Here is a 230,686-nt window from a genome sequence, read left to right on the forward strand (position 1 = left end):
GCCTGGGTTCCTGCAAATGATGGCTGCTACGACGGCGGCGCTTGTTTGTCTGACTGTTGATATGATGGTTGTACTTGGGTTCCCGCAAGTGGCGGCTGGTATGGCGACTCTGCCTGTTCGTCTGACTGTTGATAAGATGGCTGCATTTGGGTTCCCCCAAATGACGGCTGGGACGGCGATTCTGCTTGTTCGCCTGGCTGTTGATACGATGGCTTTACTTGCGTTCCCCCAAATGACGGCTGATACGGCGACTCTGCTTGTTCACCTGGCTGTTGATACGATGGCTTTACTTGCATTCCCCCAAATGACGGCTGATACGGCGACTCTGCTTGTTCGCCTGGTTGTTGATACGATGGCTTTACTTGGGTTCCCGCAAATGGTGGTTGATACGGTGACTCTGCTTGCTCACCTGGCTGTTGATACGATGGCTGCGTTTGTGCACTCGCAAATGGTGGTTGATACGGTGTGCCTGGAAGCGGTTGTTGATACTGCGAATAATTTTGCGGCTGTTGATAGGATGCATTGGAAAAACTCGGTTGGGTATAAACCGCTTGCGGATATGGATTTTTCCCTTTATCCGGCCCATATGTTCCTATAGAACCTTTATTACATCCACAATCCTCTGATTCTTCTTCGTAAGCAGGCTGTACTTGGGTTCCCGCAAATGGTGGTTGATACGGTGTGCCTGGAAGCGGCTGTTGATAGGGTGCGTTGGAAAAATTCGGTTGGATATAAACCGCTTGCGGATATGGGTTTTTCCCTTTATCCGGCCCATATGTTCCTATAGAGCCTTTACTACATCCACAATCCTCTGATTCTTCTTGGTAAGTAGGCTGTACGTACGGCTGTGCTAGAGGTGCTGAAGGCTGCATGTTCATTGATTCATATCCATCATATTGCTGTGCTGGCTGCGGTAATCCTCCTAAATATGGATTAAATGTCGGTGTCTGCATCATGCCTGGCATACTCGCACCAGCCACATAGTTAGCATTCACCGGAGCTTCCATAGCGAATTCCCCCAAAACATCCGGACTTTCTTCATAGACTTGTGGATTCATTTGTCCCCCTTCACATTGCCCATACATCCATTGCTGCGGGATTGGCGGTGGAGGCGGATAACAAAATCCTGTTCCTGGCAAAATTGGTGTCACCGGAATACATGTCTCAATAGGCTGCTGTACCATCGCTTCAATCTGAACGGGTGGAGCTTGCGGAATTTCTGGGGGCTTCGGTGCTTCAGGAACTTTTACTTCTTCCTTCGCCTCAGGTAGAGGTGTAACCTGCATCTCCTTCATGCTTAACGTATAATTATTCGCCATAGCTGCCTGTGGGATGATCGGTTCAGGAATAGGTACCTCTTTTTGAACAACGACTGGTTGTTCTTTCTCAACCGGCTTTGGCTGCATAATAGGCTGTTTCTCTACCATTGGCTTTAACTGCATAATAGGTTGTTCTTCCTCTTTAGAAACTTGTGGTGGAGTGGAAGGAATCTGCGCTTCCTTTACTCCTTTATGAACAATTTGGCTCGGCTTGACTGCCTCTTTCTTCACGTTGCCAGCTGAACCTGGTATTTTTAGTTTCATACCCGGCATTAATAAATCCGGGTTGCTTAACTGTGTGTTTAATTTTTTTAATTCTTCGAAACTGACGCCATACTTTTTAGCCAGCTTCCAAAGCGTGTCGCCTTTTTGGACTATATGAATTTTCACGCTGCAATCCCTCCTGTGCATATGTCCATATATACTATGAAGCGATTATTAAATTGATAATATTTCATCATCAAAACTTATGCCAGAAAGAAAGACTTTATGAAAAATTTATATACATTTCACTTTTCACCTTCAAAGTTCAAACCAAGGGAACATATACGCAATAGTAAAAAGACCTGAATCATGTTCCATTCAGGTCTTCTTCACGATCATTTATGTTGTAACATTCGATTCAATGCAAGAATGGCATCATCGGCAATATCTTTTTCTACCTTAATTGGATTAATCACTTGCCCTTTGCTAATCGATTCAAGAGACCATAGTAAGTGCGGCAAATCGATTCGATTCATCGTCAAGCACGGACACATATTCGGATTCAAAGAGATAATATTCTTATCCGGATGCTTAGCCATCAATCGTTTAACAAGATTCATTTCCGTTCCAATTGCCCATGAGCTGCCCGGTTCTGCCTGTTCAATAGCGTTAATAATATAAGAAGTGGAGCCATTATCATCCGCCATTGCTACTACTTCACGGCGACATTCGGGATGAACAATAATTCTCATATCTGGTTGCGTTTTACGCAGTTCTTCAATATTAGCAGTTGTAAAGTTTTCATGAACAGAGCAGTGACCTTTCCAAAGCAATACTTTAATGTTCTCGATATTTCCTTCATAAATTAATTCATCTTTATGCGGATCCCATACAGCCATCTGATCTAAAGGAATTCCTAAATCATAAGCAGTATTTCTCCCTAAATGTTGGTCAGGTAAAAATAAAATCCGTTCCTTCTGGGATAACGCCCAAGATACCATTTCCTTCGCGTTTGAAGAGGTAACGGTTGCTCCTCCATTTTTACCAACAAACGCTTTAATCGCTGCTGTTGAATTTACATATGTTAAAGGAAGAATTGTATCACCAAACAACTGTTGCAGTTTTACCCAAGCTCGATCTGTTTGATGAATATCCGCCATATCCGCCATCGAACAGCCTGCGCGCATATCCGGTAAGATAACTGTTTGTTCTTCCGTCGTTAAAATATCCGCTGTTTCTGCCATAAAATGTACACCGCAGAAGACAATAAATTCAGCCTCTCGATTCGCCGCAGAAATTTGAGCAAGCTGCAGGGAATCACCTGTAGCATCGGAAAACTGAATCACTTCTTCACGTTGATAGTGATGCCCTGGAATAAACAAACGGGATCCGAGCTGTTTTTTTATCTCCCAAACACGCGCTTCCATTTCTTCTGTTGTCATCGTTTTATATACTTCCGGTAAAGCTGTTGCGACTAACGCTTGTTCTAATAAACTCATTAATACACACCCTCCCGTTCTCTTACCTTGGCACTAATATCAAGCGCACGTACACTATGCGTTAAGCATCCTAACGAAATCATATCTACTCCACAATCTCGGTACAAAGCTAAATTCTCTAACGTAATTCCTCCCGATACTTCTGTCACAATATGAGGCGGAACTAATTGAACAAATTGTTTAATTTCCTCTGGTGTTCGATTATCAAACATAATAATATCAGCAGCAGCCTGGACCGCTTCAATCACTTGCTCTTTTGACTCTGTTTCGACTTCAATTTTAACTGTATGACCGAGCTTCGCTTTAACTATCTCAACAGCCTGTGTAATCGAACCTGCAAAGGAAATATGATTATCTTTAATCATAACCGCATCATACAAGCCATAGCGATGATTGAAAGCCCCGCCAGATCGAACGGCATACTTCTCTAACATACGTAGACCCGGTGTTGTCTTTCTTGTATCACAAGGCTGCGTCTTCGTTCCGGCTAATATTTGCACTGCTTTATTAGCTTCTGTCGCAATGGCCGACATTCGTTGGACTAAATTCAGCACCACTCGCTCCCCCTTCAAAAGAGCGGCCATACTCCCCGTCATTTGCGCAAGCTTTTGACCAACTTCAAACGATTCACCATCTCTTACAAACAACTCAATTTCAATGGTTGAATCTAACATCGTAAAGCCTGTTTTAATGACATCGCCTCCTGAGAAAATACCAGCTTCTTTTGCCAAAAATGTTAACGTACCTTGTGATTCAACTGGAAATAAAGTGTCGCTCGTCACATCGCGCTCGCCGATATCTTCAATAAAGAATTGCTCTAATAATTGCTTAAGCTTTAATAAATTCATATACAACGCTTCCTTTCAAACGTTTCATCACTTCATGACGATCTAATATTATGGAAGTATCCAGCCAAACCGCATCATTCTCCATTGGATAATCACTTCGGAAATGACCGCCCCTGCTTTCTTGCCTCGCTAATGCTGATTCAGCAATCAACCATGAGACAATAATCGCATTCACTTTTGCTAACTCCTGAACCGAAACATCCTCACATGCTAGCTCGAGCAAACAATTAATCTGAAATGATTCCAACCAGGCTTTTAAGCGGCCAAGATCCTTCGCATTCCGAACAATACCCGCATAATGCATAAGATGCTTTTGAATATCCGCTAATTCAGGCAACATGATTAAAACATGACTGGTCTCTTTTAACGTTTTCTTTTCTTGAGGTAATACTCTTTCAGGAGCTTGCTGCAAATAGCGACCGAGAGTGCTCCCAAAAACTAACCCCTCTAATAGTGAATTGCTAGCAAGACGATTAGCACCATGAACACCTGTACAAGCGACTTCTCCAACGGCATATAAGCCTTCGACAGAAGTTCGTCCTTTCCCATCCGTTTCAATTCCTCCCATTAAAAAATGATTGCCGGGAGCTACAGGAATTTTTCCTTCTTCAAGATGGACTCCATTTTTTAAGCAAAGGGCAGCGACTGTTGGAAAACGCTCGCTAAAATTAGGAATCATCGAAATATCTAAATACACGTTTTCTCCACGTTCAATATAGGAGTAAATCGTTTGCGCGACAATATGACGTGGCGCTAAATCTGCTAAAGCATGAACATCCTTCATAATTGCTTTTCCTGATGCTGTTATAAGCTTTGCTCCTTCACCACGAACGGCTTCAGATACAAGTCCTTGTGTTTTGCCGTTACAATATAATAAAGTCGGATGAAATTGAATAAACTCCATATCACGAATACGCGCTCCCGCTTTAAGAGCTAGAGCAATTCCGTCTCCAGATACGGTGTTGGCATTAGACGTGAACTGAAATAATGACCCGCATCCGCCAGTTGCTAACACAATATGTTCACCATACATCGTTTGAAGCTGGCCTTCATGATCCACTATCTTAACGCCAATACAGGAAGCATCATCCCCCATTATGAGCTCAATGACTGCTGCATCTTCCATCACTTCCACCTTTGAAAGAGCCAACTCTCTAAGCAAATGCTCGATGATGTATTTTCCAGTTGCATCACCATGACTATGAAGAATTCTACGCTCACTATGAGCACCTTCCATCCCGAGCATAAGATGTCCTTCTGGATTACGATCAAATTCCATTCCAGATGCTATTAGTTCTGAAATGGCAACAGGAGCTGTTTGCACTAATGCTTCTACCGCTTTCACATTGTTATAATAACGGCCTGCTTGAATCGTATCTTCTCTATGGGAAATCGGTGTATCCTCTTTAGACATAGCAACAGCAATTCCACCTTGTGCTAAATACGAGTTGCTATGACGAAGCTTAGATTTTGTGATAAGCATCACATGTTTGGTTGCACTCGCTTCTATTGCCGTTTTTAATGCTGCAATTCCACTGCCGACGATAATGACTTCCATTTTATTCATTTTTACCGCTCCTTGATTTAACAAGTGTCTTGACACATATATTTACACATTATTAAACTATAATCAAGAGTTTTTTAGAATAGACCTGTTAAATAACGGCATTAGGAAAGATAACCATTCTCTATAACCTAATCCTACACTATGAAGTGGATGTGACCATTTTGATTTATTTTGACTACGCAGCAACAACACCAATTGATTCTGATGCTTTAAAAGTATGGATAGATGCTTCACAGCAGTTTTATGGAAATTCAAGCAGCCTTCATGATTGCGGCTCCCAGTCTGCCAAGCTGCTTGATGTATCACGTCAACAGCTCGCTGCATTACTACACGTTGAAAAAGAGCATGTGATTTTTACAAGCGGCGGGTCTGAAAGCAATGTACTTGCGATTGACACCTTATTGTCATCTAAACATCCACATAAAAACCATATATTAGTTAGCCAAGCGGAGCATGCCTCCATCTATCAATATGTTGAAAAGCTTAAAAACAACGGCTATCATATTACGTACCTTGAGCATCTACAAGATGGCACAATAGATCTCGATTATTTAGAAAACCAGCTTTCGGAACAAACATGTCTCGTCATCGTTCAACACGTTAATTCCGAAACAGGAGTCGTACAGCCAATTGAAGATATACGAACAATCCTACACAACCGAGATACTTTTCTTCATGTCGATTGTGTCCAATCTTTTGCTAAACTGCCACTACAATCGATTAGCAGAGCTTGTGACAGTATGGCAATCTCCAGCCATAAAGTATATGGTCCAAAAGGTGTCGGAGCGGTTATTTTTCCAAATAAACATAAACTAAAACCGGCGCTTCCAAATGTGACTCATGAATATGGCTTTCGAGCTGGTACTGTCAACGTGCCAGGAATTGCCGCTTTTGTGACAGCTGCTACAAAGCTAGTAAACCAGCTCGATCAGGAATTAGCACGCATATCCACCTTACGCACACAATTCATTGAGCTGTTGCATGAATCGAATGTACTCTTTGAAGTCATAGAATCAAAAAGAAGCCAGTTGCCGCATATTCTTGCGTTAACCTGCTCAGGACTGCAAGGACAATATATAATGATTGAATTAAATCGACGTGGATTAGCTATTTCTACAGGAAGTGCTTGCCAGATTGATAAGCAGGAGCCTTCCAAAATGATGCTTGCTATGGGGAAAACCATTGAGGAAGCACATCAGCTTATTCGCCTGTCATTTGGCAAAATGACGACAGAAGCAGATGTGAGAAAATTAGCCGAAAACTTTATTCAGGCTGTGGTACAATGAAATAATTATTCGTTTTTAAACATTGAGGAGAGATTATATGGACACGAAAAAAAAGTTACTCGGTGAAGAAAGACGATTGCAACTACTGCACATTCTCCAATCAAGTGACCGACCTATTACGGGAAGTGAGCTTTCAAAACAAGCTAATGTTAGCCGACAAGTAATTGTGAGTGACATCACACTTCTAAAAGCCCGAAATGAACCGATTATCGCAACAAGCCAAGGCTATTTATATATGCATACAGCAAACAAAACACAAAATTATGAGCGTACCGTTGCCTGTCACCATGAGCCTTCACGTACAGAGGAAGAGCTAAACTTACTTGTTGATATCGGGGTAACTGTTAAAAATGTGAGCATTGAACATCCTATATACGGCGATTTAACAGCATCTATTATGGTTAGCAGCCGCAAAGACGTTCAACAATTTCTTACTAAAATGTCAGAAACAAATGCTTCCTATTTACTAGAACTAACCGATGGTATTCATCTTCATACATTAAGCGCATCATCAGAAGAGCTGTTAGATGAAGCGGAAGCTGTCTTAAAAAAAGCCAATATTCTTGTTGAATAACTATAGAAAACCCTCATTCAATACGAATGAGGGTTTTCCCTATCCCATCTTCACAGCCGTCTCCACCGCGAAGCTCGGATAACTTCCAAGAATAGAAACCTTACAGCCAAGTGCTTCTAATTCAGAAATAGCACCTGGAATAAGCACTTCATCGAGCGCCATTTCGACATCAATAATAAAGAAGTAATTTCCTAATCCCGTTTTCATTGGGCGGGATTCAATTTTGGACAAGTTCAATTTGCGCCATGCAAATGCCGAAAGCACTTGATGAAGGGCTCCAGAATGATCGGCAGGAAGCATCACCATCAGCGTCGTTTTCCAGCCTCGATTAACGGTTACATGCCCTTTATAGTCGACACCCTCCTTCGACACGACGATGAACTTCGTATGATTATAAGAATAATCATGAATATTATGTTGAACAATTGTTAATCCATATTCCTCGGCTGCCAATTCATTAGCAATCGCAGCAATCTTTCGTTCCGGTTGCTCACTAACCATTTTCGCTGCCGCTGCTGTTGATGTCACTTCTTCACACGGAACACCTTTCCATTCCTTATGTAAAAATTTATGACACTGTGCAATAGCATGCGGATGTGAGTAAATCATGTCTGGTTTAAAACCAGGTACAGCCTGGTCTGGATGCACCATAAAATGCTGCTGAATCGGTGTAATCACTTCTCCCTGAATCGGAAGCTGAACCTCATGAATTAAGTAATCAATTGTAATATTAACGGAACCTTCTAATGCATTCTCAATCGGAACAACAGCAATATCAGCCTCTCCTTCTTGAACAGCATCGATACAATCTGGAATCGTAGCCTTTGGCATTTTTAATTCATTCGGAAAAAGCCGAGAGACCGCTAAATCTGTGAATGTAGCCTTAGGTCCGAGAAAAGCAATTTTGTGCGACATCTAAAAACTCTCCTTTTTTCACGACAATATAGCTATTTGCCCTATTTACAGGTCTGTTATCGTTATTTACCATTAGATATATCCCTTTATTTTATGCTATTTTCAGACTTTTTACAATACTTTAAGCCCGTACAATTGATATGCACGGGCTCCATCATTACGCACCATTTCCTAATATTTCAACTTTTTCAACAAACTCCATTTTTCGAAATGTGGTAAGTAATTCATCAATGTCCATCGTCATTCCAGCCGTATTTAAAGAAAGCGTAACATTGGCACGTCCTTGCAAAGGAATCGTTTGGTGAATCGTCATAATGTTGCAGCCAGACAACGCAACGACTCGTAATAACTCTGACAAAGTGCCTGAACGATCTTCAAGATAAAAGAAGAGCGTAATCAACTTTTCTTTCACAATTGTATGAAAGGGAAATACCGTATCGCGATACTTATAAAAAGCACTTCGACTTAAATCCACACGCTGAACTGCTTCCCAAACAGATTCTACTTTACCGCGTTCAAGCATTTCCTTAGCATCTAACGTTTTCTTCATAGCCTCTGGAAGGACATCTTCGCGAACGAGGAAAAATTTCTTATCAATGCCGTTCACTTACCTTCCCCCCTCTGCCCAACCGTTATTAATCAACAAATTCAAATTCATATTCTAAAATACGAACAATATCACCATCTGTTGCTCCTCTTTGACGAAGGGCTTCATCCACTCCGAATGAACGAAGCTGTCTTGCAAAACGGCGAACAGATTCTTCACGACTGAAATCCGTCATTTTAAATAGACGCTCGATTTTAAATCCAGAAATAGCAAAGCTGCCATCTGGCTCGCGCGTAATGTCAAACTCATCTTGTTGCGTTTCATGTTTATATAATACTCGATGAACCCCTTTATCTTCATCTTCATCATGATCAAGCGGGAATTCTGGTGTCTCTTCTAACTTATCTGCAATCGCAAACAACAGCTCCCGAATTCCTTCTCGTGTTAAAGCTGAAATTGGGAAAATCGGATAATCTTCTTGTAATTTCTCTTTAAATCCCGCTAAATTTTCTTCTGAATCTGGCATATCCATTTTACTTGCCACAATAATTTGCGGACGCTCGGTTAAACGCAAGTTATATTCCTGCAGCTCTTTGTTAATCGTTTGATAGTCCTCGTAAGGATCACGACCTTCAAGACCAGACATATCAATCACATGAACGATGACTCTCGTTCTCTCAATATGGCGTAAAAACTGGTGACCAAGTCCAACACCTTCTGATGCCCCTTCAATTAAACCTGGCAGATCAGCCATAACAAAGCTTCGATTATCTTCTGTTTCAACTACACCTAGATTCGGTACAATTGTTGTAAAGTGATACTCAGCAATCTTTGGCTTCGCCGCTGACACAACAGATAATAATGTCGATTTCCCCACACTTGGAAAACCAACTAAACCTACGTCGGCAAGTAATTTTAATTCCATTACAATATAGCGCTCTTGCCCTGGCTCACCATTTTCAGCAATCTCTGGAGCAGGATTAGCTGGTGTAGCAAAACGAGAATTTCCGCGACCTCCGCGACCGCCTTTAGCAATAACGGCACGCTGTCCATGCTCGACTAAATCGGCAATTACTTCTTTCGTATCATCGTCAATAATAACCGTACCTGGTGGAACTTTCACAACCATATCCTGTGCATTTCGACCATGTTGATTTTTCGACATTCCGTGCTCGCCGCGCGATGCTTTAAAATGACGTTGATAACGGAAATCCATTAATGTTCGTAAACCTTCCTCTACTTCAAACACAACGTTCGCTCCGTTGCCCCCATCTCCGCCTGCTGGGCCACCTTTTGGTACATATTTTTCACGACGATATGCAACCATTCCGTTACCGCCGTCTCCACCTTTTACAAACACTTTGACTTGATCGACAAACATGCTATCACTTCCTTGTTTTCTATATGTACTATCTTGCTGTATGCGTCATTTCTTATTCAAACCTCACGTCCATTGTGAAAAAAAGCTCCTCTTCACTCAACGATTGCACATTAACTGTTTGCTGCTCTGTTAGTGAATTAGTCAGAAACTTTGTCACAGTGTCCTGCTCTTTTAGCTTGCCTTGTAAATGAAAAGAACAACACATATTTCTGCTTTCTTTTTTAGAAATCTCTATCGTAAGCATATTTTCAGTAAACGGATTTAACTGTTCCCCTAATAACTGAAAGTAGCTTCTCGTCCATTGATACATCAATTCATCCATGGATTCAGATGCTTCAAAAACATCTACGATTTCATATTCAAAATTGAACGCCCAATTTTCCCAATTTGCCGTCATTAGCAGTTCACTAAATTTCGGCATATTTAAACTAGAAAGCCGGGCTTCTTGCTGCGTTTCAATAATAATTTCTTCAATAAACCCTTTTACACGATCAATCTTATTTAATTCCAAATTGCCTTTAATAATTTGGATTTTATTTAACCAATCATGCCGCGTTTGTCGAAGTACTTCGACAGTTGTCCAACTTTTATCCATTATTAACACCTTCAATGTATGATAACATGAAATTTCACTCCTTAGAGTATCAGTTGAATCAATGGAACTTTCATAAAGCTTGCTTCTAACAGAGCACTCACTCCCATTAATTCCGGACAAAAACTTCTCTTCAAGCTCTATCATGCTGCTATTTACCAGTATATCAAAAATGCACAAGTCTGGTCATGAATACTCGTTCATAAATGACATGAATGCCCCCGTCCAAAAAAACCAAATCTTGCTCCTTTGAATTCTTTGGACGATGGTAGAGCAAAAATTAAGGCTTTGTTGTAAGGCACTATTGATTTCTGGCTCATTTTCACCAAAAATTGTGTCAACAACACTATGATTGAACAAAGCCAAAATAAAAAATAAAGGGCCGATTCCATCTAAGCAATATATATCCAACAATATCGCGATATATATTATCAGTAGAAGGAATCAGACCCTTTTGAGTCATCCTAATTTCAAAGATGCAATTATGCTTCTTGTGCAACTGGATATACGCTTACTTTTTTGCGGTCACGTCCGAAACGCTCGAAACGTACAACACCGTCTACTTTTGCGTATAGAGTATCGTCTCCACCACGGCCTACGTTCTCACCTGGATAGATTTTTGTTCCGCGTTGACGGTAAAGGATAGAACCACCAGAAACGAATTGACCATCCGCACGCTTAGCGCCTAAACGCTTAGCTTGTGAATCACGACCGTTCTTTGTAGAACCTACCCCTTTCTTCGATGCGAAGAACTGAAGATCTAATCTTAACATATGTTCCACCTCCTATTTACTAAGAGTAATTTGAATGTATTTACCATAATCACGTTCAAGAGTTTGCAATGATATAAGCAAGGCATTTAAAAGAAGCTGTACCTTTTCTTCGGATTCCGTTGAAAGATTCTCTGGAATCACACAGCGAAGATATCCACCATCTTTGCCTAACTCAATCTCCGGTTCTACATCCGTTAAGGACATAATTGCATTCACCATTCCAAATGAAACAGTGGATGCACCAGCGCAAACAATATCGGAACCTTTTTTAGCGAAATCAGCATGTCCACTCATTGTAAACGAAGTAATTCGTTCATCGGGAACATTAAAGGTTACTTTAATCATCTTAAATCAGCCTTACGCGTTGATTGCTTCAATTACAACTTTAGTGTATGGTTGACGATGACCTTGTTTTTTACGATTGTTTTTCTTCGCTTTGTATTTGAAAACCGTGATTTTCTTTTGACGACCTTGTTTTTCAACTTTAGCCGTTACAGTAGCGCCTTCCACGAATGGAGCACCAACTTTCACGTTTTCGCCACCTACGAATAAAACTTTGTCAAATGTAACAGTTTCGCCTGCTTCTGCGTTTACTTTTTCGATGTAAACTGCTTCACCAGCTGCTACTTTTACTTGTTTACCGCCAGTTTCAATAATTGCGTACATACCTGCACCTCCTTGAATGTCTCAGACTCGCCATGTACAGGCGTTTTACATAAAATAAAACTTAAAACCTGATATGAGCGGTTGTAGCACGGGTGCTACAAACATAACGTTACAAGTCTACCATGCAAGCAAACTATTTGTCAATACGTTAAACGAGACGCTTCATAAATTTCCTGATAGCTCCCGAACCGTTTAATATGATATTGATGCAGCGGTGTACTACTAATCGAAAGAACAAGCTTTTTCGCAATCGCTTGTTCTAAAATGGGGCGGTAGATTTCTTTTTCTCCTAATAAAACATCCGCAACTGCTTGATTCACTTCCACCCATACCGCTTCATCATCCGTTTTTCGATGTTCCATTAATTCTCGCTCTAATTGAAAGGCAACTGTTTCTGGGCTTAGAACTTTTCCGCTGCCGCCGCAAACTGTACAGCTAACGGTTGTTCTTTCGTATAGAGAAGGAGAAGTCCGCTTTCGAGTCAATTGTAGAATGCCGAGTTCTGTAAAACCAATGACTTTGACACGCCTGTCATCCTTCACCGTTTCCTGTTTCATCAACTTCATCACTTCTTGCTGATGCTGGCGGCTGTCCATATTAATAAAATCAATGAGTACAATCCCGCCAATATTGCGAAGACGAAGCTGTCTAGCTGCTTCTTTCGCAGCTAGAAGATTCGTTTGAAATAACGTTTCTTCCTTTTCTGTTTTACCAGTAAATTTCCCAGTATTTACATCAATCACCGTGAAGGCTTCTGTTTCTTCAAAAATTAAATAGCTCCCATTCTCAAGCCAAACGATTTTCTTCATTGCCTTGGACAACTGAATATCAAGGTGATGCTCGGAAAAAATATTTTTCGGCCCTGCCTCATATGAAATTTTCCATATCCCGCCACCGCTTGAAGCTTGTTTAGATAGCTCCTGATACAGATTAAAATCATCCAAAATAATTTCTCCCTGCTCTCCTTTGTCCATCTCAGCTAACAATAATTCGACGAATGTGTCCTTTTGCAGCACTAATCCAGGATGTTTTAAAGCGCGAGCCTGTTTATGTAACTCATTATACTGTTCACGAAGGGCGTGCAGTATGTGAACAAAAGACTCCTCACTTTGATTCTCCATGGATGTCCGAATAATAAGTCCTTCATCTTGGTTCTTATGTTGAAAAGCTAGGTTTCTCCAATACTTTTGCCGGTCTTCCTGTTGGAACTTTTTCGAAACACCAACATAATCTAAGCCCGCTATGTATACTAAAGATGGAGATGACAGCTCAATCAAACCTGATAACTTAGCCCCTTTATTTCCTGTCTCGTCTCGTTTCACCTGTACGAGCAGCTTCTCTCCTTGACAGATATACTGACTGATTGTTCCTCCTTTCAATGATTTATCAGCAAGCTGAAAAGCCGGTAATTCGTCTCGGTGGAGAAAGCCATGCCTCTCTGCTCCGTAATCGACAAATACCGCATCCATACCGGGCAGAACTTTTGCTACTTTTCCCATATATATATTGCCTACCGCACTCAATTGATTTGGCGGCCTGCTCTCTATTTTCATCACTTCATTTTGCTCCAACACCGCATATCGCTTTTCACGCGACGACAAGTTGGCAATTATTTTTTTCATAAAAAAATCCTTTCTCTATTTTGAAGAAAGGATACCATACTTAATAAGAATATAACAGGTCACCGATTCTATCTTCTATCCTCTTTTGAGAAAAATAAGCATATAAAAGCTCTGTCTCATCTAATGTGCCGCTTTCTTTGCCATTTTTCATCACAATAATGGAATGTTTACATCCACGTTGAAATAGCTCTAACACTTTATAGATGGGTTCATTGACATCCACTCTAATCGGCTTCAATGTCACTAAGTCTTTGCTATGCCCATAGTGCCGTTGAAGTAAGAAGCGCATAAAAGCATAATAACGCTGACGCCATTCAAGTAAAAGCGAAATACTAAGAAAGAAAGCAATCATCCATGCATTTAAGTTAAGAGGATCAAGGACCATCCATATTACAAAAGCAAGAACGGCAAAAATAGCAGATATATAAAGCGTATATTTCTGCGCCTCAAGAAAGGAAACATATAAAGCTATTCCGTTAAAAAGTAAACGTCCTCCATCTAGGGGCCAAATCGGAAGTAGATTAAATAAGAATAAAATAATGTTCATATGAAAAAATACCTGATAGACGTCATAGGAAAGAAAAGAGAGCAGATAAAGAATATACGCTCCTCCAATTAACCAAATATGCTGCAAGGGACCTGCAAGAACAACCGCTATATCTTCTTTTAAACTTTTATTTCCATACTCCTCTGTTTCGAGCGTACCACCAAATGGCAAAAGCTTAATGGACTTAATCCTCCATTTAAAATATTGGGCACAAACAGCATGCCCCATTTCATGAACGAATACAATCACAAGAAGCATCATCATTTCTCTAAAATGAGCTGTAAGAACCGAAATGCCGACAACAAACCAAAGCGTTGGATGCACGTTGATTTTGAGCAGCAGTTTTCCATACTCATTCAAAGGAAATCACCTGTTTTGGATCAATAAAAGCTCCATTTTCTTTGATTGCTAAATAAAACGTTCCTTTCGAACCATCTTCACTTCCTGTAACCTGTCCGATTTGTTGCCCTTTTTTAATCGGCTCATATAAGCCCACATCAAACGATTCTAATTGTCCATACCATGACTCACTTTTATTTTCATGTTGAACAATAATCGTTTTCCCAATCCCTTCCTTCACCCCAGCAAATGTCACAAACCCTTCATCGATTGCCGATACCATCGAGCCCTTCGTTGTTTCAACGATAATACCTTCTCCATTTGTCTCAAAAGTTTGTGTAATTTTGGCCGTGGCAGGAAGTGCATACGACTCATCAACCGTTTCTGTTTCATTCTCTTTCTTTTTCTCCTGTGGCAAAAAAGCAATGGGCTTCCCAAAAGTCGATTCATACCAGCTAGAAATCGAGGCAAATTGAAAATCTTGTTCCATCGTCTTAGAAACGTAATCTCTTGCTGTATCCAATTGCTGTGACGGATGCTTAAAGATAACCGCTATAATTAAAAACAAACAAACAGCCGCTAACATTTTAAACAGAAAATATTCCTTTTTAAACAGTGGATGATCCGGACTACTCTCATAGGCTGTATATGTGTACAAATCTTCATCATGGTTATCCACATGCCTCCAAGCACCTTCCGTCTTTCGTTCACTGATTTTCCGTCGCTTTTCAATTCGATCACGGATATTTTTTCTGCGATTATCCATTCCGCCATCTCCCCCTTGCAAATCCCAAGCTTCTTTAACAAACTTATGATGAACTTGTCCGGAGTATACCTGCAAACCAATGATGAAAACATAGCTGCCTAAAGAATCCTTTTGCATCTGCCCACCTTTTCACATAACCTTTAGGACAACGCTTTATTCAGCCCTAAAAGCAGCTTAACGGGCTAGAGGTGAAAGCCCTCCATCGTCTCGGTAGAACGCGACCTTAATGAGCTAAGCACTTAGCCACCATTCAATGATTCTATAATAGAAAAAAGCGTGATTCAAAAGGTCCTGCACTCGACCTTTTAATCACGCTTTCTTCATGAACACGATAGAAAATCCGGCATAAAGTCATGCCTCATTATTCACTTACCATGCGAAAGGAGGCTCTCTAAACAGCCTCTTATATGTATATAGAGTACATGCAAACTATACACGCGCGCCGAAAAATTTCTTCACTTTCGCAATAAAGCCTTTTCGTTCTTCACCAATCGGTGTCAATGGAATAGACTCGCCTAAAATACGGCGAGCTATGTTTCGATAAGCAATCGACACTCGATTATTAGGGTCATAAGCAATTGGCTCTTTTCTATTGGCCGCAACAATGACTTGATCATCATCAGGAATAATACCTAGTAAATCGACTTTCAAAAAATCGGTCACACCGTTAATATCCATTTCCTCATCCTCATTAAGCAAATGACCACGGATACGATTAATAATCAATTTAGGTGCCTCAATATGCTCTTCTTTTTCTAACAACCCGATAATACGGTCCGCGTCATACACCGCCGGTCTTTCCGGAGTTGTCACAATAATCGCCTTATCCGCTCCCGCAATCGCATTGCGGAACCCTTGTTCAATACCCGCTGGACAATCGATGATAATATAATCATAATCTGGCTTTAAATCGTTAATAAGCTTACACATTTGTTCTTCATTAACGGCCGATTTATCACGCGTTTGCGGTGCAGGAAGCAAATATAATAAATCTTCAAAGTGTTTATCTTTAATAAGTGCTTGATGAATCTTACAACGCTCTTCTACAACATCTACTAAATCGTAAATAATCCGATTGTCTAGTCCCAGAATAACATCTAAGTTTCGCAGACCAATATCTGTATCAATTAAGCAAACTTTTTTGCCTAGAAGAGCTAATGATGTCCCTAAATTCGCAGACGTAGTTGTTTTCCCAACGCCGCCTTTTCCAGATGTAATTACGATTGCCTCTCCCACGATTAGAGTCCCCCTTCTAATCTATTAAAATTTGGTCTATATTTTCTCAGTACATGTAGCTTATCTATAATAATTTCTTCATCATCATTCATGAAAGCACATTTCACTTCATGACCTTTTTTCTGATCAGGTGCTACGTTTATTTGGTCCGCAATCCGTAATTGTGCAGGTGTCATAACAGATGCCGCAATAACCGCTTGATCATTCCCATAAAATCCAGCATGAGCAATGCCCTTCAATTGCCCCATAATAAAAATGCTGCCTCCTGCTCGAACCGTACCAGCAGGATTCACATCACCAATCAATAATAAATCACCCGGGACCTCTATAATTTGTCCGGAACGAACAACTTTATTAAGCGTCGTCACTTGATTCTCTTCTTTCCAACGCTTTGCTTTTTCTACCGTCACAACATTACAAAGAATATCTGAAACCGTTAGTTTTTTCTGTTTATGAATAACCTCTTTTATTTGGTTCTCTTGTTCTGGAGTTAAATAGCGATTACCTGTATGCAGCTTCACAGAAAGAACGGGATCATTTTCTTGAAACTGATAATTCTCAGATAGCTTCGCTGCTAGTTCTTTTAACAATTCGGAAAAGGAACAAGAATCATCGAGATGAAGCATAAACCCGTCTTTTGTCCCTTTTATCATTACATTTTGCTGAATCCTTTTATTCATGACGTTTGTTTCACCTCAATGAAATATAATTCGACACAAGAAAACATTTTTCCTTTTTCTCACTTGGCAAAAGCAGAAAAATTCAAGACTCCATTTCACTTTTTGTCACAATTTTTCGAATAAGTTTTTGGATTGGGTAATAACTTGCGATAATAAACACTAAATTCAATAGTGCAGTTGGCCACAATCTCCGCTCTGCAAATTCAGCAAAGGTTAATGCAGCAAACGACATAATCACGTTCATTTCATAAACAATCATTTCCGAAATCGCAATAAATATAGTTGATATAACAATGACAATCAGCCAATTAGATTGCAGGACTTTCATACATTTAGCAATCAAGTACGCTAAAAAAGGAATTAAAAACATAAAAATCCCGAGAATTTCTGTATACACAACATCATAAGCAAGTCCAAGAGCTGCTCCGTAAATCATGCCATATCTTCTTGAACCAAAAATGGTTAGAAAAAAGATAAATACCATCATAAAATGTGGAACCAAGATGTTTCCTTTTCCGAACAACTCACTGGCAAATAATTGTGCAAAAATGCTATCGAAGACAAAGAAAATCAAGGCAATCAGAGAAAGGATGAAATGCTTCACTCTTCTTCCTCCTCCAATTGAATTTCTTCCATTTGATTGGCTACATTCCGTTTCACAACGATTACATCACTAATATCATAAAAATCGGTCGATGGTTCAAGATAAGCAGTTTGATTCAACCCATATTGATTCACCTTTACATCCACTACTTTTCCGATTAACAATCCTTTAGGAAATACGCCGCCATAACCAGATGTTACAACGTAAGAACCTTTTTTGACTTTTTTATTGTAAGGAATCTTATTCATTAATAACAGATTTGTTTTCTCATCGAAGCCCTCAATCAACCCAAATGCTTTTTTATCGCCTTGAACATAAGCGGAAACTCGATTGGCTGTATCCATAGATGTTAATAATTGAACAGAAGCTGAGAATTGCCCAACATTTTTAACCTTTCCAATTAAACCTGTTGCCGTTATAACAGCCATATCCTTTTCGACACCATTTATTTTCCCTTGGTTAATCGTTAGGATTTCGTGCCAACGATCTGGATTACGCCCAATGACTGCGGCATGAATCGATGAGTATTGCTTTAAATCATCTTCTTTTTTCAAAATTTTGCGCAGTTCTTGATTCTCTTCTTTTAAATCCTGAACTTGTGTTTTTAATAAAACATACTCATCGAGGCGCTCTTTTAATTTTTGATTTTCTTCATATGTATTTTGAAGATCACTTAAGTCCCCAAAAAAACCTGTCACAGCCGATACAGGCTTATTAAATACATTCACAAACCAACCCGTTGTATCTTTTAAAAACTGCTCGGGCCAACTTAATTCTTCTCTCTCTCTTAATGAGAACCCAATCAATGCCACGAGAACAATAATACTAATCAGTAAGAGAAGAAGTTTTTTATTAAAAAACTGTGGCATGGTGTCTACACCTCAATTTACTTTAGTTTACTAAGAAAGCACAAGGCGCCCGACTATTGGCGACAAGTGCTGAAAAACCAGAAGGTGAAGTTTCACTTCATCGACTGGTTAGACAACTTGAAGGGCCTAGGTATGGAACACGGCTGCACTCCTTTTTAGGCGACTGCCTAAAGCGGCTCATCGTTTCCTAATACCATAAAAAAATCGGCTCTTTACCAAAATTTCGAGCCGACTTCCTCTACATCAAACACATTTACCTATCGTAATCATTCGTTCACATTTCATGTGTATAGCTGATCCTACAGCGTGTAACAAAAAACCGAATATGACCTTATAGAAATGTGCAGTTACAGCCTTGCCTTCCGAAGATAGTTAATCTTATTTTTATCCAAACAGTACGAATATAATTAGCGAGAATCTTTTGATTTTGTTTTAAATAAATGAATATGATCTAACGCTTTACCTGTTCCAATAGCTACACAGTCTAATGGATTTTCTGCAATGATCACAGGCATTTGTGTTTCCGCGCTAATTACTTTATCTAAATTTCGCAATAATGCTCCACCGCCGGTTAAAACAATTCCGCGGTCCATAATATCCGCACCAAGCTCTGGCGGTGTTTTTTCTAATGTATTTTTGACCGATTCTACAATCGCTGATACCGTATCACGTAAAGCTTGTGAAATTTCTTCTGCCGTAATTTCAATTGTTTTTGGTAACCCTGTTAATAAATCGCGGCCACGAATCTCCATGTTCGGGATGTCTGTTGTGTCGCCAGCAGAACCGATTTCCATTTTAATCGCTTCAGATGTACGATCACCAATCATTAAATTATAATGTTTACGAATATATGCGACAATCGCTTCATCCATTTCATCACCCGCAACACGAACGGATTGGCTTGTTACAATTCCCCCAAGAGAAATAATCGCAACTTCTGTCGTTCCCCCACCGATATCAACAACCATGCTGCCCGTAGGCTCCCAAACAGGCAAATCCGCACCAATTGCCGCTGCAAATGGTTCTTCAATCGGATAAGCATCACGTGCACCTGCTTGTCTTGCTGCATCAATAACGGCACGCTGTTCTACTGCCGTAATCCCCGATGGTACACAAATCATTACATAAGGTTTATTACCAAACACACCTTTTTTTTGCGCTTCCTTCATGTAATATTTTAGCATTGCAGCTGTCGTTTCATGATCCGCAATTACACCATCTTTCATCGGACGAAGAGCCACAACATTTCCCGGAGTTCGTCCAATCATGTTTTTCGCATCATTCCCAACAGCGACAATTTGTTTCGTATCTGTTTGTACAGCAACAACAGACGGCTCTCGTACTACAATTCCTTTTCCTTTTACATAAACAAGCGTATTTGCTGTTCCCAAGTCAATTCCAATATCTCTCGCACCAATTCCAAACATCTCCGTATCTCCCTTTCGTAAAAAAAATGCTCTTATATAAGGTCAATGAAAGCTTGTCAATCTTCCCACAATAATTAACTTTGAAAAAGTTTCCTCTTTAAAAATCACAAACAACATTATATCCTATTGACAAAAATTTTGATAGTGTCATAAATAACCTTTTTCCTTTAAACTCACATATTTATGTTCACCAATAATAAGATGATCTAATAGGTCAATCCCTATTATCTTACCACATTCGACTAGCCTTTTCGTTACTTCAATATCTTCTTTACTTGGAGCCGGATCTCCGGAGGGATGATTATGGAGACAAATGATAGAGGCTGCAGATCTTCGAAAGGCTTCTTTGAAGACTTCGCGGGGATGTACTATACTAGCATTTAAGCTGCCAATAAAGACGGTTCGCTTATGAAGCACTTGATTTTTCGTATTCAAATACAAACAGACAAAATGCTCTTGTGTTAAGAAACGCATCTCTTCCATACAATACTTCGCACCATCTTCCGGGGAGCGAATAACATAACGTTCTTGATTATTGACTCGATGGATGCGTCTGCCGAGTTCTACAGCTGCCAACAGTTGCATAGCCTTGGCTTCACCAATTCCTTTAATAGCAGTTAACTCTTCAATCGATGCTTCTTTGAGCAACCGTAATTCTTCAAACGCATCCATCAGTCGGTTAGCCATTTGTAAAACCGACTCTTCCTTCGTACCTGTTCTGAGTAATAAAGCAAATAACTCTTGATTAGAAAGGCTTTCCGGACCATCTTGTAAAAACCTCTCGCGCGGCTTTTCTTCTTTTCGATATTCTCTCATTAACATCAAGCATTCACACTCCTTTATCCACTTAAAGGGAGCGTGCCGAAGTAATAACTGCTCGCCGAAACAAATCCAGTACTAAGCCTTCAGCATGAAGACCATTTTGCTTGCATTGCCTTTAGTTCACGAGCAAGTCTTGAGACAGGAAGACCTACTACCGAAAAATAATCACCTTCAATTTGCTTTACAAACAATGATCCATACCCTTGAATGCCATAGCTGCCGGCTTTGTCAAAAGATTCGCCGCTATCGAGATACCGTTCAATATCCTCTTCTGACAGCTCCCAAAAAGTGACCTTCGTTTTCTCTAAAAACACAGTGCTGTTTTTCTTAAATAGAATCGCTACACCTGTATACACTTCATGTGTTTGTCCTGACAGCTCGGTTAACATTCTTTTCGCATCATTACGGTCAAGCGGCTTTCCTAATATCGTATCGTTTAAAACGACAATCGTATCCGAGCCAATGACCCAATGATCGGAATGTGTACGTGCAATAGCTGACGCTTTACGGAAAGCTAATTCCTTGACGACTTCATCGGCTTTCATCTGTTTTGGAAAATCTTCATTCACATTGGCATTCATACTTTGAAAGGGAATTTGAAGAAGTTGCAGGAGTTCTTTACGACGTGGGGAAGATGAAGCTAAAATCAATGGTTGCATATACGTTAAACACCTTTCTTTTACAATTAGGAGATACTATTTTATCGTACCAAATAAATGAGTGCTCGACAAATTTCTTTATAAAACAATTTTTCACTTCTATAAAAATAGCCGTCGCAAAGAGGAATAACGGTTCCTCTTTGCGATATTTCCCGAAAAATAATATTAGGAGACAATCGTTTGTAAAAATAGCAGCAGCTTCTCTTGAGCCTCGCTCGCTTGATTTTTTTGTAATAGTTTGCTAGCTTCCATTAATCGCTTCTTACCTTCTTTGTTTCCTGATAACTTCACTCCATTGAGCTGCTTCGTGACTTGCTGCAGGTCTACATTTGAATCAGTATTGCGAAGCTTCGCTGCAGAAAGTTCCGCAAGCGATGAATATACGTCTACAGCCGCATCATCCTCTGCGATTTTCGCTTTAAAACGGATTTCTTTCCAAAATACATCCACATCCTGCGTTTTATATTCAAGAGCAAGCTCCTTCGTGGCGGCTAGACTTTCCGCAACACCTAAAAATAAATAGTATTCGTTTTCCATCTTAAACACTTCGGCTGGAAGTTTCTTTGCCTGAAGAGTCGCCTGCACTTCCTTCGCTGCCTCTTCTGTACTAAATACGCCGCCCTGTACTAAAAAAGTTTGCACCGTTGCCCCTTTACTTGTTTGTTCAGCCGGTGGTACGACTGCCGGTGTTTCTTCTTCAACTTCTATCGGTGGAGTAACAGTCTGTTCTGCCGTAATCGTTCGAATAGCAAGAACACCGAGGCTTGTCCCAACAACAATCGCTACAATAGCCAGTATAAACGGAGTCTTTAACTTCCACGGACGACGAGGCTGAGGATAAGGATGAATTTTCCCCTTTTTCGGGTTCGGCGCCGGTATAATTTCATTTGGTAGAACCCAATCGAAACTTTCATCTGGCGATTCGACAGCGGCTGCTTCCGTTCGCCCTTCTTCTATAGGATCTGCCGAATGTTCTTTAAATGATTTCTCTTGACCATTAATTTTAATCGTAAACCCATTCTCTTGATTAGACTTGTCCACGTTTTCTCCCCCCTTCGCAGCATTTTTTTCCATGCTATCATAGAGATCAAAAAAAAGAACAAGACTTTTGTCGTCTTGTTCACAATAGCTTTCGTCAATTTTCTCCATCCACTGGCACTGGAACTTCAATGTTTGTTCCAGCCATTAATATCGTCATATTATTCCACTTTTTAATCAACGCTTCTCCCGCTCGGCTATTGTAATAGCGCATCGAGATACGGAAAAGTGTGTCGCCTGGCTGAACTTTATACGTAAACACTTCGTAAGTGATATTGTCTTTTTCTACGATGTTTCCTTTTTCTGTTTCATTCTTTGGTGGAATTTCTACTTTTGGTTCATATAAAGGATTTTCTTTATCACTAGCTGGCGGTGTTTCATAGTTTGGTAGCTGCTGAACGAGTTCTTCTAATCCGGGATAATAATAGAAAGAAACGACAACCTGAAAAGAAAGATTCTCTGGTTCAACTACTAGTTCTCTTGCTTCTTGTGTACCTGCGAATTGAAGGCTCTCTACTTTTGCCATACGCGGCAACTGTTCAATCTCTTTCACAAACGTTTCTAATTCTTTATAAGAAGGAGAGATAACCGTCATCTCTGCTTGGATTTGTTTCACACCGCCAGGAAGATTCTTTGCGCCTTCAGCTGTCTTCTCTGTCTCTTTTTCAATACCGAGAGCGTCTTCCGTTTCCGAACTTTGCTGCTCACCTTCCTCCCCTTCTTGAAACGTCAAACTTGTAATCAACGTTCCCGATGCGACCTCCGCTTCTTCTAGAGATAACACAATTTGATCGGTTAAAGGGAGAACAGGGATTTTTTGTTGCAGCTCACTTGTATTGACTACTTCTTTTTTCGCAGAAGATTGGCCTGTTTCATCTATCATAGCCAATTCTTGCTTTTCTTTTGTAATAGCTGCTTCTAGTTCGCTCACCTTCTGCTGCAGCGGCTGGAAGTGGAGGAAGTATACATAAAGTCCACCTCCGATGACAACGACCATCATTAAGATAAACAAAAGAAGCTTAGACGTTTTAGAAGTCAAGGAGATACCTCCCCTTCTTGAAGCGCCTTTTGATTCACACCAAAACGATAGGACGCCCTATATCTGGGCAATACATTCTCCTCTTCTACCATATCTTCTTCAGAGGAGATAGATTCTGTCTCTATACTTAATAATTCCGCTTCGTCAATATAAGAGGAGTTCTGCAAGCTTTTTAAATAAAAGGCAGCTTCTCGTGAACTATCGAATTGGATAGACAGGTTGGCCGTCCTGCCTTCTGCAAAAGAAAAATTCATAAAATACCCTCTTTCCGGCAATAAAGATGTGATATGTTGTAAAAGGAAAGAGGTCGATGTATCCGTTTCTTCCGCCCATGCAATCGCCGCCTTCAATCGCTCCACTCCGTTATCACTAGCGGCTTCAGATAGACTTTGTTCCTTTAATACCTTTTCTTCTTTATATTGTGCAAGCATCGTCTCCAGCTGCTTTTCTTTCGCTGCTTGCGTTTCATACATCTTCCACGCAAAAATCCCTGCAGCTACAAGAACGATGACACCAACGAGAATAAAAATGAGAAAAAAGGATGCTTTCTTTTCTTTTTTCTGCAATAAATTTACATCAACTAGCATATAGACACCTACTTTAATGCAAGACCAATACACTCTGTGTACACAGAAGGAATGTTGGTTCCTTTTTTTGTTTGAAAAATCGGCTGCAGCATTGATTGTACGTCCATTTCAAATTCAAACGATTCTTTCATATTCCGATAAAAAGTTTCTATACAAGGATGGTCGCCCATCACTAATAGTTTTGAAATTTCGTATTTACCGCCTGTTAAATTAAAACGATAGTAGGAGATAAAACGCTGAATTTCCATCACAATATCACGCGCTTGTCCTGCCAGCGTTTCATCGTCATCGTTACATGTATAGTATTCTGCACCTCTTCTATTCTTAACAATTTCAAACGACTCGTCCGAGAATGATGGGCGGAAATGATGGACAAATACGGGTTTATATTGATGGAAAACCGAAAGAACCATCGTCTTTAAACCGATTTGAACCATCAACACATGTTCATCATTCGTTGCTAACCCAAGATGAAAATAGGTGCGATAAGCGGCTAGCATTGATAAATCAGCCACGACCGGTTTTAATGAAGATTCTCGGAACAACTCAGAAAAATCTTGCAGCACCGATTCTTTTGAAGCAATCAAAAGCACCTCTTTATTCTCCTCTGTTTCCTTTAATAAAACAGGTACGAGCAGTGGATCTTCAAAAGGCAAATGAATGCTCTCTCCCAACTGCATATATAAATAACCAGTCAGTTCCTCTTCCATAATCTCAAGCGGGACAACTGTTTTTCGCAAAATGACAAACTCATTGGGGACGCAAAACGATATCTTGCTCCCTTTCAGCTTCCAGTTGTCCACCATTTCATCGACAATCATCCCAAGCGTGTCCCGCTCCTTAATGTGCCCTTCAACGACAACACCGGGCGGCAGACACTTTTGGCCATACGCATGAAACGTCCGATTTCGATCGCTTTGGACGAAACGAATATACGAATCGCTAATGGTAAAATGAACAGGATACTGTCTGTTGCTTCGTAAAAAATTCATATTTTCACCGCCTACATGAACATCGAGAAATACCAACTAATGATGTTCTCTCCATAAAAGTAAGAAAGAAGAGCCCCAACTGCAATAAACGGACCAAAAGGAATGAGCTCTTTTCGTTTATGCTTCCCAAGCAGTATCCCGCCTACCCCAAATATTGCTCCTAAAAAAGTGGCAATCAAAAAGGTAAGCAATGTTTGCGAAAACCCAAGCGCAAGTCCAATCACAAAAAAGAGCTTAATATCGCCCCCGCCCATGCCGCCTTTACTAATGACCGCAATCAACAATAACAGACCAAAGCCAAAAAAGGCACCAACTAAAGGATCCCACCATGGATTGAGCGGAACGAACAGCCTTTCAAGAAAGAAAAGCGGCAAAAAAAACAACAGCACTTTATCGGGAATAATCATATATGTAATATCCGACACAAATATAATGACTAACAGCGAAATAAGCGTCAACGCGACAATCAGTTCACCTGTCAAGCCGAACTGATACAACGCCAGCATAAACAAAAGTCCCGTCGCAAGCTCCATAATTGGATAAAACGGCGAAATCTTACTGCCGCATCCACGGCATTTTCCTTTTAAAAACACAAAAGACAAAACTGGAACTAAATCTAATGTACTAAGCGTTCGCTTACACGTCGGACAATGTGACCGTGGCCTTACAATCGACTGCCCCTCCGGAATCCGAAGCCCGACAACATTATAAAACGACCCCAGCACAAGGCCGAGCACCAATAAATAACTATATATAAATATCATCATCTTCATGTTCCTCTGCTTCTTCTCTACTTATCAATAATTCTATTATAACGAAATTCGACGGCGTTCGATAGTAGGATGGTTGGATATGTGGGAAAGGGTAAAAAAATAACTCCTTGGGGAAGGAGTTATTTCATTCTATATTATGAACCTTAGTTTGCGTATTCTGTTTTTACAGCATCTCTATCTAATGCGCTAGGAGCACTATTGTTAATACCACGTTCTGAGCCTTTTAACGTTACAGTATAAGAAACTTTTTTAGCAGCAGTATTAGATGTAGCAGAAACAGCTATTGTAACATAAGCAGTTCCATAATCACTTTCAGAATCCGGGTCTTCGATATTACTTTCCAAGTATCCAGCAGTCACTAATTCTTCCATAGTAATTTTGCCACCATCATTAGCATTATTACCACTGTCTGCCCATAATGCTTTATCATTAGCCGCAACCGCCAATCTCGCAGCCCCAATCATTTGCTCAGCATTTGCCACATGCGCATCCTTCTTACTGTTATCAATGATGTTCGCGATACTCGGCACCGCAATCGCTGCGATAATCCCCAGGATAACGACAACCGCTAGTAACTCAACGAGCGTTAAACCTTTTTGGTTTTTAAGTAGTTTTTGTAATTTCTTTTTCATCATTTTTATCCCCCTTTTTTTATTTAGAAGTAGTGTGTATGTAAATATTCACTAAATCTAGTAGTTTACCAGTTTTAAAGACTTAAAATTGGCGGGGTGCACTACTAGCTCCGGATCATTCAAGTGCCCACATACGAATAATCTTTCATCGCTTCCAACTTTACCTTTTATTTTATTATATAGGCATTTATCCCCAAAACACAACGCTTAATTTTGTCCATTTCCTTACATTATACCTACAATAATCAACTAAAATGTTTCTATTTATTGAACTGTTTCAAATATCTTAAACATCGGGATAGCAATAGCACCGACAATTCCTCCAACAGCTCCGGCTAAAAAGACAATAAGCATCGGTTCAATTAATGATTTCACTTGATCTGTCGCATTGTCGACTTCCATATCATAAAAATCGGCCACTTTCTCAAGCATGACATCAATTGACCCGGATTGTTCCCCGACAGCAATCATTTGGGTGACCATCGGCGGGAAAGCCCAATGCTTTTCCATTGGAACAGACATCGACTCTCCTTTTTCAATCGAACTCCTTGCCTCTTTAACAACGCGAGCGATGACTTCATTCCCAACAATTCTCTCAACAATGGTTAATGATTGCAAAATCGGGACAGAGCTTGAAAAAAGCGAGCTAAGCGTTCGCGTCATCCGCGCCATTTGCGCTTTTTGAAGCATGGAGCCGAATAACGGAACCTTTAAAAGAGCATAATCCCAATAATATTTCGTTTGACGATTTCCAAGAATGAAACGAATGCCGATATATAGAGCAATCGCAAATAAAACAAACAGCCACCAAAACGATTGAAAAAAGCCTCCCATGCCGATAACGATTTTAGTAATGAGCGGAAGCTCGGCACCTGATGAAACAAATACCTTTTGAAAGGACGGAACGACGGTCGATAAGAGAAAAATAACAATTGTAATCGTGATAATTCCTACGGTCGCAGGATAGGTCATCGCCGCTTGAACTTTTTTTCTTGTTTGATATTGCTTTTCAAAATAAACAGCCATTCTTTCTAAAATCTCATCAATATTACCGCCTGCTTCTCCGGCACGCATCATGTTGACAAAAATCGTGGGAAAGACGTTTGGATGCTTCTCCGCACCATCTGAATATGGCTTACCGGCTTCTAAACTATGAAGCAAATCTATGAGCGTTTTCTTTAATATTTTACTAGACGTTTGTTCAGATAGAATTTTCGTTGCTTCTACTAAACTGATTCCAGCTTTTAATAGCGTCGAAAATTGGCGCAAATAAATAACAAAATCTTTATTTTTTACTTTTCTCTTTCCTAACGAGATTTCCTTATACAAAATACCGGTTAATTCTTCAATTTGAATGACGGCAATTCCGGTTTCACGCAGCTTACTTACCGCTTCTTTTCGGTGTTCCGCATTCACTCTGCCTTCTTTCTTTTTCCCAGTACGATCTCTTCCTACATAACGAAAAACAGCCATTACACCATAACCTCTTGTAAATAAGGAGCAGCTGACTGTGCATCGATTCGATTTTTTTCAATCAGTTCTCTCATCGACATTTCAAGCGTATGCATGCCGGCTGATTTACTCGTTTGCATAATGCTGTGGATTTGGTGAATTTTTTCGTTTCGGATTAAGTTTCGAATCGCTGAATTATTAATCATTATTTCTGTCGCTGCGACCCGTCCTTTTCGATCTTTTGTCGGAAGCAAGCGCTGCGAGATAATCGCTCCTAATACCGAGGCAAGCTGAATGCGCACTTGCGGCTGCTGATTCGGGGGAAATACATCAATAATTCGATCAATCGTCGCCGGAGCATCGGTTGTATGCAACGTACCTAACACTAAATGTCCGGTTTCCGCTGCCGTAATTGCCGTCGAAATCGTTTCTAAATCCCGCATTTCTCCTACTAAAATAATGTCTGGGTCTTGACGAAGACAAGCACGAAGCCCGTTGGCAAAATTGCTCGTATCAAAACCGACTTCTCGTTGATCGATAATACTCATACCATGTTTATGCAAATATTCAATCGGATCTTCTAACGTGATAATATGACGTTTCAAATGTTTATTAATATAATCAATCATCGCCGCCAGTGTCGTTGATTTCCCGCTTCCTGTCGGTCCTGTCACAAGCACGAGTCCTTGCGGTTTTTCAGAAATGTCTCGTAACACATTCGGCATGTTCAGCTTTTCTAATGTTGGAATTTCTGTCGGTACAACCCGGATAGCAAGGCTTAGACAGTTGCGCTGATGATATGCATTGACACGAAAACGTGATACTTGTGGAATACTGTATGAAAAATCGAGTTCTCCATTCGTTTTAAGCTTTTCCCATAAGCTTTCTGGAACGATTGCTCGAGCCATCGCTTCCGTGTCAGCCGGCTTTAACACGTCCTTACCATATTGCTTAAGTTCCCCATGAAGCCTCATGATTGGAGGAACCCCGACGGTTAAATGAATATCGGACGTTCCTAACTCAAACGCAGCCGTCAGCAAGTAATCTAGTTTTTCTTTCATGTTGACCCCTCCCTACTCCTGAATCGTCACTCGCAGCACTTCTTCTACCGTTGTCAGCCTCGCTTTCGCTTTTAATAATCCATCGTCCAGTAAAAAAATCATCCCGCTGCGCATCGCGTACTGTTTAATCTCCTGAATCGATTTATTATTCATCATCATTGAACGAATCGTATCATCAATCGTTAACGCTTCATGAATCGCAAGTCTTCCGCGGTAGCCGCTATTTTGACACGTATTGCAGCCCGCTCCTTTATATAATGTATCGACTTTTATTCCCCGTTTTTGATATAAAGATTTTTCCATTTCTGTTGGATGATATTCTTGCTTACACTGGCCGCATACTTTCCGAACTAACCGTTGTGCTACTACCCCAGTTAGAGAAGAAACAACTAAATACGGTTCAATGTCCATATCAAGTAAACGAGGAATCGTTAATAACGCACTATTCGTATGAAGCGTACTTAAAACAAGATGACCGGTTAACGAGGCACGAACCGCTATATCCGCTGTTTCCGTATCACGAATTTCCCCAATCATGATAATATTAGGGTCTTGGCGCAGGATGGAGCGCAACCCTGCCGCAAATGTGAGACCAACTGTTTGATTCACTTGCACTTGGTTGATGCCGGGAAGTTGATACTCAACTGGATCTTCAATGGTAACAATGTTTACTTGTTCTGTATTCAGTTGATTTAAAGCCGCATAAAGAGTGGACGTTTTCCCTGATCCTGTTGGGCCTGTAATCAATACCATACCGGATGGACGTTCAATCATTGACGTAAACTTCTGGGCATTCACTTTATTAAAACCAAGCTGCGAAAGATTCATCCGCACACTCGTTAAGTCCAAAATCCGAATAACAACCTTTTCACCATCCACTGTTGGCAAGAGTGAAATCCGTAAATCGACCGGCGTCAGATTGACATCCAGCCTAACTCGTCCATCTTGCGGCAAACGAGACTCGGTAATATTTAAATTCGCCATAATTTTAATACGTGAAATAAGTAAATTGTAGATGTTTTTAGACAACACTCGCTCTGTCCGTAAAATGCCATCGACGCGGTAACGAACGAGTATTTTCGTATCATGTGGATCAATATGAATATCACTCGCCTTTAGCTGAACCCCTACCGCCAAAATTTGATTCATCAGCCGGACAGCCGGCGCTTCTTCATCCTCTTCGTCATCCAAACCTTCTAATTCCATATCTTCAAACGTTTCCGACATGTTGTAATATTTATAAAGCGCCGACACAATATCTTCCTTCGTTGCAATCACTGGTGAAATTTGAAATCCTGTCGACAGCCGCATATCATCGAGCGCGATATAATTCATCGGGTCATTCATCGCCACAATGAGCTGACTATCTTCTTTTTTAATCGGCAAAAGCGTATTCCGAAACGCAAATTCCTTCGACACAAGATTCAACAGACTCACATCGACCGGATACCGATATAAACTAATATGCGGAATCCCCAGTTGAAACTCCAGCACTTCAATTAACTGCTGCTCACTAATCAATCCCCGCTCAAGCAGCGCATCCCCAATCCTCTGCCCGTTCTTCTTTTCCCGCAACGTTTCCTCGAGCTGCTCCTCAGTAATGATTCCCGCCTCGACGAGTAAATCGCCTAGTCGTTTTCGTTCTTTTGCCATGGTATTCACCTGCTACTTTTTTGATTTAAGACGTAAATGATCCCATTACTATTCCCACAAGATGTAACATTTTTAACCTCATAATAAGTAGGAGGATTATTTTTGAAAGTGGCCTGACCCTTTACACAAATGCTCCCTTTATCCGGTTTTATAAATTCTCCATTAAAATGGGCATTACCCCTTACTTCTAATTTTGCGTCGTTCTTCAAATCTAAATCCTCAAAATAAGCATCACCCTTGATTAACATTCCACCGCCATTCTTACCATTCTTTATCTCAACTTTATCCTTAAAAGTAGCATTACCGTTAACTAAGAGTGTACTATCGTTATGCATCGTCACTGTTTTCTCAAAAATAGCATTACATCCTACAGTAATCATAGACCCATTCTTCATGGTTAAAGTACCTTTGGCGTATAGGTTCTGTGCTACACTATCTACTTCACGATTTTTCAGCTCTGTATCACTACTATATACTTTATCACCTTCCTTAATTTCTGAAGAGTTTGGTAGGCAAGCACCAGGCTTTACTATAGGTACAGACACAGAAGATTCATTCATTCGTCTCCCTTCAATCACCGTATCTATTGTAAATTGATTATGATTTTGTTGATCAGTCAAGGTAAATTGAACAGGCAAAGCTTGAGAAGGATCTATTTCCTCTTTACAAGTAGTTTGATTTATAGTTGTTTTACCAATAGAAACTTTTTCTAACGAAAGCCCCTGTTTAGAAGGTAGTTCATTTGCAAGTAACTCGTCATAACATATTTCATAGTTTGCTGTTGCCTCTTGATGCTGTTTTCTCATTTCGGTAATAATTAAGTTAGCTTCTTGTCTTAAGTTAATATGAGATTGGGTCTTATTATTAGATTGGACTGAATAGGTAAAAACACCATAAACTATGCCTATTAATAGTGCTGAAATAGTTAGTGCTGCCAATACTTCAATCAAGGTTAACCCTGATTGTTGCGATATATATTTTTTCCTCATTTATCACACCACACTTTTAATAGAATGAAAATAATATAGAAAAGTATTTTTTGGGTTTTACTAATCACTAAACATAATTCTTTAGTCTTGGATAGCCGTTAATAATTCACTACTTTTTAATAAAATTGTCCTAATCTTTATTATAGTTTGATATATACTTATTAAAAAGACACTAGGTGGTAGAAATTCGTGAACAATTTTAAAAATAATAACGGTTTCACTCTTATAGAAGTGCTAGCATCTATTACGATTCTCGGCATTGTGTTAACCGTGTTTTTATCTTTCTTCTCTAATTCAATGACTTTTTCTGTGAAAGCAGAGGATAAATTAACAGCAATCAACCTGGCTGAGAAGGAGCTTCATGACCTAACTAACAGCATAGAAGCTTATTGTAAAACAAAAAATTGTGAAGAGCCTAATAATATTCCAGAAGATACATATACTCGCTCACCTATTGAGTTAAATAACAAAACCTACCTTTCAACTATGACACCTTTATCTCAAAACACAGAAGAAAGCTCATTAGGTTTACTTCCTATTTCTATAACCATCCATTCAGAAGACAACAAAGAACTAACAACCGTATATGGATATGTAGAACTAGATTCCGACAATTAGGAGAATAACTACATGAAAGAAAAAAATGAAGCAGGCTACACATTAGTGCTTGTACTACTAACGATTACATTAATTTTTATCTTTTCATTAACTTTGATTAGCAGTGTTTTAAACAGTGCTAGTCAGAATAAAAAAACAGAAGAAAATATACAATTAAATCGATTATCAGAAATGGGAGTAACTTACACGGAGACGGCAGTAAAGGAGGCAAATAAACAAGCAAACGCAAGTATAGTAGCGTGGCTAAATTCTGATCCTGCACCTTCTAACCCCAATATTCCCTACGAATATCAGCTTAGGTTTGAAACAGCCTTAGATACACTAATTAAGTATGAGACAAATTCTATACTAGAAAAAGAATTAGAAGAAGATAGTGAGCGATTCAAAATTGTTATTAATGCTATAAGTCTAGAAAATACGAATACTATCAAAGTCGTTTATACAGTCACCCCCTCCTTAACAAAGGAATACTCTAAAACACTTTCATCTCAGCATACAATAACGATTAACTTAAATATTAATTAGTTGGAATGTGATTTTTTAAGGTTAAAAATATATTTCTAACACCTAATCAAAACCGGCTGATCCACACCAGCCGGTTTCCTTCTACCCTATTTTTTCTCATCTATTTCTTTTTCAGTTCCCTCAGGACTTTCCTCTTTCTCTTCACTCTTTTTTACCTCTTCATCCTGATTCGTCTCTTCGTCGGTATCCTTCGCTTGCTCCTCATTATCCACTGCAGGTTCTTCCGTGACCTCTTCCGGTACTTCTTCTTCCTTCGTTTCCTTCACAACTACTTCATTGACCGGCAAGTAAAAGTCTTTCGCCATGAGCTTGTAGTCGCTAATCTCTCCGGAACTATCATAGATATCTCGATAAACGGAGACTGAGTAACCTTGTTTTCCGGGTGAGGCTGTTGGCTTGGATGGGTCAGATGTGTATCGAACAATTGTTTTAAATGGATATGTTTTCGGATTTTCTTGTCGAACTATATATTTTTTTCCGTTTGGATAGCCGCTTATTTCAGCAACTAACACACCTTGTTGTTTCAATTTAAACGTTACAGTTAATTCCGTATCATTTGGATTATTTACAATAAAATCCAAATCGTTTTGGTTAACTTTCGCTTCATATCCCGCTTCTACACCACTCGGAAACTCTACACTTCTATGTCTTTCAATAATTTGCAAATTGGTCGCTAAACTCGCTTTATAAAAAGTCGATGCCGCTTCCGTTAAAAAGGCTTCCGAAAAGGCGTGGTCGTTTGCCATCACATCTTTCATAAAGGCTACAGTCTGAAAAGCAGGAATCGTAAACGTTGCATGCTGCTTCACGAAAGAAGCTGCATCTTCTGCATCGGTTATGTTCATTTCAGCACGAGATAACACTTTCGTTTCTAGATTATCACGCAGAAACTCTATCGCCACAATTTCCTTTCCATCCTTGCCTAATAATCCTACTTTTCGTTCTATTTCGGATTTAAGCTTTGTAATATCTAAGTTGGAAACAAACTCCCCGCCTGTCATTTCAATCAATACACTACGAACCGTTTCTTTTGAAATATTCGCATACAACGGATTCGTTACTCCATCTTCTGCCGACCGTATCGACTCCTGCAAAAGAAACGTCATGTCTATCGCTGGAATCGCTCTTTCTTGATCCGAAAATGATACCGTGATTTCTTGTTTATTCTGCCAAATTTCTATAGCTTCTGATAACTTAGAGGCCGCTTCATCCTCGGAAAGATTCCCTACATTAATCGGTCCAATCACTGTCCCATTAGCGAAAATCCGGCTCGGCGGAAAGACTTTTTCATAAGCAAATACCGCAGCTTGAGAGAAACAGGTGATAAACAAAGTACTGCTTATTAAGAGAATTAAAGTTCGTACATACCCCTTCTTCACTTACACCGTCTCCCTGTCTTTCTTCTGTTTATTTTTCAAATACGATTCTTCTAAATCCTCAAACGAATGAAGGTTTGTACTCGGAGATGTATCTTCATCCTTCTCTGCAGAACCTTCAATCGTTTGTGTTTCTTCCACTTGAACCTCTTCGTTTTTTCGATCCTCATCCGGCAACTCTTGTATCTCATCGAGTTCTTCAAACATTTTCATTCTTATTTTTATGAAATCATTCGATTCATCTTCTATTTCAAATGACGTTTGTTTCTCGTCTTCTTCCTGTTCTTCTAGCATTCTTGCTTTCATATCGATAAAATCCAGCTCATCTTCCAAAGTAGCCGCAGTCTCTTCCAGTACAAACCGACTTCGGTCTTCTTCCTTTTCCTCCGCTACTCTTCCGTCTCTATCTATGAGCTCGAGCTCGTCCTCCACCATAAACGTGATCTCTTCTAGCGCGAACTGACTTTGATTTTCTTCTTTTTCCTCCGTCATTCTTCCTTTCCTATCTATGAACTCCGACTCATCTTCCACCATAAACGCAACCTCTTCTAGTTCAAGCTGCCTTTGACTTTCTTCTTTTTCCTGAGCTATTTGCACTTCCAAATCTATAAACTCCGGTTCTTCAGGCGTTCCATATCCTATATCAGAAAGATTATTATTCGATGTTTCGGCTTCAAAATGTGGAGAGGACAACGACTCTTTTTTTATAAAAGAAGGAGACCCATATTGATCCACTGTATTTGACAGATTTGCTTTTTCCAAGAGCTCTTCATAACGAAACAATGGCTGTAGTTCTTTCTCCCGAAAATTGGACTCATCTTCATTTTCTTGAAAAAGCGCAAGCCGTTTTGTTATCAAATAAGCCAGAACAATGGCAAAAAACAGTTGGACAGCAATCGCTCCCCAAATCGAAACTTGATTCATCATAGCCAAACCGAGAAGACTTGTACAAACACTAGTTAAAAAAAGAATGATTTTCCCTTTCAATGTTAAGTTCAAAGGAAGAAAAATGAATAGTAATGCTAAAAAGAGTACAGCAATGATTACGGAAAAAATGAGAACCAATCTGCTTCACCTCGCTTATGCAACTATATTCCTATCATACTTTATCCTTACGTTCTTTCATATACCCTCTCACTAAAGAAAGAAAATAAAGCGAACCTGTAACGACAACAATCTTATCTTCTTCCGCTGCTAGAGCGTGTGTGAGGCACGTTTGCCAGTTAAAATCGATATGTTTCTGTTTAGCGTCGCTTTTTTCATAAAGAACAGTCGCTTTCTCTGCCCGCTCATGTGTAAATTCCGTAAAGAAAATATCTGAAGCAACATCATCTACTAATCGAATCATTTCTGAATAATTTTTATCCCTTAAAGCTGAAAAAACAAAGCGATAGTTTTGCTTTGGATATCGCTCCTTTAATGTTTGAATCAATACACCAATACCCGCCGGATTATGAGCTCCATCTAAGATAATGGTCGGCTTGTCCTGAATTTTTTCAAACCGTCCGTTCCATTTCGCCTCACGCAATCCTTTCCGAATACTTTCTTCCGAAACGGTAAAGGAATCTTGTAACAGAACAACTGCAGCAACCGCCAATGCTGCATTATCGACTTGATGACGACCAAGCATTTGCAATTCAAGCTGTTCAAGCACTGTATCTCGGAAAGTAAAAGTAAAGCTTTGAGCGGCTTCCCTTTGCTCTAGGTCCCGAACGACGATATCTTTTGTTAATTGAAAATAAGGTACATGAAGAGATTGCGCTTTTTGTTGAATAACTTGTGCTGGCTCCTCTTCCGTCACCCCACTAACAATAGGAGCACCCTTTTTAATAATCCCCGCCTTTTCGGAAGCAATTTCAGCAAGAGTGTTCCCTAGAATGTTCGTATGTTCAAGTGAAATAGATGTAATAATAGAAAGAAGCGGCTCGATGACATTTGTAGAATCCAATCTCCCTCCAAGACCAGCTTCTAATAGAACAATATCTACTTTACAATTCTTAAAATAACAAAATGCCATCGCAGTTAAAATTTCAAATTGCGTTGGACCGTTTCCTGCTTCATCCATTTCTTGAATAACGGGCCAAAGCAGCTGAAACACAGCAACAAGATCTTCATCCCGAATCATCTCATCATTAATCTTCAATTGTTCATTCATTTTCTCCAAATAAGGCGAAGTAAAAGAAGCAATTGTATATCCTTCTGCAATCATCATTTCTTTTATATAATGTAAGGTGGAGCCTTTTCCATTTGAACCAGCAAGATGAATGTATTTCAGCTCTTTATGAGGATTACCAAGCTTCGCTAATAGCTGTTCCATCCGTGAAAGTCCAAAGTTCATTCCTAATCGGACCGATCTATGTTCAAAAAATTGATTGATTTCGTTTATTGTTGTTAACATATGGTTCATGCCTCCCAAATTATAATATATCATTCATTTCCCTATATGAAAGGAGTTATTTTAGATGAATTCATCGACTCTTTCCTGCTGGATTGTTGTCAATGGCTATTTACAGCACGAGAAATTTTCCGATTTGGCTCTATTCGTCAAGGAAGCCGCAGAAAGAAAAGGAATTGCCGCATCTATTGTGCGAAACAGCGAGCTAATCGTCAGCCTTGAAAACAGCTCAGCTGCACTTATACATAATAGGAATTCACTGCCTGATTTCGTCCTTTTTCTCGATAAAGACATTCACTTAGCACGTCAGTTAGAGTTGCTCGGCCTTCCTGTATATAATAGAAGTGAGGCAATTGATATTTGCGATAGTAAAGCAAAGACCCATCAAGCACTAGCCAATCATGCTATTCCGATGCCAAAAACATTTTTTCCGCCTTTTACATATGAAGGGATTGAGCGCCAACACTTTGACGCCTTTATCAACATCGGACAAGCACTCGGTTACCCGCTTGTCGTCAAAGAAGCCTATGGCTCTTTCGGACAGCAAGTATACTTAATCGAGACGGAGAGCGAATTAATAGAGCTTGTAAAAGAATTAAAACATAAACCTTTTATTTTACAAGAATTCATCGAAAACAGTCGAGGTCGCGATATTCGGATCAATGTTGTCGGAAACCAAGTCGTAGCCGCGATGAAACGAACATCGAAGCATGATTTCCGGGCCAATATGACAAATGGCGGTCAAAGTGCCCCTTATACGCCGACCGAAGCGGAAGCGGAACTTGCCATTACAGCAGCTCGCATTCTAGACGTTGATTTTGCCGGTGTTGATTTATTATACGGCGAAGACGGACCTCTTCTTTGCGAAGTAAATTCCAATTCACATTTGCTGAACATTTATGAATGCACCGGTATTAATATTGCCGATGCTATGTTTGATTATATGATACAAAGGACGTCTAACCAATGAAGAGAATCGGATGGTTGATTTATAACCGTGAGGATGCAAAGAAAAATAAAGCGTATATAGAGTGGATGTTAGCAGAAGCAAAAGAACTGAACATGGAGTTACAATTTCATTATCGTGAAGACTTACAAATTGGTCATCGTCAGTACAACCTATTTGTTGATTTTCGAAACGAACCTGTTTCACCGCCTGCCTATGCAATCATTAGAACAATTGATCCATTTTTCACCAAGCAATTAGAAATGCTTGGCACCGTTTGTTTTAATTCTTCTTTCGTGTCCGAAATAGCAAACAACAAAGCAAAGACTCATCAATTCCTTAGTTCCCTTGGCATTCCTATGGCAGATACCGTTTACTGCCAAGACTCTGTTCAAGCACACTTTCCCTTCCCTTTCATTGCAAAGGAAGTACATGGACGCGGCGGAAAGAGTGTCTATTTAATTGAAAATGCGAACCAATTAACATCATTGCCATCAGGAGGCGAATGGTTGATTCAAAAACCCGGCATTTTTGGAAAAGATGTACGCGTCTTTGTTGTCGGAAAAAAAATCGTTGCTGCTGTGTTACGAGAATCCAGTTCAAATTTTAAAGCCAATTATACCCTTGGAGGCACAGCTTCCCTGTACGAATTGTCCAATGAAGAAACTGCACTTATCCAAACAATCATTGATGCCTTTGATTTTGGTATGGTCGGCATTGATTTTATTTTTGATGAAAAATGTCGATTTTTGTTTAACGAAATTGAAGATGTCGTAGGGAGTCGAACGTTAAGTGCGTTAAGTGACATCAATATTGTCCGAGAATATTTACAATTTATCCAGTCTCATTTCGCTTAAACACTAGAGTGAGTGCCATTGTCGCACTCGCTTTTTTAATTTTTTTACGCAACACTCCTGTTTTTTAACACGTAAAAAAATTGAACATTTTGTTACATAATATAACAAAATATTGCAAAATCCCCTCTTCCAAATTATACTCTTTTTATAGATGTTACATTTAGTAACATCGATTGATAGGTAACATTTCTTTACGTAAAAAGTTCATCTATCGTTACTAGCTAAAATAATTGGTCACATTTTCGCACCCCCTTTTCCCCGCTTGACTCTCCGTACCCCCGTACAAAAAAAAGGAAGAACGAGCCTTCACACATCCACTCGTTCTTCCTTTTTTTTATAATTGTTTCAATTCATTAATTCGATGAATCACAGCATCACGCTTTTCAACGTAATCTTTTTCTTTTGCACGTTCTTCCTCGATTACTTTCTCTGGCGCTTTCTTCACAAAGCCTTCATTTCCTAGTTTCTTCTGAACGCGTTCTACTTCTTTGTTCAGCTTATCCAGTTCTTTTTCTAGACGTTTTACTTCTTCATCGATGTTGATTAAGCCTTGAAGCGGTAAAATAAGCTCAACTCCTGTTACAACAGCTGTCATCGCTTGAGCTGGCTCTTCTACTTCGACACCAATTGTTAATGCTTCTGGGTTACAGAAACGCTCAATGTAGCTCGCATTTTTCTCTAAGATTGCTGAAATGTTCGCATCTTTCGCTTTTAAAATTAAGTTTACTTTCTTGCTCATCGGTGTATTCACTTCAGCACGGATATTACGTACTGCGCGAATGATTTCAACAAGAAGTTTCATTTCTTCAGCTGCATCCGTGTCTGTTAATGCAGGATTTACCGTTGGCCAAGCAGCCACTGTAATGGACTCTCCTTGGTGCGGCAGGTTTTGCCAAATTTCTTCCGTAATAAATGGCATGAATGGATGTAATAAGCGCATTGTGTTATCTAACACATAAGCAAGAATGGAGCGCGTTGTTTTCTTCGCTGCTTCGTCTTCACCGTACAATGGAAGCTTCGCCATTTCAATATACCAATCACAGAAATCATCCCAGATGAAGTTATATAGCGCGCGCCCTACTTCACCGAACTCATATTTATCTGCAAGACGTGTAACTGTTTCAATCGTTTCATTTAAGCGAGTTAAAATCCATTTATCTGCTACGGATTTTTCACCGCTTAAATCAATTTCATCATACGTTAAGCCGTTCATGTTCATTAAGGCGAAACGAGATGCATTCCAAATTTTATTCGAGAAGTTCCATACAGACTCTACTTTTTCGTTACTGTAACGAAGGTCTTGACCTGGAGAGCTTCCTGTTGATAAGAAGTAACGTAATGAGTCAGCTCCATATTTATCAATAACATCCATTGGATCGACACCGTTACCTAGAGATTTACTCATTTTACGTCCTTGCTCGTCACGAACAAGACCATGAATTAAGACATTTTCAAATGGACGTTCACCTGTGAATTCAATCGCTTGGAAAATCATTCGTGACACCCAGAAGAAGATGATATCATAACCTGTTACAAGCGCATCCGTTGAGTAATAACGTTTAAAGTCCGCTGCATCGGCATCCGGCCAGCCCATCGTTGAGAATGGCCATAATGCTGAACTAAACCATGTATCTAATACATCTTTATCTTGTTCCCAGTTTTCGCTATCAGCAGGTGCTTCTGTACCAACGTACACTTCACCTGTTTCTTTATGGTACCAAGCTGGAATACGATGTCCCCACCAAAGTTGACGAGAAATACACCAATCGTGGATGTTCTCCATCCAGCGTAAGTATGTTTTTTCGAAACGATCTGGTGTGAAATGAACTTTTTTGTCATCACCTTGTTGTTGCAATTCGATTGCTGCATCAGCAAGTGGCTGCATTTTAACAAACCATTGTGTAGATAAATATGGTTCAACTACTGCACCGCTGCGCTCAGAATGTCCAACTGAATGCATATGATCTTCAATTTTGAATAATACACCTGCATCTTGTAAATCTTTCACAATTTGCTTACGGCATTCGAAACGGTCCATTCCTTCATATTTACCTGCACGGCCGTTCATTGTTCCATCTTCGTTCATCACAAGAATGCGTTCTAAGTTATGACGGTTTCCAACCTCGAAATCGTTAGGGTCATGCGCTGGCGTCATTTTAACCGCACCTGAACCGAACTCCATATCTACATAATCATCACCAACAATCGGAATTTCACGACCTACAATTGGAAGAATAACCGTTTTGCCGATTAAGTGTTTATAGCGCTCATCTTCAGGATGAACAGCTACCCCTGAGTCACCCAACATCGTTTCTGGACGAGTTGTAGCTACCTCAATATAACCTGAGCCATCTGCTAATGGGTACTTCATATGATAGAAAGCACCTTGAACATCTTTATGAATAACCTCAATGTCAGATAAAGCTGTTTTCGTCACTGGATCCCAGTTAATAATATATTCCCCGCGGTAAATTAAATCTTTTTCATATAATTTTACGAATACTTCACGAACGGCCTTTGACAACCCTTCATCTAAAGTAAAACGTTCACGTGTATAATCAAGACCCAGACCTAGCTTCGCCCATTGCGCACGAATATGATCCGCATATTCTTCTTTCCATTTCCACGTTTCTTCAACGAATTTCTCGCGTCCTAAATCATAGCGACTAACGCCTTCTTCACGCAGCTTTTGCTCTACTTTTGCTTGAGTAGCAATCCCAGCATGGTCCATACCTGGCAACCAAAGCACGTCATAACCTTGCATTCTTTTCATACGCGTTAAAATATCTTGCAGCGTCGTATCCCAAGCATGACCTAAGTGAAGCTTACCTGTTACGTTTGGCGGTGGAATAACGATTGTATATGGCTCCTTTTGATCATCGCTTGTTGCTTCAAAAAACTTTCCTTCTAACCACCACTGATAACGACCTTTCTCAATCGACTGTGGATCGTATTTCGTCGGCATTGAAATTTGATTTTCTTCCATTATAAGTCCCTCCTATATAATCCCTTATCATGATTACTAAAATGATAGCACAGAACAAAAGCAGCTCGAACGTAGCACGCAGTCATATAAGACCCTAGCGAAATAACTTATTTCTCACACTTCAGAGTTACGTATATTTTCTGCGGAGTTCCGCCCCTTTTCCACAAAAAAACTCCCATCATCACAAAAGGACGAAGGAAGTTGTTCGCGGTGCCACCTTTTTTCCGAAAAAGCAAATAAACCTTTTCCGGCTCTCAAATAAAATAACGGTTGTTTACCGATTTTCGCTACTGCAGTTGTTCACGAAAATTGCTCACGGACGACTTCTGATGCTGCTTACTTAGAAACCTCTCAGCTTATAGTTTCCTCTCTGAAAAGCGCCATTCATCATACTATTTCCGATCTTCGCTTTACGCAATATGTATTTTTAAAACACATAATCTATAGTACATAAAAACAAAGGATATCGTCAATCATTCTTTCCGTTTTTTTATTATTCTATACAAGAAGCATCTATCCGTGACAGCCTCTTCACGTTTCTCCGCACTTCCCCATATGATGAAGCAAGACTATATAAAGGATGACATAATGATGAAACGACAAAAGAAATTTAACCCAAACAATCTCCCTCCTTGGACCAAGAAAGCGAGTGTTGTCGTACAGCAATTTATTGTCCCATTTACAATCTTTCAAGCGATTCGAACGCTTATTTTTCCGACATTCATCGATATTCTATTGCTGGCCTTGTTTATTTTTCTCGCTGCGTTCTTCTATGTAAATTGATGACAGCACAAAAAAACATGAATGGTTGACTCCAAACATGTTTTTTGAGCTAACTTTGAGGTGACTGTGCTTCTTTAGCAGCCGCCTTCTTTTGATTCTCGATTTCTTCTATCTTCATGACAACATATTCAACATTCTTTAAAAACCAATATTGACGTTGAAGTTCCTTTACTGAATCTAGTTCCGTTTTATTCCCCTTTCGTTCCACGTAATTTTTAACCGCATCCAGAGCTGATCCCGGATAAGCAAGATAGCTTTGCATCAATAACATTTCATCCTCTTTTAACGGAAAATAGCGAATATAATTATATAGCCAATCCACACAATCATCGCATTGAATCGGAAATGTTTTCATCGACCTTACAAGAAAAGGAAGTATATCGTAATGCGGCGGCGCTACCCGTGAGTTTTCAAAATTGATAAAATAACCATAACCCCGATTATCACTAACAAAATGCTTCAATGACACTTTTCCATGTGTTACAACCGTGCGAACCTTCTCTTCTTCCTTCGTTTGTTCAAACCACTCCTTAAACTTCTTAATTGAATATGTCAACGCCTGGGAAAGGTCGCTGTAATAGACACAAAACAGCATTTCCATCGGTGACATATACCATTTCTTCTCACAGCTTACAATCCATTCATCTAGAAACTCTTGCTGCGCTTCCCATGCATGAAGCGTACGTTCATAATGCGCCTCCCTATCCTCCTTATCTACTTCAATCTCTTTAATAGAAAGGTTGTGCATGCGTGCCAGCTCTCGAAACATTTGCTTATGTCGTACATCTCGTTCTCCGCTTTCTAAAGTTTCTAACCACGGCATTAAATAATAAAGTTTATTATGATGAAGAACCGCATAACGCCCATCTTTTGACTGATAGATTGGCACAATTCTATTATAGCCACGCTGATACAACGTTTGAACATTACGGATAAAATCAATGCCGACATGAGGCGAAATCGATTTTAAAGCAAATACACCTCGGTCACTATAAATTTTCTTTACACGTCCAAAGTCTTCAATATATTGAATGCGAAGTGCATATTGTTGCAAAACCGCTATCGTTTCAGCATGTGCATTCTCCGTCATAACATCACTCACTTTCCTAAGAAAAGCGTAAGGCACCTGGAGCTAGACAGTAGAACATATTGAAATTTTATCCCGCATTTAACGGGCAGTAAGACCTCAAGTTTTTCAGAGATGGTACAACTGCCCTCATCTAGTTGCGCCTCTTAGCCCCTCGAGGTCATAAGCTGCCATACTCTATGGCAAACTGAGCCACGCCGCATTTCATCTTATATGAACAGTCGCCTCACTTTTGTAGTAAAGATTCAATTGGTGAGATAAAGTGAAACGTACCTTTTCAATTTTCAACCAATTAGGTTCGTACAGGCACTTGATTGAAGCGAAGCACGAGATCTTAGTGACCGTAGAACATGGCTAACCATCAGTAAGGGATGAAGGTTTGTTTCTTTCCTGTAGAAAAAACAGCAAGCAGCTTCACTGCTCACTGTTCTAGCGTAATAATTAGTTTTTATACGAGGCGGATCTCGGAATATACAAGACTTGCCCTTCATAAATATCTTGATTCGGTTCTAACTCATTGCTTTGAAGCAATGTTTGCGGATTAACTGAATAACGCTCTGCCAGGTCATCAATCGTTTCTCCCTGTTGCACAATACAAACCTTTACTTTTACATGCTCTTCTTCTTGCTTTCTACTGAAAAAGTCCATAATCGAAAGAGGTTGAGATTCATTGGTCCTCGCTTTTTGCTCAGACTTCTCCACTTTTTTCTCCTCTTCTTGCTGTGGCTCTCGCTTATCTTGTTGAACGATAACAGGAGGTGCCTCTCTCTTTTTCACTAAATGCAGTAAGTTAACCTTTTCCAGCTCCTCTTTTACTTCTTGTTCAAGGACCGGCTCCACCTTTTGTTCTTCTTCTACTTTCCTTTCAAGCACCGGCTCCGCCTTTTGTTCTTCTACTTTTCTTTCAAGCACTGGCTCCGCCTTTTGTTCTTCTACTTTTCTTTCAAGCACTGGCTCCGCTTTTTGTTCTTCTACTTTTCTTTCAAGCACTGGCTCCACTTTTTGTTCTTCTACTTTTCTTTCAAGCACTGGCTCCGCTTTTTGTTCCTCTACTTTTCTTTCAAGCACTGGCTCCGCTTTTGGCTCTTCTACTTTTCTTTCAAGCACCGGCTCCGCCTTTGGTTCTTCTTCTACTTTCTTTTCAAGCACCGGCTCTGCTTTCTGCTCTTCTTCCACTTTCCTTTCAAACACTGGCTCGACCTTTTGTTCTTCTTCTACTTTCTTTTCAAGCACTGGCTCTGCTCTTTGTTCTTCTTCTACTTTCCTTTCCAGTACTGGCTCGATCTCTTGTTCTTCTTCTCTCTCTTGAAACTTTGGTACAGAAAAGTCGAATACAGGGATATCCGGCTGTTTACTAATAAACAGAGGGGCTACCCTCTCTTCTTCTACATCTGGCGTTCGTTTCGCCTCTACAATAAAAGGTTCGTATAGCTCTCCCTCTTGTTGTTCTTCCTGACGAAATGTCGGTTGAAAATCTGGAAGCGGCGGTGTTGCTGCCGTATATGAAACAGGAGATTCTTCTTCTATTTGTGAAACTGGACTCTCCACAGAATCCGCCCTGTCATCAGCAAACTCTTCAGCCTCAACAGATTCTTCCACTTCGGCTATTTCTTCTTGCCTGATGTCGGCTAACTCCACTTCTACTACTTCATCTTCTATTTCTTCATCCAATTCTTGTCGCTCATCCGTCGCAACTGGACTTTCATCATCATCCCACACTTGATAGTCCTCAAGTTCCGGCTCGACATATGTTTCACGATAAATCCCACTGATGATTAAATCTGCTTGAAGTTTAAGACAATTCCGCTCAGGTAACGTATAATCAAACGTTTGAATCGTCACTTCAATATCATCTAATGAGGTAATACGTGTACTCGGAATTGTAATATCAACAGGAAAGCGATGGATAAACTCACTAATTCCATTTGGATGTCTCTCCACCGTTTGAACAGATCGCGGTAAAAACGTATGAGCATCACCGTCTACTTGTTCTCCGCTGTCCTTATATTCACCGCTTAAATCAAGCGTTCCTCTCATATACACATAATGTTCATCTTCTTGAATCGTCACGTTGGGATCCAATGAAATAGAATACAATTCCGCTACTTCCTGTCCCTTCTGAAACCAAACCGATTCTTCTAATGAAAATCGTAAATACGATTGATTCTCTTCGGTCAAAGCATTTCCTCCTTTCACTTCTCATACCATTATCAATCTATGAAAGCAAAAGGAAAGTTATGTCAAACGTTATGGAAATCGGTCATATATGCCAAAAGTCGAGCACAAATCTCAGAAATCGAGCGTATCCGTTCATGACAGAAGAAGAGGCTATCCCAAAAATCATAAAAAAATGGCGTTTGGGATAGCCTCCTCATTCAGTTGAACAATCATTCTCCTTATATAATTACTCTTTTGCCGTCCTCAAAGTGTATTGAAGGACAACTTCCAGCAATCCAGCAAGAGAAATGTCCTTCATCAAGGCCATGAAGGACAACTTCCAGCAATTCAGCATGGGAAATGTCCTTCATCAAGGCCATGAAGGACAACTTCCAGCAACTCAGCAAGAGAAATGTCCTTCATCAAGGCCATGAAGGACAACTTCCAGCAACTCAGCAAGAGAAATGTCCTCCATCAAAGCCATGAAGGACAACTTCCAACAATTCAGCAAGAGAAACGTCCTTCATCAAGGCCATGAAAGGCATTTCCAGCAATTCAGCATGGGAAATGTCCTTCACCAGGGGCATGAAGGACAACTTCTCAAAATTCAGTAAAGGAATGGGGCCGTTCATTGTACTCTTATCGCTGCCTTTATTTTAGGAACTTTTTAGACAATCTCCTATACTCGATTATTTCACAATACTTTTATACCCCGTATATGTTGCAAAGAAATAACCGCCATATACGATAACGATGATTAATGCTGTAATTAGAGACGGAACGAGTACACTTGTACTTCCCGCTACCATAATGGCTTGGTTCACTACTTGGATACCGAAGATTGAATGCACAATCGCTAAAGCTAATGGCATCATAAAGTAAATAAATACTTGCCCAAAAATCGCTTTATTAATTCCTTTCCTTGTAACACCAATCTTCTTCAAAACCGTATAACGAGCAATATTATCACTCGCCTCTGATAATTGCTGCAACGCAAGCACAGCTGCACTTGAAATCAAGAAGACAATTCCAAGATAAATTCCAACAAATACAATCATCGTGGAAGAGCCGACACTAGAATCAAGAATAATGGTTTTAGTAGTTCCTCTTAAAACATTCGATTCATCTAACACTTTATATAAGGTTTCATCATGTTCTTTTTGGTTATCATCGTAATTGATATTAACGACGGAAAGAAATGGCTTCATCCCTTCCACCGCTTCATCAGGCAATACAGCTGTTAGTACCCCTTCGGAATTAAACTCTGTTTTATAAGCAAATGAATGAACCTTTTGATGAGCGATACCATATTCCTTTCCATTCACTTCTAATGTTTTATGATCTTCAGTAAAACGGTCAAAGGCCTCCTGAAATACTTCAAAATTAGACAGTAACACGACTTCTTCATCGTTGAAATCTATAGATTTAATCCCTTGCATCGCTTCTATTCGTTCAAAATCAGACCTTTTAATAACTGGTAAATTACTATCAGCAAACTTCACGGCATCACCTTCATAAGGAGCTAATAAGTCTTTTACACTTTTATCCGCTTTATAAACCGTAAAGCTATGATGTTCTCCATACTCGTCTAAATCAACCTTTAAATGCTGCACAACATCATGAATATGTTGCACTTTCGCATCTTCATCTACCTTCGTATATAAGCTGGCATCATACGGTGTCATTTTTTCAACATTCTTCTCCATCGAAGCTTTAAAGCTAAAGCCTGTTGAGAATACCCCGATTGTAAAAAAGAGCATTAAACAAATAATCGTCATTGAAATGAAGGTTGTATTCACTTTACTATTAATTTGACGCAGCACGAACATATTCACATCTTTATAGTACACATTTTTGTTTTTCTGAATCATATTCAACGCAAATCCAGATAAGGACATAAAAAAGAGAAATGTCCCAAGGGCACCTAAACCAACACACGTCCACACAATAGCGTTTTCAAACAGACCATACTTCATAATGACCGCATACGCTGTAGCAAGAAGAATAATTGAGAAAACAAATAGCACAATGGAAGTTGATGTTTTCCGAATCTTTAAGCTTTGATTTTTCTTCGCCGCTGTTAATAAGTCAATAAGTTTGTACCTGGAAATAACGACACTATTGAAGATCATTACCATTAAAAAAATCATTCCGAAATACAATATGGTCTTCAACATCGCATCACTTGAAAAGACAAATGTAAATTGTTCAATATTTGCTTTAAACATCGACACAGTTAAAGCTACTAATCCTTGAGAAACGAGAATACCTAGCAGTAAACCAACAGCAAGCGAGATGATTCCTACAAAAAATGTTTCCACAACGATAATGTGCGAGATTTTATATTTGCTCATTCCGAGCGTCATATACAAACCAAGTTCTTTTTTTCGTCTCCTAATTAAAAAATTATTGGCATACATAATTAAAAAGCCAAGCACAACCGATACGAATACAGAAACACCAGATAATAGCATCGTGAATGCCTTAATCATTTCCGTTTGACTAGCGTTTAATGTCGTCATCGCTTCTGAAGCTGATAAAGAGTTAAAACTATAAAAAATACAAACTGCAAATGTTAGCGTTAAAAAGTAAATAAAGTAATCTTTAAAGCTTCTTTTAACATTGCGAGCTGACAGCTTAAAGTACATTATTCGTATCACCTCCAAGAAGCGTTACAACTTCAATAATCCGATTAAAGAATTCTTTTCTTGTATCCTTCCCGCGAATTAATTCATTAAAAATCTGGCCATCTTTAATAAATAAAATTCGCTTTGCATAGCTTGCTGTAAAAGCATCGTGCGTCACCATCAAAATGGTTGCCTGTAATTCTTCATTCAGGTTTTCAAATGAATCAAGTAATAAGCGTGAAGACTTCGAATCGAGTGCTCCTGTTGGTTCATCGGCTAAAATCAATGTAGGGTCTGTCACAATCGCACGTGCCGCCGCTACCCGCTGCTTCTGTCCGCCCGACATTTGATAGGGAAATTTATCAAGAACTTGGGTAATTTCAAGCTTTTCTGCTACTTCTTTCACTAACACTGTAATATCAGCTGGTTTTCGACCCTGAATGGTTAGTGCAATTGCAATATTTTCAAACGCCGTTAGCGTATCTAATAAGTTAAAATCCTGAAAAATAAAGCCGAGCTCATCACGACGAAATTGATCTAGCTTGCCTGTTTTTAACTTCGTAATGTCTTGCTCATTAATTAAAATTTTTCCTGTTGTTACCGAATCTATCGTCGAAATACAATTTAACAAGGTCGTCTTCCCGCTTCCGGATGGACCCATAATGCCGACAAATTCTCCTCGCTCCACTTCAAAACTAATTTGATCAATAGCCTTTGTGGTATTTCCTTTATTTCCAAAATATTTTTCAATATGATCTACTTTTAATACCGTACTCACCTTTATCAGTCTCCCTTCATGGCTTTAGTGTATCTCACTGTGCAGTCACTACATATCGAATTAACTTTCAACAATCTTACTATTTTGTAAGATTCGTTTTTCACACAAAAAAGAGCCTTTTATCAAGACTCCAGTAAAACAACCTTGCTTTTTGGAAAAATAAGCTGGACCTCTGTTCCTTCACCTTTAGTAGATTGAATCGTCAACCCTAAATGCAATTTATCAGCTAACAATTTACAAATATAAAGCCCCATCCCCGTTGAGCGGCGATATTGTCGACCATTTTCACCCGTAAAGCCTTTATCAAATACGCGGCCGATATCTTTCTCATCGATGCCGATTCCATCATCGACAATATGTAAGATAAGACTATGTTCATTTTTTCTTGTGTATAGACTAATTTTATTGTCACAATAATTAATACTATTGACGATAATTTGATGAAGGATAAATTCAATCCACTTTTCATCGCTATAAACAACCTCGTCCATTTCAGTTAATTGCAGTTGAATTTTTTTATGAATAAATGCTTTAGCATTCTTTTTTAACACCTTCGAAATACAAGCTTGCAACGAAAATTCTTTGACAATATAATCCTTACTTGCGCTGCTGCTACGAGCATAATACAGCGCTTGCTCGACATATCCTTCAATTTTCTCTAATTCTTCCATAATCCCTTTCGTCACTTCATTTTTATGATTCTCAAACATCAACTTACTTGAAGCAATCGGAGTCTTTACTTCATGCACCCACGCCTCGATATAGTCACGATACTCCGCCTGCATATCTTTATATTTCTTGACGTGCTCATGCATTTGTTTATCGGTTGTTTTCATAATGTCATATAAAATTTGCCCTTCAAGAAAGTTTGGTTCTTCAATGATTTCAGGGAGTAAATACTTTTGATCTAATGCCTCAAAGTTTTGAAGCAATTCATCATAGAAATTTTTTCTTTTTAAAAATTCTAATCCATAAGATAAAAGCAACGGCCCAAACCAGCAAACAAAGACGATTATCCTAACGACAGCCTGTACATTAATTAACCAAAGAAAGAGCGCAACAAGAACAAATAAAAAGATATTCATCGATAAAAATACCGCTCTTTCCTTTATATATCGTTGCAGTTTCATGCTAGGATATACCCAAGACCGCGTCTCGTTTCAATCGGATTCGCCATCCCAATTGCTTCAATTTTTTTTCGAAGCCGTGTAATGTTAACGGAGAGCGTATTGTCATCAATAAATAAATCCGACGACCATAAATACTCCATCATCTCGTCGCGCGATACAATCTTGCCTTTATTCTTCATTAAACAGTGCAGAATTTTGATTTCATTTTTCGTCAGCTCTTCTTGTTGATGTTGATATGAAATTGTACCATTCGATAAATCAAGCTTGAGGGATTTATATAGTAGAATAGATGATTGTTGATGTGCATACGTTCTTTTTAGCACATTTTCAATCCGAGCAAGTAAAATTTGCGTATTATACGGCTTTGCAATAAAGTCATCTGCTCCAAGATTTATGCTCATCAGCTCATCCATTTCATTATCTCGACTTGTTACAATAATAATCGGTACTTCTGAAGTCTTGCGTATTTCCCGACAAATATAATAGCCATCATAAATTGGCAAATTAATATCTAACAAAATTAAATGTACATCATCCTGCATCGCATATTGCATAATATTTCGAAAGTCATCCGGTGCTTCGACTTCATATCCATAGTTAGAGAGGAACTCTTGTAATTCATTTCGAAGCGTTTCTGCATCCTCCACAATTAATATTTTCATCTTTTGCAAAACCGTCACCCCTAGATTAAATAGTTACGGAAATTATAACCTTTTTCGCCGGTGTTAAGTAAAAAAAACGCTTGGATGATGCATCCAAACGTTTTTTTAAATTATTTCGCTAATTTTGAAAAAGCATGCTCTGCCGCAGAAATCGTTTTTTCAAGATCTTCATCACTATGTGCTGTTGACAGGAACAATCCTTCAAATTGCGATGGCGGCAAATACACACCTTGATTGGCCATTTCACGGAAATAGCTTGCAAAGAATGTAAGATCTGATGTTTTCGCTGCTTCAAAATTGATGACATCTTCATTCGTAAAGAACACACCGATCATGGAACCTGCACGGTTAAATGTATGCGGAATACCATATTTCTTCGCCGCTTCCCCAATGCCTTTTTCCAATATATCGCCTTTACGTTTAAATTCTGCATACACCTCTGGCGTTAACTGGCTTAATGTTTCAAAACCAGCTGTCATTGCAAGTGGATTCCCTGATAACGTACCCGCTTGATAGATGCTGCCGCTTGGAGCGACCTTCTCCATAATTTCACGCTTTCCGCCGAAAGCACCGACAGGAAGACCGCCGCCGATTACTTTACCAAGACATGTTAAATCTGGTGTAACACCAAAATATCCTTGTGCACAGTTATACCCGACACGGAAGCCCGTCATGACTTCATCAAAAATTAATAGGGCACCATACTGTTCCGTCACTTCACGTAAACCTTCTAAGAAGCCAGGCTGCGGTGGGACAACCCCCATATTTCCTGCTACTGGTTCAGCAATAATACAAGCGATATCTTCACCAAATTGCTCAAACGCATATTTGACAGCGGCTAAATCATTGTACGGTACGGTAATCGTATTTTGAGCCGTTCCTACTGGTACACCTGGGCTATCTGGTAAACCAAGCGTCGCAACACCAGATCCTGCTTTGATTAATAGAGAATCACCATGTCCATGGTAACACCCTTCAAATTTTAAGATTTTATTACGCCCGGTATAACCACGAGCGACACGAAGAGCACTCATTGTTGCTTCCGTACCCGATGACACCATACGAATCATCTCAATGGATGGAACACGTTCAATGACAAGCTTCGCTAATTCGTTTTCGATTAATGTAGACGTTCCAAAGCTTGTTCCTGACTCCGCCACTTTTTTTAACGCTTCAACAACACGCTCATTCGAATGGCCAAGAATCAAGGGACCCCAAGATAGAACATAATCAATATATTCATTGCCATCAATGTCGTACATTTTTGAGCCTTTTCCGCGCTCCATAAAAATTGGATCCATATCAACGGATTTAAAGGCGCGTACCGGGCTATTTACGCCTCCTGGCATTAAATGAACAGCTTCAGCAAATGCCTGTTTTGATTTTTCATATGAACGCATAATCAGACCTCTTTTCCTTCTTCATCTAACCAACGAGCTACGTCCTTAGATGCATATGTAATAATTAAATCTGCTCCAGCACGTTTCATGCTTAATAGCGTTTCCATAACAATCGCTTTTTCATCAATCCAGCCATTATTGGCAGCTGCTTTAATCATTGAATATTCTCCGCTTACATTGTACGCTACAACAGGAAGGTTGAAGTTATTCTTCACGTCACGCATAATGTCCAGATAAGAAAGAGCTGGTTTAACAATTAAAAAGTCAGCGCCTTCTTCGACATCACTTTCAGCTTCGCGGAACGCTTCTAAACGATTCGCTGGATCCATTTGATACGTTTTACGGTCACCAAATTGCGGCGCTCCATTTGCTGCATCACGGAATGGACCGTAAAAAGCAGAAGCATATTTTACCGCATACGACATAATCGGAATATCTTCATAACCTGCTTCGTCTAAACCAGCTCGAATCGCTGCGACAAATCCATCCATCATGTTCGAAGGGGCAATGATATCCGCACCTGCCTCCGCTTGACTAATCGCTGTTTTAGCAAGCAAGTCAAGTGAAGCATCATTTAAAATGGTGCCTCCTTCTACAACTCCACAGTGTCCATGGCTTGTATATTCACAAAGGCATGTATCAGCAATAACAAGGATGTCTGGGAAGTGTTTTTTAATAAAGCGCGTTGCTTCTTGCACAAGTCCGTTATGGTGGAACGCTCCTGTGCCATGCTCGTCCTTATCGTGCTCGAAAGGAACCCCGAATAGAATAACAGATTTAATACCTAGGTTCGCGACCTCTGTCATCTCTTCCATAAGGTTATCGAGGGACAGTTGATAAATGCCCGGCATAGAACCAATTTCATTTCTCACATTTTCCCCATCAATAATAAAAATCGGGTAAATTAAATCCTCTTTATGTAAATATGTTTCGCGTACTAACGCTCTCATATTAGCACTGGAACGCAATCGGCGATGGCGTCTGAAAAATAAATCTTTCATTTGCTCTTTCCTCCTTTAGCTTTTGTATATGCAACTAAGTCTTGTATCATTGCTTCTGTTGTATATACATCCGGACAAATATCCACCTGTAACCCATAGTCTAGCGCGGTTTTCTTGGCGATAGGTCCGATACATGCAATGATAAGACTTTCTAAGTATCGGTGCAACTCATATTGTGCCACAATTTGCATAAAATGATGAACGGTTGATGAGCTCGTAAACGTAATGACCTCCACTTCTTCTGTTGTAATCACTTCTACAAGCTTTTGCTTACTCTCTTCAGGCAACACCGTTTCATACACATCAAGTTCGTCGCACACAGCCCCAATCTCTTCAATGGCTCCACTAATAATAGTTCGCGCTAAGTTCCCTTTAGCCACTAAAACACGGGAGCGAGGAGAAAGCCGCGGTATAAATTCAGCCACAAATCCTTCAGCCACAAACTCATTCGGGATAAAATCAGCATGGTAACCATAATGCTGCAAGGCTTCTGCTGTTTTTGTACCGATGACCGCAATTTTAGGCAGCGCCTCAGACGTGGCATACTTCCCTGCTAATTCAAAAAAGAAACGAACCCCATTTTGACTTGTTAAGACCAGCCAATCGTAGTCTGATAAATGGGAAAGAGTCGCTTTAATCGCTTCATGACTGTCAGGCAGACGAAAGTCAAGTAGCGGCACCGTAATCGGAGTGCCGCCATATTGCTCAATCATAGCCTTGAAATGAGCCACCTGTCCTTGTCCTCTAGTGATTAAAATCCGATAATCATGGAGAGGAAGCTTAGTCATTACTGATTAAGCTCCTTTTTAACAGAATCAATCAATTGTTTGCCGCCTTTTTCACTAATAAGCTTGGCTGCATCTTGACCAACTGCTAGTGGGTTCATTCCTGCTACAACTTCTTTATATATTGTTTTTCCATCTGGAGAAGCCACTAATGCGGTTAACTCCACTTCGCCATCCTCTTTTGCCACGGCAAGGCCGGCAATCGGCACTTGACAGCCGCCTTCCATTTCATCTAAAAAGGACCGCTCTGCTTCAACCGCTTTTTTTGTATTCTCACATGTGAATTTCGCTAACTCTGCAAGCAGCTCTGTATCATCTGCACGACATTCAATCGATAAAGCACCTTGCCCTACAGCCGGCACACATAACGTATCATCTAAAAACTCTGTCACCACGTCTTGTTTCCAACCCATTCGAGCAAGACCTGCAGCAGCTAAAATAATGGCATCATAGTCTTCTGTACTCAATTTCTCTAAGCGCGTATCAATATTGCCGCGAATCCATTTAATTTCAAGATCCGGTCTTTGTGCTAAAATTTGTGCACTTCGACGCAAGCTGCTTGTTCCAACGATAGCACCTGGCTTTAAGTCCGCTAATTTAATATGATTCTTCGAAATGAATGCATCACGATGATCTTCACGCGGAGGAATGCAGCCAATTGTTAACCCCTCTGGAAGGACAGCAGGCATATCCTTCATACTATGTACGGCCATATCAATTTCTTTATCAAGCATCGCTTGTTCAATTTCTTTTACAAACAAGCCTTTACCGCCGACTTTCGAAAGTGTAACATCTAAAATTTTATCGCCCTTTGTTACAATTTCCTTCACTTCGAATTCATAAGGAATCCCAAGTGCTTTTAATTGATTAATGACCCAATTTGTTTGGGTTAAAGCTAATTTACTACGTCTTGAACCGACAATAATTTTTCTCATTGTTTCCTCCTAGGTATTCCAAAAATGGAATGTTGAAAGACTTCCAAACAGGAAAAAGTTAATTAAAACAATCATAAAAATACCAATATTTAAAAAAGCCAACATTCTTCCATACATCTGTTTTCTAATTTTTATATATAAATATACGCTATACCCAATTAACACAACGAAAGAACCAATAATTTTGAAGTCCAGCAAAGATAAGTCCGGAACTTTGATATACGCCCATTGAATGCCTAAAATAAGTGAAAACATTAAGAGCGGTACCCCAATAACAGCTAAAATATAGCTCATTTGTTCAAGCTGTGTTAAATCTCCTAACCGAATTAAACGTTTTCCCCATTTTTTCCGCTTTAATAAATCATATTGAATGAGATAAAGAATCGAAAATACACAAGAAAGCGTAAATGCTCCATACGATAAGAAGGCTAATGTAATATGTATCATCAATAATTCAGATACAAGCTGTTGAGCTAGTACTTCAGACTCGATTTGAACAGGAGCAAATGTATGAATCGCCATGACCATAAACCCAAGTACATTCGTAAAGAACACGATAAAATCTACACGTAGCAATCGATTGATGATAAGCGATAACGTAATCAACACCCAGGCATAGAAATATAGCCCTTCAAAGATGGTTAAGACAGGAAACCTGCCTGTTTTGACTACATATAAGCATAAAAAAATTGTTTGAAGTACCCAAACAATTGAAAGCAACCAGAAGGCCACTTTATTTGCCCTCCGGTTATTATGAAGAAAGTCAATAAAATATAAAAGCACGCTGAGCGCATACAATAATACGGTTGCTTCGTGCAATCTTGTCATTAACAATTCCATAGTGCCCTCAATTAACTCTAACAGGAATCGGATTCAAGACCGCTGCTTTTGTTGTTGCTTGTTCTTGCTCGTCAGCAGCCATCAATTGTTCTTCAATCAATTCCTCTAAGCGGAAGATTTTCACAAAATTATTCAATGCTTCTTTCGAATTTGGCTCATCAGCGAGTTCTTTTGCATACAAAATCGGGTCTTTCAACATTTGATTAATAATGCTCTTCGTATGCTTATTCAGCACTTTTCGATCACGTTCACTTAAATGCGGAAGCTTTCTTTCTAGGCTGACCATTGTTTCTGCTTGAATCCCTAATGCTTTTTCTCGTAAAGCAGAAATAACTGGGACAACACCAAGCATATTTAACCATTGATTAAATTCAACAATTTCTGCTTCAACCATTAATTCAATTTTTTCAGCAGCTAATTTTCTCTCCGCTAAATTAGCTTGAACAATATCTTCTAAATCGTCAATGTCATATAAGAATACGTTCTCAAGCTCTGCCAATGCTGGATCTAAATCACGCGGAACCGCAATGTCAACCATGAAAATCGGACGACCTTTACGCACTTTGTTTACAGCTGACATCATTTCTTGTGTCACAACAAAATCTTTCGCTCCTGTTGACGTAATCAAAATATCAGCTTCTACTAATGCACATTGTAATTCTTCCAGTTTCTTTGGTGTTCCATTAAAACGGTCCGCTAAATTAACGGCTTTTTCAAACGTACGATTAATAACGGTAACACTATCAGCACCATTGCTATGCAAGTTTTGAATCGCAAGCTCACCCATTTTTCCTGCACCAAGAATTAATACGTTTTTCCCTTTTAAACTGCCAAAGATTTTCTTAGCTAGTTCCACTGCCGCATAGCTAACAGATACAGCATTTGTATTAATCTCTGTTTCAGCATGCGCTTTTTTCGCTAATGTTAGCGCTTGCTTAAATAAATGATTTGAAACCGTTCCAATTGTCTGTTGCTCTTGCGCCAGCATATAGCTTGAACGTACTTGTCCTAAAATTTGTGTTTCACCAAGAACCATAGAATTCAAGCCGCATGTTACTTGAAATAAATGTTCAACAGCCCCATCGCCTTCATAAAAAAACAAATATTTAGAGAACTCTTCCTTATCAATTCCGAACCACTCCGAAAGAAATTCCTTCACATAATATCTGCTTGTATGAAGCTGATCACCAATGACATAAATTTCTGTACGATTACAAGTAGAAATAATAACATTCTCTAATATACTTTTTTTATTTTTAAGAGCTTCCATTGCCTGAGCAAGTTCCGCTTCATTAAATGATAATTTTTCGCGAATTTCAACAGGGGCTGTTTTATAGTTAACACCAACCGCTATAATATGCATATGTCCGTTTGCACCCCCAAAATTAAATGTATTATAACTTAATCTATTATAGCATGTATAAAAAGTCCGAACCTAATGAAATATGAACAGTTCATGAAATAAATAATTATTATAATCTACAATATCCTGTACAAATGTACCATAACAAAATTAAATCCTAACTTCAAGTAAACAAGTTTGGCAGAGCAACTTTATTATGTATAATGACCCATTTAACCTTATTTTATGACGAGATTGGGTCCCATATCAAATAAACCAAAACTCACCAAAACCTTATAACAAAGCCAAATAAAAAACTCGCCGTATAGACGAGTTCCTTTTCTTACATATATTTCTTCAATAGACCCCAAATTTTTTCTTTGCCTTCACCTGTTTCACTAGAAAAGAGCATTAACTCATCTTCTTTTGCAAGCCCAAGTGTTTCGCGTGTTACTTTCAAATGCTTTTGCCATTTTCCTTTTGGAATCTTATCCGCTTTTGTCGCAATAACGATACATGGTAGTTCATAGTGCTTTAAAAACTCATACATCGAAATATCATCCTTCGTTGGCGGATGACGTAAATCAACAATCAAAATAGCAGCACGTAATTGTTCACGGGAAGTAAAATATGTTTCAATCATTTTCCCCCATGCTGCTCGCTCCGATTTGGACACTTTAGCATATCCATATCCCGGTACATCAACAAAATGCAGGGCATCGTTAATTAGGTAAAAGTTTAACGTTTGCGTTTTTCCAGGTTTAGAGGATGTACGCGCTAAATTTTTACGATTGATCATTTTATTAATAAAACTAGATTTCCCCACATTTGAACGACCTGCTAATGCAAATTCGGGAATCGGCTCACTTGGATATTGGTCAGGCTTAACGGCACTAATCACAATATCCGCACTTGTTACTTTCATTGAATGTCACCTGCCAACGCATGTTCTAATACTTGATCTACATGCGAAACAAGGACAAACTGCAAATCACTTCGAACACTTTCTGGAATATCATCAATATCTTTTTCATTATCTTGTGGAAGAATAATTTTCGTAATGCCTGCTCGATGGGCCGCTAATGATTTTTCTTTTAAGCCGCCGATTGGAAGCACTCGTCCACGTAATGTAATTTCCCCTGTCATGCCTACCTCTTTTCTAATCGGACGATTAGTCAACGCAGAAATAAGCGCTGTCGCCATCGTAATTCCTGCGGATGGTCCATCTTTTGGAACCGCTCCCTCAGGAACATGAATATGAATATCGTACTTTTCATTGAAGTCCGGATCAATATGAAGCTCTTCTGATTTGGCACGGACAAAACTGAATGCAGCCTGCGCAGATTCTTTCATCACATCGCCTAGTTTTCCAGTTAAGACAAGCTTACCTTTACCTGGAGATAACGAGACTTCAATTTGCAGCGTATCGCCGCCGACTGCTGTATACGCCAGACCTGTCGCCACACCAATTTGATCTTCCTCTTCCGCTTGCCCATAATGGAAAATGGTTTTCCCTAAAAATTCTTCTACATTTTTCTCGGAAACAATAACCCGCTTCCTCTCACCCGAAACAATAATTTTTGCTGTCTTTCGACAAACGCTTGCCAGTTGACGTTCTAGACTACGCACACCGGCTTCTCTTGTATAATAACGAATAATTTTGATTAAAGCATCTTCTCGAACTTGAAGCTGATTTTTTTGCAAACCATGGTTTTCTAACTGCCGAACTAACAAATGATCTCTCGCAATATGCAGCTTCTCAATTTCCGTATACCCAGCAATTGTAATAATCTCCATCCGATCACGAAGAGGACCTGGAATCGTTGACAAATCATTGGCTGTCGCAATAAACATAACATTAGATAGACTATATGGTTCCTCTATATAATGATCACTAAAGTTATGGTTTTGCTCTGGATCTAACACTTCAAGTAACGCAGCAGATGGATCACCGCGGAAATCATTAGACATCTTATCAATTTCATCTAATAAAAAGACTGGATTAATCGTACCTGCCTTTTTCATTCCTTGAATAATTCGACCCGGCATCGCACCTACATAGGTTCGGCGATGACCGCGAATCTCAGACTCATCACGAACGCCTCCTAAAGAAATGCGCACAAAATTACGATTTAGCGAAGTCGCAATAGATCTAGCTAAGCTTGTTTTCCCAACTCCAGGAGGGCCTGCTAAACAGAGGATAGGGCCTTTTAATGAATGAGTTAACTGTTGAACAGCTAAGTATTCTAACACCCGTTCCTTTACTTTTTCCAATCCGTAATGATCTTTGTTTAAAACCTTTTCGGCCTTCAAAATATTTAAATCGTCTTTTGTACTTTTAGACCAAGGAAGCGCAACTAACCAGTCAATGTAATTACGAATGACCGAACTTTCCGCAGAACTAGCAGGAACCTTCTCATAACGATCAAGTTCTTTTAAAGCTGTTGTTTTCACCTGCTCAGGCATGCCAGCGGCTTCAATTTTCTCTGTGAGTTTAGCCACTTCACCGCCTTTACCTTCTTTGTCGCCCAGTTCTTTTTGAATGGCTTTCATTTGCTCACGAAGATAATATTCCTTTTGCGTACGTTCCATCGAACGCTTAACTCGTTGGCCGATTTTCTTCTCTAAGTGAAGCACTTCTTTTTCATTGTGAATCATTTCAATTACACGACTTAAACGTTCCTTCACATTGGTCGTTTCAAGAATTTCTTGTTTATCTTTTAATTTTAACGGAAGATGTGACGCAATAATATCAGCAAGCCTTCCTGGTTCTTCGATATCTGCAGTAGAAGAGAATGTTTCACTCGTGATCTTCTTTGACATTTTTATGTATTGTTCAAAGTAATCAAGCAACGTACGCATTAAAGCCTGATGTTCCGCATCTTTCTCTTCATCATCTTCATATATTTTAATCTTGGCACCATAGTGTGTCTCATAATCATAAAATACACTGACTTCTGCTCGATTTAATCCTTCTACTAATACACGGATTGTTCCATTTGGAAGCTTCAGCATTTGCTTTACCTTCGTCAATGTACCTATTGGGTATAAATCCTCTTCACCCGGTTCATCAAGTGTGACATCTTGCTGCGTTGTTAAAAAAATGAGATGATCTTCCACCATTGCTTTCTCAAGAGCTTGTATTGATTTATCCCGACCGACATCCAAATGTAGAACCATCGTAGGATAAACAAGCAAGCCTCTAAGCGGCAGGAGGGGGACGATGATTTCTTTATCAGCCATTGCCTGACACCTCCATCAAAATTTCGCATCATCGTTGTATGTTTCTAACCTTTTCACAATTCTATCCTATTTGTGTAAAAGTGTCTATTTCTTGTTTAGTTTACCACTAGATACGCTCTTTTTATTATCCCCAAAAAAGGTGAAAAAAGCACGTTTAATTACAAAAATGAAAAACATTATTATACCTATAACAAACCCCGGTACTATAAAACCGGGGCATTCCCTTTATACACTTTCCTTTTTACTTAAGTTCAATGTAGAAAGTAATTGATCAGGTATCACGTCTTTTTTCAGAGATCGTTCGAACACTTCCTGGACTTTAGTAACAGGTACAATCTCAATATCTTTAATTTCTTTTAGAAGCGGCTGCATATTATCAGCTGGAATAATGACCGTTTTCGCTCCGGCTAATTGAGCCGCTTTAATTTTCGGAATCACACCACCAATTGGTCTTACACCACCATGAATGCCTATTTCGCCTGTCATGGCTACCGTATGATCGACAGGAATTTTATAAATGGCTGAATAAATCCCGGTCGCCATAGCAATCCCTGCAGATGGTCCATCTACAGGAGTACCGCCAGGAAAATTCACATGAATATCAAATTGATCAGCTGGAACACCCATTGAGCGTAATACTGTAATTACATTTTCAATCGACCCCTTGGCCATACTTTTACGTCGAATCGATTTTCCATTGCCCCCAATGCTTTCCTCTTCGACAATTCCAGTAATGGTAATGGCTCCTTTTTCACTCATTGCCGGCATTACCGTCACTTCAATTTCAAGCAACGCTCCGCTATTTGCCCCATATACAGCAAGCCCATTGACAAACCCAACTTGCGGCTTTGAATCAATTTTTCGATCCATCCGCTGCGTTAACTGGCTGCTATGAGCCATCCAATCAATATCTTCCTCTTTAATATAAGACCGATTTTCATTAATGGAAATACTCGCAAGCGTTTGTACCATATTTACCGCTTCACGACCATTACGAGCGTATTCCGCAATCATTTGTAAACCTTTCTCACTGATGGTCACGTTTACTCGGTCGGTTGCTTTTTTAACAACCTCTATAATTTCATCGCGGTCGAGTTCGCGAAAAAATACTTCCATGCATCTAGAACGAATAGCGGGAGGGATCTCATTTGGCGTTCGAGTTGTTGCTCCAACCAACCGGAAGTCAGCAGGTAAACCATTTTTAAAAATATCATGAATATGAGTAGGAATATTTGTATTATCTTCTTGATAATATGCGCTTTCTAAAAATACTTTCCGATCCTCTAACACTTTTAACAACTTGTTCATTTGAATCGAGTGAAGCTCCCCAATTTCATCAATAAATAACACTCCGCCATGCGCATTTGTTACCGCTCCCTGCTTCGGTTGCGGAATACCAGCCTGGCCCATCGCCCCTGCTCCTTGATAAATCGGGTCATGAACAGAACCAATCAGTGGATCAGCAATACCTCGTTCATCAAAACGAGCTGTTGTTGCATCTAATTCAACAAATACCGCTGACTTTCTAAATGGTGATTTCCCATTTTTTTTTGCTTCTTCTAGTACAAGCCGTGCAGCTGCGGTCTTTCCTACACCAGGTGGTCCATAAATAATAACATGCTGTGGATTTGGTCCGCATAATGCTGCTCTTAACGATTTAATTCCATCTTCCTGCCCAACAATGTCATCAAATGACTGCGGTCTCACCTTTTCTGCTAATGGCTCCGTTAATTGAATCGCTCTCATTGAACGCAATTGATCCATTTCTTTTTTAGAATCACGATCAATCGACACCTTTTGTGTACGCTGTCCTTTTAATAAATTCAAGAAATATAGCCCAATGATTACACCAAAAAACAGTTGAATAAACAATGCCAATCCTGTCCAGCTCATCATTTTCCCTCCTGCGCTTACCATGTTTGTCTTATGTGGTAGTATCTCCTATCACAAGTTGAAATCATTCATAGTTTTCTTCATGAAAAATTTGGTTGTCTTACAGGGGGACTAGCTATTTCATTAAAAAACAAAAAAAGACGAGCCTAGACAGAAACATCTGTCCAGCTCATCTCTTTTTAAAGAAACATATTAAGCAGATTGGCCTTGAATTGTTGTACCATCTTTCAGAACCAATTTCGGAGATTCTTTTTCTGTAATCGCCCCTGCTGTAATAATACATTTAGATACATCATCACGTGAAGGAAGATCAAACATCACATCAAGGATAATCCCTTCGATGATGGAACGTAATCCACGAGCACCTGTTTTACGTTCAATTGCTTTTTTAGCAATTTCGTTTAGTGCTTCCGGTTCGAATTCCAATTCAATATCATCAAGTTCTAATAATTTTTGATATTGTTTCACTAATGCATTTTTCGGTTTTGTTAAAATTTCAATAAGTGCCGCCTCATCCAATTGCTCTAACGTCGCAATAACTGGAAGACGACCGATAAACTCTGGAATTAAACCGAAACGAAGTAAGTCTTCAGGAAGAACTTTTGAAAGCAGTTCTTTTTCTGCTACTTCATCTTTTTTCGTCTCTGCACCAAAACCAATTACTTTTTGACCTAGACGACGTTTGATAATCGGTTCGATTCCATCGAAAGCTCCACCACAAATAAACAAAATATTTGTAGTATCAATTTGAATAAATTCTTGATGAGGGTGCTTACGTCCACCTTGTGGGGGAACGCTTGCTACAGTTCCTTCAAGAATTTTTAATAGTGCTTGCTGAACCCCTTCACCTGAAACATCACGTGTAATCGATGGGTTTTCAGATTTACGAGCTACTTTATCGATTTCATCGATATAGATAATTCCTTTTTCTGCTTTCTCAACGTCATAATCTGCTGCTTGGATTAGTTTTAACAAAATATTTTCAACATCTTCCCCAACGTAACCAGCCTCTGTTAGAGACGTCGCATCAGCAATAGCAAAAGGAACGTTTAGTAAACGCGCTAAAGTTTGAGCAAGTAATGTTTTCCCACTACCAGTTGGTCCAATAAGCGCGATATTACTTTTTGAAAGCTCTACATCGTCTACTTTACTATTAGAATTAATTCGTTTGTAGTGATTATATACAGCAACCGCTAAAGACTTCTTCGCTTGTTCTTGTCCGATGACATATTCATCAAGAATATTGCAAATCTCTTTTGGTTTTGGAACATCGCGGAATTCTACTTCTTCTTCAGTACCTAGCTCCTCTTCCACGATTTCTGTACAAAGTTCAATACATTCATCACAAATATATACACCTGGACCGGCTACCAGCTTACGAACTTGTTCTTGAGTTTTCCCACAAAAAGAACATTTTAATTGTCCCTTTTCATCATTAAATTTAAACATGAACGTTCACCCCTCTTGAATACTATTCCTACTCTATTCATCTTAAAGGCATGTTTCTTTCTTCATAAGAAACGCCTAAATAAGCACTTTCATTGCAATTAAATAGTATGAATTGCATTGTAACACGTTCTTGAAAGTTTGGTAACAAAAATGCTTACACGATAGTAGGTTGTCCGATACACAAAGCACTGCTCTTTTTACTATGTATGTTACTTTCTTTAGTATGCCCTAACTTACCAATTTTAAAAAAAAGGATTTACTGTATAAATATGTATATGTGTTATTAGAATTAATCTACACTGAATTCTAAAAAAAAGCAATCAAGAAGTGTTCTATAAATGATAAAAAATCAAGATATGTATAAAACAAGGCACGAAATGCTCGCGCCTTGTTTCTTTAAGAAAACTATATTTTTTTAAAGTTGCTATTATTTAGCTTCAACTGTTTTGCTGTTTTCAACTAAGAAATCAATAGCTTTTTTAATTTGTAGATCGCCTTTAATCGCATCTAAGTTACCAAGAGCTTTTTTGATTGCGTCTACTTCCATATTGTACATTGAAGCCATTTTAGCTAATTCAGCTTCTACGTCTTCTTCTGTCGCTTCAAGTTTCTCAGCTTCAGCAATTGCTTCAAGCACTAAGCTTGTGCGAACTTGACCTTCTGCTTCTTCTTTCATTTGGCCTTTTAACGCTGCTTCGTCTTGACCAGAGAATTGGAAGTACAATTCTAAGTTCAATCCTTGTTGTTGTAAGCGTCCAGCAAAATCTTGCATCATGCGGTCTACTTCGTTAGACACCATTACTTCAGGAAGATCGATTTGAGCACCTTCAACCGCTTGACCAATTACAGCATTTTGGATGAAGTGTTCTTCTTCATGCTTTTTGTCATGCTCTAATTTACCTTTTGTTTTTTCTTTAAGTTCTGCAATAGTTTCTACTTCATCATCAATATCTTTTGCGAATTCATCATCTAATTCAGGAAGTTGTTTCGCTTTGATTTCGTGAACTTTTACTTTGAATACAGCAGGTTTACCAGCAAGCTCTGCAGCGTGGTATTCTTCTGGGAATGTTACTTCAACGTCTTTCTCAGCACCTGCTTCAAGACCGATTAGTTGATCTTCGAATCCTGGGATGAAAGAGTTAGAACCAAGCTCTAAAGAATAGTTTTCACCTTTTCCACCCTCGAATGCTTCACCATCAACGAATCCTTCGAAGTCAATTACAACTGTATCACCTGCAACTGCTGCGCCTTCTTCTTTCACAACTAGCTCAGCTTGACGCTCTTGTTGCTTTTTCAATTCAGCTTCTACATCTTCATCTGTAACTGTTGTATCAAACTTTTCTACTTCAAGTCCTTTATAGTTACCTAATTTCACTTCAGGTTTTACTGTTACAGTAGCTGTGAAAATAAGGTTTTCACCTTTTTCCATTTTCTCGATGTCGATTTCTGGACGATCTACAGGTGAAATTCCTGCTTCTTCGACAGCATTTGCATAAGCTTCTGGAAGAATTTCGTCAAGAGCATCTTGGTATAAAGATTCTACACCGAATTTCTTTTCAAATAATGGACGAGGCATTTTCCCTTTACGGAAGCCAGGTACGTTTACTTGTTTTACTACTTTTTTGAACGCTTTGTCTAAACCAGCGTTTACTGTTGCTACGTCTACTTCAACCGTTAAAACTCCAACGTTTCCTTCTTGCTTTTCCCATTTAACAGACATGTGTTTCCCTCCAAAAATCTATATACGTCAAGAATAAGCATGGATGAATCTGCTTTGCAATTCTTAACAAGTCATCCCTTAAATATACCCAAATCATTTGGATATTCCCGTTTTTTTGTACGAGCGTATAGTACAACCACTACATTATACCACAGCTTCCTCTTCTTTCAACAGCAATAGGTTAAATAATGGGATAAGAAATTCCTTCAATTTCTTTTATGTAGTCCAAACATTCTCTTACAACTTGTTCTTCTGTTTCATAAATAAGAGCAGCTCGCTCACAAAAGTCTTGTCCTGTCATATATTGTTCTGCTAAAGCGTGGTAAGCTGCTGCAATGGTCGCACCATCTTGCTCAAGTTCAAATGGATATAACAAGAAGCAGTGCCTTTCTAGCAAACTATGGACCATTTCCAGCAAGCTCGGATTTCTTTGTGCCAATTTTTGTTCTGCCAAATCCCATACTTTTTTAAAAAAAGGATACTCTTTCAAATTCGGTAAATGAGCTGGAATCAAAGAAGAGACTTGTGAAAACTTCCTTACTTCCACGGTTTGTGTATAGTCCTGCTCTTTTAATATATTCAACAGCATCGTTTTAAAAAAAGGATGATTCGCTTCCTCTTGCATAAATTGTTGAATATCATCGATAAACGGACGCACATTCATCTGTGAAAGCATATTAATTGTATTAAGCAATTGTTGTTCATTTTTCCCATTAAACAAAGGCTCTTCTTGAAGCTGTTGCTGTAATTGACTTTCATTCTGCTCCGCTTCTATCTCTCTTTCTTCTAATGTCCGTTTACTGAAGGAAAGCATCTGCTCAAACTGTTCCATTTTATCAAATGGGATTTGATGTTCTTGAAACAATAGCTCAATCATCTCCACAATATCCTCATGCTCCCCTAATTGCACAAGCACCATCAAGTACATATTCGTAATTTGAAAATAATCACCAATTCCTTGATGCAACAACTCCTTACATAATTGTTTAGCTGCTTTATAATCTTGAAGCTCGACTAACGAGACGAGCAATCCTACATTTCCTTCAGCGTGTTCCTGATCTAATTCCCTCGCTTGGCTAAATAATTCGGCTGCCTGCTTATACTGTTTATTTTCTAGCGCCTCCGTCCCCTTCATAACTAAGCGATGATGTAAATTAGGAAACAGGACCACATTATTTCCATCTTTTTTCTCATTCATTAACCATTCCGCCTCACCGTTCATTTTTGAACATCAGTGTAGCATGGAATGAAACGATTTTCAAAAAAAATCCCGTATAGCTCAAAGAAATCGAGACCATACAGGATAGAATTTCCCGCTCAATGTCTCTTCTAAATTAAATAGAAGAGATTGGCATTTTTTGTTGCTCATAGCTTTTAATTTGTTCTTCGTATTGCTCAGTAATGGAAATTTCATCCCACCCATTAATAAGCATTTCCTTCCAGTATGGATGGAATTCAAATTCAGCTTCAAACCCTGATTGATCAAAAAGCTTTTGGTTTGGAAGGTCAATAGTTAATTCATAGCCAGGTTCTACACCTTTTTTCATTAATTCAGCCACTTGCTCTTCCGTTAAAACAATCGGAACAATCCCATTCTTCATGCAATTGTTTCTAAAAATATCAGCAAAAGAAGGAGCAATTACAATATTAAAACCATAATCAAGTAAAGCCCATGGTGCATGCTCACGAGAAGAGCCGCAACCGAAGTTTTCGCCTGCAATTAAAATAGACGCACCTTTATTTTGCTCTTGATTTAGTTCAAAATCTGCACGATCATTTCCTTCTTCATCAAAACGCCAGTTAAAGAATAAAAATTGACCAAATCCGCTACGCTCAATTCGTTTTAAAAATTGCTTTGGAATAATTTGATCTGTATCTACATTTTTACGGTCCATAACCGCTGCTTTTCCTGTAAAAACCTTAATCGGTTCCATCTTCGGCACCTCCATTTATATATTAATGTTTAATGAGCTCCTACAGTTGGAGCTTCCCATGTTCTAATATCAACAAACTTTCCAGTAATAGCTGCTGCTACAGCCATCGCAGGGCTAACTAAGTGCGTACGTGCTCCTGCTCCTTGACGACCTTCAAAATTCCGGTTGGAAGTAGAAGCACAATGCTCTCCAGCTGGTACCCCGTCTGGATTCATACCTAAGCACATACTGCAGCCAGAATCACGCCATTCAAAGCCAGCTGCTTTGAAAATCTGATCTAACCCTTCTTCTTCAGCCTGTTTTTTCACATTTTGTGAACCAGGTACAACCATAGCACGAACACCTTGATGAACTTGTTGACCTTCAAGCATAGACGCAGCTTGGCGTAAATCCTCAATACGAGAGTTTGTGCATGAGCCGATAAACACATGCTGTACTTCGATATCTGTAATTGCTTGACCTTCTTTAAGCCCCATATATTGAAGTGCATTTTTCAACTCTACAGGATCAAACGTGCCATCTGATTCACTCGGAATCATTGCATCTACACCGCTTGCCATTCCAGGGTTTGTCCCCCAGCTAACCATCGGTGGAATAGCGCTGCCATCTAACACAATTTCGCGGTCATATACAGCATCTTCATCACTAGCTAATGACTTCCAATCTTCTACCGCACGATCAAATTCTTCGCCTTTTGGTGCATATTTTCTGCCTTTCATGTAAGAGAACGTTGTGTCATCAGGAGCTACTAAACCAGCTCTTGCTCCGCCTTCAATCGACATATTACATACCGTCATTCTCTCTTCCATCGACATATTCTCGAATACTTCGCCACAATACTCGATAATATAACCTGTTCCAAAATCTACACCAAATTTAGAAATAATGTATAAAATAACATCCTTTGCATTAACACCTTTACCTAACTGACCATTTACTTCAAGCTTTAACGTCTTTGGCTTTGTTTGCCATAATGTTTGTGTCGCTAATACGTGCTCTACTTCACTCGTTCCAATTCCAAATGCAATCGAACCGAATGCGCCGTGAGTAGACGTATGGCTATCACCACATACGATGGTCATACCAGGTTGTGTAAGACCTAATTCTGGTCCAATAACGTGAACAATCCCTTGTTCAGGGCTGTCCAAATCCGCTAGACGAATCCCAAACTCTTTACAATTTTCTTCAAGAGCAGACAATTGCTTTTGAGCAATTTCATCTTGAATGAAATAACGATTAATTGTTGGAACATTGTGATCCATCGTCGCAAATGTACGATCCGGTCTTCTTACTTTACGCCCCTTTAATCTAAGCCCTTCAAAGGCTTGTGGCGATGTTACTTCATGAATAAATTGTAGGTCGATATATAATAAATCTGGTTTATTCTCCTCAGCTGCTACAATGTGACGCTCCCATATTTTTTCAATAATGGACTTTCCCATCTTGTTCCACCTCAATCATTTTAGATTCTTTAAGAAAAGCACAAGCGTTGGAGAGCTAGAAGATGAAGTCAATTTTCAACTTAATCGACTGAGCAAACTGCAACTCGACAGGCTATGCGCTTCCACTGAACACCGAAACATCTCAAAATCTTTATACTTCTTAATCTTTTAAAAAACACGACCTACTGAAAAGGCCGTGTCTAAAAACAGCTGTTATACACGTGCTCCTGTAACGTTAGAAGTCGCCTCTTGGTCTAACAGAACTGTTTTAATTTCAGCAACCATTTCACTCGTCGATAATTTCGTTGATTGCTCATCTGCAATATCACCTGTTCTAAAACCTTTTTCAAGCACTGCTTCAACCGCTTGTTCCACCGCAGTTGCTTCAGCTTCTAAACCAAATGATAAACGTAAAAGCGATGCGGCAGATAAGATTGTCGCAATCGGATTCGCTAAATTCTGCCCTGCAATATCAGGAGCTGAACCATGAATTGGTTCATACAGATTTGGTCCATTTGTTGAAATAGAAGCCGATGGAAGCATTCCTAGCGATCCAGTAAGAACGGATGCTTCATCACTTAAAATGTCGCCGAATAAGTTTTCTGTTACGACAACATCAAATTGTTTTGGGTTACGAATAAGTTGCATCGCTGCATTGTCCACAAGCATATGCTCTAACGTTACATCTGGATATTCTTTCGCAATTTCCTCAGCTGTTTCACGCCACATTCTGCTTGATTCTAATACATTCGCTTTATCAACCGATGTTACTTTCTTTGTTCTATTGCTAGCTAATTCAAAAGCTAGTTTAATAATGCGGTGCATTTCTTCTTTTGTATAGAAAAGCGTATCGACTACAGCATCTTTACCTTCTCGTGTCACTCGTTCACTTGGTTTCCCAAAGTATAGGCCGCCCGTTAATTCACGAACGATAACAAAATCGGCACCTTCAATTAATTCTTTTTTAAGAGGAGAAGCTTCCGATAAACTCGAATAATAGCTGATTGGTCGAAGATTCGCATATAGATTAAGCTCTTTACGAATTTTTAATAGACCGCGTTCTGGGCGGATATCGACAGGATGGTTATCCCATTTCGGTCCACCAACTGCCCCTAATAATACAGCGTCACTTTTCCGGCAAATTTCGACTGTTTCATCTGGTAGAGGTGATCCTGTATTATCTATCGCTCCGCCACCAATTTCACCGTATTGAAATTCGAATTCGTGTCCAAATTTTTGAGCAACAACTTCGAGTATTTCTACAGCTCCTTTTGTTACTTCTTTTCCAATGCCATCGCCTGGCAACACAGCTATATTCCCTTTCATCGAAAACTCCCCTTCCTAAAACCATTGAAATATTTCTTCCATTGAATAGGCAAGCACCCGTACATAATGAAGGGCGCTTGCGCTTTGTTTATCTTGTTCAGCTGCACCGGCTAGCTCGCTGTGCAGAAGATAATTGCCCCTAAAAGGCAAAGAACGCCTTTTGGTTCAATTCCTATCTGCTTTGCGAGCCGAACGAGCCGGTTCCGCTTTTCTTATTAATTCGGTACTTTTTCTTCTAATTCTTTCATAATAATCACACGATTCACCGCGTTTAAATATGCTTTAGCAGACGCTTCTAATACGTCCTGATCTAAACCGCGGCCACTTGTTTCAACACCTTGGTAGTTCATCTTTACATATACTTGTGCTAACGCATCCATACCACCGCCAACGGATTGAATTCGATAATCTTCTAACTCAATTTCGCCGCCTAGGCATCTTTCAAGTGTATTATAAAGAGCTTCAACACTACCGGCTCCCGTTGCAGCTTCTTGGATTGTTTCTTCCTCACCTTTTTTCAAGGTAACCGTAGCTGTTGGAATTTGATTTGTGCCGTGTGAAATTTGCATAGATACTAAATCATAAGCGATGCTGGCCGTTGCTTTTTCCTCTAAAACAAGAGCAACTAAGTCTTCATCTGTCATTTGTTTCTTCTTATCCGCTAGCTCTTTGAATTGAACGAATAGACGATTCATTTCTTCTTCACTTACTTGGAAGTTCAACTCTTGTAATCGCTCTTTAAAAGCATGTCGACCAGAGTGTTTACCTAAAACAAGCGAGTTCGAGGACACACCAACAAGTTCTGGAGAAATGATTTCATATGTTGTTTTTTCCTTCAAGACACCATCTTGATGAATACCAGATTCATGTGCATAAGCATTTGCACCGATGACTGCCTTATTCGGCGGAACCGTCATTGCTGTTAAACGGCTTACTAAATCACTCGTTCTTTTAATTTCATTAAGCGTTAAACGCGTTTGTGCTTGATAATAGTCTTGGCGGATACGAAGCGCAACAGCTACTTCTTCAAGAGCTGCGTTACCAGCACGTTCACCAATTCCATTAATCGTACCTTCTACTTGTGTTGCGCCGCCTTCAATTGCCGCTAGAGAGTTGGCTGTCGCCATTCCTAGATCGTCATGGCAGTGAGAAGATAGGCTCACTTTATCAATAGAAGGAACATGTTCACATAAGTAACGGAAAATGTTACCATATTCAACCGGTGTTGCATAACCTACTGTATCTGGAATATTAATAACTTTTGCACCCGCTTGGATTACCGCTTCAACAATTTCAGCTAAATAATCTAACTCTGTGCGGCTCGCATCTTCAGCTGACCATTGCACGATTGGGAAACGTTCTGAAGCGTATTTAACCATCGCTACAGCTCGCTCAACGACTTGTTCTTTTGTCATTTTCAACTTGTACTCGCGATGGATTGGGGAAGTCGCGATGAATGTATGCAAACGAGGTTGTGCTCCATCCTTTAAAGCATCCCAAGCAGCGTCAATATCGCCTTTGACCGCACGCGCCAGCCCTGTAACAGAGCTGTTTTTAATGCGGCGCGCGATCTCTTGAACGGAATTAAAGTCACCTTTGGAAGCGGCTGGAAAGCCCGCCTCCATAATGTCTACACCTAAACGTTCAAGTTGATAAGCGATCTCGATTTTTTCCGAAAAATTCAAATTGACACCGGCTGACTGTTCGCCATCACGTAATGTTGTGTCAAAAATATTAATTTTTCGCAACAGCTACCACTTCTTTCTCCTGTTGTTGTGGTTTAACAAATGGCATCATTTTACGTAGTTCACGACCTACTACTTCGATTGGATGTTCGTTCTCTTGACGGTTGATTGCATTGAATACTGGACGGTTAGCTTGGTTTTCTAAGATCCAACCTTTTGCAAATTCACCATCTTGGATATCTTTTAATACAGCTTTCATCGCTTGTTTAGAAGCTTCTGTTACAACGCGTGGTCCAGAAACGAAGTCTCCCCATTGTGCTGTATCAGAGATTGAGTAACGCATGTTTTCCATTCCGCCTTCATACATAAGGTCGATGATTAATTTTAATTCATGTAAACATTCGAAGTAAGCAACTTCTGGTTGGTACCCAGCTTCTGTTAATGTTTCGAAACCAGCTTTTACAAGAGAAGTTAAGCCACCGCAAAGAACTGCTTGCTCTCCGAATAAATCTGTTTCTGTTTCTTCTTTAAATGTTGTTTCAAGACCACCTGCACGTAAAGAACCGATGCCGCGAGCATAAGCAAGTGCTAATTCTTTCGCTGTACCTGTTACGTCTTGGTAGATTGCGAATAGAGCTGGAACACCTGCGCCTTCAGTGTATGTACGGCGTACAAGATGTCCTGGACCTTTTGGTGCTACTAATAATACGTCTACGTCAGCTGGTGGAACGATTTGGCTGAAGTGAACATTGAATCCGTGTGCGAACATTAGAGCTTTACCAGCAGTTAGAGCAGGTTGGATTTCTTCTTGGTATACTTTTGGTTGAGTTTCATCTGGAAGCAAGTTCATGATTACGTCTGCTTGCTCAGCTGCTTCTTTAACTGAAAATACTTCGAAACCATCTTCTTTTGCTTTTTCAGCAGATTTTCCTGGACGGATTCCGATAATTACGTCTACACCGCTCTCGCGAAGGTTTTGTGCATGCGCGTGTCCTTGTGAACCGTAACCAACGACCGCTACTTTTTTACCATTGAAGAAATTTTCGTTTGCCTCTGCGTTATAATATACTTTTGCCATAATTAATACATCTCCCTTTTCTTTTCTAAAGTTAGTTTTTTAGTTGATTTATTTATTAAATTTATTAAATTAAACAATCGTTTGGGCCTTGCTGCTTTTGCTATTGGCTAACTGCATTCCGCGTGGGAAAGCAGCAGTTCCTGTTCGAGCTAACTCTTTGATGCCGTATGGCTTAATTAGTTCAATAAAAGCTTCAATCTTATCAGACTCACCTGTAATTTGAACCGTTAAGCTATCTTTACTTACATCAATAACAGAAGCACGGAAAGGTTCAATAACAGCATATATTTCAGCTCGCGTTTGACTTGTCACTTGAACTTTAATCAGTGCCAATTCGCGCGCAACGATTGCTTGATTACTAATATCATTTACTTTTAATACATCGATTTGTTTATGAAGCTGTTTTGTCATTTGTTCGATAACTGTTTCATCATCTACTTGAACAACGACGGTGATTCTTGAAATCCCTTCTTGCTCAGAAGAACCAACCGTGATGCTTTCAATGTTGTAATTTCTTTTTGTAAACAGGTTCGTAATCCGATTAAGAACTCCTGGCCTATTGTTTACAGTAAGAGTAAGAATTCCTTTCATGATTACACTCCTTCCATTTCATGGAGAGCTTTTCCTGCTGCTACCATCGGATACACATTTTCTTCTGGTTTGACACGGAAATCGATTAATACAGGGCCATCGATTGCCAACGCTTCCTCAATGCGCGCACTTGCTTCTTCTTCCGTACTTACTGAAAAGCCAGGAATACCATAAGCATCCGCTAATTTTACAAAATCAGGCTGTGATTGGAATACACTTTGTGAATAACGCTTCTCGTAGAAAAGCTCTTGCCATTGTCTAACCATTCCTAAAACTCCATTATTAAGAATGATGATTTTGACTGGTAAGTTTCTTTCCGCGATTACGCCTAATTCTTGACTGCACATTTGGAAACCACCATCACCTGAAATGGAAAGCACGGTAGCCTCAGGATTGGCAAGCTGTGCACCAAGTGCTGCAGGTAAACCAAAGCCCATTGTGCCAAGTCCGCCGGAAGTAACCCATGAATTCGGTTTATTAAAGCGATAGTATTGCGCTGCCCACATTTGATGTTGACCGACATCCGTTGTAACGATAGCTTCTCCATTTGTTTTTTCATGAAGAAGTTCAATCACTCGTTGCGGCATTAAATATTCATCAGATGATGTATAGCGCAATGGGAATTCTTTATTCCACTTAACAAGTTGATTCATCCACTCAGTAATTTCAGGTTTTTTACCATTTTGAGCAATTAACTCTGCCAATGCTTCTTTTGCATCACCAACAACTGGGATTTTTGTTGGAACGTTTTTCCCAATTTCAGCTGGGTCAATATCAATATGAGCAACGGTCGCATTCGGTGCAAAGTCTGAAAGTCTACCTGTTAAGCGATCGTCAAATCGAGCGCCGATATTGACGAGTAAATCACATTCTGATAAAGCCATATTAGCTGCATAACATCCGTGCATGCCGGCAAGCCCGACGTATTGTGCATGATTTGCCGGGAATCCGCCAAGTCCAAGTAAAGTATGAACAATTGGAAGACCTTGTTGTTCTGCATATTCTAATAATTGATCAGCTGCTTTCGAATGAAGAACACCCGCTCCTGCAAGAATGACCGGCTTTTTAGCACCGCTCACAGCCTCAACTAACTTGCGAATTTGCAAATAATTCGGTTTCGTTGTTGGCTGATAACCTGGAAGATCCATTTCAGGGTCTAAGTGTGAAATCGCTTCTCCAATTGCCATATCTTTCGGAATATCAATTAATACAGGACCTGGACGACCAGTTGATGCGATATAAAAAGCTTCTTTAATAATCCGTGGAAAATCTTTAGGATCTCTCACTTGATAATTATGTTTGGTAATCGGAGTCGTAATTCCAAGAATATCTGCCTCTTGGAACGCATCTGAACCAATTAATCCAGTAGCCACTTGCCCTGTAAAAACAACTAACGGTAAAGAGTCAATCATAGCATCCGCTAAACCTGTTACAATATTCGTTGCACCAGGCCCTGATGTTACGATTACTACTCCCGGTTTGCCTGTAATTCTTGCATACCCTTCCGCTGCATGAATGGCGCCTTGCTCATGCCTTGTTAAAACATGGAACAAACCTGAATTATATAGTTTATCGTAAATTGGTAATGCGGCACCGCCAGGATAGCCGAAAATAACATCTACATTTTCCCTTTTCAATGCTTCTGTTAAAAATTCAGCACCAGTGTACTTTACTTGCTCACTCTTCCTGCCAGCTGCTACAGTCTTCTGCGTCATACGAATAGTCCCCTCCATTTTCCTTTTAAATATTTTGATATTTCAGCTATTTCTGAATATAAAAAAGCCTCTTCCATCCCAATTCGCTTGCATATAGCAAACCAAAGGGGTGAAAGAGGCTATTTGGCCTATCCACGGTACCACCCTTTTTCGTACAAAACTTTCTGTACGCACTTTCTTGTTTTGATAACGGGTGCTGGTTTTGCACCCGTTCAGTTCTACTAGTTGACCGTTCAAACTGAAACTCCAAGGTGAGTTCATCTCTCGGGACAATACCGGCTCTCAGCAAATACCGGCTCTCTGTGACTGTCTAACGAAGGACTACTTATCCTCTTCAATGTTTTACACATAATTTATATTTTCAAAGTTTTTTTAAAATTTGTTATGTTGTATTTGTCGTAATAATACGCTGATTTTAAGAAGGAGTCAACAGGTTTTTTAAGAATTGTTTGATAATTCTAATTCATTACTTTTTTGTATACGCTTACATCGGCGTTATTATCTTATTCTCCTACAAAAATTTTATTTTATAAAAAAAAACTAATTAAAAAATGCGATTCTTAGTACATAAACAATTTATTCCATATTATTTTTCAACCAGCTCACCAACTACTAATTTATTATTTTTTTGGAATAAAATTACCAAAACATTCAGAACAACATATGTCTTTGTTCAAAGAGCCCCTAAAAAAACTGAGAGCGAAACAGATTGAACTGTTTCACTCTCAGTTTTTCGCCGTTATTTAGCAATTATATCTTGATATTCTTTATTTTTTTCAAACTCTCTTACAACAAAGGAACATTCTGGCACAATCTTAAGATTTTCTTGACGAGCAAATTCAACAACTTTTTCAACGAGTTGGTTACCAATTTTTTGTCCACGCAGCTTCTCAGAAACGTATGTATGATCCACTGTAATTTGCTTATCTCCTGAATGCACATACGTAATCTCCGCTAATTTCTCACCCTCTGTTTCAATAAAAAAGCGATTTTCGCCATGCTCAATATTTGCCATGTTCTTCCCTCCTATTTTTCTAAAACATGGAAATATCATACATCATTTAAGTCGACAATTCAAATAACGGAATCCGTTTTCAACGTTCAGCCAGCAGAATTAAATCTTTTTTGCGATAGACACTTAAGACAACACCCATCATAAACGAGTTGACAATCATATAAGCTGTTCCATAACTAACAAAAGGGAGAGCTACACTAACAGCTGGAACTACACCAAATGACATCCCGATATTTAGTACAATTTGAATGAGAAAAGCCCCTACACTACCTGTAACTAATAATCTACCGAAGGAATCTTTAACTTTTGTTAGCACGATGATCATCCTTGCCAATAGAAGTAAAAGAATCACGATAAGAAAGAGCCCGAATAACCAGCCTAATCTATACGTAAGAGCAAGAAATACAAAGTCAGAAAAAGGTTCTGCTAAACCAGGCGGCTCTGAAGTGCCAAACCATCCCGCATTTTCTCTTACACCTTTGGCTAATACATAGTAATATCCTTCTGATAACGAATATTGTTCAGGATGAAGAAATCCTTTCAACCTTGCTAACTGATACTCTTTCATCGAAAATATGGCTGTAACCATCACTCCTATGACTCCTACCATATAAGCGGCACTAGCCAGAGCAACCTTTTTGCGCTCTAAATGACTGTTCCAAACCATCCCCCAAACCATAACCGAATAAATTACACTAATCACAAAACTAGCTGTATTAAGAAACAAACCGAGAGAAACAATGTAAAGAATACTAACATAATAAATATTGATTTTCTTATTAGCTAGCAATCCTGCCCACCCTAATAAAAATAAGGGCAGCGTAATCATCATATCTGATGCTATAATCCCTGGTATATGTAAATAAGTTCTTCCATTAACCAAAACACCAGACCATTGTGCATATAAAATGACTGCACAGCCTAATCCGAAAAATAGCCAGCCGTATTTTTTCCATTTTGTATAATCAAACAACAACGTAATGACAACGATGCCTATCCCAATCACAACGCTTGCTAACTTTTGAAAAAGCGAAAGATGTGTTTCTTCCGTCATTAGCACGAAAAAGGGCAAAATACCAATAGCGATTACCGAAATAAATAACGTAATTAAGCTCCAATCTATTTTCGGCCGATGTAATTGATTCAACTTTTGTCCGAGGATCATCGGACTTCCCATATTAGCCACCGCTTGTTTTTCAGCTTCTTCTTCCCCATAACCATTCTTGATAAAATCGGACTTCGATTGCTTCAGATGCGCTTCTAGTTCACGCGTAACAAAGCGTTTCGCCTCTTTTGAACGGATATAACTTTTTACTTCTTCCAAAAACTTTTCTTGTCTAGCCACTTTTATCACCTCTCAAAAATCGCTTTTGTCGTATAAATCTGATTGACCCGTTTTAATTCTTGCTTCTTCAAAAATTTACGACCTCGATTTGTCAATCTATACACTTTGGATTGTTCTTCTTCCCAATAAGATTCCAACCATCCTTTCTGTTCCAATTCATGCAATGTCGTATATAAATCCCCCTCATTTCTGGTAAATCTTTTAATGCCTCTACTGCACAGAACTCCCATAAGTTCATATCCCGTTTTTTCTTTTTGTAATACTTGAAGAATAGCAAGCATCACTGTTTGATCATCGTCTACCTCTTTTGCTAACATTTCATGCACGCCATTCTTCTGTGTTTCTGTAAATTTCACTTCAGAAAATACATGCTTGTTCATCGCATTTTTTAAACGACTCAATTTATCTTCCATTTTCAAATCCCTCCAGCCTTGTTTTAAGGATTTCTTTCGCTTTTCGTAACCTCGTCTTAATAGTTCCTTGTTTAATGCCTGTCATCTCGGCTATTTCCTTAATCGTTAGCTCTTGAAAATAGTATAAATAAATCGCTTCTCGATAAATAATAGGCAAGTCCATCACTGATTCGGCTAATGCTTGATCGTCATCTCGCCGGATAATTTCTCGCTCCACACTATCATTCGAAGCGACGATTAAATTCTCTGATATCGTATCCACATTACGATGATACCAACTTTTTAAATAATCTTTACAATGATTAATTGCAATTTTCCACAACCATGTTCGTAACCCTGCCTGCTTCTTATATGTAGGGAGTGCCCGATAACACTTCACAAAAATTTCTTGTGTTAAGTCTTCTGCCAAAGAATATTCTTTCACATAGGAATAGACAAGCTGTAAAATATCTTGCCCGTACTTCTCCATAATTTCATCGAGCAATACAGCGCCTTCACCCGCTTGTAATCGCTCAACCACTAACTCATCCAACCCTCTCACCCTTTCTATAATAATTGACGATTCATTGCTATAAATAGTTTGCATTTTTTTGAGCAAAAGGCTAATTAATCAGCTTGTTGATTAAACATCAACAACAGTATGTAACAAAAAAGGAATCTAAAAAATCGTTGTAAAATGATTTTTCAGATTCCCTTCTTATTCAAAAACAAAAATAAAAAAACTGATACACAGAAGCGTATCAGCTTTTTTCATGACTAGCTAGCGTCCCAGGAGAGATTCGAACTCCCGACCGACGGCTTAGAAGGCCGTTGCTCTATCCTGCTGAGCTACTGGGACATAATAAATTTCCTTTAAGACATTTATTATTATATTTCTATCTTTATAGAAAGTCAACCTTTTTTCAAAAAATAATTTAAAGAAATACCCTATTCAATCATCATTCACACATCAAATAAAAAAGCTAATATACGACCGTATATCAGCGCTTTCTCATGACTAACTAGCGTCCCAGGAGAGATTCGAACTCCCGACCGACGGCTTAGAAGGCCGTTGCTCTATCCTGCTGAGCTACTGGGACATATAGGATAGACAGGAAGAAATACCTGCCTATTCATTATATCTAATTTTAGCTGATTTGATAAGTATTATTTAATTCTTCAACTACTTTTCCTTTAATATCATAAAAAGTCACGTTCACTTGCTTATCTATAATATCGAGGATTGCATATGTCTTCTCCTTGCGGCCGCGCGGTTGACGAATGCTGCCAGGATTAAGATATAACCTGCCATCAATTAATTCAGAGCCAGCTGCATGCGAATGACCAAAGCAAATAATCTTCGCATCTGCTTCCTCACTTCTATAGGAAATACTAAGAAGCGTCATTTTCACATTATATAAATGTCCATGCGTCACCAAAAACCTTTGACCTGCTATTTCTTCGACAATATCATTTGGATATGTCATATCGCGGTCACAATTACCACGCACCGCTGTCCATTCCATCATAAGCGGGTCTTCCTTCATAAGTTCAGAATCGCCACAGTGAATCATCGATCCTACTTCATGTTTATGTCGTTCTGTGATTATACTAATTTCATCTGTTAAGCCATGACTGTCACTCATAACAAGCACTTTCATCTTACTTTCCTTCTTCCTTTAAAAATGCATCTAACTTATCTTCAAGTGCTTTTAAAGCAGTAGCACGATGGCTAATTTTATTTTTTTCTTCTTTTGTCAGTTCGGCTGTTGTTTTTCCTAATTCCTCTACAAGAAAAATTGGATCATAACCAAAACCGTTGTCACCTACAGGCTGTTCTGTAATAATTCCTTCAATTGTTCCCGATACCGTAATCGTTTCTTGATTCGGGGAAGCGACCGCTAGAGCACAATAAAATCTCGCTGTCCTCTTTTCTGTTGGTACACCTATCAATTCATGCAACACTTTGTTTGTGTTCGCTTCATCATTTTTTTCTTCTCCCGCATAACGCGCAGAATAAACACCTGGGCGTCCATCTAATGCATCAACGATTAATCCAGAATCATCAGCAACAACGACTTGATTATATTCTTTGGCAATGGCCTCTGCTTTTAAAATAGCATTCTCCTCAAACGTTGTCCCTGTTTCTTCTACATCAGGAGAATGAGGCACATCAAGAAGCGTTTTCACTTTATATCCTTTTGCTTGAAACAAACTTTCGAACTCTTTCGCTTTTCCTTCATTTTTCGTAGCAATAATAACCGTCTTCACAAGAGGCATCTCCTTTTATTTAAGCTCTGTTAAATAGCTTGATTGATTTTAGGCTCATTTAACCTTTCAGAAAGGCTGAAGGGCGTGTAAAACCGAGGTTGCACACGAATGAGGCAAAAATCGTATGACAAAGCCTGATTTAACTATATACTATGTATAACCACAGTCTAACACAAATGGCTCGATTGGATAAAAAAATAAAGAGGCAGCGTATCGCTAACCTCCATTTTCAATATTAGAAGCTTCCTGTATTCACTTGATCCGGACGAACGACTGGCTCTGATAACTTTTTCCCTTCTTCATTGACTACGTCCGCTTTGCCATTCACCTGTATTTCTACACTTTCGATTCCTTTTTGTTCAGTTAAAGATAAAACAAGTGCATTTAACAAAGATTGTGACACTTTCTTCTCCTTCTCTTTAAAGCTATTTAAAATAGACTCATTAAAATTCAACGTCACTTTGCCATCCTCAAGAACCGGCTTATCAACCAAAGCGATATCTGGAACAAATTCAGTTTGAAGCTTAGACGACATCGCCGGTCCCTTCGCTAATTCGGAAATAGCAGCCGTAATATTATCTTCCGTATTTTCACTTACTCGACGTGTAACCGGGACATAGTAATAATTGCCTGGTTCTCCCCCTACATAATAAACGATTAATGCTTTTGTATTCGTAATATCAACAACATCACTTGTATCTAGATTAATCCCTGACGCACGTGATAATTCTTCATGAATCGGTGTGCCTCCTACGGGCATTTCTGTTAATTCCTCACCGTTTAAGCGCAACTGCACTTTCTCAATGGATTCGAATTGAGTCAGTGTCCAAGTAATAGCTTGTAAAATCTTTAACTCATCTTCTTTTTGGTAATTTTTAAACTCTTTTGAGAAGTCGGCAATGGCGACACCGTCTTTAATATCTACATCTACCTGTGTATCCGCAGGGAGAACCGCTCGGAAACCATTTGGCAGCATATCTGTCACAGGGCCTTTCTCGACTAAATATTCCAAAGCCTGTTTTGCTGCTCCTTCAGATTTCGGTAGTTCAATCGTTTGCGGGACAACGTAACCATCTTTATCAATTAAATAAAGCTCCCTCTTAATTGTATTCTTAACTGCTTCTTCTTTTCCTTCCCCGCTTTGACTATTACCATTCGTCTCCTCAAGAGCCGGCTGCTCATCTACTAAGGAAACATCTGTAGGAGGATCAATTTGTTTTTTCTCTTCCCCACCAAATAAGCCGCAGCCAGCAAGCCAAACAGAAGAGGCTAAAAGCGTTGTCACTACTGTTATTTTTCTTATTTTGGACATAAAATCACTCCTAGGACAGTTTGTACTACTATTTATACGAGCCCTCTAAGATTTTAGACCTTTTATTGAAAGAAGCGGGGGTAAATTATATAGTCCATAATATAGGAATCTTATAGAAAAACTAAAAAAAAGACCTCCAAATGGAAGTCCTATAAAGAATCAATTTTAATGGTTTCAACCGTTTCAATATCACGATTAAGCCATTTAGAAGCAATTTCACTAAAGATATCTTTAGATCCTGTCGTGAAAAAACGATGGATAGGACGCACTTTACTTCGATTCATTAATCGATAGTAGTCCAAGATTACACTTGCTTCACGGGCCGTTTCATCCCCTGAGGAAATTACCTGTACACGACCTCCCATATAGCGGGAAATAACTGGACCAAGCAATGGATAATGTGTACAACCAAGAATTAACGTATCAATCTTTGTTTTCTTTAAAGGCTTTAATGTTTCTGCGACAACCCTGTCCACAATCTCTCCCTCAAACTCACCGCTTTCAACGATTGGAACAAATTTTGGACAGGCTAAACTTGTCACTTTCACATGATCATTAATAGAAGCAAGCGCTTCATCATACGCATGACTTTTTACCGTTCCAATCGTGCCGATTACACCAATATGTAACGTATCGGATACTTTGATTGCTGCCCTTGCTCCAGGATGAATAACCCCTAGCACAGGAATTGCCAGTTCTGCTCGAATATCCTCTAAAACAGCAGCTGTCGCTGTATTACAAGCAATAATTAGCATTTTAATATCGTGTTTTAATAGAAAACGGGTCATTTGCCACGTGAATTTTTTTACATCTTCTTTCGATCTTGGTCCATAGGGACATCTAGCCGTATCTCCTAAATAGATAATCTGTTCGTTAGGAAGCTGTCGCATAATTTCTTTTACAACCGTCAACCCACCGACTCCTGAATCTATAATTCCAATTGATTTCAAAAAACTCGCCTCATTCTTCCTTCATTTCATGGTGCAACTTTGTTAAAGTAGCTTTCAAAGAAGCGTTGTCTATATTACTAAAGAAAGTAGCATGTCAATCAAGCAACAAATTACTTCATAACTCTAGCTTCTTATCCGCTTCCTGAAACCTTATCATACTCCCATTTTGGATGAAAGTGAATGAGATTTCAACCATTGGTTAGAAAAACACGACTTATCTCCCCTCTTTATAAAAATCAATATCTTTTTATACTACAACCTTTTAACTGTTAAAATATAAGACGTGTGAAACCAAGGTTTCACACGCAACAATCCTAGAATCAGCAGCGTCCTAATATTATATAGTTATAGGACAAAAATAGAGCAGCAACATAGGTGTTGAACAATGAATTGTTTAACATTTCCTTTGATGCTGCTCACAATGGGAGAGAAGTTTCTATATGAATATTTACATAGAATGCAGTCAAAACATTAAAGCTTAAGCTCTCCCATACGAAGGAGTTCTATAACCGCTTGTGAACGCCCCTTAACTCCAAGCTTTTGCATCGCATTAGAAATATGATTTCGAACTGTTTTCTCGCTTATAAACAATTCACCTGCGATTTCTTTTGTTGTTTTGTCCTGTACTAGTAACTCAAATACTTCCTTTTCTCTTTTGGTGAGTAGTGGCTTATGAGTGAATTCGTTCTCCTTCAATTAATGTAACCCTCCTTGCCTTCACCAGCATAAAACCCGGAGTGGGTGTCTATTTAGTCACGATATAGTATGTCGATAAAGGTGAGGGAGTGACTCTTTTGCTTATATAATTTAAATTTTCTTTTCTTACTCTACTTCTTGAAATTGTCCCAATACCGCTTTCACTTCTTCAGCCCAAGGAAGGGATTTCCCAGTAGCTTTCGAAATTTGAACAATTGCTCCCCTGCCTGTATAGCAAACTGAGCCGTCTTCTCTTGTAATCATATAATGAAGATCCACAGACGAAGTACCGATTTTGGCTGCCTTAACGTGCACATATAAGTGTTCATCAAAAAACACTTGTTGAAGATAATCACATTGCAAATCAGCTACAACAATGATGGCATCATCGTTTGCCTCTAACCATTTTTGCATCAAACCTAGATGCTTGAAATACTCCATTCTTGCTTCCTCAAAATACGTGAATGTAACCGTATTATTTAGATGACCGAACATATCTGTTTCCGAAAAACGAACCTTTACCTCTTGCTTAAAAGAAAAACTAGCTTGCCACTGTTCAAAATTTTCAATATATGAGATTCTACTCAAAATGCTGCCTCCTCTTGTTCAATGAATGGTTATTCATTCATTTTAAAGCAAAATGTATATAATTGAAAGATTTTTACATAATATCCCTCAATTCATTAAATAGTCTCACACACCTTTCAATCATAGAACTAGAATGAAAATAATCAAAAAAAGAACCTATATCATAAGATACAGGTTCTTTTCATACTATTTATTAAACTTGATCGCTTCCGAAGAAGTTACGGAATGATTGGATTGTAGTATCACGGTTAAGAGCTGCAATCGAAGTTGTTAATGGAATACCTTTTGGACAAGACTGCACACAGTTTTGTGAGTTACCGCAGTTAGCAAGTCCTCCATCTGTCATGATTGCATTTAAACGTTCTGCTCTGTTCATCGCACCAGTTGGATGAGCGTTGAATAAACGAACTTGTGATAATGGTTGTGGTCCAATAAAGTTTGAGCTGTCATTCACATTTGGACATGCTTCTAGACATACACCACAAGTCATACATTTAGATAATTCGTAAGCCCATTGACGTTTACGCTCTGGCATACGAGGACCTGGTCCAAGATTGTACGTTCCATCGATTGGAATCCAAGCTTTTACTTTTTTCAAGTTGTCGAACATGCGGCTACGGTCAACTTGAAGGTCACGAACAACTGGGAATGTACGCATTGGAGCAAGACGAACAGGTTGTTCTAATTGATCAACAAGTGCTGTACATGATTGTCTTGGTTTTCCATTGATAACCATTGAACAAGCACCACAAACTTCTTCCAAACAGTTCATATCCCAAGCGATTGGTGTTGTTTGCTTACCACTTTTTGTTACAGGATTACGACGAATTTCCATTAATGCTGAAATTACGTTCATATTAGGACGATACGGTAATTCGAATTCCTCATCATAAGGAGCTGAATCTGGTGTATCTTGACGAGTGATGATAAAACGTACAGTTTTAGTTTCAGACATTTGGTGTTCTCTCCCTTCTTAATGTGTAGTTGTGTAGTCGCGTTTACGAGGTGGAACTAGCGACACATCGATATCTTCATAATGGAATGCTGGCGCTTGATCTAGACCTTTGAACGTAGCCATTGTTGTTTTCATGAAGTTCTCATCATCACGCTCTGGGAAATCTGGTTTGTAATGAGCTCCACGGCTTTCGTTACGGTTCAAGGCACCAATTGTCATAACACGAGCTAATTGGAACATGTTTTGTAATTGTCTAGTAAATGCAGCACCTTGGTTGCTCCATTTAGCAGTATCGTTAATGTTGATGTTTTTATAGCGTTCCATCAACTCAAGAATTTTGTTATCTGTTTCTTTCAATTTATCATTGTAACGAACAACCGTCATGTTATTCGTCATCCATTCTCCAAGCTCTTTATGAAGAACATAAGCATTTTCTGTACCGTCTAATGACATGACGCTATTCCATTTCTCTTGCTCTTGTTTTACATAACCGTCAAACAATGAAGAAGGAAGTGCGTCCGTTGTTTTCTCTAAACCATCGATATATTTAACTGCATTTGGTCCAGCTACAGATCCACCATAGATAGCAGATAAAAGAGAGTTAGCTCCTAGACGGTTCGCACCGTGTTGAGAGTAATCACACTCACCAGCAGCAAATAGACCTTTGATATTCGTCATTTGGTCATAATCTACCCATAGTCCACCCATTGAATAGTGAACCGCAGGGAAAATTTTCATTGGAAGTTTACGTGGATCTTCACCCATGAATTTCTCGTAAATTTCAATGATACCACCAAGTTTAATATCAAGTTCTTTTGGATCTTTATGTGAAAGATCAAGGTAAACCATGTTTTCCCCATTGATACCTAGCTTATCGTTTACACATACGTCGAAGATTTCGCGAGTTGCGATATCACGAGGTACTAAGTTTCCGTATGCTGGGTATCTTTCTTCTAAGAAGTACCAAGGTTTTCCGTCTTTATATGTCCATACTCGTCCACCTTCACCACGAGCAGATTCACTCATTAGGCGAAGTTTGTCATCACCAGGAATCGCTGTTGGGTGAATTTGAATGAACTCACCGTTCGCATAGTTAACACCTTGCTGATATACGATAGATGCTGCTGAACCTGTGTTGATCATGGAGTTTGTAGATTTACCAAAGATAATTCCTGGTCCACCGCTCGCCATAATAACAGCATCAGCAGGGAATGCTTTAATTTCCATAGAAGCTAAGTTTTGAGCAACAACTCCGCGTGCTGTTTGTTGTTCATCGATTACTGCTCCAAGGAATTCCCAGCCCTCATACTTCGTTACAAGACCTTCTACTTCATAACGACGTACTTGCTCGTCCATCGCATAAAGTAATTGTTGACCTGTTGTTGCGCCAGCAAATGCTGTACGGCTATGTTGTGTTCCACCAAAACGACGGAAGTCAAGTAAACCTTCTGCTGTACGGTTAAACATAACACCCATACGGTCAAACATATTGATAATTCCTGGTGCTGCTTCACACATCGCTTTTACTGGTGGTTGGTTCGCTAAGAAGTCCCCACCGTATACTGTATCATCAAAGTGGATCCATGGAGAATCCCCTTCACCTTTTGTATTAACTGCTCCATTAATACCGCCTTGGGCACATACAGAGTGAGAGCGTTTTACAGGAACTAGTGAGAATAACTCAACCTGTTTCCCCATCTCTGCCGCTTTAATCGTAGCCATTAAACCTGCTAGTCCGCCACCGACGATAGCTATTTTACCTTTACCCAATCTTGTCACTCCCTTATTTCCATTATCAAAGTCTTGTTATCTTCTTCCTGTTATCATACAAAAGCGAAAACTGCGCTAACACCAATGTAAGAAAGTACAACGAATACTACTAATGTAACATACGTCATAATTTTTTGTGATTTAGGTGTGATTGTTAATCCCCAGCTAACTGCAAATGACCATAATCCATTAGCAAAGTGGAAAATTGCTGAGATAATACCCACAATGTAGAATGCAATCATAGCTGGACTTGAGAAGATTTCAGCCATCATGTCAAAGTTAACTTCTGCTCCTAAAGCCTTTTGAACTCGAGTTTGCCAAATGTGCCAAACTAGGAAAATTAAAGTGATAATTCCAGTTACACGTTGTAACATGAACATCCAGTTACGGAAGAACCCGAATCTTCCTAAATTGTTTTTAGCTGTAAAAGCAATATAAATTCCATAAACAGCATGAAAAATCAATGGTAGATAAATGACAACCCACTCTACCACCATCAACATTGGCACATATTCAATTGAATGAGCCGCAGTATTGAAAGTTTCCTCTCCTTTTGTTGCCATAAAGTTCACTGATAGATGGAAGATGAGGAATAACCCGATTGGAATTACCCCAAGAAGTGAATGAAGCCTACGATTTCCAAACTCACGATTTTTTGCCACTAAGTGCCCCCCCTTAATTTGTGAAAAATCATGCTCAGATAAATTGGTGGCTACCTTTTATCCTCGCACAAATGCAAGCATAGAACTTTCCCTATACTTTTTTACAATTATGTGACACCACTATTTTACTCCTCACTTGTATGTGCGTCAAGAAAACGGATACAAGATTTCTTTTTTTCACGATAGAAATTCATGATAATCTACCAAGGTGAATTCTAAATTATCTAAATTTTTACAAAAATTATTATTATAGGCATCTATATCATGAAATAGCATGTTAATATTTCCCAATAATTCCCGAAAATATTTTAAAAAATAGTACAGCATCAAAATGAAAATTGTTTATAATAGATTTACAGAAAGAGGCGATTCACAATGAAAAAAAATCTCGCAGAAACTTTAGAAGACTCTGCAATAAACGAACTTCAAATTCCTACTTTTGGCTATGAACTCATTCGAGAAATTGTCTTAGATAATATCCTCGGACAAGACTCCTACCAAATCCTTTATTGGACTGGAAAACAGTTAGCTAGAAAGTTCCCTTTGAGTAGTATGGGTGAAGTGGTTGCATTTTTTCAAAGTGCTGGCTGGGGTGATTTAATCATCGAAAAAGAAACAAAAAATGAAATGGAACTCACCTTAACCGGAGAAATTATCAATCGCCGCCTAGAGCTCTATTCGGACTGCCATTTCCAACTAGAAACTGGATTCCTCGCCGAGCAGAGCGCCCTTCAAAAAAAATGCAGCAGTGAAGCAGTTGCTGAAATTAAAAAACGCGCAAAAAGAGTCATTTTCACGGTTCAATGGGATCCAAAAGATCCACTTTAATCGTGCTGTAAAACAGACTTACAATAAAGTAAGTCTGTTTTACACCTCTTTAATTAAGCTAACGTTTTTGAATGGGCACCTAAGTTGAAGGCAACATGCAGAGCTTCTACCGCTTTAACCATTTCCTGTTCATTGATAACAGTTGACACTTTAATTTCTGATGTACTAACCATTTTCACCTGGATTCCCGTATTCGCCATCACTTCAAACATTTCAGCTGCGACTCCAGGGTTTGAGACCATACCCGAACCAACGATTGATACTTTCGCTAAGCCATCTTCTGTTTCGATTCTTTCAAACTCAAGGTTCGGTTTATTACTTTCCAATACTTGAAGAGCTTCTTGAAGAGCCTCACTTTTAATTGAAAACGAAAGATTTGTTGTCTCTTCAGATGTCATTGTTTGAATAATGATATCTACGTTAATATGATGCTTTGCAAGCGTCGTAAAAATCGTTGATAAAGTGCTAAGTGTACGCGGTAAACCAAACACCGTCACACGTGTAATTTTATCTTCAAAGGCAATACCTCTTACAATTAAATTTTCTTCCATTGTTGCTTCCTCCTCAATAATCGTCCCTGATTCTTTCTCCATACTAGAACGTACTTCTAGTGGAATGTGGTAATTTTTAGCAAACTCAACCGCACGTGGGTGAAGTACGCCAGCTCCTAAATTTGCAAGTTCTAACATTTCATCATATGAAATCGATAAGAGCTTTCTCGCCTCTTTAATATAGCGTGGGTCCGTCGTAAATACGCCGGTTACGTCCGTATAAATGTCACAGCGTTGCGCTTTCAGTGCTGCAGCTAGTGCAACAGCTGTTGTATCTGAACCTCCGCGCCCTAATGTCGTAATATTCCCTTCCTCATCTACCCCTTGGAATCCAGCAACGACAATTACTTTCCCTGCATGTAGTTCCGCTTCCATACGTTTCGTATCAATTTGTAAAATGCGTGCATTTCCATGGACCGCTTCCGTTTGAATTCCTGCCTGCCATCCTGTAAATGAAATGGTTTGCTGACCTTGCTCAAGTAAGGCCATTGTTAATAAAGAAATCGTAACCTGCTCACCTGTTGACAGCAGCATATCCATTTCACGCTTACTTGGAGTAGCTGTAATTTCCTTTGCCATTGTTACCAATTCATCCGTTGTTTTGCCCATCGCTGACACGACGACAACGACATCGTTCCCTCTCTCTACTTCTTCCATGACCCGTCTTGCCACATTTTTAATTTTTGTGACACTTCCGACGGATGTACCGCCAAACTTCTGTACAATAATTGGCATATTCATTCATCCTCTCTGTTGTTTACACTAAACTGAATTTGATATGTACAAGCACAAAAAAAGCAACGAGATATATCTCATTGCTTTGTCCGCGAAAAATACTATAAATACGGCAAATACAGTGAGATAGCTCTCCAGGAAATTCTTCCTGACAGTCTGCCATTTATTCAATGTCAAACCAGAAAAACAAAGTATGAGTTTTGTTTTCCTTCGGCGATTTCCCCTTTCAAAACCTTTCACAGAAGCTCATACTTCTCCAGGTTTCTACTATTGAATCTCGCACCTCTATCAGCACTCTTTAATTGTCATGTTCAAAATTCTTCTTGAGTATAGCATAGAGGAGAAAGTGAATCAAGTTCATCTCTGAAATTTTTGGAAGATGGCCTCTGCTACTTTTTCGGGCATACCTGCTTGAACGAGCTCTTCAATAGAGGCTTCTTTTATTTTTTTAAGCGAACCGAATGATTTAAGCAATTGCTTACGCCTTTTCTCACCAACTCCTGAAATATCGTCAAGCTGTGAATGAATCGCATTTTTCCCACGAAGTTGCCGATGGAAGGTTATCGCAAATCGATGCACTTCATCTTGAATTCGCTGCAATAAATAAAACTCCTGACTCTGTCGATCAAGTGGAATAATTTCAAGCGGATTCCCTATCATCAATTCAGATGTACGATGCTTCTCATCCTTTACTAGACCAGCTAACGGTATATCGAGGCCTAATTCATTCTCCAAAATATCCCTAACCGCTTCAACATGTCCTTTTCCTCCGTCAATAATGATTAAATCCGGTAATGGCAGGCCTTCTTTTAACACACGTGAATATCTTCTGCGTACAACTTCCCGCATCGATTCATAATCATCCGGCCCTTGCACCGTTTTAATTTTATATTTGCGGTATTCTTTTTTTACTGGCTTCCCATCTATAAATACAACTAGTGCAGATACAGGATTTGTTCCTTGAATATTGGAGTTATCAAACGCTTCAATACGATGAGGTGTATAAATTCCTAACTGCTTCCCTAAATTCTCGACAGCCTTTATGGATCGTTCCTCATCTCGTTCAAGAAGAGAGAATTTTTCGTGTAGTGCTAATTTAGCATTTTTATTCGCTAAATCAAGCATGTCCTTTTTCTGACCACGTTTTGGTTGAATAATTTTCACATTGAGAAGACGTTCCGCTAGGTCTGCCTCAACTGTCTCTGGAATCAAAATTTCCTTTGGCTTTAAGTGATGATCCATTTCATAAAAACGGCCTAAAAAGGTAAGCAGTTCTTCCTCTGGTTCATTATAAGCTGGAAAAAGCGAAACATCGCGTTCAATTAATTTCCCCTGACGTACGAAAAACACCTGCACACACATCCAACCCTTATCATAGGCAAACCCAAAAATATCGCGATCTGTAAAATCATTCGTCATCATCTTTTGCTTTTCCATCGTAACATCAATATGAGCAATTTGGTCACGCAACTCCTTTGCTCGCTCAAAATCTAATTCTTCAGCAGCGGCATGCATGCTCTCTGTTAACGCCTTCTTTATTTCGACATGTCCGCCATTTAAGAAACGATTGATTTCATCTACAATTTGCGTATATTGTGCTTGCTCTACCTCCTTCACACAAGGAGCAAGACACTGACCTAAATGATAATAAAGGCACACTCGATTCGGCAGCGTATCGCATTTACGAAGCGGATAGATTCGATCAAGCAGCTTTTTCGTTTCAGTAGCAGCAGTCACATTGGGATACGGACCAAAATATTTCCCTTTGTCTTTTTTCACTTTCCTTGTAATAAGAAGGCGAGGATGCTTCTCTGCTGTAAGCTTAATAAATGGATACGTTTTATCATCCTTCAACATAATATTATATTTTGGATCGTGTTGTTTGATTAAGTTCAACTCTAAAATAAGAGCTTCAATATTAGAGGATGTGACAATGTATTCAAAGTCTTCAATTTCATTTACAAGTCGTAACGTTTTCCCATCATGTGAGCCTGTAAAATAAGAACGCACACGATTTTTAAGAACTTTTGCTTTCCCGACATAAATAACTGTCCCTTGACGGTCCTTCATTAAATAACAGCCAGGTTGATCTGGAAGAAGGGCTAATTTATTTTTGATTTGCTGATTCATGAACTTCCCCGCCTTATTATTTCTTCTTGTTATTACTATACAGGAAATACTCCTATCTTAAAAAATAACATCTACATTGTGAGGGACTAAAAACAAAACTTATCACCTGTAATAGCGAAAGTTAGTGTCTTTTCTTAATAGTTTAATCCTTAAAAACGATTAAACTTTCTTAAAGCAAAAAAAAATCTCCAAGTCTCAGACTCGAAGATTTCTTTGCAATCATTAAGCGTGTTTAGCAAGAAGTTCAGCTAAAGCTTCTTTTGGTTGGAAACCAACTACTTTATCGACAGCCTCACCGTCTTTAAGAACGATTAATGTTGGAATACTCATAACACCAAATTTACCAGCTGTTTCTTGGTTTTCATCAACATCCACTTTAACGATTTTCGCTTTACCAGCGATTTCACTATCAAGCTCTTCAAGAACAGGAGCAATCATTTTACAAGGTCCGCACCACGGAGCCCAAAAATCAACTAGAACAACACCTTCGTTTGTTTCAGCTGCAAAAGTTTGATCAGTTGCATTTACAATAGCCATTTATAAAATCCTCCTCATATTTACTCAAATAATCAAAAACAGTATACCATTGATGATTATGTTCGTGCTATTAATTTGCTTCATCGCTAATTTCCCCAAAACTATCTATGTATATGTACACGAAAAGATATTCATCAGACGAGCCGATGAATACCTTTTGTATTTCTATAATTTAAGCGTTTACTTTTAACTTCTTAAATTCTTCTGTTAAAAGTGGAACGACTTCAAATAGGTCACCAACAATACCGTAGTCAGCAACATTGAAGATGTTTGCTTCTGGATCTTTATTAATAGCAACGATTACTTTTGAGTTAGACATTCCTGCTAAATGTTGGATAGCTCCGGAAATCCCACATGCGATATATAAATCCGGTGTAACAACCTTTCCAGTTTGTCCAATTTGTAAAGAGTAATCACAATAATCTGCATCACAAGCACCACGAGAAGCCCCAACTGCTGCACCAAGAACTTCTGCAAGTTCTTTTAATGGTTCAAAGCCTTCTGCACTTTTCACACCACGACCACCAGAAATGATAACTTTTGCTTCTGAAAGATCTACACCTTCACTTGCTTTTCGAACAACATCTTTAATAATTGTACGTAAGTCTGTAATATTCGCAGACAGTGTAACAACATCCCCTGAACGAGACTCATCTTTTTGTAATGGTTCAATGTTATTTGGACGAATCGTTGCAAAAACTAGACCGCCTGTGACAATTTTCTTCTCAAATGCTTTACCAGAATAAATCGGGCGAGTAAACACAGTGTTTCCGCCTGCTACTTCAAGAGCTGTAACATCTGAGATTAAGCCTGCTTCTAATTTTCCAGCTATTTTTGGTGCTAAATCTTTTCCTAATGAAGTATGTCCGATAATTAAACCGTCTGGATTTTCTGCTTCAATCACAGCAAGCAAAGCCTGTGAGAAACCATCAGAAGTATATTGAGCTAGTTTAGCATCTTCTACAACGACCACTCGGTCTGCACCATACTGAATTAACTCCACTCCTAAAGCTTGAACGCTTTCTCCAATTAACACACCAACTACTTCTCCGCCGTCTGCAGCAACTTTTGCGGCACCAATTGCTTCAAATGATACATTTCTTAGTGAACCATCTCGAACTTCTCCTAATACAAGAAACTTGCTAGCCATTATAAAAACCTCCTGCGCTCTTTTTTATCTATTCACTCGTCTGTTTATTTCAAGATCTCTAATAATTAGATGACTTTTGCTTCACTGCGTAATAATTGAACAAGTTCACCAACTTGTGCAGAAATGTCACCACTTAGTACTTTTCCTGCTTCTTTTGTAGGTGGTAAAAAGATTTCGATTGTTTTTGTTTTCGCTTCCACATCATCTTCTTCTAGATCTAAATCATCTAATTCTAATTCTTCAAGCGGCTTTTTCTTCGCTTTCATGATTCCTGGTAAAGAAGGATAACGTGGCTCATTTAGACCTTGTTGTGCTGTTACTAACAGTGGAAGAGTCGTTTCAATTGTTTCTGAATCCCCTTCTACATCACGCGTAACACTTACTGTTGTACCTGCAATATTTAAATCTGTAATCGTTGTTACATAAGGAATATTAAGAAGTTCTGCAACACGTGGTCCCACTTGACCAGAACCGCCATCAATCGCTACATTTCCTGCTATAATAAGATCTACTTCTTGATCTTTTAAGTATTGAGCCAATACTTTCGCTGTTGTAAATTGATCTCCATTTTCTACGTCATCTTCAATATTAATTAACACTGCTTTATCGGCACCCATTGCTAAAGCCGTACGCAGTTGTTTTTCAGCTTCTTCGTTGCCGACAGAAACAACCGTTACTTCGCCGCCTTGAGCGTCTCTTACTTGAATCGCTTCTTCCACAGCATACTCATCATAAGGGTTAATAATAAATTCAGCTCCCTCTTCATTGATTTTGCCGTTAGAAAGCGTAATTTTTTCTTCTGTATCAAATGTTCTTTTCAGTAATACATAAATGTTCACGATAATCCCTCCTGAGTGTTTTAAATTCCTAAGATTCTGAAAAGTCAAAATCCATATATACTAAGTATTCTTCAAAATCCAACAAATTCCTTTAATATTTTAGAAAAAAATATATTTTTTTACGTTTTTTTACTTATTTACCTGTAAAAAGCGGTTCTCTTTTTTCAATGAATGCATTAATGCCTTCTTTTGCATCTTCTGAATCGAAAATTTTAGCAAATTGTGCTGCTTCATTTTCGACACCTTGGTAATAAGAATTATGCTTTGAATAGTTTAATAGTTCAATAATAGCTTTTAAAACAAGCGGACTTTTCTTCGCTACTTTAAAAGCTAGTTCTTTTGCTTTCGGAAGTAATTCTTCATCTGAATAAGCTTGATTCGCCAGTCCATATTGAACAGCTTCAATTCCTGTAATCGGTTCACTTGTGAATAACATTTCCGCAGCTTTTGCTGTACCAACATAGCGTGGAAGTCTTTGTGTACCTGCAAAACCTGGGATTAGACCTAATTGCAGCTCTGGTAAACCAAGCTTTGCTCGTTCTGTTACTAAGCGAATATGACAAGACATCGCTAATTCAAGACCACCGCCTAATGCAGCCCCGTGAATAGCAGCAATGACTGGCTTTGGAAACTTTTCGATTCTTTCAAATACCGCTTGACCATTAGCAGCGAAGGTCGAGAAAGCAGAACCACTTTCAATATTAGTAAACTCCTTAATATCAGCTCCTGCTGAAAAGAGTCTTCCTTCACCGTGGAGCAAGATAACTCGTACTTCTTCATTCTGGCTAATCTCATCTAAGAGTTCAGATATCTCCTTAATCATTCCTGAAGAAAGTGCATTTGCAGGTGCCCGATTAATAGTAACAAAAGCAACATGATTCTCAACTGAAAGCTTTAAGTACTCCATTTCTTCTCCTCCATCATTCTCGCTGAATTCTCAAGCCATAAATAAACGCTTGATATGTATCACTCTTCTTTTCCAATGGAAAAGTGAGCTTCATTATCGAGTTTAGTTGAGAGCGACGATATCGTCACTCTTATCTAAACATCGTTAATTACTAGAACTACAACCATTTGTTAATAATCGATGAACTTCTGGGACAAGATCTGTTAGTGAATATTTTTGGTCATTCATCACCCAAGTTGTTGCTACTTCATCCATTGTGCCAAAAATCATATTTTTCATGAGCTTGACATTAAGGGTAGACCTGAATTCTCCCGTTTCTTTTCCCTCGATAACAATTCGATCCACAAGGCTTAAATATCCTTTTAACACATCATTAATCCTATGACGTAATTCTTTATTAGATTGCCTTAATTCTAATTGAGTCACGATGGCTAAGTTCGGGTCTTCTGAAAGGATTTGAAAATGTTTTTGAATCAAGACAAACAATTTATCCACTGCGCTGGATTTTTCTTTAATACCTTCTTGAATCTGTTCAACAAAGTAACCCATTTTTTCCCGGAATAATGAAATCAAAATATCTTCTTTATTCTTAAAGTAAAGATAGATTGTCCCATCTGCTACTCCCGCCTGCTTAGCAATCTTTGATACTTGAGCTTGATGGTAACCATTTTGAGCAATAACAATAACGGCTGCATCAATAATTTGCATATACTTTGGCCTACTACTTTTCACTAGTTGTCTCCTTTCAGAAACATGAATGAATAATCATTCATGTTTCTATAATAAAGTGGTATTTTATTACTGTCAATAACATTTCTACAAAATAAACCCATTTATAGGATAACTTGTACAACCTAATTGTAGTTACGGAGCCAAAAATTATCGCTCCGCATAATACGATTATGCTTTCTTTTCATCTTCAGCCCATTTCTTTTTCTCTTCTTCTATGAGCACTCGACGTAAAATCTTCCCAATCGTTGTTTTAGGCAGCTCTTCTCTAAACTCATATAAGCGCGGAACTTTATAGGCGGCTAAATGCTTTCTAGCAAACTCATTAAGCTCCTGTTCCGTGACTGTATGACCAGATTTCAAAACGACATAAGCTTTGACCGTTTCACCACGATATGGATCAGGAATTCCAACGACTATTACTTCCTGCACCGCTTCATGTTCATATAGAACCTCTTCAATCTCCCTCGGATAAATATTAAAACCGCCTGCGATAATGGTATCTTTTTTACGTTCCACAACGTAGAAAAAGCCTTGTTCGTCCATATAGCCTAAATCTCCTGTTAAAAGCCAGCCGTTTTTGAATGTATTTTCCGTATCCTCTGGGCGATTCCAATACCCTTTCATCACTTGGGGACCTTTAATACCAATCTCCCCTATTTCATTCGGCCCTAATGGTTCGCCTGTTTCTAACGATAAAATCGCAGCTTCCGTATCCGGCCACGGGACTCCAACACTTCCCTTTACACGCGGTTCATCCCAAATAAAGTTAGCATGCGTGACGGGAGACGTTTCAGAAAGCCCATATCCTTCTACCAATTTTCCGCCTGTGACCCGTTCAAATTGTTCCTGTACTTCTAGAGGTAGAGGAGCGGAACCACTTAGGCAGGCTTTAATAGAAGAAAGGTCATACTTCTTCAAATCAGGGTGATTCAAAATTCCAATATAAATAGTCGGTGCTCCAGGAAATATTGTCGGTTTGTGCTTATGAATCGTTTTTAACACCGTTTCTACATCAAATTTCGGTAAAAGAAGCATCATATTGCCATCCAAAACGGACAGCAGCAATACAGTTGTCATGCCATATACATGAAAAAACGGCAAAATACCAAGCACCTTTTCCTGACCTGGTTTACTTTTATATAACCAAGCCTGACACATCTTCGTATTAGCGATTAAGTTTTTATGCGTCAGCATAACTCCCTTTGGAAATCCTGTTGTCCCCCCTGTATATTGTAATAGGGCTACATCATGGTCGATATCGCATGAACTAGATATTTCTTCTGGTACATCCTGCTTCATCACTTCTTTAAATAAATGATGATTGCCAGCATGCTCTACTTTTACAACGATACCGTATTGTTTCTTTTGAATAGAAGGATATATAAGGTTTTTTGGAAAAGGAAGGTAGTCTTTGATAGCGGTTACAATAATATGTTGGATATTCGTTTTCGGGGCAATCTTTGCAACACGCGGAAACAAAATATCCATCGTGACAATTATTTTCGCTTCTGCATCTTTCATTTGATACTCTAACTCTCGTTCTGTATATGTGGGATTAGTCTGTACAACAACGCCTTCAGCCATCAAAATACCGAAATACGAAATAACAGACTGTGGACAGTTGGGCAATAAAATAGCAACACGATCACCTTTTTCAAGACCTAATTCTTTCAAATAAGCAGCAAACTTTAAAGAAGATTCATACACTTCCTTAAATGTAAGCTCTCTACCCATAAAATGAATAGATACTTTATAAGGATGTTTCACAGCAGATTCCTTTAAATATGTCTGCACAGGCTTATCATCATAAATCAACGTCGTCGGTATCCCCTCTGGATACATCTGTTGCCATGGTTTATTGCTCATTTAACCCCTCCCTTAATTAATATTTACTAATCATTACCATTATAATATAATTAACATTTTCTTACAATTGGCGTTCGAAACAATTTTTAAATCATGCTATTCATCTTTGATCCATTGCAGGAGAAGCCATAAGAAAAGAGAGGGCACTATCATATGCACCTCTCCTTTCTTTATCCGTATTCCTTTACACTTTCATAAATAAATAAACAACACCTAATAAAATAAAAAGTCCACAGCAAACTAATAATATTTTCGCTAGTTTCTCCACAGCTTTCTTCCTTTCGCAAGAGGCATCAGGAAATTCCAGAGCCGATGACAAAAGATAAACCAATTGAAATCATCATCGATAGAAAGCCAACCGCCCGATTATCTTTTTGGATTTCTTCATCTATTTTAAACGCGGGTGTCATAAATTCAAAAATAAAATAACCAATTACAAGAAAAACAAAACCATAGACTCCCCAACCAATCATCGTCAATAAAGAATCATTTTGTAAAATGGATTGGCGAAACACGTTGGAAATCCCTAAAATTTTCCCTCCTGTGGCCATAGCCACAGATAGATTTCCACGCTTAATTTCTTCCCAATTTTTATACTTCGTTACAAGCTCAAAAACGGTTAAAAAGACAATGATGCATAAGATCACGACACTATAGCGAGCAGCAATGTACACATATTCATTTCCCCAAATCTCATCCATATTCCACTACTCCCACATGGTAACTGACCAAGTTCTTAAGTCTGTTTCCGTTTATTTAAATTCTACAATCGTAACACCACTGCCGCCTTCGCCTGCTTCTCCAAAACGAATCCGTTTAACCGAGCGATGACTTTTCAAATATTCTTGAACGCCTTGTCTTAGAGCTCCCGTGCCTTTTCCATGGATGATGGACACTCTTGGATAGCTCGCTAAAAGTGCATCATCAATATATTTTTCAACCCTTGAAAGTGCATTTTCATAGCGCTCCCCACGAAGATCCAGCTCGAGACTAACATGGTAGTCTTTCCCCTTAATTGTCGTAAGCGGCTTCGTTTGTTTTTCTTTTTGAGCTGACTTAATAAATTCAAGGTCTGCTTCTTTTACTTTCATCTTCATAATACCCATTTGTACATGCCATTCATCAGACGATGCTTTTTCAATTAAATAGCCTTTTTGCCCGAAGCTTGTCACTTTCACTTCATCGCCAGGCTGCCATGCCCGTTTTTGCGATGATACTGCCATTTTCGGTGATTTTTTCAGCTCAGGTGCAGCCTCTTCTAATCGTTTCTTTGCATCAATTAATTCATGCTCCTTGACATCTGCTTGCTTCTCCAAACGAAGCTTGCGTAAATCTCTAATAATCTTTTCTGCTTCTTTTTTTGCATTTTCAACAATAGCGGCTGCTTCCGTTGATGCTTTCTCCATCAGCTTGTCACGTTCATTGTAATATTCCGCAATTTGTTGCTGCAAGTCTCGATGCAGTTTTTCCGATTGCTTTAAATAATCCGCCGCTTCTTTCTCTTCTTCCTCTGCCTGACGACGACTTGCTTCTAATGAGGCAATCATCGTTTCAACTTGATTCGTCTCCTCACCAATATGGCTTCGCGCATGATTAATGACTTTCTCATTTAAGCCAAGACGTTTTGAAATTTCAAATGCATTACTTCGACCAGGTACACCAATCAATAGCTTATACGTTGGTCTTAATGACTCCACATCAAATTCAACGCTTGCATTAATTACACCCTCACGGTCATAACCATAAGCCTTTAATTCTGGATAATGAGTCGTCGCAATAACTCGGGCACCCCGCTTATACACTTCATCTAAAATAGAAATCGCTAAAGCCGCTCCTTCTTGCGGGTCAGTTCCTGCTCCAAGCTCATCAAATAAAACTAAACTTTCATGATCCACATGCTCCAAAATTTCAACAATATTGACCATATGAGAAGAAAATGTACTTAAGCTTTGCTCAATTGACTGTTCATCGCCAATATCAGCATATACTGCTGAAAAAACAGCTACTTCTGAACCATCAAGGGCTGGAATCTGTAATCCAGCTTGCGCCATCAACGTACAAAGTCCAATCGTTTTTAACGTGACGGTCTTCCCGCCTGTATTCGGACCGGTAATCACGATTGTTGTAAACTCTTCTCCTAAGAAAATATCGTTTGCCACCACGACATCAGCTGGAATAAGCGGGTGCTTCGCTTTAAATAGTTTCACTCGGCCTTCTTGATTCAGCTGTGGTTTAGAACCATTAATCATTTTCGCATAACGGGCTTTTGCAAATACAAAATCGAGCTGAGCCAGTACCGCTACATTATGTAATAATTCAGACGTATACTCACCGACCTTCACAGACAGCTCCGTTAAAATACGTTCAATTTCTAACTGCTCTTTCACCCGTGTTTCTTGCAAAGCATTATTCAGCTGTACAATTGCCTGCGGTTCAATAAATAATGTTTGACCTGAAGAAGATTGGTCATGAATAATGCCACCATAATGACTGCGATATTCTTGTTTAACTGGAATAACGAAACGATCATTTCGAATCGTCACAATGGCATCCGATAACATCTTAGAAGCATTGGAAGAACGAATCATACTTTCTAACTTTTCCCGTACGCGGCTTTCATTTGTTCGCAGCTGATTGCGAAGCGTACGCAATTGCTCACTAGCTGAATCAAGCACCTCGCCATGCTCACTAATGGCATACGTAATCGCCTGTTGTAAATCAATCAACGGGTGAAGCGACTCAATATATTCCGTTAACAGCACCGTCTCAATTTCTTGCTCGGCCATCTCTTCAAAAAAGCGGTTTAATACGCGCCCTGCTCGAATCGTACTTGCAATCTCCATCAGTTCAATCGGTGATAACATTCCGCCAATTTGTGCCCGCTTTGCATGAGGACGAATATCGAAAATTCCTCCTAAAGGAACATTTCCTTTCAACCGAAGCACTTTTGCACTTTCATCCGTTTCTTCCTGCCATCTAACAACTTCATCAAAATCAGTAGATGGAGCTAATTGTACTGCCTTGTCCTTCCCAATTGACGACGTACAATGGGAAACTAATTGTTCTTTAATTTTTGTAAATTCTAATGTGTTCAATGCTTTTTGATGCATGGAGATAAAAAAGCCTCCTTGTCAGGTTAGTTATTTCTATTTAAAAATGTAAGTAATTCATCAGCACTCTTAGCATTTAAGACAGATGATTTTTTCAGCCAGCCTTTTTTCGCCGCAGAGACACCAATTTCCATATGTTCAAGCATGTCGATATTATGCGCATCCGTATTAATGATAATCGGTACACCCGCTTCTTGGGCTTTTCGTAAATAGGGTGCTGCTAAATCAAGGCGATGCGGGTTTGCATTTAACTCTAATGCAGTATTCGTTTCACGTGCCAATTCGATAAGCATTTCAATATCTACATCATAGCCTGCTCGTTTGCCAATAATTCTTCCTGTCGGGTGAGCAATAATATCCACATGCGGGTTATAAAGTGCTGTTTTCAAACGCTCCATAATGACTTCACGCGATTGTGAGAAGCTTGAGTGAATCGAAGCAATAACAAGGTCCATCTCCGCTAATAGTTCATTATCGAAATCGAGCGTTCCATCTGGTAAAATATCCATTTCAATGCCTGATAAAATCGTTATATCGTCATACTGTTCATTTAATTTATGAATGATTTTCTTTTGCTCACGCAAACGCTCAGCTGTTAAGCCATTAGCTACCTTTAAATACTGCGAATGATCAGTAATCGCCATATATCGATAGCCTTTAGCACGGCAAGCTTCAATCATTTCTTCAATTGAATACGCACCATCGCTCCATGTCGTATGCATATGAAGGTCACCTTGAATATCAGCAAGTGAAATCAACGGCTCATGTCCGTCATATTGATCTACTTCCGTCCCATCCTCCCGTAATTCTGGAGGAATAAACGGCAAGCCAAAATGCTGATAAAATTGTTCCTCTGTTTCAAATGTAAGTACATCACCTGTTTCTATATTCTCTACACCATATTCACTAATTTTCTCTCCACGATCTTTCGCAAGCTGACGCATACGCACATTATGATCCTTTGAACCAGTAAAATGATGCAGCGTTGTAATAAATTCAACATCTTTTACAATACGGAAATCAACAGATACATCGTATTCACCATCCAAGACAACCGACACTTTCGTATCACCCGCGGCAATAACCTGCTTAATACGCGGCAATGCTAAAAGCTGTTCTTTCACAATTTCCGGCTCATCGGTAGATACAATAAAGTCTAAGTCTTTAATCGTTTCACGCATACGACGAATACTTCCTGCCCGTGACGAACGAATAACCGCTTTCATATTTGCTAACGCTCGTTCAATTTCCTCGGCAATAGGCAGCATAAATGATAATGGCAATCGTTCTGGCCGTGCCCCCGCTTCATCAATTGCCGCAAGAATTTTCTCTTCTGTTTTTTTACCAAAACCCGTTAGTGCACTTACTTTCCCTTCTTCACAGGCTACCTTCAAATCGTTCATATCACGGATATGAAGCTCTTTATGTAGCTTAGCAATTTTTTTCCCACCAAGACCTTGAAGCTTTAAAAGAGGAATTAACCCTTTTGGCACCTCCTCTTGTAACTCTTCTAAAACCGTCGATTTGCCTTCTTGGATAAATTCATCAATGACAGCCGCTGTCCCCTTCCCAATCCCGCTAAGCGCTGTAAAATCATCAATCGCTGACAAGCTGCGATCATCTGCTTCAAGTGCTGCTGCTGCTTTACGGAACGCTGACACCTTGAATGGGTTATCCCCTTTTAACTCCATATATATCGCAATCGTTTCCAATAATTTAATAAGATCTTTTTTATTAATAGACATTTTTTTTCACCTGCCAAAAAATTAATGAATCAAGTTTTCTTTAAAGATACCGTTTCTTTCTTTAAAGCACAAGCATTCTTAATACGTTAAAAAGGGTCTCTTTCCCCACAAAAGATAGCAATCTATCATTTCGTTAAGGAAAGGCAGACCCTTAAGAAGGTACATTATGAAACCAAAGCTTCTCTACTTGATTAGATAAAAACGGTGTATCTCTCACAATAGCTTCTGCTAGAAATGAGCCATTTAACGGTTCTTGAACCGCATCCATTGGCAAAAGAGCTACAATATATAATATAATAAACAAGATTAAATAGACTTCCATAAATCCTAATATACCGCCACCCCAGCGATTCAGCTGTTTTAAAATAGGCAAGTGTGCAATAAAATCAAGCATCGCCCCAATCATATGCCATACAATTTTCGTAATAAAGAAAATAATAGCAAAAGCAATTGCATTATAATAAGCAGTATCTAAACCGACTGTATCAAAAAACATCTTTAATGTACTTGAATCGCCCATCGCCGGGAATGGAACCCATAAATTCAGTTTTGGAGCCAGTTCATCATAATATACATAGGCCACAATAAACGCGACAATAAAGCCGGTCAAGTGGATGATTTGTAATATAAAGCCGCGCCTTAAACCAATTAACAATCCGATGAGAAGGATAGCTAAGATTGCCAAATCAAACATAAACTCAGTCCTTTTCTTTCTGTAATTCCAGTTGAAGCTGGTGCAATTGTTCTTGGATTTTGAGGTAATCATGTATCGTATTGACCGCCGTCAGCACTGCTAGTTTACTCGTATCCAGGCTCGGATTTTTCACACTAATTTCTCTCATTTTCTCGTCAACCATCGAAGCTACTTGGCGAATATGACTTGCGCTTTCGGCACCGACGATCGTATATGGTTGACCATATATATCTACTGTAACTCTATTTCGTGTATCGTCTGACAAAATGATGCCTCCAATCTAAACAATCCTGTACTCCCTATCATATCATGATATTTTTCGTCATGAAAGAGAGAGGCTCGTCAATTTATGGCTAATTTTGTAAAAATAAAATAAAAGGAGACGATTTTGATGTCCCATGTTGTCCTACTCGTTCATGCATCACAAATATACAAAATGAAAGAGCATTATAAAGATTCCCTTGTTAATACATTACCACCAGGCAGCTTATTTAGCGCACGACCGGCCCATTGTGCCATCACCGCCTATAAATCAGGAAAAGTGTTATTCCAAGGAGCAAATGCCGAAAAAGAAGCGGTGAAATGGAAAGAAAACGCTCAAACAGCTCCAGCAGCCAAAAAAACACCATCTGTAAAAACACATCGTTATTCGCCACCGACTAACATCGGCACCCTATCTGTTGTCGGCTCCGATGAAGTTGGTACCGGTGACTACTTTGGTCCAATGACTGTTGTGGCGGTTTATGCAAAGAAAGAACAGCTAACCCTGTTAAAAGAGCTCGGCGTTCAAGATTCTAAAAATTTAAAAGACCCGCAAATTATCGAGATTGCTAAGTTAATTAAGGATGTTGTCCCATTCAGCCTGTTAACTTGCGACAATCCAAAATATAATACGCTTCAAGCAAAAGGCATGTCACAAGGTAAAATCAAGGCACTGCTACATAATCAAGCAATTAAACATGTATTAACAAAAATTGAGCCTGAAAAGCCTGATGCTGTCTTAATTGACCAGTTTGCTGAACCCGGTGTATTCTTCAATTATTTAAAAGGACAAGAACTATTTCAAGCAGATGCTACCTATTTAAGCACAAAAGCAGAAGGCGTTCACCTAAGCGTGGCCGCGGCCTCCATTCTGGCTCGCTATGCTTTTATTCGACGCTTCGAACAGCTTAGTGAAAAAGCAGGCTTTACCATTCCAAAAGGTGCTGGTTCTAAAGTCGATGAAGCAGCTGCTCGTTTAATTCATGAAAAAGGAACAGAGGCATTGCATGAATTTACAAAAGTTCATTTTGCCAATACGGAAAAAGCGAAGAATTTGTATAAAAAGAAATATTAACGATAAGACACCCACCATTTCAGAAAATGGTGGGTGTCTTTACCTGTACATTTGACTGTTTACCAGCCAAATCTAATAGGTTATCCGCGCAACTCTGCCCCTGCTTGGTCTTTTACCGCCGCAAGCACTTTGTCATGTGCTTTTGTAATGTCTTCGTCCGTTAATGTACGTTCTGGATCGAAGTATTTTAACGAGTATGCAATGGATTTTTTGCCTTCTTCCATTTTATCGCCTTCGTATAAATCAAATACTTGCACCTCTTTTAATAAAGCACCGCCTGCTTCAACGATGATGCTTTGAATATCGCCTGCTTTTGTCGTTGAGTCCACAACAAGTGCGATATCACGTGTAATCGATGGGAAACGTGGAATCGTTTCATAAGCGATTGGAGCAACCTCTGCTTCTGCCAATGCTTTAAATGATAATTCAAAAACATAGGTTTCTTTAATATCCAATTCTTTTTGAACAGTTGGATGCACTTGACCGATAAAACCAATTACTTCACCATTTAATAGCACTTCCGCTGTACGTCCTGGATGGAGATTTTTCATTTCTGCTTGACGATATTCGATTTGGCTTGCTACACCTAACGTATCGAATAAAGCCTCTAAAATTCCTTTTGCGACAAAGAAATCAACTGGCTTCTTTTCACCTTGCCATAAGTGGGATTCCCATAAACCTGTGATAGCAGCAGCTACATGTTCTCTTTCTTCCGGAAGCTGTTCGCCATCTTGTTTTAAGAAAACAGAACCAATTTCATATAACGCAACTGAATCCATTTGACGAGCATTATTGTATTTCACTACTTCTAATAATTGAGGTACAATGCTTAAACGTAATTGGCTGCGTTCTTCACTCATCGGCATTGCTAGACGAATCGATTCGCGTGCTTCTAAAGCGAATTGAGCAGCTTTTTCTGCGCTTGTTAACGAATACGTAATCGCTTGGAAAAGACCAGCGCCTTCTAATGTACGACGCGCTTTACGACGTTTTTGTTGATAATCTGATAACGCCCCAGGCGTTGTCGTGCCAGTTGGCAGCGTAGACGGAATATTATCGTAGCCATACAGGCGAGCTGCTTCTTCTACTAAATCGGCTTCGATTGTAATATCGCCGCGACGAGTTGGAATCGTTACCGTGAAGTTTTCTCCTTCTACCGCTACATCAAATTGCAGGCGCGTGAAAATATCTTGTACTTCAGATACACTCATGCTTGTTCCTAGTAAGCCATTAATTTTATTAAGCGTAATCGAGATTACAGCTGGTTCAACCTTCATATCATTATATTCAACACTGCCTTCAAGAATCGTTCCACCAGCGTATTCCGCCATTAATTGCGCTGCACGCTCTCCTGCTTCACGAACGCGAGCTGGGTCTACTCCTTTTTCAAAACGAGCGCTTGCTTCACTGCGTAAGCCGTGATCTTTCGATGCTTTACGAACCGTGCTGCCTTTAAAATAAGCTGCTTCAATGATGACTGTCGTTGTATCATTTTTCACTTCTGAATTCGCTCCACCCATTACACCAGCGATAGCGACAGGCTCTGTACCGTTTGTAATGACAAGATGGTCAGGAGTTAATGTACGTTCTGCTTCATCAAGTGTTGTAATTTTTTCAGCATCCTTCGCACGACGAATGACAAGCTCTTTTGATCCAAGACGGTCGTAGTCGAACGCATGAAGCGGTTGACCATATTCTAATAATACGAAGTTTGTAATATCCACAACGTTATTATGCGGACGAATACCAGCTGCCATTAAGCGTGTTTGCATCCATAATGGCGATGGTCCAATTTTTACATCCTTCACAACTTTTGCAATATATAATGGATTATCTTCTGTTGCTTCTACTTTTACAGAAATATAATCAGATGCTTTTTCAGAAGCTTCTTCTTTTTCAATCGTTGGCCATTTCACATCACGTCCAAGAATAGCGGCAACTTCGTAAGCAACACCTAACATGCTTAACGCATCTGAACGGTTTGGTGTTAAGCTTAGTTCTAAAATTTCATCGTCTAAGCCAAGTGCTTCTAATGCATCTTCACCAACTTGTGCATCTTGTGGGAAATTGAAAATCCCAACAGCATACTCTTTCGCCACAATTTTAGATTCAATTCCAAGCTCTTGAAGCGAACAAATCATTCCGTGTGATTCTTCTCCGCGAAGCTTTGCTTTTTTAATTTTGAAGTTACCTGGTAAAACAGCACCCACTGTTGCCACGGCTACTTTTTGGCCTTTATCAACGTTTGGAGCTCCGCAAATAATTTGGACAGGCTCTTCCGCCCCGATATCTACTAAACATTTATTTAATTTATCGGCATTTGGATGTTGTTCACGCTCTAAAACGTGACCGATAACAACCCCTTTTAAGCCTTCACTTTTCTTTTCTACTCCTTCAACCTCAATGCCGCTTTTCGTAATTTTATCCGCAAGCTCTGCTGCACTGATGCCAGAAAGATCTACATATTCTTGAAGCCATTTATATGAAACAAACATCGTTGGTCCTCCTTTTAATGGATTGATTTGGCGAAATTAATCGCTAATTTGGATAGATTATAAGCAAAATTAGTGAGATTCCGGCCAAATCAGAGAAATTTTTACGCTTCGTGATGGTGGAATTGCTTTAAGAAACGCATATCATTTGTGTAGAAATGGCGAATATCATCCACACCGTATTTTAACATCGCAATTCGCTCAACACCGATTCCAAAGGCAAATCCTGAGTATTTCTTTGAATCAAATCCAGCCATTTCAAGTACGTTCGGATGAACGATTCCACCGCCTAATACTTCAATCCAGCCTGTTTGCTTACATACGTTACAGCCTTTACCACTGCAGATTTTACAAGAAATATCCACTTCTACAGAAGGCTCTGTGAATGGGAAGAAACTTGGACGCAAACGAATTTCACGCTCTTGGCCAAATACTTTTTTCAAAAATACTTCAAGCGTTCCTTTCAAATCACTCATTGAAATATTTTCATCAACGACTAATCCTTCAATTTGCATAAATTGATGAGAATGTGTCGCGTCATCATTATCACGACGATACACTTTACCTGGACAAATAATTTTAACTGGGCCTTGACCTTTATGTTTCTCCATTGTTCTTGCCTGAACAGGAGACGTATGTGTACGAACTAAAATTTCATCTGTAATATAGAAAGAATCTTGCATATCGCGTGCTGGATGGCTTTTCGGCAAGTTTAAAGCTTCAAAGTTGTAGTAATCGCTCTCTACTTCTGGACCTTCTGCTACTGTATACCCCATTCCGATAAACACGTCTTCAATCTCTTCGACAATGCGCGTTAATGGATGATGATTCCCTTTGTTCACCGGGCGAGCTGGTAACGTAATATCAATCGTTTCCGCTGCTAATTGAGCATTGACTGCCTCTGCTTCAAGCACCGCTTGTTTTTCTTCGATTGCTGAAGTAATCGCTTCACGAACAACATTCACAAGTGCTCCCATTTTTGGACGCTCTTCAGCAGACAATTTACCCATGCCACGCAATACTTCTGTAATTGGTCCTTTTTTTCCTAAGTAAGCCACACGAATATCATTTAATTGCTTTAAGTTTGATGCGGCTGACACTTTTTGCAACGCTTCTTCTTGCAGTTCTTGTAAACGTTCCTGCATCATCTATTCCTCCTTTATTTGTCAACATAAATAAACACAAAAAAACCCCATCCCATAAAAGGGACGAGGTTTATGTATCGCGGTACCACCCTTATTAGCATGGATATAAAACACCCACACTCACTTCATTAAAAATAACGGCTCTTCACCGGAACATTTTTCGGATCAATGGATCTTCCCAATGTCGACTCAAGAGGTGAATTCCTTTAAGCAGCGCCATTAAAAATGCTTTCAGTCTCGGCATTTTCTCCCTTAAAATGGATGTCTTAAGCTACTAGTCTCCGTCATCGTCTTTACTTATGAAATTCTGTTTCATTATAGTATATTTAAACTCATTTTCGCAAGTAGTACATCAAAATCCCTGCTGCAATCCCAACATTCAACGATTCACTTTTCCCGTAAATCGGAATATACAAGTTCTTCGTCGTTTTCGCTAACAATTCTTTTGAAACTCCTTGCCCTTCGTTTCCGACAAGTAAGGCAAAGGTTTCAGATTTCTCAACTTGTTCAAATGGCACACCGCCTTCTAAAGCCGTTCCATACACAGGCATATGAAGCTGGTCAATAAACTGGGACAAATTAGCCTTCATCACAGGTAAATGAAATAAACTTCCTTGTGTCGCTCGAACGACTTTCGGGTTATATACATCGGCACAGCCTTCTCCTAAAATGACAGCATCGATTCCCGCTGCATCTGCTGTACGAATCATTGTCCCTAAATTACCTGGGTCTTGCACTGCATCTAACAATAATAGTTTTCCTGATGGAATATCATCGAAATGGACTGTTTGTTGTTCGCAGACTGCCGCAATACCTTGTGGTGTTTCCGTATCACAAATCGCCTTCATCACATCTTCTTTTACATAGACGACTTCTGTTTGCTCTATTTTAAACTGAGCTGGCATTTCCATATCTTGATTAACAATGACCTCTAAAACAATTTGTTCCTTTAATGCTTCCTCAACAAGATGAAAACCTTCTATTAAATAGTGGCCTGATTTATCACGCTCTTTTTTCGTCGACAGCTTCTTCCATGCTTTTACCTTTGGATTTTTAACAGATTCAATATATTTCAACGTGTAACGCTCCTTTAATTTCACTGATTTTCCTATTATAACGCAATTTCCATACATAATGTATCCCGAATAAGGGCATGCTATCGTTGTTCAGCATTATATGACATGGGAGGAAATAATTATGAACTTAAATTTACGTAACGCCATCATTAGCAATGTAACGGGCAATACACAAGAACAGCTCGAAGATACAATTGTCGATGCAATTTCAAATGGCGAGGAAAAAATGCTTCCTGGACTTGGTGTACTGTTTGAAGTTATTTGGCAAAATTCCTCACAAAATGAAAAAGAAGAGATGCTTCGTGCATTAGAAAATGGGTTAAAAAAATAACAGCCGAATCGGCTGTTATTTTTTTATAAAAATTCAGTTTACCGCCAGTTTGACTCCATAACCTGCAAAATCTACCTTACTCGTACGTAATCCGGTCCACTGTTTCACGATCGAGTCGTTTAATCACTTCCACGACTAATTTCACAGCATTTTCATAATCATCGCGGTGAAGCATCGCCGCATGAGAATGGATATAGCGTGTCGCGATACCAATTGAAAGTGCCGGCACCCCTTTTGCTGTTACATGAATCGAGCCAGCATCTGTTCCACCACCTGGAATGGATTCAAATTGATAAGGAATGTTTAGTTCATCCGCTGTATCTGTTACTAAATCACGTAAACCTTTATGTGAAACCATTGATGCATCATATAAAACGATTTGCGGTCCATCGCCCATTTTGCTCATTGCTTCTTTTTCAGAAACTCCCGGCGTGTCACCTGCAATGCCGACATCAACAGCAAAGCCTATATCCGGCTGCACTTGGAATGTTGATGTTTTCGAACCGCGTAAGCCGACCTCTTCTTGAACAGCCCCGATTCCGTATACAACATTTGGATGACTTTGATTTTTCAGCTGCTTTAACACATCGATAGCAATCGCACAGCCAATGCGGTTATCCCAAGCCTTGGCCAGCAGCATTTTTTCATTGTTCATCACGGTAAATTCGAAATACGGTACAACCATATCTCCCGGCCGTACACCCCATCCTTGCGCCTCTTCTTTGCTGGATGCACCAATATCAATGAACATATCCTTAATTTCAACCGGTTTTTTTCGAGCTTCAGGTGATAAAATATGAGGTGGTTTTGAACCAATTACACCTGTCACATCACCTTTTCTTGTCACAATCGTTACGCGCTGTGCCAGCATGACTTGATTCCACCAACCACCTACTGGCTGAAATTTCAAAAAGCCTTTACTGTCAATTTGCGTAATCATAAATCCTACTTCATCTAGATGCCCTGTGACCACAATCTTTGGCCCATTTGCATCACCTGTTTTTTTGGCGATTAAACTTCCTAAGCCATCATTTGTTATTTCATCGGCGTAAGGTGCAATATATCGTTTCATCACTTGTCTTACTTCTGATTCATTACCAGCAATCCCTCTTGCATCGGTTAAATCTTTAAGCATCGTTAATGTTTCATCTAACTTAGTCATTATGTATCACTCCTTTTCGTAACCATAATTATACAGAAGTCATTTCTTCACGACAATTAATAGCCCTGCTGCTGCCGTTCGTGATTCACTTCATTCTTCGTTATATAAGCTTGTTCTACATCGATTGCTGAAAAACCAAGCATATATCCAAGTCGGATATATTCGGTAAATACCGTTTGGAACGACTCGAACGTTACTTGTTGCTGAAACAGACTAATCTCTCGATACAATAAAATAAATTGCTCTGTCAGATTACGCTGTTCCAATGTAAACATTTCTGGCACCGTCGGTTTAAAACTCTGCTCATTTGCGAGCGACAGCAGAAAATGAATTCCATCAACATATTCACCGAGAATGGTTTCTCGCTCAGAAGGTCCCCTTAGACTCCAAAATTTAAAACAGCGCGTTTCATTGGCAAGTTCACCTAACTCCACTAAAAGCGCCAAAATTTTTCGTTCCACAAGGTCTTCTGTTTCTAACCCATGCTTCCGTTCAATATGCTGGTCAAGCACCGCTTGCATGTCCATTAATTTGGAAATATTCATCTCATCACTACTTTCTACCTTTATCGCTTAAATTATAGCAAATATGTGAAACTTTTAAAAAATTCGTTCGTACATAGTATAGAAACGTTATGAAAAAGGGGGATATTGTATGGCCTTATTATTCCGTCTTATTTTATTGGTAGTTATTGTATTTTTGTTATATACAGCAATTAAATATATGTTAAGTCCGCGAAGAAAACTGGAATTAGCCCATGAACAAGGAAAGTTCTATTTTCTCGATGACCCAAAAAATATTCGTAAAAATTTCTTATTAACATATAACGGAGTCTTATTTGAGGGCGAAAAATACCTTGGAACGACGGAGCGTTCCTTTGAAGTCGTGTCCATTTTTATTTGGCCAAAAAATACAGCCGATCTAAAAGGGCTAAAGCGGGACGACTTCTTAAAAATCGAAGCTGCTATAAAAAAACAATACCCCGCCTCTGCCATTGACTGGAAAAGCCCTGTGAAGGAATTTTTGAATAGGGATTAAAGAAAGAAGGTGTCCTGAATATTTGGATAACTCCTTTTGAAGAATTCAAACATTTATCATTAAATAAGAAGCCTCCTCTAATGGAAGTTTCACTTTATTACAATCATTCATTGTTTTACAGAAACGCCCCCCTACTTCGTTCATAAAAGAAGCAGGGGGGTGTTTACTATGAAAAAGGGGCGACGGGAGCGATTAATTCTTTTAGCACTTCGAATCGTTATGGATACATGAGAAGCTAAGTCCGCGATAATAAAGTGATTCCCAAGCATGATGATACAGAAAAGGAGAGCTAAAAGAACAAAGGCAAAGTTACGTCTTCCCCGTCCTCTTCTTTACTAACTATAAAAATTGTAAAATTGTAAACTTTTCTAGTGCAATTTTTCATAAAAACATTTATGATAGAGAAGATCAATCTATAAATGATATTAAATTGATCTAAAAATTATATAAGGAAGTTAGGGACTACGATGTTAAAAACAAAATATCGAATCGAAAAAGACTTTCTAGGTGAAAGAGAAATTCCTGCGGATGTTTACTATGGTATTCAAACACTGCGAGCAGTGGAGAATTTTCCGATTACAGGATATAAAATTCATGAAGAATTGATTAATGCACTAGCAATCGTTAAAAAAGCGGCAGCGATGGCGAATATGGATACAAAGCGCCTTTATGAAGGTATCGGTAATGTAATCGTTCAAGTTGCAGATGAAATCCTATCTGGACAATGGCACGAATACTTTATCGTTGATCCTATTCAAGGCGGCGCTGGTACTTCCATGAATATGAATGCCAATGAAGTTATTGCTAACCGTGCACTAGAACTAATGGGAAATGATAAAGGTGAATATAGTAAATTAAGTCCAAATAGCCATGTGAATATGTCACAATCAACAAATGATGCATTTCCTACTGCCATTCATATTGCAACACTAAATTTATTAAATAAATTACTAGAAACAATGAATGATATGCATGTAGTATTTAAGAAAAAAGCACAAGAGTTTGATCATATCATTAAAATGGGGCGCACCCATCTCCAAGATGCTGTTCCGATTCGTTTGGGGCAGGAATTTGAAGCATATAGTCGCGTAATCGCACGAGATATTAAACGAATTAGTCAAACACGCGAGAACTTATATGAAGTAAATATGGGTGCAACTGCTGTCGGAACAGGTTTAAATGCAGACCCTCGCTATATAGAAAATGTTGTGAATTATTTAGCTGATATTAGCGGATTGCCACTTATTCACGCCGAACATCTCGTTGATGGAACGCAAAACACCGATTGTTATACAGAAGTATCAGCGGCACTAAAAATTTGTATGACAAACATGTCCAAAATAGCAAATGATTTACGTTTAATGGCATCCGGTCCACGCGCAGGACTTGGTGAAATCAGCTTACCTGCACGTCAACCTGGCTCTTCCATTATGCCTGGTAAAGTGAATCCGGTTATGGCAGAAGTGATTAACCAAATTGCGTTTCAAGTAATCGGGAACGACCATACAATTTCTCTTGCATCAGAAGCAGGACAGTTAGAATTAAACGTTATGGAACCTGTTCTCGTATTCAATTTATTACAATCAATTAGTATTATGAATAATGGTTTCAGAACCTTTACCGATCACTGTCTATCAGCCATTGAAGCGAATGAAACACGTATGAAAGAATATGTGGACAATAGCGTTGGTATTATTACCGCAGTTAATCCACATTTAGGCTATGAAGTCGTATCACGGATTGCGCGTGAAGCGATTCTAACAGGAAAACCAATTCGAGAGCTTTGCCTGCAGTATGACGTACTAACAGAAGAAGAACTGGACTTAATTTTAAATCCATTCGAAATGACGAAACCAGGCATTGCTGGAAACTCTCTTTTTGATCGAGCATAAAACAAAGCAAAGAGGCTGCCCTAAACTTTTTAGGCAGCCTTTTTTCTATGCCTATGATTATGAAAAAGGTACGTCACGGATCATCAAAAATGAAGAGTCTTGCCCATTCACCTCAAAATCTTCAGCCTTTATCCTTATATCGAAAAAACTCCCTCCAAGGGACGACATTTCGCCTTTCTCTTACTAGATATAAAAGAAACGTAATCGCTACTAACATAATGATAAGAGATGTTGAACTAAAATTAGCTATAGAGTGGCCAAACACCGTGTAGACAAAAGCAAGTGGAATATTCGTTAAAAACGATAGGTAGAGGTAATGTTTAATGCCTTTATTCGATTCCATCAAACAAAATGAGAGAAGATAATAATGAATAAAAGGAAGCAATCTTAGTATAGCAATTTGAGAGCTGTTCAGCTTGTGATTGCCGAACAGCTTATCTTTTAAAAGCAACAGCTTATCTCTAGTTTTCGGGAATTTTCCAATAATAAAATAAAAGCAAAGGTTTGACAACGTTAATCCAATAATAGAATATATTGTACCTAAAACAGGGCCGAATAAAATACCACCTGAAATACACACGACAATAACAGGGATGAATAGAAGTTGCCGGAGCACATGAAAAGCAATAAACACAAAAGGCATAAACACACTACCAGACTGAATATAACTTAAGACAATTGCCAATTTCTCATCCATGTTCTCCCTCCGTCTATCACGCTGCTGTTCTTACAAGCATATACAAGTTATAGCCTACGTATGACTTAATCTATTCCATACATTACAAGCAAGCCAAGCTGAATCACCATTAAAACAGGCAGCCCCCATTTAAACGAAGCATGCTTTGTCTTGTGACGAAACTGCTTCATACCTAGATAAGCGCCCGTTCCTCCACCGATAACAGCTACTATCCATAACGTTCTTTCACTAATACGATATTCCCCATTGCGCGCTTTTTTCTTATCTATCCCCATTATTGTAAACGCAAGAATATTAATAAAGATCATGTACACTATAGTAAACAAAAGCTTCTCCCCCTTTTAAAATATGAAAAAAGCCATTCTCTGTTACAGAGAATGACTTATAAAAAATTATTTGTTTAATTGTGCTTTTGCAGCGTCTGCTAATTGAGCGAATGCTTGTGCATCAGCAATAGCAAGGTCAGCAAGCATTTTGCGGTTTACTTCGATACCAGCAAGCTTTAAACCGTGCATTAAACGGCTGTAAGAAAGACCGTTGATGCGAGCTGCAGCATTGATACGAGTGATCCATAATTTACGGAAATCACGTTTTTTCTGACGACGGTCACGGAAAGCATAGTTTCCTGACTTCATCACTTGTTGGTTAGCTACTTTATATAAAGTATGTTTAGAACCATAGTAACCTTTAGCTAATTTTATAACTTTTTTACGACGTTTGCGAGTAACAGTACCGCCTTTTACACGTGGCATGTTATTTCCCTCCTATTTGACTCGATAAATCGAACTTATTTAATGTTGTCTAACATATGACGAATACGTTTGAAGTCACCAGTGCTTACAAGACCTGCTTTGCGAAGTTTACGTTTCGCTTTAGTAGATTTGTTAGCAAATAAATGGCTTGTATAAGCTTTTGAACGCTTAAGTTTGCCGGATCCAGTTTTTTTGAAACGTTTAGCAGATCCGCGGTGAGTTTTCATTTTAGGCATAAGGTATTCCTCCTCATTACAATTACTTTTCGTTTTTCGGTGCTAGTACTAAGAACATGCTGCGCCCATCCATTTTTGGATGTGTTTCAATCGTAGCCACTTCTTTACACGCTTCAGAAAATCGATCTAATACGCGTTGTCCGATTTCTTTATGTGTGATTGCACGTCCTTTAAAGCGGATAGAAGCTTTTACTTTATCCCCTTTTTCAAGGAATTTGATAGCATTACGAAGCTTCGTGTTAAAGTCATGCTCTTCAATTGTTGGGCTCAGACGAACCTCTTTTAAATTGATCACTTTTTGATTTTTACGCGCTTCTTTGTCTTTCTTTTGCTGCTCGAAGCGGTGTTTTCCGTAGTCCATAATACGGGCTACAGGAGGCTTTGCATTTGCAGCAACTAAAACTAGATCAAGATTCACACGAGCGGCAATTTCCAATGCTTCAAATTTCGTTTTAATTCCAAGTTGCTCTCCATTTTGGTCAATAAGACGAACTTCGCGGGCACGGATGCCTTCGTTCACCATCGCGTCTTTACTAATAGTTAGCCACCTCCAAGGTTATTTAGCGAATACGAACGTAGAGATAAAACGGCAACGCTCACAACTCGCTTACATGATTTGCACTTGCATTTATGCTCAATCAATAAAAAAGTGCGGGTACAGAATGCACCCACACAGATAGACTCATTTAGAAATTCCAAATAATCAAATCATGACCTGTTAACTACTACAAAGCGTCAACCAGGTGAGAAGCGGGTGCCTCTTCTTTCCTCAATTTCGTATTCAATTTACCTTAGAGAATATATCATAAACACAGATGATTTGTCAAATACATAAATGGTTATTCTCAACAAAAATTATCTTATCAAATTTCCTTACGTTTGACAATACATATTTTTTGAAAGTTATTTTGAATCCTCTTTCTCTTTTTTTCTTTTATCAAACGCGTCCCACGAAAAAAAGAGAATCCAAAAAAGCAAAACAGGAACAATCGCATATTGGCGATAATTATCAAGTATTAATAAAATAACAATAGCTAAAAAAGCCGGTCCAAACAAAAAAATAAATTTCTTTTTTTGCCCTTCTTGCATAGCAACAACCCCATTTATCAAAAGATTCTCTCTTCATATTAGAGCATAAAACGATTTGTTTCAATTATCTTGTCGTTTATCCCACACTTAACGGACAGTAAGATCCTAATAATGGAAGTTTCACACAAATGAGCCGAAAATTGTATAAATCAACAATATTCATTAACAGAGCTAAAAAAAGAAAGGCACATCTGCTGTGCCTTTCTCCTGCATTAACGATTTACTTCTGCTTGAATAAGCGCTGAAAATTCTTCAAACGAAATGGTTTCTGATTTTTGTTCGCCATATTTACGAACATTTACGCTTCCTTCTTTCACTTCATTGTCTCCAACAACGAGCATATAAGGAATTTTTTGCATTTGTGCTTCACGAATTTTGTAACCGATTTTCTCATCACGAGTGTCTAAATCAACGCGAAGACCAGCTGCTTGTAATTTTTCTTGAACTTCTTTTGCATAATCAAGATGAACAGCAGGTGAAACTGGAATAACTTGCGCTTGAACCGGTGCTAACCAAGTTGGGAATGCCCCTTTATATTCTTCAATTAAGAATGCTACGAAACGTTCCATTGTTGATACTACACCACGGTGAATAACGACTGGACGATGTTGTTTTCCATCTTCACCAACATAACCTAAGTCAAAGCGTTCCGGTAATAAGAAATCTAATTGAACAGTTGATAATGTTTCATCTTTTCCAAGTGCAGTACGAACTTGAACATCGAGTTTTGGACCGTAGAATGCCGCTTCTCCGTCAGCTTCAAAGTAGTCAAGCTCAAGCTCATCCATCGCTTCTTTTAACATACCTTGTGCTTTTTCCCACATTGCATCATCATCGTAGTATTTCTCAGTATCTGCTGGGTCGCGGTAAGAAAGACGGAATGAATAATCCTTAATATCGAAGTCTTTATATACTTCTAGAATTAAATTGACTACGCGTTTAAATTCGTCTTTAATTTGATCTGGACGAACGAAAATATGCGCATCATTTAATGTCATTCCACGCACACGCTGCAAGCCGGATAATGCGCCTGACATTTCATAACGGTGCATTGTACCAAGCTCAGCAATACGAACTGGAAGCTGACGATAACTATGAATTCCATTTTTGAAAATCATCATATGGTGCGGGCAGTTCATTGGACGAAGAACAAGTTGCTCATTATCCATTTCCATCACAGGGAACATACCATCTTGATAATGATCCCAGTGACCAGATGTTTTGTATAATTCCACACTACCCATAACTGGTGTATACACGTGATCATAACCTAGACGCTGTTCTTTATCGACAATATAACGCTCGATTGTACGGCGAATTGTTGCCCCTTTTGGAAGCCATAACGGAAGACCTTGACCTACTTTTTGAGAACTCATAAATAGGTTTAATTCTTTTCCGATTTTACGATGGTCACGCTCTTTTGCTTCCTCAAGCAAGCGTAAGTGCTCTGCTAACTCTTCTTTTTTAAAGAAAGCTGTTCCATAAATACGTTGCAGCATTTTATTTTTGCTGTCTCCTCTCCAGTAGGCACCAGCAATGCTTAGCAGCTTGAATTCTTTAATTTTTCCTGTCGATGGAACATGAATCCCGCGACAAAGATCGAAAAACTCCCCTTGTTCATAAATTGTTACTTGTTGATCGGCTGGAATTGCGTCAATTAACTCTAATTTATAATTGTCGCCAATTTTTGTGAAACGAGAAATTGCTTCGTCACGGCTTACTTCAATACGATTAATTTCTAAGTTTTCGTTGACGATTTTTTTCATTTCTTTTTCAATTAATGGTAAGTCTTCTGGTGTTAATGATTCTTCAAGGTCGATATCATAGTAGAAACCGCCTTCAATAACTGGGCCAACACCAAACTTTGCATTTTTATATAAACGTTTAATCGCTTGAGCCATTAAATGAGCTGTACTATGACGCATAATTTCTAGGGCATCGATTGTATCTTGCGTCACAATTTCAATTGTTCCATCCGCTAAGATAGGACGTTTTAAATCGTATAATTCCCCATTAAATTTACCAGCAATCGATTTCTTTTTTAAACCAGGACTAATAGATGCTGCAATCTCTTCTGTTGTTGTGCCTTTATTAAACTCCTTCACTGCGCCATCAGGAAAAGAGATTTTTACTAATTCAGACATACAGTTTCACTCCTTCTACATTTTCACTACGTTATAGTAGTGTGCTCAATTTGTCTTATTCCCTTCGTAAAGGTATTTGGACAATATAAAAAGCCCGCCCCTGTCTAAAACAGGGACGAGCTTAGTAAACAAAATTATAACCCGCGGTTCCACCCTCGTTTCATTTTGCCAATAGACAAAATGACACTCGAAGCTTGGTAACGGCAGCTTTCCGTCAACTCATAATCGCTACAATAGCTTTCCGAGCCGAAGTTCAAAGGTGGTAAGTGTTCTAGCCGAATAGGAAGCTTACAGCCAAGGCCTCCCTCTCTAAAAATCGGGGTTAGAATACCCATGTCCTCATCATAACTTTTAAAAAACTTAATTGAAGTAGTATGTAGCAAATTATAATCCGTACTACTCGGAAATGCAAGTGATTTTTCTTAATCATTATACATACAAAAAGCATTCAACGGCAATACAACCGAACGTTCTTCAAAAATTCGCTTTACCGTTTGAATCAGCCCTTGTTCCATATCATCCGTATAAATATAAAGCCGCTCTGGAGCGATGGATAAAAGCGGAGCGAGCGTCACGGATTCAATATAAATCGAACTATTCGCCAACAAATGGCGATCGACTAACTCATTAATTTCAAGCCGTTCAAGCTTTCGATAAGAAGCATCATAAAAATAAAAAGCGTCTTGATAAACGAGGTGAAGATAGGGCATTTTAGGAGTACGTTTATGCAAGAAATCCCGCAATGTAGCAATAAAGCTCTGATAATCTTGTTCAAGCTTATACTCATCAATTGCGAGCATCGCATATTTTTCTAAAGATTGATGAAAGGACTTTAAACGAAAGGTTATAAAAGAATCAAACGAAAAGGACAGCTTCCTTGTTAAGATCGTTTGCAAACCGTCCTTAATGATTTGCTTTTCTTCCCCGAACAAAGGCTTTCTAGCCGCGTTTCTCTCTCCTTCAAAAATTGAAGACGCAATTTGTAGAATCCCATCAATTTCATCTCGCTCACGATATAGAAACTTTTGAATGATAACCTGTTCAAGTACTGATTGGAGCTTCTCTTCTACTAGGAAACTATGAAAAACATCTGTAAGCATCACTAGCCACTTTTCAATCGGCCGTTCTTCCAAGTCTAATTTTAAGCCTTGTTCCGGCGTACATATCATATATTGTTGCAGCTCTCCCCCTAGAGAATGGGCAGAGACAAACTGTAATAGTTTTAATGCCTCATTATTATTTTGAAATGAAATAAGAACCAATCTTTGTCCCCCCTAACCCGCACATTTTATGCTTATATATATGGAGGTTAGGACTTGTTTAGAAGTAGAATAGCCAATCAAATAGAAAAAGTGACCTGAAACTAGGTCAGGTCACCACTCACAGTCTTCGATTTTTACCTTCTAGCTCAATCGGTTCTGCTAAATATTGAAGACGTTCCATTACTCGCGCCGCTTTCACTTCTTCCCGCTCCCCTCGCTGAGAAAAAGTTAAATGATTTTTTAACTGATCAAAGTTAAAATTCGAGGTAAAGAAAGTCGGCAAATTCTCAAGCATTCTAAATTGCAATATTGGCCCAAGCACTTCATCTCGACCCCAGCTCGTCATTGATTCAGCGCCTATATCATCAATCATTAGTACAGGAGCCGTCTTTACCATTTCAATCTTTTCATTCACTGTATTATCCCCAATCGAGCCTTTAAGCTCGCGCAAAAAGTCGGGAAAATATACAATCAACGATGATATTTGTTTCTCGGCTAATTGATTCGCTATCGCTCCTAGTAAATAGGTTTTTCCAACACCAAATTCCCCGTGAATATAAAGTGCTTTTTGCTTTTGACCTGGTATATAATCATTGATAAAACTCATTACCTTGCCTACTATTGCGTATCGTTCATCCGATACGTCCTTTTCTAAAAAGTCGGCAATATTGGCCGCAAGAATATCGCGCGGTACATATAGGCTGCGAATTAACTTCTCGCGTTTTCGTTTGTCATCTTCTACTACTTTCCGTGGACAGACTTCATAATGAAGATCCAGAGCATTCCCTTGAATCACAAGCTTTGGATAATATCCTTGCATCATATTCACACAACCATCTAAACTTGGACACTTATCACATTTCTTGCTTTGTGTCGAAAATTCATACAGTTTCCCGACACTTTTTTCTAACATTTCTTTTGTAATAATGGACCGATTTTCATGTAAAAAATCATGAATGTGTTCATCTTCCATCACTTCTTGCTTTAAAGCTTCATAACGCTGCTGAAACTTTGTACCATTCGTCAATTTGTTTAAGGCTGAATTAATCTTTTGCATCAGCGTGATCACCTCCTGCATTTAACTTTTTCACTTGCTCCCATATCGCTTTTTTCTGTTCATCAGAAACGGTTGCCGCTTTCTTTTGTTCAGTCTGCTTCTCTTCTGTTTTATTTAACCAGGCCGGAACCATTTCCGTACGCGTTGCTTTTTGACGACTGCCTTTTGCGCTTGATTTGTTGCCATCTGCCCAACCTTGATATTTACGATGCTCTTTTCTCGCTAACTCCATCGCTTCTTTAACAGTGACAACATTCATGCGCGTCCAATGACCAGCAATCTTTTCAACATAATTCTTTGTGAATTTCTTTTCTGCTTTCAACATTACGTATTCAATTAACACATTCACCACACCAGGATTTAAATTTTGGTTGAGCATAATATCTTCAACAATTTTTAAATCAGCTTCTACAATTTCAGCACCATTCGATAGTTGCTTAAGCCGTTGCAACGGGGAGACTGTTTCTAAACGCTGAATATGCTCCTCCTCTTGATTCCTTGGAGAATCCATTTGAGTGCGATAAATGACTGGCTGTACACGACTAACGAGCGAGGGCATATCAGCATGCCGTTCAATTTGATACCAATCACGCGCTGATTTACGTAAGTGTTCTTCATCAATCTCATCATCAATGGATATGGCTCCAAGCACTAACTTCTGCATTTCAAGTGGATTAATGTCATATAGAAAAGCAAGCTTGGCAATCGTTGTTTTAATACGGGGCGTTAGTGCTTTTCTCGGCACTAACGATGATTTCAAACCTGCCATTAATAAATCAAAATCAAATTGATGCTCAAACCCTGTCGGAAGAGTTCCCTCTTGTCGATCAATAAACTGTTGACGAACCAACGGCTCTTTCGCACCTTCTGCCTCATCACTTACATATAAAGAATGATCCGAAGCAAAAACTTCAGCAAAAGTTTTTGTTACATTCTCATACTCTCGCACAGGCAATACATCATCCGAAAAGAACTTCTTCAATCGGTTATATGCACCTTTCCCAATCTTTTTAAACAAATAAATATTTAACATGCCGTCCGTAAAAAATTGCTGCGGCGATAGCGGTGGATGTAACTCGTATACAAACTCCTTTGTTTCACCATTTTTCTTCTTATAAACACTCAGCAATCCGATTCCTTCGAGCTGGAGTCTAGCTTCATAAATGTCACTCAAGTTTAGCCCCATCGTATTCATAAGTGAATAATGAGTTGTTGGCTCTGCCCAAAGTCGATTCTCTTCAAGCTCACTCCATAAACTCATATAAAGGCTCAAACAAATGGGACCAATAAGTGGTTGATAAAGGCGAGTAAGTACATTCCGATCATAATTGTGCAGCATTCCCGCTGAAGATACCCTATATTGATCTGCGGGAAGCAGTTCTTGCCAATGCATCGACATCTTCATTCAAACCTTTCAAAGAATTCCTTTGTATTCATTACATTTTACAAGATGAGCGAAAAAAGAGCCAAAGGTTTATCTTTAGCTCTACTTTCGTTCTTTATTTAATAATTCCTTCAATTCATCAATAAAAACGTTAATATCTTTGAATTGACGGTATACGGACGCAAATCGCACATAAGCTACCTCATCCACATCCGCTAGCTTATCCATGACCATTTCACCAATATGATCGCTTTTCACTTCAGAAATTCCATTATTACGCAATTCTTTTTCAACATAATTCGTAATTTCTTCTAGGCCTTTTAATGGGACTGGACGCTTTTCACAAGCTCTAATTAAGCCGCGAAGAATTTTGTCACGACTGAATTCTTCCCGTGTACCTTCTTTTTTAACGACAATTAACGGTATTTCCTCTACTTTTTCAAATGTCGTAAATCGAAAACCGCAAGACTCACATTCGCGACGCCTTCTAATGGATTTGCTATCATCCACAGGTCGTGAATCGAGCACTCTTGTTCCATTGTATTGACATGACGGGCACCTCATTATTATCAGCTCCGTTTATGTACTACTCTCTACATCATATACAGTGAGAGAACTCCATTTTTATTATTATCTTAACTAAAAGAAGCTAAGAGTACAAGCAAAATCAGCGGGGAGTCTCAATAAAGTGAAACTTCCATCAGTGGGGGTTTTCTTTCATCCCCCACTGATGGTTAGTTGAACCAATCGGACCTTTACGGGCAGTTGACCCCCACCTATCTTCTTTGACTCCTCATAAGCTTGAGGTGGGGGTCTTACTGCCCGTTAAGTGTGGGATAAAAAGACTTTCGTACACCATATTGTTTATCACACAGTTTAGAGCTCAGTTGTGCGAGGCTAGAATCAATAACGGCACATACCGAGCTATAAAAAAAGAGATGCTCTACAGCACCTCTGTATGTTCAAACCTTATAATACACCTATTTTAGTTGCCTTTATGTGCACTGGGCCCATCCCGCGTGGTAATTCTATCTTTTCACGCGTTTCGGCATTTAATGCTTCAGCAATATAATCTGCCGCAATATTTGGATCTAAATCTCCACATGTGTATACATCGATGCTTGCATATCCGTGTTCTGGAAAGCTGTGAATCGTTAAGTGTGATTCAGAAATAATAACAACTCCACTTACTCCTTGAGGAGCAAATTTATGGAAAGCTACCTCACGTATCTCTGCACCTGATTTTAAAGCGGCATTAACGAATGTTCTTTCAATAAACTCAATATTGTTCAATTTGTCAAAGTCACAACCCCAAAGTTCGGAAATAACATGTCTACCCATTGTTTCCATGTTTAAGCTTCCCCCTTAAACAGATTTAGGAATTTTATAAATTGAACATTAATAACTACCGGGGGAAAGTTAGTCCAAAGAGGCCCTAACCCTTTAAGCAGTCGTTAGGTAAGCCTTTTATGAAGAAGCTTACGACTCATAGTATATGTTTAATTTTCTTTTGCAACCGACTTTTAATTTTCAACATAACAGAAATAATTTATTATTATTGTTAATTTCAAGCAAAATAACGTTGTGGATTTTTTTAAACAGCGCTAACAATATAAAAAACCTACTGCTATTTTGCAGTAGGTCCATAAAACTCCATGCTTAAGCCTTAACCAGCATGTACTTGAGAAGTTTCCTCTAATTTAGCTGCTACTAATTTAACAAGATCAACAACACGGTTTGAATAACCCCACTCGTTATCATACCAAGCAAGTACTTTCACTTTTCGATCACTAATAACCATCGTAGACAAGCCATCGATAATAGCTGAGTGTGGATTTGTTGTGAAGTCAACCGATACAAGCGGTTCTGTTGTGTATTCAATGATTCCTTTGAATTCGCTTTCAGAAGCTTCTTTAAACGCTTCATTAATTTCATCTGCCGTTACATCACGATTTAAATCTACAACAAGGTCTACTAAAGAAACGTTTGGTGTTGGAACACGTAACGCCATACCATGTAGTTTTCCTTTTAATTCAGGTAATACTAAAGATAAAGCTTTCGCAGCGCCTGTTGTTGTAGGAATGATGCTTCCTGCACAAGCACGGGCACGTCTTAAATCTTTATGCGGGTTATCGATATTATTTTGGTCATTTGTATAAGAGTGAACAGTTGTCATTAAACCATTATCGATACCAAATTTTTCATTTAATACTTTTGCTACAGGACCTAAACAGTTTGTTGTACAAGAAGCATTTGAAATAACAAAGTGTTTATCAATATCTAGTTGCTCTTCGTTTACACCCATAACAATTGTAATATCTTCATTCGTACCAGGTGCTGATAAAATAACTCGTTTTGCCCCTGCATCTAGATGTGCAGCTGCTTTATCACGATGATTGAATTTTCCTGTTGCTTCAACTACAATATCTATGTTTAGTTCTTTCCAAGGCAATTGCTTTGGATCACGATTATTTATTAATTGAACACGACGTCCATTCACAACAAGTGCATCTTCTTCTGGTACAATCTCTCCATCGAATTTACCATGTGTAGTGTCGTATTTAAGTAAATGCGCTAAAGTTTCAGCAGGATAACTGGCATTGATCGCTACAATGTCCAAACCTTCATCTAATATGGCTTTACGGAAAACCATTCTACCAATTCTCCCAAATCCGTTAATCGCTACTCTTGCATTCATTTTGTTTGGACCCTCCCGAAATTAATGTTATACTTTTTATAACCTCATATACAATTAGTATAACATATTTACGTCAAAAAGTGCTATAAAAATGTTATAATAAATTAAATTTATTCATCAAAAAAGAAGAAACATTGTTAGTTTCTTCTTTCGGATGAAATTCATTCACTTTTTACTCCATTTGATTAGTTTAGCAAACCCGCAGCAAAGGGTAAAGAACTTCCTTGCCAGCAAACGTTATACTTTATCGTATATCCCACTGCTTTAGGATAGCAAGCACTTGTTGCTTCGTTTCTTCTAATTCTCCATTATTATCAACAACAGCATCTGCCAACGCTTTCTTCTCAACTAACGGCATCTGGGAATGAATGCGAGCGAGTGCTTCACTTTCCGATAAATCATTGCGTTTCATTAACCTTTGAAGCTGTACCTCTTCATCCACATAAATGAGCAGAGACTTTTCCACCATATACGTCAGCTTGCTTTCAAATAAAAGAGGAATATCCATAAAGACCGTTTCCGCTCCATCTTGAAAAGCTTTTTCTGTCTGCTCCTTCATTCTCTTTCTCACAGCAGGATGGACAATGCTATTTAAACGCAGTCTTTTATCTTCATCATGAAAAATAAGCGTACCTAATTTGGGACGATCAATTCCCCCGTCTGGCAGCAAAATGTCCTCGCCAAACGCTTTAACTATGTCATGGTAAGCTTCTTCACCAGGCTCGACTACTTCACGAGCTGCCACATCAGCATCGACAACAACAAAACCTAACTCTCTAATATACGTACTTACACTGCTTTTACCACTTGCAATGCCCCCGGTAATTCCAATAACTCGACCCATATCCTTCTCCTTTATAATCTATTCTACAATTTTAATATCCCGATAATAATGAGTAATGCCCCTGGAAGAAAAGATAAATTTTGCACAAGCGTGCTTTTCGATAGTAATTTGCCGCTTTGAAGCCCACTCCAAATAAAGACGGAGCTCATGACTCCAATTGCAAAAGCAAGCACTAGCGGTGAAATACCAATCATAGCCGCGCCAATTCCCGCACCAAAAGCATCTAATGAAAGAGCCACACCGAGAACGAGAGCTTCGACGCCATTAATCGTACCTGATTTATCAAAATCGGCATCCGTCGGTTTTTGTAAAATATTAATTACGACACCGAGCGATTTAATTTCAAAGTTAAAAATAATCTTTTCTTTAGAATGACTTTCTATTGTTTCTTTTTCCTTTTTAAAAAACTGATAAACAAGCCAAATGCCTAGCAAAATTAAAATAGCGCCACCTGTTTTTTCAGCCGCATTAGGAGAGACAAGCTGACTAATGAACTCACCAATCAGCATGGCTACACCGAGACTAATACCCGAACAAATCGAAATAACAATAATCGATCGAAATGGGATTTTCACACCGCGCATGCCTAATGTGACTCCCACTCCGAACCCATCAATACTTAATGCGATAGAAAGAATAATAAGCTGTAACCACATCGATGATGACTCCCTCCAATTCTGTTGCTAAAACAGTATATGGAAAGAGCCTATCCGATGTGTAAAGAAAAGCGAAGTTGACTCGTTTTCCTTCTTTATGATGGACGCACCTGACACGATGGACAAATATGTGTACCACGCCCACCGACAACTAGTTTCTCAAGCGGTGCGCCACATCTCTTGCAATTCTCTCCTTTTCGGCCATAAACAAATAGCTCTAATTGAAACATACCGATTTGTCCTTGTGAATTGATATAAGAACGAATCGTACTGCCTCCCTTTTCAACAGCCTCCGATAATGTCGCAATAATTTCTTGATGAAGCTTTGTAATTTCGGCATCCGTAAGCGATGAAGCGACTCGCTCAGGGTGGATACCAGAACGGAAGAGCGACTCATCGACGTAAATATTCCCAATACCAACGACAATATGTTGATCCAGTAAAACTGGTTTAATTTTTCGATTGGTTTTCCGTAATGCTCGACGTAGGTACTCGACCGTAAAATCTGCTAATAACGGCTCTGGACCTAGATTCAAAAGCGGTTCTTGCTCAAACTCTTCTCCTTTTTTAAATAAATGCATCGTTCCAAATTTACGAACATCACGATACCTAAGCTCGCTGCCATCTGTAAAGGAAAAAATGACATGGGTATGTTTATCATATGGCTCCTGTTTCGGATACACTCCATATTTCCCTTCCATTCGTAAATGCGAGACCATTGAATAATCATCTAATGTAAAAATTAAAAACTTTCCACGGCGTCCGATTTCACGAATCGTTTGTCCAACAAGTGCATCGCAAAATTGTTCAACCGGCTCTGGTTTTTTAATAATCTTCGGCCATAAAACGGATACTTCTTGAATTTCTTTTCCTAACACTAATTGTTCCAACGTTCTTCTGACTGTTTCTACCTCTGGAAGTTCTGGCATGATGTTCACCTATCTTCATTTATTTTGCATCGAACCACGTTGCTCCAAAATTATAGTCCACTTTTAACGGTACATTTAAGCAAATAGCATTTTCCATTTCTTCAGGTACAATTTGCTTCAATATGTCAATTTCCTCTGGTGGAACTTCAAAAATCAGCTCATCATGTACTTGAAGCAGCATCCGTGCTTTCAAACCTTCTCGCTTTAAACGCTCACTCATGTTAATCATCGCAAGCTTAATAATATCTGCAGCACTCCCTTGAATTGGTGTATTCATTGCTGTTCTCTCCGCAAAGCTTCTTATATTAAAGTTACTGCTCGTAATTTCCGGAATATAGCGTCGTCTATGCAACAGCGTCGTACTATAGCCCTTTTGACGCGCTTCCTGAATACTCGCATCCATATAATCTTGAACACCAGGGAAACTCTTAAAGTACTTCGCAATAAACTCACTCGCTTCTTTCCTAGTAATCCCGAGATTTTGAGATAATCCGTAATCACTAATTCCATATACAATACCAAAATTTACAGCCTTCGCTTGACGACGCATATTTGATGTCACTTCATCAGCCGATACATGGAACACATCCATTGCCGTTTTCGTATGAATGTCCATCCCCGCCTGAAACGCTTCAACTAAGCCTGGATCATTCGCAATATGCGCTAGTACCCGAAGCTCAATTTGTGAATAATCCGCCGCAAAAATCAACCAATCTTGTTCGGAAGCAATGAAAGCTTGGCGAATTTTCCGTCCTTCTTCTAAGCGAATCGGAATGTTTTGAAGGTTCGGATCAGTAGAACTTAATCGCCCGGTTTGTGTTAGCGCTTGATTAAAACGAGTATGTACTTTCGCTGTTTTCGGATTGACCACTTTAAGCAATCCTTCGATATAAGTTGAGTGAAGCTTGCCAAGCTGACGATAATGGAGAATTTCCTTTACAATCTCATGCTTATCTTCTAATTTTTCTAGCACTTCTGCTGACGTTGAGTAGCCTGTTTTTGTTTTTTTCATAACAGGCAAGCCTAACTTTTCAAATAAAATAATACCAAGTTGCTTTGGGGAATTAATATTAAAAGCTTCGCCCGCTAAATCAAAAATTTTCGCTTCGATTGCCCGTAAACGTACAGATAATTCTTGCCCCATCGATTGCAAACGTTCAATATCGACCTTTACACCTTGCCATTCCATATCAGCTAAAATATTGGACAACGGTAACTCTAAATCCGTAAATAAACGATCTTGTTCATGCTCTTCTAATTTTGTAAGCATAGAATCCTTTAAAGCTAACAGCGCTTTCGCCTTACGAGCGAGATGTTCACTTAGTTTTGCTTCTTCGGGAACGGCGCGCTTCGCCCCTTTTCCATAAAACATCTCATCACTCACAAGCGGTGGTTGCTGCTGCACTTTTACGATCGCCGCAACATCTTCAACCGATTCTGCTGGATTTAAAATATAGGAAGCTAGAAATACATCAAAGTCAATTCCCTTTAATTCAATGCCGCGATGACGGAGAGCCACAATAGCTTTTTTCACATCGTATATCGTTTTGTACTTCGTTTCATCTTCAGCCCATTGTTTGAAAGCCGCTGAGCTGAGTGCGCTTTCACCTCTAAAATAAAAATGCCCGTGCTCATTGCTTAGCGCAACTCCAATGATGTCTCCATGATGATAATTATCTTCTAACATTTCAATATATAAGCCATTTTCATCAGCAAATAAATCCGCCGTAATGTCATCAACTATCTGTACGTCAATCTCTTCTTGTTCAATGTCTTGTCCATTTTCCTCATCTAGCTTATCAAGCAAAGTTTGAAAACCTAGCTCTTTATAAAAAGCAATTACTTTATCGTAATCCATCCCATTATAAGCTGTTTCACCTAAGGCTACTTCAATAGGAGCCGTACGCAAAATCGTCGCTAACTTCTTACTTAATAACGCTAACTCCCTATGCTCATTAATCTTTTCTTTCAGCTTTTGGCCGCTTACTTCTTCCACCGATTCAACAAGCTTTTCCACTGTTTCAAATTGATGCAGCAGCTTTAATGCTGTTTTCTCCCCTACGCCAGGGATGCCGGGAATATTATCTGAAGCATCTCCCATAAGCCCCTTTAAATCAGTAATTTGAATGGGCACAAGCCCGTATTTTTCCTGCACATGCGCCGGCGTATATTCTTCGATATCAGTAATTCCTTTTTTCGTAATCGAAACGGTTGTCTTATCAGACGTTAATTGTGTTAAATCTTTATCTCCTGAAATCACTTTCACTTCGAAGTCTTCTTGTTCTGCTTGTTGTGAGAGCGTTCCAATAATATCATCCGCCTCATAATTTTCTAACTCATAACGTTTAATTCCAAAACAATCTAGCAGCTCACGAATAAACGGAAACTGCTCTGACAATTCATTCGGTGTTTTTTGGCGGCCTCCTTTATACTCTTGATACGTCGCATGTCGAAACGTTGTTTTTCCAGCATCAAACGCAACGAGCATATGTGTCGGCTTCTCTTCCTCAATAATACGATTCAGCATCATTGTAAAGCCGTATACAGCATTCGTATATACCCCTTTGTCATTATTCAAAAGGGGGAGAGCAAAAAAAGCCCGGTACGCAATACTATTTCCATCTATTAATACTAACTTTTTATCCAAACAATTCTTCCTCCTATATCCAGGGACTAAAAGGCAAAATGCAAAGGCGGCGCAAACGCAGCACGCACTTATCAATGCCCTAAAACTGCACTATGTATTTCGCAACATCAAGGGGAGAACCCACACCTATGCGGACTTCCGACCCCACAGAATCAACACTATTTCCACTCCACCTTACATCCTCACACAACATAAAGTCGAAAACAAAGGCGGCGTGAACACAGCACCCACTCTTAACAGCCTTAAGCTGCACTACGTATTTCGGGATATTAAGGATAAAGCCTACATCCATGCGGAGTTCCGCCCCTACAAATCAACAGAGTTTCCACTCCATCCTACATCCTCATACCAAATAAAGGGGAAAACAAAGGCGGCGCGAACGCAGCACGCACTCTTAAAAGCCTTAAGCTTGCACTACGTATTTCGCAACATTAAGGGAGAACCCTCACCCTATGCGGAGTTCCGCCCCTTCTCCTAAAAAAAACCGTTCATTTTCTTCCTCTATTCTACCATGAGAAGAAGGAGAAAGAAAAATGACGGCTATTATAGTTTACTTCATATTCCCCATCAACAATCTTGCATAAGGAGAGTCAGATGGCAACACAATGACGGTCTGTTCGCCAATTGTTTCTTTATACGAATCTAGCGTTCTATATAATTGATAAAACTCTGGATCTTTGGAGAACGATTTATTGTAAATCTTAGCAGCTTCTCCTTCTCCCTCCGCTCGAATCACTTCTGCATCCGCTTCTGCTGTGGATAACAGCTCTTTCACTTTGCGATCAGTATCTGCAATAATTCGATTCTTCTGCGCATCACCTTTTGATAAATATTCTTGAGCCTTCGATTCTCGTTCAGAAATCATTCTCTTAAACACAGACTCTTCATTTTCAGCAGGTAAGTCCGTTCGTTTTATACGAACATCTGTCACAAGAATCCCATAATTATCTTGGGTAAGCAATTCATTCACTTTTTCTGTTACTCGATCATTCAAACTTCCTCTTGAAGATTTTTCATCATTAATAATTTCATCATAATTCAATTGACCAAGCTCAGAGCGAACAACAGAATAAATAAACTCTTCCATCCTTGCTTCCGCATTTTCAAATGTTCTAGCATTCGTAATCATCTTCTTTGGATCATCAATACGCCATACTGCATAGTTATCAATGAGCATTCGTTTTTTATCTTTTGTATTAATTTCAGCTTCAGATACATCATAATTCATTTGATATTTTGGTAAAGTTGTCACACTTTGAATAAAAGGGATTTTAAATTTTAAGCCGGGGCTCTTATCAATGCGGACGACTTCTCCAAATTGGCGTACTACTTTGTATTCCCCTTCTTTTACAATATACACATTCGTTAGCAAAATCAGAAGTAAAGCAATCAAAATAATAAAGAAGATACCAGCTTTCACATAGCCGCGCCACTGAAGATGATCTTTTCGTTTACCTTCTAAATCAACAATCTTTGGGCTCATTATTCTGCTCCCCCTTCCTTCGTTGATTTTTGCTCTTTCGTTTCTTCCTCTGTCTGTTCCTTTGTCGCAGCAGCTTTGGAATCAAGCGCACGTAATGGTAAGTATTTCATCGTGTTTCCATCATCATTCATAATATAAATTTCAGCATTTGGCAGCACTTGTTCCAGCGTTTCAAGAATTAAACGAGAACGAGTGATTTCCTTATTACTTTTATATTCAGCATACAATTTATCAAAAACTGCAACATCTCCACGTGCCGTTTCTATTCGTTTCGTTTTATCTCCTTCTGCAGCTGAAAGGATTGCTGCTTTTTCCCCTTCTGCTTCATTCATACGTTTATTCTCGTATTTGCTCGCTTCGTTAATTTTCGTATTCATCGTTTCACGTGCATCCGTTACAGCGGTAAAAGCACTTCTAACATCATCATTCGGTAATTCTACATCTTGAAGCTTCACAGCTAAAACAGAAATACCAACATCATATTTCCCTATTAATTGCGATAATAATTCACGCACATCAGCCTCAATCTCTGCTTTTCCTGACGTTAAGGCATCATCAATTTTTGTGCTTCCAATAATGCTTCGTAAGGCAGCAGAAGTCGTATTATACAAGATTTCTTCAGGGTCATTCGCATTGAATAAATACTTCGGTGGATCAGTAATTTTCCATTGGACAACAAGGTCCGCCAGCACAATATTTTCATCACCTGTAATCATCTTTGTTTCATTTGGATACTCAGAAATTTTCCCGCCTTCCTGTTTATACCCAAATTGTAAACTAAATGTCTCCTTTGACAGCTTTTCCACCGATTGAATCGGCCACGGCAGTTTAAAATGCAATCCTGGTTCGGCTACGGTCTGTTCTACCTTTCCAAATGTTAAAATTACAGCTTGATCAGATTCATCTACCGTATACCAAGTAGATATACCTACTATTCCAAGAATTACAATCAGCAACGCTAACCCTGTCATCGTATATATTCTTTTTAAACTAGCGATAGTAACCCCTCCCTTTTTTTCTCTCTATATACTGTATGTACGCCCAGAAATGGATAAAGTTTCATAAAATATTAAAAATGAATCTATCTTATCCAATTTTTAATAACAATTATTGGATAGGACTCTGCAAAAAAGATGATACTTAGGGCGTAGTTTTATCCACTCTCCTCCATTATTTAGCGTAGCCATAAAAAAAGTGAAGACCTAGTAGCCTTCACCCTTCAAACGTTGCTATGCATGCAGTTTTTTATATAACGTCACGGTAAATGTTGTACCAACACCAACTGTACTTTCAACCGTTACTTTTCCATGATGCACTTCTAGTATATGCTTCACAATAGCCAACCCTAAACCTGTACCTCCAGAATCTCGACTTCTTGCTTTATCTACTCGATAAAAGCGTTCAAAAATTCGTGGAAGCTCTTTTGATTCGATACCAATTCCATTATCTTGAATCTCAACAATGACTGTATCTTTCTCTTCTTTCACACAAACCTTTATAGCTCCACCAGTTAACGTATAATTAACAGCATTACTCATTAAGTTGATAAATACTTGTTTAATACGTGATAGATCACCTTCAATGAACGCTTGATCCGGACCAACGATGTCTAATGTGAGCTGCTTCTCTTCTAATCTTGTTGATAACATCGTGGAAATGTCTGTTAACACTGGGATTAAATCAACATCTTGACGATTCAAAACAAATACTTGCTGCTCCATTTTCGAAAGATTCAGTAATTCTTGAATAAGCACTTGCAGACGATCACTTTCTTCTAAAATAATGGTTAAGAAGCTGCGCAATGTCTCCTCATCATGAAGAGCTCCATCAAGAAGCGTTTCAGAAAATCCTTTAATCGATGTAATCGGCGTTTTTAACTCATGTGATACATTGGCTACAAAATCCTTTCGAATTTGCTCTAAGCGCTTCAATTCAGTAATATCATGGAAGATAAGCAAAATCCCATTCCACTCATCATGATTACCAATAATTGGAGCGCCATACACTTCAAAATGCCTTGGCTCTAATTCGAGCGGCAGCTTCATTTGACGCTTAATAATTTGTTCTGTTCGAAAGATTTCTTCTATAATCGAAATAATTTCCTCAAATTCAATGACTTCATAATAGGAACGAAACATAAAGTGCATAGGATCCACATTAAATAAATGTTTATATTCACGATTAATAAGCGTAATATAGCTTTTACTATCAATAAAAATAACGCCGCTTCCAATGTTTTCAATCAACGTTTCAAGTCGATCTTGATGCATCTCTCTAGAAATTTGTGCTTCTTCAAGATTTCTCGCCAAAATATTTAGGGACGTGATAAGCATTTTCGTTTCTGCCGAATAAGTCTCACTCGTTCGTGCTCTATAATTTCCTTGAGCGAGTTCAATAGCTGTCATCGTTGCTGCTTCAATCGGTCTTGCATATCGTTTCGTAATCATACTTCCAAGCATCAAAATAATGATAAGCGCGGCCCCTAAACTAACCGTTAATATTTGCCACATTTGTTGATTCATTTGTTCAATGATGGAAATTTCACTACTATGTACGATATACCCTTCTATTTCATCATCGGTCTTAATCACTTGCCAATAATAATGAAAGTCCGCTTTTCCTTCAGGCACTTCATAGCCTTCTTGTCCTTGCGCCTTTATAATTTGTTGCAGTACCTTGGCATGGCGATCCGGATGCTCAATTTTCTCTTCATTCGAATCGTATAACACATCCCCTTCATCGGTCAAAATCGTAACATTTGAATCAATAAGCGGCTTTAAATCGACTGTATCATTCCGGTCTAAAAAAGAATGAATCCCGCCATGTTCTTGAATATAATGCGCGATAAATGTTGTTTCCTTTTGAATTTGCTCATTAAATGCTTGTACATAAGAATTTTTAAATAAATTCCCTAACAGTACGCCAAGAGCAATTAAAACAACAATGATTAAGGTAATTAACGCAAAAAAAAGCTTTTTACGATACGTCATTATTCCTGTTTAGGCTCCTCTAATTTATATCCATGTCCTCGAATTGTTTTAATATATAAAGGCTTCCTCGTATCCTTTTCGATTTTTTCACGAAGGTGACTAATATGCACATCTACAATACGCGAATCTCCAACAAAATCGTAATTCCAAACAGCACTTAATAACTGATCTCTTGTCAATACTCTGCCTTTATTTCTTGATAAATATACGAGCAGTTCAAATTCCTTTGGTGTCAATTCAAGTAGCTCATCATTAAATGAAGCTTCGTATCGATCTGGATAAACTTTTAAGTCACCAATAATCAACGATGGTTGCTCATCTTCTTGTGTCCCTTGTTCCGCAATTGGGGCTTGCTGCTGAGCACGTCGGAGAATCGCTTTAATACGCGCCACCACTTCCCGCGGACTAAAAGGCTTTGTTAAATAATCATCTGCTCCAAGCTCTAGTCCAAGCACTTTATCAAATTCATCATCCTTAGCTGTTAGCATTAGAATGGGAACATTGACTTTTAACTGACGAAGTTGCTTACATACTTCAATTCCATCCAATTTTGGAAGCATTAAATCTAACACAACAAGATCCGGTTTCTGTTCGACCACTGTTTGAAGTCCTTCTTCCCCATCAAAAGCTGTTATCACGGAGAAACCCGCTTGCTCTAGATTATATTTAAGTAAAGTAACAATTGATTTTTCATCATCCACAACAAGAATTCTCTTAGCCATTTTCTCCTCCTACAATCCATTCTATTCCTATGACCTTCATTCTCATTTTATTATACACATATTAATTATGAAAGAGAAAAGAAAATGGACCTAGAACGAAAGCATAAGACGTTTGAATTCTCTTTGAGCATAGAAAAAGGCAATGACTTTGAGCCATTGCCTTTTTTCTCTATTATAAAAAACTTATATTAATACGCTCATTACAACTTTTACTGCTTCAGCAGATTTATCAAGTGCTGCTTTTTCATCAGCTGTTAAGTCAAGCTCGATGATTTGTTCGATACCACCAGCACCAAGGATTGTTGGTACACCAAGATAAATACCTTCATAACCGTATTCACCTTCAAGGTAAGCGATTGAAGGAAGAACACGACGCTGATCTTTAAGTACAGCTTCAGTCATTTCTACCAGCGATGCAGCTGGTGCATAGTATGCAGATCCGTTTCCAAGAAGTTCAACAATTTCTCCACCCCCAGTACGAGTACGAGCAACGATTGCTTCTAAACGGTCAGCTGGGATTAATTTTTCTAATGGAATTCCGCCAGCGAAAGAGTAACGAGTTAATGGTACCATCGTATCTCCATGTCCACCAAGAACGAAACCAGTGATATCTTTAACAGATAGGTTTAATTCTTCTGCTACGAATGTGCGGAAACGAGCTGTATCAAGTACACCAGATTGTCCGATTACGCGGTTTTTAGGGAAACCAGACTCTTTGTATACTGTGTAAGTCATAGCATCAACTGGGTTTGTTAATACGATAATTGTAGAATTTGGAGAATATTTGACGATTTCTTGAGTTACAGCTTTCATTACTTTTTGATTTGTTTGAACTAAATCGTCACGGCTCATACCTGGTTTACGAGCGATACCAGCAGTGATGATGACTACGTCAGAATCAGCAGTATCCGCATAGTTAGAAGTACCAGTGATTTTAGCATCAAAACCTTGAACTGGGCTAGCTTCTAACATATCAAGAGCTTTACCTTTTGTTGGGTTTTCAGCTTGTGGGATATCCACTAGTACAACATCGCCAAGCTCTTTTTGAGCTAATAAAAATGCAGTTGTAGCACCAGTAAATCCGCCACCGATAACTGAGACTTTTTTACGAGACATATTTTTCTCCTCCTTCAATATGTAATAATACAAAATTTTCCCAGATAAAGCAATGCCATATATACGATTATACAATGAAAAAAGCAGCTATAAATAAGCTGCTTTTTCATAAAATGTATCTGAATGAGAATTAAAGATTTTTGATTAATTCGTCAGCAAACTCAGAGCATTTAACTTCTGTAGCGCCTTCCATTAGACGAGCGAAGTCATATGTTACAACTTTAGAAGCAATTGTTTTCTCTACTGAAGCTGTAATGCTTTTCGCTGCTTCATTCCAACCAAGGTGTTCAAGTAAAAGTACACCTGAAAGAAGAACTGAAGATGGGTTAACTTTATCAAGACCAGCGTATTTTGGAGCTGTTCCGTGAGTAGCTTCGAAAATAGCGTGTCCAGTTTCGTAGTTGATGTTAGCTCCTGGAGCGATACCAATACCACCAACTTGTGCAGCTAGTGCATCAGAGATGTAGTCACCGTTAAGGTTCATTGTAGCTACTACATCAAACTCTTTTGGACGAGTTAAAATTTGTTGTAAGAAGATATCAGCGATAGAATCTTTTACGATGATTTTGCCTTCAGCTTCAGCAGCAGCTTGTGCTTTGTTTGCAGCTTCTGTACCTTCAGCTTCTTTAATTTTGTCATATTGGTTCCAAGTGAATACTTGATCAGCGAATTCAGTTTCAGCTACTTCATAACCGTAGTTTTTGAATGCGCCTTCTGTGAATTTCATGATGTTACCTTTATGAACTAAAGTTAAAGATTTACGGCCTTCTTTGATTGCATAGTTAAGAGCGGCACGAACAAGACGTTTTGTACCTTCTTCAGAAATTGGTTTAATACCGATACCAGAAGTTTCTGGGAAACGAATTTTGTTTACGCCAAATTCGTTTTGTAAGAAGTTGATTAATTTTTTCGCTTCGTCAGAACCATTTGCATACTCGATACCAGCATAGATGTCTTCTGTGTTTTCACGGAAGATAACCATATCAGTGTCTTCAGGGCGTTTAACTGGTGAAGGTACACCGTCAAAGTAACGTACAGGACGTAGACATACGAATAAATCTAATTGTTGACGTAATGCAACGTTCAATGAACGAATTCCGCCACCAATTGGAGTTGTAAGAGGTCCTTTAATAGCGATTAGATACTCGTTGATTACATCAAGAGTTTCTTGTGGAAGCCATTCGCCAGTTTGGTTGAATGCTTTTTCCCCAGCAAGAACTTCTTTCCATTCGATTTTCTTTTCGCCATTGTATGCTTTTTCTACTGCTGCGTCTAAAACGCGTACAGCTGCTGCCCAAATATCAGGACCGATTCCGTCACCTTCGATAAATGGTACTACTGGGTTGTTTGGTACGTTAAGTGCTCCGTTTGTAACTGTGATTTTTTGTCCTTGTGTCATGTCTATACCTCCGGTTCAAATTCAAAGGTTAGTGGCTCTTTCCAAATTGGCGAGCCAGCTAACCTTTTTTTACTCACATGTATTAATTTACTACAAATCAGTCGAAATATTAAACAAATTTTTTAAAAAAATTTTATTTTATTAAAAAATTTTATCGTTCATCAACTGGTACGTATTTTTGCATACCTGGTCCATTGTACTCTGCACGTGGACGAATTAAGCGGTTGTTTGCATATTGCTCAAGGATGTGAGCGATCCAACCAGACGTACGGCTTACAGCAAAAATTGGTGTAAATAGGTCATGCTCGATATCTAAGCTGTGGTATACAGATGCAGAATAGAAATCTACGTTTGGTGGTAGATTTTTCTGACCAGTTACTAATTCATGAATTTTAACAGACATTTCGTAGTATTCTGGTTGACCAGTAAGCTCAGTTAATTTTTGTGACATTACTTTAAGGTGTGGCGCACGTGGGTCACCTTTACGGTATACACGGTGTCCAAAGCCCATGATTTTTTCTTTATTTGCTAATTTTGCGTTGATGTAAGGCTCAACGTTTTCAACAGAACCGATTTCTGTAAGCATTTTCATAACTTGCTCGTTTGCTCCACCGTGTAGAGGTCCTTTAAGAGCTCCGATAGCAGATGTGATACCAGAATAGATATCAGAAAGTGTAGCTACACATACACGTGCAGTGAATGTAGAAGCGTTTAATTCATGGTCAGCATGTAAAACTAATGCTTTGTTGAATGCTTCTTCTGCGATTGCAGATGGCTCTTCTCCACTAAGCATGTATAAGAAGTTCGCAGCAAAGCTTAAATCAGAACGTGGAGCAACTGGATCTAAACCTTTACGAACACGTGAGAATGCAGTTACAACTGTTGGGATTTTCGCTTGAATGCGGATTGCTTTACGATAGTTAGCTTCGTCGCTCATTACATCAGCTTCTTCATCATAAAGTGCAAGTAAAGAGATTGCCGTACGAAGAGCTCCCATTGGGTGAACTTTATCGATTGGGTATGATTTGAAGTGGTTAAGAACTTCTGCTGGAACTTCTGCGTTATCAGCAATTTGTTGTGTTAACTCTTCTAATTGAGCTTTATTTGGTAATTTTTTATGCCATAATAAGTAGATTACTTCTTCAAACGTTGCGTTTTCTGCTAAATCATCAATGTTATAACCTACGTAAGTTAATGTGTCGTCGATAATTGAACTAACAGATGAAGTTGCTGCTACAATACCTTCTAGACCTTTTGTTGCTGTCATATAAAATCTCTCCTTTTTTAAAAATATTCCCCTATGCCCATTACTTATTGCGTATAAATATAGCGCCTCCAAGAACTAAGTATTATAACTAATCATATATATTTTTAGAAAAAACCGCGCTTCCTTCGTGAAAGCGTTCACATTAAAGATAGACTATGCTATGTATTCTACCTATCGTTCGCTTACCGTTTTCTAAAAATCAAATATGCGTTTTACTTTTTCTAGCGAGCGCTTGGTCAATAACTGCCTGAAACGCTTACAAGTAATCTTCGCATCCATTAAAATGATTCGGACGCTTATTTATCATTTTTCAGCAGTTACATGTTTATTATAAACAATAATCACTTTTTTGGGAATGAAAAGCACTTAAATTGTGAAAAAATTATTATTTTATTAGAAAAACTCACCTATATTCTTCCTTTCCCGCTTCATAAATCGTTGTTTAAAGCCAGTCAAATCAATAATTCCGTATACTCCTAAAGTATCCCCATTATTTTTTATTAGTTCATAAAATCGAACAATTTCATGCATATATAAGCGATTCCAGCTCCTATTAGCGGGCCCACTGCCACACCTTTGAATAAAGCAACAGCCAGAATTGTACCTAAAACAAGCGCCGTTGTAATATGCGGATCATGCTGTAATAACGTTAATCCGTTTTTAGCGATTAAAGCAACAGCGACTCCAGATATAAGAGCAATCCAAGCATAAGGAGACTTAATTGCTTCCCCCAATTCCTTAAAGCCAATCGCACCGCTTGCAATTGGAACTAATACGGCAATCGTGATGATTGTAACCCCTAGATTAATCCCCTTTCCCTCTAAATAAGGGAATATTTTTGTGTCAAGCATAAGCAATTTCATCAATAACAAAAAGCCTGCTGCAACCATTAGCGATGTATTCTTGCCAAGCCAGCCAATGATTCCAAGCAACAGTAAAAACACAATCGGACCCATTCACTCTCTCCTTGCTACCCTTATTTATTATTTCAACATAACAAAACAAGTATATTTTCCAAAGATTTTTTAGATGAAGCAAATGAAAAATCTACTCGCTTTATCAGTTAAAACTTTCCAATTCCTCTTCCTATCGTTACAATTATATAATACAAATATTTTATAAGGGGGAGAAGCTTTGAATTCCGTCTATCTTTATCGTTTTATTCGATGTTTCTTCGTCATTGCATTAATTAGTTTAGGCTGTACTGCTCTTTTTTATTTATCAACTTATACATACCCATTCATCATCGCCGTCATATTGGCCTTCTTTATGAATCCGCTCGTTACCCTTCTTGAGAAAAAGGCACGATTGCCAAGAAGCCTTGCTGTATTACTCTCTCTTTTGCTTATCTTTTCTGTCTTAGCTGGACTTCTTACATTACTTATTATTGAAATTGTCTCCGGTACGACTTATTTAGCAAGCGTACTTCCAACACATATCGAAACCTTTGTTACATTCATCGAAAACTTCATCGCCCAAACCATTATTCCTTTTTATAATGAAACCGCCACCTTGTTTAACAGACTAGATGTTGCCCAGCAGGATACAATCATGAAAAATGTTCAACAGATTGGACAATCTATTACTACAGCCGTCAGCGAATTTATTCAATTTATTTTAAAAAATATACCCGCTATTCTTGGGTGGTTTCCAAATACAATAACAGCACTTATTTTTTCCTTAATGGCTACTTTTTTCATTAGTAAAGATTGGCACCGCCTTGGAGGATTAACGGCTAAATTTCTGCCTTATAAAGTGTCTTCTCGTGCAAAAAGAGTGGTCTATGATCTGAAACGAGCTTTATTTGGCTTTATCCGCGCTCAATGCACATTGATTTCTTTAACAACGATTACCATTTTAATTGGGTTATTAATTATGCGAGTAAACTATTCTATTACAATCGCCTTAATTTGCGGTTTCATTGACATTATTCCCTATTTAGGAACGGGGACTATCTTTATTCCTTGGATGATTTATGAAGTAATGACTGGAGATGTTAGTTTTGCCATTGGACTTGCTGTCCTGTATATCATCGTCGTTGTGCAACGGCAACTCATTGAACCGAAAGTTCTTTCTTCAAGCATCGGTATTGATCCATTAGCTACACTTATTTCTCTATTTATCGGGTATAAATTAATTGGCTTTTTGGGATTAATTATCGGTCCAATCATCCTTGTGATAATTAACACCCTGCAGCGGGCCAACGTTTTTACTGAAATTTGGGCATTTATTATCGGACCAAAAAAAGAGTAAGGGATTCACTCTAAAGTAGAGTTACTCCCTTACTTCAATACATACTATTCCTTTTTGAGTAAGGTAATAGACACGACACAGTATTTCATTGTTCACCACTATAATTAGTAGGCAAGATTAAAATTCATATTATTTATTAGATGTTTGGAATTGTTCTGCTTCCGTTGAACCAGCAAGTGCTGTTGTAGAAGACGTTCCACCAGATACAACTTGTGCTACTTCATCAAAGTAACCAGTTCCAACTTCACGTTGGTGACGAGTTGCTGTGTAACCGTCTTTTTCACTTGCGAATTCAGCTTGTTGAAGCTCTGAGTAAGCAGCCATTCCGCGCTCTTTGTAACCTAAAGCAAGATTGAACATGCTGTGATTTAATGAGTGGAAACCAGCAAGTGTAACGAATTGGAATTTGTATCCTAACTTACCAATTTCTTTTTGGTAGCTAGCAATTTCTTCATCGCTAAGTTTAGCTTTCCAGTTGAATGATGGTGAACAGTTGTAAGCAAGTAGTTTACCAGGGAATTTCTCATGAATTGCCTCAGCAAAGCGACGAGCTTCTTCAAGGTTCGGCTCAGACGTTTCACACCAGATAAGGTCAGCATATGGTGCATAAGCAAGACCACGAGCAATCGCTTGATCAAGACCAGCTTTTGTACGGTAGAATCCTTCTGGTGTACGCTCACCAGTGATAAATGGTGCATCAACTGGATCAATATTATCTGTGATTAAATCTGCAGCGTCAGCATCTGTACGTGCGATTAAGAGTGTTGGTGTACCCATTACGTCCGCAGCTAAACGAGCAGAGACTAAGTTACGTACAGCTGTTTGAGTTGGTAGAAGAACTTTCCCACCTAAGTGACCACATTTTTTCTCAGAAGAAAGTTGGTCTTCGAAGTGAACGCCTGAAGCACCTGCTTCAATCATACCTTTCATTAATTCGAATACGTTAAGTGCTCCACCGAAACCAGCTTCTGCATCAGCAACAATTGGTGCGAACCAATCGATGTCTGTGTTTCCTTCAGAGTAAGAGATTTGGTCAGCACGTTGTAATGTTTGGTTAATACGTTTTACTACTTGTGGTACAGAGTTTGCTGGGTACAAGCTTTGGTCAGGGTACATTTGACCAGCAATGTTTGCATCCGCAGCCACTTGCCAACCGCTTAAGTAGATTGCTTTTAAACCAGCTTTTACTTGTTGCATTGCTTGGTTACCTGTAAGTGCACCAAGTGCGTTAATGTAATCCTCTGTATGAAGAAGGTTCCATAATTTTTCTGAACCGCGACGAGCTAATGTATGTTCAATATCGATTGATCCTCTTAATTTGATAACATCTTCAGCAGAATAAGGGCGAGTAATCCCTTTCCATCTTGCATCGTTTTCCCAGCTTTGTTGTAATTGTTTTGCTCTTTCTTCTCTCATGATTAAATTCCTCCTAATTTTTATATAAAATTATGAAACTATTTAACTATTATGAAAGATGTTCATATGCCGGATTCGTTAAAAAATCGGCAAAGTCATCAGCTAAACTCAATTCTTCAAACAGCTTGGCGGCTTCGATGAATCTCCCTGTTGCGAATGCTTCTTCCCCTACTTCCGCTTGAATGTTTTCTAACTCTTCTTGTTGGATCGATTTGAATAGCTCACTTGTAATGTTTCGACCATCCTCAAGAATTCCCTTTGGATGATGAATCCATTGCCATACTTGCGCTCTTGAAATTTCTGCTGTCGCGGCATCTTCCATTAAATCGTGAATAGGAACCGCTCCTCGACCGCATAACCAAGAAGCAATATATTGAATACCAACATTAATGTTAGTACGTAAACCGCTTTCAGTGATCGTTCCTGTTGGGACCTCCAATAAGTCCTCTGCTTTTATTTGTATATCCTCACGTTTACGATAGATTTGGTTGGGCTTTTGAACAAGCAAGTCAAATACTTCTTTTACAATACTGACCATGCCAGGGTGAGCTACCCATGTTCCATCATACCCATCTCTCGCTTCACGCTCTTTGTCTGCACGCACTATAGCAAAAGCTTTATCGTTCTTTTCGACATCACCTTTCACTGGAATTTGTGCAGCCATTTCACCGATTGCCGGAGCATTTCGGTTGTGACACGTTTGGATTACGAGCAAGGAATATGCTCTCATATTCGGTACTGTCATCGTAACTTGTGCCCTATCCGGGAAAATACCATGATTATAGTGACGGAATTTTTTCAAGAAGCTGAATATGTAATCCCATCGCCCACTATTCAAGCCAGCTGAATGTTCTTTCAGTTCATATAGAATCTCATCCATTTCAAAAGCGGCTAAAATTGTTTCGATTAGTACAGTTGCTTTAATTGTACTTTGTGGGATTTTTAAATCATTTTGTGCATAAACGAACACATCATTCCATAGTCTCGCTTCAAGATGATTCTCCAATTTGGGAAGATAAAAGTATGGTGCTGTCCCTTTTTCCAGCAATGCTTTTGCATTGTGAAAGAAATAGAGTCCAAAATCGAAAAGGCTGGCTGAAATCGGTTGACCATTTAAAAGCACATGCTTCTCTTCTAAATGCCATCCTCTAGGTCTTACTGTTAAGACAGCTGTTTTTTCGTTTAGTTTATATAACTTTCCATCTGAATTTTCGAAGGCAATCGTTCGACGAACTGCATCTCGTAAATTGATTTGACCTTCAACGCAATTCGACCATGTAGGCGAATTTGCATCTTCAAAATCAGCTATGAAAAGATTAGCACCTGAGTTCAAAGCATCGATTATCATTTTCCGCTCAACTGGTCCAGTGATTTCTACACGGCGATCTTGAAGATCTTTCGGCAGTGGATCAATCGTCCAGTTATCTTCACGGATATGTTTTGTTTCTTCTAGAAATTGAGGTACTTTACCTTGGTCGATTTCTTCCTGAACTTTCATGCGTCTTTCTAAAAGTTCTTTTCTTCTTGGACCAAAATACCGCTCAATTTTTGCAATAAATTGTAGAGCTTCTGGTGTAAGGATTTCCTCAAAACCAGGTTTTATCTCCCCATTAATTTCTAGACTCTCTACTTTGGTAACCATATCGTTTTCTCACATCCCTTCGGAGCTCCCCTCATGTTATAATACAGTTTTTCTTTCCCTTGTTTGTATTATATAACACACTTTCTGTGTTTGTCACCATTTTTTCTAAAATTTATAATAAATTATTTTTTCTGGAAGAATAAATCCCTTGAAAACCCTTATATATCAATATTTTTACAGATATTTTATTTTATCTTTCTTTTCTAAATATATAGAATTTTAGAATAAATTTAAAGTATATATCCAAATTTGTAGTTTTATGTAAAATAAAACAGAAATATAGTTTATTAAATAATTAAGCTTTGTTAATCAACAGCTTATTCAACTAAACATTCTTATGTCGGTTTAACAAGTTAAACATATATAACTAATAATCGTGTCATGTACTAGTACAACTAGCCAAAGGGCATATATTGAAAGAAAAACAGACCCGAAATGCTTACTCTCGGGTCTGTTTTTCTTTTGAATCATTTAAATCTTTTAAACTTGCTCATCGATCCATTCAATAGAAATCGTGAGCTTATTTTCACCGAATGCTGATTTATGGCTAATCTTATACTCCATATCCTCATCTGGAAAATCGATTTTTTTGCCTCTTACTGAAAAATCGTCTTCTTCTAGCTGGGCTGCTACCCTTTTTAATAATTCTGCATATTGCAAACGTCTACCTACAAATTCTTCTTCTAATCTCATTATCATCACCTCGTCCATTAGTTTAAGTTCAATACTTGGCGCAAAGCAGGTAGTTTTTCCATTTCAAGTCGGTAATTTTTTAGAATTTTCTTTTCTTCGCCTTCTTTGCCTTTCTTGAAAGGGTTTTTTACACAACCGTAAAATTGGTGAGGATACAACATATCAATGTAGAGAATCTTTCTTTGCTCTTCCGTTAGCGGCAAAATAGATTCATAGCAATTCACCAAACGTTCTAATTCGGATACATCCCAAGCCCCAATTTCCTCCATGCGTTTCATAATTAGTTTGCGTACATCGCGCAATGGAATATCGTACGTTACGTTATCCAGGTCTAAAACGTACACTCCTTTTTCCGTTTGAAGGGCATTCCCTTTTCCATAATCTTGATGACACATATAACCATATTCCCCAATTTCATCAACCCATTCAAAATAACAGGAATCTTGAAACATCTGATTAGCCTGTTCAGCCAGCTGAATCATTTCGTCCGCTAGCTTGACATACGCTTGTTCAAAAGGGGTTGTCTTCTTTTCCGCTTCGATTTTCCATTGTTTCATTTCTTCAAGCATTTTGTTATAGTGATGAGGCCATACCCCCATTCGGTTAGACGTTTGACAATCGGAGGGCGGTACAAACCCTACCGTATCTTTATGAAATTGAGCTAATCCCTCTAATCCCGCAAAAGCATGCTCTTCAACTTCTTCCATTTCCAAGTCACTTCCGTCAATCCATTGGTATAACACTAGGCCATACCCTTCGTGAACAAAAAAGAGCTCGTTTTCCTTCGTTGGAATAATACCCGCAACGAGGGCGCCTTTAGCATAAAGATAGTCTTGCGCTGCAGTTGTGAATTTCACAATGGGGATGGACTTCCTAATCCGTTTTAAACAAACAGTCCCTATCGATGTCTCTGCTTTCCAAATCGTTTTAATCGGTTCGTCTTGAATAACCTCTATATCGAATACTTCAAGAGAAGGATAATGCACCGCCATCAGGCGCTTTCCTAAATCAAGATTTTTCATCGCCTCATCCATTCTGAACCACCTCGTCTAATCGTGTTAGAAAGTCTTGAACTACTTTTTCTTTACTTATTTCTGTAGCAGCCATGTCCTTTATTCGGGAAATATGTTTTTGAAGCGTCCATTTTGCTTCTCTCTTGTCGTAGTATTTCGTAACTTGTCCATAAAATAAATGCGGAAATAGAATATCGGCGGCAAGAATATGATACTGCTCTTTTGTTAAGGGATTAACTTCTTGATAGGCCTTCATCATCTTGATCATACGCTCCAAATCCCAAGCTGTTTCTTTTTTCATCACCTTATTTAAAATTTTTCTCATATCACGAATTGGGAGATCGACTGTTAGAGAATCCATATCATACACATACAGGTTCCCATCACTGCCAATCGCAAGGTTTCCTGCAGCATAATCTTGATGGCATAATGATTTCGTGACCTTCGTTTCTTCCACCCATTGATCAAAAGTAGGATTGTTCAACACCGAAATGGACGTCTGACACTGCTTTAAAAAGGTATCAACATGCATTAAAAACTGCCGGTCAAACTCATTATGATCCGTCGCCTGTAATCGCTGTTCTTTCAAGCTTACTAACCGCTCATATCTTCTTTGTAAATCTGATTTCCATTCCGTTAAGAGAAAAGAAGGGAACTTCCCTGTAGGCGATTCGATTCCCTTTGAAGCTTGGTGAAAAGAAGCCATTCCCTTTAAAATCATCAACAATTCATTCTCATACTCATATTCTGGTGATCTTCCATGGACCGCTTCAAAAATGACAAAATATTCACCATCTACCTTTACAAAACCTTCTCCCGAATGAGCTTTGATAACACTCGGTGTGTGGATACCGTTGTCTCTTAAATAATCAATCGCATGTACCATAAATGCGATATGATCCTCATCAAACGGAACCTTTTTTATAATCAACTCACCAATATCCGTTTCAATCGACCAGACCGCCTTCTTCCCTTTAAAAGACAATAAATAAATATTTTTTACTTCAACAGGGTAGTAAGCGATTACGCTTTTTACTACTTCTGAAAATATCGTATCCATCCAAATGCCTCCCTAAGATTTTTTCCTTTTCATAGCAGCTACATAAAGATCTTCCAAGCGTTTGGCTACATGCTCAAACCCAAAGTTTGATTCGACAAACTCCCGGCCTGCTTTGGCAATAGAATTGGCTTCCTGCTCATTAGATAATATAAAAGATATAGCATCTGCAAACGCTTCCGAATTTGAATAATCGTCAATGACAATCCCATTATGAAGATTTTTAATAATTTCTGCGTTCCCACCGCGATTCGTCGTAATAACCGGCAACCCAGCACCCATCGCTTCATAATGAACACGAGCAAGGGGCTCCTGCCACTGAGAACTACATACAAAAAGATCCCCAACCAAAAAATGAGCAGGAATTTCGCTTGGAGGCACAAAACCGGTAAAAATGACCTTATTCTCACCTAACTCTTCAGCTAGTTGACGCAGTTTCAATCCGTAATCATCAATTCTATCATCACTAAACCATTTACTGCCTATTATGACTAAGGCTGAATTAGGATGCTTTTCAAGCACTTGTTTCATCGCCTGTAAGAGGATATCAGGACCTTTCACCTTACTTAGACGACCGACGAATAAAATCACTTTCTTATCCTCTACCCCATACTTTTGCCGCAGTTCCCTTCGTAAATTCTGTGCCTCCTCGCTCCAAATCGGTTTATATTTTTTTAAATCAATTCCTGAATAGACAGCCTTCACCTTACTTTTAGCTAATGGAAAGCGAGAGGTAATCGTTGTTCCGATATACTCGCTAATACTCATAATTTTATCCATGGCTCTAACGACCAAATTTCCCATTTCTGTGGAGATTTTATTCTCTTTAAACATTTCATTATGAAGACTCAATACAAACCGACTCTTTGGCATGGCGGTCTTATAAATGAGGACATCACGAGGACGATTGAATACATGTATAACATCATAATATTCTTTATCTGCTTGTTTTTTCGATAACTCTTGTCCGATATTGAACACATAATTCTCACGCGGAACCCGAATATATTCGACATCATTTACGATTTCTCGATCAGGTAGGTCAGGGTCTGTAATGCAGAATATCGTCAAGTCATGATTTTGACTTAAATGAGGTGTCACTCCATTAATAAGCACTTGAATCGCTCCCCCTCTTAACGGGGGAACAGGCAACATTTCCGTACAAATGAATGCAATCTTAATGTTGAACATCTCCTTTCGTAAAGTGCTGATTCACCAAAAATAAACAGACCTCATATTAAAATATGTTGATTATTCTTTTACGTGACAGCTAATCTATGATTTTTTCCAAAGGCTATGCAGTCCGCTTCCTCATATCTGATATACAAAACGGATATAATCTACTTCTTTAGCCAGACCCTCTTTTAGAGAAATATTTGGGTTATAGCCTAATAGCTTTTGCGCATTAGAAATATCAGCCCATGTATGACGCGGCTCTCCACTAACAGTTTCCGAATAGTGAAAACTTGCTTGTTTCCCTGTTATTTGTTCAATAAGAGCAATTACTTCATTAACAGTCGCTCGTTCCTTTCCACCGATATTAATCGTCTGGCCAATCAATCCTTCCTGGTAGGCAAGAGGAAAAATACCCTCAATACAGTCACTTATATAGGTAAAATCTCTTGATTGGTTTCCATCTCCAAAAATCGTTACTGGTTCTCCTTTAAGAATTTGAGCAATAAATCGATGGAACGCCATATCAGGACGCTGTCTCGGTCCATATACAGTAAAGAACCGAACCGTTACAACAGGAACGTTATAACTTCTCAAATACACATGACATAAATGTTCTCCTGTAAGCTTTGTAATTCCATATGGAGAAAGAGGTGTAAGATAGGCATCTTCTGTTACTTTTCCTACTTTTTCACCATACACAGAGGATGTTGAAGCATAGATAAATTTTTTAAGAGGTAGGTCTTTCGCGGCTTCTAAAAGACGTTGGGTCACTAAAATATTGTTCGTAACATAAGGATCAAAATCTTTTCCCCAACTCGAGCGGACACCTGGCATTCCGGCTAAATGATAAATCACATCAACATCAGAAAGCATGCTTTTTAAGTCAACAGTTAATAAATCTGCTTCGAGTAATTGAAATCGCGACTGTGGTAAGAGGTTTTGTACGTTTTGTTGTTTTAACTTCCTAGGCGTCGGCCCGATAAATGTATCGACTCCGATTACTTCATTCCCCGAATCCATTAGCAGCTTTTCGCATAGATGAGAACCAATAAATCCTGCAGCACCCGTAACTAATATTTTCATGAGCGAGCCACTCCAATATACCTTAATCCATATTGCTCGACAGACTCTGGGTCAATACAGTTTCTAGCATCGACTATGCAATGACCGTTCATTAGTTTTTTTATTTCCACCCAATCCATCTGTTTAAATTCATCCCAGTCAGTAGCAATAATGATACAGTCTGACCCTGTAATAGCTTGAGTGATATTCTCACATTGAACCACATTCTCTTTTTTAGCAAACGGAAGGCGAGCTTTTGGATCATACGTATGCACCATAGAATTCATAGCGCTTAATCTTTCAATTAACTGAACAGCTGGTGAATACCTTGTATCATCTGTCTGCGGTTTAAAAGCAATTCCTAAAACAGCAATCGTCATTTCAGTAAAATCCGGAATAACCGTTAATAGTTTTTCTATATAGTAGTCCACTTGCGTGTAATTCACCGATTGAACAGCCTGTAAAATAATCGGTGTTACCCTTTTCTTTAATGCACTGTGTTCTAAAGAACGAACATCCTTTGGAAAACATGAGCCGCCATAACCAAGCCCTGATTGTAAAAAGTGTGGATTAATTCTCGGATCTAAACCAATCCCTTTTCTCACATCCTCAACATTAACATCATACTTATCACAAATTCTAGCAATCTCATTTATAAACGAGATTTTTGTAGCTAAAAAAGCATTGGACGCATACTTAATCATTTCCGCCCCGGATAATGTCGTAACAATATATGGAGCATCTATTTTTTGATAGATTTCTTTTATAATATCGAGCGACTTTTGATCATCCTTTTGTTTTCCTACCACAATCTTATCAGCATGTAACATGTCAGCAATCGCTGTACCCTCTCGTAAAAATTCAGGGTTTGAGACAATATTAAATAATTGCGGATTCACACCTTTTTGAATCAACTTATGAAAAATCCCTTCATTTGTCCCAGGGGGCACAGTACTTTTTGTAATAATCGTTTTATAAGAAGTGATAGAATTAGCAATCAGGTCAACTACTGAATCAACATATGTTAAATCTGTTTGACCATCTGGAGCTGAAGGAGTTCCAACAGCAATAAAAACAACTGGATATTTTCGTATATTTTCTTTAACAGAGGTACTAAAAGTTAAGCGACTTCTATTGTTTAAAATCAATTCTTTTAAACCTGGTTCAAAAATAGGTACCTCTCCTTGATTCAGTAATTTTATCTTCTCTCTATTTGTATCTATACAGCAAACAGAATGGCCACAATCGGCAAGTACAGCAGCGGATGTTAATCCGACATAACCAGCCCCTACTACACATATTTCCATGTCTACTTCTCCTTTCCAATAACTTCTATGTATATCCTATTAACTAAAGCGTTAGCCTGACTATCCATCTGTCTAAAAAGGGCTGAATTTAGACAGTTATACTATCTCAACTAACTATGTTTGATGTTAATCAAACGATTTCCAGCTCGCTACCGCTGAAATGAGCTAAAAACAAATAAAGTGAAACTTCCATCAGTGGGGGTTTTTCTTCATCCCCCACTGATGGTTAGTCACGTTCTACGGTCCTGATTGGTGAAAGCTTACCTTTGAAAATCGCAAAGGTAAGTTTCACTGTATCTCACCAATCGGATCTTTACTACAAAAGCGAGGCGACTGTTCAGCCCCGACAAGCATAAGATGAAATGCGGCGTGGCGCAGTTTGCCACAGAGCATTACAGCTTATGATCTCGAGGGGCTAGGAGCCGCAACTAGATGAGGGCAGTTGTCCCCCACCTCTCTTCCTTGTTCACTCTGAATCTTGAGGTGGGGAGCTTACTGCCCGTTAAGAGTGGGATAAAAATATATGTGCTACGCAAGATAAGACAGATGCCTTAATTTTCCTTAAGGATGTACCAGTTTACAAAAAACGGAATACTATATAGAAATTTCAGTCAAGAAGGTCGGTGTACTCATGATTAAAAAAGCTATCATACCCGCTGCCGGTTTTGGTACAAGGAGCCTACCAGTCACAAAAGTCATTCCAAAAGAGATGTTTCCTATCGGAGACAAGCCTTCTATCCAGTATGTCGTAGAAGAAGCCATTTCGGCTGGTATCGAGCAAATCTTAATCATTGTCTCGCGCTCCAAAAACTTAATCGTAGACTATTTTGATTATTCGTTAGAATTAGAAATGTTTCTAAAAAAAACAAATAAAGAGTTCTTATTACATCAATTAAACATCCCGGATATTCAAATTGTTTATACTCGACAATCAGCTGCAAAAGGACTTGGTGATGCCGTTCGTCTTGGGAAACATTTCGTAGGGAACGATGCGTTTGCCGTACTGCTTCCGGATGATATTATCGTTGGCGGCGGATTAAAAGAGTTAATAGACATATATGAGAAAAAAAATAGTCATGTGATTGGTTTAACAAAAGTAGAGGAGCAATTTTTAAAAAATTATGGGGTCATTGATGGGAAACCTGCAGCTCCAGACCTCTATGAACTTGTAAATATTATAGAAAAACCACAACAAAATGCCCCATCCAACCTCGCTGTAGTCGGTCGTTATATATTTACCCCCGCCATTATGAAAGCGTTAGAAAACCTAGAGCCAAGCATTGGAGGGGAAATTCAATTAACAGATGCTATTAAAAAGGTCCTTCAAGAGGACAAGTGTTACGGAAAAGTCCTTTCAGGCACTAGATATGACATTGGATCAACAGCTGATTATCTCGCTGTACAAAATTATGTATTTAATCAAAAACATGAATGAATTACGTTGATTCCCTATAAGTGTCCCTTCTACAAGACAAAAGCACCTCCAAAGCAGCTTTCCTGCCCCTTATCGTTGTGATAAGGGGCAGGATGTTTATCTCTGCTTTAGAGATGCGATTTCATCAACTTATATTTATTTCTTAAGCTATTTATAACGAATAATATTGACTCTTCCTCGATTCATTCTATTCATAATAAACCCAATAACAAGCGGTTTAAACAAATTGCGCGTCATTGGCAACAATAAAATAATTCCAATGATATCTGATACAAAGCCAGGTAAGAGCAGAAAAACACCACCGATTAAAATACAGATGCCGTCGATGATTTCATGCCCTGGCATCGAACCATAGCGCATTTGCTCCTGCGCTTTACGCAATGTTTCTACTCCTTGTCGTTTCGCTAAAAACACACCGAATACGCCTGTAATGATTATCAAAAGAAGCGTTGGCCATATACCAATTAAATGACCGCTTAACAATAGGATGGCAATTTCAACGACCGGCAGCGCAATGAGTAAAAACAACATATATTTCATGTACATTCCTCCAGCACAATGTATATACCTACATTATACCTCCTATTACTCCAACAAGCGAAAATATCATATTACAAAACGCGCGAATCTCCATCGTAAATAACGCCACGGCTAGCATCTACTGTAATGCTTTGACCTTCTGTTAAAATCTTCGTTGCATCTTCCGCCCCAACAATAACCGGAATGCCAAGGTTAACCCCAACAACTGCAGCATGGCTCGTTAAACCGCCCTCTTCTGTAATTAACGCGGCACACTTTTCAATCGCTGGCATCATTTCGCGATCAGAGCCAATCGTTACTAATACAGAGCCTTCTATTACTTTCTCCAAAGCTTCAGCCGCTGTTTTCGCAATGACAACATTTCCTTTCGCTGCTTTCCGTCCGATACCTTGTGCTTTTAATAAAGCATCTCCTAATAAATGAATTTTGATTAAATTCGTCGTGCCCTTCTCACCGACTGGCACCCCTGCTGTAATCACAACCAAATCTCCATGAGATACCAAGCCAGAATGTAAGCTTTCGTCAATGGCAATTTGAAGCATTTCATCTGTTGTATTCGCTCTAGGTCCCATTTGCGGATATACGCCCCAAACTAATGCTAAACGTCTTACAATATGCTCATGAGCTGTCACCGCAATAATCGGTGCTTTCGGACGATACTTTGAAATCATGCGTGCTGTATGACCACTTTCTGTAGGCGTAATAATTGCGCCGACCTCTAAATTATGAGCAGTATGTGCTACAGATTGGCTAATAGCTTCTGTTACTTGATGTCGGTGAACTTTGCTTCTCTTTGATAAAATGTCACGGTAATTAAGCGCTGTCTCTGTACGAGATGCAATATTATGCATCGTTTGAACAGCTTCAACAGGATACAGCCCAGCTGCTGTTTCTCCAGATAACATAATCGCATCTGTTCCATCAAAAATCGCATTAGCTACGTCACTAGCCTCTGCACGTGTAGGACGAGGGTTCCGCTGCATGGAGTCTAACATTTGCGTAGCTGTAATAACAGGCTTTCCAAGCTCATTACATTTATGAATCAATTCCTTTTGCACAAGCGGTACTTCTTCTGCTGGAATTTCAACACCCAAATCACCACGCGCAACCATTAAACCGTCTGACACTTCTAAAATTTCATCAATACGGTCGACACCTTCTTGATTTTCAATTTTAGGAATAATATGAATGCGTGTGCCATCATTTTTCTGTAATAGTTCTCGTACTTCAAGTACGTCTGAAGCTCGGCGAACGAAAGAAGCTGCGATAAAGTCTACACCTTGTTCAATCCCAAACATAATATCTTGTTCGTCTTTTTCAGTAATACCCGGTAACTTTACAGACACACCTGGGACATTAACCCCTTTTTTATTTTTCAATGTACCGCTATTTAAAACTTTTGTATGTATTTCTTTTTCAACTTCATCAATGTTTATAACTTCAAGACCAATTAAACCATCATCTAACAAAATTTTTGAACCTTCGGATACGTCATGAAGTAATCCTTCATATGTAATCGAGAATTTTTCTGGCGTTCCAAGCACTTCTGTCATTGAAATAGTGATAGTCGAACCAGCCTTTAATTCAATTGCATCATTCTCCATATTATGGGTGCGGATTTCCGGCCCTTTTGTATCTAATAAAATCGCTACATTTTTTCCTGTTTGCTTTTCAGCTTCACGAATATTACGAATTCTGACTGCATGCTCTTCATGATTACCATGGGAAAAGTTAAGCCTTGCTACATTCATTCCCCCTTCAATAAGCTGAATAAGCTTCTCTATACTTTCACTTGCTGGACCAATTGTACATACGATTTTCGTTTTACGCATGATGATGTTACCCCCTTCATAATTCAAACAAGGATTATATCGACAATTCAGCCGATAAATCGTACATTTTTTTATCAATTGTGTGTTTCTTTGCCAATGCTTCCATAATATCATAATCGACTAACTTGTTCTTTTCAATTCCAACCGCTTTACCGCCTTGACTTTCCATCAAAAGCTCTACAGCTCGAGCCCCTAATCGACTCGCCAGCACTCGATCACGCGCAGATGGCGAACCACCGCGTTGTACATGCCCTAACACGGTAACACGTGTTTCAAACCCTGCTTTTTCTTGGATTTCTTTTGCAATATCAACACCGCTGCCAACACCTTCTGCGACAATAATAATACTATGTTTCTTTCCTCGTTCATGACCGCGATGGAGCTTTGCAACAAGCTCTTCCATATCATAATCATATTCTGGACATAAGATGGTTTCCGCCCCGCCGGCAAGCCCTGCCCATAAAGCAATATCTCCCGCATCTCGTCCCATCACTTCAATCACATATGTACGTTCATGAGAAGTCGCTGTATCCCGAATTTTATCGATTGCATCAATAACCGTGTTTAAGGCTGTATCAAACCCAATAGTAAACTCAGTGCCAGGAATATCATTATCAATTGTTCCTGGTACACCAATACAGGGATATCCTTTCTCTGTCAATGCTTGAGCCCCTCGATAAGACCCGTCTCCACCAATAATAACAATGCCTTCAATCCCTAATTTCTTCAACTGTTCAATGGCTTTTAGCTGACCTGCTTCTGTTTGAAATTCTTTGCAGCGAGCTGTATGTAGAATCGTGCCTCCACGATGAATAATATCACCAACTGACCCTAATTCTAATTTCTTGATATCCCCTTCAATCAATCCTTGATAGCCATGATAAATTCCGTATACTTCAAGATTATGATAAATCGCCTTCCGAACAACCGCGCGAACAGCGGCATTCATACCTGGAGAATCTCCTCCACTTGTTAATACGCCTATCTTCTTCATTCTTCTCACCTCTTCATCATTTAAACGTGTCATTTTTTACTTAATCATTAATCGTAATGCTTTAAGCCTACATTACTCTTAGCAGAAATTGAAGTCAAACGAAAAAAGATTTACACGAAATTAAGAAAAGCAAAACCGGCTCGTTCAGATCAGATAAAAAACAGAAAAAATCCCCTCAAGGCGCTCTTTGCCTTTTGGTGACTCTTATCTTGTTCACAGTGATTTAGCCGGCGAAGCTAGACAACAAAACGTGTCGAGAAGTTTCTTACTTATTTTTTTAAACAAGGCTGTATTAAATCAGCTTGTTAATCACACCCAGGCATACACAAAGCCTTAAAAAAAGACGTGCCGTCCAAGACGACACGCTCCTATTAATTAGTATATTGTTCTTCAACTTTTGTTTCCGTCACTGACTGTTGTTTCGTTTCAGTAAACGTATATTCACCAATTTTCTTGTATTTAACATACCGCTGATGAATAAGCTCTTCACTATCCAAAAGAAGAAGATCTTTGAGTGCGCGCTCTAAAACAGCTTGAATCGCCTCTGCTTGTTTATTCATATTCCGATGAGCGCCACCTTTAATCTCAGGAATAATTTCATCAATCACACCTAAGCGATATAAATCTGGAGCTGTAATTTGCATCGATTCTGCAGCACGTTTTGCCTGAGTAGCATCTTTCCATAGAATAGATGCTGCTCCCTCAGGTGAAATAACCGAATATGTTGAATTCTCCAGCATATAAATACGATCACCCACACCAAGTGCTAAGGCGCCGCCACTTCCTCCTTCACCGATTACGACACAAATAATAGGTACTTTTAATCCTGCCATTTCAAACAAATTCCGAGCAATTGCCTCACTTTGTCCTCGCTCTTCAGCTGCTTTACCTGGATAAGCTCCTTTTGTGTCAATAAAACAAATAATCGGACGACGGAATTTCTCCGCCTGTTTCATTAAGCGCAATGCTTTACGATAACCTTCTGGATGTGGCATCCCAAAGTTTCGACGAATATTTTCTTTCGTATCTTTTCCTCGTTGATGACCAATTACCGTCACTGGCTGTCCATTAAACTGTGCAATTCCGGCCACAATGGCCTCATCATCTCCATAGCAACGGTCACCATGCAGTTCAATGAAGTTTTCGAAAATCAATGAAATATATTCAAGCGTTGTTGGTCGTGCCGGATGTCTGGCAATTTGAACACGATCCCACGGTTTCATATTTTCATAAACATCATTTTCTAATTTCGCTAGACGCTCTTCCAATTTGGCAATTTCATTCGATAAATCAACATCGGCATGTTTCGTTAATTCTTTTAATTCTTCAATTTTACTGCGCAATTGATTGACTGGACGTTCAAATTCTAATTCACCAATCATTGCCACTCACCACCTGGAGTATGGATTTTAAGAATGGTCGTTAAGGTTTCTTTTAATTCCGTTCGCGAAACGACGGCATCCAATTGACCATGCTTTAATAGAAATTCTGCCGTTTGGAAATCTTCCGGCAACTCCTCGCGAATGGTCTGCTCAATAATTCGTCGTCCAGCAAAGCCAATTAACGCTCCTGGTTCGGCTAAATTGATATCGCCAAGTGAAGCAAAGCTTGCCGACACACCACCTGTTGTCGGGTGAGTCATAATTGAAATAATGAGTCCACCTTTATCGCTAAACATTTTTAAAGCCGCACTTGTTTTAGCCATTTGCATTAAACTTAGTACGCCTTCTTGCATTCGCGCACCACCTGAAGCGGTAAAAATAATAAACGGAATATTCCGTTCAGCCGCTCGCTCAATAGCTCTTGTAATTTTTTCACCGACAACAGAACCCATACTCCCCATCCTGAAGTTAGAATCCATAATCGCCGCTGAAATTGTGTGCCCATTAATCGTACCTACTCCTGTCACGACCGCTTCGTTAATATTCGCTTTCTTTCGGTCTTTCTCTACTTTTTCAAGATAGTCCGGAAATTCAAGCGGGTTGACAGAAATCATTTCTTGATCATATTCTGTAAAACTTCCCTCGTCAAACAAACTTGCAATTCTCTCAAAAGACGACATAGGATGATGATAGTCACAGTGCAGACATACTTTCTGATTCTTCACTAATTCTTTCGTATACATGATTTTTTTACAGTTGGGGCATTTGATCATAATCCCGGCCGGAACATCTTGCTGCTCACGGTCAACTGGAATTGTCGCATACTTCTTCTTGGATTTTATAAATAGCTCTTTAAGCAAGCTGGAATCCTCCCTTTACCGCCTAGTCTATGCATCGATCTTGTCCTAATACTGTATCAGAATCGTACTAAAAACTGTGTAACATCTTGTCACTCGCTCTTCGACATATTTCTGATAAGCGATATGTATGTTGCAACAACTTGATTTTCATCACGTTTTCTCACATATTCAAGCAATGTTTCATATGCTTGCTTGCTCACTTTCGTATCAGAAAAGGTCGATGCTTTTGCATAACTATTAACAATTCGCCAAATTCTCTCTAGTAACCGGTTACGATTACACATCGCAACTTGTAAGAAAAAATCTTCATCACTAAAGTCGTTTTTTTCAGCCCAACGTATGAGTTGTTCAATCTCATCATCTATAGCATGGGCTATTATGACTCGTAAACAATCGATTTCGATTAGATTCCTCATCTCTACTAGATCTTCATTTACTTTATTATTTTGTAAAAAAAAGGCTCCCAGAAGCTCTACTAATTTATGCTCCTGGAAATCTTTAATAAAAGTGCCTTCTCCACGTCTTGTTTCAATAAGCCCTAACAGCTCTAATGCACGTAACGCTTCTCGAACTGAAGAACGTCCAACAGCGAGCCGCTCTGAAAGTTCACGTTCTGAAGGAATTTTATCTCCTGGAAGCAGGCCATCTGCTTCAATCATAGTGCGCAGATTTTCTACTACATCGAGATAAACTTTGGAAGAGGAATGCCGCTTGCTCACATAAATCAAGCCTCACTTTTTCCAATGAGGGCAAGCTTTCTTGTTTTAGCTTTTACTTCCTCCGGATCGATTTTAATTCTTGCTACACCTGTTTCCATTGCAGCTTTTGCTACCGCAGCTGCTACTTCAGGTGCCACTCGTTCATCGAATGGTCTAGGAATTACATAATCCGGATGAAGCTCATGATCTTCTACTAAACCGGCAATCGCGTGAACAGCTGCTACCTTCATTTTCTCATTAATATGCGTTGCACGTACATCAAGCGCACCGCGGAAAATTCCTGGGAAAGCAAGCACATTATTTACTTGATTCGGGAAATCTGAACGTCCCGTCCCAACCACTTTTGCACCTGCAGCTTTAGCGTCATCCGGTAAAATTTCTGGATCAGGATTTGCCATCGCAAAAATAATCGGATCGACATTCATTGACTCAACCATTTCTTTTGTTAGTGCCCCTGCAGCAGAAACACCTATAAATACATCTGCCCCTTTGATTACATCTTCAAGTGAACCACTCTTCTTATCACGATTTGTGACAAGTGACACTTGTTCTTTAATATCATTCATCCCTATTGTTCGGCCTTCGTAAATAGCACCCTTTGTATCGCACATAATAATGTCGCGTACACCATAGCTATAGAGCAACTTAATAATCGCAATGCCCGCTGCCCCTGCACCATTTGCGACAATTTTAATTTCCGTCATTGATTTGCCAACAACACGAAGAGCATTAACTAATCCTGCTACCGTCACAATCGCAGTTCCGTGCTGGTCATCATGAAAAATCGGAATATTCGTTTCTTTCTTCAATCTTTCTTCAATTTCAAAGCAATTTGGAGCGGCAATATCCTCTAGATTCACTCCGCCAAATGTAGGTTCAAGTAGTTTTACAGTTTCTATAATTTTATCCACTTCAGTCGTTTTTAAACAAATCGGAAAAGCATCGACTCCGGCAAAGCTTTTAAACAATAAAGCTTTCCCTTCCATAACAGGCATCGCAGCTTCAGGACCGATATTTCCAAGTCCCAGTACAGCCGTTCCATCGGAAACAACCGCTACTGTGTTTCCTTTCATCGTATAATCATATACGGTTTCTGGTTTTTCATAAATTTCTTTGCACGGCTCCGCTACACCAGGAGAGTATGCCAAACTTAAATCCTCTGCATTTCGAACTGGTACTTTTGAAACCGTCTCTAACTTCCCTTGGTTTGTACGATGCATATGCAATGCTTGTTCTCTTAATGTCAATGTTCTCACTCCTTGAACTAATTAGGCAATAATCAAAAAGTACGAACTTAAGTGGTCAGACCACACTGGTCTACTTAATCATTCTAACATAACTATGACCATTGTAAACAGTCAGTCTCTCTTCAGGATAACATTGCCATTTCCAACAATGTTAATTAACCGATTATGTAGACGGTCATTAGGCTGAACCCAATCCCATAGAGATAGCTGTACATAACGATTTTCCCGTTCGTAGTAAAGCATTACTTTTGTTTTGCCATTATGTTGTAATAAAATTTTTTTAATTTGTAATAAGATATCTTTCGTTTGCTTATCGCTTTCTATTTTTATAAAAAGGGTTCCTGTTTCTTCGCTTGCCAGTTGCTTAGCTTCATCGATTGAATAGATTTGTTGGACATTTAGTTGAAGCTTTCCATCTCGTTCTTCCAATGTACCTTGTAACATGACTATTGCATTTGTTTGAATTGTTTCAGCAAAATGTCGATAGCTATTCGGAAAAACAACGGCCTCTAAATCGCCTTCTTCGTCGCTAATAGTCAGAAAGGCCATCATCTCTCCTTTTTTCGTTCGAATAGTCTTCACTGCCGAAATATAGACACCAAGCAATGCCTTTGCTTCTTTCTTTCTTGTCGCTTCTTCAATCGATACACAGCCAAAATGCTTAAATAGCTCTTGATAACTGCTCACTGGATGATTAGATAAATAGAGACCTAGTACGTTTTTTTCAAACTGCAGCTTGTCCTCTAAACGAATTGGCTCTACTTCAACATACTTAGGCTTTAGTGAAAATTCTCCATCTACCAATAAATCCAACAAATCTTCATCTGGCTTTACTAACTCCGCATGATGAAGAGCGACATCAAGGCTAGCTAAAAGCGTTGCTCGGTCACGACCAAACTCATCAAAGGCACCTGAATGGATGAGCGCCTCCAACACTTTACGAGTGACAATTTTTCCGGAAACACGTAAGCAGAAGTCAAACAAATCACTGAATCTCCCATTGCGACGTGCCGAGAAAATCTCACGTAAAACGGTTCTTCCTATTCCTTTAATAGCTCCAAGACTATATTGAATGCCATCTTGTCGGGCTATAAACGGATAAGTACTACGATTAATAGAAGGCGATTGAATCAGCATCCCTTTTTTCTTAGCCTCGCGAACATATTGAGCAATTTTATCCTCATTTCCGATGGCGGAAGTCATTAACGCTGCCATGAAATGAGCCGGATAATGCGCTTTTAAATAGGCTAATTGATAAGCAATGACACTATAAGCAACCGCATGACTTCGATTAAAACCATAGTTTGCAAAGCGAACAATTAAATTATATATGCTCGAAGCGATTTTGTCAGAATAATCTTTATTTTTCGCACCGATAACAAAATGATTTCGCTCTTTATCTAAAATTTCCTTCTTTTTTTTTGAAACTGCTCGACGTAATAAGTCGGCCTCTCCCAGTGAAAATCCTGCAAGTTTAGAAGCAATTTGTATAATTTGCTCTTGATACACGATAACACCATACGTTGACTCAAGAATTTCCTGTAAATCTGGATGATGGTAATCAATTGGAGCTAATCCATGTTTTCTCTCAATAAATTGAGGGATATTCTCCATCGGTCCCGGCCGGTACAAGGCATTGACTGCGACAATATCTTCAAAGTGCGTTGGTTTTAACTTAACAAGCACTTTGCGAATCCCCTCCGATTCAAACTGAAACACACCTGTCGTTTCACCTTTACTAAACAACGTAAAGGTGTCCTGATCATCCATCGGGATTTTCGCTAAATCAATTTTCTCACCTGTGCCTTTTTCAATACTGGTTAAAATCTGTTCCATGAGCGTTAAGTTCCGTAAACCGAGGAAATCCATTTTTAAGAGGCCTATTTCCTCAAGAAGATCCATCGGAAATTGTGTTAAATAGATACCGGCATGTCCCGTTTGAATAGGGATAATGTCCGTAAGCGGTATATCGCTAATAATGACACCCGCTGCATGGGTAGACGTGTGCCTTGGCAATCCTTCCAGCTTCATTGCAATTGAGAAAAGCATTTGATAACGCTCGTTTTCTTGAACAAATGCTTGAAGGCGCTTAGATTCTTGATAAGCTTCCTTTAATGTGATGCCCAATCGATTGGGCATCATTTTCGATAATGTTTCCTGCTCTTTTGGATCTAAGCCGAAAACTCGGCCTGTATCGCGCAATGCTGCTTTGGCTGCCATCGTTCCAAACGTAATAATTTGCGCTACATGAAGTTCACCATATTTTTGGACAACATATTCAATAACTTCTTCACGGCGATGATCTGGAAAATCAATATCAATATCCGGCATCGTCACTCGCTCTGGATTTAAAAACCGCTCAAAAAGAAGAGAGTGCTCAAGCGGGTCGACATTGGTGATTTGCAATACATACGCCACCATAGATCCCGCTGCTGACCCCCGCCCCGGTCCCGTTAAAATTTGTTTTTCTCTTGCGAACTTCATAAAGTCCCATACAATCAAGAAGTAATCACTGAATTTCATTCGTTTAATCACATCTAATTCATAGCGCAGCCGCTCTTCATACTGTGGAAATGGTTGAGATTTTCTCTTTTTCAACCCTTCAAAACAAATAGCTTCTAACATCTCATCACTAGAAACACCCTGATTAGTTGGATATTTCGGCAAAAGTGCACGCTGAAATGAGAGATTGACCTGACATTGTGCCGCAATATATTGCGTATTTTGTAACTCCTCTCCTTTATCCGCAAAAAGCTCTAGCATCTCTTCCATGCTTTTTAAATAAAATTGCCGGGAAGGTAATACTTGTCGCTCTTCATCATCCATCTTATGCCCAGTGCCAACAGCTAGCAGCACTTCTTGAGCCAGTGCATCATCCTTCTCTAAATAATAAACTGGATTCGTTACAACCACTTTTATACCCATTTCTCGAGCTAACTGCTCCACCGCTGTGTTCCGTTGGTCCTCCCCCTGTATTTGAAGGCGTTGAATAGAAACATAAAATTGCTGAGGCCCAAACAGGTCGAGAAACTGTTTTGCTTCCTCTTTCGCTTCCTCAGTCTTTCCTTCTTCAAGCAAGCTTTCTATTTTCCCATCTGCTCCCGGCGATATCGCAATTAACCCTTTCGCATAAGCCTTTAACCAGTTTCTCGGCAGTCCTTGCGATGATTTCGTTTGAATAGCACTGCTAATCTTCAATAAATGATGATAGCCTTCTTCGTTTATCGCTAATAAAAGAAGCGGATATGCCTTTTCTTCCTGATCAAGAACATCCGCTAATAAGCCGATAATTGGTTTTATACCGTACTTTTTACATGCTTTATAAAAATAAAGCGAGCCATACATTACATTTCGATCACATAACGCCAGGCTTTCCATGCCATCTGCTTTCGCCTTAGCGACGAGCTCATCAATTTTCACTGTTGAATTTAATAAACTATACCCGCTCTGAATATGGAGATGAGTAAACAAACCTTTCTCCCTCCTTTTTAAAGCTTATTTTCCCTTATTATAGAGGTAATTGTTAGAAAAGAAAATATGTTCTCCTTATCGAACTTGTATCATACTAACGGCAACAATCCCATATAAATAGAGTAAACCACATTATAGACAAAGGATGAGGAAAAATGAATGAAGCTTTCGTTCCGGCCTTTATTAATAGCTATTTTATTTCACTCGGGGTGTTATTAGGGGGGGCCCTCATCGGTGGACTTTCTGCTTTTTTTACGGGACAAGCTCCAATGACCACCGTATTCCGCTTATCTGATAATTTACGTATTTGGGCGATTGTAGCAGCTATCGGTGGAACCTTCGATATGATGTACAGTTTTGAGCGCGGTATCTTCAACGGGGAAACGAAAGACATTATCAAACAAGTACTGTTAATTCTATCTGCATTAGGTGGTGCCCAAACTGGCGCACTCATCATCAACTGGTTCACCCAGGAGCATCTTTTATGAGAATTCCTCCTTATCACCGCAATCCAACTTGGCAACGATTCCTTGCTGGAGTAGCACTTGGCTCACTTATAAGCTGGGTGCTATTCTTTTATTTATTCGGTATTCAGCAAGAAAGACAAATTGTCAAAATTCAAGAACAGGAGGAAACGATTTTAAATTTAAATCAAAAAATCTCCATTTGGGAAGAAGAATATCACAAACTAAATGAACAAACGGAGAAAGGATTAACAATTCAAGACGTACAAGTGAAGATTATCAACGGGAACTACTATAAATTAGATTCATTAAGCATCGCTGAGACTGAAGAGGCTATTCGTGATGACCTTGCTTCGCTCATTGCGAAAGACGTCAAAACAATCTACAACGGAAGAATACTGTTAAAAAAATCAATTGAGAATAAGCTAATCGACATTAATAAAAAAAAATATCGCTTAGAAGTGACAGAACTCATCTTTTATACAGATATGTATATTGAGGTAAAGCTAGAGCGATTATAGAAGTACAAGCGCTGAAGCTGAATATGGAAACACTTAGCGCCCCTCTAAAAATCGCATAACTCCCTAAACAATAAAAAAGAAGCCGAAAAGGCTTCTTTTTTATTGCGCCTGTTGATTTAATTCTTCTAAATCAGCAAGTATACGGTCTACTTCATCCCAAGAATAGATTGAGGCCCCTGATGCTAGCGGGTGTCCACCGCCATTATACTTTCTAGCAATCGTGTTAATAACTGGGCCTTTTGAGCGGAAACGAACGCGGATTTCATTATCCTCTTCAATGAAGAATACCCACGTTTTTACCCCTTTGATTGAACCAAGTGTTCCGACTAACTGTGAGGCTTCTGATGCGGTTGCTCCGAATTTCTTCATAGCCTCTTTCGTAATAATCATTTTACCCGTTCCATGTGGAAGCACCTCGAAATGTTGCAACACATATCCGTTCAAACGAACGATATTTTCACTTACATCATACATCTCTTGGAACAACTGAGGACGGGAAAAGTTATAATGAATCAGCTCACTTGCGTAAGCAAATGTTTTTTCCGTTGTGCTTTGAAACAGAAAACGACCAGTATCCCCAACGATACCAGCAAATAACAGCCTTGCTGCCTCATCGCTTAACTTCAATCCTTGTTCTTTACCTGCTAAATAAAATTCATAAATCATTTCCGAACAAGAGCTTGCGCTTGTATCTACCCATAGCAGGTCACCATATGGATCCGCATTCGGATGATGATCAATTTTAATCAACTTCGCTCCTTTTAGATAACGTGAATCACAAATTCGCGCTGTATTAGCTGTATCACATACAATAACAAGTGCTCCTTCGTACATATCATCCGAAATCACATCTAATCTTCGTAAATAGTTTAGCGATGGCTCTTCTTTACCTACTGTATAGATTTGTTTTGTCGGAAAAGATGCTTTCAAAATTTCTGCCAGTCCCCCTTGTGATCCATACGCATCAGGATCTGGACGAACATGACGATGAATAATGATTTTCTCATACTGTTTAATTTCCTCTAAAATAGTCGCTTTCATGATACTCCCCTTTTCATTCTATCTATGTCTATTTAAACAAAAACAGGAAAGAATAAAAAGCTTTAATTGCTTTTCAGTGGAATTCTTTCTATGATTGACGGTACAATATAAAAAAAGGATATTATTAACAATAAGCCGCACCAGCATTATTTCTCTCGCATTGGAGGTTGCTCATTCATGCCTATTTTCGTTGTATTCATTATTGTTTCATTAGCCCTCTACGTATTTTTTAAAGTGAAATCATTGCGAACTCGTTTACCAATGGAGAAAAAATGGATTTCTAGTAAATCTTCAATGGCATTAGGCTCTTTTGTAACTTTCTTCGGAATCAATCAACTTTTTTTATTTCAATCTATGGTCACATACATCGTAGCAGGTATATTCATTGTAATTGGTAGTATAAACCTAATTGACGGGTACAAAATGTACAAATTTTACCTCCCCTATGCCATAGACGAAGCAGAAGCGATTGTACAACAAAAAGGATAATCTAAATGGATTATCCTTTTTGTTGTGTTATATGACTTTGTTCACTATTAGGTTCGAACAGTATTACTAATAAACGAGTACCTTACGCTTTTCCTATGATCGATCAAGCAATTGACAAGTTAACATCGCTTTGCCGACCAATTTCCCTTGATTAAATACTTCGACATCGACTTTCCCAAACTTCCGCCCAACATCTAGCACACGCGGCTGAACATCTAATGTGCTATCAATTTGAACTGGTTTGATGAAGTAGATTGTCATATTTTCAACAACTAGATCTCCGCGCTTATAGTTTTTTAATATACGGTTCGCAGAGTCTGTAACTATTGTCGTAAATACCCCAGTCGAAATCGTTCCTAAATAGTTCGTCATTTGGGGTGTAACACCGTAGCTATAGACCTCTTCACCTTTCCCTCGACTTTCGGACATCACAAGCTGCCCTGTAATCGTATCATCAATCGTCTCTCCAACTTGAGGCTGTCGATGACTCATCTGCAACGCTTTCAAAACATCTTGACGACTAACAATCCCTTGTAACACAAGATTATCATTCACAACAGGAAGTAATTCAATCCCTTCCCATACCATCATATGCGCAGAAGAAGCAACGCTCATTTTATCTCCTACTGTCATCGGGTTTTTCGTCATAACTTTTTCAATCAACGTATCTTCTTCTTGTCCCATAATATCTTTCGATGTCACAATACCTTGCACTTTCATATTCTCATCGACAACTGGGAATCGACCATGACCTGTTTCCTGATTTAATTCATGCCATTTTTTCACGCAATCGTTCGAGGCTAAGAAGGAAGTCTCGTTAACTGGGGTTAAAATATCTTCCACCAACAAAATTTCCTTTTTAATTAGTTGATCGTAAATCGCGCGGTTAATCATCGTCGCGACTGTAAATGTATCATACGTACTCGAAATGACAGGCATTTCTAATTCATCAGCCAGCTTTTTTACATGCTCTTCTGTATCAAAGCCACCTGTAATTAACACAGCCGCCCCAGCTTTTAATGCGTGCTCATGAGCTTGTGTTCGATTTCCGACGATTAACAAGTTTCCTGCTTCCGTATACCTCATCATCGCATCAAGCTTCATCGCCCCGATGACAAACTTATTTAATGTTTTATGAAGACCTGATTTTCCACCAAGCACTTGTCCGTCTACAATATTTACAACCTCTGCAAAGGTTAGCTTCTCAATATTTTCTTTTTTCTTTCTCTCAATTCGAATCGTGCCTACACGCTCAATCGAGCTTACATAGCCTTGGTTCTCAGCTTCCTTAATAGCACGGTAAGCTGTACCTTCACTAACCTGCAATGCTTTAGCAATCTGTCGAACAGAAATTTTCTCTCCAACCGGCAGCTCATCAATATATTTTAAAATTTGTTCATGCTTAGTAGCCAAGCTCTTCACCCTTTTCACGGTATTCCTATTTTTTTATTATAAGGCGAAGTAGCGAATTTCACAAATCCTAGGAATAATGATGCATTTTTTTGTATTCCTTTTTCTTTATTGGCTTACGCTTTCCTTTCGGTGAATATAATAAAGCCGTTAAGTTTCCAGCAATCGTACATAAAGCAAATAGGAGCCAGCTTGCCGCAAATAAACTCTCCGCTCCCCCTGCTTGTAACGACAAACGCGGCACCGCATAATACAGCATCACACCACATAGCAACAAACATAATAATAATCGCTGTTTCATCCTACTCCCCCTTTTTTTACATAAATATGCTTGTTTTATAAAAAAAGAAGCAGTCACATTCATTTAGAACGTGACTGCTTTCTGAATTATAGCTCGATGACATCTCCAACTTCCATAATCCTACCGTTTCCTGCTTCCAACAATTCAAGAAAGCGATTCGGATCTTGTTTAATCGGTGGAAATGTATTGTAGTGAATAGGAACAACTGTTTTAGCTTGCAATAGTTTAGCTGCTGCGGCTGCATCTTCCGGCCCCATTGTAAAATTATCCCCAATCGGAATAAAGGCTAAATCGATAGCATGTTTATCGCCTATTAACTTCATATCAGAGTACAATGCCGTATCCCCAACATGGTAGATTGTTTTTCCTTCTGCTGAGAAAACCACTCCCGCAGGCATGCCTAAGTAAATAATTTGCTCATCTACTGTCATATAGCCTGTACTATGAAAAGCTGGAGTTAATGTCACTTTGCCAAAATCAAATTCATAGCTCCCGCCAATATTCATACCGTGAGTACGTACCCCTTGCCAGCCTAGATAAGTCGCAAGTTCAGCAATTCCCACTACAAGTGCATCATGCTTTTTTGCAAGCTCAAGCGTATCACCAACATGATCGCTATGACCATGTGTCAAAATAATAACATCTGGCTTTACATCCTCAACACGTAAATCAGTTAATGAATTCCCCGTAATAAATGGATCAAATAAAATAGTTTTCCCATTTGTTTCAACTTGCACAACGGCATGTCCATGAAAAGATACTTTCATTCTTCCACACTCCTTATCTTTTTGTCCCTCTTACATATTCTTTTTTTATCTTACAAATCCTCTAACATTTACATTCATTTTATCTCTTGATAAGGTAAATCTATACTTTTTTGGAGGGATTTCTATGAATGATAGAATAACCGAATTACAAAACTGGTTGCAAGTAAATAACCTAGACGCAGCTTTTCTAACAGCACCTGATACGATTTTTTATTGCAGTGGATTTCAAAGCGACCCACACGAAAGATTGCTAGCCCTCGTTATTTTTCAAAATCATGAGCCTTTCCTTGTGTGTCCGCAAATGGAGGTCGCAGAGGCGAAACGTGCCGGTTGGACCGCTGAAATCATTGGCTATAATGATATTGAAAACCCTTGGGAAAAAATGTACGAATCTGTGCGCAAAAGAAAACTAACACTTTCATACTTAGCCATTCAAAAAGAGCATCTGAACGTCGAAAGATCGGAACATCTCACACACTATTTCGCAGCCCCTGCTCTCGTTTCTGTCGAGGAAAAATTACGTCAAATGCGCATGATTAAAACAGAAAGTGAACTCAACAACTTACGCGAAGCCTGTCGTCTGGCCGACATGGCGGTGGACATTGGTGTTAATGAAATAAAAGAAGGAAAAACAGAAATAGAAATCGTTGCGGCCATCGAGTATGAAATGAAAAAACGCGGCGTTCGTGATTTTTCTTTTTCCACTATGGTTCTCACAGGTACAAATACCGCTTCCCCGCATGGAACACCAGGAATGACAAAAGTAAGGCGGGGTGACCTTGTCCTATTCGATTTAGGCATTGTGTATGAGGGATATTGCTCAGATATTACTCGAACAGTTGCCTATGGCGATATAAGCGACAAACAAGCGGATATATATGAAACAGTCCGAAGAGCTCAAGAAGCCGCTATTAGTGCAAGTAAACCAGGAGTAACATGCAAAGACATCGACATCACGGCACGAACAATCATCCGCGACAAAGGATATGGTACATACTTCCCGCACCGCCTCGGTCATGGCCTTGGCCTCAGCGTTCATGAATACCCATCCTTAACCGAAACAAATGAACTTATTTTACAACAAGGAATGGTGTATACGATTGAACCCGGCATCTATGTACCAAACATAGCAGGAGTTCGTATCGAAGATGATATTTATATCACCGACAAAGGCTGTGAAATATTAACAAAGTATCCGAAAGCGCTACAAATCATTCAATAATTGAATAATAAGGCGCTTTCAAAATTCACTAATTTGTTACAAATCATCCATAATTTCTATTGTATAATAAGGGTATAAAAAAGGAGGAGATTATTACTATGAGTACTTATAAAAACATTTTAGTAGCTGTTGACGGCTCACAAGAAGCAGAATGGGCACTACAAAAAGCATTTACGATTGCCAAAAATGACAATGCTACACTCGTTTTAGCTCACGTAATTGATACAAGAAATTACCCAACAATCGAAGCATATGACACAACGATTCGCGACCGTTCTGAAACATTCGCTAATGATTTAATTAAAAAATATAAAGAGCAAGCGGAAGCAGCTGGCGTAACGAATGTCGTTGGTGATATTGTCCTCGGTTCTCCTAAGGGACAAATCTCAAAAGACCTGCCGAAGAAACATAACATTGATTTAATTGTCTGTGGTGCAACAGGACTAAACGTTGTAGAACGGTTCCTAATTGGCAGTGTATCTGAAAGCGTTGTTCGCCACGCACGTTGTGACGTTATGATTGTCCGTACTGAAGAAGCATAAGCCAAATAAATAATCCTTAAATAAAAAATAAGCCTCTAGAACCCTTTTGGTAGTTAGAGGCTTGTTTTTATACCATTAAATAAAAAAATCTCGTCCACCAAAAAGGCAGCGAGATTTTTTATTATGCTTGTAAAAGCTTTTCGCCTTTTTCAATTGCAAGTTTTACTTGAGCAAAGCCCGTTCCACCCGCACTGTTACGGCGTTTAACTGCTTCATATGGGTTAAGAGCGACATAAATATCTTCTTCAAATAGTTGTGACGCTTCTTTAAACTGTTCTAATGAAAGATCTGCTAAATAGCAGCCTTGTTGTACACAGAACAAGACAAGCTTCCCAACTACTTCATGTGCTTCTCTAAATGGCATCCCTTTTGAAGCTAAGTAGTCCGCTAGTTCTGTTGCATTGGAAAAGTCATTTTTCGTTGCTTTTTCCATAACATCCGTTCTGACTTTCATCGTAGAAATCATGCCAGCGAAGATTTTCAATGAACCAACAACGGTTTTAACTGTATCAAAAACGCCTTCTTTATCCTCTTGCATATCTTTATTATACGCAAGTGGCAGACCTTTTAACACCGTTAATAACCCCGTTAAGTTCCCGTATACGCGACCTGTTTTACCGCGAATCAATTCGGCCATATCAGGATTTTTCTTCTGCGGCATAATGCTGCTTCCTGTAGAGAAAGCATCATCTAATTCGATGAATTGGAACTCTTGGCTAGACCATAGAATAATCTCTTCACTAAAGCGTGATAGATGCATCATCATCGTTGCACTGTTACTTAAAAATTCCAGCGCAAAATCACGATCACTAACGGCATCTAAACTGTTTTCATAGATACCGTCGAACCCTAACAATTCCGCACTTAAATGACGGTCGATTGGGAAAGTTGTCCCAGCGAGTGCACCTGCACCAAGCGGTGAAATATTAATTCGTTTTAAACTTTCTGTAAAGCGTTGTTTATCGCGCTCTAACATCCAGAAATAAGCCATTAAATGATGGGCAAACGAAATCGGCTGTGCACGTTGTAAATGTGTATAGCCAGGAATCAGTGTTTCTACATTCACTTTCGCCTGTTCCAAAATCGCTTCTTGTAAGCCTTTAATTAACTTTACAACATCGTTCGTTTGATTGCGTAAATACAAATGAAGATCCGTTGCAACTTGGTCATTACGGCTGCGACCTGTATGAAGCTTTCCACCAACTGGACCAATTTCGTTAATTAGCATACTTTCAAGATTAAGATGGATATCTTCCATCTCAACCTTAAAAGTTAATTCACCGTTCTCCGCTTTCGCTTGTAAACCTTTTAGACCGGCAATAATTTTGTTTACATCTTCTTCTGGTAAGATTCCAGTCTGCTTGAGCATCGTAACGTGAGCCAGGCTGCCTTGAATATCTTCAAGAACAAGTTCCTGGTCAAATGAAATGGAAGCTCCAAACTCGTCTACCCATTCTTCAGCAGACTTTGTAAATCTTCCTCCCCAAAGTTTGCTGCTCACACTGTCACCTTCTTGTTGTTCACCATGCTGTTTACTGCTGTTGGAAGACCAAAGATTTTAATGAAACCAACCGCTGCATCGTGATCAAACTCATCTTCTTTTGTATAAGTTGCTAATTTCTCATCATATAGAGAGTACTCTGATTTTCTTCCTTCTACAATTGCATGGCCTTTGAAGAATTTCACACGTACTGTACCTGTTACAGTTTTTTGTGTTTCTGCTAAGAACGCAATTAATGCATCACGAAGTGGGGAGAACCAAAGACCATCATAAATCAATTCAGAAAGTTTCTTTTCAATAACTGGTTTAAAATGAGCTACATCTTTAACAAGTGTAATATCTTCTAACTCTTTGTGCGCTTTAATTAATGTCATAGCAGCAGGAGCTTCGTATACTTCACGTGACTTAATTCCAACTAAACGGTTTTCTACGTGATCAATACGTCCAACACCGTGTTTACCAGCAATTGCATTTAACTCAAGAATTAGTTCAGCTAGTTTATAAGATTTTCCGTCTAGTGTAACTGGAACACCTTGTTCAAAGCCAATTTCAACAACATCTGGAGTGTCAGGAGTATTTTCTAAAGCAGTTGTTAATTCATATGCATCTTCAGGTGGTGCTGCCCATGGATCTTCAAGAATTCCACATTCATTTGCTCTTCCCCATAGGTTTTGGTCAATTGAATATGGACTTGCTAAGCCGATTGGAACAGGAATACCATTCTCTTGTGCATATTCAATTTCTTCTTCACGAGACCATTTCCACTCACGAACTGGTGCAAGAACTTCTAAATTTGGATTTAACGCTTTAATAGAAACTTCGAAACGCACTTGGTCATTACCTTTTCCCGTACACCCATGTGCTACTGCAACTGCATTTTCAGCTTCTGCAACTTCCACCAATTTTTTTGCAATAAGTGGACGAGAAAGAGCTGATACTAGTGGATATTTTTGTTCATATAAAGTGTGTGCTTGAAGAGAAATTAATGCATATTCTTCTGCAAATTCATCTTTCGCATCAATTACATATGAACTAACTGCACCAACTGTAATCGCTTTTTCTTTAATAAAGTCAAGATCTTTCCCTTCCCCAACATCTAAACAACAAGCTACTACATCGTACCCTTGATTTTGTAACCATTTAATTGCAACGGAAGTATCAAGACCTCCGGAATATGCTAAAACAATCTTTGGATTTGCCATTTTTTCATCGTCCCTTTCGTTGTGAATAAAAATTCATATGTTGTTATTTTTATTCAATCTCTGATTAAAACTATACTAGCTTTATAAAAGGAATGCAAGGTCTTTTTTTGGAATTTAAATAATAATTTATTAACAATTTTAAACACTTGAATCCATAGTCGTGCAGCCCAAAATATTGTACACTAATACTATAAAAATTCAAGATAGGAGCAGCCACAATGAGTGAACTATTTATCTTTGATGAACGTCTCGGGATCGCTCTCCCCTCTCTTAACCAAGACTGGGATGAATATGAACATGATGTACAACAACAAATTCTTCTGCAATGGGAAAACATTCGCGGCAGCATTCCAGATCGAATACGTGATTTAGAATCCATTATTAATCAAAAACAAGATGCACTTTCGAATGAAAATAACTTTTCCCGTTCCTGTGAACTTAATACAGAAATCGCTGAAATGGCTTCCATCATTAACGACCTCTGGCTTTGGTATCGTACTAATCAACATATAAGCAGTAAAAGACATACTTAAGAAGGCTACCTAAAGAAATTTAGGTAGCCTCTTTATATATAGTATGAAAAAAGTATATCTAATGGAACTGAAGGAACAAACAGATCTTCGCCGGCTCTGGTACATGTCAAACTAAACATCGCCATCTACTAAAGGAATCCTGCATAAATATCAAGGCAACTTAATTAAAATACTTCGCTAAAATATCACCGAGTATATTAATCCCTAAAACAAATGCTCCAACAACTACAGTTAAAACGAGGAAATCGAAAATATCGAATTCAAGCAAGATGCCACCTCATAACATTGTATTTTCCCATTCTTAGATCATACATCAAATCGCTAACGGCTCTCTTTCCAAGTCACTCTTGAAGGTGTTTTTCATACAAATAGCGATATTGATAAAACTTTTGGGCAAATTCACTAACATTACGGGTCACCTGATAATTCATACCAGCTCCGATTGCCATACTAATGAGCGGGATACCTTGAAACTGCTTTTTGCGAAACATCGAAATCGCTACTGCTTTCAACAACTGTTTTAATGGTTGCTCCATCCAACTTGTATTCGTTAACTCTTCATCCCCGACATAAAAATAATCATCTTCCTTAAGCTTCATTTCCTCAATTAATTCTTCCCAAGCCGCTCCTTGAAGTCGCTTCGGCATCATCCCTGCATGAAACACTTTAAGGGCAAGCATCATCTCTACCGGTGTATTCACCTCATATCCATAGGTCATCGCAATCAACTGAACAATGCGAACATTAATAACCGTCATCGCCGGAATATCCCCGCCAAGCAGAAGCAGTCCCCCCGAACCACTCGCTCCGCCTTGAGTAAAAGAATAAAGTCGATGCTTCGCAATTTGTTGATCGGCTATGTAATTTAACTGATCAATTGTTAACTGATTCAAATCTGTAATGGTTGTAATCTGTTCATCAAATACACGGGCAGAAGCTAAAATTCTTTCTCTTGCATCGAGCTGAATTTGTGAGCTTTGTACAATGGCATGCAAATGAAATAACCAATTATCTAGCTTGGTGAAAAACTGTTCTTTTGTTTTTTCGGGAAGAAGTGAAAACGTCAGCTCTAACCATTTATCATATAACACCGCTAAATCTGTTGACTCATACTGTGAAAGTTTCTTTTCCCAAACGCTAAGTTCATTCCAAATTGCCTCTTCACGAACGGTCAATCCCATCGTTGGAACCTCCTTTTAAACCGAATCCCTTCTGCTTCAGCCTTATATCCTTCAACAAAATCACCATCTTTTAACTATTCAGCAAATGATTGGACTTTTTTGTAGTATACCATAGTAAAGTTACTAATTTAAAAAATTGTCTATGTTGCAGAATACTTTTAGGAGGTTCTTCATTATTATTTAACAGTTCTAAAACATGAAACGGAATAAATTCATACAAAAAGCCTCCTTTCCCGAAGAAAAGAAGGCTAAGATTTAAACATTAACTTTTTGTTGAGAAGCAATCGCAGCTGCATCGCGTGCAATCATTACTTCTTCGTTTGTTGGAATAATCATAATTTTCACTGGAGAGAAAGATGAATTAATAAATGCTTCTTCACCATGAATCAAATTTAATTCCTCATCCCAGTATACACCCATAAATTCAAGTCCTTCTAGAATTCTAGCACGAATCGTATGGCTATTTTCACCAATTCCTGCTGTGAAGATAATCCCATCGACCCCGCCCATTCTAGCAGCATATGAACCTATATATTTATGAATACGATCTGCAAACACCTCAAGTGCTAGTTCAGCCCGTTCGTCTCCTTCATTAGCTGCATCTTGAATGTCACGTAAATCACTCGAAAAACCAGATAAAGCAAGAACTCCACTTTGCTTATTTAATACATCTAGTACCTCATCCGCTGTTTTCCCGGATTTCTCCATTATATACGGAATAAGAGCTGGATCAATATCACCTGAACGTGTTCCCATTGTTACACCTGCAAGCGGGGTAAAGCCCATAGAAGTATCAATTGACTTCCCACCCTTAATCGCCGTAATACTTGCACCATTTCCAAGATGACATGAAATTAAGCGTAATTCCTCAATAGGTCGTCCCATCATCTCAGCAGCCCGCTGTGATACATATTTATGGGATGTGCCATGGAACCCGTATTTTCTAATTCCATAATTTTCGTAATATTCATACGGCAAACTGTACATATAGGCGCTGCTTGGCATTGTTTGATGGAATGCTGTATCAAACACGGCTACCGCTGGAGTATCTCCTAGAATACGTTGGAACGCTATAATACCAGTGATATTAGCAGGGTTATGAAGAGGAGCTAACTCTGAAAGTCTCTCTAACTCTTCAATTACTTCTTCTGTAATTAACACGGAATCACTAAATACTTCACCACCATGAACTACTCGATGACCAACTCCATTAATCTCCTCAAATGAGCTGATTACTTGATGTTGAATTAATTTCTCTAGTAATAATTCTACCGCGACCTCATGGTTGGGGATATGTAACGTTTCCATTACTTTTTGTCCTCGAACTGTCAAATTAAACACAGAATCTTTCAGACCAATCCTCTCAACATGTCCCTTTGTAATTACAGTTTCACTCGGCATCTCAAAAAGCTGAAACTTTAAAGAAGAGCTGCCCGCATTAATCGCCATTATTTTAGACATCCAATTCACTCCTTTACTATAATAGCTTGCCTACTGTTACAGTATGTCGTCTCTATTTGTGTAGTATTATGTCTAATTTTATCATGGTAAGCGCATACATCCAAACAATTTTTTATATTCACTTAATTAAAATAAAGCCAATGCCTTGATGGCACTGGCTTTTTAGCTCACAAAAAATTTTTTTCTGTTTCAAACCAAGTATCTATCTGTTGCACAACAGAGTGAGTTGCTTCAAAATTCGACAGCTTTGGCAATTGAACAAGAAGCGCTTTTTTCGGTGCTTCAATTCCCTCTTTTTTCTTCTGTAAAAGCAAGATACTCTTTGCTGCTGCTTCGCTCTTAAACATCGAAAGCGGCAGCTGAACCATTCCTTGAATATGCGTAGAGGATTTCAAATATTGATTCAACTTCGGTGCTTCTTCCGTTACAAAAATATTATTAGGCACTATAAAAAATAAGTAGCCTCCATCCTTCGTATGCCGCACACTTTGCTCAATAAACAAATGATGTGCATAAGAATGACCTTGATCCGCTTTTAATTCATAATCAGCGGCTCTCACATCATTTGGATAATACCCGACTGGTAAATCGCTCACTACGACATCGACAGGATCGATGAATAACGGCTCTAGACTATCTTGATTATAAAATTGAACAGGGTGCTCTTGTAAATTAGCCCCTGAGTAGGCAAGGGCAAGCAGCGTCTCATCAATCTCTACTCCAGAAGCATTAATTTCTTGCTCTGAAAGCTGATTCAATATCGTAAATAACAAGTTTCCTGTCCCAACGGCTGGATCTAAAACCGTAAAATCCTTTTGATTTTTTGTAAACTTTCCTACTAAATAGCTGACGAACAAGCCAACCGCATCAGGGGTCATCTGGTGATTCGGTTGTACATTTTGCTGCATGCCTTTTAAAATCGCTAGCTGATAAGCCTTACGAATCGTTTCTTTATTATATTTTTCAGGCGCAAAAGCCTCACAATGCTTCGTCAATCGCTTCTTCGATAATTCACTTACTTCTTCTTGAATAACTTTTCCGTGGAAAAAGTTTTCACCCGTTTCTCCGAGTGCATCTAAATATGTGCAAGAAAGTTCTTCTTGTAGAATTTGTGTCGTTTCATCGAATGCTTGAAATAATTGTTCAACTGGGGTCATTTTCACTTCATAATTCCTCCTGTTTTCTGCTTTGTCTATTTTATAGCGAAGAACGAATGGATACAAGCGTAGAGGTTGTTTTAGATGGATTAAGAGAATTCTTCATTGCAACGAATAACACGCGAGCGCCTTGATTAGTCCCCGAAAGCTGCTTGCACTGGATGCCGAAATGCTTATCTTAAACTCAAAAAAAGGCTGTACCAAAGATATCCTTTGGGACAACCTCTTTCCTCACTTACTTATTTTGCGGCTTTCGCTGCTTCAAGTGCTGCTTCATAATTTGGATGATTTGTTCCTTCTGAAACATACTCCGCATAAACGATTTCATCGTTGCTATCAACAACAAAAACCGAACGTGCTAGGAGACGAAGCTCTTTCATCACTACGCCGTATGCTTCTCCGAATGAAAGGTCACGGTGATCAGAAAGTGTTTGAACATTTTCTAAACCGCTTGCTGCACACCAACGCTTTTGTGCAAATGGAAGATCGACAGAAATCGTCAATACCTCTACATTCTCTAACGTAGATGCTGCTTCATTAAATTTTCTTGTTTGTTGATCACAAACACCTGTATCAATGGATGGAATAACGGAAATAATACGCACTTTCCCTTTTGAATCACTTAAAGAAACAGGTGTCAAATTGTTAGCCAACACCGTAAAGTTTGGTGCTTTATCTCCTGCCTTTACTTCTGTACCAACTAAAGTAACCGGATTATTAATAAATGTAACTGTTGCCATTTTCTATTCCTCCTTTATAAACTATATGTACAAATTTAATAATAGGGGGTTTACCGTATTTTTGCAATTAATAAGAAAAGTATGAGGTAAGCAGCTAGCAGCGACGCTTTTTTCTTCCAAAGCGTCGCTATCTTTTAAGAAATACGGTATGGATTTTCTCAAAAAAGAAGAACCCGGCTTATGCCGAGTCATCGTTAAAAATCTAATTCCTGCTTTGGTGTTTGTGGTGTTGGTTTTGCTTGTTGTGTCTTAGCTTTAGAATCATTCTTTGACATCATCGATTGGATTTTATCTACAACTTGCGGTGCTAAATCTAACATTTTCTCTAGCAAATGTGTTCCCTCATCGAGATGAATCATTTTGACTCCTGAAGAACCAACGATTAGAAATGCAATAGGAGTAATGGAGACACCGCCCCCGCTACCACCACCAAATGGCTGCTTAGAAGAGCCTTGCTGACCTTGGCCGTTATTATCAAGAGTAAATTCACTACCACCTGCAGCAAAACCAAAACCAACCTTTGAGACAGTTAAAATAACACTTCCGTCCGGAGTTTCCACTGGATCACCAATAATGGTGTTAACATCTACCATCTCTTTCAAATTTTCCATTGCAGCTGTCATTAAGCCTTGAATCGGATGATCTGACATGTAAATTCCTCCACTCTACATCGATTGTTTATTGGAATTGTTCGTTAGCTTCGCTAATGCTTTCGATTTAAACTTCACTTTAGAACCTTTCCAATAGCGAAGCATTTTGATTCCAGTCAAGATAGCTTGCCCGATTCGAAATTGGAATATGCAAGAAATATATGTTTCTGCTCGATGATTTTGAAAATCCGGTGTAATTGAATAAATAGGCATAACTCGAAAGTGTAAAAAGTTCGTTAATAAACCAATAATGGCACTTTTTAAAGTCCAGCATCCTCCCACAGCCACTCCCGTATGAGCAGCATCTCCCATTCCAACCACACTGCGCCATTCAAACTGTTTGACTTGAACTTTTCTAAGAAACTTTCGTACAATCTTATGAAAATTAACTACATGCTCAAGCATACTTTTTATATCCTGCAAAAAATGAATAAGTTCTTTCGGCGTAAAGCGCAGATTTTCCTCTTGTTTTGTTTCATCACTCGTTCCTTTTTCTTCCTTCACCTTGACCGAAGCGGAGTCCGCGTCTACTTGAATAACAGGTACCTTCACCGTATATCGAAGCAGCCCAAACCATGCGGATAATTTCAACACCAATTCGTCATTCGTATGAGCATGCTGGTAACGGAATACTACCTTAATCTTCGTAATTATAATCAGTACTAATAGAGCAATTAATAAAAGACCTACAAACAGCACCCACTTCATCCGCTCAACACCCCTTCAGCCCTCCATTATCTCCTAGAGGAGATGAAAATAAACGTCAGAAAAGTGCACTTCCCTCTCGTTTCCTGGAGTTAGAGCAACCTCACACAAAGGGGTCAAAAAATCGTGTCATCCATTAATTGTTTAATGAAGCTAAAAAAGACTCCGGCACTAAAGCACCAGAGTCCTTCTTCTATTATCGTTTTACTAACACTACACTCGTATCAGCGAAAATATCATGCAATCCTTGCTTTCTTGGCAATAGCCCAACAATGAGATAACCAACGATAGTAAACTTTGAAATAAAACGACCGATACATTCTCTAAATAAGAGCGTTCCCCACGTCATATGTTCTTCTTTTAAAGCAACCACCTGCAAGCCAAAAATCATCTTACCAAGCGTTTGGCGGAAAAACTTTGTCATCAGCACAAAATATAAATAAAATACAATCGTCGTACAAATTACTTCTCCAGATAAAAAGGAATAGCTATCCCCCTGATTCGTTAAGGTGAAAAGCGGATGAATCAAAATTCTATTTAAACTACCGATGATGAGTAAATCCGCTAGATACGCCCAAAATCTCATCCAAAAACCCGCAAACTCAAAAGAAGCAGGTTCACTTGTTTGAATATCTTCTTGAATTGGTGCTGAAATAGCCATTTTTTCATTATCGTTTACTTCCGTGGAATGGAGCATCTCTTCTTGATTTGGATTATTTTGTTCCGTCATCCTAACGCCTCCTATTCCGCATATAAGTACATGAGACGTGGAGAGTTAGAAGATGTAAGGACCTTTGTTAAAATCGCTGTTTCCGCATCTACTCCCATTACTTTTTGAGCACTCATGCTTAAGAATGAACTCAAGTTTGCTTCATCTGTATAACGAATGACTTGTGCATCTTTTAACTTCAAATCTGTTTTGATTCCGGCAATTACGTCATCCAAACGACCGATTTCATCGACTAGTGCAACTTGTTTCGCTTGGCGTCCATCATAAATGCGGCCATCCGCAAGTTTACGGACTTCTTTCTCCGACATGCCACGACCTTGTGCAATCACTCGAACAAACTCGTTATACATATTGTCTACCATCGATTGCAGAATTTTTCGTTCCTCCGCTGTCATTTCACGTGTTGGACTCATAATATCCTTATACGGTCCACTTTTAATGGTTTCAAATTCTACACCGTACTTCTCTGCCAATTTTTCATAATTATAGCCTTGCATAATAACACCAAGTGAACCTGTTAACGTTTCATTACTTGCATAAATTTTATCTGCCGGCGCAGAAATATAATATCCGCCTGAAGCTGCCATCGACCCCATCGATACATAAACAGGTTTCCCCGTTTCCTTAAGCGCTAAAATTTTATCATAGATTTCTGCACTTTCTAACACGCCCCCGCCAGGAGAATTCACTCGTAAAATAATCCCTTTAATCGTTTCATCCTCTGCTGCCATATCCAATTTCTTCAGGAACGAACGATGATTGTATGTACTTCCTGCCCCAAAAATAGAATAGTCCTCTCCTGTATCTAAAATTGTCCCTTCCACATCAAAGATGGCAATTTTATTAAATACATCGTCACCTTCTACTACTTCTTCGTAAAAACTACTCTCTCCCGTAGCAAAAAGATCTTCAAATACACTTTTCGTATCAGCTGAAAAAAAGAATGTAGCGGCACTCACTCCTATAGATACGAAAAAAAGTAAAGCAGCAATCCCTAAAGCTGCCCAGCGTTTCCCATTCATTGGCTTTCCTCCCTTTATTATGTGCTATCCATTATTATATACGAACCCCTCTTAAAAAAGTTTCAAATCAACATTTATATCCCTTTATGCTCCCATTTTTCCATGCTTCTTCATTTTTGCAGCGGTTGCTTTTCCCCATTTTGTCACAGAAAGCGTATAAATAATGAGCGCAGACCAAATAAATAAAAACGCCAGCATATGCGCTTTCGTAAACGTTTCATGATACACAAACACACCAATCAATAACGATAAAGTTGGGGCAATATATTGAAGAATACCTAGTAAAGATAACGACACTTTTTGAGCACCCTTTGCAAAATAGAGAAGAGGTAGGGCAGTGACTATTCCGCCGCCAATTAACAAAAGGCTTGTTGGTGTAGAATCGAAAAATCGAGACTCTGATTGAATCATTAAATACATCCAATACCCTAATGCAATCGGTGCCATCATGACTGTTTCAAGAGTCAGTCCAATCGCCGCTTCCGTTTGAATCATTTTTTTAGCTAATCCATATAAACCAAATGTAATGGCTAAAACAAGCGAAACCCATGGAATCGAGCCAAAGTGAATCCCTAAAATCAGAACACCCACGCCCGCAAGCATAAAGGCAAACGTTTGAGCACGACTTAATTGTTCCTTTAATACAAGCACTCCCAATAACACACTAACGAGCGGATTAATATAATATCCAAGACTCGTTTCTAAAATTCTTCCTTCATTTACAGCCCAAATAAATACACCCCAATTAGCACTTATTAAAACAGAAGCAATAAATAACGCCCAAAACTTTTTAGGAGTTCGTACAATTTCTTTCGCATACGTAATAAAGGCCTTCCATTTTTTCGTCATGATTAATAAAACTACCATAAACAGAAAAGACCAAAACACTCGTTGTGCTAAAATTTCTCCTGAGGAAACCTCCTGTAATTGTTTCCAATAAATCGTTACAACTCCCCAAATTATATAAGAAAGCGCCGCGTATATAATGCCTTCCTTTTCTTGATCCAGTTTCATTCTAAGCCTTCTTCCTACAACATTAATTTTTAACCTATTTTATTATAGACGATTTTATCATCTATGACTGTCATCACGACTTCAGTCTTTAATCATTCAGCTAGTCCTATTCTATTTCAGTCGATCCGTGTACCTCCATGCAATTCCCAACGGGCGTAAGTGCACACTGCCTTTCACTGGCTATTAGCCTTCCCAACCTCTCATTGTGGAAACTCCTCACCTAAGCAAACGCTTGCCGTGTCCAATAAGATACATGAGGACTGTTTACTACTCCCAAAACGTGACTAACCATCAGTAAGGCTTCACTGATGGAAGTTTCTCTATATGATTTCAAAAAAAGAAGCCACCAATATCAAAATTGGCGGCTTCCAATACTTTATGAGTTAGATTGAGCTAATAACTCCTCTTGTTGACGTAATTCCACACGACGAATTTTTCCAGATGTCGTTTTTGGTAGATCATCAAGGAATTCAATTTTTCGTGGATATTTATAAGGAGCTGTTAACTCTTTTACATGCTCTTGCAAATCTTTTACTAAATTTGGAGCACTAGAATCAACACCTTCTCGCAACACAACGAAAGCTTTTACGATATGTCCGCGTACTTCATCTGGTGAAGCTACAACCGCACATTCTTTTACAAAAGGATGCTTGATTAGAGCATCTTCTACCTCAAATGGCCCAATTGTATAGCCTGAACTAATGATAATATCATCAGAACGTCCTTCAAACCAATAATAACCTTCTTCATCCTTCTTCGCACGGTCTCCCGTAATATAATATTCACCACGGAACTGCATAGCTGTACGTTCTGGATCTTTATAGTAATTCTTAAATAGGGCAGGAGTATCCACATGAACAGCAATGTCTCCTACTACTCCAACTGGACACGGATTACCATCTTCGTCAATGATTTCTACCGTATTCCCTGGAGTTGGTTTTCCCATTGACCCTGGCTTAATTTCCATTCCTTTTGTAACACCAATCAGCAATGTATTTTCCGTTTGACCATATCCATCACGTACTTCAACATTAAAATGCTGTTTAAATACTTCAAATACTTTTTGGTTTAATGGTTCTCCTGCAGATACAGCGCTGCGCAGCTGGGATAAATCATATTGAGCTAAATTATCAACTTTTGCTATCAATCGATATTCTGTTGGTGTACAGCATAATACATTTACCTTATAGTCTTCTAGAAGTTGCAAATATTTTTCCGGTTCAAATCTACCGTGATACACTAATCCTGTCGCGCCTGAACCAAGTATCGCTAAAAACGGGCTCCAAATCCACTTTTGCCAGCCCGGCCCAGCCGTTGCCCATGCTACATCATTTTCATTAATGCCTAACCAATTTGCAGCAGACGTTTTTAAATGTGCATAAGCCCAGCCATGCGTATGTACAACACCTTTTGGATTTCCTGTTGTGCCTGATGTATATGATAAAAAGGCCATATCATCAGCCTTCGTATCAGCTAACGCTAGTTCTGACGAAGCTGTCTCAGCTAGTTCTTGTAAAGGTAACCAGCCCTCTTGTTGTTGTCCAACAACAAATTTTAAAATAGAGTCGCTCTCTTCAATTTGATTAAATTGATTTGTATACTCCTCATAGCTAATAATCGCTTTTACTTCTGCATGATTAAGGCGATATTTTAAATCTTTAGCACGGAACATTTCTGAACATGGGATGACAACTAAACCGATTTTCAAAGCCGCGAGATACACTTGGTACGCTTCTACTAAACGAGGAATAATAACAAGTACTGTGTCTCCCTTTTGTAGCCCTTGGTTTAAGAAAACGTTACCAATTTTATTAGCATTTTCCAATAATTCAGTATAAGTCGTTGTTTTTTTATCACCAGATTCATTTTCCCATAATAGAGCAACTTTTGCCGGATCTGCTGCAAACTTTTCTACTTCACTAACTAAGTTATATTGTTGCGGTGCTAATAAATGCTCGCGTTTCATTCCGTTTCCCCCTCTAATAGTAAACTTATATACGTGTTACTATAACTTAATATTTATACCTGGTCATAACTTTATTATACACTAATTTCCTGTAAATTTTAAAATAATTATTTGCTATTGTATATTACCTTACTTATTTCAATTTGGTTTAGTTTGTTCTCAACACCTCCCTACTTATATACAAATATTTTACCATAAATTACATTTTTTTCAATAATTATTCGCAATTTTGCTAATTAATTGTTTTTACACCAAAATATAACATAAAATATTGTCGAACACACCAAAGAAGGAAGCGGGTATAGTACCCGCTTCCTGCAGCCATATTATTCAATTATTTTGAAAATCCGCCACCTAATTGTTGTTCAGCCATTTGGACAAGACGTTTTGTAATTTCTCCTCCAACTGAACCGTTCGCACGTGATGTTGTATCAGCACCAAGCTGTACACCGAATTCAGAAGCAATTTCGTATTTCATTTGATCAAGAGCTTGTTGTACTCCTGGAACTACTAATTGATTTGAACTGTTGTTTGCCATGTGTTGTTCACCTCCTTGTGATTATAGAGTGTGTAAAAACACATGGCTTCATTCTTGGTAATTGATAGGTAATTAGAATAATTCTTCCATTTCCTTTTCAATAGCTTGTTGATTTGGAACAACAGTAATGGTTTCTATATTTTGAATCGCCTTTTCAATTAATGGCTCAAACTCAACAAAACTTTCATAATAATTCACTTTTTCCCTCTTTGGTTGCGTTTTTGGGCTTGCTGGTGTGAATACTGTACAGCAATCCTCATACGGTAAATTAGAAATTTCAAACGTATCTAGTTGCTGAGCTAAATCAATAATTTCTAGCTTATCCATTGTAATAAGCGGACGTAAAATCGGCGTATTCGTTACTTCATTAATCGCAAACATGCTGCTCATTGTTTGTGAAGCTACTTGTCCTAGGCTTTCCCCTGTAATAATCGCCAGTGCGTGATTCTTTTCACGAATTTGATCAGCTAATCGCAGCATTAAACGTCTCGTCGTTGTCATCGAATAGTTATCTGGTACTTGCTTTTGAATTAATACTTGAATATCCGTAAATGGAACAATGTGCACCTTAAAACTGCCTGTCACTTCTGCCAGTTTTGCTGCCAAATCCAGCACTTTTTGACGCGAGCGTTCACTTGTAAATGGAGGACTATAAAAATGGATAGCCTCTACCTCTAAACCACGTTTCATCGATAAATACCCTGCTACAGGACTGTCAATTCCACCTGAAAGCATTAACATTGCCTTGCCGCTTGAACCATATGGCAATCCCCCAGCTCCCGGAACAATTTCACCTGTTAAATAAACTGCTTCACGACGAATTTCAACAAGCAAATTGAAATCAGGATTTTTCACATCCACTTTTAATCCATCGATATTACGTAAGAGATGTCCGCCTAATAAATGATTGACTTCATTTGTTACATATGGAAACTCTTTATCTGCTCGTTTTGTCGTAATTTTAAAAGTATGGACTGGATCTGATAACTGATTCATATAGTAGAGCGCCGCTTCTTTTATCTTCTCAATGTCGCGTTCAACCTTAAGCGCAGGGCTCAGCGACTGAATGCCAAACACTCCTTGCAAACGTGCAATGACTTCTTTATGGTCGGCATCATGTAAAATAATATACATTCTTTCTCGATTGGCTGTCAGTTCAATATTGGGAATATCCTTTAAGCTCCACAAAATATGCCTTCTCATTTTAGCCACAAATGCTTTTCGATTCCGTTTTTTTGTTGAAATTTCTCCGTAACGAATAATGATATGATCAAATTTCATGTTACTACCTCATCACCTTTTCTAGTTTAGCTACAGCGCGTCCTATAGCATCAATAGCTTGCTTTGCCTCTTCTATTTCATTATGAAACGACGTACTAATCCGAATGACACTTTCTGCTCGCTCTTGATTTCGATACATTTCAAGCACTGTTTTACTTGCCGTGCGCTTTTTAGATGAACACGCACTTGTCGTTGAGACATAAACACCTTCTGTTTCTAACTCATGAAGTAACACTTCAGATTTAAGACCCGGTACCGAAAAATTAATAATATGAGGAGCTCCGTCTATCGGACTATTTACCTGTACTCCGTCAATTTCCTGTAATCCATGATAAAAAACTGTTCGAATTTCTTTCAATTTATGCGTATATAACATGCAATTAGTTAAACTGATTCTCATTGCCTTTGCAAGCGCAACAATACCCGCTACATTTTCTGTACCGCTTCGGAATTGGCTTTCTTGATTCCCACCTGAAAACAGTGGAGTTATCCGCACACCTTGACGAATATACAAAACACCTGTCCCTTTTAACCCGTGTAATTTATGGCCAGATATCGTACAAAGGTCAATTCCTGCATCTGCTAATGAAAGATCTACCTTTCCAATCCCTTGTACATGATCCACGTGAAACAATATTTGAGGGTAGTGCTTTAACAGCTCTCCAATTTCAGCAATCGGTTGAATCGATCCAACTTCATTATTCACATGCATAATAGAAACTAAAATCGTATCTTCACGTAACGCTTTCTCTAAATCAACAACTGAGACGCGCCCTGTTGCATCAACTGGAAGATATGTTACTGCAAATCCTTGTTCACTTAACACTTGAAAAGCCTCCATAACCGATGGATGCTCTATACTCGTTGTAATAATATGCTTTCCGCGATTTTGGTTCGCAAGTGCTGCCCCTTTAATCGCTAAATTATTGCCTTCTGTACCGCCTGAAGTAAAAAAGACTTCTGCACTCTTCACTTTCAATAAATCAGCAATTTGCTTTCTTGCTGTTGAAAGGAGCTTTTCCGCCTGCGTCCCGATACCATGGAGAGAAGAAGGATTACCGAAATAGTCCGTTGATACTTTCACAAACGACTCAATTACTTCAGGATACGGCTTCGTCGTCGCACTATTATCTAAATAAATCATCATGTCACCTTCTATAATCTATTAACGCCACCCATTCAGATAACGATGAAAGGAAATACTTATACAAGTTTTACTCTTGCAACGTCTAATATTAACATAATTAAAACAGAATGAGAATCTGGCTCCTTAAAGTTGTTTAGATGGATAACCTTATTTTTTAGCACTACTATTTCATACAGCGCCTATCAAAAAAACTCGCACAAGGCGAGTTTTTAGGATAGTACTTCTTCTATATTTGCTTCAAGCCTCTTCATGCTGCCCGGTTCAACCTTCTCAATCGCTGCAGCAGCCGTCTCTAATGCAGCTTGATAGTCAAAATTATGAAATCTTTTTTCAGCTTCCTTTAAGCTTTCTGCCATAAAAGCATTGCTGCTGCGATAACGATTTCCATATTGAATGACTTTCTCCGCTAAGTACATATGTTCAATTAAACTTTGAGCACTTTCATATACTTTGTTTGTATTCGCTACAGCTTGTTCTAAAAATAAATAAACAGCTGCAACATCAAGTGGTTTTTCTTCCAATTTTCTTTGGACATGGTCAATGCTTTCTTTCGCATTCTCAATAATTGTTTTAAACTCCTCCGGCAATCCCGGAATATTACTTTTAGAAATCATTCGACTTGTCTCAAGCATCTTATGTTTTAAATCCGCTAATGATTCTTTTGCATCTAATTCATCTTTTCTTAACGCCTGCAACTTCCCTGCAAAGACTTGCTGCTCTTCCATTAAAGCTTTTAACTGCTCATCAACTGTTTGCATTTCTTCGCTAATAAGCGAGCTAGCTGTATCATTATCTTGAATCTTTAGTCCAAGTAATTCATAACGCTTTGCAATTTGTTGAATCTGCTTGACCATTTTTGTTTGCGCTTCTAGCTCACTATTCGTTAATTGATAAGATTGCTGCACAATAAACATTTCTTCCTCAAGCTTTTCATGTTCATATTCTACGTTTGCAATTGTTTCTGCTAGCTTTTCATGATTTTTCTGAACATATTGTTTCGACAATACTTCTTTTTCTAGTAAATCGTATAAAATATTTAGGCGGTCACGCAAGTCATTCATCCCTTGCTCGACTACTTCCACTTCGGCATTCTCCAACTGTTTCTTATACGAATCTAACTCTGTTTCTAAGCGCGTTACTTCTTCTGTAAATTCAATATGATTCAGCAAGTAACCTTGGTCAACCATATCTTGATAGCCTTCTTTTAGCTCCGCAATTTGGGCAGGGAGCGAAGAACCACTTTCTAATAAGAGTGCTGGCAGTTTCTCCATTCTCGAAGCTAGTCGATCTAACTTTGCTTTAACCGATAAAACAAGCTCACGTGCATTTAAATAATTCCCATTTTCCGTTTCTTCTTCATAACTTTTCAAAACCGTTGTAACTTCTTCCAACGTCTCTTCTAGCTTACTAACCGCTTTTCCATAATTATGGCGATGCGCGAGTAAAGATTTTTTTAACTGACGATAGGTTTCCTGCATTTCGGCTACTTCAAAACGATTCTTCTCCTCACTTCCAACTAACTCATGTAATTCAGACAGAATCGATTTAATACTCTCCTCAATCTCATTCAACTTTGCTGAAATTTGCCTTTGTACGTCCTTTGAGCGTTTGAAACGATATTTATCAACATATTCCTCCGCATCAAATAACAACTCTTCTACTTCAGGCATACGGACTGTAATAATGACATCCCATTTACTGCGCCAATTTTCAAACAGTTCCTCCGTTTCACCATTCATATTCAATCTCTTGACCTTAGAAAGCTCTTCCAACACGGGGCGATTCATAATATTAAGCTTCCATGTTTCCAAACGATCAATTTCTTGAAAGTACCTTTTCTTAAAAAAATAGCCCCCAATAATAAACACTAATAGTAAAATTACTATTCCCAGTATGTATTCCATCATAAGCCCCCTGTTCTAGCCTTACCGTCCATCTTGTAAATCTCTATATCAATTAAAATAAGAAAATGTTCAATTTAATGCTTTTATGATACCATGTTAACAATTATTTTTGATGACAAAAATTTATTTTTTGTAGAAAATTACTAAAAACAGCTATTTATCGGGAGGGAAATGTGATGAAAACGGATAGTCATGTGCATTCACCGTTTTGCCCACACGGCTCTAAGGATTCATTCGTTGAGTATATAGAAAGAGGAATTAAACTAGGTCTACAAGAAATCACCTTTACTGAGCATGCTCCTCTGCCAAAGGGATTTATTGACCCCACGCCTGAAAAAGACAGCGGTATGGATGCTGCCCTTTTGTACACCTATTTAGAGGAACTTCAACAGCTAAAACAGCAATATAAAGATCGTATTACAATTAAATCCGGCCTTGAAATCGATTATATCGAAGGATTTGAACAAGAAACAAAAGCTTTCCTTAATGAAATTGGAACTTTTCTTGATGACAGCATTTTGTCTGTCCATTTTATCGAGCATAATCACAAATGGTATTGTATCGATTATAGCGACGATGAATTTGGAAATATTAGCACTGAACTCGGTTCTATCGATGCCGTTTACACAAAATACTATGATACACTTCAAAAATCAATCAACGCTGACTTAGGTATTTATAAGCCAAAACGAATCGGTCATATTACATTGGTCCATAAATTCCAGCATCGGTTTCCAGCAGCTAAAAGCTTCGACGATCGTGTGTATCATATTCTAGAACAAATTCAACGACAAAATTATGAATTAGATTACAATGGGGCTGGTGCTGTAAAACCACTTTGTCGCGAGCCGTACCCTCCGGAACGATTTGCTAAGCGGGCTGTTGAATTAGGTATTCCTCTTCGCTATGGTTCTGATGCTCATCAAGCGAAAGACTTAGGACAAGGATATAGTGCCTTGATTACACTCCCGTAAACAATTCGGGACGACTAAATAGTTTTGCCTGATCATGATCAGGATGAAATAATGTTTGTTCAATGAAACGCTTTACTTCATCGGCAAAACGGTTCATATAGTAAGCTTCCTGCGGGAATACATAAAGTACTTCTGTTGCATAATTTGGATGCAGTACAGGTGCCGTTAACAAGCTTTTCAGCTGCAATAAATAAAGCGGCACAGAAACAGATTGAAACACGCGTGTTTTAATGCCTTCATCTAAAAGATGTTGAAAATAGTATTTTTCTTTCATAAAATAAGTCGAATGAATTTCGCGGTTTAAATTGGTGTCTAATGCGGATTCACCATAAATAAAACGCGCAGCTAGGAAATATTCTCTCTGGAATTCAAGTATATCCGTCACTAAATCTACCAAACATTGTTGGGGTCCTTTCTGTTCTAACATGACAACATTTCTCTCTAAGACCGCAATATATTTTTCTAAATAAAACATAAAGCAATATTCTAGTAAGCCTTGTTTATTCTTAAAATAATAAGCGATATTAGCTGGATTCACTTTTGCTTTGTTGGCAATGTCACGAATCGATGTAGCATGATAGCCTTTCAAATGAAAAAGGTAAAGAGCGGCATCCAAAATTTCTTGCTTCGTTGACGTTTGGCGATTCATCGGATTTCCCTCGCTTTCTACATAAAGACAATTGTCTAGAAAGTATTCTAGAGTAACTGACGGGAATCCTTTTAAAAGTTCTCGACAAATTCTTAGCATCCATGCTCATTCAAAATACAGCACGATAAAATTATGGTGAAGTTAGGTGAAATAGTATGTTTAATGTCGAAAAACACCCAGGACATAAACAAGAACAATATACACTTTTGCATAAACAACTCGTAGCACTTATTGAAGATGAAAAAAATCAAATTGCCAATTTAAGCAATGCTTCTGCTTTACTCAACCAGTTTCTTCCTGATATTAATTGGGTTGGTTTTTATTTAGTGGAAGACGATCAATTAATTCTTGGACCATTTCAAGGACTTCCTGCCTGTGTACGCATCCCTTTTGGAAAAGGCGTTTGCGGTACTTCAGCAGCAAACAAAACAACGCTGCGCATCGCCGATGTACACCAATTCCCAGGGCATATCGCATGTGACGCTGCTTCTCAATCAGAAATTGTTATTCCTCTTATAAAAAACAAGGAAATCATCGGCGTTTTAGATATTGATAGCCCAATGACGAATCGTTTTGACGCAGAAGATCAACAAGGTCTTGAAGAATTTGCTGCTATTTTGAGCAGGTATTTATAAAGTGAAACTTCCATCAGTGGGGTTTTTCTTTTATCTCCCACTGATGGTTAGTCACGTTCTACGGTCACTAAGATTTCCGCTTCGCTTCAATCAAGTGACCGTACGAACCTGATTAGTTCAACTATACCTTTGAAAATCGCAAAGGTAGTTTCACTGTATCTCACCAATCGGACCTTTACGGGCAGTTGTCCGCCACCTAACTTCTTTGTTTCCTCATAAGCTTGAGGTGGGGGATCTTACTGCCCGTTAAGTGTGGGATAAACAGCTATTTATATAAAACAGACCTACTCGCTAAACGAATAGGTCTGTTTTATTGTTGTATGTAATGATTAACAATCGCACTGCTGAAGGAGCACTTTATTTTTGCCTGTATTTTTAGCAATATATAGAGCCTCATCTGCACGCTTAAATAATTCTTTCACATTATTACACCGTTCTTTCGACCAGTATGACACTCCGCATGAAATCGTTATGTTTGGATTGGTTTGCTCAGCTACTTTATCCTTAATTCGTTCTGCAATCCGCAAACCAATAAGCAAATCCACTTTTGGCAAATACACCGCGAGCTCTTCACCGCCCCACCGTGCCCCTATATCCGTATCTCGAATATTACGCTGAATCACTTTAGCTACTTGAATAAGAATCTCATCCCCTACTTGATGGCCATATGTGTCATTAACCTTTTTAAAATTATCAATATCAATTAAAATAAATGTGCCTTGGTCATCTGTAATCATCGATTCACACATTTGCTGGTCAAGATAGCTTCGAGAGTGCAGTTGAGTTAAATAATCTGTAATAACCATTTTCTCTAATTCTTCTCGAAGAATGGAGTTCATCATTGCTATACTAGAATGGTGAATCAGCGACTGGAACAGTTTAAACATATCAAATGAGAAGAAGTACGGCTCTTTATGCAAAACGACCACAAACCCTCTAAGACTGCTATTTTCCATCATAGGAACGGCCATTAACGAACGATACTCTAAATCCTCTTCCTCAATATAAACCGTTACATCACTAATAAATTGTGATTCTTTTTCTTCTTCCATCTTCCTTTTTAAAAAGGAGAGGTAGGCCTGTGCATCCTTTGTTTCAAAAAAGCTTGAACTTTCGGGAAGTAATTGCAATGCTCCATCATTGGATAATAAAACAAAACCTGATTGATTCGCTTGAAAAGATTGTATAATTTGTCGCTTCATAAATTGAATCGTGTCATTTAAACACGTGTTAGAGTTCAAATAATGTGACGTTTCGTTAATCAGCTGTAAATCCGCGACAAGCCGTTTAGATTGTTGATACAGTTGGGCATTCTCTATTGCACTCCCAGCTGTATTCGCCAACAAGGTAATAAAGTCGAGTTCACTTGGTGGAAATAACAAGCTATCAGGGGCGATAATCTGCAAGACTCCATATACCCCCTGCTTTCCTAATAGCGGGGCGTATAAAATAGAATGCCGCTCTGTATAATCGTCCTCAAATTGTAACTTTCCAGTCAAGTAAGCCTGCATCGCTATAACATTTTCACTATTATAATCTAATTCTTTAACAGGCAAATTCCCATGTCCATAGCTATCTTGGGACAGAAATAAATAATAATCAAAAGTTGGATATACATTCTGTAAAGTAGAAATGACCTCTCCTAATACAGCTGTCATATTCATAGAAGAGTGAAACTGCTCCGTTACCCGATACAATTGTTTATATCGCTGTTCCTTATGCTTTGTTTTAGCAATACATAGAGCCGTTTCCATAATCGTAGCAAACTCTTTTGAGAATGTAAGCCAATCTTCCTGCAGATACGAAAATGTGCTGGAGGTTTTTTCCTTAAATCCAACTAACCCTACTATCTGATGATCAACATGAAAAGAAATAAAAGCTTGAAAACCCTCAATTTCCATCAACAACTGATTTGGTACAATATATCCTTCATTCTCGTTTTGATTCCATTGTGTGATTAACGTATCAGAAGCGACTAGCACTGACCTTTGAAAAGCTCCAGTCGTAGCTTCCATATAGAATTGTTGCGTCCAATCGTCATACTTAAAGTAAGTTACTTCCTCCATACGTAATAACTCTTTCGTTACCAATAATACATCCTGTATAAATGCAGTGGAATACATGTCATTATTCACATCACTTATCCGCTGAAAAAAAAGAACACGTAATTCATTTAATAATTGAGTTATTTTACTACTCATAGTCCATCATCCCTAAGTAACACTTTATTTTTACAGAACCCTATACTCAAGAGCCTGCCTTCTTGCTAAACCACCTGTATATATCCACCCAGTAACTAAAATAGTATTTATATACTATAATAAATCCACAAAATACCTATTAATCCCCCTCAAACAGAGACTTTAGACACAATTGGTATACGTTTAATTATAACTAGTTTAAAATAAAATTTCCGCATAAAATGAATAAATCCTAAATATTTCGTGCATTTTCAGTTTGAATTGCCTTATTTTTTTCACAATCTCTTTTACTAAGAACAAACTAACCTTGACTTAAAATATTTAATATTATACAATACTCTTTGTGTAAAATATTGCAGCCTATGTGATAGCCTTTGTGCTTTCATTTTGTTCCTCTCTATATAGAGGTGTATCGCGTAACCCTTAGCTGCTAGGGCGATGGTACATGAAAACAAAATGTCCATGATCGTTTATTCACACGGTTTTTATTTTACCCAAATAAAAACATTTAAAGGAGGAGTCATCTTATGGCTCGTTATACAGGTCCAAGCTGGAAATTATCTCGTCGTTTAGGAATTTCCTTAACAGGTACTGGTAAAGAATTAGAAAAACGCCCTTACGCTCCAGGACAACACGGTCCTAACCAACGTAAAAAAATCTCTGAATATGGTTTACAATTACAAGAAAAACAAAAACTTCGTCATATGTACGGAGTAACTGAGCGTCAATTCCGTAACCTATTCGATAGAGCTGGTAAGCTTCAAGGTAAACACGGTGAAAACTTCATGATTCTTCTTGAATCACGTCTTGACAACGTAGTATACCGTCTTGGTTTAGCTCGTACTCGTCGTGCGGCTCGCCAACTTGTAAACCACGGACACATTCTTGTAGATGGTAAACGCGTTGATATCCCATCTTACAAAGTTGTTCCTGGTCAAACAATTGCTGTTCGTGAAAAATCACGTAATGCAGTTGTTATCAAAGAAGCAGTTGAAGTGAATAACTTCGTACCTGATTTCTTAACGTTTGATGCAGACAAATTAGAAGGTACTTTCACTCGTTTACCAGAGCGTTCTGAATTACCTGCTGAAATTAACGAATCTCTTATCGTTGAGTTCTACTCTCGTTAATAGCAAAAAGTGGTTCCATCCTCAGATGGAGCCGCTTTTTTTATTGGCGGGCTTTATCCCATACTTAATGGACAGTAACATCCCGCTAATGGAAGTTCACTTTATTATATTTAACATAGCCTATGTTTAGGAAATACTATTTCCCTATTTAAAAAGCCGGCCAAATAGGGCCGGCTTTCTTCTATTATTATTCACTTATCTTACTAACGTATATTTCTTCTTTCCTCGACGAATGAGCATAAACTCTCCTTCGATTTTATCCCCTTCTGTCACTACATACGCTAAGTCCGTTATCCTCTCTCCATTAATAGAGATTGCCCCATTTTGAATATCTTCACGTGCCTGACGTTTCGAAGGCGAAATTTTCGCTTCCACGATTAAATCAACCAGGCTAAGTTCTTCCTGACTTTCACGCACATAACTTGGGACATCTTTAAAACCGACTTTAATTTCAGCTGCACTTAAGTTCTTTACCTCTCCACTAAATAATGCAGCAGAAATTTTAATCGCTTGGTCCAACGCTTCTTGACCATGAATTAAATGTGTCATTTCTTCCGCTAACGCTTTTTGTGCTTTACGTAAATGCGGCTCGGCTTCAACTGCTTGTGCTAATTCTTCAATCGCTTCATGAGATAAGAATGTGAAGTATTTTAAATATTTCACGACATCTGCATCGGCTGTGTTAATCCAAAATTGGTAGAACTCATAAGGAGTTGTTTTTTCCGGGTCTAACCAGATTGCTCCCCCTTCTGTTTTACCAAACTTTGTTCCATCTGCTTTTGTTACAAGCGGAATAGTCATTCCAAAAGCTTTAGTCTCTTCATCATGTGCTTTACGAATCATTTCTAAACCTGTTGTAATATTCCCCCATTGGTCACTGCCGCCAATTTGTAGTTTACAATTATAATTATCATACAGATGATTAAAATCTAGTCCTTGTAAAATCGTGTATGCAAATTCTGTGAATGAAATCCCTGTTTCAAGGCGAGACGCAACTGTATCTTTCGCAAGCATATAGTTCACCCCGATGTACTTCCCGTAATCACGAAGGAATGTTACCACATCAATTTTGCCAATCCAGTCATAGTTATTGACCATCACCGCTCCATTTTCCCCTTCAAAACTGAAGATACTTTGTAATTGGCCTTGTAAACAACGAGCATTATGCAACACTTTTTCTAGTGTTTGCAGCGAACGCTCTTCCTTCTTCCCACTCGGGTCACCGATTAGACCAGTTGCTCCGCCGACTAATACAAGCGGACGATGACCGTGTTGTTGAAAGCGACGCAATGTCAAAAACGGTAATAAATGCCCAATATGCATACTATCAGCCGTCGGATCAACTCCACAGTATAGAGAGATTTTCTCGTTCTCTAATAGCTCTTTCATCCCTTCTTCATCTGTTTGTTGGTACATAATTCCTCTCCACTTGAGATCTTGTAATAAATCCATTATTTTTTCCTCCTTTTTATTAAGCTCCTGTTATAAAGATTTGTTAACGATTGCTTCTGTTTATACAAAACCATAGTTTCACACATCTTTTAACATACGCCTTTTTGAAACAAACAAAAAACGCCCCTTCATATACATGAAGGGACGAATTATATTCGCGGTACCACCCAACTTGAGGACTGCAAAAAAAATCCTCCGCTTAATGCGAGTAACGGTCGCAACCCGATTCCTGCTACTTCAATGTTCACAGCAACTGCTCCAGGGAGTAATTCATCTCACTATATGTACCGATTTGCACCAACCATCGGCTCTCTAACACAGGGATAGCTTGACTACTGAATCCTATCATCACTTTAAGCATTTATATAAATGAATTTTTATCATATATTTCGTTCAATGTCAACCTGTCATACATCCACATATTACCAACGCATTGAATATTGTCCGTTTAACAGTTGATTGTGTGCTATAATATTAGGTGATTTTAGGGGGTATGATACGATGAGTAATAATCAAGATGGATGGAAGAGGTTTATATACTTCTTAAAAAATAAAAAAACACAAAAAGCAGCGAGAGTCAGTTATTTAGTAACTTGGAACTTAACACTCCTTCTTATCATCGTTGGTATTCTTGGATTTTCTTTTGCTGGAGGGGTGGGTGCTGGTTATTTTGCAGCCCTCGTAAAAGATGAACCAGTACGTTCAAAAGAAGATCTACAAAAAGAAATTTACAACTATGAAGAAACATCGGAAGTGTATTTTGCAGACGAAGTCTATCTTGGAAAACTTAAATCTGATTTAGAGCGAATTGAAGTGCCCATTGAAAACGTGTCTGACGATTTAAAAAAGGCAGTAATTGCGACTGAGGATGAATATTTTTATGAACATAAAGGGGTTGTACCAAAAGCAATTTTACGAGCAATTTACCAAGAATTCACAAATGCCTCTGTTCAATCCGGCGGAAGTACATTAACACAGCAGCTCATTAAAAACCAAGTGTTAACGGATGAAGTATCATTCGATCGAAAAGCAAAAGAAATTCTACTCGCACTTAGAGTCGAGAAATTCTTTGAAAAAGATGAAATTCTAGAAACCTATTTAAACGTCTCAACGTTCGGACGCAACTCTTCTGGACGGAATATTGCCGGTGTACAGTCTGCCGCTGAAGGATTGTTTGGAAAAGATGCAAAAGACTTAACACTCCCACAAGCAGCGTTTATTGCTGGTTTACCTCAAAGCCCATTTGGCTATACTCCGTATACACAACAAGGAACGCTTAAAGAGGATTTAACTCCTGGAGTTTCACGTATGAAAACGGTGTTAAAACGAATGCGGGATAACCAGTCTATTACACAAGCAGAATATGAAAAAGCTATAGCCTATGATATTACAAAAGACTTTATTGGCAAGAAGCCTCTGCCATCTGAAAAGTATCCATGGTTGACGGTTGAAATTGAAAAGCGCTCTATTCAAATTCTTACTACGATTTTAGCTAAAGACGATGGATATGAAGAAAGCGACTTGGAAAAAGATAAAGATTTATATCAACAATATGTTACGTTAGCTGATCGAAATTTACGCCAAAATGGCTACAAAATTTATACAACAATTGATAAAAAAATTTACGATAACATGCAGGAAGCAACAAAAAACTACCCAAACTTCGGATACGATAAAACGGAAGAAGTAACGGATTCAGAGACGAAAGAAAAGAAAATCGTCAAAGAACCAGTAGAAGCTGGTGCAATATTGATTGAAAATAAATCAGGTAAAATTATCAGCTTTGTCGGCGGGCGCGATTTTAATCGTGAACAAACAAATCATGCGACAACAGCCATTCGCTCAAACGGCTCAACGATGAAACCATTAGCAGTCTATGCACCTGGTATTGAACTTGGGAAGATTTCTCCAGGGAGCGTAGCAGCGAATGCACCTGTTTCAATCAATGGATGGCGGCCAGGTAACTATGGCGGCGGTGGTTATAGCGGCGTGGCAACCGCACGTGAATCACTTGTGAAGTCATATAACGTACCAACTGCTTTATTTTATAAAAGTATTATTAATCAAAATCCTGTTAAATATTTAGAAAAAATGGGATTTTCCAGTTTAGCAAAGGCCGATTATGAGAATCTATCTGTATCACTCGGTGCTTTAGAAAAAGGAGTAACTGTTGAAGAGAACGTCAATGCCTATGCGACTTTTGCAAACGGTGGAAAATTTATCGATGCTTATATGATTGATAAAATTGTCACAAAAGATGGTAAGGTCGTTTATGAACATAAACCAAAGAAAGTCGATGTCTTTTCACCTCAAACCGCTTATTTAACGATTGATATGATGCGCGATGTCATCTCAAACGGAACAGCGACTTCTGTCCGTAATCGCCTTGCTTTTTCTAGTGATTGGGCGGGGAAAACCGGGACATCTCAAAATTTCGGAGATGCTTGGTTCGTTGCAACTAACCCGAATGTCACATTTGGAACATGGATTGGCTATGATACACCTAAATCATTACAAGGCTTGTATAATGGCCTTGAATATAATAAACGAAACCTATATTATTGGGCCGATCTTATGAATGCTGCTTATCAAGTCAAACCGAAACTTGTTGATCCAGAGAAGAGCTTTAACATGCCAAGCGGAATTGTCAGTCGCTCATTCTGCGCTGTTTCCGGATTGCTGGCTTCTGAAGCTTGTCAAAAAGCAGGATTCGTCAGAACAGATCTTTTCATTGCTAAACATGCACCAACCAAAATTGATAATAGTTTCACAGATGGCCAATATGTTCAAGTAGGGGCAAAACGCTATGCAGCTCTTCCTCAAACACCAAGTGAATTTAGAAGCGGCGGCATGATGCTAAGCCCAGATTTTCTTGAAAGCACGGGCTTTAAATATGTAATAGATCGAAGCAGCCTTCTTCCAACTAGCGGATCATCGAATGGAGTCGCTGCAGCAACAGCTAAGTTGAACGATAATGGTAAAACACCAGCTCCACCTAGCGTCAGTGTCCAAGGGAACGCTCTTGTCTGGAGTCAACATCCTGAGGGAGATGTGGTCGGCTATCGAATTTATCGCAACGGTAAAAAAGTAGACAGTCTTCATGGGGATGTCTCTATGTCCTTTACGATGTCTCGCGGCGGTTCCTATTATGTAACAGCGGTTGATATCGTCGGCAAGGAGTCTGGAGGATCCGCAGCTTCAGGTGTCCAAAGTCAAGTAGAAACACAACAAACTGAGGAAATAACACCAAAAGAAACAGCACCAAAGCAAGAATCAACGGATTCAACTAAAAAGCCGAACGCAGAAGCTGACCAGGAAGTAAAGCAAGAAACGACGAAGCCTGCAGCTCCAAACGAAACAGAGGAAACTGAAGAAACACCTGAATCCACTAAACCGGCTGATTCACAAACAAAACCTGTAGAACCTACGGAATAAAGTGAAACTTCCATGAGTGGGGGTTTTTCTTCATCCCCCACTCATGGTTAGTTGAACCAATCGGACCTTTACGGGCAGTTGTCCCCCACCTATCTTCCTTGTTCACTCTGAATCTTGAGGTGGGGGTCTTACTGCCCGTTAAGTGTGGGATAAAACATGAAGAAAGAGGCTAATCCATTAGGATGCCTCTTTCTTCATGTTCTCTTCTAAATTAAATAGAACTGTTAGCCTCGTACTTTAGTCTTCCATTGAAGATAAATCGCCCGTTGGCAAATCAAGTTCCCAAGCCTTTAAAACACGACGCATAATTTTTCCACTCCGAGTTTTCGGAAGCTTATCGCGAAATTCAATTTCGCGCGGTGCTGCATGTGAAGCAAGGCCTAACTTAACAAATTGACGAATGTCTTCGATTAATTGCTCAGTAGGTTCATACCCATCGCGAAGAGCAATGAATGCCTTAATGATTTCACCACGAACTGGATCAGGCTTTCCGATTACCCCTGCTTCCGCAACAGCTGGGTGTTCGACTAATTTACTTTCTACCTCAAATGGTCCAACGCGTTCACCAGAAGTCATAATAACATCATCGACACGTCCCTGAAACCAGAAGTAGCCATCCTGATCCATATAAGCAGAATCTCCAGATACATACCAATCTTCCTTTAAAAAATAAGAATCATATTTTTGTTGATTATTCCAAATTGTCGCCATCATAGCTGGCCAACCTTTTTTAATAGCAAGATTTCCCATTCGATACGGCGGCAGCTCCCGTCCTTGGTCATCAATAATTGCTGCCTTCACTCCCGGAATTGGTTTCCCCATCGAGCCTGGCTTAATTTCCAAACAAGGATAATTACAAATCAATTGTGCACCTGTTTCCGTCATCCACCAAGTATCATGGATACGACGCTCGAACACTTTCATCCCCCAACGAATAACTTCCGGATTAAGCGGCTCTCCTACACTAAGTACGTGCCTGAGCGAACTTAAATCAAATCGCTTCACTATCTCATCACCAGCACCCATAAGCATCCTAAAAGCTGTTGGAGCACTATACCAAACCGACACTCCAAACTCCTCAATAATCTTATACCATGACTCTGGTTTAAAACGGCCTCCTGCGACTACAATGGAAGTTCCCGTAAGCCACGGTCCGAAAACTCCATAAGCAGTCCCTGTAACCCAGCCTGGGTCAGCTGTACACCAATAAACATCTTCCTCCTTCATATCGAGTACCCATTTCACCGTTTGATAATGCTGAATCATCGCATTGTGAACATGGAGAACCCCTTTTGGCTTTCCAGTCGATCCTGACGTATAATGAAGCGTAAGCCCATCTGTCCTTTCTACCCAAACAATATCAAACTGACGATCTGCTTCTTTCATTCTTTTATTGAAGTCATAACATTTATCTTTTTCTTCAATATTCTCTCCTACCAAAAAGATATATTGCAAGTGTGGAAGATCTTTAACTGGCACACGTGATAATAGCTCAGGCGTTGTGACAATCGCCTTTGCTTCGCTATCTAACAGGCGATCTCGAACAGCTCCCTCCATAAATGCTTCAAATAAGGGACCAACAATTGCCCCAAGCTTAATCGCACCAATTAAAGCAAAATACAATTCTGGAGAGCGAGGCATAAAAATAAATACACGATCTCCCTTCTTTATGTCTGCTACACCTTTAAGTACATTCGCTGCTTTATTCGTCTGTTGCTGTACTTCTTTAAATGTATATTTTTCATTTCGCTCATCATCTTTATAATAAAGGGCAACTTTATTCTTTTTAGAAGTTTTGGCATGACGATCTATCGCTTCATAAGCCAAATTTACCTTCCCTGTTTCAAACCAGGAAAAGGCTCGCTCCGCATCCGACCAATCAAACTGCTTGTACACCTCATCATAATTTTGTAAATTAAATTCACCCGCTATTATTGGCAACGTTTTCAATACTATGCAACCTCCCTTTATTAACGTTTCATAATTTCATATATATTACGTTTATCATGATTTATTTCTAAAATTAGAGAAAAAGAAGTGAAACTTCTATCAATAAAAACCTTACATGGCTGTTAAGTATGAAATAGTTTTATAAAGATTGTAAAAAAGTGAAAAAAATAAAAAATAATTGCTAAATTTATAAAATTTACATACTATTTTTCATGTATAATATTTCAAGAATGTAATTTTTTAAGGCTATGTTAATGAATATTATTGATTCCCAGAAGTAATAACACCATTTAACAGAGCTTTTTTAAAGGAGGTGAATAAATGAGGCATACAAAAACCTACTATGCGAAGGAGTTAGAAACAACAAATGGCACATTGCTTATCGAAGGTCCTATTTCCGCTGAACAACTAAGTTCCCTTCACTTTCATGAAGACCTCGTTGCTTTTCGCCCTCCATTACAACAGCACAAAGCCTTAATAGAAATTGCTAGTTTACCAGAAGGACGCATTATTATCGCGCGTCATGAAAACACAATTGTCGGCTATGTAACCTTCTTATACCCTGACCCGTTAGAACGTTGGTCGGAAATTAAGATGGATGATTTAATTGAACTGGGAGCAGTTGAAGTCATTTCTTCATTTCGCGGTGCATCAGTTGCTCAAAATTTGCTGCGTGTAGCTATGATGGACGAGGAGATGGAAAACTATATCATCATTACCACAGAATATTATTGGCATTGGGATTTAAAAGGAACCGGATTAAACATATGGGATTATCGAAGAATGATGGAAAAGATGATGAGTGCAGGAGGGCTTACCTATTTTGCAACTGATGACCCTGAAATTTGCTCACATCCTGCCAACTGCCTTATGGCAAAAATAGGTAAAAACGTCCCACCAAAATCTGTTCAAACATTTGATCGGCTACGCTTTATGAACCGCTTTATGTACTAATACGGTGATTCAAGAGGAGGAAGAACAATGATTGTTGAAAAGATGATGACCAAAAATGTTATGACTCTAGCCCCAACAGATACCATTTACAGCGCGCTCTTACTTATAAACGAAAAAAAAATCCGCCACATTCCAATTGTCGACCAAAACAATTATCTAATTGGTTTAGTAAGCGACCGCGATCTTAGAGACGCTACTCCATCCATCTTTCGCACCGAAGAGTTTAAAGAAGATTTATACAGACCGATTAGTTCAATTATGAAAACAAATATTATTTCGGGCCATCCACTCGACTTTGTAGAGGAAATCGGCGCTATTTTTTGTGAAAACAATATTAGCTGCCTTCCGATTGTAAAAGAAAAGAAACTAGTAGGAATTATAACAAGCTCAGACTTATTACAAGCCTTTATCGAATTAACGGGAGTCAATAAACCCGGCTCACAAATTGAAATTAAGGTTCCGCATAAACCAGGCATCCTCTATGATATTTACGGTATTTTCAAAAAGCGAAATGTAAATATACATAGCGTACTCATCTATCCAGAGAAAGCTGATCATACATCTCAAATACTCGTCGTTCGCGCTCAAACGATTAATCCATTTATCGTTGTAGAGGATTTACGAAAAGAAGGCTATGAAGTCCTTTGGCCAACTGTATCGGGGCAATCCCTATGATTCATGATGCACTATATATCCATTCAGAAGATTTATTAACGTATAAATTCCGGGAAGATCATCCATTTAATCAAAAGCGGCTACAGCTAACACTTGATTTGTTACAAAAACATGGAGCGATAAATGATAGACAAATTATTCAACCACGAATGGCCACCATTGAAGAGTTAGAGCTCGTTCATGATGCTCAATATGTCCAAGCCGTCCAACTTGCAGGTCAAGGGCAGCTATCAGTAGAAATTGCACAAAACTACGGAATCGGCACAGATGATACACCGATTTTTAAAAATATGCATGAAGCAAGCGCACTTATTACAGGAGGTACGTTAACAGCTGTTGATGCTGTTATGACAGGACACGCCCTGCACGCATTCAATCCAGGCGGCGGCTTGCATCATGGCTTTCGCGGTAAAGCATCAGGCTTTTGTGTCTACAACGACTGTTCCGTTGCTATTAAATATTTACAACAAAAGTATAACGCACGTGTCTTATATGTTGATACCGACGCCCATCATGGGGATGGTGTACAGTGGTCCTTTTATGATGATTCCGATGTATGTACACTATCCATTCATGAAACAGGACGCTACTTATTTCCTGGTACCGGAAACATAAATGAACGAGGTCAAGGAAAGGGCTATGGTTATTCCTTCAATATACCGGTCGATGCCTTCACAGAAGATGAATCATGGCTTGATTGTTATCGCACATCATTGAGGGAAGTGATGGACTTCTTTAAACCAGATGTCATCCTCACTCAAAATGGAGCAGATTCTCATTATTATGATCCGTTAACACATCTATCAGGAACAATGAAGATATATAAAGAGATTCCGAAACTTGCCCATGAACTTGCTCACAAATATTGCGGAGGACGCTGGATTGCAGTTGGCGGCGGCGGCTACGATATTTATCGTGTTGTCCCCCGCGCCTGGTCACTCGTCTGGCTTGAAATGACGAATAATTCAAACAATAGCGGTCCTCTTCCAAAAGACTGGATTAATCGTTGGCAGCCGGAATCTGAAGAACTACTTCCAAGCGAATGGGACGATATGGACGACATCTATGAGCCGATTCCACGAAAAGCAGACATTACAGAAAAAAACGCTCAAACATTAGCTAAGGCGCTGCACCCGATTCGCTCATCTCAGCAAACTACGAATCAGTTTTAAACTTGTTGTAACAAATAGAAAAGCACTCGGACGTTCCGAGTGCTTTTCACTGATTTTTAATGTATGCGCGATTTCCTAACAGCTTATTTTGTAGATTGTCTCTCTTCAATTCGATGCGGCAAAATAACATTATCTAAACCATTAATTTCTTCCTTGTTCATCAACTTCGTTAACAATCGCATCGCTACGGCACCGATGTCATAAAGTGGTTGAACAATTGTTGAAATTTGTGGACGCACCATTAAAGTTAATCGTGTGTTATCAAAGCTAATGACTTCAAAATCGTCAGGCACATGCAAACCTTTATCTTGAGCTGCATGGACAATACCGAGCGCCATTTCATCTGCTGCTACAATAATAGCACTCGGCTTATCCGCTACTTCTACAAGCTTTTCAAAACATTCAATACCTGAATTATAGGTATAGTCTCCTTCGACAATAAGTACATCATCAAAAGGAAGGTTTGCTTCTTGTAAGCCACGTTTGTAACCTGCTATTTTTTGAATATTGATTGGATCAGTCAGATTACCGGAAACAAAAGCAATGCGTGTGTGCCCTTTCGCAGCAAAAGCTGACACGGCATCAAACGCTGCTGCTTCATAATCAATATTTACCGACGGAATTTGATGTTTCGCCTCTTCTTCAATTGAACCAGCAAGAACAATTGGTACCGGCGAATTTTTAAATTCCTTCACATGCTCGTCTGTAATATGACTGCCCATAAACACAATGCCATCAACTTGTTTCCCTAACATCGTATTTAATAAGTGAAATTCTTTATCTTTATTTTCATCCGAATTACTTAAAATAATGTTGTATTTATACATCGTAGCAATATCTTCAATTCCTCGTGCTAACTCAGCAAAGAAAATGCTTGAAATATCAGGAATAATCACACCAACTGTCGTCGTTTTCTTGCTCGCAAGCCCTCTTGCTACCGCATTCGGTCGATATCCTAGGCGTTCAATAACATCCGATACTTTTTTTCTTGTGGCTGGTTTTACATTTGGATTGCCATTTACTACGCGAGAAACCGTCGCCATGGAAACATTTGCTTCGCGGGCTACATCATAAATGGTTACATTATTCATAATTCCATTCCTCCATTTCAATTATTTTCTCCATTAAAGACTACAATTATTTTGATTTTCGTTTTATCTGTATCTAAACATATTTATTTAGTTCTTGAACTATGTGAATAAATGCACAAATAAAGTGGGCAAATGATTAATCCTATTATGATATTTATCATACGATAGACGTTTCTTTCCTGCAATTACTTTATTCTTTTTAAAGCTCCTATTAGTTGATTTTTGATTTATTCCATAAGAAACAAAAGTTTGACACCCTAACAATCTACAAAAGGCCCTTACTGTAAATAGTAAGGACCTTACTCATTGCTATTGTCTATTAAACCGTCACCCAGTTTAAACGTTTAATTTCATTATAGAATGCATCAAATTGCTTCAAGTCCATTTGCTGTGCTGAATCAGATAAGGCAACAGCTGGGTCTGGATGCACTTCAGCCATCACTCCATCTGCTCCAATAGCAAGTGCTGCTTTTGCTGCTGGAAGTAAAAGATCACGACGTCCTGTTGAATGTGTTACATCAACCAATACAGGTAAATGCGTTTCTTGTTTTAAAATCGGTACAGCTGTAATATCTAACGTATTTCTTGTCGCTTTTTCATACGTACGAATTCCGCGTTCACAAAGAATGATATTGCTGTTTCCCTGTGCCATAATGTATTCCGCAGCATGAATGTATTCATCGATTGTTTCTGACATACCGCGTTTTAAAAGAACAGGCTTCTTCGTTGAACCAGCCGCTTTTAACAAGTCAAAGTTTTGTGCATTACGAGCACCAATTTGAATCACATCGATATAATCAAGTGCCGTTTCAATATCATCTGTGCTTACAATCTCACTAATAACCGCTAAGCCGTATTCATCTGCAACTCTTTTTAAAATTTGAAGTCCTTCAAGGCCAAGTCCTTGGAAGTCATATGGAGATGTACGTGGCTTGTATGCACCACCGCGCATTAACTTTAAACCTTTCGCCTTAATTGCTTCTGCAACGGCTGCTGTTTGTTCATACGATTCAACTGCACAAGGTCCGAAAACAAAACTTGGCACGCCATTACCAATTAATTCACCATTTAAATTGATAATCGTATCTTCTTGTTTTTGCTTTCTAGACACAAGCAAGGCTTTCTTTTTATTTTCATCTTGAATATCTAATCCAAGTTTAAAAATTTCTTTAAAAATATGCTTAATAGACGCAAGCTCTAATGGTCCCTCATGTGTTTCTTCAATGAGATCTAGCATTTTTCTTTCACGAACTGGATCGTAACGATTTACACCTTGCTTTTCTTTTACTCGGCCAATTTCTTGAGCGAGTTCAGCTCGTTGGTTAATAAGATGTAATAACTGAAGATTAATATCGTCTAGTTGATCACGTAGTACGTCAAGCTCCTTGTTGCTCATTACAAATCCATCCTTTCGTTTTTAAAATTAGCACTGGTCCAATTATTCTTAATCATCATAGGATTTCGAAAATTTTAATTGATTGTTATCCAGCCTTATTTTCTTCATATATTTTGCCATATTTCATGTATAATTGAAATTATTATAAATGATAAAAACCTAAATGTCACTTAATTTTTACTTTAATAATTGAACGCTTTTAAGCATTAAAGACTGATTTTCACAAAAGAAGGTGTTAGCTATATGACAGAAACATTATTTGCCCTAGATATTGGAACAAGGTCTGTTGTAGGCATTATATTAGAAAAATTATCAGAAAGCTATAAAATTATTGATATTTTATCACAAGAACATGCAGAACGAGCAATGCTGGACGGACAGATTCATGATGTCATGGCCGTTGCTAAAATCATTCAACAAATTAAGGAGCAACTCGAAGAAAAACATGGACCTCTAAAGAAAGTGTCTGTTGCGGCAGCAGGACGAGCGCTCAAAACAGAAAAAGCGACAATAGCTGTGAATATTAAAGGAAAGCCTATGCTATCACGTGAAGATATTCTTCACCTCGAATTCAGTGCCGTTCAAGAGGCACAACATTTAGTAGCTCAAAAGAATCAAACCAATTCTACTTATTACGGTGTTGGTTATTCCGTTTTATATTATCGGCTAGATGGACAAGAGATTGGAAGCTTAATCGACCAAACTGGTGAAGAAGCATCTGTTGAAATTATTGCAACATTTCTTCCAAAAGTGGTCATTGAATCTTTGCTTGCAGCTTTGAAACGAGCGGATTTAGAAATGCAGGCTTTAACACTCGAACCAATTGCCGCTATCAATGTATTGATTCCACCATCTATGCGCCGTTTAAATGTAGCACTGGTTGATATTGGTGCGGGAACGTCCGATATTGCTTTAACAGATTCAGGTACAGTCATTGCCTATGGAATGGTACCAATCGCTGGTGACGAGGTTACGGAAGCGATTAGCGACTATTTATTACTTGACTTTCCACTTGCAGAAGAGGCGAAACGGAAGCTTATGACGAATGATGTGATTACAGTGACGGATATTCTTGGCTTTGAGGGTGATATATCCAAAGAAGAAATCATTCACAATATTCAGCCTGCGCTAAATCGTTTGGCTGATTCTATTAGTCAAGAAATTCTTGAATTAAATAATGGGAAAGCACCTAAAGCTGTCATGCTTGTGGGCGGCGGCAGTCAAACACCTGAGCTAACAAAACTCATCGCTAAACGACTAGCTTTACCAGAAAACCGCGTCGCTATCCGCGGAATTGAAGCGATACAACATGTACAGTTCTCTGCTCATGTACACAAAGGGCCTGAGCTTGTCACGCCGATTGGCATTGCTATTGCAGCGAATAAAAGCCCAATTCAATATATGAGTATCCTTGTAAACGGACAGCCTATTCGTCTATTTGATATGGAACAAACAAACGTTTCTGATTGCTTGCTTACTGCTGGTATTAAGTTGAATAAACTATACGGAAAGCCTGGAATGGCTAAAATCGTGCACTTTAATGGACAGCAAATTACCATACCTGGTGAACATGGAACTCCTCCGAAAATTTTATTAAACGGAGTAGAAGTCGCCCTTGATGCAGCAGTCAAAAACGAAGATATCATCGAAGTGACAAAAGGAGAAGATGGCCATACGGCTACATTATGTATTCATGACCTGATTGATCATATACCAAGTAAAAAAGTAACGATAAACGGCGTGACCTATATAATAGAAGCAACCATTGCAAGAAATGGATCGATTGTGACGAGGACAGAATTCATCAAAGATCATGATGTTATTACATGCTCAATCCCAGAAACAATTGAAGAACTATTGCAAGCACTGCAATTACATGAGTTACTGCGCTTAATACAGCCGTTTCAAATTGAATTAAACGAAAAAGTACATAAAGCTCCTAGCATTAAAGGATGTATTTATAAAAATAACATAGAAGTAAAAGAAAGAACTAGTTTTGAGGACGGCGATATGATTCAGGTCTTACCCCCAAAGTCATTAACGCTAGCGGAACTAGCTGAAGCTCTAAATATTCAACTGACACAATCCATTCCAATCACGTTTAATGGAAATCAGGTAATCTTAACCAAAGCTTTAGCCGAATTCTACCGCGGGGAAACCCTATTATCGCAATCCGACACGATTCAAGTTGGAGAAAACTTAAGCTATGTGCAGCATAAACTGGAACCGTTTATCTTTCAAGATTTGTTCCGACATGTGAATATCGATATGCCGCAACATACTTCTAGTCGGTTTATTTTAACTAAGAATAATCAAGAAGCAACCTTCCATGAAACATTAGCACCTGGAGACCAATTAAACATTCTTTGGCCAACAATGATTCAATAGGAAAGACTCCATTGGCTCATTCAAATCACCTAGAAAAGATGTGAAAATAATTCAGGCGGGCATTAGTCAATAAATATTAAAATTGACAACTAAACACTTGCCTTCCCTTGTTTTATGAAGCTAAACGCAAAAAGGTTGATTCAAGAAAACTTGAATCAACCTTTTTTACGACTTACTTCGGTAAATTTTCTGTCAAAGACTCATTTTTAATTCTCCAATGAGAATCATTCCACGTTGGTTTTCCTTGCTTAAAGAAAATCGCTTGTGGAGATTGGTGCTTGATATCGAATGTTTCAGCAATATAGTTAGAAAGCGGGCGTGCTTCCTGTACAGCTAAGTAGGCTGTCGCTAATTGTGAGTGCTCAGCAATAAAGGTTTGATATTCTTCAAATGCCTCTGCACTTACTGGACACGTTAAACTATGTTTAAAAAATAATACCGTGTCATTTTGAAGTAACTCATTAAATTGCTCTTCTGTTTCAATTTTCGTTAATGTCATTGGTGAATGAACCCCTTTCATTTCTTCATCTTTCATAATAAAGCGGTGAAGTTATCGTACCACTTCACCGCGCTATCTGACAAATGATTCAACTTTTAAGATTGAAGTTCTTTTTCCGTTTCATCAAAGGCGTGCTGTGCCTCATCAAGTTTTATTTGTACCTCTTCTTCAAGTGTACTTGCAATATCCGCCTCACTCGTTGCTGCGGGTTCGCTTTCCCCTGCTTCAACTTCAAGCTCTTCTACCGCCTTTTCTGCCCTTAAGCTTCTCACTTTGCCAACTATGGCTGATGATTTGCTTGTGACAAGTTCAGTTACATTGTTTTTCTTTTCTTTAGCGGTTTCTGTAAGATCTTGACGGAGTTTTCCGGTTTTTTCTGATATTACCCTAGCTTGCTCAGTAATATCGTTTCTTAAGTCTCTGCCTGCCTTAGGAGCAACAAATAGAGCTGTTGCTGCACCAAGCATACCACCTATTAAAGCACCGATAATAAAATCTTTTGAATTGATGGAGTTGCGATCTTCCTCATACGTTTTTTGAACTTCTTTCTGAGTCATAGCCATTCTCCTTTCAATTTTAAAAAATTATGATCTTGCTCGTAAAAACCTTCTTTTTTTGGATGCTTCTTTTCCTTCTTGTTCATTCGACGATTCTGGTTGTTGCTTTCTTGCCTTCCACTTATCGCGCATCTCTAAGGCAATATTCCCCCACTGCACGATTTGTGAAATTTTTTCTTGATTGTTGTCGATCTCGGTTATCACTTTATTCGAAACCTTCTGAATAGAAGTATTGAAGCTTTGGATTGACGTGCCAACTTCTTTCACAGCAACAACAGCTGTGTTTAAGTTTTCTGATTTCTGCTTTAAATCCTCTGCTAAAGCATTGGTTTTATGTAATAATTCTGTTGTTTCCGTCGTAATTCCCTTTAGTTGACTCTCTAATCCAGTTAATGTATGTGCAACGCTGTTTAACGTGATTTGCAGCGATGTTAATGTCTTCGCTACATATATAACAAGCACGAGAAAAGCAATCGCAATAATTGCCGCACTTACATACAAAATAATCTCCATAAGACACCTCCAAAATATCCAATACGCCTATCGAGACATATTACTCTATCCATCATTATTTTAACTCTATCTATTCAATATACTCTATTATATCAATCACAGGAAACTTTTCTAACCGTTTATATGACATTTTAAATAATGCAAATCTACATTTCCTTTTTTTTACATTCTACAACTAATCTAAAATTCCTTTTATATTTCCCAAAATACGTTAAAAAATATTATAAAGAAAAAGATACTCGACTTAACTAGACAATAATCCGCGATATTATACATATTCCTTATGATATAGCAGATTTTTAGCTCATTTCATATAACACCGTAATCTCACGTTTGATTAGCAATATTGTTTAGCTGGACCTATTAAAAAATGCCTCTAAAGTATAAATTTAGAGGCATTTTCTATTACTTCACTTGTAATAACTGCTCATAGGCCACCTGGAACTTTTGAATATCTCCAGCACCCATAAAAAGAATTACGCTATTTTCATGTTGTTGTAAAACAGACGTTTCATCTTCTTCAAGCAACTTAGCACCTGGAATTTTCTCTTGAAGATCTTCAATAGAAAGTTTTCCTTGGTTTTCACGAGCGGATCCAAATATATCACATAAGTACACTTTATCAGCTAAATTTAAACTATCTGCAAATTGAGTAATAAACGTTTGTGTTCTTGTAAACGTATGTGGTTGGAAAACAGCCACAATTTCACGGTTTGGATATTTTTGACTTGCCGAATCAATAGTCGCCGTAATCTCTGTTGGATGATGTGCATAATCATCAATTAAAATTTGACTACCAATTTCTTTTTCCGTAAATCGACGCTTTACCCCACCAAATGTTTTCAAGCGAGCTTTTACTATCTCTGTATCTAAACGCTCGTATTTACAAAGGGCAATCACACCTAAAGCATTTAGTACACTATGTTTTCCGAATGTCGGAATCGTAAATGTTTCATAAAAGGTATTACGGACATACACATCAAACGTTGTACCTTCTTCTGTAACAGAAATATTTTTCGCTTGAAAGTCATTTTCTTCAGCAAAACCATATAGAATGACAGGTACTTTCGCTTGGATACTTTGTAATTGTTCATCATCTCCGCATGCAATAATTCCTTTGTTCACTTGTAAAGCCATTGTTTGGAATGCATCAAAAACATCTTCAATGTTTGCATAATAATCAGGATGATCAAAATCAATATTCGTCATAATGGCATAGTCTGGATAATACGAAAGAAAGTGACGACGATATTCACACGCCTCAAATACGAAATACTCCGATTGCTCGACGCCTTTCCCTGTCCCATCACCAATTAAATAGGAAGTGGGCTTCACTCCACCCATTACATGAGCAAGTAACCCTGTTGTCGATGTTTTCCCATGCGCGCCAGTAACCGCTACACTTGTAAAGTTTTTCAAAAAGTCACCAAGGAAACGATGGTAACGAACAATCGGTAATCCTAATTCTGTAGCCCGCGTAATTTCCGGATGAGTATCCGGAAATGCATTCCCAGCAATAACTGTCATGCCTGGCTTAATATTTTCTTCACTAAACGGAAGAATTGTAATTCCTGCTTTTTCTAAAGCTATTTGTGTAAAAAATTGTTTTTCATAGTCGGAACCTTGTACTTCCAATTTTAAGTCGTGAAGTACTTGTGCTAACGCACTCATCCCCGATCCCTTAATTCCCACAAAATGGTAAACAGTCATATGAAGAACCTCCACCAATCGTCTATCTGTATGACAGTATATGACGTCATTCGTTTATTTGTTTTCTGCACAATTTATCATTTCTTCAATATTTATTAATCAACAAATCAATATTATATCACTTTTTTCTTCATTCAACCATGTCAGCCAGATGGTATTTCAACATGACTTTGGCTTTTCTTGATAATTATCCCTTATTCGATTTCTTATTATATACAATTAAAGCCCTATAGGTTCAATGATTCGTTGAATTCTCATCAAGCAAAAACTCTAATTCTTCCTCAGAAATCAATACTTCGCGAGGCTTACTTCCTCTTGATTCAGAAATAATTCCTTGCTGCTCCATCATCTCTACCAACCTTGCAGCTCTGTTATATCCTACACGAAAACGTCGTTGAATGCTTGAGGCTGAAGCAGCATGTTGGCTTACAACAAACTCGCATGCTTCTAAAAATAATTCATCTGTGTCTTCTGTCACTTGAGCCCGACTTAATAAATCTTCCTGCTCAAATAAATAGTTCGGTTGTTGTTCATTTTTAACATGGTTCACAACTTGATCAATTTCATCATCACTGACGAATGTACCTTGCAAGCGCACTGTTTTCGATGATCCATTTTCAGCAAATAACATATCGCCGCGACCAAGCAGCTTTTCTGCACCGCCACTATCAATAATCGTGCGCGAGTCTACTTGTGAAGATACAGAAAAGGCAACCCTAGTTGGAATATTGGCCTTAATTAATCCAGTAATGACATCCACTGATGGGCGCTGTGTAGCGACAATTAAATGAATGCCGCAAGCACGCGCTTTTTGAGCAATTCGACAAATTGCTTCCTCCACATCTGCCGGAGACATCATCATGAGGTCAGCTAATTCATCGATAATAATGACGATATATGGCAGCTTGTTCGAATATTGGCGGGCAAGTTCAGCTTGTTCATTAAACTTCGTAATATCTCGAACACCTGCATGTACAAATAATTCATAGCGGCGCTCCATCTCCTCAACCGCCCATTTTAAAGCCGCTGTTGCCGCTTTAACATCCGTAATAACAGGACTAACTAAATGAGGAATTCGATTATAAGGAGCAAGCTCAACCATCTTAGGGTCAATTAACATTAATTTTAACTCCTGAGGTGTCGCTTTATATAAAAGACTAACGAGCATCGTATTGATGCATACACTTTTTCCTGATCCCGTTTGCCCTGCAATTAAACCGTGCGGCATTTTACGCAAATCGGTTACAATCGGTTGACCAGCAATATCAAGCCCCATCACAACGGCCAATGGAGACGGGTGATTTTGGAACACATCACTTTCTAATACTTCGCGTAAAAAAACCGGCTTACTTTTTCGATTTGGAATTTCAATCCCGATTGTATGCTTACCTGGAATAGGTGCCTCCATTCGCATATCTTGCGCAGCCAAACTTAATTTAATATCATCCATTAAGTTCGTTACTTTACTCACCTTCACACCAGGCTCTGGATACACCTCAAACTGCGTAACCGCTGGACCTTGCGTCACATTGACAACTTTGGCACGAACATTGAAGTTTTTCAATGTTTCGTTTAATAAAATCATTTGCTCTTCTAACCATTCGTCATCATTCTCCGTCATTGTTGAAGGTGTGAGCAATTCGATATCAGGAAACATATAGTACGGATTTTCTTCCATTTCTTCAGGTGAATCTGTTCCGATAGAAGTATCTGCTTGTTCAACATGTTCTGTTTCAACAATGTTTTCCACAATAGGTGCTGCTTCAACAACGGTGTCCGGCACTAGTTGGATAATCGGTGCCTCTTCTTCTGCACTCGCCGCCTCTGTTGCTTCCATCTTTGGCTTTTCTTCAATATCTGGCGTTGGGGAAGCTGTTTTCGGGGCAACACTTCTTGTAACTGGCACAACCTTTTTACCTGTTCCCTGATAACTTGGAAAGTTCATGCGCTTTTGATCTTGCTTTAGCATAACAACATTAAATGGAATATGTTTTTTTCGCGGTTGTTCCTTCTTTGTTTCCCCTACTCTCGTATCTGCAGCTGCCGGCTCAACTTTCTCCTCTGCAACAACAGCGGGTTGTACAGGCACGGGCGCCTCTTCCTCCATCACCGGCGGTTCTATCGATTCTTGTACGTTACTCTTTCGATAAACAGCGGGAATTTCCGACTCCCTCTCTAGGTGATTAGAAGATGCGGGCTCTACTCTCTCCTCTGCAACAACAACGGGTTGTACTTCCTCCCTCTCCTCTTCTTCCATCACTCGCGGTTCTATCGATTCTTCTGCATTGCTCTTTCGATAAACAGCGGGAATTTCCGACTCCTTCTCTAGGTGATTAGAAGATGTGGGCTCCGCTCTCTCCTCTGTAACAACAGCGGGTTGTATCACCTCAAGCGCCTCTTTTTCCATCACTGGTGGTTCTATCGATTCTTCTACATTACGCTTTCGATAAACAACGGGAATTTCCGACTCCTTCTTTAGTTGATTAGAAGATGCTGACTCTACTCTCTCCTCTACGACAACAGCGGGTTGTACAATCTCCCGCGTCTCTTTTTCTATCACTGGCGGTTTTATCGATTCTGCTGTGTTGCTCTTTCGATACAATACTGGAATTTCCGACTCCCTCTCTAATTGATAAGCAGAATCAGGTGTCGTTTCCAATTCGAATTCTACAACTTCCTCTTTCTGCCTTGCTTGCTTCTGCGGTCGATGGAACCCATAAATTGGAGAGGGGATTTCTGTCGGGCGAAATGGTTTCTTCGGTGTAACTACTTTTGATTCTGATTCATGATGAACTGGCCTTGTTGCTTTATCAGAAAACTTTTGGCTAGGTTTTTCTTGAACAGGGACTTTCTCTGACATTCGCGTCTCATCCTTCACGCGATTATTACGTATCTTTCTTTTCGGTAATGGCTCTTCATCAGGAATCAGCGGAAATTTAAATTGTCCTTTTGGATATTGATACAAAACTTTCGTATCCGGGTCATTCATCGATGTACTTTTACGCTGTAAAGTTTGTTTCTCTTGTATATGTTCTCTTGGAAGCTTAACCGCCTCTCGGTTCTTCACTTCATCAAAATCTGGCTCTTCATCTATGACAATTTCTTCTATCTCAACAGTCTCTTCTACTAAAAACCAATTTTTCATTTTTTTGAACCATTTCAAAATTTATCACTCTTTCTAGCTTATTATGAAGTTAATTCTACCAGTAATTTATAAAATATCGAGTAAAATTGTGTAGATTAGGAAATTGTATATATTTTTTCATAAGAATCTCCATGAAACTATTTCTATTATAGTAGTCCTAATCTATAATACGATATAAATAAGTATTTTTATACAACTAAGGAGGTTTTTACCATAAGGGAAAATTACGTAATTTTCACTATTGCTATTGTAGCAGGCTTATCATTCGGCTTTTTTCAAATTCAGCTTCATTACTTCGTCATCGTCTTTATTCCGTTCGTATTTTTAATTGGAATAATCAAGCTCTATCCATCCCTTTTTGCTAATAATATCGATCGAATTGAAAAATTTATCATTCGTAATAAAAAACAGCCTATCTATCAATTGACCTATGCATTGGCGAACCACCTAGATACGGAAGCAAAAGAAGCATACAACAAGATTATCCTAAAATATACCCATCCCACAAAATTAGCACAATTCAAAGTGCTATATGCACTGTACAGAAAAGATATAAAAACGGCTAAAACGGCTTTAAACGATGTAAAACCACCCGAGCTCAAACTATATTATGAGATACAAATTGCTTTAGAGGAAAATGACCTAGAAAAAAGCCGCCTGCTCATTCAAAGCGTAAAAAAGACATGGATGCAAAATGCTGTAGAAGCAGACATTCTTCACAAAGAAGGAAATTTAAAACAAGCTAGAATCTATGCGGAACAGTCCATCAAGAGAACAAGAGGCATTCAAAAGTATACGTTAGCCAAACACTTTGAACCTCTTTTAAACAAAGCTGCATAAAGTGAAACTTTCATTGAATAAAGAAACAAGACTGCTTTCGTCAATAAGCAGTCTTGTTTCTTCAGTATTATTCACGTTTTTTATTTTTTCCTAAGATGAAGATTGGCTCTAATTCGCCTTCTTCATATAAAAATGAAAGAGCCGTAATTGGTACATGTCCGCTTGCAAAGAAGCTCATCGCCATTTGGGCCAAAACATCGTAACCTGTTTCATTTTGCACATCCGCAATAATAATGACATCTTGATGAGGAATAGCCAGTGCCATCGTTCCTTGAATGTTTTCCTTCATCTCACGAAGCCAAGCGTCATTCACAATGCGGCTTGCGTCGTACCCATCATTTGTATTTAAGAAATAAAACGTATTACCCGCAACCGTATCAGTTTTAACCTCGGTTGAAAGTGAACGTACGTTAAAACGGGCGACTTCACGAATTCGCTCGGCTTGCCACTGTTCACGCTCTAACATGCGTTCATCGATTAGACGATACGTATTGCCTAAATCAAGTGCATAGAACACGCGTGTCTCCGCTGTGTGCTCATCGAATAGAAAAGAATTTCCTTCTTCTGCTTCGGTCGGGAAAGATGTCGAACGAATAACAGGAAATATCGATTTTTCCTGTCCAGCCATTCGATGTTCTTCCCCCATAACTTGCAACGCTTCCTCTACATAATAAGCGACTTCTTCAACAGCCTTCTCTTGTACCAACTCGTAATTCGCAATGACTCTCGGTAATTCAATGGTGATTCCTTTACCCGTTTTCACATTCTCAATTCGTAATGTATCCTGTTGACTATTAAATTGAAACGTGCGACTTTCATCTGCTAATCGTTCCTTTAATAAGTTCGTTAATTTCTTGCTGGTCATTTTCATGTTTAAGTCCTCCTTTGCAGAAAAAATGAGAAGGGACCCCCTAGTTAAGAAAGGGCCCCTCCATTGATGGAAGTTTCACATTATAAACCTTGAATGAAATCCTCAATTTCTTGTTGTGTTTTACGGTCCTTGCTTACAAAGCGTCCTAATTCTTTTCCATTTTCATAAGCGATAAAACTTGGAATACCAAACACATCGTTTGCAGCGCACACATCAATGAATTGATCGCGATCTACATGAATGAACGTAAACTCAGGAAACTTCGCTTCAATTTCAGGTAGGATTGGCTCGATTACGCGGCAGTCTCCGCACCAATCTGCTGAGAAAAGAAAAATATGTTTCCCTTCATTTTTTAATGTCTCATATTGTTCTTCTGATTGTAATTGTTGCATGTTGTCATCCTCCACTTTCATAATGTCATAAGTATGATTATATCAAACTATGCACGCTTCAACCATTGATATACAGTCTCTGATGATATTCATATTGTCCAAGCAGCATGCTCATGATATGTTCGAACATTTTCACTCGCGTCATCCGCTCATTTGTAAACACACCAATGGCCCCTTCTTTTTTACGAATATTCGCTTTTTGAGTAAAATCATCCATCACAGGACCAAGCTCTTCCCCCTGTTCTAACCGTTTCGCTACAACATCAGGTAAAACGATACGCGCTCCACCTGCAACCCAAACTCCACCGTCTCTAGTTGTCATTGCTCCCCAATTACAAAGGAATAAGCCCTGCTTCGTTTGCACGACTCCCCCTTCAAGACCAATGCCAATCTCTGCATCGCTATGCTGCAAACAATTTTTCGCGCGATTGACGGCACCTTCAATGGTTTCTTCATCTGAAAATGGTTGAGCAGACACACCGCTTTCTACTGATAAAGAAAGCACCTCTGCTTCCGAAAACACCTTCATCACAGCTTCGACTTTCGCTGGATTCTTACTACCTACAGCTACTCTCATGTTGACACACCATCTTTTCTTATCCGTTATTCTTAATTGTTTCAAATGTTGTTTTATCACATGCACGCACTAATTTTCCAATTAATTCGCGTGCGGCTGCATAGTCATCTACATGCATAATTGAAGCATGCGTATGGATATAGCGCGCACAGATGCCGATTACCGAACTTGGAATACCTTCATTGGCAATATGTACTTTACCAGCATCTGTTCCACCTTGAGATACATAGTATTGATATGGAATATTATGCGTTTCCGCTGTATCCAAAATAAATTCTCTCATTCCTCGATGTGTAACCATCGTTCGGTCAAAAATGCGCAATAATGCACCTTTGCCCAGTTGACCAAATTCCTTTTTATTTCCTGAAGCATCATTGGCTGGACTAGCATCTAATGCAAAGAATATGTCAGGCTTAATAAGTGAGGCTGCTGTTTGCGCTCCTCGTAAGCCAACTTCCTCTTGAACCGTAGCCCCTGAATAAAGAGTGTTCGGTAATGTTTCCCCTTGTAAATCTTTTAACAATTCAATAGCTAATCCGCAGCCATAGCGATTATCCCACGCTTTAGCAAGAATTTTCTTCTTATTAGCAAGCGGAGTAAATGGACAGATTGGGACAATTTGTTGTCCGGGTTTAATGCCAATTTGTTTAGCATCTTCTTTATCATCCGCACCAATATCAATTAACATATTTTTAATATCCATTGGTTTAGCACGAAGCTTCTCATCTAACAAATGTGGGGGAACCGAACCAATGACTCCAATTACCGGTCCGTTATCCGTAATAATTTGAACGCGTTGCGCCATCAGCACTTGGCTCCACCAACCGCCTAATGTCTGAAAACGAATCATACCATTATCCGTAATAGACGTAACCATAAAGCCAACTTCGTCCATATGGCCTGCTACAAGAACAGTTGGACCATCTGCATTTCCTTTTTTCAAGCCGAAAATACTTCCAAGACGATCTTGAACAATTTCATCTGCATATTTTTTAAGCTCACTACGCATAAAAGCACGAACAGCATGCTCATTCCCTGAAGTACCAGGCAATTCTGTTAACGTTTTAAATAGAGATAAAGTTTCATCATTCATTTTGATTTCCCCTTAACTTACGATTTTCTTTCCTACTCTATATTCTACAGAAATTTTTAGGAAGTTACCATCAGACTCACTTGGAGAAAACTTCAAATTATTAGGCAACCTTTCCATTCTTCTGTATACTAGAAAGTAAGAAATAAAAAGGACATTGGAGGAGACACAATGAATTGGAAAAGCTTTTTATTAGGTGCTGCAGCTGGATTCGCTGCTGGAATCATCACAAAAGAATTACTTGGTCCATCTGGACATGCTTCTCCAGAAAAAGTACTAGCGGATGTTAAAGAAAAATTGAAGAAAAGCGGTCAAATTTACGGTTCATGGATTGTAATGAAGCCTGAAACATATGTAAAAAACGAAGTGGAATACGAAGTATATAACGGTGGAATTACACGGAGCATCGATGACAAACGTGAGCAATTCGAATTTATTGCGGATGCTAAAACCGGAACATTATTGGAATTGAATGTACGAGCTGCCGATTAATTTTGTTTGAAAGACTGATATTAAATCAGTCTTTTCAATATTTATGTACTACACTACTTTTCGTGCGCAATTCGAGATTAACGCACAAACCTAAACAAGCCATGCACTATATGCACAGCTTGTTCTTTCTTCACACTTATGGAAGTTTCACTTCATTTACTCTCGTATCCGTTTTACTTCAGCAACAATCTCTTTTCCCGTTTGATCCCACTTTAGCGCACGATAATACGCATCATGATAGAAGCTATACCATACGTTATTCGCTAAACCATATTGCATCCATTTTTCTTTAGCTGCAATCGATGTCATTGGATAATCGTCATATGCCATAACCCAAAGCACATTAGAATGGGCATGTGTAGGCATAATATCAGCCATATGAATAAGCTGTTCTCCTCCATTTTCAATGACAATAATCGAATGCCCATCGCTATGGCCGCCCGTATGAATCATTTTTACCCCTTCTGTAATCTCCTGTTCTGTATTAAACGGGCGAACTTGAGTAGCAATCGCTTCCCAATTTTCACGCCAATATGTACTTTTAGAGCGAATATTCGGGTTTCTCATTTCATCCCATTCAATTTGTGAGGTAATAATTTGAGCCTTCTCAAATACAGATACTGGCTGATCATTCACAAGCTTCGTTAAGCCGCATACATGATCAAAATGTAAATGTGTCATTAAAATGTAATCGATTTCACTTGGGGCAATGCCCAGCTTGGCCAAATCTTCAACGACCTTAGATTCTTCTGTTATACCATAATTACGCTTTTGTTTATCCGTGAATTTTTCACTGCCAATTCCAGCATCAATCAGCATCTTTAAGCCATTTGCTTGCACAAGAATTGGATCTGTTCTCAGTTCAATTTGATTGTTTTCATTTGATGGATATTTTCTAATCCATAATGGTTTAGGTACCACGCCAAACATCGCACCGCCATCTAAATTCGTAACCCCGCCATTTAACCAAGTCAAAGTAATTTCGCCAATTTGTAAAGTTTCCATTATACCCCTCCTTATCAACAGTTTAACATTAATATTTCAAAAAAATAACAATTTTCCACAAAAAAAGACATCTTACTAGATGCCTTTTAATGGATTATTGAAATCTTGCTTCTAATCGATAAATTCGATCGCCTTTGCTTGAGAATTTCTCTTCATATTCCGTCATAATATTTCCTTCAAAATCACTGTTATGCAAATCTAGGCTAATAAATGTAAGCAGCATACCATATTCTGATATACTCATTAACGAAGACTCAAACAATCCTTGATTATCCGTTTTGAAATGAATCTCACCTTGATTTGGCAAAATATCCTCATAAATGCTAAGGAAGGTTTTATATGTTAAACGGCGCTTGGCATGGCGTTTTTTCGGCCATGGATCGGAAAAGTTTAAGTAAACACGATTGACTTCTCCTTTGTCAAAGTAATCCCGTAAATTTACAGCATCTATATTCATCAACTTTAAGTTCGGTAATTCATTTTCAATTAATAAATCTAATGCTGTAACAATGACACTTGTAAAGACCTCAATTCCAATGAAATTGACATTAGGATGAGCTTTTGCCATTTCTGTCATAAAACGACCTTTTCCTGTTCCTACTTCGATATAAATCGGATTGTTATTTCCAAATACTTCTTGCCATTTTCCTTTATGGCTTTCCGGCTGCTGAATCACATATTGCGGAAAATCTTTTAAACGCTCTTCAGCCCATGGTTTATGTCTTACACGCATGATGACACCCCTATAATTCATAAATTTCATTCATAACCTAATATAACTCAACAATTATCCGTACAAGCGGGCAGCTTCTATCTTTTTTGCTCGTATAAAACGTTCGAGAACACGTACTATAAGAGAGAAAGGCCCTATAAAACACATGATTCATTTTGAATTTATTTAAACTAAGCTCCTACCCTAAGAAACGAAGGTGAATATATGCCATTATCTCACGAACATCAACTTTCATTACTAACAGATATTCTCAGTAACCACAAAACTGATTGCTGCGGGTCCGTTTCTGAATGTGAACAAGTCAAGAGACTTGCCGCAGCTTTGCTCGGCAATCAACACATCGATAGTCATGTCAAAACCATATTGACTGATATTTATACCTACAGTCAAAATGGAATAAATACAAACAATTTAGAAGAACATATTACCTCACATCAAGACAGTTTAACTCAGTGGGTTGATGACATTCATCAATTCAGTTAGTTTAACTCGCTAAAATATTAGCGAGTTTTTTAATCAGCTGATCTCTTTCTTCTATTCGACTTTTCGTATCATGCCATTTAATCGACAATAGCGCTTGTGAAGTGGTATGCCATTTCATTCTCATTTCCAAACATGCATCTAACGTTTTTCCATAACGCTCTAGCCACTGCCCCCATTGTGAACGCGGCACATAAGAATACAAAAGCATACCTAAATCAATCGCTGGATCAGCAATAACAGCTTCATCCCAATCAATTAAGAATAATTCATCATTTTCTGTAATTAACCAATTGTTATGATTGACATCACAATGACAAACAACCCATTCATCACATTCAATCAATAAAAGATGGTTTCTCAGAAAAAGAATGCCTTCCTCAATAATTGACATTTGCGCTAATTCTGTAGTTAGTTCTGTAGTAATTTGTGTAAGTATACTCTCAGGTCTTAAAGGAGATTTTCCAAGCCGCTTTAGCATGCTTAGTAACGGAGCTGACTGATGAATCTTTTGCAGCATCTCCGCTACACGATTATCATTCATTTCCCGTTGAGACAATTCTCTGCCTGGAAGCCACTGCTGAGCCGTAATTACATCTCCATTCTCAAGGCGTCTTGTCCACATTAACTTGGGAACAATCCCCTCAGCTGATAACACAGCAAGAAATGGCGATGAATTACGTTTCAGGAAAAGTTTTTGATCATCTTTAACAGCAATGAACGCTTCTCCTGTAGCTCCTCCAGCAGGAGAGATTTCCCACTCCTGACCTAATAAATGTTCCAACTGGTTCACCTTCAATTTCCTCGCTTAATAGACAAGCATAAGTGCCGTTCAGCCACACAAGACTGGGCGCTAGAGCTAAACATCTGTATTCATTATTTCTACGTATATAAACATACATAATGTATGCATTAATCACCAATAAAAAATAGCTATTGAGCAATTTTACAATAGCCATAAAATAAATTTTAGTTGAAACCTTGTTTCCTCGTCAAGTAGTATACACAGATTCCCCTTAGAAAACATGCTGATTCATTAAATTACCATCATAACTTACGAAGTTTGATTATCCTCAATCTGCTCGCTATCCTCTACTTGCCATTCCATTCTTTTCGCTGATGTTGTTTGACAATACTCCAATAACGCCTGTGCACCTTTTAGTTGCTGATGCTTCAAAGGAGCAGATCCTTTACGAATTTTTTCAAACCAATCTGGAAAACTTCGCTTATCAATAATCTCTGTACCATACGGGGCAAGCGGATAATCAATGTAGCCATTACGTGAGAGAACGACCTTCTTAATCGGTAGTGTCACTTCATATAGCTGAAAAAGCTGCGATACAATGTTCTCCATTCGATTAGCTGAAATCATTGGATTTAGCACTTTTTTATTTGGATACTTATGGTGTCTGCGTAACCAGAACTTTCCACTAGAGCCGGCAAACGCAGCATCTTCTTCCGCTTCTAAAAACGTAATACACCAAGCATCGGTCGGCGAAATGACAATGATGTCCACCTCGACAGGAGCATTCTTCAATCGAAATACCGGCTTGTACATGACAAGAAATGTATCAGGGAATCTTTGTAAAAAGAAGCGCAGTTTCTCATCTAAAAAGAAGGAAGAATCGACAAATGATTTTTCATGAATCGTTGAGCTGCCCCACTTCATCTGAAAGCGAAGCAATTGATTCAAAAAGGTTTGCTTTAAGTCCGCTAAACTCCCTATATCAGCAGGAATATGTAAGGAGAAAATATTATCTTCTCTTTTTGGAACCTCAGTTTCTACTTTGACTTCTTCCTCCTTATTTCGGCGGAACATTCCTTTTACCTTTTTGAAAATGCCTTTTTTCTCCTCTTCGTATGCATTTTCAATCAAGTCCGCTTCATAGGACGGGCTGAATAATTGCTCTAATTCCCCGTCTTGATACGCGGCTTTTAACTTATCCCATTGTTGTTTTTTTAATCTGATAAACTGTGACGGATATCGATAAATATCCTGCTCATAGCGCGATACATAATCTTGCAATTTTATGAGCTGTGCCATCTACATTACCACCAGTCTTATTGTAATTGTATGGAACAAATCGGTTCATACGATGGCGATGCTCCGATATGTGTTTGATACAGTGTAATCGCTGAAGCTAAAAAGCTCTTTGACTCTAATCCTGTTAAAGACGAAGCTTGCTGGAGTGAAAAAGCTTCCTCCCCATTATATTTTCGCGCCAATGTAATATGCGGCTTAAACGGTTTAGGATCAAGAGAAAAACCCGTTTCTAGACAGGCTTGATACACCTTTTTTTGAACATCAAACAACCTTTGTTCAAACTCTACGCCTGCCCATAAAATACGCGGATAATCGTCTCTCCCAAACGTTCCTATCTCATCCAGAATTAACGGAAAAGCTGCTTCCTTTTCTAACGTTCGTTTCACATGGGCTGCTGCTTCGTTTCGCATCGATTCTGAAGCATGTCCCAAAAAAGCCATCGTAATATGATAATCGGCAGGATGAAGCCATTTCTTAAATGGAAATGCCGTTTTAAGTTGTTCAATTCGACCATATAGCTCTTTTTTTAGTTCATCCGGCAACGTTAAAGCAAAGAAAAAGTGAGTATTCGCCATGCTAAACGCATCCCTTCTAAAATCTTTTATATTTTAACATACCATCAAATCTTTTATAGATGTTTCATGTAACGAAATTAGAACTGATATAATGTTCTTATACAAAGTTCCATACTAGCTTTTACTTTATGTATCCTATTTATAGGGTTGCTAACTAAAGAAATATTTATTTAGAAATCGACCACATCGATTAAAAATAAAAAAGGCGATATTGATTAAACTTTTGTACTACATATGTGCTTTTCCCCTTCACACCCAGAACATAAAAAAACTCCTGCCACATTTGGACAAGAGTTTCATTCCATCACGCTTTAAGTATACCACATTGTCTTTCAATTTCTTCCCGGAAATAGACTTGCAATTGTCTCGTAATTGGACCTGTTTGTCCATCGTTGATAATCTTCCCGTCAATGCTGACAATCGGAGTCACTTCCACACCTGTACTTGTGTACAGAACTTCATCTGCTGCCAGCATATCGGCTATAGAAAATGCCTCTTCTACAACTGGGATTCCATTTGCCTGACAAAGCTGCAGCATCACTTGACGAGTAATTCCATTCAAAATCAAATTGTTCGCTGGATGTGTTTTCAGCGTACCATCAACAATAATAGAAACATTGGATGAACTTCCTTCTGTTACTATTCCATCGCGATGCAGTACTGCCTCCGCACACCCTGCTTCCACAGCTTCTTGCTTAGCCAAAATATTACCGAGTAAATTCAAGCTTTTAATATTGCAGCGTAACCAACGCACGTCATCTGTTAGTAAAGCTTTCACACCAGGCTTCACTTCTCCAGCGTATGGTATTTCCTTCGTATAAGCGACAAAAACAGGCTCCACCTCTTCAGTTGGAAAAGCATGATTTCGCGGTGACGCCCCTCTCGTTAATTGCATATACACAATCCCAAATGTCAGCCCGTCTTTCACAATCAATGCCTCTAATTTTGCCTTTAACTCATCTAGTGTAAACGGCACTTTTATACGAATAAACTTAGCACTCTCAAACAAGCGCTTTAAATGCATCTCACTTGCGAATAACCGACCATTATAAACACGAATTACTTCATACACGCCATCTCCAAATTGATAACCGCGGTCCTCCACATCAATTTGTACAGCAGAACGAGTTATTAACTCGCCATTAAAAATTAAATTCCCCATCTTTGTCTATTCTCCTTATCTTGCTAATTCATAAATTGCGTGCGCATAGATGGCCGCTGCCTTTAACATATCTTCAATTTCAATATACTCATCTTTTTGATGCGCGATATCTTCGCTCCCTGGGAACAACGGCCCAAATGCTACCCCTGCCTTCAGCGAACGAGCATATGTGCCGCCGCCGATGGATAGCAGCTCCGCTTTTTCTCCTGTCTCTTCCTCATATACTTTTTGTAATGTTTGAACTAAGAAACTATCTTGGTCTACATGATGCGGCATAGAGTTTGAAAAAGATTCAACACGCCATTGAAACTTCAATAGTTTCGCTGTTAATGTCTCTTTTCCTTTTTCCCAATCAAATGTAACAGGATAACGCATCGTAAAACCAATACTGCTGTCTTTACCTTTTGAATAAATAAATTTACCAGCATTAATCGTTAAATCACCAGTGATTTCATCATGGTATGCTATACCTAGTTTATTGCCACGCGAATCTTCAAACAGATAGTCACGAACAAATGTAAAATAAGTTTTCGCGTGTTCATCCACTTGTAAATCCGCTAAAAAGGAAGCTAGAAACAGCCCTGCATTCACACCATTTTTAGGCTCCATTCCATGAGCAGACACACCTTCAAGTTCAAATGTAATCTGGTTTTGCTTAATCTCACTCTTTCCTGTTAATGAATGCTTATGTAAAAATAATTCGTAATCCTGTTTCAGTCTGGTCGTTTGCACCGTCTCAACTGTTGCAATCGCATAATCCGGAACCATATTCATACGTCTGCCCGATGAAAATTCAATCACGTTGACCGCTGCTTTTTCTACATGTATCGCTGGAGGCTGTACGATTGCAAAATCCCATATGCCTTTTTCGGCATAGATGATGGGAAAATCCGCATCCGGTGCAAAGCCAAGTGTCGGCATTTCTTCTACTTCAAAATAACGGTCCACACAGCGCCAATCAGATTCTTCATCCGTTCCAATAATCATCCGAACCCGTTTATTTAATGGTAAATCTAGCTCTTTAATTACTTTCATCGCATAATAAGCAGCCATCGTCGGTCCTTTATCATCAATGGCACCGCGAGCATATATTTTACCCTCTCTAATTTCCGCTCCATATGGATCAGAGCTCCAGCCATCTCCCTCTGGTACAACATCAACGTGGCATAAAATCCCTAACAGTTCTTCACCCTGTCCCATTTCAATATGGCCCGCCACATGGTCCACTTCTTTGACTGTAAAACCATCTTTTGCTCCTAAATCAAGCATATAATCAAGAGCTGCTTTGACCCCTATACCTAATGGAGCCGTTTCAGTTGCAGCATTCTCATCTAATACACTTTTGATTTGTAATAATTGTTGAGTATCTGTTAATAAATCTTGCTTACGTATTTCGATTTCGTTTTGCCAATTAATCTTATCCAAAAGTCGACACTCCTCACTTTGATTTCGCTTTTATTTTAGCATAACGCTTCTGTCTCGACTCACTATTCCCTTTTTTAAGAATTATTAAAACAAAAACAATACCGCTCTCTTTTAAACAAGAGCAGTATTGTTAAGCTAACACACCTATAAAATAACCAAAACCTATAAAAAAAGAACACCAACTAAACGCACCAACACAAGCAAAAAGGAGGTATTTACGTTGATTCATGCCACTCATCCCAGAAAAATAGCTTGCAAGATGGCGTATCCCCGGAATAAAATAAGCAATCAATAATGTCCACGGACCATAGCGAAGAAACCAACGTTCCGTCCGCTTTAATCGTGCCGGCGTTAGTCGAAGCCATTTTCCATACTTATCTAAAAACGGCCTGCCAATTTTCCGTCCAATATAATAGCTAACGAGCATCCCTGTCATAGAGCCAAGAAAACTAACGAGAAGTGCTCCTTGGCAATTCAATACTGAAATAGAGGATAAGTAACCGACAAATGTCATCATCACTTCATCCGGTATCGGTAGTCCAATAATACCAAGTGCCAGTAATCCATAAATTGCAAAATACCCATGTTGAGAGATTAATTGCTGTACTACATCCATCATTTGCCCTCATTCCGTTACAAGACGTGCTTCAATACCATTCTACCTTAAAACCCATTATGAAAAATAGGTAATAATTAGATTTTATATGCAGCAGGACAAAAGAAACATATTTAAAAGGCTATATGGTACTCAGTTTGAACCAAAAAAAGACACCTCAATCAAATGAAGTGTCTCTAACATTATTTCACAAATTTAATTTCATCCACTGGCCAGTACACAAAATTTGCTTTACCAACAATTTCGTCAACTGAGACTGTACCAATTTCACGGCTATCTAAGCTATTACGGCGATTGTCTCCCATTAAAAATAGTTTACCTTCAGGCACCGTTGTACCACCAGTAATCTCTTCAAGAGTAAAATTTTCTGTTAATAGCTCGCCGCCCAATTCTGCCTTATATTCGTCTAAATATGGTTCTTTATAAGCTTTACCGTTAATATACAATGTATCTTCTTTATATTCGATGTGATCTCCCGGCAGACCGATTACACGCTTAATATAATCACGCTCTTCCGTTGCATGGAACACGACGACATCGAACCGATCGATATTTTCAATATCGGTACCAAACTTATTCAAAATAATTCGTTCACGATCTAATAAAGTTGGCATCATCGATTCACCATCTACAACAATTGGCGCAAAAATATATGTACGGATAACAAAAGCCAAAATAATAGCAATGGCAATTGCTTTAACCCACGAAAATAATTCTTTAGCTTTTCCCAATCTATGTCCCTCTTTCTTCTAAAAAATTCTTTTAGTCATTATATCATAATCTAATCGATTTCATGCCACTATGAATACTATCAAAAATCCCTTTTATTAAAGAAACTGGTCGTAAGTAACCTCGCTATCTACTCACGACCAGTTCAATTGAGTAATCAATAGGATGATATATGATCGGTTGCAATTAGCAAAAGAATCATTAGGACATGTAAAAAAGCTACAACTCCATATACAGAGACTTTAAATTCAGGTATATAAAGCGCTAACGGGAGTAAAATCCATGTTGCCACTCCAAGTGCCCTAATTACGGTTCCAATTCTCTTCGCTAATAACTGTTCATTTCGAGGATGATAAAACTCGCCATATCCTGCAATAAACGAGACTTGTTGCTTTTTCCACACATACGTCCCTGTTCCGAATAAAAATAGGCCAACTATGAAGATAAATAATAACTTAAGAGCCATTACCTTCACATCCTTTTTCTTCCATTATAACTAATAGACGAAAAAAAAACGAATTTCCACTAGAGGAATTCGTTTTTTCGTTATGCTATTCAATATTACATGAACCATCCGAGCAAGCATTTGCATCAGTTGATTCGTTCACCATTTGAAGCGGCTGTTCCTCGGTCCACACTTTTTGCAATGTATCCAAAAAGACCTCTGTTGGCTGTGCTCCAGAAATACCATATTTCCGATTAATCACAAAGAATGGTACACCTCGCACCCCTAATAAACTTCCTTCTTGCTCATCCGTTCTCACTTCAGCTGTAAATTGATTGCCGGCTAACATCTCTGCTACTTCCGCTTGATCTAACCCAACTTCCGCCGCAAGTGCTGCCAATGTTTGATGATCACCTATATGCTTGCCTTCTGTAAAATAAGCTAAGAACAAACGCTCATTCACTTCTTTTTCCTTACCTTTTGTCGCAGCAAAATGCATGAAACGATGTGCATCAAACGTGTTCGTCAAAATCGTTCGCTCTAAATGATACTCTAATCCTTCTGCTTTCGCTTGTGCGGTTAAATTGTCATTGGAGGCCTTTACTTGCTGAGCAGTCATATTATATTTTTTCATTAACATCTCATCTTGACTCATTTTCGCGTCACGCTCAGCTTGTGGATCTAATTCGAAACTTTTGAAAACAACTTCTACTTGATCTCGATGAGGAAACTGCGTTAACGCCTTTTCAAATCGACGTTTTCCAATATAACAAAATGGACATTGATAATCCGACCATACTTCTACTTTCATGAGGAGCCCCCTTCATTTAATCTGATACTTTAAAAAGCACATTTTATTCAAAAGAAAATGCAATTAGCTTACACTAACTGCAATCATTCTAAGCGCATTATATCGATTCCAATCTTGAAAAGCAATTGATTGGTTTTAATTAAAACATTCTTGCTCACTATGACTAAAATCAATATTTTCCATAAACTGCTCTAATGTATATTTCTTTAATTTATTAATCATTTCGAATTCCGCTTCATTTAATAATTCTTCTAAAGCATGATCCAACTGCTTGCCAATTTCCCCACATTCAGGTGTATCAGAACAAATCAAACATTCCGGTCTAACGGCCTCATATACATCTCCCAATGTCAATTCATCGGCTGGAACCTTCAAACTATAACCGCCATCTCTTCCTTCCTTCGTATCAACGATTCCGGCAGCAGCAAGCTGAGCCAGCACCCGGCGCAAAAACGTAGCATGTGAATTCACTTGTGAAGCAATCTTGGCACTCGTCAATATCCGCCCGCTTTGTGCAAGCCAAACAAGTGAATGAATAGCAATCGCAAAACGAGGCGGTCCAATTTGCTGATTTCGATTTCCAGACATCCCTGTTCCCCCTTATTCCTCAACCTTCCCTTCTTACCATTATACTATTTTCATTTTTTCTGAACAAACGTCTCAGCCTTATCACTTCATTCCCATTCATAGCATCTATAACGTTCTGCCCTGTCATATCGTTTAGCATGCAAAAAACATATAATCATGCAATATTTTAGTGATTAAGGATATTACACGAAGAAAAGGTACTATTTACCACTATCTTTTTTTAAAAAAAGTGTATTAAATAAAGGTGAAACAGCATATACTTTTACCAAATAAATGACTAAATATCCAATATTTCGATAATTTCGAACTTTCGAGTAGAAATTATCCAAATATAGAGGTAATATTAAATAAAGGACATCTTATTGTTTCTGGAAGTTTCCGAGGAGTTGTAGGGTGGGTCCCAGCAAGATACATAGAGACAGCCTGAAGCTGTCCGACATATCGGTTGTTTTCATTTGTTCAAAAAAACCAATGAAAAATAATTAAGGAGTGATTGTTTGAAACCTTCAACAAATCGCATGTTAACCCGTATTAAATCCGTTTATATGTTTATCAATGACAACGGTACGGTATCTACTCAAGAGATTGTAGAAGAATTTGGTATCACTCCTCGAACAGTACAGCGCGATTTAAATGTCTTAGCTTACAATGACCTGGTTAAAAGCCCAAGCCGTGGCTTCTGGACAACAACTAACAAGAAGGTAAAGATGTCATCTTAAACAAAAATCGATCCACCCGAAAATCGATGTGTATTATATGGAATGAGGCCGACATATTGTCCGCCTCATTTTTTTGCTATTGACCGCTCT

General features: G+C 38.8%; 212 protein-coding genes, 2 tRNA genes, 2 riboswitches and 6 other annotated features (1 of these 222 cut by a window edge). Of the genes, 32 read left to right on the forward strand and 182 right to left on the reverse strand.

What is annotated here, in order from left to right; translation table 11 throughout:
- Window positions 1-26: 26 nt before the first annotated feature.
- The 4 genes from safA to nadB all read right to left on the reverse strand — a co-directional run bounded on the left by safA (window position 27) and on the right by nadB (window position 5,437).
- The gene (safA, locus tag ACE199_RS06005; protein WP_375348976.1) at window positions 27-1,709 is read right to left on the reverse strand and encodes a SafA/ExsA family spore coat assembly protein; all 1,683 of its coding nucleotides are present in this window, start codon (window positions 1,707-1,709) and stop codon (window positions 27-29) included.
- A gap of 209 nt (window positions 1,710-1,918) precedes the next feature.
- Window positions 1,919-3,022 (reverse strand): quinolinate synthase NadA, encoded by a 1,104-nt coding sequence (gene nadA / locus ACE199_RS06010; protein WP_375348977.1) that lies wholly within the window; start codon window positions 3,020-3,022, stop codon window positions 1,919-1,921.
- Window positions 3,022-3,870 (reverse strand): carboxylating nicotinate-nucleotide diphosphorylase, encoded by an 849-nt coding sequence (gene nadC / locus ACE199_RS06015; RefSeq protein ID WP_375348979.1) that lies wholly within the window; start codon window positions 3,868-3,870, stop codon window positions 3,022-3,024. The genes nadA and nadC overlap by 1 nt, the downstream gene beginning before the upstream one ends.
- Window positions 3,851-5,437 (reverse strand): L-aspartate oxidase, encoded by a 1,587-nt coding sequence (nadB, locus tag ACE199_RS06020; RefSeq protein ID WP_375348980.1) that lies wholly within the window; start codon window positions 5,435-5,437, stop codon window positions 3,851-3,853. Before nadB ends, nadC begins: the two co-directional genes overlap by 20 nt.
- A gap of 161 nt (window positions 5,438-5,598) precedes the next feature.
- On the opposite strand from nadB, the gene ACE199_RS06025 reads away from it, so the two are divergent.
- Together ACE199_RS06025 and ACE199_RS06030 are read left to right on the forward strand one after the other, a co-directional pair.
- Entirely contained in the window at window positions 5,599-6,723 is a 1,125-nt protein-coding gene (locus tag ACE199_RS06025) for an IscS subfamily cysteine desulfurase (protein ID WP_375348981.1), read from the forward strand.
- A gap of 37 nt (window positions 6,724-6,760) precedes the next feature.
- Window positions 6,761-7,297 carry a transcription repressor NadR gene (locus tag ACE199_RS06030; RefSeq protein WP_127761505.1) on the forward strand — a complete coding sequence of 179 codons (537 nt, stop codon included), beginning with the start codon at window positions 6,761-6,763 and terminating at the stop codon, window positions 7,295-7,297.
- A 39-nt stretch (window positions 7,298-7,336) separates the two neighbouring features.
- Here the strand turns inward: ACE199_RS06030 and pheA are convergent, their stop codons facing one another.
- From pheA to ACE199_RS06165, 27 genes are all read right to left on the reverse strand, one after another.
- Entirely contained in the window at window positions 7,337-8,212 is an 876-nt protein-coding gene (gene pheA / locus ACE199_RS06035) for a prephenate dehydratase (RefSeq protein ID WP_375348982.1), read from the reverse strand.
- Window positions 8,213-8,369: 157 nt separating this feature from the next.
- Window positions 8,370-8,819: an ACT domain-containing protein gene (locus ACE199_RS06040; RefSeq protein ID WP_119116039.1), complete on the reverse strand. Its 450-nt coding sequence runs from the start codon at window positions 8,817-8,819 to the stop codon at window positions 8,370-8,372.
- 28 nt (window positions 8,820-8,847) lie between these two features.
- Window positions 8,848-10,140, reverse strand: coding sequence for a GTPase ObgE (gene obgE, locus ACE199_RS06045; RefSeq protein ID WP_252290996.1), 1,293 nt, complete (start codon window positions 10,138-10,140; stop codon window positions 8,848-8,850).
- A 52-nt stretch (window positions 10,141-10,192) separates the two neighbouring features.
- Window positions 10,193-10,735, reverse strand: coding sequence for a Spo0B C-terminal domain-containing protein (locus tag ACE199_RS06050; protein WP_252290998.1), 543 nt, complete (start codon window positions 10,733-10,735; stop codon window positions 10,193-10,195).
- Window positions 10,736-11,214: 479 nt separating this feature from the next.
- Window positions 11,215-11,505: a 50S ribosomal protein L27 gene (gene rpmA / locus ACE199_RS06055; RefSeq protein ID WP_119116036.1), complete on the reverse strand. Its 291-nt coding sequence runs from the start codon at window positions 11,503-11,505 to the stop codon at window positions 11,215-11,217.
- 12 nt (window positions 11,506-11,517) lie between these two features.
- Window positions 11,518-11,850 carry a ribosomal-processing cysteine protease Prp gene (locus tag ACE199_RS06060; protein WP_127761509.1) on the reverse strand — a complete coding sequence of 111 codons (333 nt, stop codon included), beginning with the start codon at window positions 11,848-11,850 and terminating at the stop codon, window positions 11,518-11,520.
- 12 nt (window positions 11,851-11,862) lie between these two features.
- Window positions 11,863-12,171, reverse strand: a complete 309-nt coding sequence (rplU, locus tag ACE199_RS06065) for a 50S ribosomal protein L21 (RefSeq protein WP_119116034.1) — start codon at window positions 12,169-12,171, stop codon at window positions 11,863-11,865.
- Between the two features lie 13 nt (window positions 12,172-12,184).
- Window positions 12,185-12,264: a sequence feature (ribosomal protein L21 leader region), on the reverse strand.
- A gap of 47 nt (window positions 12,265-12,311) precedes the next feature.
- A complete protein-coding gene (locus ACE199_RS06070) occupies window positions 12,312-13,793 on the reverse strand; it encodes an Rne/Rng family ribonuclease (RefSeq protein WP_375348983.1) in 1,482 nt (493 codons plus the stop codon).
- Between the two features lie 40 nt (window positions 13,794-13,833).
- A complete protein-coding gene (locus tag ACE199_RS06075; protein ID WP_375348984.1) occupies window positions 13,834-14,700 on the reverse strand; it encodes a M50 family metallopeptidase in 867 nt (288 codons plus the stop codon).
- Window positions 14,693-15,562 (reverse strand): peptidoglycan DD-metalloendopeptidase family protein, encoded by an 870-nt coding sequence (locus ACE199_RS06080; protein ID WP_375348985.1) that lies wholly within the window; start codon window positions 15,560-15,562, stop codon window positions 14,693-14,695. Before ACE199_RS06080 ends, ACE199_RS06075 begins: the two co-directional genes overlap by 8 nt.
- A 312-nt stretch (window positions 15,563-15,874) precedes the next feature.
- Window positions 15,875-16,681 carry a septum site-determining protein MinD gene (gene minD, locus ACE199_RS06085; protein ID WP_127761512.1) on the reverse strand — a complete coding sequence of 269 codons (807 nt, stop codon included), beginning with the start codon at window positions 16,679-16,681 and terminating at the stop codon, window positions 15,875-15,877.
- A gap of 2 nt (window positions 16,682-16,683) precedes the next feature.
- Window positions 16,684-17,361 (reverse strand): septum site-determining protein MinC, encoded by a 678-nt coding sequence (gene minC, locus ACE199_RS06090; protein ID WP_375348986.1) that lies wholly within the window; start codon window positions 17,359-17,361, stop codon window positions 16,684-16,686.
- 82 nt (window positions 17,362-17,443) lie between these two features.
- Window positions 17,444-17,965 (reverse strand): rod shape-determining protein MreD, encoded by a 522-nt coding sequence (gene mreD, locus ACE199_RS06095; RefSeq protein WP_375348987.1) that lies wholly within the window; start codon window positions 17,963-17,965, stop codon window positions 17,444-17,446.
- Window positions 17,962-18,834 (reverse strand): rod shape-determining protein MreC, encoded by an 873-nt coding sequence (gene mreC, locus ACE199_RS06100; RefSeq protein ID WP_375348988.1) that lies wholly within the window; start codon window positions 18,832-18,834, stop codon window positions 17,962-17,964. The genes mreD and mreC overlap by 4 nt, the downstream gene beginning before the upstream one ends.
- Window positions 18,835-19,241: 407 nt before the next feature.
- On the reverse strand, window positions 19,242-20,261 hold the full coding sequence (locus tag ACE199_RS06105; RefSeq protein ID WP_127761516.1) for a rod shape-determining protein: 1,020 nt from the start codon (window positions 20,259-20,261) through the stop codon (window positions 19,242-19,244).
- Window positions 20,262-20,408: 147 nt separating this feature from the next.
- Window positions 20,409-21,083 carry a RadC family protein gene (gene radC / locus ACE199_RS06110; protein ID WP_375349175.1) on the reverse strand — a complete coding sequence of 225 codons (675 nt, stop codon included), beginning with the start codon at window positions 21,081-21,083 and terminating at the stop codon, window positions 20,409-20,411.
- A gap of 83 nt (window positions 21,084-21,166) precedes the next feature.
- Complete coding sequence (locus ACE199_RS06115) at window positions 21,167-21,742, reverse strand: Maf family protein (RefSeq protein WP_375348989.1); 576 nt, start codon at window positions 21,740-21,742, stop codon at window positions 21,167-21,169.
- Between the two features lie 165 nt (window positions 21,743-21,907).
- Entirely contained in the window at window positions 21,908-22,783 is an 876-nt protein-coding gene (locus ACE199_RS06120; RefSeq protein ID WP_375348990.1) for a hypothetical protein, read from the reverse strand.
- Window positions 22,784-22,877: 94 nt separating this feature from the next.
- Window positions 22,878-23,819 (reverse strand): LysM peptidoglycan-binding domain-containing protein, encoded by a 942-nt coding sequence (locus ACE199_RS06125; RefSeq protein ID WP_375348992.1) that lies wholly within the window; start codon window positions 23,817-23,819, stop codon window positions 22,878-22,880.
- Window positions 23,816-24,406, reverse strand: a complete 591-nt coding sequence (locus ACE199_RS06130) for a PilN domain-containing protein (RefSeq protein WP_375348993.1) — start codon at window positions 24,404-24,406, stop codon at window positions 23,816-23,818. The genes ACE199_RS06125 and ACE199_RS06130 overlap by 4 nt, the downstream gene beginning before the upstream one ends.
- Before the next feature lie 8 nt (window positions 24,407-24,414).
- Window positions 24,415-25,398 (reverse strand): type IV pilus biogenesis protein PilM, encoded by a 984-nt coding sequence (gene pilM, locus ACE199_RS06135; RefSeq protein WP_375348994.1) that lies wholly within the window; start codon window positions 25,396-25,398, stop codon window positions 24,415-24,417.
- An 11-nt stretch (window positions 25,399-25,409) separates the two neighbouring features.
- Complete coding sequence (locus ACE199_RS06140) at window positions 25,410-26,162, reverse strand: prepilin peptidase (protein WP_375349176.1); 753 nt, start codon at window positions 26,160-26,162, stop codon at window positions 25,410-25,412.
- A gap of 152 nt (window positions 26,163-26,314) precedes the next feature.
- Entirely contained in the window at window positions 26,315-26,806 is a 492-nt protein-coding gene (locus tag ACE199_RS06145; RefSeq protein ID WP_375348995.1) for a type II secretion system protein, read from the reverse strand.
- Between the two features lie 78 nt (window positions 26,807-26,884).
- Window positions 26,885-26,968, reverse strand: a riboswitch (cyclic di-GMP riboswitch).
- 99 nt (window positions 26,969-27,067) lie between these two features.
- Window positions 27,068-28,276: a type II secretion system F family protein gene (locus tag ACE199_RS06150; protein WP_375348996.1), complete on the reverse strand. Its 1,209-nt coding sequence runs from the start codon at window positions 28,274-28,276 to the stop codon at window positions 27,068-27,070.
- Window positions 28,276-29,316: a type IV pilus twitching motility protein PilT gene (locus ACE199_RS06155; RefSeq protein WP_375348997.1), complete on the reverse strand. Its 1,041-nt coding sequence runs from the start codon at window positions 29,314-29,316 to the stop codon at window positions 28,276-28,278. The genes ACE199_RS06150 and ACE199_RS06155 overlap by 1 nt, the downstream gene beginning before the upstream one ends.
- 12 nt (window positions 29,317-29,328) lie before the next feature.
- Complete coding sequence (locus tag ACE199_RS06160; RefSeq protein WP_375348998.1) at window positions 29,329-30,969, reverse strand: GspE/PulE family protein; 1,641 nt, start codon at window positions 30,967-30,969, stop codon at window positions 29,329-29,331.
- Between the two features lie 5 nt (window positions 30,970-30,974).
- Window positions 30,975-31,958 (reverse strand): PulJ/GspJ family protein, encoded by a 984-nt coding sequence (locus ACE199_RS06165; protein ID WP_375348999.1) that lies wholly within the window; start codon window positions 31,956-31,958, stop codon window positions 30,975-30,977.
- A 189-nt stretch (window positions 31,959-32,147) separates the two neighbouring features.
- On the opposite strand from ACE199_RS06165, the gene ACE199_RS06170 reads away from it, so the two are divergent.
- The gene (locus ACE199_RS06170) at window positions 32,148-32,576 is read left to right on the forward strand and encodes a prepilin-type N-terminal cleavage/methylation domain-containing protein (RefSeq protein ID WP_375349000.1); all 429 of its coding nucleotides are present in this window, start codon (window positions 32,148-32,150) and stop codon (window positions 32,574-32,576) included.
- A 12-nt stretch (window positions 32,577-32,588) separates the two neighbouring features.
- Window positions 32,589-33,101 (forward strand): hypothetical protein, encoded by a 513-nt coding sequence (locus ACE199_RS06175; protein WP_252291031.1) that lies wholly within the window; start codon window positions 32,589-32,591, stop codon window positions 33,099-33,101.
- Between the two features lie 86 nt (window positions 33,102-33,187).
- Here ACE199_RS06175 and ACE199_RS06180 read toward each other — a convergent pair whose 3' ends face one another.
- Genes ACE199_RS06180 through ACE199_RS06190 form a run of 3 tightly spaced genes read right to left on the reverse strand, consistent with a single transcriptional unit; the run spans window position 33,188 to window position 36,875 of the window.
- Window positions 33,188-34,480 carry a VanW family protein gene (locus tag ACE199_RS06180; protein WP_375349001.1) on the reverse strand — a complete coding sequence of 431 codons (1,293 nt, stop codon included), beginning with the start codon at window positions 34,478-34,480 and terminating at the stop codon, window positions 33,188-33,190.
- The gene (locus ACE199_RS06185; protein WP_375349002.1) at window positions 34,481-35,542 is read right to left on the reverse strand and encodes a hypothetical protein; all 1,062 of its coding nucleotides are present in this window, start codon (window positions 35,540-35,542) and stop codon (window positions 34,481-34,483) included.
- Window positions 35,543-35,576: 34 nt separating this feature from the next.
- Window positions 35,577-36,875, reverse strand: coding sequence for a bifunctional folylpolyglutamate synthase/dihydrofolate synthase (locus ACE199_RS06190; RefSeq protein ID WP_375349003.1), 1,299 nt, complete (start codon window positions 36,873-36,875; stop codon window positions 35,577-35,579).
- Between the two features lie 64 nt (window positions 36,876-36,939).
- Between ACE199_RS06190 and ACE199_RS06195 the strand changes: the two genes are divergently transcribed.
- On the forward strand, window positions 36,940-37,842 hold the full coding sequence (locus ACE199_RS06195) for an ATP-grasp domain-containing protein (protein ID WP_375349004.1): 903 nt from the start codon (window positions 36,940-36,942) through the stop codon (window positions 37,840-37,842).
- A complete protein-coding gene (locus tag ACE199_RS06200; RefSeq protein WP_375349006.1) occupies window positions 37,839-38,675 on the forward strand; it encodes an ATP-grasp domain-containing protein in 837 nt (278 codons plus the stop codon). The genes ACE199_RS06195 and ACE199_RS06200 overlap by 4 nt, the downstream gene beginning before the upstream one ends.
- A gap of 334 nt (window positions 38,676-39,009) precedes the next feature.
- Here the strand turns inward: ACE199_RS06200 and ACE199_RS06205 are convergent, their stop codons facing one another.
- Window positions 39,010-41,661, reverse strand: coding sequence for a valine--tRNA ligase (locus ACE199_RS06205; RefSeq protein WP_375349007.1), 2,652 nt, complete (start codon window positions 41,659-41,661; stop codon window positions 39,010-39,012).
- A gap of 184 nt (window positions 41,662-41,845) precedes the next feature.
- Window positions 41,846-42,076: a binding site (T-box leader), on the reverse strand.
- A 173-nt stretch (window positions 42,077-42,249) separates the two neighbouring features.
- Between ACE199_RS06205 and ACE199_RS06210 the strand changes: the two genes are divergently transcribed.
- Window positions 42,250-42,444: a hypothetical protein gene (locus ACE199_RS06210; RefSeq protein ID WP_373995307.1), complete on the forward strand. Its 195-nt coding sequence runs from the start codon at window positions 42,250-42,252 to the stop codon at window positions 42,442-42,444.
- A gap of 49 nt (window positions 42,445-42,493) precedes the next feature.
- Here ACE199_RS06210 and ysxE read toward each other — a convergent pair whose 3' ends face one another.
- The 40 genes from ysxE to ACE199_RS06410 form a co-directional block, all read right to left on the reverse strand.
- Window positions 42,494-43,534 (reverse strand): spore coat protein YsxE, encoded by a 1,041-nt coding sequence (gene ysxE, locus ACE199_RS06215; protein WP_375349009.1) that lies wholly within the window; start codon window positions 43,532-43,534, stop codon window positions 42,494-42,496.
- Window positions 43,535-43,972: 438 nt separating this feature from the next.
- Window positions 43,973-45,709, reverse strand: a complete 1,737-nt coding sequence (locus ACE199_RS06220) for a LysM peptidoglycan-binding domain-containing protein (RefSeq protein WP_375349010.1) — start codon at window positions 45,707-45,709, stop codon at window positions 43,973-43,975.
- Between the two features lie 668 nt (window positions 45,710-46,377).
- Window positions 46,378-48,336 carry an FtsX-like permease family protein gene (locus ACE199_RS06225; protein WP_375349011.1) on the reverse strand — a complete coding sequence of 653 codons (1,959 nt, stop codon included), beginning with the start codon at window positions 48,334-48,336 and terminating at the stop codon, window positions 46,378-46,380.
- Complete coding sequence (locus ACE199_RS06230) at window positions 48,326-49,093, reverse strand: ABC transporter ATP-binding protein (protein WP_375349012.1); 768 nt, start codon at window positions 49,091-49,093, stop codon at window positions 48,326-48,328. Before ACE199_RS06230 ends, ACE199_RS06225 begins: the two co-directional genes overlap by 11 nt.
- Window positions 49,094-49,215: 122 nt before the next feature.
- Complete coding sequence (locus ACE199_RS06235; RefSeq protein WP_375349013.1) at window positions 49,216-50,223, reverse strand: sensor histidine kinase; 1,008 nt, start codon at window positions 50,221-50,223, stop codon at window positions 49,216-49,218.
- On the reverse strand, window positions 50,220-50,885 hold the full coding sequence (locus ACE199_RS06240; protein WP_375349177.1) for a response regulator transcription factor: 666 nt from the start codon (window positions 50,883-50,885) through the stop codon (window positions 50,220-50,222). Before ACE199_RS06240 ends, ACE199_RS06235 begins: the two co-directional genes overlap by 4 nt.
- A gap of 110 nt (window positions 50,886-50,995) precedes the next feature.
- Window positions 50,996-52,285: a glutamate-1-semialdehyde 2,1-aminomutase gene (hemL, locus tag ACE199_RS06245; RefSeq protein WP_375349015.1), complete on the reverse strand. Its 1,290-nt coding sequence runs from the start codon at window positions 52,283-52,285 to the stop codon at window positions 50,996-50,998.
- A gap of 2 nt (window positions 52,286-52,287) precedes the next feature.
- Window positions 52,288-53,286 (reverse strand): porphobilinogen synthase, encoded by a 999-nt coding sequence (gene hemB / locus ACE199_RS06250; protein WP_375349017.1) that lies wholly within the window; start codon window positions 53,284-53,286, stop codon window positions 52,288-52,290.
- Window positions 53,283-54,074, reverse strand: coding sequence for a uroporphyrinogen-III synthase (locus tag ACE199_RS06255; RefSeq protein WP_375349018.1), 792 nt, complete (start codon window positions 54,072-54,074; stop codon window positions 53,283-53,285). The genes hemB and ACE199_RS06255 overlap by 4 nt, the downstream gene beginning before the upstream one ends.
- Window positions 54,074-55,006, reverse strand: coding sequence for a hydroxymethylbilane synthase (hemC, locus tag ACE199_RS06260; protein ID WP_375349019.1), 933 nt, complete (start codon window positions 55,004-55,006; stop codon window positions 54,074-54,076). Before hemC ends, ACE199_RS06255 begins: the two co-directional genes overlap by 1 nt.
- A gap of 9 nt (window positions 55,007-55,015) precedes the next feature.
- Complete coding sequence (locus ACE199_RS06265; RefSeq protein ID WP_127761543.1) at window positions 55,016-55,846, reverse strand: cytochrome C assembly family protein; 831 nt, start codon at window positions 55,844-55,846, stop codon at window positions 55,016-55,018.
- Between the two features lie 7 nt (window positions 55,847-55,853).
- The gene (hemA, locus tag ACE199_RS06270) at window positions 55,854-57,209 is read right to left on the reverse strand and encodes a glutamyl-tRNA reductase (protein ID WP_252291062.1); all 1,356 of its coding nucleotides are present in this window, start codon (window positions 57,207-57,209) and stop codon (window positions 55,854-55,856) included.
- A 322-nt stretch (window positions 57,210-57,531) separates the two neighbouring features.
- Window positions 57,532-58,113, reverse strand: a complete 582-nt coding sequence (yihA, locus tag ACE199_RS06275) for a ribosome biogenesis GTP-binding protein YihA/YsxC (protein ID WP_127761545.1) — start codon at window positions 58,111-58,113, stop codon at window positions 57,532-57,534.
- The gene (lon, locus tag ACE199_RS06280; RefSeq protein ID WP_375349021.1) at window positions 58,110-60,431 is read right to left on the reverse strand and encodes an endopeptidase La; all 2,322 of its coding nucleotides are present in this window, start codon (window positions 60,429-60,431) and stop codon (window positions 58,110-58,112) included. The genes yihA and lon overlap by 4 nt, the downstream gene beginning before the upstream one ends.
- A gap of 225 nt (window positions 60,432-60,656) precedes the next feature.
- The gene (gene lonB / locus ACE199_RS06285) at window positions 60,657-62,324 is read right to left on the reverse strand and encodes an ATP-dependent protease LonB (RefSeq protein ID WP_375349023.1); all 1,668 of its coding nucleotides are present in this window, start codon (window positions 62,322-62,324) and stop codon (window positions 60,657-60,659) included.
- 192 nt (window positions 62,325-62,516) lie between these two features.
- Window positions 62,517-63,773, reverse strand: coding sequence for an ATP-dependent protease ATP-binding subunit ClpX (clpX, locus tag ACE199_RS06290; RefSeq protein WP_375349024.1), 1,257 nt, complete (start codon window positions 63,771-63,773; stop codon window positions 62,517-62,519).
- Between the two features lie 427 nt (window positions 63,774-64,200).
- On the reverse strand, window positions 64,201-65,493 hold the full coding sequence (gene tig / locus ACE199_RS06295) for a trigger factor (protein ID WP_375349025.1): 1,293 nt from the start codon (window positions 65,491-65,493) through the stop codon (window positions 64,201-64,203).
- A gap of 181 nt (window positions 65,494-65,674) precedes the next feature.
- Window positions 65,675-66,691, reverse strand: a complete 1,017-nt coding sequence (locus ACE199_RS06300) for a tetratricopeptide repeat protein (protein WP_375349026.1) — start codon at window positions 66,689-66,691, stop codon at window positions 65,675-65,677.
- Window positions 66,692-66,827: 136 nt separating this feature from the next.
- Window positions 66,828-67,427, reverse strand: coding sequence for a 3-isopropylmalate dehydratase small subunit (gene leuD / locus ACE199_RS06305; protein ID WP_252286924.1), 600 nt, complete (start codon window positions 67,425-67,427; stop codon window positions 66,828-66,830).
- A gap of 29 nt (window positions 67,428-67,456) precedes the next feature.
- A complete protein-coding gene (gene leuC / locus ACE199_RS06310; protein ID WP_375349028.1) occupies window positions 67,457-68,869 on the reverse strand; it encodes a 3-isopropylmalate dehydratase large subunit in 1,413 nt (470 codons plus the stop codon).
- Between the two features lie 213 nt (window positions 68,870-69,082).
- A complete protein-coding gene (gene leuB, locus ACE199_RS06315; RefSeq protein WP_252286926.1) occupies window positions 69,083-70,195 on the reverse strand; it encodes a 3-isopropylmalate dehydrogenase in 1,113 nt (370 codons plus the stop codon).
- Window positions 70,196-70,410: 215 nt separating this feature from the next.
- On the reverse strand, window positions 70,411-71,943 hold the full coding sequence (locus ACE199_RS06320) for a 2-isopropylmalate synthase (RefSeq protein WP_252291075.1): 1,533 nt from the start codon (window positions 71,941-71,943) through the stop codon (window positions 70,411-70,413).
- Complete coding sequence (gene ilvC / locus ACE199_RS06325) at window positions 71,930-72,958, reverse strand: ketol-acid reductoisomerase (protein WP_375349030.1); 1,029 nt, start codon at window positions 72,956-72,958, stop codon at window positions 71,930-71,932. Before ilvC ends, ACE199_RS06320 begins: the two co-directional genes overlap by 14 nt.
- Window positions 72,959-73,027: 69 nt before the next feature.
- Window positions 73,028-73,549 (reverse strand): acetolactate synthase small subunit, encoded by a 522-nt coding sequence (ilvN, locus tag ACE199_RS06330; protein WP_127761555.1) that lies wholly within the window; start codon window positions 73,547-73,549, stop codon window positions 73,028-73,030.
- A gap of 2 nt (window positions 73,550-73,551) precedes the next feature.
- Window positions 73,552-75,264, reverse strand: a complete 1,713-nt coding sequence (ilvB, locus tag ACE199_RS06335; RefSeq protein ID WP_375349031.1) for an acetolactate synthase large subunit — start codon at window positions 75,262-75,264, stop codon at window positions 73,552-73,554.
- A 102-nt stretch (window positions 75,265-75,366) separates the two neighbouring features.
- Window positions 75,367-75,611 (reverse strand) — a binding site (T-box leader).
- A gap of 392 nt (window positions 75,612-76,003) precedes the next feature.
- Window positions 76,004-76,279, reverse strand: a complete 276-nt coding sequence (locus ACE199_RS06340) for a GNAT family N-acetyltransferase (RefSeq protein ID WP_375349032.1) — start codon at window positions 76,277-76,279, stop codon at window positions 76,004-76,006.
- Window positions 76,280-76,358: 79 nt separating this feature from the next.
- Window positions 76,359-77,624 (reverse strand): FtsW/RodA/SpoVE family cell cycle protein, encoded by a 1,266-nt coding sequence (locus ACE199_RS06345; RefSeq protein ID WP_375349033.1) that lies wholly within the window; start codon window positions 77,622-77,624, stop codon window positions 76,359-76,361.
- Window positions 77,625-77,629: 5 nt separating this feature from the next.
- A complete protein-coding gene (locus ACE199_RS06350; protein WP_375349034.1) occupies window positions 77,630-78,037 on the reverse strand; it encodes a PadR family transcriptional regulator in 408 nt (135 codons plus the stop codon).
- Window positions 78,027-78,569, reverse strand: a complete 543-nt coding sequence (locus tag ACE199_RS06355; RefSeq protein WP_375349035.1) for a sigma-70 family RNA polymerase sigma factor — start codon at window positions 78,567-78,569, stop codon at window positions 78,027-78,029. Before ACE199_RS06355 ends, ACE199_RS06350 begins: the two co-directional genes overlap by 11 nt.
- A gap of 232 nt (window positions 78,570-78,801) precedes the next feature.
- Window positions 78,802-78,875, reverse strand: a tRNA-Arg gene (locus tag ACE199_RS06360).
- A 167-nt stretch (window positions 78,876-79,042) separates the two neighbouring features.
- Window positions 79,043-79,116 (reverse strand) — tRNA-Arg (locus ACE199_RS06365).
- A gap of 48 nt (window positions 79,117-79,164) precedes the next feature.
- Complete coding sequence (locus tag ACE199_RS06370) at window positions 79,165-79,677, reverse strand: metallophosphoesterase family protein (protein ID WP_375349036.1); 513 nt, start codon at window positions 79,675-79,677, stop codon at window positions 79,165-79,167.
- A gap of 1 nt (window position 79,678) precedes the next feature.
- Window positions 79,679-80,287 (reverse strand): XTP/dITP diphosphatase, encoded by a 609-nt coding sequence (locus ACE199_RS06375; protein WP_375349037.1) that lies wholly within the window; start codon window positions 80,285-80,287, stop codon window positions 79,679-79,681.
- Window positions 80,288-80,522: 235 nt separating this feature from the next.
- On the reverse strand, window positions 80,523-81,599 hold the full coding sequence (locus tag ACE199_RS06380) for a GerMN domain-containing protein (protein ID WP_375349038.1): 1,077 nt from the start codon (window positions 81,597-81,599) through the stop codon (window positions 80,523-80,525).
- Between the two features lie 149 nt (window positions 81,600-81,748).
- Window positions 81,749-82,549, reverse strand: a complete 801-nt coding sequence (gene racE, locus ACE199_RS06385; RefSeq protein ID WP_127761561.1) for a glutamate racemase — start codon at window positions 82,547-82,549, stop codon at window positions 81,749-81,751.
- Window positions 82,550-83,020: 471 nt separating this feature from the next.
- A complete protein-coding gene (locus ACE199_RS06390; RefSeq protein WP_028392149.1) occupies window positions 83,021-83,245 on the reverse strand; it encodes a helix-turn-helix domain-containing protein in 225 nt (74 codons plus the stop codon).
- A gap of 126 nt (window positions 83,246-83,371) precedes the next feature.
- Complete coding sequence (locus ACE199_RS06395; protein WP_375349039.1) at window positions 83,372-83,833, reverse strand: acyl-CoA thioesterase; 462 nt, start codon at window positions 83,831-83,833, stop codon at window positions 83,372-83,374.
- A 193-nt stretch (window positions 83,834-84,026) separates the two neighbouring features.
- Window positions 84,027-84,788 carry a succinate dehydrogenase iron-sulfur subunit gene (gene sdhB, locus ACE199_RS06400; protein ID WP_375349040.1) on the reverse strand — a complete coding sequence of 254 codons (762 nt, stop codon included), beginning with the start codon at window positions 84,786-84,788 and terminating at the stop codon, window positions 84,027-84,029.
- A gap of 18 nt (window positions 84,789-84,806) precedes the next feature.
- Entirely contained in the window at window positions 84,807-86,558 is a 1,752-nt protein-coding gene (gene sdhA, locus ACE199_RS06405) for a succinate dehydrogenase flavoprotein subunit (RefSeq protein ID WP_375349041.1), read from the reverse strand.
- 53 nt (window positions 86,559-86,611) lie between these two features.
- Complete coding sequence (locus ACE199_RS06410; RefSeq protein WP_375349042.1) at window positions 86,612-87,220, reverse strand: succinate dehydrogenase cytochrome b558 subunit; 609 nt, start codon at window positions 87,218-87,220, stop codon at window positions 86,612-86,614.
- Between the two features lie 375 nt (window positions 87,221-87,595).
- On the opposite strand from ACE199_RS06410, the gene ACE199_RS06415 reads away from it, so the two are divergent.
- Window positions 87,596-88,048 (forward strand): YslB family protein, encoded by a 453-nt coding sequence (locus tag ACE199_RS06415; RefSeq protein ID WP_252286941.1) that lies wholly within the window; start codon window positions 87,596-87,598, stop codon window positions 88,046-88,048.
- A 53-nt stretch (window positions 88,049-88,101) separates the two neighbouring features.
- On the opposite strand, the gene ACE199_RS06420 is transcribed toward ACE199_RS06415, so the two are convergent.
- The 13 genes from ACE199_RS06420 to zapA all read right to left on the reverse strand — a co-directional run bounded on the left by ACE199_RS06420 (window position 88,102) and on the right by zapA (window position 103,309).
- Window positions 88,102-89,334 (reverse strand): aspartate kinase, encoded by a 1,233-nt coding sequence (locus ACE199_RS06420; RefSeq protein ID WP_375349043.1) that lies wholly within the window; start codon window positions 89,332-89,334, stop codon window positions 88,102-88,104.
- Window positions 89,335-89,453: 119 nt separating this feature from the next.
- Window positions 89,454-89,630, reverse strand: a riboswitch (Lysine riboswitch).
- A gap of 61 nt (window positions 89,631-89,691) precedes the next feature.
- Window positions 89,692-91,464 (reverse strand): excinuclease ABC subunit UvrC, encoded by a 1,773-nt coding sequence (gene uvrC, locus ACE199_RS06425; RefSeq protein WP_375349044.1) that lies wholly within the window; start codon window positions 91,462-91,464, stop codon window positions 89,692-89,694.
- Between the two features lie 222 nt (window positions 91,465-91,686).
- Entirely contained in the window at window positions 91,687-92,001 is a 315-nt protein-coding gene (trxA, locus tag ACE199_RS06430) for a thioredoxin (RefSeq protein ID WP_119116787.1), read from the reverse strand.
- Between the two features lie 172 nt (window positions 92,002-92,173).
- Window positions 92,174-93,151: an electron transfer flavoprotein subunit alpha/FixB family protein gene (locus ACE199_RS06435; protein ID WP_127761572.1), complete on the reverse strand. Its 978-nt coding sequence runs from the start codon at window positions 93,149-93,151 to the stop codon at window positions 92,174-92,176.
- A 65-nt stretch (window positions 93,152-93,216) separates the two neighbouring features.
- The gene (locus tag ACE199_RS06440; protein WP_252286947.1) at window positions 93,217-93,990 is read right to left on the reverse strand and encodes an electron transfer flavoprotein subunit beta/FixA family protein; all 774 of its coding nucleotides are present in this window, start codon (window positions 93,988-93,990) and stop codon (window positions 93,217-93,219) included.
- A 133-nt stretch (window positions 93,991-94,123) separates the two neighbouring features.
- The gene (locus ACE199_RS06445; protein WP_375349046.1) at window positions 94,124-94,897 is read right to left on the reverse strand and encodes an enoyl-CoA hydratase; all 774 of its coding nucleotides are present in this window, start codon (window positions 94,895-94,897) and stop codon (window positions 94,124-94,126) included.
- A gap of 144 nt (window positions 94,898-95,041) precedes the next feature.
- Window positions 95,042-95,629 carry a fatty acid metabolism transcriptional regulator FadR gene (locus tag ACE199_RS06450; RefSeq protein ID WP_127761575.1) on the reverse strand — a complete coding sequence of 196 codons (588 nt, stop codon included), beginning with the start codon at window positions 95,627-95,629 and terminating at the stop codon, window positions 95,042-95,044.
- A gap of 168 nt (window positions 95,630-95,797) precedes the next feature.
- Window positions 95,798-97,495 carry an AMP-binding protein gene (locus ACE199_RS06455; protein WP_375349047.1) on the reverse strand — a complete coding sequence of 566 codons (1,698 nt, stop codon included), beginning with the start codon at window positions 97,493-97,495 and terminating at the stop codon, window positions 95,798-95,800.
- Window positions 97,496-97,788: 293 nt separating this feature from the next.
- Window positions 97,789-98,196, reverse strand: coding sequence for a DUF350 domain-containing protein (locus ACE199_RS06460; protein ID WP_127761577.1), 408 nt, complete (start codon window positions 98,194-98,196; stop codon window positions 97,789-97,791).
- 51 nt (window positions 98,197-98,247) lie between these two features.
- Window positions 98,248-100,605 (reverse strand): endonuclease MutS2, encoded by a 2,358-nt coding sequence (locus ACE199_RS06465; RefSeq protein WP_375349048.1) that lies wholly within the window; start codon window positions 100,603-100,605, stop codon window positions 98,248-98,250.
- A gap of 26 nt (window positions 100,606-100,631) precedes the next feature.
- On the reverse strand, window positions 100,632-102,350 hold the full coding sequence (gene polX, locus ACE199_RS06470) for a DNA polymerase/3'-5' exonuclease PolX (protein WP_375349049.1): 1,719 nt from the start codon (window positions 102,348-102,350) through the stop codon (window positions 100,632-100,634).
- A gap of 151 nt (window positions 102,351-102,501) precedes the next feature.
- Complete coding sequence (locus ACE199_RS06475) at window positions 102,502-103,044, reverse strand: CvpA family protein (protein WP_375349050.1); 543 nt, start codon at window positions 103,042-103,044, stop codon at window positions 102,502-102,504.
- A gap of 4 nt (window positions 103,045-103,048) precedes the next feature.
- Window positions 103,049-103,309: a cell division protein ZapA gene (gene zapA, locus ACE199_RS06480; RefSeq protein ID WP_119116797.1), complete on the reverse strand. Its 261-nt coding sequence runs from the start codon at window positions 103,307-103,309 to the stop codon at window positions 103,049-103,051.
- 126 nt (window positions 103,310-103,435) lie between these two features.
- Here zapA and rnhC point away from each other — a divergent pair, with 126 nt between their 5' ends.
- Window positions 103,436-104,380: a ribonuclease HIII gene (gene rnhC, locus ACE199_RS06485; protein ID WP_375349051.1), complete on the forward strand. Its 945-nt coding sequence runs from the start codon at window positions 103,436-103,438 to the stop codon at window positions 104,378-104,380.
- A gap of 80 nt (window positions 104,381-104,460) precedes the next feature.
- On the opposite strand, the gene pheT is transcribed toward rnhC, so the two are convergent.
- From pheT to ACE199_RS06500, 3 genes are all read right to left on the reverse strand, one after another.
- Entirely contained in the window at window positions 104,461-106,875 is a 2,415-nt protein-coding gene (gene pheT / locus ACE199_RS06490) for a phenylalanine--tRNA ligase subunit beta (RefSeq protein ID WP_375349052.1), read from the reverse strand.
- 101 nt (window positions 106,876-106,976) lie between these two features.
- Window positions 106,977-108,017 (reverse strand): phenylalanine--tRNA ligase subunit alpha, encoded by a 1,041-nt coding sequence (gene pheS / locus ACE199_RS06495; protein ID WP_375349178.1) that lies wholly within the window; start codon window positions 108,015-108,017, stop codon window positions 106,977-106,979.
- 56 nt (window positions 108,018-108,073) lie between these two features.
- Window positions 108,074-108,314, reverse strand: a binding site (T-box leader).
- Between the two features lie 35 nt (window positions 108,315-108,349).
- Window positions 108,350-109,150, reverse strand: coding sequence for a TrmH family RNA methyltransferase (locus tag ACE199_RS06500; RefSeq protein ID WP_375349054.1), 801 nt, complete (start codon window positions 109,148-109,150; stop codon window positions 108,350-108,352).
- Window positions 109,151-109,214: 64 nt separating this feature from the next.
- On the opposite strand from ACE199_RS06500, the gene sspI reads away from it, so the two are divergent.
- Window positions 109,215-109,424, forward strand: a complete 210-nt coding sequence (gene sspI / locus ACE199_RS06505; protein ID WP_127761586.1) for a small acid-soluble spore protein SspI — start codon at window positions 109,215-109,217, stop codon at window positions 109,422-109,424.
- 76 nt (window positions 109,425-109,500) lie between these two features.
- On the opposite strand, the gene ACE199_RS06510 is transcribed toward sspI, so the two are convergent.
- Both ACE199_RS06510 and ACE199_RS06515 read right to left on the reverse strand, forming a co-directional pair.
- Window positions 109,501-110,586 (reverse strand): M42 family metallopeptidase, encoded by a 1,086-nt coding sequence (locus ACE199_RS06510; protein ID WP_375349055.1) that lies wholly within the window; start codon window positions 110,584-110,586, stop codon window positions 109,501-109,503.
- Between the two features lie 56 nt (window positions 110,587-110,642).
- Window positions 110,643-111,131 (reverse strand): dUTP diphosphatase, encoded by a 489-nt coding sequence (locus ACE199_RS06515; protein ID WP_375349056.1) that lies wholly within the window; start codon window positions 111,129-111,131, stop codon window positions 110,643-110,645.
- 109 nt (window positions 111,132-111,240) lie between these two features.
- On the opposite strand from ACE199_RS06515, the gene ACE199_RS06520 reads away from it, so the two are divergent.
- Together ACE199_RS06520 and aspA are read left to right on the forward strand one after the other, a co-directional pair.
- A complete protein-coding gene (locus tag ACE199_RS06520; RefSeq protein WP_375349058.1) occupies window positions 111,241-111,624 on the forward strand; it encodes a sigma-w pathway protein ysdB in 384 nt (127 codons plus the stop codon).
- Window positions 111,625-112,091: 467 nt separating this feature from the next.
- Complete coding sequence (gene aspA / locus ACE199_RS06525; RefSeq protein WP_375349060.1) at window positions 112,092-113,516, forward strand: aspartate ammonia-lyase; 1,425 nt, start codon at window positions 112,092-112,094, stop codon at window positions 113,514-113,516.
- 121 nt (window positions 113,517-113,637) lie between these two features.
- Here the strand turns inward: aspA and ACE199_RS06530 are convergent, their stop codons facing one another.
- The 25 genes from ACE199_RS06530 to ACE199_RS06650 form a co-directional block, all read right to left on the reverse strand.
- Window positions 113,638-114,213, reverse strand: a complete 576-nt coding sequence (locus ACE199_RS06530; RefSeq protein ID WP_375349061.1) for a TVP38/TMEM64 family protein — start codon at window positions 114,211-114,213, stop codon at window positions 113,638-113,640.
- A 65-nt stretch (window positions 114,214-114,278) separates the two neighbouring features.
- Window positions 114,279-114,539 carry a DUF1294 domain-containing protein gene (locus tag ACE199_RS06535; RefSeq protein ID WP_375349062.1) on the reverse strand — a complete coding sequence of 87 codons (261 nt, stop codon included), beginning with the start codon at window positions 114,537-114,539 and terminating at the stop codon, window positions 114,279-114,281.
- A 66-nt stretch (window positions 114,540-114,605) separates the two neighbouring features.
- Window positions 114,606-114,965, reverse strand: a complete 360-nt coding sequence (gene rplT, locus ACE199_RS06540) for a 50S ribosomal protein L20 (RefSeq protein ID WP_119116809.1) — start codon at window positions 114,963-114,965, stop codon at window positions 114,606-114,608.
- Between the two features lie 35 nt (window positions 114,966-115,000).
- Complete coding sequence (gene rpmI / locus ACE199_RS06545; RefSeq protein WP_119116810.1) at window positions 115,001-115,201, reverse strand: 50S ribosomal protein L35; 201 nt, start codon at window positions 115,199-115,201, stop codon at window positions 115,001-115,003.
- Window positions 115,202-115,223: 22 nt separating this feature from the next.
- Window positions 115,224-115,724 carry a translation initiation factor IF-3 gene (infC, locus tag ACE199_RS06550; protein WP_127761592.1) on the reverse strand — a complete coding sequence of 167 codons (501 nt, stop codon included), beginning with the start codon at window positions 115,722-115,724 and terminating at the stop codon, window positions 115,224-115,226.
- Window positions 115,725-115,838: 114 nt separating this feature from the next.
- Window positions 115,839-115,973, reverse strand: a sequence feature (ribosomal protein L20 leader region).
- A gap of 131 nt (window positions 115,974-116,104) precedes the next feature.
- Complete coding sequence (locus ACE199_RS06555; protein ID WP_127761593.1) at window positions 116,105-116,290, reverse strand: hypothetical protein; 186 nt, start codon at window positions 116,288-116,290, stop codon at window positions 116,105-116,107.
- Window positions 116,291-116,502: 212 nt separating this feature from the next.
- The gene (gene thrS / locus ACE199_RS06560) at window positions 116,503-118,434 is read right to left on the reverse strand and encodes a threonine--tRNA ligase (RefSeq protein WP_375349063.1); all 1,932 of its coding nucleotides are present in this window, start codon (window positions 118,432-118,434) and stop codon (window positions 116,503-116,505) included.
- Window positions 118,435-118,856: 422 nt separating this feature from the next.
- A complete protein-coding gene (ytxC, locus tag ACE199_RS06565) occupies window positions 118,857-119,696 on the reverse strand; it encodes a sporulation protein YtxC (RefSeq protein WP_375349064.1) in 840 nt (279 codons plus the stop codon).
- Between the two features lie 118 nt (window positions 119,697-119,814).
- Complete coding sequence (gene dnaI / locus ACE199_RS06570) at window positions 119,815-120,753, reverse strand: primosomal protein DnaI (RefSeq protein WP_375349065.1); 939 nt, start codon at window positions 120,751-120,753, stop codon at window positions 119,815-119,817.
- Window positions 120,740-122,152 carry a replication initiation and membrane attachment family protein gene (locus ACE199_RS06575; protein ID WP_375349066.1) on the reverse strand — a complete coding sequence of 471 codons (1,413 nt, stop codon included), beginning with the start codon at window positions 122,150-122,152 and terminating at the stop codon, window positions 120,740-120,742. Before ACE199_RS06575 ends, dnaI begins: the two co-directional genes overlap by 14 nt.
- A gap of 87 nt (window positions 122,153-122,239) precedes the next feature.
- Window positions 122,240-122,701, reverse strand: coding sequence for a transcriptional regulator NrdR (nrdR, locus tag ACE199_RS06580; protein ID WP_252286962.1), 462 nt, complete (start codon window positions 122,699-122,701; stop codon window positions 122,240-122,242).
- Between the two features lie 405 nt (window positions 122,702-123,106).
- On the reverse strand, window positions 123,107-123,487 hold the full coding sequence (gene speD / locus ACE199_RS06585) for an adenosylmethionine decarboxylase (RefSeq protein ID WP_127761599.1): 381 nt from the start codon (window positions 123,485-123,487) through the stop codon (window positions 123,107-123,109).
- 316 nt (window positions 123,488-123,803) lie between these two features.
- Complete coding sequence (locus ACE199_RS06590; protein WP_375349067.1) at window positions 123,804-124,835, reverse strand: glyceraldehyde-3-phosphate dehydrogenase; 1,032 nt, start codon at window positions 124,833-124,835, stop codon at window positions 123,804-123,806.
- Window positions 124,836-125,079: 244 nt separating this feature from the next.
- Window positions 125,080-125,679 carry a dephospho-CoA kinase gene (gene coaE / locus ACE199_RS06595; RefSeq protein ID WP_375349068.1) on the reverse strand — a complete coding sequence of 200 codons (600 nt, stop codon included), beginning with the start codon at window positions 125,677-125,679 and terminating at the stop codon, window positions 125,080-125,082.
- A 23-nt stretch (window positions 125,680-125,702) separates the two neighbouring features.
- Window positions 125,703-126,335: a sporulation membrane protein YtaF gene (ytaF, locus tag ACE199_RS06600; RefSeq protein ID WP_375349070.1), complete on the reverse strand. Its 633-nt coding sequence runs from the start codon at window positions 126,333-126,335 to the stop codon at window positions 125,703-125,705.
- Between the two features lie 95 nt (window positions 126,336-126,430).
- Window positions 126,431-127,264 carry a DNA-formamidopyrimidine glycosylase gene (gene mutM, locus ACE199_RS06605; protein ID WP_375349072.1) on the reverse strand — a complete coding sequence of 278 codons (834 nt, stop codon included), beginning with the start codon at window positions 127,262-127,264 and terminating at the stop codon, window positions 126,431-126,433.
- A 19-nt stretch (window positions 127,265-127,283) separates the two neighbouring features.
- Complete coding sequence (gene polA / locus ACE199_RS06610) at window positions 127,284-129,911, reverse strand: DNA polymerase I (RefSeq protein ID WP_375349073.1); 2,628 nt, start codon at window positions 129,909-129,911, stop codon at window positions 127,284-127,286.
- A gap of 550 nt (window positions 129,912-130,461) precedes the next feature.
- Window positions 130,462-131,394: a protease modulator HflC gene (gene hflC / locus ACE199_RS06615; RefSeq protein ID WP_127761605.1), complete on the reverse strand. Its 933-nt coding sequence runs from the start codon at window positions 131,392-131,394 to the stop codon at window positions 130,462-130,464.
- Window positions 131,394-132,365, reverse strand: a complete 972-nt coding sequence (hflK, locus tag ACE199_RS06620; RefSeq protein WP_375349074.1) for an FtsH protease activity modulator HflK — start codon at window positions 132,363-132,365, stop codon at window positions 131,394-131,396. The genes hflC and hflK overlap by 1 nt, the downstream gene beginning before the upstream one ends.
- Window positions 132,366-132,623: 258 nt before the next feature.
- A complete protein-coding gene (gene pnpS, locus ACE199_RS06625) occupies window positions 132,624-134,387 on the reverse strand; it encodes a two-component system histidine kinase PnpS (protein ID WP_483878199.1) in 1,764 nt (587 codons plus the stop codon).
- A complete protein-coding gene (locus ACE199_RS06630; protein WP_375349076.1) occupies window positions 134,384-135,106 on the reverse strand; it encodes a response regulator in 723 nt (240 codons plus the stop codon). Before ACE199_RS06630 ends, pnpS begins: the two co-directional genes overlap by 4 nt.
- 183 nt (window positions 135,107-135,289) lie before the next feature.
- Entirely contained in the window at window positions 135,290-136,222 is a 933-nt protein-coding gene (gene mdh, locus ACE199_RS06635) for a malate dehydrogenase (RefSeq protein WP_127761610.1), read from the reverse strand.
- Window positions 136,223-136,352: 130 nt separating this feature from the next.
- Complete coding sequence (icd, locus tag ACE199_RS06640) at window positions 136,353-137,621, reverse strand: NADP-dependent isocitrate dehydrogenase (RefSeq protein WP_127761611.1); 1,269 nt, start codon at window positions 137,619-137,621, stop codon at window positions 136,353-136,355.
- Between the two features lie 151 nt (window positions 137,622-137,772).
- The gene (gene citZ, locus ACE199_RS06645) at window positions 137,773-138,888 is read right to left on the reverse strand and encodes a citrate synthase (RefSeq protein WP_375349077.1); all 1,116 of its coding nucleotides are present in this window, start codon (window positions 138,886-138,888) and stop codon (window positions 137,773-137,775) included.
- A gap of 500 nt (window positions 138,889-139,388) precedes the next feature.
- Window positions 139,389-139,844, reverse strand: coding sequence for a DUF441 domain-containing protein (locus ACE199_RS06650; protein WP_252286974.1), 456 nt, complete (start codon window positions 139,842-139,844; stop codon window positions 139,389-139,391).
- A gap of 178 nt (window positions 139,845-140,022) precedes the next feature.
- Between ACE199_RS06650 and ytvI the strand changes: the two genes are divergently transcribed.
- Entirely contained in the window at window positions 140,023-141,141 is a 1,119-nt protein-coding gene (ytvI, locus tag ACE199_RS06655; protein ID WP_375349078.1) for a sporulation integral membrane protein YtvI, read from the forward strand.
- 129 nt (window positions 141,142-141,270) lie between these two features.
- Here ytvI and aceA read toward each other — a convergent pair whose 3' ends face one another.
- The 8 genes from aceA to ACE199_RS06695 all read right to left on the reverse strand — a co-directional run bounded on the left by aceA (window position 141,271) and on the right by ACE199_RS06695 (window position 150,507).
- Window positions 141,271-142,557: an isocitrate lyase gene (gene aceA, locus ACE199_RS06660; RefSeq protein WP_127761615.1), complete on the reverse strand. Its 1,287-nt coding sequence runs from the start codon at window positions 142,555-142,557 to the stop codon at window positions 141,271-141,273.
- Between the two features lie 49 nt (window positions 142,558-142,606).
- A complete protein-coding gene (gene aceB, locus ACE199_RS06665) occupies window positions 142,607-144,199 on the reverse strand; it encodes a malate synthase A (protein WP_375349080.1) in 1,593 nt (530 codons plus the stop codon).
- A gap of 480 nt (window positions 144,200-144,679) precedes the next feature.
- Complete coding sequence (locus ACE199_RS06670) at window positions 144,680-144,892, reverse strand: hypothetical protein (protein WP_375349081.1); 213 nt, start codon at window positions 144,890-144,892, stop codon at window positions 144,680-144,682.
- A 17-nt stretch (window positions 144,893-144,909) separates the two neighbouring features.
- On the reverse strand, window positions 144,910-145,926 hold the full coding sequence (locus tag ACE199_RS06675; RefSeq protein WP_375349083.1) for a CotS family spore coat protein: 1,017 nt from the start codon (window positions 145,924-145,926) through the stop codon (window positions 144,910-144,912).
- Window positions 145,919-146,965, reverse strand: coding sequence for a CotS family spore coat protein (locus ACE199_RS06680; protein WP_375349084.1), 1,047 nt, complete (start codon window positions 146,963-146,965; stop codon window positions 145,919-145,921). Before ACE199_RS06680 ends, ACE199_RS06675 begins: the two co-directional genes overlap by 8 nt.
- 12 nt (window positions 146,966-146,977) lie before the next feature.
- Window positions 146,978-148,078 (reverse strand): glycosyltransferase family 4 protein, encoded by a 1,101-nt coding sequence (locus ACE199_RS06685; RefSeq protein ID WP_375349085.1) that lies wholly within the window; start codon window positions 148,076-148,078, stop codon window positions 146,978-146,980.
- A gap of 195 nt (window positions 148,079-148,273) precedes the next feature.
- On the reverse strand, window positions 148,274-149,221 hold the full coding sequence (locus ACE199_RS06690; RefSeq protein ID WP_375349086.1) for an NAD-dependent epimerase/dehydratase family protein: 948 nt from the start codon (window positions 149,219-149,221) through the stop codon (window positions 148,274-148,276).
- Window positions 149,218-150,507 (reverse strand): UDP-glucose dehydrogenase family protein, encoded by a 1,290-nt coding sequence (locus ACE199_RS06695; RefSeq protein WP_375349087.1) that lies wholly within the window; start codon window positions 150,505-150,507, stop codon window positions 149,218-149,220. Before ACE199_RS06695 ends, ACE199_RS06690 begins: the two co-directional genes overlap by 4 nt.
- Window positions 150,508-151,138: 631 nt before the next feature.
- On the opposite strand from ACE199_RS06695, the gene ACE199_RS06700 reads away from it, so the two are divergent.
- Entirely contained in the window at window positions 151,139-151,942 is an 804-nt protein-coding gene (locus ACE199_RS06700; protein ID WP_375349089.1) for a UTP--glucose-1-phosphate uridylyltransferase, read from the forward strand.
- A 147-nt stretch (window positions 151,943-152,089) separates the two neighbouring features.
- Here the strand turns inward: ACE199_RS06700 and ACE199_RS06705 are convergent, their stop codons facing one another.
- From ACE199_RS06705 to dnaE, 8 genes are all read right to left on the reverse strand, one after another.
- A complete protein-coding gene (locus ACE199_RS06705; RefSeq protein WP_127761623.1) occupies window positions 152,090-152,482 on the reverse strand; it encodes an FxsA family protein in 393 nt (130 codons plus the stop codon).
- A 71-nt stretch (window positions 152,483-152,553) separates the two neighbouring features.
- Window positions 152,554-154,314: a pyruvate kinase gene (gene pyk, locus ACE199_RS06710; RefSeq protein ID WP_375349090.1), complete on the reverse strand. Its 1,761-nt coding sequence runs from the start codon at window positions 154,312-154,314 to the stop codon at window positions 152,554-152,556.
- A 34-nt stretch (window positions 154,315-154,348) separates the two neighbouring features.
- Window positions 154,349-155,308 carry a 6-phosphofructokinase gene (pfkA, locus tag ACE199_RS06715; RefSeq protein ID WP_127761625.1) on the reverse strand — a complete coding sequence of 320 codons (960 nt, stop codon included), beginning with the start codon at window positions 155,306-155,308 and terminating at the stop codon, window positions 154,349-154,351.
- A 371-nt stretch (window positions 155,309-155,679) separates the two neighbouring features.
- Window positions 155,680-156,690 (reverse strand): acetyl-CoA carboxylase carboxyl transferase subunit alpha, encoded by a 1,011-nt coding sequence (locus ACE199_RS06720; protein ID WP_375349091.1) that lies wholly within the window; start codon window positions 156,688-156,690, stop codon window positions 155,680-155,682.
- Window positions 156,687-157,550 carry an acetyl-CoA carboxylase, carboxyltransferase subunit beta gene (gene accD, locus ACE199_RS06725; RefSeq protein ID WP_252286986.1) on the reverse strand — a complete coding sequence of 288 codons (864 nt, stop codon included), beginning with the start codon at window positions 157,548-157,550 and terminating at the stop codon, window positions 156,687-156,689. Before accD ends, ACE199_RS06720 begins: the two co-directional genes overlap by 4 nt.
- Before the next feature lie 89 nt (window positions 157,551-157,639).
- On the reverse strand, window positions 157,640-158,269 hold the full coding sequence (locus ACE199_RS06730; protein WP_375349092.1) for a FadR/GntR family transcriptional regulator: 630 nt from the start codon (window positions 158,267-158,269) through the stop codon (window positions 157,640-157,642).
- Between the two features lie 5 nt (window positions 158,270-158,274).
- Window positions 158,275-159,516, reverse strand: a complete 1,242-nt coding sequence (ystJ, locus tag ACE199_RS06735; protein ID WP_375349093.1) for an NADP-dependent malic enzyme — start codon at window positions 159,514-159,516, stop codon at window positions 158,275-158,277.
- A 111-nt stretch (window positions 159,517-159,627) separates the two neighbouring features.
- The gene (gene dnaE, locus ACE199_RS06740) at window positions 159,628-162,987 is read right to left on the reverse strand and encodes a DNA polymerase III subunit alpha (protein WP_375349095.1); all 3,360 of its coding nucleotides are present in this window, start codon (window positions 162,985-162,987) and stop codon (window positions 159,628-159,630) included.
- Between the two features lie 155 nt (window positions 162,988-163,142).
- Here dnaE and ytrH point away from each other — a divergent pair, with 155 nt between their 5' ends.
- Together ytrH and ytrI are read left to right on the forward strand one after the other, a co-directional pair.
- Window positions 163,143-163,475, forward strand: coding sequence for a sporulation membrane protein YtrH (gene ytrH, locus ACE199_RS06745; RefSeq protein WP_127761631.1), 333 nt, complete (start codon window positions 163,143-163,145; stop codon window positions 163,473-163,475).
- Window positions 163,472-163,972 (forward strand): sporulation membrane protein YtrI, encoded by a 501-nt coding sequence (gene ytrI, locus ACE199_RS06750; protein WP_375349096.1) that lies wholly within the window; start codon window positions 163,472-163,474, stop codon window positions 163,970-163,972. The genes ytrH and ytrI overlap by 4 nt, the downstream gene beginning before the upstream one ends.
- A 99-nt stretch (window positions 163,973-164,071) precedes the next feature.
- Here ytrI and ACE199_RS06755 read toward each other — a convergent pair whose 3' ends face one another.
- Complete coding sequence (locus tag ACE199_RS06755; protein ID WP_252291180.1) at window positions 164,072-165,013, reverse strand: DHH family phosphoesterase; 942 nt, start codon at window positions 165,011-165,013, stop codon at window positions 164,072-164,074.
- Between the two features lie 177 nt (window positions 165,014-165,190).
- Here ACE199_RS06755 and ACE199_RS06760 point away from each other — a divergent pair, with 177 nt between their 5' ends.
- Entirely contained in the window at window positions 165,191-165,502 is a 312-nt protein-coding gene (locus ACE199_RS06760) for a YtpI family protein (RefSeq protein WP_375349098.1), read from the forward strand.
- 93 nt (window positions 165,503-165,595) lie between these two features.
- Here the strand turns inward: ACE199_RS06760 and ACE199_RS06765 are convergent, their stop codons facing one another.
- From ACE199_RS06765 to ACE199_RS06775, 3 genes are all read right to left on the reverse strand, one after another.
- Complete coding sequence (locus ACE199_RS06765; protein WP_375349099.1) at window positions 165,596-166,915, reverse strand: DRTGG domain-containing protein; 1,320 nt, start codon at window positions 166,913-166,915, stop codon at window positions 165,596-165,598.
- Between the two features lie 67 nt (window positions 166,916-166,982).
- Window positions 166,983-167,213 carry a hypothetical protein gene (locus tag ACE199_RS06770; protein WP_127761636.1) on the reverse strand — a complete coding sequence of 77 codons (231 nt, stop codon included), beginning with the start codon at window positions 167,211-167,213 and terminating at the stop codon, window positions 166,983-166,985.
- Window positions 167,214-167,299: 86 nt separating this feature from the next.
- On the reverse strand, window positions 167,300-167,980 hold the full coding sequence (locus ACE199_RS06775) for a metal-dependent hydrolase (RefSeq protein ID WP_252286993.1): 681 nt from the start codon (window positions 167,978-167,980) through the stop codon (window positions 167,300-167,302).
- Between the two features lie 124 nt (window positions 167,981-168,104).
- Here ACE199_RS06775 and ACE199_RS06780 point away from each other — a divergent pair, with 124 nt between their 5' ends.
- Window positions 168,105-169,202 (forward strand): M24 family metallopeptidase, encoded by a 1,098-nt coding sequence (locus ACE199_RS06780; RefSeq protein ID WP_375349100.1) that lies wholly within the window; start codon window positions 168,105-168,107, stop codon window positions 169,200-169,202.
- 98 nt (window positions 169,203-169,300) lie between these two features.
- On the forward strand, window positions 169,301-169,744 hold the full coding sequence (locus ACE199_RS06785) for a universal stress protein (RefSeq protein WP_127761639.1): 444 nt from the start codon (window positions 169,301-169,303) through the stop codon (window positions 169,742-169,744).
- A gap of 121 nt (window positions 169,745-169,865) precedes the next feature.
- Here ACE199_RS06785 and argH read toward each other — a convergent pair whose 3' ends face one another.
- Together argH and ACE199_RS06795 are read right to left on the reverse strand one after the other, a co-directional pair.
- Entirely contained in the window at window positions 169,866-171,245 is a 1,380-nt protein-coding gene (argH, locus tag ACE199_RS06790) for an argininosuccinate lyase (protein ID WP_127761640.1), read from the reverse strand.
- A complete protein-coding gene (locus ACE199_RS06795; protein WP_375349101.1) occupies window positions 171,242-172,447 on the reverse strand; it encodes an argininosuccinate synthase in 1,206 nt (401 codons plus the stop codon). The genes argH and ACE199_RS06795 overlap by 4 nt, the downstream gene beginning before the upstream one ends.
- A gap of 218 nt (window positions 172,448-172,665) precedes the next feature.
- Here ACE199_RS06795 and ACE199_RS06800 point away from each other — a divergent pair, with 218 nt between their 5' ends.
- A complete protein-coding gene (locus ACE199_RS06800) occupies window positions 172,666-172,980 on the forward strand; it encodes a hypothetical protein (RefSeq protein WP_375349103.1) in 315 nt (104 codons plus the stop codon).
- Window positions 172,981-173,321: 341 nt separating this feature from the next.
- Here ACE199_RS06800 and ACE199_RS06805 read toward each other — a convergent pair whose 3' ends face one another.
- The 14 genes from ACE199_RS06805 to ezrA form a co-directional block, all read right to left on the reverse strand.
- Window positions 173,322-174,161, reverse strand: coding sequence for an EcsC family protein (locus ACE199_RS06805; protein ID WP_375349104.1), 840 nt, complete (start codon window positions 174,159-174,161; stop codon window positions 173,322-173,324).
- A gap of 255 nt (window positions 174,162-174,416) precedes the next feature.
- Window positions 174,417-175,622, reverse strand: coding sequence for an acetate kinase (locus ACE199_RS06810; protein ID WP_375349105.1), 1,206 nt, complete (start codon window positions 175,620-175,622; stop codon window positions 174,417-174,419).
- Window positions 175,623-175,789: 167 nt separating this feature from the next.
- On the reverse strand, window positions 175,790-176,785 hold the full coding sequence (locus ACE199_RS06815) for a class I SAM-dependent methyltransferase (RefSeq protein WP_375349106.1): 996 nt from the start codon (window positions 176,783-176,785) through the stop codon (window positions 175,790-175,792).
- A 233-nt stretch (window positions 176,786-177,018) separates the two neighbouring features.
- The gene (gene tpx, locus ACE199_RS06820) at window positions 177,019-177,519 is read right to left on the reverse strand and encodes a thiol peroxidase (RefSeq protein WP_375349107.1); all 501 of its coding nucleotides are present in this window, start codon (window positions 177,517-177,519) and stop codon (window positions 177,019-177,021) included.
- A 194-nt stretch (window positions 177,520-177,713) separates the two neighbouring features.
- Window positions 177,714-178,169, reverse strand: coding sequence for a GerW family sporulation protein (gene ytfJ / locus ACE199_RS06825; RefSeq protein WP_127761647.1), 456 nt, complete (start codon window positions 178,167-178,169; stop codon window positions 177,714-177,716).
- Between the two features lie 15 nt (window positions 178,170-178,184).
- Window positions 178,185-178,877, reverse strand: a complete 693-nt coding sequence (locus ACE199_RS06830) for a DUF2953 domain-containing protein (protein ID WP_375349108.1) — start codon at window positions 178,875-178,877, stop codon at window positions 178,185-178,187.
- A gap of 193 nt (window positions 178,878-179,070) precedes the next feature.
- Window positions 179,071-179,604, reverse strand: a complete 534-nt coding sequence (locus ACE199_RS06835) for an RDD family protein (protein WP_375349109.1) — start codon at window positions 179,602-179,604, stop codon at window positions 179,071-179,073.
- A gap of 11 nt (window positions 179,605-179,615) precedes the next feature.
- The gene (gene sppA / locus ACE199_RS06840) at window positions 179,616-180,626 is read right to left on the reverse strand and encodes a signal peptide peptidase SppA (RefSeq protein WP_375349110.1); all 1,011 of its coding nucleotides are present in this window, start codon (window positions 180,624-180,626) and stop codon (window positions 179,616-179,618) included.
- 84 nt (window positions 180,627-180,710) lie between these two features.
- The gene (gene rarD, locus ACE199_RS06845; protein ID WP_375349111.1) at window positions 180,711-181,640 is read right to left on the reverse strand and encodes an EamA family transporter RarD; all 930 of its coding nucleotides are present in this window, start codon (window positions 181,638-181,640) and stop codon (window positions 180,711-180,713) included.
- Window positions 181,641-182,016: 376 nt separating this feature from the next.
- Window positions 182,017-183,606 (reverse strand): acyl-CoA synthetase MbcS, encoded by a 1,590-nt coding sequence (gene mbcS, locus ACE199_RS06850; RefSeq protein WP_252291201.1) that lies wholly within the window; start codon window positions 183,604-183,606, stop codon window positions 182,017-182,019.
- A 334-nt stretch (window positions 183,607-183,940) separates the two neighbouring features.
- A complete protein-coding gene (locus ACE199_RS06855; RefSeq protein ID WP_375349113.1) occupies window positions 183,941-184,144 on the reverse strand; it encodes an alpha/beta-type small acid-soluble spore protein in 204 nt (67 codons plus the stop codon).
- A gap of 72 nt (window positions 184,145-184,216) precedes the next feature.
- Window positions 184,217-185,425: a tRNA uracil 4-sulfurtransferase ThiI gene (gene thiI / locus ACE199_RS06860; RefSeq protein ID WP_375349114.1), complete on the reverse strand. Its 1,209-nt coding sequence runs from the start codon at window positions 185,423-185,425 to the stop codon at window positions 184,217-184,219.
- Window positions 185,426-185,429: 4 nt separating this feature from the next.
- Window positions 185,430-186,569 carry a cysteine desulfurase family protein gene (locus ACE199_RS06865; protein WP_375349115.1) on the reverse strand — a complete coding sequence of 380 codons (1,140 nt, stop codon included), beginning with the start codon at window positions 186,567-186,569 and terminating at the stop codon, window positions 185,430-185,432.
- Between the two features lie 212 nt (window positions 186,570-186,781).
- Entirely contained in the window at window positions 186,782-188,476 is a 1,695-nt protein-coding gene (ezrA, locus tag ACE199_RS06870; protein WP_375349117.1) for a septation ring formation regulator EzrA, read from the reverse strand.
- 176 nt (window positions 188,477-188,652) lie between these two features.
- Here ezrA and hisJ point away from each other — a divergent pair, with 176 nt between their 5' ends.
- Window positions 188,653-189,450, forward strand: a complete 798-nt coding sequence (hisJ, locus tag ACE199_RS06875; protein WP_127761655.1) for a histidinol-phosphatase HisJ — start codon at window positions 188,653-188,655, stop codon at window positions 189,448-189,450.
- Here hisJ and refZ read toward each other — a convergent pair.
- The gene (gene refZ / locus ACE199_RS06880; protein ID WP_164853291.1) at window positions 189,437-190,099 is read right to left on the reverse strand and encodes a forespore capture DNA-binding protein RefZ; all 663 of its coding nucleotides are present in this window, start codon (window positions 190,097-190,099) and stop codon (window positions 189,437-189,439) included. The two genes, hisJ and refZ, sit on opposite strands and share 14 nt — an antisense overlap.
- A gap of 155 nt (window positions 190,100-190,254) precedes the next feature.
- Here refZ and ACE199_RS06885 point away from each other — a divergent pair, with 155 nt between their 5' ends.
- Window positions 190,255-190,734: a GAF domain-containing protein gene (locus tag ACE199_RS06885; protein WP_375349118.1), complete on the forward strand. Its 480-nt coding sequence runs from the start codon at window positions 190,255-190,257 to the stop codon at window positions 190,732-190,734.
- A gap of 329 nt (window positions 190,735-191,063) precedes the next feature.
- On the opposite strand, the gene ACE199_RS06890 is transcribed toward ACE199_RS06885, so the two are convergent.
- On the reverse strand, window positions 191,064-192,935 hold the full coding sequence (locus ACE199_RS06890; protein WP_375349119.1) for a sensor domain-containing diguanylate cyclase: 1,872 nt from the start codon (window positions 192,933-192,935) through the stop codon (window positions 191,064-191,066).
- A 527-nt stretch (window positions 192,936-193,462) separates the two neighbouring features.
- Here ACE199_RS06890 and rpsD point away from each other — a divergent pair.
- Window positions 193,463-194,065: a 30S ribosomal protein S4 gene (rpsD, locus tag ACE199_RS06895; protein WP_127761659.1), complete on the forward strand. Its 603-nt coding sequence runs from the start codon at window positions 193,463-193,465 to the stop codon at window positions 194,063-194,065.
- A gap of 195 nt (window positions 194,066-194,260) precedes the next feature.
- On the opposite strand, the gene tyrS is transcribed toward rpsD, so the two are convergent.
- On the reverse strand, window positions 194,261-195,517 hold the full coding sequence (gene tyrS / locus ACE199_RS06900) for a tyrosine--tRNA ligase (protein WP_375349120.1): 1,257 nt from the start codon (window positions 195,515-195,517) through the stop codon (window positions 194,261-194,263).
- A 137-nt stretch (window positions 195,518-195,654) separates the two neighbouring features.
- Window positions 195,655-195,875 (reverse strand) — a binding site (T-box leader).
- 143 nt (window positions 195,876-196,018) lie between these two features.
- On the opposite strand from tyrS, the gene ACE199_RS06905 reads away from it, so the two are divergent.
- The gene (locus ACE199_RS06905) at window positions 196,019-198,952 is read left to right on the forward strand and encodes a transglycosylase domain-containing protein (protein WP_375349121.1); all 2,934 of its coding nucleotides are present in this window, start codon (window positions 196,019-196,021) and stop codon (window positions 198,950-198,952) included.
- 237 nt (window positions 198,953-199,189) lie between these two features.
- On the opposite strand, the gene acsA is transcribed toward ACE199_RS06905, so the two are convergent.
- Window positions 199,190-200,902, reverse strand: a complete 1,713-nt coding sequence (acsA, locus tag ACE199_RS06910) for an acetate--CoA ligase (protein ID WP_373995309.1) — start codon at window positions 200,900-200,902, stop codon at window positions 199,190-199,192.
- A 321-nt stretch (window positions 200,903-201,223) separates the two neighbouring features.
- On the opposite strand from acsA, the gene ACE199_RS06915 reads away from it, so the two are divergent.
- Genes ACE199_RS06915 through ACE199_RS06925 form a run of 3 tightly spaced genes read left to right on the forward strand, consistent with a single transcriptional unit; the run spans window position 201,224 to window position 203,703 of the window.
- Window positions 201,224-201,856 (forward strand): GNAT family N-acetyltransferase, encoded by a 633-nt coding sequence (locus ACE199_RS06915; RefSeq protein WP_127761664.1) that lies wholly within the window; start codon window positions 201,224-201,226, stop codon window positions 201,854-201,856.
- A gap of 27 nt (window positions 201,857-201,883) precedes the next feature.
- Entirely contained in the window at window positions 201,884-202,531 is a 648-nt protein-coding gene (locus tag ACE199_RS06920; RefSeq protein ID WP_252287016.1) for an acetoin utilization AcuB family protein, read from the forward strand.
- Complete coding sequence (locus ACE199_RS06925) at window positions 202,528-203,703, forward strand: acetoin utilization protein AcuC (RefSeq protein WP_375349122.1); 1,176 nt, start codon at window positions 202,528-202,530, stop codon at window positions 203,701-203,703. Before ACE199_RS06920 ends, ACE199_RS06925 begins: the two co-directional genes overlap by 4 nt.
- Before the next feature lie 83 nt (window positions 203,704-203,786).
- Here the strand turns inward: ACE199_RS06925 and ccpA are convergent, their stop codons facing one another.
- Together ccpA and ACE199_RS06935 are read right to left on the reverse strand one after the other, a co-directional pair.
- On the reverse strand, window positions 203,787-204,794 hold the full coding sequence (gene ccpA, locus ACE199_RS06930; RefSeq protein ID WP_375349123.1) for a catabolite control protein A: 1,008 nt from the start codon (window positions 204,792-204,794) through the stop codon (window positions 203,787-203,789).
- A 319-nt stretch (window positions 204,795-205,113) separates the two neighbouring features.
- Window positions 205,114-206,190 carry a bifunctional 3-deoxy-7-phosphoheptulonate synthase/chorismate mutase gene (locus ACE199_RS06935; protein ID WP_375349124.1) on the reverse strand — a complete coding sequence of 359 codons (1,077 nt, stop codon included), beginning with the start codon at window positions 206,188-206,190 and terminating at the stop codon, window positions 205,114-205,116.
- 243 nt (window positions 206,191-206,433) lie between these two features.
- Between ACE199_RS06935 and ACE199_RS06940 the strand changes: the two genes are divergently transcribed.
- Entirely contained in the window at window positions 206,434-208,578 is a 2,145-nt protein-coding gene (locus tag ACE199_RS06940) for a cell division FtsA domain-containing protein (protein WP_375349125.1), read from the forward strand.
- A gap of 172 nt (window positions 208,579-208,750) precedes the next feature.
- Here the strand turns inward: ACE199_RS06940 and ytxJ are convergent, their stop codons facing one another.
- From ytxJ to ACE199_RS06965, 5 genes are all read right to left on the reverse strand, one after another.
- The gene (gene ytxJ / locus ACE199_RS06945; RefSeq protein ID WP_127761671.1) at window positions 208,751-209,077 is read right to left on the reverse strand and encodes a bacillithiol system redox-active protein YtxJ; all 327 of its coding nucleotides are present in this window, start codon (window positions 209,075-209,077) and stop codon (window positions 208,751-208,753) included.
- Between the two features lie 95 nt (window positions 209,078-209,172).
- Complete coding sequence (locus ACE199_RS06950; RefSeq protein WP_164853292.1) at window positions 209,173-209,634, reverse strand: YtxH domain-containing protein; 462 nt, start codon at window positions 209,632-209,634, stop codon at window positions 209,173-209,175.
- Window positions 209,635-209,661: 27 nt separating this feature from the next.
- The gene (locus ACE199_RS06955; RefSeq protein ID WP_127761673.1) at window positions 209,662-210,147 is read right to left on the reverse strand and encodes a DUF948 domain-containing protein; all 486 of its coding nucleotides are present in this window, start codon (window positions 210,145-210,147) and stop codon (window positions 209,662-209,664) included.
- A gap of 405 nt (window positions 210,148-210,552) precedes the next feature.
- Window positions 210,553-211,857: a UDP-N-acetylmuramate--L-alanine ligase gene (murC, locus tag ACE199_RS06960; protein ID WP_375349127.1), complete on the reverse strand. Its 1,305-nt coding sequence runs from the start codon at window positions 211,855-211,857 to the stop codon at window positions 210,553-210,555.
- 235 nt (window positions 211,858-212,092) lie between these two features.
- The gene (locus tag ACE199_RS06965; protein ID WP_483878198.1) at window positions 212,093-215,020 is read right to left on the reverse strand and encodes a DNA translocase FtsK; all 2,928 of its coding nucleotides are present in this window, start codon (window positions 215,018-215,020) and stop codon (window positions 212,093-212,095) included.
- A gap of 405 nt (window positions 215,021-215,425) precedes the next feature.
- On the opposite strand from ACE199_RS06965, the gene ACE199_RS06970 reads away from it, so the two are divergent.
- Window positions 215,426-215,842, forward strand: coding sequence for a hypothetical protein (locus ACE199_RS06970; protein WP_375349128.1), 417 nt, complete (start codon window positions 215,426-215,428; stop codon window positions 215,840-215,842).
- A 67-nt stretch (window positions 215,843-215,909) separates the two neighbouring features.
- On the opposite strand, the gene ACE199_RS06975 is transcribed toward ACE199_RS06970, so the two are convergent.
- The 4 genes from ACE199_RS06975 to ACE199_RS06990 form a co-directional block, all read right to left on the reverse strand.
- Window positions 215,910-216,707, reverse strand: a complete 798-nt coding sequence (locus tag ACE199_RS06975; RefSeq protein ID WP_375349180.1) for a DUF1444 domain-containing protein — start codon at window positions 216,705-216,707, stop codon at window positions 215,910-215,912.
- Between the two features lie 86 nt (window positions 216,708-216,793).
- Entirely contained in the window at window positions 216,794-217,105 is a 312-nt protein-coding gene (locus ACE199_RS06980) for a thioredoxin family protein (protein ID WP_119116892.1), read from the reverse strand.
- A gap of 58 nt (window positions 217,106-217,163) precedes the next feature.
- Window positions 217,164-217,682 (reverse strand): DUF84 family protein, encoded by a 519-nt coding sequence (locus ACE199_RS06985; protein ID WP_375349129.1) that lies wholly within the window; start codon window positions 217,680-217,682, stop codon window positions 217,164-217,166.
- 19 nt (window positions 217,683-217,701) lie between these two features.
- Window positions 217,702-218,775: a M42 family metallopeptidase gene (locus ACE199_RS06990; protein ID WP_375349131.1), complete on the reverse strand. Its 1,074-nt coding sequence runs from the start codon at window positions 218,773-218,775 to the stop codon at window positions 217,702-217,704.
- Between the two features lie 168 nt (window positions 218,776-218,943).
- Between ACE199_RS06990 and ACE199_RS06995 the strand changes: the two genes are divergently transcribed.
- Entirely contained in the window at window positions 218,944-219,264 is a 321-nt protein-coding gene (locus ACE199_RS06995; protein ID WP_375349132.1) for a hypothetical protein, read from the forward strand.
- 156 nt (window positions 219,265-219,420) lie between these two features.
- Here ACE199_RS06995 and ACE199_RS07000 read toward each other — a convergent pair whose 3' ends face one another.
- Both ACE199_RS07000 and trmB read right to left on the reverse strand, forming a co-directional pair.
- A complete protein-coding gene (locus tag ACE199_RS07000) occupies window positions 219,421-220,269 on the reverse strand; it encodes a YtnP family quorum-quenching lactonase (RefSeq protein WP_375349133.1) in 849 nt (282 codons plus the stop codon).
- 94 nt (window positions 220,270-220,363) lie between these two features.
- On the reverse strand, window positions 220,364-221,002 hold the full coding sequence (gene trmB, locus ACE199_RS07005; RefSeq protein WP_127761680.1) for a tRNA (guanosine(46)-N7)-methyltransferase TrmB: 639 nt from the start codon (window positions 221,000-221,002) through the stop codon (window positions 220,364-220,366).
- 204 nt (window positions 221,003-221,206) lie between these two features.
- Here trmB and ACE199_RS07010 point away from each other — a divergent pair, with 204 nt between their 5' ends.
- A complete protein-coding gene (locus ACE199_RS07010) occupies window positions 221,207-221,485 on the forward strand; it encodes a YtzH-like family protein (RefSeq protein WP_127761681.1) in 279 nt (92 codons plus the stop codon).
- Window position 221,486: 1 nt separating this feature from the next.
- On the opposite strand, the gene ACE199_RS07015 is transcribed toward ACE199_RS07010, so the two are convergent.
- The 10 genes from ACE199_RS07015 to ACE199_RS07060 form a co-directional block, all read right to left on the reverse strand.
- Entirely contained in the window at window positions 221,487-222,266 is a 780-nt protein-coding gene (locus tag ACE199_RS07015; protein ID WP_375349134.1) for a phosphotransferase, read from the reverse strand.
- A 270-nt stretch (window positions 222,267-222,536) separates the two neighbouring features.
- Window positions 222,537-223,526 (reverse strand): NERD domain-containing protein, encoded by a 990-nt coding sequence (locus tag ACE199_RS07020; protein WP_375349135.1) that lies wholly within the window; start codon window positions 223,524-223,526, stop codon window positions 222,537-222,539.
- A gap of 17 nt (window positions 223,527-223,543) precedes the next feature.
- Window positions 223,544-224,101, reverse strand: a complete 558-nt coding sequence (thpR, locus tag ACE199_RS07025) for an RNA 2',3'-cyclic phosphodiesterase (RefSeq protein WP_375349136.1) — start codon at window positions 224,099-224,101, stop codon at window positions 223,544-223,546.
- A 304-nt stretch (window positions 224,102-224,405) separates the two neighbouring features.
- Window positions 224,406-225,263 (reverse strand): D-amino-acid transaminase, encoded by an 858-nt coding sequence (dat, locus tag ACE199_RS07030; protein ID WP_375349137.1) that lies wholly within the window; start codon window positions 225,261-225,263, stop codon window positions 224,406-224,408.
- Window positions 225,264-225,278: 15 nt separating this feature from the next.
- Window positions 225,279-226,688, reverse strand: coding sequence for a dipeptidase PepV (gene pepV, locus ACE199_RS07035; protein ID WP_375349138.1), 1,410 nt, complete (start codon window positions 226,686-226,688; stop codon window positions 225,279-225,281).
- A 130-nt stretch (window positions 226,689-226,818) separates the two neighbouring features.
- Window positions 226,819-227,304, reverse strand: coding sequence for a DedA family protein (locus tag ACE199_RS07040; RefSeq protein WP_375349181.1), 486 nt, complete (start codon window positions 227,302-227,304; stop codon window positions 226,819-226,821).
- A gap of 182 nt (window positions 227,305-227,486) precedes the next feature.
- A complete protein-coding gene (lepB, locus tag ACE199_RS07045) occupies window positions 227,487-228,035 on the reverse strand; it encodes a signal peptidase I (RefSeq protein ID WP_127761687.1) in 549 nt (182 codons plus the stop codon).
- 155 nt (window positions 228,036-228,190) lie between these two features.
- Window positions 228,191-228,499, reverse strand: a complete 309-nt coding sequence (locus tag ACE199_RS07050; RefSeq protein ID WP_127761688.1) for a hypothetical protein — start codon at window positions 228,497-228,499, stop codon at window positions 228,191-228,193.
- Window positions 228,500-228,584: 85 nt separating this feature from the next.
- On the reverse strand, window positions 228,585-229,289 hold the full coding sequence (locus tag ACE199_RS07055) for a DsbA family oxidoreductase (protein WP_375349140.1): 705 nt from the start codon (window positions 229,287-229,289) through the stop codon (window positions 228,585-228,587).
- Between the two features lie 135 nt (window positions 229,290-229,424).
- The gene (locus ACE199_RS07060) at window positions 229,425-229,877 is read right to left on the reverse strand and encodes an RrF2 family transcriptional regulator (protein ID WP_252291260.1); all 453 of its coding nucleotides are present in this window, start codon (window positions 229,875-229,877) and stop codon (window positions 229,425-229,427) included.
- Window positions 229,878-230,374: 497 nt separating this feature from the next.
- Here ACE199_RS07060 and ACE199_RS07065 point away from each other — a divergent pair, with 497 nt between their 5' ends.
- A complete protein-coding gene (locus ACE199_RS07065; protein WP_119116910.1) occupies window positions 230,375-230,596 on the forward strand; it encodes a DeoR family transcriptional regulator in 222 nt (73 codons plus the stop codon).
- 76 nt (window positions 230,597-230,672) lie between these two features.
- Here ACE199_RS07065 and ACE199_RS07070 read toward each other — a convergent pair whose 3' ends face one another.
- Window positions 230,673-230,686, reverse strand: partial view of a pseudouridine synthase gene (locus ACE199_RS07070; protein WP_375349182.1) — the 3' end only. 700 nt of this gene lie beyond the right edge of the window; 14 of the gene's 714 nt are visible here — the last part of the coding sequence; its start codon lies beyond the right edge, outside the window; its stop codon occupies window positions 230,673-230,675.

The organism is Peribacillus sp. Hz7, assembly GCF_042136355.1.
Classification (GTDB): domain Bacteria; phylum Bacillota; class Bacilli; order Bacillales; family DSM-1321; genus Peribacillus; species Peribacillus asahii_A.

Excerpts from the sequence above, each read along its gene's own strand:
- ACE199_RS06940 (WP_375349125.1), top strand. The coding sequence starts at position 206,434 with ATGACAGAAACATTATTTGCCCTAGATATTGGAACAAGGTCTGTTGTA.
- pilM (WP_375348994.1), bottom strand. The coding sequence starts at position 25,398 with ATGAATTTTTTACGAAGCAACAGACAGTATCCTGTTCATTTTACCATT.
- ilvC (WP_375349030.1), bottom strand. The coding sequence starts at position 72,958 with ATGGCAAAAGTATATTATAACGCAGAGGCAAACGAAAATTTCTTCAAT.
- ccpA (WP_375349123.1), bottom strand. The coding sequence starts at position 204,794 with ATGAATAATGTAACCATTTATGATGTAGCCCGCGAAGCAAATGTTTCC.
- ACE199_RS06265 (WP_127761543.1), bottom strand. The coding sequence starts at position 55,846 with ATGGAATTGTTAATGACAAGATTGCACGAAGCAACCGTATTATTGTAT.
- ACE199_RS06980 (WP_119116892.1), bottom strand. The coding sequence starts at position 217,105 with ATGCAACAATTACAATCAGAAGAACAATATGAGACATTAAAAAATGAA.
- ACE199_RS06775 (WP_252286993.1), bottom strand. The coding sequence starts at position 167,980 with ATGAAAGTATCTTTTCATGGACATGCCGTTGTGCAAGTTGAAACAAAT.
- thrS (WP_375349063.1), bottom strand. The coding sequence starts at position 118,434 with ATGTCTGAATTAGTAAAAATCTCTTTTCCTGATGGCGCAGTGAAGGAG.
- ACE199_RS06435 (WP_127761572.1), bottom strand. The coding sequence starts at position 93,151 with ATGGCTAGCAAGTTTCTTGTATTAGGAGAAGTTCGAGATGGTTCACTA.
- leuC (WP_375349028.1), bottom strand. The coding sequence starts at position 68,869 with ATGGGAAAGTCCATTATTGAAAAAATATGGGAGCGTCACATTGTAGCA.
- ACE199_RS06150 (WP_375348996.1), bottom strand. The coding sequence starts at position 28,276 with ATGGCTGTTTTTCGTTATGTAGGAAGAGATCGTACTGGGAAAAAGAAA.
- ACE199_RS06050 (WP_252290998.1), bottom strand. The coding sequence starts at position 10,735 with ATGGATAAAAGTTGGACAACTGTCGAAGTACTTCGACAAACGCGGCAT.
- ACE199_RS06460 (WP_127761577.1), bottom strand. The coding sequence starts at position 98,196 with ATGGATGAGATTTGGGGAAATGAATATGTGTACATTGCTGCTCGCTAT.
- clpX (WP_375349024.1), bottom strand. The coding sequence starts at position 63,773 with ATGTTTAAATTTAATGATGAAAAGGGACAATTAAAATGTTCTTTTTGT.
- citZ (WP_375349077.1), bottom strand. The coding sequence starts at position 138,888 with ATGACAGCAACAAAAGGTCTAGAAGGTATTGTAGCAGCAACTTCATCT.
- ACE199_RS06575 (WP_375349066.1), bottom strand. The coding sequence starts at position 122,152 with ATGTCGATGCATTGGCAAGAACTGCTTCCCGCAGATCAATATAGGGTA.
- ACE199_RS07040 (WP_375349181.1), bottom strand. The coding sequence starts at position 227,304 with ATGGATGTAGTACAGCAATTAATCTCTCAACATGGGTATTTTGCAATT.
- ACE199_RS06630 (WP_375349076.1), bottom strand. The coding sequence starts at position 135,106 with ATGGCTAAGAGAATTCTTGTTGTGGATGATGAAAAATCAATTGTTACT.
- ytrH (WP_127761631.1), top strand. The coding sequence starts at position 163,143 with ATGAATGAAGCTTTCGTTCCGGCCTTTATTAATAGCTATTTTATTTCA.
- ACE199_RS06145 (WP_375348995.1), bottom strand. The coding sequence starts at position 26,806 with ATGATGAAAAAGAAATTACAAAAACTACTTAAAAACCAAAAAGGTTTA.
- aspA (WP_375349060.1), top strand. The coding sequence starts at position 112,092 with ATGTTAAAAACAAAATATCGAATCGAAAAAGACTTTCTAGGTGAAAGA.
- ACE199_RS06830 (WP_375349108.1), bottom strand. The coding sequence starts at position 178,877 with ATGAAGTGGGTGCTGTTTGTAGGTCTTTTATTAATTGCTCTATTAGTA.
- ACE199_RS06160 (WP_375348998.1), bottom strand. The coding sequence starts at position 30,969 with ATGGCAAAAGAACGAAAACGACTAGGCGATTTACTCGTCGAGGCGGGA.
- rpmA (WP_119116036.1), bottom strand. The coding sequence starts at position 11,505 with ATGTTAAGATTAGATCTTCAGTTCTTCGCATCGAAGAAAGGGGTAGGT.
- tpx (WP_375349107.1), bottom strand. The coding sequence starts at position 177,519 with ATGGCAACAGTTACATTTATTAATAATCCGGTTACTTTAGTTGGTACA.
- ACE199_RS06475 (WP_375349050.1), bottom strand. The coding sequence starts at position 103,044 with ATGTTTGATTTGGCAATCTTAGCTATCCTTCTCATCGGATTGTTAATT.
- sdhB (WP_375349040.1), bottom strand. The coding sequence starts at position 84,788 with ATGTCTGAAACTAAAACTGTACGTTTTATCATCACTCGTCAAGATACA.
- ACE199_RS06080 (WP_375348985.1), bottom strand. The coding sequence starts at position 15,562 with ATGCAAAAGGATTCTTTAGGCAGCTATGTTTTCATCATTGGTTTGCAG.
- hemL (WP_375349015.1), bottom strand. The coding sequence starts at position 52,285 with ATGCGTTCATATGAAAAATCAAAACAGGCATTTGCTGAAGCTGTTCAT.
- lonB (WP_375349023.1), bottom strand. The coding sequence starts at position 62,324 with ATGAGCTGGACAGGATTGGCATTGTTTATTCAACTGTTTTTTGGTGTA.
- ACE199_RS06985 (WP_375349129.1), bottom strand. The coding sequence starts at position 217,682 with ATGAGAGTAGCTGTAGGTAGTAAGAATCCAGCGAAAGTCGAAGCTGTG.
- obgE (WP_252290996.1), bottom strand. The coding sequence starts at position 10,140 with ATGTTTGTCGATCAAGTCAAAGTGTTTGTAAAAGGTGGAGACGGCGGT.
- ACE199_RS06445 (WP_375349046.1), bottom strand. The coding sequence starts at position 94,897 with ATGGAGTACTTAAAGCTTTCAGTTGAGAATCATGTTGCTTTTGTTACT.
- ACE199_RS06300 (WP_375349026.1), bottom strand. The coding sequence starts at position 66,691 with ATGAATGAGAAAAAAGATGGAAATAATGTGGTCCTGTTTCCTAATTTA.
- ACE199_RS06905 (WP_375349121.1), top strand. The coding sequence starts at position 196,019 with ATGAGTAATAATCAAGATGGATGGAAGAGGTTTATATACTTCTTAAAA.
- hisJ (WP_127761655.1), top strand. The coding sequence starts at position 188,653 with ATGAAAACGGATAGTCATGTGCATTCACCGTTTTGCCCACACGGCTCT.
- ACE199_RS06210 (WP_373995307.1), top strand. The coding sequence starts at position 42,250 with ATGATGAAACGACAAAAGAAATTTAACCCAAACAATCTCCCTCCTTGG.
- mdh (WP_127761610.1), bottom strand. The coding sequence starts at position 136,222 with ATGTCTCGTAAAAAAGTCTCAGTTATCGGTGGCGGATTTACTGGTGCT.
- ACE199_RS06175 (WP_252291031.1), top strand. The coding sequence starts at position 32,589 with ATGAAAGAAAAAAATGAAGCAGGCTACACATTAGTGCTTGTACTACTA.
- ACE199_RS06530 (WP_375349061.1), bottom strand. The coding sequence starts at position 114,213 with ATGGATGAGAAATTGGCAATTGTCTTAAGTTATATTCAGTCTGGTAGT.
- nrdR (WP_252286962.1), bottom strand. The coding sequence starts at position 122,701 with ATGAGGTGCCCGTCATGTCAATACAATGGAACAAGAGTGCTCGATTCA.
- trmB (WP_127761680.1), bottom strand. The coding sequence starts at position 221,002 with ATGCGTGTAAGACATAAACCATGGGCTGAAGAGCGTTTAAAAGATTTT.
- dat (WP_375349137.1), bottom strand. The coding sequence starts at position 225,263 with ATGGGGAATTTAATTTTTAATGGCGAGTTAATAACTCGTTCTGCTGTA.
- ACE199_RS06675 (WP_375349083.1), bottom strand. The coding sequence starts at position 145,926 with ATGGATGAGGCGATGAAAAATCTTGATTTAGGAAAGCGCCTGATGGCG.
- ACE199_RS07055 (WP_375349140.1), bottom strand. The coding sequence starts at position 229,289 with ATGAAAGTAGAAGTATGGTCGGATTATCAATGTCCATTTTGTTATATT.
- ACE199_RS06890 (WP_375349119.1), bottom strand. The coding sequence starts at position 192,935 with ATGAGTAGTAAAATAACTCAATTATTAAATGAATTACGTGTTCTTTTT.
- ACE199_RS06650 (WP_252286974.1), bottom strand. The coding sequence starts at position 139,844 with ATGGGTCCGATTGTGTTTTTACTGTTGCTTGGAATCATTGGCTGGCTT.
- ACE199_RS06800 (WP_375349103.1), top strand. The coding sequence starts at position 172,666 with ATGAGTGAACTATTTATCTTTGATGAACGTCTCGGGATCGCTCTCCCC.
- rplU (WP_119116034.1), bottom strand. The coding sequence starts at position 12,171 with ATGTACGCAATTATTGAAACTGGCGGTAAACAAGTAAAAGTAGCAGCT.
- thpR (WP_375349136.1), bottom strand. The coding sequence starts at position 224,101 with ATGGCGAATACTCACTTTTTCTTTGCTTTAACGTTGCCGGATGAACTA.
- ilvB (WP_375349031.1), bottom strand. The coding sequence starts at position 75,264 with ATGACGCAGAAGACTGTAGCAGCTGGCAGGAAGAGTGAGCAAGTAAAG.
- ACE199_RS06795 (WP_375349101.1), bottom strand. The coding sequence starts at position 172,447 with ATGGCAAATCCAAAGATTGTTTTAGCATATTCCGGAGGTCTTGATACT.
- ACE199_RS06755 (WP_252291180.1), bottom strand. The coding sequence starts at position 165,013 with ATGAAAGCGACTATTTTAGAGGAAATTAAACAGTATGAGAAAATCATT.
- ACE199_RS06195 (WP_375349004.1), top strand. The coding sequence starts at position 36,940 with ATGAATTCATCGACTCTTTCCTGCTGGATTGTTGTCAATGGCTATTTA.
- ACE199_RS06670 (WP_375349081.1), bottom strand. The coding sequence starts at position 144,892 with ATGAGATTAGAAGAAGAATTTGTAGGTAGACGTTTGCAATATGCAGAA.
- ezrA (WP_375349117.1), bottom strand. The coding sequence starts at position 188,476 with ATGGAATACATACTGGGAATAGTAATTTTACTATTAGTGTTTATTATT.
- hflC (WP_127761605.1), bottom strand. The coding sequence starts at position 131,394 with ATGAGCCCAAAGATTGTTGATTTAGAAGGTAAACGAAAAGATCATCTT.
- ACE199_RS06115 (WP_375348989.1), bottom strand. The coding sequence starts at position 21,742 with ATGCAACCATTGATTTTAGCTTCATCTTCCCCACGTCGTAAAGAACTC.
- ytxJ (WP_127761671.1), bottom strand. The coding sequence starts at position 209,077 with ATGACATTAACGAAAATTGAAACAGAAGAGCAATTTAATGAGTTACTT.
- rnhC (WP_375349051.1), top strand. The coding sequence starts at position 103,436 with ATGTCCCATGTTGTCCTACTCGTTCATGCATCACAAATATACAAAATG.
- ACE199_RS06340 (WP_375349032.1), bottom strand. The coding sequence starts at position 76,279 with ATGGCAAATATTGAGCATGGCGAAAATCGCTTTTTTATTGAAACAGAG.
- ACE199_RS06070 (WP_375348983.1), bottom strand. The coding sequence starts at position 13,793 with ATGAAAAAAATAATTGCCAACTTGTCGTCGCGTGAAAAGCGATATGCG.
- mutM (WP_375349072.1), bottom strand. The coding sequence starts at position 127,264 with ATGCCAGAACTTCCAGAGGTAGAAACAGTCAGAAGAACGTTGGAACAA.
- ACE199_RS06140 (WP_375349176.1), bottom strand. The coding sequence starts at position 26,162 with ATGATATTTATATATAGTTATTTATTGGTGCTCGGCCTTGTGCTGGGG.
- ACE199_RS06770 (WP_127761636.1), bottom strand. The coding sequence starts at position 167,213 with ATGAAACAGCGATTATTATTATGTTTGTTGCTATGTGGTGTGATGCTG.
- nadA (WP_375348977.1), bottom strand. The coding sequence starts at position 3,022 with ATGAGTTTATTAGAACAAGCGTTAGTCGCAACAGCTTTACCGGAAGTA.
- ACE199_RS07060 (WP_252291260.1), bottom strand. The coding sequence starts at position 229,877 with ATGTCTGGAAATCGAAATCAGCAAATTGGACCGCCTCGTTTTGCGATT.
- pheS (WP_375349178.1), bottom strand. The coding sequence starts at position 108,017 with ATGCAGGAACGTTTACAAGAACTGCAAGAAGAAGCGTTGCAAAAAGTG.
- rplT (WP_119116809.1), bottom strand. The coding sequence starts at position 114,965 with ATGCCACGTGTAAAAGGCGGTACTGTTACTCGCAAACGTCGTAAAAAA.
- ACE199_RS06240 (WP_375349177.1), bottom strand. The coding sequence starts at position 50,885 with ATGAAAATATTAATTGTGGAGGATGCAGAAACGCTTCGAAATGAATTA.
- ACE199_RS06935 (WP_375349124.1), bottom strand. The coding sequence starts at position 206,190 with ATGAGCAACAAGGAGCTTGACGTACTACGTGATCAACTAGACGATATT.
- ACE199_RS06415 (WP_252286941.1), top strand. The coding sequence starts at position 87,596 with ATGAAAAAAAATCTCGCAGAAACTTTAGAAGACTCTGCAATAAACGAA.
- ACE199_RS06705 (WP_127761623.1), bottom strand. The coding sequence starts at position 152,482 with ATGAAATATATGTTGTTTTTACTCATTGCGCTGCCGGTCGTTGAAATT.
- ACE199_RS06155 (WP_375348997.1), bottom strand. The coding sequence starts at position 29,316 with ATGAAAGAAAAACTAGATTACTTGCTGACGGCTGCGTTTGAGTTAGGA.
- mbcS (WP_252291201.1), bottom strand. The coding sequence starts at position 183,606 with ATGAAACGCGAGCATTTATTAGCACCGCAACAATATAACTTAGTTAGT.
- ACE199_RS06995 (WP_375349132.1), top strand. The coding sequence starts at position 218,944 with ATGAATTGGAAAAGCTTTTTATTAGGTGCTGCAGCTGGATTCGCTGCT.
- icd (WP_127761611.1), bottom strand. The coding sequence starts at position 137,621 with ATGACACAAGGACAAAAAATCACAGTTACAAACGGAGCACTTAACGTA.
- ACE199_RS06350 (WP_375349034.1), bottom strand. The coding sequence starts at position 78,037 with ATGGAAGATAAATTGAGTCGTTTAAAAAATGCGATGAACAAGCATGTA.
- pyk (WP_375349090.1), bottom strand. The coding sequence starts at position 154,314 with ATGCGTAAAACGAAAATCGTATGTACAATTGGTCCAGCAAGTGAAAGT.
- aceB (WP_375349080.1), bottom strand. The coding sequence starts at position 144,199 with ATGGTTACCAAAGTAGAGAGTCTAGAAATTAATGGGGAGATAAAACCT.
- ACE199_RS06370 (WP_375349036.1), bottom strand. The coding sequence starts at position 79,677 with ATGAAAGTGCTTGTTATGAGTGACAGTCATGGCTTAACAGATGAAATT.
- ACE199_RS07050 (WP_127761688.1), bottom strand. The coding sequence starts at position 228,499 with ATGGCTCTTAAGTTATTATTTATCTTCATAGTTGGCCTATTTTTATTC.
- ACE199_RS07010 (WP_127761681.1), top strand. The coding sequence starts at position 221,207 with ATGCCATTATCTCACGAACATCAACTTTCATTACTAACAGATATTCTC.
- thiI (WP_375349114.1), bottom strand. The coding sequence starts at position 185,425 with ATGAAATTTGATCATATCATTATTCGTTACGGAGAAATTTCAACAAAA.
- ilvN (WP_127761555.1), bottom strand. The coding sequence starts at position 73,549 with ATGAAAGGAATTCTTACTCTTACTGTAAACAATAGGCCAGGAGTTCTT.
- ACE199_RS06695 (WP_375349087.1), bottom strand. The coding sequence starts at position 150,507 with ATGGAAATATGTGTAGTAGGGGCTGGTTATGTCGGATTAACATCCGCT.
- hemA (WP_252291062.1), bottom strand. The coding sequence starts at position 57,209 with ATGCATATTATAGCGGTTGGTGTTAACTATAAAACAGCCCCTGTTGAA.
- ACE199_RS06500 (WP_375349054.1), bottom strand. The coding sequence starts at position 109,150 with ATGTATGGAAATTGCGTTATAATAGGAAAATCAGTGAAATTAAAGGAG.
- ACE199_RS06190 (WP_375349003.1), bottom strand. The coding sequence starts at position 36,875 with ATGTTAACAACAATAAACGAAATCAATCAATTTTTTGAACATAGATCG.
- polX (WP_375349049.1), bottom strand. The coding sequence starts at position 102,350 with ATGTCTATTAATAAAAAAGATCTTATTAAATTATTGGAAACGATTGCG.
- ACE199_RS06420 (WP_375349043.1), bottom strand. The coding sequence starts at position 89,334 with ATGCCAATTATTGTACAGAAGTTTGGCGGTACATCCGTCGGAAGTGTC.
- mreC (WP_375348988.1), bottom strand. The coding sequence starts at position 18,834 with ATGCCACAGTTTTTTAATAAAAAACTTCTTCTCTTACTGATTAGTATT.
- ACE199_RS07020 (WP_375349135.1), bottom strand. The coding sequence starts at position 223,526 with ATGGCACAGCTCATAAAATTGCAAGATTATGTATCGCGCTATGAGCAG.
- ACE199_RS06030 (WP_127761505.1), top strand. The coding sequence starts at position 6,761 with ATGGACACGAAAAAAAAGTTACTCGGTGAAGAAAGACGATTGCAACTA.
- lon (WP_375349021.1), bottom strand. The coding sequence starts at position 60,431 with ATGGCTGATAAAGAAATCATCGTCCCCCTCCTGCCGCTTAGAGGCTTG.
- ACE199_RS06805 (WP_375349104.1), bottom strand. The coding sequence starts at position 174,161 with ATGGGATTGACCGTTCGTGAAGAGGCAATTTGGAATGAACTTAGCGTT.
- ACE199_RS06925 (WP_375349122.1), top strand. The coding sequence starts at position 202,528 with ATGATTCATGATGCACTATATATCCATTCAGAAGATTTATTAACGTAT.
- ACE199_RS06165 (WP_375348999.1), bottom strand. The coding sequence starts at position 31,958 with ATGAGGAAAAAATATATATCGCAACAATCAGGGTTAACCTTGATTGAA.
- murC (WP_375349127.1), bottom strand. The coding sequence starts at position 211,857 with ATGACTGTTTACCATTTTGTGGGAATTAAGGGATCGGGGATGAGTGCG.
- speD (WP_127761599.1), bottom strand. The coding sequence starts at position 123,487 with ATGGAAACAATGGGTAGACATGTTATTTCCGAACTTTGGGGTTGTGAC.
- ytrI (WP_375349096.1), top strand. The coding sequence starts at position 163,472 with ATGAGAATTCCTCCTTATCACCGCAATCCAACTTGGCAACGATTCCTT.
- ACE199_RS06510 (WP_375349055.1), bottom strand. The coding sequence starts at position 110,586 with ATGACTAAGTTAGATGAAACATTAACGATGCTTAAAGATTTAACCGAT.
- ACE199_RS06950 (WP_164853292.1), bottom strand. The coding sequence starts at position 209,634 with ATGACTCAGAAAGAAGTTCAAAAAACGTATGAGGAAGATCGCAACTCC.
- ACE199_RS07000 (WP_375349133.1), bottom strand. The coding sequence starts at position 220,269 with ATGGAAACTTTACAAATTGGCGAAATTACTTTGACTTGGTTAAATGGC.
- sspI (WP_127761586.1), top strand. The coding sequence starts at position 109,215 with ATGAACTTAAATTTACGTAACGCCATCATTAGCAATGTAACGGGCAAT.
- pheA (WP_375348982.1), bottom strand. The coding sequence starts at position 8,212 with ATGTCGCACAAAATTGCTTTTCTCGGACCTAAGGCTACATTCACAGAT.
- ACE199_RS06590 (WP_375349067.1), bottom strand. The coding sequence starts at position 124,835 with ATGAATGCAAGAGTAGCGATTAACGGATTTGGGAGAATTGGTAGAATG.
- hemB (WP_375349017.1), bottom strand. The coding sequence starts at position 53,286 with ATGAAAGATTTATTTTTCAGACGCCATCGCCGATTGCGTTCCAGTGCT.
- pfkA (WP_127761625.1), bottom strand. The coding sequence starts at position 155,308 with ATGAAGAAGATAGGCGTATTAACAAGTGGAGGAGATTCTCCAGGTATG.
- coaE (WP_375349068.1), bottom strand. The coding sequence starts at position 125,679 with ATGGGTCGAGTTATTGGAATTACCGGGGGCATTGCAAGTGGTAAAAGC.
- ACE199_RS06690 (WP_375349086.1), bottom strand. The coding sequence starts at position 149,221 with ATGAAAATATTAGTTACGGGTGCTGCAGGATTTATTGGTTCTCATCTA.
- ACE199_RS06205 (WP_375349007.1), bottom strand. The coding sequence starts at position 41,661 with ATGGAAGAAAATCAAATTTCAATGCCGACGAAATACGATCCACAGTCG.
- ACE199_RS06720 (WP_375349091.1), bottom strand. The coding sequence starts at position 156,690 with ATGATTGGTGAATTAGAATTTGAACGTCCAGTCAATCAATTGCGCAGT.
- ytfJ (WP_127761647.1), bottom strand. The coding sequence starts at position 178,169 with ATGTCAGATCATCCGATTCAAGGCTTAATGACAGCTGCAATGGAAAAT.
- ACE199_RS06835 (WP_375349109.1), bottom strand. The coding sequence starts at position 179,604 with ATGACGGAACAAAATAATCCAAATCAAGAAGAGATGCTCCATTCCACG.
- hflK (WP_375349074.1), bottom strand. The coding sequence starts at position 132,365 with ATGACAGGGTTAGCGTTGCTGATTGTAATTCTTGGAATAGTAGGTATA.
- ACE199_RS06990 (WP_375349131.1), bottom strand. The coding sequence starts at position 218,775 with ATGAATGATGAAACTTTATCTCTATTTAAAACGTTAACAGAATTGCCT.
- refZ (WP_164853291.1), bottom strand. The coding sequence starts at position 190,099 with ATGAATCGCCAAACGTCAACGAAGCAAGAAATTTTGGATGCCGCTCTT.
- ysxE (WP_375349009.1), bottom strand. The coding sequence starts at position 43,534 with ATGACGGAGAATGCACATGCTGAAACGATAGCGGTTTTGCAACAATAT.
- ACE199_RS06785 (WP_127761639.1), top strand. The coding sequence starts at position 169,301 with ATGAGTACTTATAAAAACATTTTAGTAGCTGTTGACGGCTCACAAGAA.
- nadC (WP_375348979.1), bottom strand. The coding sequence starts at position 3,870 with ATGAATTTATTAAAGCTTAAGCAATTATTAGAGCAATTCTTTATTGAA.
- ACE199_RS06855 (WP_375349113.1), bottom strand. The coding sequence starts at position 184,144 with ATGGCAAACAACAGTTCAAATCAATTAGTAGTTCCAGGAGTACAACAA.
- ACE199_RS06975 (WP_375349180.1), bottom strand. The coding sequence starts at position 216,707 with ATGACCAGCAAGAAATTAACGAACTTATTAAAGGAACGATTAGCAGAT.
- aceA (WP_127761615.1), bottom strand. The coding sequence starts at position 142,557 with ATGAGAGAAGAAAGAGCAAAACAATTACAACAAAGCTGGGAAAACGAT.
- ACE199_RS06130 (WP_375348993.1), bottom strand. The coding sequence starts at position 24,406 with ATGCTAGTTGATGTAAATTTATTGCAGAAAAAAGAAAAGAAAGCATCC.
- rpsD (WP_127761659.1), top strand. The coding sequence starts at position 193,463 with ATGGCTCGTTATACAGGTCCAAGCTGGAAATTATCTCGTCGTTTAGGA.
- dnaI (WP_375349065.1), bottom strand. The coding sequence starts at position 120,753 with ATGCAAAAGATTAATTCAGCCTTAAACAAATTGACGAATGGTACAAAG.
- ACE199_RS06760 (WP_375349098.1), top strand. The coding sequence starts at position 165,191 with ATGCCTATTTTCGTTGTATTCATTATTGTTTCATTAGCCCTCTACGTA.
- ACE199_RS06225 (WP_375349011.1), bottom strand. The coding sequence starts at position 48,336 with ATGTACTTTAAGCTGTCAGCTCGCAATGTTAAAAGAAGCTTTAAAGAT.
- ACE199_RS06955 (WP_127761673.1), bottom strand. The coding sequence starts at position 210,147 with ATGGAGATTATTTTGTATGTAAGTGCGGCAATTATTGCGATTGCTTTT.
- ACE199_RS06810 (WP_375349105.1), bottom strand. The coding sequence starts at position 175,622 with ATGTCTAAAATAATGGCGATTAATGCGGGCAGCTCTTCTTTAAAGTTT.
- yihA (WP_127761545.1), bottom strand. The coding sequence starts at position 58,113 with ATGAAAGTAACAAGTGCGGATATTGTGATTAGTGCCGTTAAGCCTGAC.
- ACE199_RS06555 (WP_127761593.1), bottom strand. The coding sequence starts at position 116,290 with ATGCAAGAAGGGCAAAAAAAGAAATTTATTTTTTTGTTTGGACCGGCT.
- tig (WP_375349025.1), bottom strand. The coding sequence starts at position 65,493 with ATGTCTGTTAAATGGGAAAAGCAAGAAGGAAACGTTGGAGTTTTAACG.
- ACE199_RS06680 (WP_375349084.1), bottom strand. The coding sequence starts at position 146,965 with ATGGATACGATATTTTCAGAAGTAGTAAAAAGCGTAATCGCTTACTAC.
- rarD (WP_375349111.1), bottom strand. The coding sequence starts at position 181,640 with ATGAAACTGGATCAAGAAAAGGAAGGCATTATATACGCGGCGCTTTCT.
- tyrS (WP_375349120.1), bottom strand. The coding sequence starts at position 195,517 with ATGGATTTATTACAAGATCTCAAGTGGAGAGGAATTATGTACCAACAA.
- ACE199_RS06255 (WP_375349018.1), bottom strand. The coding sequence starts at position 54,074 with ATGACTAAGCTTCCTCTCCATGATTATCGGATTTTAATCACTAGAGGA.
- leuB (WP_252286926.1), bottom strand. The coding sequence starts at position 70,195 with ATGAAAGGGAATATAGCTGTGTTGCCAGGCGATGGCATTGGAAAAGAA.
- hemC (WP_375349019.1), bottom strand. The coding sequence starts at position 55,006 with ATGAGAAAAATTATTGTCGGTTCAAGACGTAGTAAATTAGCTTTAACC.
- ACE199_RS06520 (WP_375349058.1), top strand. The coding sequence starts at position 111,241 with ATGGCCTTATTATTCCGTCTTATTTTATTGGTAGTTATTGTATTTTTG.
- ACE199_RS06700 (WP_375349089.1), top strand. The coding sequence starts at position 151,139 with ATGATTAAAAAAGCTATCATACCCGCTGCCGGTTTTGGTACAAGGAGC.
- uvrC (WP_375349044.1), bottom strand. The coding sequence starts at position 91,464 with ATGAATCAGCAAATCAAAAATAAATTAGCCCTTCTTCCAGATCAACCT.
- infC (WP_127761592.1), bottom strand. The coding sequence starts at position 115,724 with ATGGTGAACGAAGGCATCCGTGCCCGCGAAGTTCGTCTTATTGACCAA.
- ACE199_RS06200 (WP_375349006.1), top strand. The coding sequence starts at position 37,839 with ATGAAGAGAATCGGATGGTTGATTTATAACCGTGAGGATGCAAAGAAA.
- ACE199_RS06465 (WP_375349048.1), bottom strand. The coding sequence starts at position 100,605 with ATGCATCAAAAAGCATTGAACACATTAGAATTTACAAAAATTAAAGAA.
- ACE199_RS06380 (WP_375349038.1), bottom strand. The coding sequence starts at position 81,599 with ATGTCCAAAATAAGAAAAATAACAGTAGTGACAACGCTTTTAGCCTCT.
- ACE199_RS06885 (WP_375349118.1), top strand. The coding sequence starts at position 190,255 with ATGTTTAATGTCGAAAAACACCCAGGACATAAACAAGAACAATATACA.
- ACE199_RS06105 (WP_127761516.1), bottom strand. The coding sequence starts at position 20,261 with ATGTTTGGAATTGGTGCGAGAGATATTGGAATTGACTTGGGAACAGCA.
- sppA (WP_375349110.1), bottom strand. The coding sequence starts at position 180,626 with ATGAATGGGAAACGCTGGGCAGCTTTAGGGATTGCTGCTTTACTTTTT.
- ACE199_RS06865 (WP_375349115.1), bottom strand. The coding sequence starts at position 186,569 with ATGATTTATTTAGATAATAGTGCGACGACGAAGCCGTATCCTGAAGTA.
- rpmI (WP_119116810.1), bottom strand. The coding sequence starts at position 115,201 with ATGCCTAAAATGAAAACTCACCGCGGATCTGCTAAACGTTTCAAAAAA.
- pheT (WP_375349052.1), bottom strand. The coding sequence starts at position 106,875 with ATGTTTGTTTCATATAAATGGCTTCAAGAATATGTAGATCTTTCTGGC.
- ACE199_RS06920 (WP_252287016.1), top strand. The coding sequence starts at position 201,884 with ATGATTGTTGAAAAGATGATGACCAAAAATGTTATGACTCTAGCCCCA.
- ytaF (WP_375349070.1), bottom strand. The coding sequence starts at position 126,335 with ATGTGGTTACAGCTTATTATTCTTTCTATCGCATTAAGTATTGATGGG.
- ACE199_RS06235 (WP_375349013.1), bottom strand. The coding sequence starts at position 50,223 with ATGAAACTGCAACGATATATAAAGGAAAGAGCGGTATTTTTATCGATG.
- radC (WP_375349175.1), bottom strand. The coding sequence starts at position 21,083 with ATGTTAATGAGAGAATATCGAAAAGAAGAAAAGCCGCGCGAGAGGTTT.
- ACE199_RS06455 (WP_375349047.1), bottom strand. The coding sequence starts at position 97,495 with ATGAGCAATAAACCATGGCAACAGATGTATCCAGAGGGGATACCGACG.
- ACE199_RS06915 (WP_127761664.1), top strand. The coding sequence starts at position 201,224 with ATGAGGCATACAAAAACCTACTATGCGAAGGAGTTAGAAACAACAAAT.
- ACE199_RS06780 (WP_375349100.1), top strand. The coding sequence starts at position 168,105 with ATGAATGATAGAATAACCGAATTACAAAACTGGTTGCAAGTAAATAAC.
- nadB (WP_375348980.1), bottom strand. The coding sequence starts at position 5,437 with ATGAATAAAATGGAAGTCATTATCGTCGGCAGTGGAATTGCAGCATTA.
- trxA (WP_119116787.1), bottom strand. The coding sequence starts at position 92,001 with ATGGCTATTGTAAATGCAACTGATCAAACTTTTGCAGCTGAAACAAAC.
- ACE199_RS06515 (WP_375349056.1), bottom strand. The coding sequence starts at position 111,131 with ATGAATATTTCCAAATTAATGGACATGCAAGCGGTGCTTGACCAGCAT.
- minC (WP_375348986.1), bottom strand. The coding sequence starts at position 17,361 with ATGAATAAAAGGATTCAGCAAAATGTAATGATAAAAGGGACAAAAGAC.
- leuD (WP_252286924.1), bottom strand. The coding sequence starts at position 67,427 with ATGGAACCGATTAAGGTTTTTACAGGAAAAGCAGCGGTTATGGACCGT.
- ACE199_RS06060 (WP_127761509.1), bottom strand. The coding sequence starts at position 11,850 with ATGATTAAAGTAACCTTTAATGTTCCCGATGAACGAATTACTTCGTTT.